Genomic DNA, 230,686 nt, shown 5'->3' with positions numbered 1-230,686 from the left:
ATTGTTGAAAAAAGATCATGTCACTAGCAGAAAAAGACCTTTTAGCAAGGTGAGGGTGTGATTTCCGTTCCGCCAGCGTCCTTTCCAGGGGGCGTCCGATGAGCCGCTTCACTCACTTCCGTTCGCTCCAGGGTCTCATCTGTGACGCAAATCCCCTTGGAGTGACGCTGGCTCCACTCCAATCACCCATTCTGCAAAGTGTCTTTACTTTTTTCATAGCAGCATAGCGATTAAATCGCCCATTATCTGTATTCTTAGAGGGGATAAACTCTTATTTTCAATGTGGAGAAGTGATGCGTGACAACACCTCTTCCTAAAGAGTAGTGAACACCTTCACTTTAGCTGAAAACCTTTGCTAAAAGTTAAATATTTATGGGTTGGAGTGGAAGGCTACTTGACTCCCGTGGGATAGCGAGACAGGCGAGCCCCTGCACGGAGCGGGAGCGGAGGAAGCGGCTCGGCGCTCGCCCACAGGAAAGCAAGTAGCCTGCAACGGAAACCATTTTCACCTTTCATAAAAATTCTATTGATGGTTTTGTTTTTCAACACTATGAAAGGTGTCTCAAGAGAGATTGAGACACCTTTTTTATGACACAAAAAGCAGGTCACAATCATTGTGACCTGCTTAGCTAGGTGTATAGGTTAATGTGTAATAGATGGTTTTCTCCATTTACTAAATGTCGAATCCATATTAAAGGATATGGTGTTCTCGTTAATGGACAACCCAGAGATACTTGTATTACACAGCCCATCCATACTATCTGGATTATTGTTATAATTAGATGCATTTGTCGCCATTACTAGCCCTCTAGCATTAATGATTGTGTACTGTGGTGTTACATACACTATAGGGGAATCTATATTTAATCCAAAAGTGAAAGGATTGACTAATGACATACTAGATATGCTTTCGTTTGATATTCTTATAATGCCATACTGCTCAATATAATAATCTCGTTTTTGTTGGAATGTATCCTCAAATCCAGGAATATCACTAATAAAATTTGAAAAAGTTGAAATGTTTTTATACGCAGCTAAGGTTTCTTGATAGGCTTTTAATTCTGATTGAATAATGATTTGTTCAATTCGTCGTTGGTCATTGTTAGGCTGTTTAATTGTAATTTCTTCAGCTGAGACAGAGATATTACATGAAAAAGTAGCCGTAAGTATGAAAACAGTATCATTCAATTTAAGTCACTCCCAGTACAAAAAGATTTCATGTTCATCAATCTATCCTGACTTTAAAAATATGATTTTATTATTAATCTAAGCGTAACATCTGTTAGAACGCCATTTCAATGGTAAGTTTACGCCACTTTAATGGCGGTGCTTGGTTCTCTACCGCCATTTTTTTAGTAATTATTAACAAAAATCTGGCGTGATTTGCATGAATAACGCCATTTTTTGGCGGTCTTTCGCTTTATAAAGGAATTAATGGTATTTAATGTATCATATAATTGTATGACTAGTATTAATTCCCACTAATCTATATAATATCCAGTAATATACTAGATAGGGGAGAGGACTATTGAAGGGTTTAGATGCACACATCAATGAATCATTAGACATCCTTATAGAAAATGAGTTATTACTTGGCTCTGAGCTAAAAACAATGTTAAAAGGCTTTATAGAAGAAAAAACAGCTGTAGGTTTTTCCTTTGGTAAATTGTGTTTTTGGCATTATGAAGCATTTTCAAAAAGCATAAATCAAGATATCTACAAGGTAGCTGCTGCAATTGAACTTCTAATACTATCTTTTGATATTATTGATGATCTGCAGGATAAGGATTCGGACTATAGTTGGAACAAAACTCCTGAATTATCACTAAACGTTGCTTTAGCTATGCTGGTCATGGCATCTAAAACAATAGATGAAACTTCTTTTGAACATAAAAGAGCGGCTATCAAGCTTCTTGAAGAATACGCTTTAAAAAGTATAAACGGGCAACAATTAGACTTACTAAATAATTGCCGTGATGAAGATTCCTATGTACAAATGATTACGTTGAAATCTGGTTCATTAACAGCAATGGGTTGTTTGATTGGTGAAGTACTTGCAAGAGGTGAAATATCTCAAGAAATAGAGGAGTATGGGAAATACATAGGCATCATCCAACAAATTAAAAATGATATACAAAGCTTAAAGGCGTGGGGCCCTAAAAATGATTTGCTAAATAAAAGGTATTCTCTGCCTATTATTTATCTTCTATCACAGAAAAATGATGTTTCAAAATCTGTTTCTAGCTATTATAATAATGATATAGTTACAGATTTGGATAATAATGCAACAGAAGACGAGTTGACAAATGGTGGTGCAATACGTTATGCCATTACGATAAAAAACGTTTACAAGTTTAAAGCATTGAACTATCTTGAAAATGTAGCTATAAATGAGTTAGGTAAAGAATACCTACAAAAATTATTGAGATGAGGAGAGATAAGAATGATTAATGTAATCCAATATTTAGAACAAAATCCAAGCCTAGTTGCACTATTAAAGGAACAAAAAGCCTCATTAGTAGGAGTTTCATCTGTAGAACAAAAAGCAATTTTAGAAGCTTTTAGCGGTGAAATGAATGCAGAAAGTGATATTTGGAACTAAAAAAATTGCGTAGTAAGTTGTTTTGGCCCGCTATAATTCTCTATTTAATTATTGGTTTTTATTTAAATTATGTGAATTATAGCGAGCCTTATATACAGATTGGTGTAGAAGAAGAGAATGACAAATGGGTCATTTCTCAACTTTATTATAAAGACTGGGCAGAGGGACAAAATATTTCTGTTGGTGATGCGATTTTAACTGTAGATAATGAACCCATCAATGAATTAAATCAACTGAAGTATAAATCAAAAATTTTATCTGCTAATGAAATAACAATACTGAAGCCCGATGGAGATCTAATCAATATACATATTAAGCATTTGGATATCCCTCAACAATTTATCTATGTTTTAATCATTCCGGCTTGTTATTATTTACTAACATTATTTGTTGCATTTTATTTACATTTCAAACAAAGGAATACTAAGTTAGCTGATTTACTAATTCTTTTTATGTTAACGGTTTCTTTGGCTTATGTAAGCAGTGGTGTCTCTGGTAGGATGGATACGATTGGCATTATCGTAAATCGAAGTAGTATGCTGTTATGTTTAGTCATACTATTACATTTTTTGAGAAATTATTATTCATTTGTGAAAACAAATTGGGTATTTACAAATAATATCAAGCTCTTTTATATACTACCATTCTTAGCTTTTATATTAGGGTGTGTGGGCACTATTTATCCTGCTTCAAATGATATTCTTTCCAATGTTATATTGGCTATTTTCTTTATTCTCCTTGTGATCATCCTTAGTATTTTATTAATAAGCTATTTTAAATACAGCTCACCTCAGTTGAAAATTTTATTAAATAGTATATTAATACCGTTTCTACCATTTCTTTTTTTATATGCACTCCCTAAAATCCTTTTTCACACGTATATACTTTCATCTGAGATAAGCTCATTATTTTTATTGCTTATACCTTTTAGCTTTATTTTTACACAATTAGCAGAAAGATTATTTGATATTGAGTACCATATTACAAGATTACGTTATTATGTTATATTCTCTTTAATCTTTACTGTATGGTTCACAGTGGGACTATATTTTATTGCAGGTCGTTATTTAACAATGACTGTCATGTCGGGGGTAGCTTTCTTTACATTTTCTTCATTAGTTATACTTTTTTACGTAAAAGAGAAGGTCGATTATCGAAAACGGAAAATATTATTTTCAACAAAGGGCGACTATATTCATCAGCTATATACAGCCGTAGATAAAATTGGGAAAACAATTAAAATCGACGAACTTCTAGAGAAGTTTGCTTACGAGGTTTCCATACATCTTGAGTTAGAGGACGTTTTTGTCTTAACATATAACTATGATAAAAATGAATTCATAACAATTGCTGGAGAAAGTATTGCGATTGATCCTGAAATAATGGAAGAAATCAGATTAGGTGAAATAAGAAAAATTGACAAAGTTTATATAGCATTTCTCCATCAGGATGCACATTTTAAAAGAGCATTAGTGCTAGGGCATAATAATACGATTCATTTAAAAGATGAGGAGCTTTTATGGCTTGAATTGCTCTTATTGTATGTGAATAATTTTATTGAGAATACAAAAATGGTGGAAGAACTGTTAGAGGAACTGAAGCATATGAAGCAAGCTGATGATGGTCAGTTACCATGGCTGAACAAGCTTTTATGGTTAAGGTTTGAAGAAGAAAAATACCAGTTAGCTCAAGAGTTACATGACACGAATTTACAGGAGCAACTACATATAGCCCGTGAGGTGGATGTCCTTGTAAATGCAAAAAATACAACAGATATACAGGACAAGCTTGCAAAAATTCATAAGCAAATGGTTGCATCCTTACATGAATTACGTACTTATTGTGAAAACCTAAAACCTCCGTTACTAGATACACTAGGTTTAAATGCTGCATTAGAAAAGTTAATCCGGAAAGTTCAGGAGAGAGCTAACTTCGTGCTAATTTACACAATTGATCGTCTTTATTTAGAGGATGAACGCATGAATTTAATGATTTATCGTTTGTTCCAAGAACTACTTAATAATGCGTTAAAGCATTCCTATGCAGCATCTGTTGAAATTCATTTAAAAGAAATGAACGATGGTTTCGAAATAATTTATAAAGATGATGGTGTAGGATGTAATGTAGAGGACATTATAGTAACAGAATCGATGGGCATTCAAGGCATGCAGGAGCGTGTAAAAGCGTTTAACGGACAATTTGCGATTGACTCAAATATCAATGAAGGGATGTTTATTAGAATAATGGTGAAAGAAGGGAGTGAAACACTTGATTACGATGCTCATAGTGGATGATCACCCTATAGTGTTAGAGGGAACTAAAAATTTATTTCAAGAGAATGAAGATATTATCATCGATACGGAAAGTGATGCAACTTGTGTCATTCAAAGGATAAAGAATAAACCATACGATATCTATCTGATAGATATCAATATGCCATTAGAGAATGGAATTAACCTAGCCCGTAATATTAAGGCTATTCAGTCAAATGCTTCTGTCATTCTTTATACAGGTGATGATATCACAGATTATTATCCACTCATTTTAGAAAGAAAAATAGAAGGCATTTTAGCTAAAACAGCTTCTAAAGAGCAAATTTTAAGAACAGTCAGGGCCATTGCAAACGGTGAAATTGTTTTACCAAAAAATTTCTTAGATTTTCTGGATGATAAATTTAAACTGCAAGGTGCCAAAGATATACATTTAAATGAAAAGGAAAAGAAAATTTTAAGACTCATTGCAGAGGGCCATACAAATAAAGCCATCGCTATTGAATTGAATATTCCTCAACGAACAACAGAGAGATATTTAACGCAACTCTTTTCTTTGTTAAATGTAGATTCACGAACAGAAGCTGTAAATCTTGCTGAGAGAATGAATTTACTCTAAACAACTTCTATGTTATACTGTTGGTATATTTTTCAATTAATAGGATGCATTTTGGGAATTGAATATCCTATATATTACCTTAGTAAAATAAATCCATATTCCTATACTAAATAGCCTATAAAATATTAGAGACACCGCCAAAAAAGTGGCGGTGTTTTTTTATACCCGCCAAATCACGCCAAAAATTTGTCTGAATCACGCCATAAAATTGGCGTAAACCCGAAGTTGAAATAACGGTATAAGTACTGGTACGCTTAAATTAACAGTGGTTAAGTAGATTTGCTATAGTCAGTAATATACAAATCATTTTATTAAAATAAGCAGCCTGACTATCTATGAATAAAGTAGCGTTAGTAGATTGTAGAATGTTACTAGCTAGTCAATATACTTCACCATAAAACTTTATAAAGGTAGGCGTGTATTGTGAAAGTAGAACTTGAAAATTTGTTTTCCATAGATGAAACTAGTCAAGATCAAGTTATTAACGTTTATAATCGTCATGGTATTGCTATTGGTGCGCCTGAAATGAGAAAAAGAAATTTAAAAACAAAATTTAATCCTATTTTTACATTAAATGAAGATGTAACATACGAGCAGGTAACAGCTTTATATGCGTCGTTAGAACGTGAATTTGGAATCGTTTCGATTGGAGAACGTTTTTATTTTGAATTTTCAGATATAGAGTATGAACGAGCACCATTATTTACTTTAAATTCAACAGGTAATTCACCAGAAATGTTCTTAGAGGATAAGGGGACATTATTTTCTTTGAGTACACATTGTAAGTATTGTGGGCTCATGGATAAAGAGCAGCTATCACCGATAGTTATCGATACTACGCAGATGAAAGATCGTCATTTAGTCCATGTAAATGGTTACTGGGTAGCTTCTGAGGAACTAGTATTACTAATGAAAAGAGAAAAACTAGAAGGCTATGAGCTTTTAGAGGTTATCCATCAAGGACCTATAGAAGATAAACAACCAGCTTATCAAATTATTCCTATACAAATGCTACCTGAGTGTAGTAAGGATAGAGTTAAATTATACTTTGCAACTGAACAACCACCGTGCAGTTGTGGCTTAAATGGAGTCATTAATGGTCCTGATATTTATCATCATGAAGATTTAGAGAACTTAAAAGGTGATGTTTTTTACTCTGCTGATTGTAGTCATGATGGAAGATATTTATATAGGAAGACATTGTTTAGCAAAAGATTTAGAGAAACTATTATAAAATATGGTATTTCTCGTGAGGTTAGAGGAGAAAAGGATGCAAACTTTGGTCCAAAAGATTGGCTATTTGATCCCGTGTTAATCAAGTAGTTAAATTTGGAGCAGTAAAAGAATAAGGGAGTGTTTAGGATGTTTAGAAGAATACTACCTATAGTAGCCATTTTATTTATTGTTGCATTGGCCGTTTCCAATTACTTTAACAAACCAGAAGCAGAAACGATCACTATTTATCAAGAGGTTAAGGGTGTAAACCTTTCTTAAAATGAAGGCCTATATTTCATTCAGAATAGACCTATTTATGTTATGATGTGAAGACCATAGCATGAATGTTTTTTGAGGTGAAAAAATGAAAAAATGGGCATATCCTTTAGCCATTGTAACGTTAATTGTCTTTATCGTATTAAGGGTCACTTATCAAAGTCAATTGATGAATACATTTGATGCAAAGATGGCAGAGATTCTTTTTGGCAATCGATTTATTGAGATCTTTCATTATATAGGGGAGCCAATATTTGTTGTCGCTGTTGCAGTAGTTTTAATGGTGTATTTAGCTTGGAAGGTAAAAAATTATCGAGGGATGCTATTTGTTGTACTAACTTTTGCAGCAGGCAATGTTCTGAATCAATTATTAAAGAAATGGGTGCAACGTCCAAGACCTGAAATTGAGGACCAGCTGACATCCTTTAGCTTTCCATCTGGACATTCGATGACAGGTATTTTGTATTTATTTTCACTTGCTTATATTTTAGCGGAGAATCGTAATAAAAGCCGTAAAATCCTTCTGTGGCTTGGCGCAACGATCTTGATGGTGCTTATTGGTTTATCACGTATTGCTGGAGCTCGACATTTTGCTACAGATGTACTTGCTGGTTGGAGCATCGGCTATACTTGGTTTATCATTTGTGTCATCTGGTACGAACGTCGAAAACGCTTATTTCCATCCAATCATAAATAAAAAGGCAGGTAGTATCTATTTTTTATGAATAGATACTGCTTTTTTACGTTTTATTGAGACATTGTAAAGAATGATATTTGCCTCATAAAAAAGAATTGCGTATAGGAAACTTCTACGTTAAGATGAGTACAATAAGAAAAAGAGCAAAGGAAGAAGGGAATGGACGGAAATGTTTTACTGGCACTAGGACTAACTCTTTTTGCCGGACTTGCAACAGGCGTAGGTAGTTTAATAGCATTTTTTACATCAAGAACAAATACAAAATTTTTATCATTAGCATTAGGTTTTTCAGCAGGGGTAATGATCTATGTATCCCTGGTAGAAATTTTTGTTAAAGCGAAAGATGCTTTAACCAATGCATTAGGTACAACAAATGGCTATTGGATGACAATCCTAGGATTTTTCGGTGGGATGTTATTTATTGCCTTGATCGATAAATTTATTCCAAAGGCTACTAATCCTCATGAAGTAAAGCTAGTTGAGGATGTAAATGCCATCAAACCACAGGTCAATGAAGAACATTTGATGAAGATGGGGGTTTTTACAGCTCTCGCGATTGGCATTCATAATTTTCCAGAGGGTATCGCTACATTTATGTCAGCTATTAATGACCCGAATGTGGGGATTGCTATTGCCATTGCAGTAGCTATTCACAATATTCCAGAAGGCATTGCTGTATCTGTTCCTATTTTCTTTGCGACGGGTAATCGAAAGAAAGCCTTTAAATTATCCTTTTTATCAGGATTAGCAGAGCCTGTCGGTGCATTAGTAGCATTTTTGCTCCTTATGCCATTTTTAACCGATGTCATGTTTGGAATTGTTTTTGCTGGGGTTGCAGGAATAATGGTCTTTATTTCATTAGATGAGTTGTTACCAGCAGCACAAAGATACGATGAAACACATTTATCGATGTATGGTCTAGTAGCAGGAATGGCGGTCATGGCCATTAGCTTAGTGCTATTAGCATAAATAAGTAGGGAAAGGGAGTCATCTTTGTAAAAGTGGCTCCCTTGTCTTTTTTCTACATTAAATTGAAAGAATAGCCTTTTTTGATTCCACTAGTTCTTGAACAATATTTAGACAATCATGAAATGTGGTAAAGGGTCTATATGGAACATGAAGTTCTTCACAGCGTTGGATAAGATGATCTCTAGCAAGAACGATATCGGCCAGTTTAGCGGCCTCGAAATCAGATAGAGAATCACCAATTACGATTTTATAATGATCTTCCTTGGCAACCTTTCGCATAACACTAGGCTTACAGCAGCCGCAACCTTGTGTGCTATATTTAGCACATTCCTCATCACAGCTATTTGGGTAAATCAGTTGTATTTGCTCACCAGAAAAATCTGCTTTATTACAGTAGATGCCTGAAAATGGACCAAATTTTTGAACTAAAGGCTCGATGAAGAAATCGACTCCGCCACTTACAATATAAAATGGAATATTGTTGTTTTGAGCATAGCGAACAAAATCTCCAAAACCCTCACGTATTACTGCCGAATCCATTAGGTATTGAATGACTTCATCTTTTTGTTGACTAGAAAGTAGATGAAACATAGCTGATAGGCCATCTTTAAATGAAATGGTTTGTTCCATCATCGCTTGTGCAATTTTTTCAGATTCCTCTGGTACAAATTCAGTCATAAGTGAAAAGATATTATCTGTTTCTGTTATCGTGCCATCGAAATCACAGAAAATAATGGGTTTCAAAATAGTCCCTCCTTAGAAAAGCAAGTATAGAAAGTCTAATTCTATACTTCTATAATATTAGTTTTATACGTACTTGCTTTCAAGAAAAAACGCCTACTGTTATAGTAGACGTTTCATACATTCATTGGCTTGTACACCATGTTCATCAGCTTTTGTTAAAATAATTTGGTGCTCTGGGAATTGCTTTGTCATTAGCTGAACGAAGTCAGAAGCAATAGCAGAGGGAATAATGGATATTAATGTTGGACCAGCTCCGCTTAAAGCTGTACCGTATGCGCCGTTAGCTTTTGCAGCAATACGAATTTCTTCATATGCAGGAATTAGCTTTGCACGAAACGGTTCATGGAATAAATCAGCCTCCATATAACGTCCAGCACGTTCAAAATCTCTTGCCATTAAAGAAGCCGCTAGCATATTCGCATTTGCTGAAGCATGAACTGCATAGGATCGGTTAAATTGCTCTGGTAAAACCGAACGGGATTCGCTTGTTTTTAATTCAACATCTGGTACATATACCACAAAGGAGGCATCGATATCATTGATATGAAATGTATCAACCATTCCTTTGTCATCCATTGAAGAAATCGTTAAACCTCCCAAGACTGAAGCGGTTGCGTTATCTGGATGTCCTTCAATTTGTGAAGAGAGATTAAGTTTATCTTGAATCGTTAATCCAAGCTTACATACTTGGTTAGCAAGTTCAATACCTGCAACAATAGCTGCTGCACTGCTACCAAGACCACGTGCCAACGGAAGTTCACTGGCCATCTCTACACGACAAGCAGGTAGCTGTTGACCATATTGATCTGCAGTTTTTTTAGCAATGACGTATAGTAAGTGTTCTTCAAGCTCAAACTCTTTAGGACCATTATCATCAAGATGGATAATTTCCCATTGTTCTTGTAAAGTAACAGAAAGCTTTAAGTAAAGAGACAAGCCAAGTCCTATTGAATCAAAGCCAGGACCTAAGTTGGCTGTGCTTCCAGGAACTGAGATTTGCCACATTTTACTCATAGTACACCCTCAATATATGCACGAATTTCTTCTTCATCGTTTTTAAGAGATACGACCTCTACAGTGGATACATTCATAGCTGTATCAGGATCTTTCAGTCCATTCCCTGTAAAGATAGTTACAACCTTAGCGCCTTGAGGGATTTTTCCATTTTCAACAGACTTCATAACACCTGCTAAAGAAGCAGCAGAGCCTGGCTCAACGAAAATACCTTCTGTACTTGCGATTAATTTGTAGGCTGCTACAATTTCTTCATCTGTAACAGAATCAATGATACCACCAGATTCATCGCGAGCCGCTTCTGCCAATTTCCAACTAGCAGGATTGCCAATTCGAATGGCAGTTGCCACTGTCTCAGGGTTAGCAATAGGCTCTCCTTTAACGATTGCTGCTGCACCTTCTGCTTCAAAGCCATACATTTTTGGTAAACCACTATTTTTTGCAGCGTGATATTCTTTAAATCCTTTCCAATAGGCAGTGATATTACCTGCATTACCAACAGGAATACACAGATAATCAGGTGCTGAACCTAAGGCATCTACAATTTCAAACGATGCCGTTTTTTGACCTTCGATACGGTATGGATTTACAGAGTTAACAAGTGCAACTGGTGTTGTTTCACTTACTTGGCGAACGATATTGAGAGCATCATCAAAATTACCATCAATTTCAATGATTTTTGCACCATACATTGTAGCTTGTGCAAGCTTACCAAGAGCAACTTTTCCTTTAGGAATAACAACGATTGATTGAATCCCTGCACGAGTTGCATAAGCTGCCGCAGCCGCAGAAGTGTTTCCTGTAGAAGCGCAAATAACGCATTGACTTCCATCCTCAATAGCTTTTGCAACAGCAAACACCATTCCTCGGTCTTTAAATGAGCCAGTTGGGTTTGCACCTTCAATTTTTCCGTAAAGCTCAATGCCTAGTTTCTTAGATAAATTCACTAAATGTATAAGAGGCGTATTGCCTTCGTTTAAAGTTAAAGCAGGTGTATTTTCAGTTACGGGTAAAAATTGTTTATATTCTTCAATAAGGCCTTTCCACATAACGTAACGATCTCCTTTTGTTCTTATAGAAAGAACAGTTGTTTTTGTATAAAAGACATTTTAACGCAAATAGCACTATTATTTCAATAGCATTTCATTAATTGTCGAAACAATTCGGTAATTTGAATAGTACTTGTCACTTTCTTGAAACAACTGTATAGTAATCTTGTAATGTAAAGTCATGTGTAAAGACAGGTGGTTGAGATGACAATAAATACAGCAGCGACAAATAAACCTCAGCAATCCATTTCTAGAAATAAGCTTTTGGGTGTAGCAGGGGTAGGATGGCTCTTTGATGCAATGGACGTTGGTATATTATCCTTTGTCATTGCAGCATTGGCCGCTGAGTGGGGATTATCACCAAGTCAATCTGGTTGGATTGGTAGTATTAATTCTATCGGGATGGCTGTAGGAGCTCTCTTTTTTGGTGTTTTTGCTGATAAAGTAGGGCGTAAGCAAATTTTTATGTGGACACTTGTCCTCTTTTCTATTGCAAGTGGTTTATCCGCTTTTACAACAACATTAACTGCATTTTTAATTTTACGCTTTTTAGTAGGGATGGGGCTAGGGGGAGAATTACCTGTAGCTTCAACACTAGTATCTGAAAGTGTGGCTGCCAAAGAAAGAGGGCGCGTTGTTGTATTACTAGAAAGCTTTTGGGCAGCAGGCTGGTTAATTGCAGCACTCATTTCGTATTTTATTATTCCTACATGGGGATGGCGAGTAGCCCTTATACTAACGGCACTTCCAGCGTTTTATGCTATTTATCTTCGTTGGCATTTACCAGATTCACCTCAATTTACTGTGAAGGAAGAATCAAAAAAACGTAGCATTGGCCAAAATATGAAAGAAGTTTGGTCGAAAAAGTATGCTCGCTCTACATTTATGCTGTGGCTACTATGGTTTACAGTTGTATTTTCGTATTATGGCATGTTTTTATGGTTGCCAAGTGTAATGGTAGGGAAGGGCTTTGATATGATCACAAGCTTTAAATATGTTTTGATCATGACTTTAGCTCAATTGCCAGGATACTTTACAGCAGCTTGGTTTATAGAAAAGTTTGGACGCAAATTTGTCCTTGTTTCCTATCTAATTGGTACTGCAGCAAGTGCTTACATTTTTGGGAATGCAGATACTTTAGGTGTATTGCTAACTTCAGGAATGTTTTTATCTTTCTTTAACTTAGGGGCTTGGGGTGCATTATATGCTTATACACCTGAGCAATATCCTTCCATTATTCGAGGAACAGGTGCTGGTATGGCGGCAGCCGTTGGACGAATTGGCGGTATTTTTGGTCCGTTGCTCGTTGGTTTTTTGTTGACGGCAGGCTATGATATAGGCTATATCTTTGCCATTTTCTGCGGAGCAATTATTATCGGTGTTGTGGGTGTCATCTTCCTTGGGAAGGAAACGAAGCAGCTTGAATTAGAATAAAATAAAATAGAATGTCCTGGATCAGAAGAAGTGATCCAGGACATTTTTGTCTGAATTCGCTTAAAAAATACATAAAAATGAGGAATTATTAATTTTTATTCGATTTTACAGATTTTTTTGTTAAAATGACAAATCAACATAAAATGGTTAAAGCTTAAATCAAATTGTTTTATTAGCAGGTTAATGCGATGAAGATTTTTCAGAAAAGTCATTGTATTCAAATTGTAATCGTGATACTGTATTTTTAATCGAATTTTGAGTCAGTAGGAAACAATCTCCCATTCGTGATAAGGTCATTGAAAGAAAGGTTGTTAGGAATGAGTATTCATGAGGATATAAAAAAAAGATTTGTAAGGTTGTCAAAAGGCCAGCGTAAAGTAGCACAATTTGTAATGGATAATCCCACTACAGTTATTGCTAATGGAGCAGCAGAGGTTGGCAGATTGGCTAATGTAAGTGAATCAACAGTGATTCGTTTTTGTTATGCTATGGATTTATCAGGGTATGTAGAACTGCAAGAGGAAATTAGAGGCTATATTATGTCTCAAGATGTGGGGGCAAATCTACAGCCTGCCTATACTGCTAAGAAGCTAACTAATTCTAGCTTTGGTAAGGTAATGCAACGGGATAGCCAAAATATTCAAGAAACCATTCAATTGATTAACGATCAGCAAATTCAAAAAAGCTCAAAATGGATGCATGAAGCAGATAATATCTATATTCTAGGTACTCGTCACAATGCATCTGTTACAAATTGGCTATCTAATACATTGAAAACACTTCGTTCTAATATTAAGCAGCTTCGTTTAGACTCGGAGGATCTAGTGAACCAAATAAATAGCATGAGCGAACATACAACTTTAATTGTGCTATCTTTTGATAAACAGATAATGGATATTAAAACGATTGTTGAAATTGCAAAGGTAAAGAAAGTGAAAATTATTGGGATTACAGGTTCCGCATTTTCGCCTATTCGAGAATATGCCAATGCATTATTTACCCTTGGCACCAAAAATCATTCTTCACTAGAAATTGCGCCAGTCTTGATTTCTTTTTTGCATGCCTTGATAGAGGAAATGATGAGTCTGGACAAAGGGCGCTATGAAAAATATCAGCAATCGTACGAGCAAGTAGAGAGTAATGTACTATTCTTAGATGCTATTAGAGAAAAGCAGGTTTTTTAATGTAACAACGCATAGGTAGTGTGTAATAACACACATGTCTATGCGTATTTTTGTCAATATAAAAAGATGTCCAAATAGTATTTAGACATCTAGGAAAAGTGAATTATAGAATTTTACTCAAGCTATATTCGTTCACATAAGTATCATTTAATTTAATCGCATTTTGTCGAATGCCTTCTTGATGAAATCCTAGCTTTGTAAAGAGATGTAAAGCTACATGGTTATGCTCCATAACAGATAACTCTAAACGAGAAATATCACGTTGTTTAGACCAACTTTCAACAGCCTTCATCAGTGCAGTGCCAATGCCTTTTTGTTGATGCTCTTCTTTCACAGCTAAGCGAACAGAGGCAACGTGTCTAGCTTTCGACTGTTTATATCCATGAATAACTGCATAACCTGCAAAAATCCCATTTAATACACATAGTAGTATTGTACGGTTTTTTAGATGCTTCCAATAGGTTAAATTTTTACGAAGTTGTTGGACAGTGAGATCTAGCTCATTTTGGATATTATACATGAAGTCGGTTTCTTGAAATATCTCCTCTTGCAAATGAATGAATGATCTAGCATCGGACGCTTCAATCCCTCGAATTATGTATGCAGATGAATGCTCCTCATTGTTTGAAGTGTTGCTTTCAGTAGACTTCATTTGAGTACGTGAGAAAGATACACTAGTACCTAGTTTAACATCAATGACATAATAACCTGCATTTGTCCATGATAAATAATGTGAGAGTGGGGGCTTAGTTTTTTTCCACCAGCTTTTATTTAAGTAGGCGGTGTTCGGTAATGCTTGTCCCATAATGTTTTCTAATTCGCTAAAGGATAAAGTAATTTCTTGTTGTAAAGCTACATCAAAATAGTTCGCTAAAGGAATGTACTTTTTTTCTATCTTCTTTGTCATCGTAATCCCCATTTCCTGAATATCCAAAAATATAGACTATCTGATGATAGCATAAAATTATGATGACTTAAATATGAAAACCCAACTAAATATCTATATAATCTAAATGTTTTAAAAAAAAGATGCATTTTTACTATTGAATGTTAAAAATAGGTTGGTAAAAATAGAGAATTTTACAGAAGTAATTAGACCTATTAAAAGTATACATAGCAACACAAGGTAGTTATAATGTATATATCTTATTTGAAAAGTATGTATTTGGAGGGCTTTCATTATTTTTATATATTAAAATTTAGACAGAAATGTTCTGTGTTGATTAAGCAATGTATTTTATACTGAAAGCGGGCATCAGTGGCATTTACACTAAGGCGAAATTGTTCCAAAGTTTCACTTTATCACTTGTCAGGCTATAAGGTATGATAAAATAAAATATAAATGTAAGTGCCATTTTAGGAGGAATTGATTCAATGAGTAAAGTATTAGTTTTTGGACATAAAAACCCAGATACAGACACAATCACGTCTGCTATTGTATATGCCTATTTAAAACAGCAAATGGGTGAACAAGCTGAGGCAGTACGTCTTGGAGATGTTAATAATGAAACTCAGTTTGCATTAGATAAATTTGGCTTTGAAGCGCCTCGTTTAATTTCTTCTGTTGTAGGAGAAGCGGACCAGGTAATCCTTGTTGACCACAATGAATTCCAACAATCAGCTGACGGTATTGAAGAAGTACAAATTACAGAGGTAATTGACCATCACCGTATTGCAAACTTCCAAACAGCAGATCCATTATACTATCGTGCTGAGCCAGTAGGTTGTACAGCTACAATTCTAAACAAAATCTTCAAGGAAAATGGAGTAGCGATACCAGCCAATATTGCTGGCTTAATGTTATCAGCGATTGTTTCCGATACACTACTTTTCAAATCGCCAACTTGCACAGAGCAAGATGTAAAAGCTGGCGAGGAGCTAGCAAAAATTGCTGGTGTGGATACTGCAGAGTATGGCTTAGCAATGCTAAAAGCAGGTGCTGATCTATCTGATAAATCATTAGAAGATTTATTATCGTTAGATGCAAAAGAGTTCCAATTCGGTGAGTACAAATCTGTTGTAGCTCAAGTGAATGCAGTTGATATGAATGATGTGCTTAATCGCCAAGAAGAGTTAGAAATCTTACTAAATAAAAATGTTGCAGAAAACGGCTTAGATCTATTCTTCTTCGTTGTGACTGATATTTTAAATAATGATTCAACTGCAGTTGCAATTGGGCAATTAGCAGAAGCGGCAGCAAAAGGATTCGGTGCTGAGCTTATCAACAACCGTGTTGTATTACCAGGAGTTGTTTCTCGTAAGAAACAAATTGTACCAGTATTAACGGAAGCTCTAAAATAAGAATAGGAAAGAGGTTGTCTATTAAGACAGCCTCTTTTTTAGTCGAGTTTTAATGGTTGTACGGCAGGGCCTTCAAGCACCTCACCCTTAGCATTAAAGCGGGAACCATGACAAGGACAATCCCATGTTTCATCAGCTTCATTCCATTTCGTTTTACAGCCTAAATGAGTACAGGTTGGAGCTGAGGCATTCTTCATATAACCCGCTATATATTCCTTTGCCACAAAGCCTCCTACTTTTAGCATTTGCATGAATTGGGCACCGAATTTTGTACGGGATGGTGAATAGAGAGCTAGGGCACCATCCTCAATCTTTGCGCCAGTTAAAAGAGAGGATAAGATATCACCAGCGACAAAGGAATTGGAGATTCCCCATTTACGATAGCCAGTGGCAATGAGTACGTTAGGTAAGGAGTTTGTAATCCTTCCAACATAAGGGACAATATCCGGTGTTTCTATATCCTGGGCTGACCAGCGATAAAGTGGCTGTTGTTCAAAATGCTCCTTCATTTCATTGGAAATGGCCTCATAATAAGGCTCGGTATGAACGGTTTCCCCAGCGATGTGATTCGCCCCTCCCAATACTAAATAATTTTCCTGATTAATTGTAGCAGTCCGTATCGAACGAGAAGGAAAATCAACTGATAGATATTGACCTTGCATGGTCTCTGAGGTTTTACTGGCAACCATATAGGAGCGACTATTGGATAATTTAAAAAGTTTGAGTCCTTTAAATGCTTCAATGGGATAATGTGAACACAAAATAAGCTTATTATATTGAACCGACATATTTTTTTCGGTATGTAAGTTATTTTGTGGTATGTTTAATTGCTGAACACGCGTATTTGTATAAAGTTTTGCTCCCATCTTCTGTGCCTCTTTAGCAAGAAAATTACTTACTTCAACAGGATTTATTTGGGCTTGTTGTGACATACATAATGCTTTTGTAATAGGGAATGGTAGCTCCGTGTCAGAGGTAAGGTTAGACTTAATATTTAAAACCTTGTAGGCATTCCATTCTTTTAATAATTGTGCATAGCCTTCTTTTGTTTGACAGTATAATAGTGAATCCACCGATCGAACGCTGTCTGGTGGAAGTAATTGTCTAGCTTTATCAATGGCTTGTTGATTGAGTTGATAATAAAGCTGTGCCTCTTCTACAGATAGTTTTTCTAAAAGATTTGCATAGACAATGCTATGCTGGGCTGTTAATTTTCCTGTTGAATGCCCTGTCGTACCATGACCAAAATGGGTATTTGCTTCAAGAAGAACTACATCCACACCTGCTTTTGCTAAAGTATAGGCGGTATATAAACCCGTTAAGCCACCACCGATTATACATACATCGCATGTTGTTGAGGAAGTAAGGGAAGATAACGAAACTGACTCAGTTGTAGCAAGCCAAAGAGATTGTGTCATATAGAAACCTCACATAGTTTTTATGTTCAGTATGTAGAAGAACTTGAAAAATTATGCAGTGAGGCATTAAAATTGCCTTGTGATTTCAACTATCGCTACAATGTAGCAAAAGGAGTGAGCAAGTAATGAAAATTGAAATTTGGTCTGACTATGTATGCCCATTTTGTTATATTGGAAAAAAACAATTAGAGAAAGCGATTGAGGATACTGGCTATGCGGGGCAGGTAGAGCTTGTCTATAAAAGCTACCAACTAGATCCAACGACTCCAGTAGATTCGCATAGTACTGTCTATGAATCATTGGCAAAGAAATACGGAATGTCATTAGAGAAGGCAAAGGAAATGACAATGGGTGTAACAGAACGTGCAAAAGAAGTAGGCTTAAACTACGACTTTAGCAATTTGATGGAAGAGAATACGTTAAAAGCACACCGTCTTGTAAAATGGGCTGAACAACAGGGAGATGTTACAGCACTTGTAGAGTCACTTTTACACAGTCATTTTATTGAAGGAAAGCGTATCGGCCAAGACGATGTTTTATTAGAGATAGCTGAACAAGTCGGGCTACAGCGTGATGAGGTTGCAAAGGTTCTTGCAGAGGATGTTTATAAAAACGAAGTAGAATCGGATATTCAAGAAGGTCTACAGCTTGGTGTTCGAGGAGTACCGTTCTTTGTCTTAAACCGTAAGTATGGTATTTCAGGTGCGCAACCACAGGAGGTATTTGAAGATACACTGCGTAAAGTTGCTGAGGAAGAGGGCCTACAACCAACGCTAAAGATGGCTGGTTCAGGTGATGCGGGTATTTGCACAGACGATAACTGTAAATTTTAGTTTACTAGAGAGGAGTAAAGCTTTAAACTCCTCTTGTTTGGTAGACGAAAGGATTTTAACATAATATTTCAGTCAAAAGTCTGAGGTAAGTAACATTGACATTTTAGATGAAATTTTTTAAGATAAACACATATCTTGAATTCGAGATATTAGATTCTGAAATTTAAGGGAGATTTTATATAATGAACGTTTTAGTAGTAAAAGCGAACAACCGTCCAGACGGTATTTCAACAAAAATGTATGATACTTTCATGGAAAATGTACAAGGTGTCAACGTGACAACTTTTGACGTATTCGCAGAAGATATGCCTTATTTTGGACAAGACCTTTTCAATGCATTTGGTAAAGTACAAAATGGTGGAGAGTTAACAGACATCGAATCACGTCTATTAGCTGCTAAACAAAAAACAATGGATGCATTAACTGCAGCTGATTTAGTTGTATTTGCATTCCCACTATGGAACTTAACAATTCCAGCCCCTCTACAAACATTTATTGACTACGTATACCAAGCAGGATTCACATTCAAATATGGTGAAAATGGTCAATTAATTAGCTTAATGACTGACAAAAAAGCGATTATTTTAAATGCTCGTGGTGGCTACTATTCATCACCAGAAGCTCAACCAATGGAAATGTCAGTAAACTATATTAAAAACGTAGTAGGTGGCGTATTCGGTATGGAAATTATCGAAGAAGTGATTATTGAAGGTCACAATGCTTCACCAGATAAAGCACAAGAAATTATTGCAAATGGCCTAGAAGAAGTGAAAAAAGTAGCTCAATCACTTCAAACTGTGAATGCATAAAAAATATTTTTTAATAAAAGTCCTCTCAATTTTGGGAGGACTTTTTTTATTTTGTCAACAGATGTATGGTGTGGTATGGAGGTCGGACATATTGACATTAACTAATTATTTAGAATTTACATTTACTAACATCCTATTAGATAGAGAATTAAAAAATGATAACAATTTATGATTTAGAGTGAAAGTGATTATCCATTCTTTTAAAAATACATATAATTAGGACTATTTATTCAGTAAAAATTAGAATGGTTTTAATATAATAGGATTTGTAGGAAAATACTAGATTATTAAGGAGGTTGTTGTATGAATAAGAAATTAATAACTAATTTCTTGGCGATGTTACTAGTCCTTTTCGCGTTTATACCATTTGGAGTTTCTGCTGAGGCTGCTTCTAATGATGTAACACGCGCAGACTATGTAAAAGAATTAGTAGAAAGCTTAGATGTAGAGATAGGTGATGGCTCTTCTCTTGCCTTTACCGATGTCTCTAAGGATTTAGCACCTTATGTAGAAAAAGCTGTTCAATTAAAACTTATTAAAGGTAAAACAGCAACTACATTTGGTCCAGCTGATAAATTAACACGTCAACAAGCATTTGTAATCTCTGCTCGTGGACTAGTTAGTGAAAACGCTTCTCTAACTGTTTTAGAGCAATTTAAGGATGCAGATCAAATTGCAGAGGCATATAAACAAGATTTAGCGAATGCTGTTGCAGCAAATATTTTGCAAGCATTTGAGGATAATACTATTCGCCCTCGTGACTATGTGACACAGGAACAAATGGAGAGTATTGTGGAACGCTTTGTAGCAGAATACAAAGCACCTTCAACTGGTGTATCAGTAGATCTTCAAATTTTAGGAACAACAGATATTCATACCAATTTAGCTAATTACAATTACTATTTAGATGCTCCATCATCTGAGGTTGGTTTGGCTAATACAGCGACATTAATTGAGCAAGCACGCGCTAAAAATCCAAACACATTACTATTCGATAATGGAGATTTAATTCAAGGTACACCACTTGGCTCTTATAAAGCATTAGAAAGTGTATTGAAGCCTGGTGAAGTTCATCCAGCTATTGCAGCACTTAACGCATTAAAATATGATGGTGGAACTTTAGGAAACCATGAATTTAACTATGGTCTAGACTTTTTAGGTGAAGTTTTAAACGATGCAAAGTATCCAGTCGTAAATGCTAATACTTATGATGCAAAGACAAAAGAACGTATGTTTACACCTTATGTTATTCTTGATAAAGAAGTGGTCGATAGCACTGGTAAAAAGCATACACTTAAAGTTGGTGTAACAGGGATTGTACCAACAAAAATTGTTGAATGGGATGCCATTCATTTAGCAGGTAAAGTTGAAATGCAAGAGCCAGTCGAAGCAGTGAAAGAGGTAGTACCAGAAATGCAGAAGGCTGGAGCAGACGTGATTGTCGTTCTGTCACATTCAGGTATCGGTGAAGATACTTATGTGAAGGGTGCTGAAAATGTTGGTTACCAACTAGCAGAAATCGAAGGCATTGATGCTTTAATTACAGGGCACTCTCATTTAACATTCCCTGGTGACTATAAGGATTTGAAAGATGTCGATCAAGAAAAGGGTACAATTCATGGTGTGCCTACTGTTATGGCAGGTAGCTATGGTAGTCATCTTGGTGTAATTGATTTAAAACTGGAACAGCAAGGATCAGAGTGGGTAGTGGTAGATGGTAAAGGTTCATTGCAATCCATCAAGCAAGAAGGTTTACAACCATCCACAACAGTTTTAGAGGCTATTAAAGAGGCACATGATGGCACATTAACGTATATCCGTCAGCCTGTTGGAGAAACAACTGCTCCAATCCACAGTTATTTTTCAATGGTGCAAGATGATCCATCTATTCAAATCGTAACACAAGCTCAAAAATGGTTTATCGAACAAGAGTTAAAGGGCACTGCTGATGAAAAGACACCAATTCTTTCAGCTGGCGCACCTTTCAAAGCAGGCTCTCGTAATAACCCATTAGATTATACAAATATTCCTGTGGGACCACTTGCCATCAAAAATATGGCGGACATTTATCATTACGACAATACTGTTGCAACAATTAAAGTAACAGGTGCTCAAGCAATTGAATGGCTAGAGATGGCTGCAGGTATTTTTGCAACGATTGATCCGACTAAAACAGAAGAGCAAAATATTATTGATGCAGAAGCGCGTTCTTATAATTTTGATGTGTTAGATGGCTTAACATATCAAATTGATGTCACATCGCCAGCAAAATATGACCGACGTGGTAATCTTACTGATGAAAAGGCAAATCGTATTAAGAATGTACAGTATAATGGTAAACCGATCGATTTAAAACAAGAATTCATCATCATCACAAACAATTACCGAGTTGGTGGATCATATGGTGCGACATTTAAAAATGCAGATGGCTCAAATATAACTAACTATGCTTATGAAAATCGTCAAGCTGTTGTTGATTATATTATGACGAATAAAACAATTAACCCTGCTGCGGATAATAACTGGTCATTTGTACCGTTCCCAGCCAATACAAAGGTTATTTACTTATCTGCGAAAGATGCGCAAAAGTTCATTCCAGCAGGTAGTGGCATTGAATATTTAGAAGATACAGAAGCTGGTTTTGCTAAATATTTAATTAAATAAAGGTATATGAAAGGAGAGTACGATTCAATCAATACTCTCCTTTTTATGTCTGTTGAATGAATGATACCGTGTACCTTGATAGGTTAAAATGCCGAAATCACCTTCTACAAGCTGACCATAATCGTAGCCATTCATCTTTAGTTCATGCCGCTCTCCGTTTAGTTCTTCAAACGTAACATAATAGGACGTAGATGCCCCAGTATTATTAGATCCCCCACGTATATTCGTACGCTTAGTCACAACCTTAGTGGGTACAGTTAAAATTGGGGAACGGTTATTTTTAGACCATGTGATAATGCCGTTCACAATTATAAAGGCTATGCTGCCAAAAACAATAAAGAAGATGATGGTAATAAAAGCGGAACCAAATAAAAATTGATTATCAAACCAAAACAAATAAATTCCCCCCTTCCTTTGAGATAGAAACTACACTTAAAGAGGATTTAATTCAAGATCTACTAGTACGTCTATTTCGTCGCTAATTAATACACCACCTGATTCTAAAATCGTATTATAGACTAAATTAAAATCACGGCGATTAATTTGTGCTTTGGCTTGGAAGCCAAAAACTTCTTGTGCCCATGGATTCACACCTTTTCCTGTATATACTGTTGTAAATACGATAGGCCTTGTTATGTTTTTGATGGTTAAATCACCATGAATCGCAAAATTTTTATCATCTAGTTTATCAATATATGTAGAGGTAAATACTATTTTTGGATAGACGTCTGCATCAAAAAAGTCAGGAGACACAAGGTGGACATCACGATCATGATTCTTGGTGGAGACACTAGCCACTATAATGGTAATCGAAATGTTTGCATCCTTCATTTGTTCGATATTGGCTGCAACTATTTCACCGCTGTACGATTCAAATGTACCGTGAATACGAGAAATCATCATATGTCGTACAGAAAAGCCGATCGTTGAATGACTGAAATCAATAGTAAATTTTTTCATTTGAAAACCCCCTAAACAGCATTCTACAACGAATGATAAAGTAAACAAATTGCATATTCAATGAGTTTTTCATAATTGTGGAAGTATTTCCCTCTATAAAAGTGTAATCTGTGAACATGAAACAAAACATATTTAAAATGAAATAGGCATATTATTGGAAATATGTGCATTTTATTGTGATACCGTTTAGGCTAAGACATTTTTTTGTTTCTTTGATAGTTAGGTCCATAATTGAAATTTAAAGTTACTTTTTGTAATTAAATATATAAAAGTTAATAGATTATTTTACGTAAATAAGTTACTTCAAATTTACATTTACTGCAATAATCGTTACAATAGTTACATAGAGGTGAAAAATTATGAATGAGACAACTTTGTGTCCTCGTTTAGCTAAAGCAATGGATTTAATCGGAAAACGATGGACGGGGTTAATATTATATCAATTACTAGATGGACCACAGCGCTTTAATGAAATCGAATCTGCATTACCTGTCAGTGGACGTTTATTATCAGAACGTTTAAAGGAGCTTGAAAAAGAGGGGCTTGTTGAACGTAAAGTATATTCTGAAGTGCCAGTGCGTGTTGAGTATTCATTAACAGATAAAGGTCGAGCACTTGAAGGTGCTATCCGCAATATTGAAACATGGGCAAGTAGCTGGCTCTAAGGTGAATGGATTATTTTACTAGGTAATTCAACTTAATAGTGTGCTAAAAACGACACTTGGAATGACTGTCAATTTTCTTTATAATATTCATCATCTCTGCACAGGTCTTACCTGTCTTATAATATGAGATAAAAATACCCTTCATTTTACTTGTCAAATTGGGGTTCTAAATCCATACTGGTGTAGAGTAAGAAGGACGTTAGAAAGGAATTAGCTCTCATGACAAAAGAACAATGGGCGATGGATTTAGCAAAAAGTATTAATCCTGCCAATATTAAGTTAGATGAATCATTACAGCAATACACAATGACAAAATTAGGTGGCAAAGCAGATGTTTTTGTTCTTCCTGAAACAGAAGAAGAGGCAGCATCCGTTATTCGCTATGCATATATAAATAATATTCCTTTATTAATGTTAGGTAACGGCTCTAATATGGTTGTTCGAGATGGCGGTCATAGAGGAATCGTTGTAACATTTTCACGCTTAAATGAGATTCGGATTAATGGTGAGCATGTTTATGCACAAAGTGGTGCACTGATCAAAGATGCATCAAAACTATCAGCGCAAGCTTCTTTAACTGGTTTTGAATTTGCATGTGGTATTCCAGGGTCAATTGGTGGCGCAATGGCTATGAACGCAGGTGCTTATGGCGGCGAGATTAAAGATATTATTGTTTCATCAAAGGTGTTAACAAGAGAAGGAGACATTTTAACATTAGGTAAAGAAGAGCTTGAGCTTGGATACCGTCAAAGCATTATTGCCAAAAAAGGTTATTATGTGTTGTCCTCTGATTTTCAATTAGCAGTAGGCGTGCAGGAGGAAATTGATGCGAAGATTGCTGATTTAACCTTCCAACGCGAATCGAAACAGCCTTTAGAATATCCGTCTGCTGGAAGTGTTTTTAAACGCCCACCAGGTTATTTTGCAGGAAAACTTATTCAAGATAGTGGTTTACAAGGCAAAGGTGTTGGTGATGCAGAAGTCTCTACCAAGCATGCAGGGTTTATTGTCAACAAAGGAAATGCTACAGCTTCAGACTATATTGAGACAATCCAAATGGTTCAACGTGTAGTGAAAGAAAAATTTGGCATTGAATTAGAGACGGAAGTCAAAATTGTTGGTGACGATCTATAATAGGATGCCCTTCGCATAAGCCGAGGGGCGTTTTTTTAGGAGTGTGGATAAAATGAAATTTATATCATGGAATGTCAATGGAATACGAGCATGTCTGGGTAAAGGTTTTTTAGCGTTCTTTCATCAAATAGATGCTGATTTCTTTTGTATCCAAGAAACAAAATGTCAAGCTGGACAAGTAGAGCTGTCCCTCGAAGGTTATGAGCAGTATTGGAATTATGCCCAGAAAAAGGGGTATTCAGGAACGGCCATCTTCACTAAGCACACACCGTTGTCTGTTAAGTATGGAGTGGGCGATGAAGATTCTCAGGATGAAGGCAGAATCATAACACTCGAATATAAGAATTTCTATTTAGTGAATGTTTATACACCAAATGCACAGCGTGATTTAGCGAGATTACCACTACGTTTACAGTGGGAGGATCGTTTAGCTAGCTATCTACAAGAGCTAAATAGCCAGAAGCCTGTGGTTTATTGTGGTGATCTAAATGTTGCCCACATGGAAATTGATTTAAAAAATGCAAAATCGAATATTGGAAATTCAGGCTTTACATACGAAGAGCGAGCGAAATTCTCGGCGTTATTGGAAAGCGGATTTGTAGATTCTTTTAGATACAAGCATCCCGAGGAAACGGACCACTACACATGGTGGTCCTATATGAATAAAGTGCGTGAACGCAATATCGGGTGGCGTATTGATTACTTTGTTGTATCAAGTCAATTGAAGGATCAAATTGAAAGCGCAACAATTCACCCACACATCATGGGCAGTGATCATTGTCCGATTGAATTGCAATTACAAGGCTAGTACTGAAATCGTATTTTCTAAATGAAAATACGATTTTTTGTTTTTGAAAATTAATAAGGGTGACTTTTGAAATTGGGGTTTTTGCAACACAGAGTAGGTAGCTCCATGTGTGAGGGAACCGTATCAAATAGATGTCGAAACGCTCATTCTAAGTGAGAATCCGCTCCAAAGAAAGGAAGAAGCGCTCCAACCACGAGAGCCCCCGCTCCAAAGTGAGGAAGAAGCGCTCCAACCACGAGAGAATCCGCTCCAAAGAAAGGAAGAAGCGCTCCAACCAAGAGAGAGTCCGCTCTAAAGTGAGGGAGAAGCGCTCCAACCACGGGAGAATTCGCTCAAAAGAGAGGAAGAAGCGCTCCAATCAAGTGAGCCCCCGCTCCAAAGAGAGGAAGAAGCGCTCCAACTAAGTGAGAATTCTCTCAAAAGAAAGGAAGAAGCGCTCCAACCAAGAGAGAATCCGCTCCAAAGAGAGGAAGAAGCGCTCCAATCAAGAGAGTGTCCGCTCCAAAGAGAGGAAGAAGCGCTCCAACTAAGCGAGCTCCCGCTCCAAAGAGAGGAAGAAGCGCTCCAACCAAGAGAGAATCCGCTCCAAAGAGAGGAAGAAGCGCTCCAATCAAGAGAGAATCCGCTCAAAAGAAAGGAAGAAGCGCTCCAACTAAGCGAGCCCCCGCTCCAAAGAGAGGAAGAAGCGCTCCAATCAAGCGAGCTCCCGCTCCAAAGAGAGGAAGAAGCGCTCCAACCAAGCGAGCCCCCGCTCAAAAGAAAGGAAGAAGCTTTCCAATCAAGCGAGCCCCCTCTCCAAAATGAGGAAGAAGCGCTCCAACCAAGCAAGATCCCGCTCCAAAGAGGGACAAAATTAATTAGATTGCAAGAAAACTCGCCCTTATAGAATCGTAATATCTATATGAACATACGAATTTTTAACATTACTCAGTAGCCTTCATAATTCCTATTGTTTATACTATTCTAATAGCGAATAAATATAAAATTTTGTATTTAAAGACAATTTTATATACATAAAATAAGAAATTTCGCTAAAAAATTTGCGTGACAAAACGGGTTTGGGAAGGTAGTAAGGGAATATAGTGCAAAGAGGGGGTAATTCAATGGGAAAGAGAAAGTTTAAATGGAAAAAGTGGCTCATTGTCATTGCTGGTGTAATAGCTGCTTTGGCTATCGTGGCTTTTATTGGGTTTACATGGTTTATGAATAAATCCAAGCCAGTGATTGATGGTGAGTTGGCTGTTACAATTCTGGATCAGGATGTGACAGTGACGAGAGATGAAAAAGGGGTTCCGCATATTTTGGCCAAGACAGATGCCGATTTGTATCGTGCGCAAGGTTATGTCCAAGCGCAGGATAGACTTTTTCAAATGGACTTGGCGCGAAGACAGGCAAGTGGTCGATTATCTGAAATTATTGGAGAAGCAACCATTAATACAGACAAACACTTCCGTACATTTAGCTTACGAGATGCGGCGGAGAAATCATTAGCTGCCTATGATGAAGAAAGTAAGCAAGTACTTGAAAGGTATGCTGAAGGGGTAAATGCTTTTATTGCACAGGCAAAGGAAAACAATACACTAAGTTACGAATTCGCTTTGTTAGGCTATGAGCCAGAGGAGTGGACAGTTGTTGATTCCTTAACAATTGGTAAATATATGGCCTATGATTTGGGTGGAAATTGGAATACATTAGCTTTTCGTCATTGGGCATTACAGAATTTTGATGAAGAAAAGGCAAAAGAATTATTTATTAAATATCCAGAAAACGCTTCGTCGATTATCGAGGCCAATATCCAAAACCCTGTTGCTGTGGCTGGGCAATTCAGTGCGGAAATGCTACCAAACGAATTTAACGGGAGTAATAACTGGGTTGTTTCTGGTGATAAAACGAAATCAGGAATGCCTATTTTAGCAGATGACCCACATTTAGGATTAAGTACCCCTTCTATTTGGTATCAAATGCATCTGCAATCACCACAACAAAACGTTAGTGGCGTTATCTTTGCAGGGATTCCAGGTATTATTTTAGGTCATAATGATGAAATTGCTTGGGGTGTGACAAATGTGGGTCCGGATGTACAGGATTTATATATTGAAATACCCAATCCGGATAATCCAACACAATTCCGATACGATGGTCAGTGGGAGCAAGCAGAGGTGCGGGATGAGTCGATTAAAGTGAAGGATGGGGAAACAGTAGATTTTGAAGTCGTTGTTACACGTCATGGCCCTATAATGACAGATTTGGCTTTCAAAGATACGGAGCCAACAGCACAATTTTCGATGCAATGGACAGCACTACAACCTACCGCTGAACTGAGAGCAGTGCTTGGTTTTAATAAGGCAAAAACTTGGGATGACTTTGAAAAAGCATTAGAAGACTTTAAGGCACCAGCACAAAATTTTGTTTTTGCATCAAAGGACGGTACGATTGCCTATAAAGCCAATGGTCAAATACCAATTCGTAAGCAAGGTGAAGGTCAATTACCAGTTCCAGGCGATTCGAGTGACTATGGTTGGGAGGGCTTTATCCCATGGGATGAATTACCGACTCTAGTAAATCCAAAAGAAGGTTTTATTGCCACGGCGAATAACCAAGTAATAGGAGAGGACTATCCTTATCACATAACTGATTTCTGGGCACAACCTTATCGTTTCGAGAGAATTAAAGAAGTGCTAGAGGCAAATGATGCGATTACAGTAGAAGATATGATGGCTTTGCAAATGGATCAGCACAATCTTTATGCAAGAGAATTTCTGCCTGATTTATTAACGTCGATAAAAGAGAAAGATCAGGATGGGAAGTACGCCGAAATTATTGCCATGCTAGAGAATTGGGATATGGTGGACGCAAAGGAATCAGGTGCACCACTTGTGTTCCATACATTAATGATTAAGTTACAGGAAGTTTTGTTTAAAGATCAAATGCCTGAAGATATGTATGGCATTATGTATGGGAAGTTTAATATTACAGACCAGCTCTTACGTACGGCATATGCTGGAGAGAAAAGTATTTGGATTGAGGAGCAGGGTGGCATTGATGAAACAGTATACAAGGCATTTGAACTAACAATTGCACAATTAGAAGATCAATTCGGTAAAAATGCCTCAAAATGGCAATGGGGTGATTACCATCAGCTTACTTTTGATCATACATTAGGAAGTGCATCACCTATTCTTGCAGCCTATTTTAACGCTAAAAAGGTTCCAATTGGTGGATCGAAAGTTACCGTACAAGCAGCAGATAATGATTTAGCTGGTAATGTAGATCACGGTGCATCTTGGCGTTTTGTGGTGGATGTAGGTGATTTAAGCTCAGCCTATCATATTGTTGGTCCTGGTCAAAGTGGGCACGTAAAGTCTGATTGGTATCAAGATCAGGTATTGGATTGGGCAAATGGTGATTACCATCAAACATTTATCAAACAGGAAGAGATAAAAGGGAAAACATTACAATTAAAAGCGAAGTAATAAAAGGTTGGCGTACATAATTCAGTACGCTAACTTTTTTTATTTAAGGATATACATCCTAACATTCAAATATACGTTTGAATATGATGGAATAATATGTTACATTGAATACAATCAAACGAATATTTGAATGAGGTGAGAAAATGCCAAAAGAAATATGTGAGGTGACGCATGTACATGAAGAAGCGGTCACAAAGGTGCAACAACAAATGCCCGATTTATCAGGTGTAGCCAAATTTTTAAAGGCGTTATCCGATGAAACTAGACTTAAAATTGCCTATGCTTTAACGGTGGAAGATGAACTATGTGTTTGTGATGTTGCGACTATTATTGGTTCTTCAGTTGCTACAGCATCACATCATTTACGATATTTAAAAGATAATAATTTAGCAAGATCACACCGTAAAGGTAAGCAAATGTATTACTCTTTAGCGGATGAGCATGTATATCAAATTGTAACAATTGCCTACGAACATGCGAAAGAGGGGATTGCGAATGGCAGCGACGCCAATTAAACAAGAATACAGACTACAAAATTTATCCTGTGCTAGTTGTGCTGCAAAGTTTGAGAAAAATGTGAAGGCTATCCCAGAAGTACAGGATGCACAAGTCAATTTTGGTGCTTCTAAAATTACAGTAATCGGTGCTATTAGTGTAGACCAAATTGAAGAAGCGGGTGCCTTTGATGGCATTAAGGTTACGAAATCAGCAGCAAAAGCACTTGAAAACACTACACCTTTTTACCGTAAAAAGGAAAATGTTCTAGCAGGAATATCATTGCTTTTTGTCATTCTAGGCTATCTATTTGTTGATATGCGTGGGGAATCGAACCCGCTACCGATTGCCATGTTCATTATAGCTATCCTTGTGGGTGGAGTAGGTATTTTTAAAATTGGCTTCCGAAACCTGGCTCGTTTTGAATTTGATATGAAGACGCTTATGACAATCGCCATTATAGGAGCTGCTATTATCGGTGAATGGGAAGAAGCGGCAGTGGTCGTATTTTTATTTGCTGTAAGTGAGGCACTTGAAGCGTATTCAATGGATAAAGCACGTCAATCTATTCGTCAATTAATGGATATAGCACCGCCAACAGCGCTTATCAAAAGAGCCCACGGTGAACACTTCCATGAGCTTGAGCTACCTACTGAAGACATTGAAATAGGAGATATTTTGATTGTAAAGCCTGGGCAAAAGATTGCGATGGATGGCATTGTCATTAGTGGATTGTCTGCGGTTAATCAGGCAGCTATTACAGGTGAGTCGATTCCCGTTAATAAAACTGTAAATGATGAAGTATTTGCTGGGACGTTAAACGAAGAGGGTGCTCTTGAAGTACGTGTGACAAAGCGAGTAGAAGACACTACCATTGCTAAAATAATTCATCTAGTGGAAGAGGCACAAGCAGAAAAAGCACCCTCTCAGCAATTTGTAGATCGCTTTGCAAAATATTACACACCAGCCATTATGATCATTGCTTTTTTAGTAGCTGTTATTCCACCTTTACTAGTAGGCGATTGGCAGCATTGGATTTACCAAGGTCTAGCTGTTTTAGTGGTAGGATGTCCTTGTGCGCTTGTTGTCTCTACACCAGTTGCCATTGTTACAGCAATTGGTAATGCAGCAAGGCAGGGTGTACTGATTAAAGGTGGTGTTCATTTAGAGCAGTTAGGACACATTGAAGCTGTTGCCTTTGATAAAACAGGTACATTAACGAAAGGGCAGCCTGCAGTAACAGATATCGTAACAGCTGAGAATTGGTCAGAAGACTATGTGTTGCAACTAGTGTCAGCGGTAGAAAAACAGTCACAGCACCCTTTAGCCAAAGCTATTTTAAATAGACTGCACGATAAAAACTTACCTGAGCTAGTGCCAACAGATTTCCAGTCAGTAACAGGCAAAGGTGCCTATGCTACCGTTGATAATCAGATTATTTATGTAGGTAGCATGAAATGGGCTACTACATTAACTTCTGTAGATAAAAATATAGAAAGTCAGGTTAAGAATCTGCAAGAACAGGGTAAAACAGTAGTAGCAGCTGTTTCGAATAATCAACTTATTGGACTGATTGCAATTGCTGATCAATTACGTCATGAAAGCAAGGACGTATTGAAAAAATTACATGCCTTAAAAGTAAAACATATGGTGATGTTAACAGGTGATGCAGAGCCTACTGCGCAAGCTATTGCTACTTCATTAAAGATGACAGATGTGCGCGCTGGTTTATTACCAGAAGAAAAATTAATGGCGATTAAGGATTTACGTGCACAATTTGGTGCTGTAGCGATGGTTGGAGATGGTGTAAACGATGCACCAGCATTAGCCACTGCTAACGTAGGAATTGCCATGGGTGGAGCAGGAACAGATGCAGCTCTTGAGACGGCAGATATTGCCTTAATGGGTGATGATTTAACAAAGCTTCCTTACACTATTGGCTTGAGCAGAAGAACATTACGTATCATTAAAGAGAATATTATATTTGCCCTAGTCTTAAAGTTAATTGCATTGCTGCTTGTCATACCAGGATGGTTAACATTATGGATAGCAATTTTTGCGGATATGGGTGCAACACTATTAGTTGTGTTTAATTCATTAAGACTAATTAGAGCAAAAAAGTAGTAAGTAAGGTGTAGAACGATCTGAAAAGGTAGGAAATTAATCTTGCTTTGCCATGATGGATTTTATGCGAATAGATGCTACTTGTGATTCTTGAAAAAGACTTTTTTTAAGGCTATTATAGTTTCAGGAGTAATGTAACAATTAAATATAAATGAGGCGAAAGTTTGAATATGTCAGATCCTATTTTAGTAAATGTTACAGAAGAAATTGTGCGTGGTTTAGTAAGCTTTTTACTACGAGGACCAGAATATCAAACATTTTGTAAATGCGAAATCTGTGAATTCGACACGGTGGCACTTACACTAAATGCATTGCCAAGTAAGTATGTTACATCTATGGAAGCTAGAGATGAGGCATTTAAAGAAATGAATACTCCTGGAAACATTGAGCGCATTAACAAAGAGATTATTCATGCGTTACATGTGGTAAATAAGTATCCTCGACACAAAGTAGAGCCTACTTCTTAATAGAAGAGGCTCTATTTAAGTTGTAAAGGAAGTGTTTTTCTAGGCTATGTATTTTCAGTTAACTTTTAAGCCAAGCTTGTAGTAAACTAGAGAGTAAGAAAAGGAAAGAGAGGGAAAAGGATATGCCAACACCTAGTATGGAGGACCATATCGAACAGATATATTTATTAATTGCCAACAAAGGATATGCGCGAGTGTCTGACATTGCTGAAGCATTATCTGTTCTTCCTTCTTCTGTTACAAAAATGGTTCAAAAATTAGATAAAGATGGTTATTTAGTTTATGAAAAATACCGTGGACTGACATTGACGCCTAAGGGCGAGAAGCTCGGAAAGCGTCTTGTGCAGCGTCATGAATTGCTCGAGCAGTTTTTACGAATGATTGGTGTGGATGAAGAACGTATTTATGATGATGTGGAGGGAATTGAACATCATTTAAGTTGGAATTCAATCGATCGTATTGCAGATCTTGTGCAAGTAATGGAAGAAAATCCAGACATCGTGAAAAAATTAGAGGCATCTAAGACACAGCACAATCTTTAAAATGATGGTGTGAAGGAAAGGGAGACAATATGAACGCATTAAAATCAGGTGAAGTCGTTACATTAACGGTATTAGAGCAACAAGCATCGAAATGGATTTTAACAAATGGAGTTGAAGAACTACCTTTAAATGCTTCAGAGGTAACAGAGCCACTAACAGTAGGTGACCGCCTTGAAGTATTTTTATTTGCAGACCGTCGTGGTGATTTAGCTGCAACAACAGCTATTCCAGCTTTTACACAAGGTGAATACGGCTGGGCACGCGTCTTGAAAGTAGTGGAACGTGAAGGTGCTTTTGTGGATATTGGTACATCTCGTGAAGTATTAGTAAAGGCAGAGGATTTACCTGCATTAAAAGAGGTGTGGCCAGAACCAGGCGATCATTTATTTATGACATTACGCACAGATCGTAACGGTGATTTATTTGGTCGCTTAGCAACAGAGGAAAAAATTTCGGAGCTATATGAAGGTGCATTTGAAGATATGCACAATAAAAACATCCAAGCACGTCCATATCGTTTGTTACCGATTGGCACATTTTTACTAGGTGTAGAAGTTCCTTACCGTATTTTCGTGCATGAATCTGAGCGAAATGTAGAGCCTCGATTAGGACAAGATGTAGTTGTTCGTATTATCGATGTAAAAGACGATGGTTCGATGAATGGCTCTCTTTTACCAAGAAAACATGAGCGTCTTTCAAATGATGCGCAACAAATATTGAATTATATACAGGATGTGGGTGGTAAAATGCCATTTGGTGATAAATCATCTCCTGAAGAGGTTCAAGAAATGTTTAATATGAGTAAAGGGGCATTTAAACGTGCCTTAGGAACATTAATGAAAGCTGGTAAAGTGAAACAACAGGATGGTTGGACTGAAGAAGTTTAGTGGATGATTAGTTTGACTTGCTAGATTAACATTTCAACAGGAAAATGACGAGAGACATCCTTGAAACCTTCTCGTCTTTTTTTCGTACTAATAATTGTATAGTGGCATACATTATACTTGCTAATTATGAAGTTTTAGCGAAAGGGGTCACACGATTTGAAAAAAACATGGATTAAAATACTAACTGCTACAATGTTGGTATTTGGAGTGATGGCACCAGCAACAGGATTTGCATCTGATAATACGCCTCCGAAAGCAATTGATGAAAAATTAGGCGTACCGATCGTCGTGTATGGCGCAAATTTATCTGAGGCTGAAAAAGAATCTGTCAAAAAATCATTAAAAGTAAGTGAAGAACCTGAAATCGAAGAAATTACTGTGTCTGGTGAGGATCTAGTAAAATACATTAAAGATAGTAATTCAAGTTCCCGTATGTACTCTTCTGCAAAAATTACACGCAGAGATGCAGGAGAAGGCCTAGTAATACAAATTGTCACACCATCTAATATTACGCAGGTAACTTCAGAGATGTACGCCAATGCGATGTTAACAGCAGGAATTCAGGATGCATCCGTACAGGTAGCTGCCCCGAAAGCCGTTACAGGGCATTCAGCGTTAGTAGGTATTTACAAGGCATATGAGGTCACTACAGGTGAAACACTGGATATTGATCGTACAGATGTAGCAAACGAAGAATTATCAGTAGCAACATCCATTGCAGAATCTGCAGGAGTAGACGATGCAAAAGTAGCGGAATTACTGACAGAAATTAAAAAACAAATTGCAGAATTAAAGCCAGCAACACGTGAAGATGTTGAAAAAATTGTACAAGAGCAATTAAGTAAGCTTGAAATTAATTTAAGTGAAAAGGACCGTCAATTGCTAGTAGATTTAATGGATAAAATAAGTAAGTTGGACATTGATTTTAGTAAATGGTCTGATCAATTAAATGATATCAGTAACACGATCCAAGAAAAATTTGGCTCACTTATGGAAGATAAAGGTTTCTGGGAAAGTGTGAAAGGTTTCTTTGCTAATTTAAAAGATACTATTTCTTCATGGTTTAACTAAAATTTATAGTTGATAGAAAAGAATCTGTCATGCCTTCTCACTTTGCTAGAGTAGGTGTACAGATTCTTTTTTTGATTCAGCTGGTGATAGATTTTGAAGTGAGATGTTCTTGACACAGGAAGTTAACCGATTTTCTAGTCTGGATATAGCTTCATTGATTGGATAAAAGAAGGGTACACAAATTTTGTGAAAATATAAAAAGCTATGGTACTATGAATAAAAGGAGTGGTGAGAAATGGAATTCCAATTACAACAACTAGCGGAAAATAAGTTTGCATTTTTGAATGAGCAAGAAGGGGAAAAACTAGCAGAAATTACTTGGCAGCAAAATGGCTCAGTAATGGTAATGGATCACACATATGTATCAGATAAGCTCCGTGGTCAAGGTGTGGCCAAACAATTACTCGATCAAGCAGCATCGTATGCACGTGAAAATGGCTATAAGATGGAGGCCGTTTGTTCCTATGTCGTAGCAGCATTTGAAAAATCAGATGCATATAATGATGTAAAACAATAAAAACTAAGGCAATCTGCTTTTAATTAAGCGGATTGCCTTTTAATTACTAGAGCAAATCATTTAAGCAGCTCCTTATAGTAGAATGACGCTATAAATTAGTACTGTTAAGAAGCCAGCCCCGCCAATTAATGAAGCCATATCTACCCAATCATATGCTAAATCGAAATCTTTCATCCTAACCACTCTCCTATTTTTAGTATTAATTCATTAATTCCCTTTACTTGCCTTTTATAATCATAAATAGTTACAAAATTTTGATGAATGCAAAAATTGAAGGTGTGAAAGCTAGATTTTAATAGGAGGTTGAGTGAGATTGTCTGCATTAAAACGAGACGAACTGCATTGAATTGGTAGAATGATTACTAGATAAAAGAGCAAGTATTAGCCTTACATTGATATATATGCTAGAAGGTATAAAAAAATAATGTTTATTCTTTTAAGAATAGGGAAAAACTATACTACAGAGCTAGTTTCTATATTTTTAGGAGGTAATAAACTATGGCAAAACGAAAAGGAACAGGTGTTGTCGTTGCAGGATTAGCAGGATTAGCAGCATCTTATTTCAGTAAAAAAGAGAATCGTGATAAAGCACTAACGATGTTTAATAGTATGAAAACAAAATTTGAGTCGTATCTTACAACAGGTCCTGATATGCACGACAATATTGCTGAACGTGTAGCAACAGAGGTAGCAACAGAGGCTGGTACTTCACCAACTAAAATTGCCTCGAATGAAATGGTAGCTGAAGGTGGAGGACATACTGGTGTCCATTTCTATAATGAAGAAATTCAAGATAAGGAAAAATAATTACAAAACCTTCTCATCTAAGCATGAGAAGGTCTTTTGTGTGGGATAAGAATAAAGCCTGCAAAGAGCAATAATACGATGCCAGTAAATACAAAGCCACTGACAGTACCAAGTGATAGCCAACCCAGTAAAGAAGAGCCTAAAACTACACCAAGAGAGAAAAATGCATAGAAATAACCGTATGCTTTTCCTCGTACTTCAGCAGTTGTAGAGTCAATTAGCAGCGAATTGACTGAAGGGAAAAGGAAACCAAATCCTATTCCATAGCAAGCCATCGCTATATAGAGTAAAGAGCTAGAATCTGCTTGGCTAATTAATAATTGGCTAATACCCATTAAGCCTATACCAAAAGATAGTGTTTTGAGTGGATTGACTTTATCAAAAATACGATTAGTAGGTAATAGGAAAACAAGGACAGCAATAATACCAAATGTACTCATTAAAGTGCCGCTTAAACGAGAATCAAAGCCTAAGGAGTGTACTTTCAGCGGAAGTAGATAGGCAATGACACCTTGAGAAAACATTAAGAAAAAGGCTCCTGAAAATGCCTTTAATGTTCCTTTGTTATTAAAAAAGACACTAATCGGAATGTAGTTACTCGGTTCAACCTTCTCTTTTTTTACTTGATTTGCTTTCAATATAAAGAACGCAAGTATTCCTAACAGAAGCATAAAGCTTGCTGTGATATTGAAAACAAATGGGACACTTGTTCGGCTAGCTAAAATACCACTAAATGCAGGACCTATAATGGCTGCTATACCAACAAAAGCACCTGAAATAGCACTGCCCTTTCCTCTTTTTTCCTGATCGGTAGCGTTTGCTAGAAATGTAAAGGCAGCAGGAACAATGAAGCCTGCAACAAGACCATGGATAAAACGTACAATTAATAGAGCAATTGGCTCTTCTACTAAATTATAAAATGTTAACGATAAACCTGTTGTTAGAAGACCTACTATTAATATGATAAAAGGTCCTTTACGATCCGTTAAAAAGCCAGAAATGATATTACCGAACGTATTGGAAAGCGAATACATGCCCACTGCAAGACCAGTTAGAAATGCCGATGCACCTAAAGACTCAGCATAAGTACTCATAACAGGAAGCTGGGTAAAAAGGTCAAAAAACGAAAAGAAAATGATAGCATAGATAAATTTCTTCATAGCTCCTCCGATGAAATAGAACATTATAGTCAATAAGATTGATATAGTCCTATTATAGCATTTTCTAATTGATTATACTTATCACTGATGTTTTGCTTTTACGCAAAAAAAACGTCTAATAAGTATTAACTTATTAGACGCATGAGAATTCTGTAATTAAGCTTTTGCAACTTCTTTTTTCATTGTTTTGTTTTTAGCAAGATTTACATGCCAAGAAAGTGCTTCCTCTAAAAGATGAGGAGTTTGGTGGTTGCCAGTTGCTTCCACTGCATGGTTGTAGTAATCCCATAATTGCTCTTTGTAATCTGGGTGTGCACAGTTTTCAATAATTAAAGGTACACGTTCTTTTGGTGCAAGACCACGTAAGTCAGCAATACCTTGCTCTGTTACGATTACATCAACATCATGCTCAGTATGGTCAACATGAGAAACCATTGGCACGATCGATGAAATTGCTCCACCTTTTGCATATGATTTTGTAACAAAAATACCAAGACGTGCATTACGTGCAAAGTCACCTGAACCACCGATACCGTTCATCATGCGTGTTCCAGATACATGTGTAGAGTTTACGTTACCATAGATATCTAATTCTAGAGCAGTGTTGATTGAGATTAGTCCCAAACGACGGATAAGCTCAGGATGGTTAGAAATTTCTTGTGAACGTAAGCAAATTTTATCAGCGTATTTCTCTAAATTGCCGTATACTTTTTTCTGTAATTCTTCAGTAAGTGTGATTGAAGTTGCAGCGGCGAATTTAACTTTACCTGCATCGATTAAGTTAAATACAGCATCTTGAAGTACTTCAGATGCAACAATTAAATCTTCAAATTCTGAATCTGCAAAGCCATCAAGTACAGCGTTTGCTACAGAACCTACACCAGATTGTAATGGCATTAATTGTTTTGTTAAACGACCTGCTTTAATTTCATCACTGAAGAAGTCTAATAAAATGTTAGCCATTGTTTGTGTTTCTTCATCAGGTGGTACGATTAATGAAGGAGCATCTGGCTCTTCAGAAATAACAATTGCTTTAATTTTAGCTGGATCAACTTTGATACCAATATCACCAATGCGTTGCATAGCATTTGTCATTGGGATTGCTTCACGGTTACCTTGCTCACCTGGTACATAGATATCGTGGATACCGATTAAAGCTTCAGGATGTGAAATATTTAACTCGATAATAATGTTCTCTGCATATTCTGCAAAAATTGGTGAGTTACCTACAGAGTTTGTTGGAATGATTAATCCATCTTCAGTAATTGCAACAGCTTCAAGAATTAAATAGTTAATTGGTCCGATGATTCCTTGGCGTACTAGCTCAGCATTATGAGAAAGATGAGCATCTACATATAAGATATCCCCAGAATTAATTAAATTACGGATACCCGCGTCTCCTTGGAATGGTCCACGTTTACGAATTGCACCAGCTTCTGCTAAGTACTTATCTACTTCTGGTCCTAATGATGCACCTGTATATACATCAATTTTGAATTCTTCATTTTTTGCGCGCTCAACTAATGCCATTGGAACAACTTTTGCATCCCCAGCACGAGTAAAACCACTCATCCCAACTACATCACCATTAGAAATAAGTGCTGCTGCAGCTTCAGCAGTTACAATTTTACTCTCAAGTTCTTTTAAACCTAGGCGTTTTTGAACATTTGCATCCATAAAAAAATCCTCCCCTAAATAATTTTGATGGAAACCGATTACAAAACTAGAAAAAACATTTAAGAATTTTCTGTTTATTCAGTTGTAGTATGACTCCAACCATTTGAATAATACTATCACCAAATTGTCACAAAAACTTTAGAATTAGCATTAAATTGAGTAAAAAAAGGAAAATCGAGCATTAGCATGTTTTTTCGACAGAGAAAACGTTTTATTGTAGAACTGTATAAATTTAGATGTTTTCTACATTAAAAATAGTGTAAAAATAGTTAAACGAGGGGCCAAATGTGGCTAATTTGTGTACAAAAAAGAACAGCGAACAATTGATTAAATTGTTCGCTGTTCTTTACAAATTAGAAACCTAAAGAACGACGGAAATAGCTTGCATAGCGTTGGCTAACAGGGATGCGTGTACCATCTTTCATAATTAATAAAAACGTTGAGTGTGAATCTGGTTGAATTTCATCGATGTAGTCAATGTTAACGATATAAGAGCGGTGACAACGAATAAATGAGTCAGGTGCTAAAAATAGCTCTAAATCACTTAGGTTTAAACGGTGATAACCTTCACGAGTCATTGTTTTAACAAATGTTTTACGGAGTTGAGTTTCTAAATAAATAACTTGATCATGTTTGATTGGGTACCAGCAATCATCAATTTTGATTGTAATGTAGTTTGTTAAGAATGCTGATGGTTTTTGCGGGAAGATAGCAGTAATAGCTCCTTTTGTTTCGCCTTCCTCCATTAAAGGAATACTCATGCCATAATAAGCGACACCGAAGACATCGGGTTCAATGTAAGAGCTGATTTTTTGACCATAGCTTAATGCTTTGTGTGCGGCTGAGCCTTCTTTAATAGGGTCACCAGGTTTAATTTTTAAATCAACTTTCTTGCTTGGCTGGTAATACAAATATTCATTTGTATCAGAGATAGCAATGGACGTATTCTCAGGGAAGAACTCCTTAATGATCTCCATAATCTCTTCTATTTGTTTTGGATCCACTTTAAACACCTCGTCTAAACTTTTAAAAATAGTATTATCATCTATTTTACTACATATTCATATAAATTATATAGAGAAGATTTAGGAATAAAATAGAAAAATGTCGAATGATCCATTAGAATGATGTAAGATGTTTTGTATAATTTGTAAATAAATTTATAAAATGACTAATTTATTTTGATATGTATATGGTAAAATTTAATTGTTAGGAATAAGTTTACGAGGTTTCTACTATGCATATGTGATAAATTAGAACTAGAGTAGCAAGTAAAATGTGGTTGAAAGGAAATCGCAGAATATGGTAAAATTCACTGTATAGTCTATTTTTTTTAGATCTGGTGTTTTAGTAGGGTTATTTTTGATTTATTTGTTAATAAAATTTGTGAAATAGGACTCAGTTCTTATATTGAATAAGTAAATACTATTTTCTTATTTTTAATTCGTCGGGATTGGTGTCAAATATTGTCATGCAATTCGTGCACTCTGAGGAAAGATGGGGAAGATTATGCAACTACATCAACATTCTATGTCAGAAACGATATCCAAAAGATACTTCCAAGAAATCGATAATATTAATCAATATATCGGTGTCGAAGAATTTTTTAATATTGAATCGAAATTAATTTTTGAAATTTACCATTTAGAATCTGCAAAAGCGAAAAAATCTTTGCATGAGTTAATTGATATTCTCTCAATTCGTTTTGGCAAACAGGTCATTAAAATCGTTCGAAGTTATTTTTCTGTTTTGTCATCAATTGTTGCTCGTAAATTGCTGGACAATCAAGTACCTTCGAAAAAAGCATTTGCTTTCAATATTGCGTGTAACGATATGATAGAAAATCAGATGAAAGACGCAGAGTTTTTACAATTTGCTGATGATTTAATTGATTTCTTTGTTTACTTTATTGCAGATCGCAAACAACCGACTTTCCGACATCAAACTGTTAACAAAGTGATAATGTATATAAATGACGAGCTTGAAAATGATTTAACTGTAGAAAGTATCGCGAATAACTTTCATATAAGTACTAGTCACTTATCACGTATTTTTAGAGAACATGTAGGTATTACATTGGTTGAGTATTTAAATGTTAGACGTGTAGAAGAATCACAATACTACTTACGACATACAAACAAAAGTATTACTTCTATCTCAGATCAATTCCATTTTTGTAATCAAAGCTATTTTACTCGTATATTCAAAAAATATACGGGAGTTACGCCAAAACATTTCAGAGACGAACTTCATCATGAATTTTATCGTTTTGAAATGGCAGAGACTGAATTACAAAATGTCTAGATTTTGAGCATAGAGAATGAGAAGGTGCGAACATATTAGCGTTGCTAAAGCTCGCATCTTTTTTTGATGAATCATCTGAGGAAACAGCTTAAGGAATGAGTAGCACTTGCTATTTGATAAAGAGAGACCCTATAAGGTATACTTCACAGTAGTTGATAAATAATAGTAGGTGGAAAAATGAAAAATTTGAAGCTATTTTCAATGCTTGGTCTTGCCGTTTTTGTTCTTAGTGGCTGTCAAGCTGTGCAAAACAAAGAAGGTTTTTTCTATAGTATCTTTGTAAAACCTATGGAATTTTTATTGGAGTTTTTCGGGAATGATATCTTTTCAGGAAGCTATGGTTTAGCAATCATTGCGATTACGGTTCTAATTCGTTTAGTCTTAATGCCGATTATGTTAAAAAACTATCGTCAGCAGCAATTAATGAAAACGAAGATGGATGCTTTTAAACCTGAAATGGAAGCCGTTCAGAAAAAAATGAAGGAAGCTAAGACAAAAGAAGAGCAAACGCAATATCAACAAGAAATGATGGCTCTATATCAAAAGCATGGTATTAATCCTCTTAATATGGGTTGTTTACCGATGTTAATTCAAATGCCGATTATTATGGGTCTGTATTTCTCGATCTTGTATTCTGCAGATGTGAAATCCCATGAGTTTTTATGGTTTAGCTTAGGGTCACCTGATATTGTAATGACTATTGTGGCAGGGATTGTTTACCTAGTCCAGGCTCGTGTATCTTTATGGACTGTACCTGAGCAACAAAAAGCTCAGATGAAAATGTTTATTTATATTTCACCAATTATGATTGTCTTTATCTCTATGTCTTCTATGGCAGCACTACCTTTGTATTGGTCTGTCAGTGGTGCATTGTTGATTATTCAAACATATATTGGGCGTAAATATTATTCGGAACATCCCGAGAAAGCAAAAAAATAAATTCATCGATGTCGAGGCGCCTTTGTTGCCTCGATTTTTTTAGGAGGACAGCAAGATGAACAGAAAATGGCTATCATCTATTCTTGTCGCAATTTTTAGTATTGCGGCACTCGTGTTTATTATTTTAGGGAAATTTAATTTTGCCGTACTTGCAATGACAATCATGTTTGCCTTATCAAACGGATTTAGATCGAAAAGCTTTAAAGAGCAAGGCTATGTAAAAGAAGCGAAGTGGATGCAGTATATGGCAATTTTTTTCGCAATTGCGTCTATAGTCGTATTTGTCATCGTTCTAACAGATTAATTGAATATTTAGGTAGGAAATTTACACCTGAAAATGTGAACAGTGCTAAAATAAGAGTATAACTAGTAATACAATAAAATAGGTATTTTCAAGGTGAAATGCTATAAGAACATCATCCTTTTAGATACCTGATATTTTAAAAGGGGTATAAATAGTGAAAAACAATCGTCTTCCGCTTATCGTTGGTGCTTTCATATCTATCGCGTTAATCGTCGCAATTTTTGTCGTCTACAACTATAAGAATAATCAAGCAAATAGTGCAGCTGATGAGCAACCAAAAACAACAGAAACAAACAAAACAACTGAACAAGATACTACAGCAACAGAGAAACCAGACAATACAGAAACACCCGCAAAGCCAGAGCCACAACCAGACGAAAATGGCTATCTTCCAAATCAAACATTACCTACCGAACCAACTTATATCAATGGTATTCTGCTAGCCAATAAAATTTATCCGCTTCCTTCTACCTTTGCACCTGAAGAAAATCCAGAAGCAAGAGAAGCGTTAAATCAAATGTTAGCGGCTGCCAAGCAGCAAGGATTTGATTTAGTTGCATTTAGTGGTTACCGTTCTTTTGAATATCAAACAACACTTTATGATAACTATGTTAAACGTGATGGGCAGGCGGCAGCAGATCGATACAGTGCTCGTCCTGGCTATTCGGAACACCAGACAGGCTTAGCGTTTGATATAGGGGAGCGTGGAAAAGAAGACGTGTGGCTGACAGAAGAGTTTGGCGAAACCCCAGCAGGGCAATGGCTATTTGCGCACGCACAAGAGTATGGTTTTATTTTGCGTTTCCCTCAAAACAAAGAAGAGATAACAGGTTATATGTATGAGTCTTGGCATTATCGTTATGTGGGCAAAGAGGTTGCAAAAGACATTACAAAGAAAAATATTACGTTAGAAGAATATCTAGGCGTGAAATAATAAAAGGAAGAGAAGCGGTTCTTCTATGAACAGGCTCTCTTCCTTTTTATTTTTATAAAATGGGTGTTAATAAACGGGAAATAGATTCTTTAAATTTAATCAGTGTTGAACGGTTTTTATACATTTCCCATGTTAATTCCGTACAATCAAAAATATCCTTTTCAAACAGCTCCGCCAGTTGGTGCGATATATTGGCATCATATATGAAGGCATTGACTTCAAAATTTAGACTGAAACTTCGTACATCGATATTCGCTGTTCCAACAGTGGATGCCTCGTCATCAATAATAATAGCTTTCGCGTGAATAAAGCCCTTTTCATAAATGTAGACTTTGGCCCCTGCACGTAATAATTGACCCACATAAGAATAAGTTGCCCAATAAACAAACATGTGATCAGGCTTGTTAGGAATCATAATACGTACATCAATGCCTGACAAGGTTGCAATTTTAATGGCGTCTAAGAAACTAATATCTGGGATGAAATAAGGTGTTTGAATATAAATATATTTTTTAGCCATATTAATCAGCTTTAAGTAACCGATCTTTATTTGCTCCCAGTCTGAATCTGGTCCACTTGAAACAATCTGCAAACCAACGTCACCCTTCTTCGGAATGGCAGGGAAATAGCGATCGGAGTACCCCATTTTTTGTTGAGCACTAGCTTGGTTCCAATCGAGTAAAAAGCGTGTTTGTAATGGATGTACAGCACTACCTTCAATACGTAAGTGTGTATCTCTCCAATAACCAAACTTTTTTTGTAATCCTAAATATTCGTCACCGACGTTAAATCCACCTATATAGCCAATTCGGCCGTCAATGACAACGATTTTTCGGTGATTTCTAAAATTTAAACGAGGATTAAGAAGTGGCAAAATGGATGGGAAGAAAACTTCTACTTCACCACCAGCATGCAGCAATTCTTTAAAATGGCGCCTTTTTACATTACGTGAGCCCATTTCATCATAGAGAAGACGTACCTTAACGCCTTGCTTTGCTTTTTTTATCAATGCATTGACGATACGTGTACCTAAGTCATCAAGTCGGAAAATATAATACTGAATGTGGATATGATCTTTAGCTGCTTCAATGTCTTTAAGGAGTTGTTCAAACTTATCGGCGCCATCATCAAAAATATCCAGATGGTTGTCCTGCGTTAAAACCGCATTGTTTGTTCTGAGGTGCATATAAATCATCTCTTGATAATTTTCTGCATTGGCAATGCGAAATTCAAATGTCTCATCACGAATAGCATCCATCTGATAGTTGATGAGATTATCAATCCCAATATCCTTGCGTCCTTCCCAACGGAATAAATGCTTTCTTCGTAATTGTCTTCCAAGTAATAAGTACAAAATAAATCCAGCTAATGGCAGGAAAAATAATACGAGAATCCATGCCCATGTAGAGGTAGCATCTTTACGTTCTAAGAAAATGATGGTCAAGGCTAATAAAATATTAAAAAACAAAGTTAAAGGAACTAAATATTCTATATCTGTAAAAATGCTCATTCCTACACCTGCCTTTACTATTGTTAACAACATACTTAGTATAGCCTACTTCAAATGAGGAAAGAAGATATGAAATGGCTAGATAGCATGGAAAAGGATTATCCCTTAGACATATCAGAGATAATCCGATGGTTTAATTAGTAATTTCTCATTGAAATAAAATATCAGAGAAGAAGCTTTTCTCGGCTAACGAAAATTGCACCAACACATAAGGCCCTATATTAAATGTTTGATAATTGGGAAGTTAGGGTTCACAGGAAATTTATTTTCTGTGAACGCAGTTGAAAGTAACATCTCTCCAATTTTCACTTATGCCTCCTGAAAGCAATAAAGTGCAACATGTTATATATTTTCATGACGCAATGATTTACTGGATGCCTTATATATATAAATCAGACTTATAGAAAGGAGGGCTATCGCTGCCGAAATATAATAACCGAGACTTGCTTGTACAGTAAATAACCATGTGAAAAATAATGGGCCAAGAATACGTCCCAAGTTATCCATTGAATAGGACAGCCCTGCGGCAGTTCCATATTGTCCTCCAGATTCTTTAGAGGAGAGTGATACTACGCATGTTCTTGCGAGTGCGTTACCTGCTGTAAAGACACAAAGGGCAAGCCCAGCGATAAAAAGATTGGCTGTCAATGTGAATAAAAGCATGCCGATAGCAGTTACAATTTGTGCACTGATTAGCCATGTCGTCTCATTGCCATTTTTGATGCGTCGAACGACCCCGCCTTGAATGGCTGCATCAACAAAGCCACTAAACATGAATAAATAACCAATTTGTAATGGTGTAATGTGAATTTTTTCGATTTGAAATAGTTGGAATGTAGCCTCAATGCCCGCTAGCATAAACGTTACTAAAAATGAAAACATAAATAGATAGCGCACACGGTATTGTAGCATGGTTCCAGCACCTTTTGGCACGATAGCACGTTTATTTGAATCTTTTCGTTTTTCAGGTTCTTTTAGGACGAAACTTGCATAAATAAATAATAGTGCAATTAATGAGGCGGATGCAATAAATGGTAATTGCAAGCTATAATGACCTAACATCCCACCGATTGCTGGACCAAAAATAAAACCAAGACCAATGGACATGCCCATAAAGCCCATATATTTATTGCGATCCTTTTCACTGGACATATCAGCAATAAATCCTGTTACTGCAGTATATAATGCTCCAGAAAATAAACCACCAATTATACGTGACACATACAATATAGCTAGATTATCTATAAATAATGAAAAAATAACAAAACTAAGGCTAAAGCCAACTAGACCTGTTAGGATCAGTTGTTTACGCCCTACCTTATCTGATAGCATACCCCAAAATGGTGCTGTGAAAAAACTTGCAAGTGAATATACGGTCAGTAAACCACCTACGTGGAGATCATTCCAGTTTTGCTGCACAATTACCTCTGGTAAGACGGGAATAATAATGCCGAACCCTAGATAAACGAGAAATTGAACAGACATCAATAATAAAATAGCCTTTTTCATACAGTTCCCTGCTTTCATACATATTTCAATATGTATATTCTAACCTTCTTGTTCTTGCGATTACAAGAATAGGGAAGGAGAAGCTTGGATTAAGAGGAATTATTCAGTAAAGAAATAAAGCGTTTTAAGATTTTTTAAACCTATGTTCTGATCAGTGAATAATATGTAGCCATTTTGGGTAATTTAAATATGTTTGGTGGTAAAGTTAGATGGGTGTGAAAAATTTACAATGTAACAAAATTGAAAAATTTTAAAGGTAAGTTAAATGGTATGATAAATTTGTCAGACATCATACTCGTAGAAAAATGAAACTTTTTCGTAAATAAAACGTTATATAAAATCGAGGAAAGATTGAGGTGGAATGTATGACAAAAGAAGTAGATTTGAAAAAGATTGTTTCGAATTTATCTAAGTTGGGTGTAACAGCCACTGTAACAAAGTCTCGACTAGAACTTTTAAAAGTGCTCACACCACCAACGCAAACTCCGCAAGTTCAAGCTTAACTCGTTTCCAATAGAAAAAGGGAAGTCTCGCACATTGAGACTTCCTTTTTTCTATATTTATTCATCTTCATCATGTGTTGTAAACATATACGTTCGATAATGGAATCGCATACTAAAGACCAGTCCAATGGCTAAGGCATTTCCCATCAGAGAACTTCCTCCGTAGCTAATGAACGGAAGTGGAATACCTGTGATAGGTAATAATTGAATAGTCATTCCTATATTTTCGAAAACGTGGAAAGTAATCATGGCGATAATCCCAGCACAAACATAGGTCGAGAAGGGATCTTTCAATAAGAGTGTTGTCTTTGTTAGATGATAAATTAATAAGAAGAAAATACAAATAACAATACTAGCGCCAATAAAGCCCCATTCTTCACCTATTACGGTAAAAATGAAATCGGTGTGGTTCTCAGCTACATATACCTCTCGATTTCGGAAACCCTTACCAAAAATTTCACCTGATCCAATCGCATTTAAAGAAGTAATTAAGTGATAGCCATCACTAGATGAATAGGAATAGGGATCTAGCCAGGAATAAATACGCGCAAATTGATACGCCTTAAAACCAAATGTTTTCTCTAGGAAATCTTGCATATAGAGTGCCATCCACAGTAGTGCGCCACCTGCTACCATGCCACCTAAAAATGTCGGTAGAATTATTTTCCAAGAAATTCCTGCTACGATAATAAGAGCAGCAGTAATGGCAAAGAATACAAGAGCTGAACCTAGGTCAGGCTGCTTCAAAATGATAGCCAAAGGTACAATTAAAGTGATTGCGATTTTACCTAGTAGCAAAAAGTCTGTTTTAATAGACCTTAATGAATAAACTTCATGGTGCTTACTAATTAATCGTGCTAGTGCTAAAATGTAAAAAGTTTTCATAAACTCAGAAGGCTGAATATTCCCAATCGGCGTATGATACCAGCTTTTAGCACCATTTACAGGTGCACCGATTTGACCTTCTCCTTCAGGCATAAAAATAAGCAGTACCAGTAAGGCAATCCCTGCTCCATACATATACCATGACATTTTTTTATATTGATCTGGCTCAAAAAACATGACGATACCAATAATTACTGCACCAATCACATACCATTGCATTTGCTTTGGTACGTAGTTAATGCCATACTGACCTGATGTTTGGGCAGATGCAATAGCTAACAAACTAATGACTAGAAAAGTGAAGAGAATAAAAGCAAGGGTCCAGTCAAAACGATTTGCGAAATTTCGTTTATTTTCCATAAAAGCCACCTAAATTAAAATAGTATCTCAATATGAGTAAATGTGATGCGATTCTTCCTATTTCGTTTATAATTGGTCAAAGAAGAAAGCAAATTATCATCCAACAGTGGTGTAAGAATAGCTCATATCTATTGATAAGCTTGCAATTTGCTTTGAATATTGTCAATGGAATTTTAAGCAAATACTTGAACTCATTGAGTAATCTAAAATTTATATGCAAATGCATGTTTAACATTCCTAATTATAACGCAAAAAACACTTTTATGCCTGCGTATATAGTAGTGACGACAATTAACATAAAATGTTTCAAAAAATTCATGTTTAGACTTATAATGTAGTGAAGAGTGGGGTGATGGTTGTGGCTAAAAAATTAAAGTCAGCTGATGATTTTATGTATCATATTTATGTTCATATGAATGATGTCGATAAATTTGTCATTTTTAGCGGGTTAAAATTCTCGCAATTTGTGGCTGCACTTGAACCACTGCATCACTTACTGTTATTAAAACATTCCTATGAAGACGGTTCTTTTAATATGCATACACAATTTGAATATGTATTGGAAGAAGATGTTCCTCGTTTTGTGAAAAAATCAGCTGAATCAAAAGAATTATGCTGGATTGATTTTATGGACGAGAAGAGGCTAGATCATCTAACACCGATGGAACAAGGAGAATTGCTTTACATAAGTCATAAAAAAGAACCGATTACGTCAGCATTTTTTAACAAATTACAAAATAGATTCGTCTATTATTCTTCAGATTTAGAGAAAATGACGAAAGTTTATTTTCGTCATTTAAGTGATTCGGATTTATTGGTTGCCAATGTATTTAATAGTTTAATTCGTGAAAAGGAACGGAGCACTGGTTTTTGGCGTCGAAAAGTAAAATCGAGTATTCCTGCTGTATCTCCAGATTTTTTACGTTCTTACCGATCCTTTGCGAAAGATGGAGCATTACTATCTTTGTATCGGATTGAAAAACCAAAGGCAGCGTATGGAATAGAAGTTCGTAATTTGTCTGAATATTCTTTTCCCGATGAAGTTTGGGATGACTTAAGTACGATTTTAAAAACGGAGCACGATGAATTGATATATATTATTTAATCTTCATTGCAGCACAGTCTAAGAGCATTCACCTCTCTAAAATGAAGATAGGCCATTGGTAGATATTACGCATATTGAATTGTGTCTGTACAATTCAATGACAGGAAGTAATGATGTCAAGGCATAATTGATGAAATGTACACGCAAAATCTCACCGTCAAAAATACGGTGAGATTTTTATGTCATTTGTCAAGACGTTTCATGATAAACTAATAGTACTCAAGAAGTATGTGGAGGGCACAAAAATGAAAAAAAGAATCGGTTTATTATACGGCGGAAAGTCAGCGGAGCACGAAGTGTCATTATCAACAGCACGTGCAGTCACTGGAGCTTTGAATTTCGAGGAGTATGAAGTATATCCGATTTTCATTACATCTGACGGGGAATGGCGACGTGGAGAGCGTTTAGAAAAACCTGTAAGTGCAATAGAAGAATTACAATTTGGTGATGATACAACAATTTTAGAAAATAATATTACTGATTTTTTGATCGATGACAATGGCAATGAGGTACAGTTCGATGTCATTTTCCCATTGTTACATGGTACTAATGGCGAGGATGGAACGGTGCAAGGTTTACTTGAGGTTCTGAATTTACCGTATGTAGGAAATGGTGTATTAGCATCCTCTGCTGGTATGGATAAAGTGGTAATGAAGCAATTATTTGAAATTGCAGGGTTACCACAAGTGCCCTATACGTATTTTATTCGTAGTGAGTGGAAGAATGAGCAACAGGTAATCATTGAACGTTGTGAAAGCAATTTGAGTTGGCCAATGTTTGTGAAGCCTGCAAACTTAGGATCGAGTGTTGGGATTAGCAAAGCAACAGATCGTGAGGAATTAGTCAAAGCAATTGAAGTTGCTTTGCAGTATGACCGTAAAATCGTTGTTGAGCAAGGAATTGTCGCTCGTGAAGTTGAATTAGCAGTGTTAGGTAATGACTACCCTGAAGTTTCCGTGCCAGGTGAAATTAAACCAGTTACTGAATTTTATGATTATGATTCTAAATATAAGGACGGCTCTACAGCACTTATTATTCCAGCTGAGCTTCCAGTAGAAACTGTTGAGAGCTTAAAGGAACTGGCAAAGCGCGCATTTAAGGCTATAGATGGCAGCGGCTTAGTTCGTGCGGACTTTTTTGTAACAGCTGAGAATAACGTTTACATTAATGAAGTGAACACAATGCCAGGTTTCACGCCTGTAAGTATGTATCCATTATTATGGCAGCATACAAATGTGAGTTATCCAGAGCTGATCGACCGTTTAATTACCTTAGCAATAGAACGTTATGAAGAAAAACAACAGCTTCACTATAAAAAAGACTGAGTGGGATTATTGTGAAAAAAACATTAAAACAATTAGCTGCATGGTTAAATGAGGATATGGCGGCTTTTGGTGACACGGTTGTGTCAGGAATTTCTATTGATACAAGAACAATTCAACAAGGGGACCTATTTGTACCATTTCGTGGTGAGCATACAAATGGGCACAAGTTTGTGATTCAAGCATTTGAGAAAGGTGCCGGTGCTTCTCTTTGGCAAAAAGATGAGCCCAATCCACCAGAAGGTTACCCTTTATTATTTGTGGATGATCCAGAATTAGCTTTGCAAGAAATGGCTAGAGCCTATCGTAATGAACATAAAGCAAAATTTATTGGCATTACAGGTTCAAATGGTAAGACATCAACAAAGGATATTTTAGCTGGGACACTTGCTCCATTCTTTAAGGTACAAAAAACGATTGGGAACTTTAATAATCAATTAGGCCTGCCGATTACAATCTTACAGCTTGACGAAGATACGGATGTGGCCGTCCTTGAGATGGGCATGAGTGGATTTGGTGAAATTGAATTTTTAACTAAGCTTGCTCGTCCTCATATGACAGTTATCACAAATATTGGTGAGGCCCATATGCAGGATTTAGGGTCACGTGCAGGTATAGCAAAAGCGAAGTTTGAAATTATTCAAGGAATGCAACCAGATGGTCTATTATTCTATGATGGCGATGAACCTCTGCTTCAGGAATTAGTGGCAAAGGAACAGCACTTACAGGCAGTGCCGTTTGGATTAGAGTCAGATAATCTTTTATACGTAGAAAATATTCACGCTAATGCGGATGGTAGTCACTTCACTACACACGGTATGATAGAGGGTGACTTCTTTATTTCAGTGCTTGGCAAGCATCAAGTGAAAAATACACTTGTGGCCATGTTAATTTCTCATAAGCTAGGTTTAAACAATGAACAAATTCGTACATCCTTAGAGCATGTGGTATTAACAGATATGAGGATGCAACAAGTGCAAGGAACGAATGGTGCATTGTTTATCAACGATGCCTATAATGCAGCACCAACCTCGGTAAAAGCTGCCATTCAATTTATGGCTTCCTCTACAATTCGTCCTGAAAAATGGCTTGTGTTAGGAGACATGCTGGAGCTTGGACCAAATGAGCAAAGTTTCCACGAAGGGCTAGCAGAATATATAAATGAGCATGAAATCGATTATATCTGCTTATTTGGCCCTCGGATGGCATATCTTTATCAAGTATTAAAAGAGCGCTTTGAGGCAGAACGTTTATTGTATGCGGAAGATGATTATACGGCGATTATTGACAAGCTAAAACAAGCGAATGACGCATCTATTGTTTTACTTAAAGGCTCACGTGGTATGAAATTAGAGACGATCTTAAAGGCATTTACGTCATAGTATCAATGAAATCGGTGGGATATACGCTCACCGATTTATTCATGTAGAGTTATCTTGTTAAATGAGGTGAGGACGTTGTCAGTAGGTGTACTATGTATTCACGGTTTTTCAGGTGGACCTTATGAGGTAGAGCCATTCACAACATACTTGCGTGCACATACAGATTGGGTCATTGCAGAGCCGACATTGTCTGGGCATGGAGAAGAATTGCATATGAGTGGTTTTAAGGCAAAGCATTGGTTAATGGATGCAGAGTTAGCCTTCCGATCATTAGTAAAAAAAGTTGACGAGGTAATCGTTGTCGGTTTTTCAATGGGAGGAATCATAGCACTATACTTAGCTAAACGCTATAAAGTAAAAAAACTTGTATTACTGAGTGCTGCTGCAAAGTATGTGAGCCCTAAGCAGCTAGTCAATGATTTCAAAATGTTAGCTACTGAAGCATATCACCATAATTTGACTAATAACGAACTCTATTTACGATATCATCATAAGTTTAACAATGTGCCTCTTGCATCAACGGTAGAATTTATGAAGTTGGTAAGGATGGTGGCGCCGTATTATCAGCATATTCAAATTCCTGTATACATCGTGCAAGGTAAGTTGGATGGGATAGTGCCCTATCACACGGCACAATTTCTTTTTGATGAATTAGCCTCAAAAGACAAAGTTTTGTATTTTTCTGATAATGGCAAGCATCATATATGTTTTGAGGAAGATTGCTCTGAATGGTTTCCACAGGTTTTAATGTTTTTGAAGAACGAATAAAGTAGTCAGATTATTACGACTCATGCGTTATCGTTGCATAGGATTTAAAGCCATGTTAGACTAGTGTAAGCAATGGATACATTTTGTGCGAAGACTCTTCATATTTGGTTGAAGAGTACTTTTTTTTGAACACAACGGTTTTATTCTAAAGTTAATAATTACGACAGAATCGAACCGCTCGGTAAAGACCGGGCTTTCCTTTTCATATAAGAGAGCTCTATATGAACTATCATGTAGAGAAAATTTTTAAGTAACGGAAACGTTCCACTACACAGGCTCGAATTTGCCGACAACTTCATCTGAAAATGTAACCATTTGTCAACTTAAAAGGAAAAAAGGAGATTGAGAAGTTTGACAAATTTTTCAGAATTAAATATTAGCGAATCTACATTACGCTCAGTAAAGCGTATGGGATTTGAAGAAGCAACACCAATCCAAGAAGGTACTATTCGTTTTGCGATTGAAGGCCGTGATGTATTAGGTCAAGCACAAACAGGTACTGGTAAAACTGCCGCTTTCGGGATTCCACTAATCGAAAAAATCGATCCAAAAAACCCAAATATTCAAGCATTAGTCATTGCTCCAACTCGTGAGTTAGCGATTCAAGTTTCAGAAGAGCTATATAAAATTGGCTATGACAAACGCGTAAAATTATTATCAGTATACGGTGGTCAAGAAATTGGCCGTCAAATTCGTGCACTGAAAAATAGACCTCAAATCATTGTTGGTACGCCAGGTCGTATTATTGATCATATTAATCGTCGTACGTTAAAATTAGAAGATGTTCAAACATTAGTATTGGATGAAGCAGATGAAATGTTAAACATGGGCTTTATCGATGATATTAATTCAATCTTAGAAAACGTGCCTTCTGAGCGTCAAACATTACTGTTCTCAGCAACGATGCCACCAGCAATCCGTAAAATTGCAGAAACATTTATGCGTGATCCAGAAATCGTGAAAATTAAAGCAAAAGAATTAACAGTTGATAATATTGATCAATATTTTGTTAAGTCTGCTGAACGTGAAAAATTCGATGTTTTATCTCGTTTATTAAATGTTCACCAACCAGAGCTAGCTATTATTTTTGGTCGTACAAAACGTCGTGTAGATGAGCTTGCACAGGCCCTATCTATTCGTGGCTATTTAGCTGAAGGTATTCATGGTGATTTAAGCCAAGCGAAGCGTATCTCAGTATTACGCCAGTTTAAAGAAAATAAAATCGATATCCTTGTTGCGACAGATGTAGCCGCTCGTGGACTTGATATTTCTGGTGTAACACACGTTTATAACTTTGATATTCCTCAAGATCCTGAATCTTACGTTCACCGTATTGGACGTACAGGTCGTGCAGGTAAATCAGGTCTTGCCGTAACATTTGTAACACCACGTGAAATGGGTTACTTACGTATTGTAGAAGAAACTACGAAAAAACGTATGACACCTCTTCGCCCACCAACAACTGATGAAGCATTAGAGGGTCAACAACGTTTAGCTGTGGAAACACTGGAAGGTCTTATTGCTAATAACAATTTAGGTGATTACCGCACATTTGCAGCAGAATTACTAGAGAATCATGATGCAGTGGATGTTGTTGCAGCTGCTCTACGTTCATTAACGAGAGAGCCAGACGATACACCAGTAACAATCACAGAAGAACGTCCATTACCAATGCGTCGTGAACGTTCTAGCAATAACCGTGGTGGCGGTGATCGTGGCCGTGGTAACCGTAGCTTTGGCGGCGGACGTCGTGACAATGCTCGCAGTGGAGAACGTCGCAGTAGCAGTAGCCGTCGCGAAGGTGGACGCCGTGAAGGCGGACGTCGTGAAGGCGGACAAGGTCGTACTCGCTCTCCAAGACGTAACGAGGGATAATTTTTCAACCGAAATAAACTTAATCTTTATAGTAAACCTTACAGTCATGGTGGCTGTAAGGTTTTTTTTCGGCTATAGTTGAAACAAAAAGGTGAATGAATCCGTATACACCTAATGAAGAAAGAGGGGGAACGACAATGAGAGCACAACCGATTCATCAAATTTCTCGTAAAGGGCTAACTGTGTGGCGTTTATATGGGGTTATACAAACTTTGGTGCTATTAATTGTAGCGGGGCTGGTAAGCTATGGTACTTATTATTTTGAATGGCCGTCATTTATTTACTTCATAGCTGGTGCAGTTGTAGTACTAAGTGCGATACTGTCTATTTTTATATTCCCGAAAATAAGATGGGAAAGATGGCGTTATGAGGTACGTGAGCATGAAATCGAAGTACAACATGGTCTATTTGTAGTGAAACGCACATTAATACCAATGGTGCGTGTTCAGCATGTTGATACGACACAAGGGCCGATATTAAAAAAATACGATTTAGGTAATATCTCTATTTCAACAGCAGCAACTGTACATACCATTCCTGCACTTGTTATGGACGAAGCAGACGTACTGCGTGCTCGTATCTCTGATTTAGCAAGGGTGGCGGAAGATGATGTCTAAGGAAATTAATCGTTTACACCCAGTGTCTGCAATTATAACGAGTGTAAAAGCATTGAAAAGTATGATATTACCAATTGCCATTGTTATCATAAGTAACGGCTTTAATTTTTCTTTAAATTTTCGTAGTGAGCATTTTTTTGAGACTATTTTACTTTTCGGTGTATGGGGAGTTGCAGCACTTCTTGCACTCATTGGGGGAATCATAAAATGGCGGACATTTGTATACTGGTTTGAAGATGGGGAGTTGCGTGTAACATATGGATTATTTGTTAAAAAGAAACGTTATATCCCTTTTGAACGTATTCAAAGTTTAAATTACAATGAAGGTGTTTTTCATCGTATTTTTGGTTTAGTGAAAGTTCAGGTGGAGACGGCTGGTAGTAAGGGCGGAAAACCTGAGGTTGAGCTGACAGCCATTCGCAAAGCTGCGGCAGATGTTATTGAATTAGAAATGCGTCATGCTAAAAATGAAGTGGTTCAACAACAAGATCAAGCACAAGTAATAGAGGAAGCCGTATCAACCCCAATGATTTACCATATGTCTATGCGTGATTTACTGGTATTGGCAACAACATCCGGGGGAATTGGTGTCGTGCTATCAGGTCTTGCAGCTGTTGCTTCACAATTTTCCGATATTATTCCTTATGAAACAGTATTTCATGAGTTAGCTGATTTTGTGAAAATCGGAGCATTTTTAGTGGCGTTAACGGTGATGGTGGTTTTAATTGTGGCTTGGATTGTATCGGTGATCATCACACTCATTAATTATTATGATTATACAGTCCGCATTGAAGAAGACAAACTGATTATCACAAAGGGTCTATTAGAGAAAAAGCGTATTACTTTGCCGTTGAATCGAATTCAGGCAATTCGTATTGTGGAAAATCCATTGCGTCAGTTAACAGGCTTTGCTACAGTGGTCGTGGAAAGTGCTGGAGGCAACGGTGAAGATGGAAATGATAAAAAAATTACGCTATTTCCACTCATTAAGAAGCCAGATTGTATGCAAACATTAGAACAGCTTTTCCCAGATATGAATTGGCATCCTACATTTATTCGCTCACCAAAAAGGGCAAGACCATTTTTCTATCGAATTGATTTTATCTGGCTAGTTCCGATTATTGGTGCATGTAGTTATTTCTTTTACCCATACGGGCTATTGTCATTGCTGTTAATTCCATTAACGATTTTGCTTGGTATTTGGCAGCATAAAACTGCAGGCTATCAAATTGATGGGAAGCAACTGGCCATGCAGTATCGAGTTTTTAGTCGAATTACATTAATCATGGAGAAAAAACGCATTCAATCTATTGAAAGTACACAATCGTACTTTCAAAAAAGAAAGAATGTTATGTCTATAAAAGCAACCGTCATGTCAGGAGCAACTGGCACTACGGGAAGTGTATCCAGTTTAGAGCAACGAGATGCTGAAACAATCTTAACGTGGTATGAACATTCATGAACTAAAAAGCTAATCCTTTCAATTTTATGGAAGGATTAGCTTTTTTAACTATAAAAAAATAGAAATGCTGTTTATAATATAGTAAATAGAACAGAAGGGGTGAAGACATTGTTTAAATATGACATTAATGAAAGCGCTTATTTAAAGCTTCTGGATTTAAGTGATGTAGATGAGTTGTTTGCTTTAACCGACCGTTCGAGGGATACATTACGTGAATGGTTGCCATTTGTAGATGATGTCAAAACAGTAGAAGATACGGAGCAGTTCGTAAAAAAGGCTATGCAACAATATGCTGATCACAATGGCATACAAGCAGGGATTTACTATGATGGAAAGCTTGCTGGTGTAATTGGTTATCATCAAATCAACTGGCAACATAAGTGGACAAGTATTGGCTACTGGCTAGGAAATGAATTTGTGGGTAAGGGGCTCGTAACCAATTCAATGAAAGCGTTAATTGATTATGCTTTTAATTATTTAAAGTTAAATCGCATCGAAGTGCGTGTCGCAGTAGGAAATATTCGCAGTCGTACAATTCCAAAAGTATTGGGTTTCCATGAAGAAGGGCGTTTAAGGGATGCTGAGTGGCTTTATGACCATCACGTAGATCAGGTTGTTTATGGTTTAACAGCAGCTGAATGGAAAAAAATTAAGATGTCAAATGAAGCTACAGTAGTTTTATAATGGATGTCATTCTAAGGAAAGAGGAGCCGCTCTATAGGTGAGCAGCTCCTCTTTTAATTTTTAAAATTTTATAGTTTACCTGCCATCTTTTGTTTACGCCAACTTACAATTCTTTTTGGATGTAAATAGACAAGTCCAAGGATAAATCCTGTTACTAAACCGCCTAAATGGGCAAAGACATTCACATTTGGCTGAAGAAAAGTCATGATGACACTGATGACGATGATTGGTAAAATGAGCTTACGAAGCATTGGCATTGTACGACGAGTATAGTAAACTAATGCCCCAAATGCACCAAAAATGCCAAAAATAGCCCCACTTGCACCAAGACTCGCATAACTACTATCATAGAATATATAGGTTGCCATGTTGCCTACAATACCTGATACTAAATAAATTGTAATAAAGCGTGCTTTACCTGCGATTTTTTCTAACTCTGGTCCAAAGAGATATAAGGAAAACATATTAAAAAACATATGCAAAAAACCTGCATGTAAAAACATGGCAGAAAATACACGCCACCATTCACCACTTTGAATAAGGAAATTTGCCTGAATTCCGTAATTCCACAAGAGTGTTCCTATGCCGGGTATGAGAGACAATACATAAAGAATTAGATTTATGGCTATTAACGTTGAAACAATAGGGTAATACTTTGTATATTGGTTAAAATTTTCCGTTCTACTAAACATGGCTCCACCTCAATTTACAATTATTATACATGCCTTGTTGGAAATAGGTAAAGGAGAAGGTCACATGATTAAGGGAATTGGTCTCGATATTGTAGAAATGGATCGTATTGAAAAGGCTATGAAACGAACAGATAAATTTAAAGACCGCATTTTAACGGCAAGAGAAAGAAAAATATTTGACGGTTATTCAGAAACTCGTAGAATAGAATTTTTAGCTGGGCGATTTGCCGCTAAAGAAGCATTTTCAAAAGCTCTGGGAACTGGGCTTGGGGAACAATGTAAGCTGCATGATATGGAAGTATTAAGAGGAGAGGCTGGTAATCCTGTTTTATATTTTAAGGATGAACTTGTCAATGGATTTGTTAGTATTACGCACTCTAAGCACTATGCAGCTGCTCAAGTAATCTTATTAGAATAATACTTAACTTGTCTAAAAGGGTTGCATGTAAATTTAAATATATTGCTCTTTCTTCAAATGACATAACTGACAAATACGGTTCATATATTGTCGTAGTGGATTTGAAAGAAGAAAGGGTGAAAGCGTGGGCAACCGTATAGTTAAATGGCTCGTCTTACTTTGTACGATATTACTTCTGTCGGCATGTGGTGCAGCCTCACAGGAAAAAGTGTTGAAGAAAGTGAATGGTAAATGGGCAGAGACGAATGGTTATGAATTAAATGCAACGATGGAAATTAAATCTGGTGGGGAACCAAGAAATTATGATGTAACAGTATGGCACACAAAACCTGATTTCTATCGAGTAGAAGTAGTCGAAAGTGGGAAAGATGTTTCTCAAATGATTGTACGTAATGCTGATGGCGTTTTTGTCGTAACACCGACATTAAACAAAATGTATAAATTCCAAAGTGATTGGCCAAAGAAAAATAGCCAAGCCTACTTAATTGGAGCACTAGCAGAAGATTTAGCAGAAGATAAAAATCTTGTCATGAAAGAAGAAGAAAAAGCATATATATTTGAAGCGGCTACTAGAAATAGCTATAAGAACAGTATGCCACATCAGGTTATAACAGTAGATAAGAAAACTTTATTGCCAACCTCAGTAGTTATTATGAATGATGTGAAAGAAGAGCAAATTAAAATCACATTTAAGAAAATTAAACTAGGTGTGCAACATGCTGCAAAAGAGTATGCAGTTGAGCAATTCACTGATAAAGATAACACGAAAGGTGAACAAGCTACACCTTCTGACAAAGAGGGGCAAGAAGAAAATGAGGACAAGGAAGCAGTTGGTGCAGAAGTTGAATATCAAGAATTCCAAACACATTATCCTGTCGTAAATTGGGCACAATTAGCTAATGAAAAAGTTGTGCAGGAAAGTGGAATGGAACGTGTTATCTTAACATTCGATGGTGAAAAGGCATTTACCGTTATGCAGCAACCAGTAATGAAGGAAAACTCAATGTTACCTGTATCGTCACCTGGAGATCCAGTTGATTTAGGCTTTACGATTGGTGCTATTACAGATACATCAATTAGTTGGGAAAAAGATGGTGTTGAATTCTTTGTAGCTTCAAGTAAATTAACGCGTGAAGAAATGATTGAAGTTGCTACATCTATGACGATAAGTAGTATGAAGTAACTTTTCTGGCTACAGCTTTCTGGAATACGGAGGCTGTAGCTTATTGATAATATAAATGAACCTATAAAGTATAGGCTCAGGCAAAGGCTAAAACTTTGTGTGTACAAGCTAAATCGACATACTAAAACATACATGTATGTCCTACATAATGTTTTAATTAAAAATAAAGAGGGTATTCTTATGGAGACACAGCAGTATTTTCGACCAACCAAAGCAATAATAGACTTACAAGCAATCCAACAAAATGTTAAAAATTTAAAAGAATTTTTACGACCTCATGTTCAAATTATCGCTGTAGTAAAAGCAAATGCATATGGTCATGGAGATGTAGCCGTTGCACGGGCAGCTCTTGAAGCTGGTGCCACAGTACTTGCAGTGGCAACGCCCGATGAAGCATTACATATTCGAGCACATTTTGAAGAACCAGACATATTAATATTAGGTGCATCTCCAGTTTCGTTTGCTCCTTATGCAGCGCAGCAACGTATTATACTTACGGCGTTTGCCGGTGATTGGATTCAGCAAGCTGCTTCTCTTTTAGTGGATGAAGCACTTCCATTACGACTTCATATAAAAATAGATAGCGGAATGGGTAGAATAGGTATTCGCTCAGAGCAAGAATTATTAGAACTGTACCAAACAATACAGTCTGAAAAAAATGTTGAGTTGGATGGAATATTTACACACTTTGCTACAGCTGATGAAGAGGATACGATGCATTTTGATCAGCAAGTACAATTTTTTGAGAAATGTTTATCCGTAATACCTAATAAGCCGAGACTTGTTCATGCATCCAATACAGCAGCCTCATTAGTAAAAGATCCACATTTACAATATGATGCTGTTAGATTTGGGATTTCTATGTATGGATTAGCACCTTCTCCATATGTGGAAAGCATCTTACCTTTTCCATTATTACCAGCATTCTCGCTAGAAAGTGAACTTGTTCATGTGAAGCAAATAAAATCAGGTGATTCAGTTGGCTATGGAGCTACGTATGTTGCTCCCACAGATATGTGGATAGGAACGATTCCGATTGGCTATGCGGATGGTGTAATTCGCAAATTAGGTGGACAAGAGGTTTTAATTGATGGACAAAGAATGCCGATTGTTGGACGAATTTGTATGGACCAATGTATGGTTGCCCTACCAAAAGCATATGATATAGGTGTGAAGGTAACACTCATTGGTCAACAAGAAAAGAATAGGATTTCCATCAATGAGTGGGCAACAAAGCTCGAAACAATTAATTATGAAATACCATGCATTATCACAACAAGAGTTCCTAGAATATATCTTTAGTTGTCTTTCATTAGAATTAGTCAAATTTCAATGTAATGTCATGAGCAATGTTCCAAGTTGAATTTGGTAAATAAATTAGCACTGGAGAACTTATTTCTTTTCCAAAACGTTGTAAAGGCTCATATTTAGAAACGCATTGCAATAATAAATATTCAGCATATACCTTCGACAACCAACATATTTTTACAATTTGTACTTCAAATTGTCAGATATTTTGTCATTTCATGTCTTTTCAACAATATCTTTCAATGATAGAATGAGAAGTAATGAAAAGTGTATGGTTCCGTTGGAGGTGCTTGCTGTGTACGAGAAAAAGTTAAGAGAAGCTACAATTGCTGTTCAAGACAGACTATTTCTACAAACAAAGGAAGTAATTGAAGGTGAATCTTTTGTGCGTATTTTGGCGCGCAAAAATTTAATGCAGGAGCAACCAAATCAAATACGGGAAGCTATGATTAAAGGATATGTTGAAATGTCTCATATTAATTTAATGATTGCGAGCGAATGCTTGCATGCAGAGTATGAAGCACAACATATGGTGGAGCGTCTCGTTAGCGGGGGATGACACTTTGAATGTAAAACGTGGTGACGTTTTTTTTGCAGACTTATCACCGGTAATAGGTTCTGAACAAGGAGGCACTAGGCCGGTGCTGATTATTCAAAATGATATTGGCAATCGATTTAGTCCGACTGTCATCATCGCAGCTATCACTGCACAGATTCAAAAGGCAAAGCTACCGACACACGTTGAAATCAATGCTGAAAAGTATGGTTTTGAACGTGATTCGGTTATTTTGCTAGAACAAGTGCGGACAATAGATAAGTCAAGATTGACAGATCGTATTACGCAACTTGATCATGCTGTGATGGAAAAAGTTGATGGAGCGCTGATGATTAGTTTAGGTCTGGTAAAATTTTGATATACATATATGTATAGAAGCATCGAGATATTATAATCTCGATGCTTTTTTTGTCTTATATCCTTGAAACGTCTTTACCATAATTTGAATTTACTATATATCTTGTGCAATAAATTATTTTCGCAATGAAGGCTGAACTGTCAGAGGTAATTATGCCAAGGTGTAATTGATAAAAGTTACAAAAAGCTTTAAGATATACTCAAGATTTTTAATAAAAATAGATTTTTGAAAAAATTCTTAAAAGGTATATGAATATTTACATAGAATATTCCATTAATAGAGGCGAATAATTTATTTTAAATTATGACAAGCAGGTCGAACAAAAGTGTAAGAGTATAACTCCAAAGGAAATGGAGGGACAGCAGTGACACATAAGTCTTCGGTTGAAATTATTACAGAATGGGATATTGTTGCAGCTAGACAACTGGGGCGCAATGAAGCAAAAGCACTTGGATTTGGCACTGTTGATCAAGCCCGCATCACCACGGCAATTAGTGAATTAGCACGAAATATATATTTATATGCAAGTATAGGAGTCATTGAAATTGAAAGGATTGAGACAGATTCCGAAAAGAAAATAGTTGTTGTTGCAACAGATCAAGGGCCTGGTATTAAAGATGTTCGTAAAGTAATGGAGGATGGTTATTCCACCTCTGGGGGGCTAGGGGCTGGTTTGCCAGGTGTTAAACGATTGATGGACAGCTTAGATATTCAATCTGTAAGTGGAGTGGGAACAACAATAAGAGCGGAAAAATGGTTGCGTTAGGACGTGAAGAAACTGAAACAATTAGAAGCTCAGTATAAAAAAATATTAGCAGATTACATGGTCAACCAAACTGAAAGAAATTTATATATCGCTCAAAATTTCACACGTCAGTTAATTCAAAAAAATATCTCTCCTGAGGATGTTGTTAGCATTCATAAAAATGCTGTTGAACAAATATTCCCTCATCAGATGAATGAATCACAGCCTGCCTATGATTTTCTGATTGAAGTAATGGTGCATTATGGGATGGCACATAGAGAGCATCAAAGTTTACTTCAAAAGCAAGCTGAATATGAGATGGAAATGAAAATAGCGACAAACATTCAAAAAACTTTGTTGAAAACTTATGTGCCGGATATGCAACATATTGATATAGGTATGATTTCAGTTCCTATTCGAAAAATGAACGGCGATTATGTACATTTTTTTCATGATGGAGAAGAATATTTAAGTGTGGCTGTGACTGATGTTGTCGGAAAAGGAGTTCCTGCTGCTCTATGTATGTCGATGGTGAAATATGGACTTGAAACATTGGTATATGCATATAAAGATCCTTCATATGTTTTAGAAGTCATCAATAGGGTAATAGAAAAAGGTGTAGATGACAGTATGTTTGTTTCGATGTTTTATGGATGCTTAGATGTAGAGCAAAACATCTTTTCATATGCCTCGGCTGGCCATGAACCAGCTTTACATTATAGTGCAAAGGCTGATCAGTTCTTTACCTTAGAGGCTAAAGGTTTACTACTGGGTGTATTGCCTGAAACAAAATATACCTTTCATGAAATTGTTTTAGAAGAAAATGATTTAATTATTATGATGACCGATGGTGTGACAGAATTTAGAGTGCAGGATGACTTAAATTCGCGAGAGGTAATCACAACTTTAATAAAAGAAAATAGACATTTAACCGCCCAACAATTGTGCCAGCTTCTTTATAAGGAAATAGAGAGAGTGCAAAATTTTAAACTATCTGATGATTTTACTGTAGTTATTTTAAAAAAATAGGTTTAACTTTTAATTGAACAGGGTAGAGAAAATAGTCTAACAAATATGGTGGAGGTGTGCTATATGGACGTAACGATACATTTTAAAGAAATTGATCATAAATTATTTGGCTTTGTTGAGGGTGAAATCGATACTTTCACTGCTTCAGGATTACGAGAGGAATTAGAAGCGGTAAAGATTACAGAAGGATTAGAAATTGAACTGGATTTATCAAAGGTAAATTACATGGATAGTACAGGTCTTGGGATTTTTGTCGCCTTCTATAAAAGAGCATTACGTGAAAATGGTAAAGTAAAGCTTGTTGGTTTATCGAATAGGTTACAAAGATTATTTGAAATTACTGGTCTTAGTGATTTGATGGATATCGAAACTGATAAAAAGGTGGAATTAAGATAATGAAGGAATTTGACTATATTGAAATTAGAGTTCCTGCTAAACCGCAATTTGTCAGTGTCATTCGATTAACTGTCTCGGGCTTAGCGAGTAGGATTGGCTTTAATTATGATGATATTGAAGATTTAAAAATTGCAGCAAGTGAGGCTGTAACAAATGTTGTTCACCATGCTTATAAAGACGAAGAAGAAGGTGAAATTGTCATCGGGTGTGCGCTGTATGACAATAAAATGGAAATGATGATTGCAGATTACGGCAATAGTTTTAATTTTGAAGAGATTAAGTCTAAGATTGGGCCGTATCATCCTGAAGAAAGTATTGCAGGGCTAAGAGAAGGTGGTTTGGGACTTTATTTAATGGAAACTTTGATGGATGAGGTGATGATTAATAACGATGGTGGCGTAACTGTCTTCATGACAAAGTATGTCACTAGGGAGCAGGTGGAGAAAAATGTCGAAAGAATCACTACATAAATCTTCATCCAAAGAAGATGTACTAAAGTGGATTGAATTGTACCAGTCAACGGAGGATGATGAAGCACAAACCAATTTAGTGATTCATTATCGATATCTAGTTGAATCTATAGCTCGTAAATATTCGAATGGTAAATCTTATTATGATGATATTGTTCAAGTAGGGATGCTGGGATTGTTAGGTGCAATAAGACGTTTTGATCCGAATGTTGGTCGTAGTTTTGAAGCATTTGCCGTGCCAACAATTGTTGGGGAAATCAAACGTTTTTTACGTGATAAAACATGGGATGTTCATGTGCCTAGACGAATAAAGGAACTTGGGCCGAGAATTAAATCAACGGTGGAGGCGCTGACAATTGAATTGCAGCGTTCTCCATCCATTAAAGATATTGCTGAACGATTAGAAGTAGCAGAGGAAGAGGTACTAGAAGCTATGGAAATGAGCCGTAGTTATCAAGCGCTTTCTATGGACCATTCGATAGAGTCAGACTCAGATGGTAGTACAGTCACGTTATTCGATATTTTGGGCAGAGAAGACGATGGCTATGAAATAACCAATAAACGAATGATTGTTTCAGATGCGTTGGTCGTGTTGAATGAGAGGGAAAAACAAATTATTCAGCTTACATATCTAGAGCAACTTAGTCAAAAAGAAGCTGGAGAACGATTAGGGATTTCTCAAATGCATGTATCTAGGATACAAAGGAAAGCAATAAAGAAATTACAAGAGGCTATTCTAGCAAGTGGCAGTGTTTCGCTCTAAACTTTCGTGGGTGTTTACCTTTAAAATGAATGAACATAGTCTACTCATATTCGTCTGAGTAGACTATTTTTTTGCATTTTTAGTAAAGTGTAATGGTAAAATGAAAAGAAAAAGGTAGTGATGATGTGGAGCAAAAGCAAATGTTACAGCTCATTGCAAAAGACGTAGCAGTCAAACCAGGGCAAGTAGATGCTGTTATCAAATTATTAGAAGAGGGAAATACGGTACCATTTATTGCGCGCTATCGAAAAGAGGTTACAGGATCACTCGATGAGGTGCAAATTAAAGCTGTAGAAGATCGTTATCACTACATCCAGCAACTTGAACAACGAAAAGAAGAAGTTATACGGTTAATCCAAGAGCAAGAAAAGCTTACACCAGAATTAGAGCAGGCTATTCTTTCTGCAACAATCTTGCAACGTGTTGAGGATTTATATAGACCTTATAAGCAAAAACGACGTACAAAGGCGACGATTGCAAAAGAGAAAGGATTAGAACCTCTTGCAGATCTTCTATTAGCATTTAGTAAAGATTCATTAGAGCAATTAGCAATTGGTTTTGTGGACAATGAACAAGTTGCTAATACGGAAGAAGCGCTAATGGGAGCTCGAGATATTTTAGCAGAACGTTTTGCTGACGATGCCTCTATCCGTGAAAAAATTCGTGCTTATTCATGGAAGGATGGCATCCTTGTAACGTCTGTGAAAAATACAGAAATCGATGAAAAAAATGTTTTTGAAATGTATTACGAATATGAAGAACCTGTTAGTCGCATTGTGCCGCATCGTATTTTAGCGATAAATCGAGGGGAAAAAGAAGAGATTTTAAAGGTGTCGATTCATGTTTCAGTGGACCGAGTATTAATGATTATGTGGAAAGAATGGATACCTGCAACTGGTTCGTCCCCTGCTATTGCAGAAGTTAAACTAGCAATCGAGGATTCATACAAGCGTTTAATTCAGCCTTCAATTGAAAGGGAATTACGAAACGAGCTTACAGAAAAAGCGGAGACACAGGCTATTCATATTTTCTCTGAAAATTTACGTAACCTATTACTACAGCCACCTATGAAAGGTAAATATGTATTGGGGGTTGACCCAGCTTACCGTACAGGTTGTAAGCTAGCGGTTGTAGATGAAACGGGAAAAATGCTTGAGGTTACAGCTATTTACCCACATCCACCTAAACCAGATGTGGCAAAATCGAAAGCTACTGTGAAAGGAATTTTGGCAAAGTATCCAATAAGTATAATTGCTATTGGGAATGGTACAGCATCCCGTGAAACAGAACAATTTATCGCGGATGTATTAAACGAGCTTACTACTGACACAGCTTACGTGATTGTCAACGAAGCGGGGGCGTCTGTTTATTCAGCGTCTGATATTGCACGTGCAGAATTTCCTGATTTACAGGTTGAGCAACGTAGTGCTATCTCCATTGCACGTCGCTTACAGGATCCTTTATCAGAGTTAGTGAAAATTGAACCAAAAGCGGTGGGAGTAGGTCAATATCAGCATGATGTTTCTCAAAAAAAGTTAAATGAATCACTAACTTTTATAGTAGAAACGGCTGTTAACCAAGTTGGTGTTGACGTAAACACTGCTTCTTCATCACTCTTACAATACGTTTCTGGTTTATCAAAAACTGTTGCAGAGAATATCGTGAAGATGCGAGAGGAAAATGGTCAATTTACTACGCGTGCGCAATTAAAGAAGATTCCAAGGTTAGGTGCTAAAACGTATGAACAAGCTATTGGTTTCTTGCGTGTCCCTGAAGCAAAAAATCCGTTTGATGCTACAGGTATTCATCCTGAGAGCTATAACCTTGCTGAGCAAATATTAGCAGAGGCACAGATAGATAAAAAAGAGTTAGGGACTCAGAATGCAGAGGAAGCTATTGCAGCCCTAAATATCCAAAAGTTAAGTGATGTGCTTGGGGTAGGAGTTGTGACAATTCAAGATATCGTGGATACTTTAATGAAACCAAGTCGTGACCCACGTGATGCTTTCCCACAACCATTGCTTAAAACGGATGTATTAAAAATGGAAGATTTAAAAGTAGGCATGGAATTGCAGGGCACAGTAAGAAATGTAGTCGATTTCGGTGCATTTGTTGATATTGGCGTGAAGCAAGATGGACTTGTGCATATTTCTAAACTACAAAATAAACGTATTAAACATCCATTAGAAGTTGTGGCGCTTGGGGATATTGTAACCGTCTGGGTAGAACAAATAGATGTAACGAAAGGACGTATCTCTTTAACGATGCTTCCACCTAAAAATCAAACATTAGATTGAGTAATAAATTTTTACCACACTGTCTATACTACGCAGTGTGGTATTCTTGTTGTTAGAGGTGATTACTTTGGACAATCTAGAATTACAAGAGCTTGTTCGTCGCTTATCTTTGGAAAGCTTTCAGAAACCTTTTCTGCATCAAGCCTACTTTAATGCAAGATTACGCTCAACAGGAGGACGATATCTTTTACAATCTCATAATATTGAGGTTAATCCTAAAGCCTATGAATTATACGGTTTGGAAGAGATTCATGGTATTGTTCTCCACGAATTATGCCATTATCATCTACATATTGAAGGTAAAGGGTATCAGCATCGAGATAAAGATTTTCGAGAATTGTTAAGGAAAGTAGATGCCCCCCGATTTTGCTCAGTTTTACAATCCCCTAAAACTACAGTTGAAAAACACCGACGACGCTATACATATACTTGTGTCAATTGCCACCAATTATATGTACGGAAAATTAAAATGAATGTTGAAAAGTATTGCTGTAGTAAGTGTTTGGGAAAATTAAAATTAGTGGAATAAAAAAACTTTAAAAAATAGTTGACGTTTTATTGAGTTGTCCCTATAATAGTAAAAGTCGACAAGATAACGGCGACAACATAACATAAATTATTCCGAAGTAGCTCAGTTGGTAGTAGCACCTGACTGTTAATCAGGTTGTCGCAGGTTCGAGTCCTGCCTTCGGAGCCATGGCCCCTTGGTCAAGTGGTTAAGACACCGCCCTTTCACGGCGGTAACACGGGTTCGAATCCCGTAGGGGTCATTTTTTCATAATTTAATGTAAATAACATTTTGGTCCCGTGGTGTAGCGGTTAACATGCCTGCCTGTCACGCAGGAGATCGCCGGTTCGATCCCGGTCGGGACCGCCACTTATTGGGGTATAGCCAAGCGGTAAGGCAACGGATTTTGATTCCGTCATGCCTAGGTTCGAATCCTAGTACCCCAGCCATTCATTTCTTAATCCGAGCCATTAGCTCAGTTGGTAGAGCATCTGACTTTTAATCAGAGGGTCGAAGGTTCGAGTCCTTCATGGCTCATCTCTTTAAGAAAAAGAGTTGACTTTTCGAATTATCATAGTATAATGAGAAAGTTACTAATCGAATGCGGTCGTGGCGGAACGGCAGACGCGCTAGGTTGAGGGCCTAGTGGGGGCAACCCCGTGGAGGTTCAAGTCCTCTCGGCCGCACCAAGTCAATTAATTTCATAAGCGCCCGTAGCTCAATTGGATAGAGCGTCTGACTACGGATCAGAAGGTTGTGGGTTCGACTCCTGCCGGGCGCGCCATTTTTAAAAAAATATATGCGGGTGTAGTTTAATGGTAAAACCTCAGCCTTCCAAGCTGATGTCGTGAGTTCGATTCTCATCACCCGCTCCAAAAAAAAGTGTTGACAACCGATTGGTTGTATGATAGACTAAAGTAGTTGTCTAAACGGACAACGTCATGAACCTTGAAAACTGAACAAGCAAAACGTAATCAATAAAGTTTTAAGTAGCTGGCTTCGGCGAGTGAACGAAACAAAAATTTTGGACATCAAAATTGATGCCAGCAAAACAATTTGAGCTAATCAAATTTCTTTTATGGAGAGTTTGATCCTGGCTCAGGACGAACGCTGGCGGCGTGCCTAATACATGCAAGTCGAGCGAACAGAGAAGGAGCTTGCTCCTTCGACGTTAGCGGCGGACGGGTGAGTAACACGTGGGCAACCTACCCTATAGTTTGGGATAACTCCGGGAAACCGGGGCTAATACCGAATAATTTGTTTCACCTCATGGTGAAACACTGAAAGACGGTTTCGGCTGTCGCTATAGGATGGGCCCGCGGCGCATTAGCTAGTTGGTGAGGTAACGGCTCACCAAGGCGACGATGCGTAGCCGACCTGAGAGGGTGATCGGCCACACTGGGACTGAGACACGGCCCAGACTCCTACGGGAGGCAGCAGTAGGGAATCTTCCACAATGGGCGAAAGCCTGATGGAGCAACGCCGCGTGAGTGAAGAAGGATTTCGGTTCGTAAAACTCTGTTGTAAGGGAAGAACAAGTACAGTAGTAACTGGCTGTACCTTGACGGTACCTTATTAGAAAGCCACGGCTAACTACGTGCCAGCAGCCGCGGTAATACGTAGGTGGCAAGCGTTGTCCGGAATTATTGGGCGTAAAGCGCGCGCAGGTGGTTTCTTAAGTCTGATGTGAAAGCCCACGGCTCAACCGTGGAGGGTCATTGGAAACTGGGAGACTTGAGTGCAGAAGAGGATAGTGGAATTCCAAGTGTAGCGGTGAAATGCGTAGAGATTTGGAGGAACACCAGTGGCGAAGGCGACTATCTGGTCTGTAACTGACACTGAGGCGCGAAAGCGTGGGGAGCAAACAGGATTAGATACCCTGGTAGTCCACGCCGTAAACGATGAGTGCTAAGTGTTAGGGGGTTTCCGCCCCTTAGTGCTGCAGCTAACGCATTAAGCACTCCGCCTGGGGAGTACGGTCGCAAGACTGAAACTCAAAGGAATTGACGGGGGCCCGCACAAGCGGTGGAGCATGTGGTTTAATTCGAAGCAACGCGAAGAACCTTACCAGGTCTTGACATCCCGTTGACCACTGTAGAGATATAGTTTCCCCTTCGGGGGCAACGGTGACAGGTGGTGCATGGTTGTCGTCAGCTCGTGTCGTGAGATGTTGGGTTAAGTCCCGCAACGAGCGCAACCCTTGATCTTAGTTGCCATCATTTAGTTGGGCACTCTAAGGTGACTGCCGGTGACAAACCGGAGGAAGGTGGGGATGACGTCAAATCATCATGCCCCTTATGACCTGGGCTACACACGTGCTACAATGGACGATACAAACGGTTGCCAACTCGCGAGAGGGAGCTAATCCGATAAAGTCGTTCTCAGTTCGGATTGTAGGCTGCAACTCGCCTACATGAAGCCGGAATCGCTAGTAATCGCGGATCAGCATGCCGCGGTGAATACGTTCCCGGGCCTTGTACACACCGCCCGTCACACCACGAGAGTTTGTAACACCCGAAGTCGGTGAGGTAACCTTTTGGAGCCAGCCGCCGAAGGTGGGATAGATGATTGGGGTGAAGTCGTAACAAGGTAGCCGTATCGGAAGGTGCGGCTGGATCACCTCCTTTCTAAGGATTATTTCGGAATACAAACCTTGGGTTTGTAAGATTACGTTTTGCGTTCAGTTTTGAAGGTTCATTCTTCTGAATGAAATGCTTCAAAACTTGTTCTTTGAAAACTGGATAAAACGACATTGAAATTGTAACAAACACATTTATTTTTTAAGTTTTTTATAGGCTTAATAACTTGGTTAAGTTATTAAGGGCGCACGGCGAATGCCTTGGCACTAGGAGCCGAAGAAGGACGGCACTAACACCGATATGCTTCGGGGAGCTGTAAGTGAGCTTTGATCCGGAGATTTCCGAATGGGGGAACCCACTACGTTTAATCGCGTAGTATCTTGACGTGAATACATAGCGTCTTGAAGGCAGACCCAGGGAACTGAAACATCTAAGTACCTGGAGGAAGAGAAAGAAAAATCGATTCCCTGAGTAGCGGCGAGCGAAACGGGAAGAGCCCAAACCAAGAGGCTTGCCTCTTGGGGTTGTAGGACACTCAATACGGAGTTACAAAAGAGCGAGTTAGATGAAGCGACTTGGAAAGGTCCGCCAGAGCAGGTAAAAGCCCTGTAGTCGAAAGTTCGTTCTCTCCTGAGTGGATCCTGAGTACGGCGGAACACGTGAAATTCCGTCGGAATCCGGGAGGACCATCTCCCAAGGCTAAATACTACCTAGTGACCGATAGTGAACCAGTACCGTGAGGGAAAGGTGAAAAGCACCCCGGAAGGGGAGTGAAAGAGATCCTGAAACCGTGTGCCTACAAGTAGTTAGAGCCCGTTAATGGGTGATAGCGTGCCTTTTGTAGAATGAACCGGCGAGTTACGATTACGTGCGAGGTTAAGCTTTAGAAGGCGGAGCCGCAGCGAAAGCGAGTCTGAATAGGGCGAAATAGTACGTGGTCGTAGACCCGAAACCAGGTGATCTACCCATGTCCAGGGTGAAGGTGAGGTAACACTTACTGGAGGCCCGAACCCACGCACGTTGAAAAGTGCGGGGATGAGGTGTGGGTAGCGGAGAAATTCCAATCGAACTTGGAGATAGCTGGTTCTCTCCGAAATAGCTTTAGGGCTAGCCTCGTGATGAGAATACTGGAGGTAGAGCACTGTTTGGACTAGGGGGCCATCCCGGTTTACCGAATTCAGACAAACTCCGAATGCCAGATATTTATACACGGGAGTCAGACTGCGAGTGATAAGATCCGTAGTCAAAAGGGAAACAGCCCAGACCACCAGCTAAGGTCCCAAAGTAATCGTTAAGTGGAAAAGGATGTGGCGTTGCACAGACAACCAGGATGTTGGCTTAGAAGCAGCCATCATTTAAAGAGTGCGTAATAGCTCACTGGTCGAGTGACGCTGCGCCGAAAATGTATCGGGGCTAAACGATTCACCGAAGCTGTGGATTGACATCTACGATGTCAGTGGTAGGAGAGCGTTCTAAGTGCGTTGAAGTCAGACCGGAAGGACTGGTGGAGCGCTTAGAAGTGAGAATGCCGGTATGAGTAGCGAAAGACGGGTGAGAATCCCGTCCACCGTATGACTAAGGTTTCCTGAGGAAGGCTCGTCCGCTCAGGGTTAGTCGGGACCTAAGCCGAGGCCGATAGGCGTAGGCGATGGACAACAGGTTGATATTCCTGTACCACCTCCTCACCGTTTGAGAAATGGGGGGACGCAGTAGGATAGGGTAAGCGCGCTGTTGGATATGCGCGTCCAAGCAGTAAGGCGTGTGTGTAGGCAAATCCGCACACTGTAACGTTGAGCTGTGATGGCGAGTCCGTATGGACGAAGTTCCTGATTTCACACTGCCAAGAAAAGCCTCTATCGAGGTGAGAGGTGCCCGTACCGCAAACCGACACAGGTAGTCGAGGAGAGAATCCTAAGGTGTGCGAGAGAACTCTCGTTAAGGAACTCGGCAAAATGACCCCGTAACTTCGGGAGAAGGGGTGCTCTTGAGCGTGCAAGCGCATGAGAGCCGCAGTGAATAGGCCCAGGCGACTGTTTAGCAAAAACACAGGTCTCTGCAAAACCGTAAGGTGACGTATAGGGGCTGACGCCTGCCCGGTGCTGGAAGGTTAAGAGGAGTGGTTAGCGCAAGCGAAGCTGCGAATTGAAGCCCCAGTAAACGGCGGCCGTAACTATAACGGTCCTAAGGTAGCGAAATTCCTTGTCGGGTAAGTTCCGACCCGCACGAAAGGCGTAACGATCTGGGCACTGTCTCAACGAGAGACTCGGTGAAATTATAGTACCTGTGAAGATGCAGGTTACCCGCGACAGGACGGAAAGACCCCGTGGAGCTTTACTGTAGCCTGATATTGAATTTTGGTACAACTTGTACAGGATAGGTAGGAGCCAGAGATCTCGGAGCGCCAGCTTCGAAGGAGGCGTCGGTGGGATACTACCCTGGTTGTATTGAAATTCTAACCCATGCCCCTTAGCGGGGCAGGAGACAGTGTCAGGCGGACAGTTTGACTGGGGCGGTCGCCTCCTAAAAGGTAACGGAGGCGCCCAAAGGTTCCCTCAGAATGGTTGGAAATCATTCGTAGAGTGTAAAGGCACAAGGGAGCTTGACTGCGAGACCTACAAGTCGAGCAGGGTCGAAAGACGGGCTTAGTGATCCGGTGGTTCCGCATGGAAGGGCCATCGCTCAACGGATAAAAGCTACCCCGGGGATAACAGGCTTATCTCCCCCAAGAGTCCACATCGACGGGGAGGTTTGGCACCTCGATGTCGGCTCATCGCATCCTGGGGCTGTAGTCGGTCCCAAGGGTTGGGCTGTTCGCCCATTAAAGCGGTACGCGAGCTGGGTTCAGAACGTCGTGAGACAGTTCGGTCCCTATCCGTCGTGGGCGTAGGAAATTTGAGAGGAGCTGTCCTTAGTACGAGAGGACCGGGATGGACACACCGCTGGTGTACCAGTTGTCTTGCCAAAGGCATCGCTGGGTAGCTATGTGTGGACGGGATAAGTGCTGAAAGCATCTAAGCATGAAGCCCCCCTCAAGATGAGATTTCCCATTACGCAAGTAAGTAAGATCCCTCAAAGACGATGAGGTAGATAGGTTCGAGGTGGAAGTGTGGTGACACATGGAGCTGACGAATACTAATCGATCGAGGACTTAACCAAAATGTTTGAACCATTCAATGCACGTTTATCCAGTTTTGAAAGAATAATTCTTTCAACAAAAAGAGAACTTCAAGACACAGTAATACGCCGTGTATTGGAGGTCGAACATAGTCTAGTGATGATGGCAAAGAGGTCACACCCGTTCCCATACCGAACACGGAAGTTAAGCTCTTTAGCGCCGATGGTAGTTGGGGGCTTCCCCCTGTGAGAGTAGGACGTCGCTAGGCAAATGAAACAGTCAGTTGCATACTGGCTGTTTTTTCTTTTATAAAAAGAGGTTGGGACAGAACTAAGTAGGACCTTCTTAAAGCCAAATAGTCTCTAAGTTAGCAAAACATGATAACTAGAAAAACCGAACTATTCCGAAACACTTCGTGAGCGTTTCAGTGGATAGTTCGGTTTTTTTGTTGGCTGAAACACTTTTTTCCCAGCCTCTTTCTTACGATTAGTCAACTTTATTTAATGAATAATTTATATTTTTATGAGTGTGAAGTGGTGAGGGATATCCCTCATCACTTCACACTCATTTTTAGATACGCCAAAAAGACCTGACGATTTTTATTTTTTTCGAAAGGTCATTATGATATAGTTCTATGTAGGTGATTACGATTTCTGAGCTGGTAGTGCGGACTCATAATCGTAAAGAATGCCACGCGTCAGTAACTGAAATGTCACTTTCAGAAACTTATTGATGCAGGCGATGATCGCAACCTTATGAGGCTTCCTCTGAGGTTGCTTTTTTAATTTGTAGTAATAGTCCACAAAATGATTCGGTTTTCCTTTAGCCATAAGCATTGCGCACACCATAAAATATAAAATCTTTCGTAAATGTTTGTTTCCTCGTTTATTAATTCTGTCTCGATATTGCATATTCCCAGACTGGTACCGCATAATATCAATGCCTGCGTAAGCGTTCAGTTGTTTCGCATTTTGAAAGCGGTGGATGTCACCAATCTCTCCAATTAATCGGCACGCCGTTGAATCGCCAATTCCAGGAATCGATCGAAATACTAGATATTCTTTTCGTCCTTCCGACAATTCCACCATCTGTTTCACAAGCGTATCTTTCTTCTCTTGTAAATCCGCAATGCGAGCTGCGTAATCTCGTGCTTGATCACAACGAATATCTGTTGGTTTAATCGCGGGGTAACTATTTTCAGCTGCTTCTAATAATGTAATAGCTTTAGCCTCCGCACGCATTAGCGAGAGGTTTTTTCGCGTATTGGCCTTTAAACGATTTTTAATCATCGTTTTTGAATGGGCTTGTAAAAGTGCGGGGTGTGGATAGAGTTGTACAATATTTAAAAATAGTGCTGAACTCGGTGTAATCAGCTTTTCTAATTCTGGAAAACTCAGCTGTAAAATGGCATGCATTCTACTTTTGAGTAAAATGATTTCTTCATCAATTTCATCGTAGTAACGAGTCAGTGCACGCATCTGTTCATAATAATCGTCTTGTATGTACGTTATTTCGCGTTCCATTTTAAAATGAGTCTTCGCAAGTTCATGGGCATCACTAATATCGGTTTTATGACGACGCATCGTTGCCATCTGTAAATTCGCTTCAAGTGGATTCATGCGGCAGTATGCGTAGCCGTAATCTTTGAAAAATGCTTCGATAGGTTTTGAATAGGTACCTGTTGCTTCAAATACGATAGCTGGTGCTTGTCCATCTTGTTTTGACATCTCTACTATTCGTTCGTGTAATCGCTCAAAATCACCGCGTGTATGAAGTAGCACACCTTCGAATTCACATTGGCGGTGACCATCATAAATCGCAACAGTACTTTTTCCTTTACTGACATCTAACGCAATGACATGTTTCATCTCATTCTTCTCCTTTTGACCAATCATAGAAGCCTTCACAGTACCTTATCGATTCCACTTTCTTATACACGATCTCTTGGACCCAACATACTAAACTGATTCATATAAGGGCATGAAGTTAGCCGGTTTAATATACGGACTCACAAATGGTCCCAGAGGCTGGTCGGCTTTTCTTCACTTCTACTATAAAAAAATAGTAGCACAAACCATGGCCTTGGTTTGTACTACTAATGTTAGTATGTTTAAAAAAATCGTTTATCTAACTAGCTTTATTCAAAATAGGTGAGCTATCCTTCTGCTTTAGTAGCTTCAATGACATTCATATATATAAACCATCACTTAAAAGGCTATAAAATAATGAGTTCCTTAGGAGAGTGGGTGATTACTTCCACACCTTCTTTTGTAATGATAACATCATCTTCGATACGGACACCACCTACATTTGGTATATAAATACCCGGTTCTACTGTTAGTACCATATTTTCTTCTAAAATATCTTTACATACGGTAGACATAAATATATTTTCATGTATATCTAAACCTATACCATGTCCCGCACCGTGTCCGTAATTTTGTCCATAGCCTTTTGCGGTGATATAGTCTCGTGTATAACTATCTGCCTCTTGTCCAGTAATACCAGCCTTCATATTAGAAAGGGCATGTTGTAAGGAATCATGGACTATTTGATAGACTTCTTTTAATTGCTCTAATGGTTTTCCAACAGCAATCGTTCTTGTCATATCTGAACGATAACCTTGATAATAAGCACCAAAATCCATTGTCAACATATCACCTTGCTCCACTATTTTAGAGGATGCTACGCCATGTGGAAGTGCTGAACGATGGCCAGAAGCAATAATCATATCGAAGGCTGCGCCTGTTGCACCATTTTTCCGCATATGAGACTCTAATTCATGGGCAATCTCCAGTTCAGAAATACCTGGTTTGATGAATGTCAAAATATGATTAAATGCCTCATCGGATATCCATGCGGCTTTCTTAATTATTTCAATTTCTTCTGGTGTTTTAATCATTCGTAAATCTTCTACAATAGTAGACAATGGCTTTAATGTAGCTGTCAATTTACTCTTCATTAATTGATAACTGTGATAAGTAACATGATGTTGCTCAAAACCAACTGTTTGAATGGATTCCTGTTCGAAAATCTCCTGAATGGTTTCATATAAACGGTTGCGATCAATCTCTAGTACTTCAAAAGTGGTACATTGACTTGTTGCTTGCTGTGTATAGCGGAAGTCTACTAATAAAAGTGCGCGAGTCTTCGTTATGATAACTGTTCCTGCACTACCTGTAAAACCTGTTAGATAGCGACGATTTTGAGCATTGGTAATAATCATTGCATCGGTAGTATGTGCCTGTAGTGCCTCTTGTAATTGTGTTAGTTTTGACATGTTATTTTTCCCCCTTTAGAGTTAAATATACTGCAAAATTTGCATCATGTTTAGAGTATATATGAAAATAGACGTTGTTTGTGTGGATAATTCATTGCAGGGTAAATCCTATCCCTTGATAAAACCGTGTGGGCAAATATATTAAGAGAAAATATGAAAATAAATGTTGCATATCTATTTTTTTTATGATATATTTATAAATGTCTTAAAGAGGTCCCGTGGTGTAGCGGTTAACATGCCTGCCTGTCACGCAGGAGATCGCCGGTTCGATCCCGGTCGGGACCGCCATTTAAATTGATATTACAGTCCTTATGATTTTACATCATAAGGGCTTTTTTGTTTGATCGGATATTTATCCAATTCATCATGTAGAAGCTTATTAGCAAAATTGAGTAGAAATTACATGACAAGTGACTAACTCCTAAAGGATCAACATCTCCTAGTAGAAACAAAGGGGCTAAAAGTATAACATTCTGTATCGTCTCTAAGACCAACCTCCCTTTATTTTTTCACAAATAACATCTATTTCCCTAAAAACATATCAACCGTATCTAGAAAACAGCTAAATCCTTGTGAAATAATCGATAATATTGCCATGAACCTACCAAATTTCATCTATTTAACATTATCTAAAAATAGTAAAAATTACCGATAAATGATAGCGTTTCTATAAGGTAAAATTAGATGTGTTTCTAATAGAAAGATTATGGGTAAAAATGTAGAAGTAATCGGATTGGCTACGGAGGTGTTAATATGAGCAAAGATTATTCTTTTAAAAGTCTTTATTTACCTTTGCTTATTGGTTCCATGATAATGATGGTAGGCTGTGGAGATCCTATTATAGAGATTGAAGAATCAAATGCGTATCACTGGCAAAAAAATATGAACGAAGTAGAATTCGAGAAATTAAAAAATGATATGTCATATATTGAAGTAGTCGAAGCAGTAGGAGGCGCAGGAAAAAAGATTAAAAATAATGAATATCGTTGGAATGATGAGATCTTGATGACACAGGCCTATATAGTGAAGTTTAAGGATGATAAACTGATTGGCAAAGAAATCATAGCAGTAAAAGGTCATTCCAACAGATAAATAGTTGACACGTCTTCGTAAAAGAAGGCGTGTTTTTGTTTTCATTCTAATTAGCTAGCTATGTCATAGAATTGGGCTTCTGAACGACTACAATCTAAGTAAGACATAAATGATATTGGATGCTTTGAACATTTTCGCTAGTTTAGGTAAACTAGAGATAATGTAGTGATGAGAGGAAAAATGAGAATGTATGAAATAATCATGAATTCAGTTGATGATACAGAACGTTTTGCCATGGCACTTGCCAATTTACTAGAAGCTCAAGATACGATTACATTAGAAGGAGATTTGGGTGCAGGCAAAACAACATTTACGAAGGCCTTAGCAAAGGGCCTTGGTGTGAAAAGAACAGTCAACAGTCCAACATTTACGATTGTTAAACAATATGAAGGACGATTACCCTTCAATCATCTAGATGTTTATCGTCTGGCTGAAAGTGACGAGGACCTAGGTTGGGATGAATTATTTTATGGAGATGCGGTATCAGTGGTAGAGTGGGCGCATTTAATTGAACAGGATTTGCCACAGCATCGATTAGCAATAGAGATTTACCGAATCGGAGACAATGAACGACGCTTTGTGTTAATACCTAGTGGGGAACGCTATGAGGCACTATGTGAGGAGCTAATGAAATGATTTGGTTAGGAATAGAAACAGCGAATACACCACTTTCCATTGCCATTGTGAGGGATGGAAAAGTGGTAGCCGAGATGGTACAAAATATAAAATTAACGCATTCTGCAGGAGCGATGCCAGCTATTGAAGAGATACTAGCAAGAGTAGGCTTACAGGCAAGTGACTTGGATGCGATTGCAGTGTCTGAAGGGCCGGGTTCGTATACAGGTGTCCGTATAGGTGTAACATTAGCGAAAACCCTAGCATGGACATTACAGATACCTTTAGTTGGTGTCGCTAGTTTAAAGGCATTAGCTGCAAATGCCGCCCTTTATAATGGATTAATCTGTCCAATTTTTGATGCAAGAAGAGGCAATGTCTATACGGCTGTTTATCAAGGAGTGACATTAGAGACTCTTGTGGAGGATCATCATGCACATATCGCTGATTTATTAGAGCGTTTAAAGGCACTAGATGCACCTATTTTATTTATAGGAACAGATGTTGATATATTTTGGGATAACATTGTGGAGGTGCTTGGTGATAACGCAGTACGTGCACCGTTTAGTTTTGACTTGCCACGTGCAACGGAAGTTATTCGTGTAGCGACTAAAGTGGAGTTACCGAGTGTTGAAGCTACTCATCACTTTGTCCCACAATATAAACGAATTGCAGAGGCTGAGGCTAATTGGCTGAAAGAACAGAAGGAGAAGGAACATGAGTAGGAATGTAACTTATCGTAAAATGGTTTCTGATGATGTACCAGCAGTTTATGAAATTGAAGTAGCTTCATTTCCTATACCCTGGACGCTGGATTCCTTTTACTATGAAGTGCATGAAAATCAGTATGCTCATTATGTGTTGGCTGTGGATGCAAATGGCAGTATTATTGGTTTTTGTGGGATGTGGATGGTAATAGATGCAGCCCAAATTACGAATGTAGCTGTTATGGAGGCAGCACGTGGTCGAGGTATCGGCGAGGGATTAATGCGTGAGGCGATGCAAATAGCTCGTTTACATGGAATGGAGGTTATGACATTGGAGGTACGTGTAACGAACACCGTTGCACAAAATCTTTATCGCAAGCTTCAATTCCAAGATGGTGGCATACGGAAAGGCTATTATACTGATAACGGGGAGGATGCCCTTGTCATGTGGGTGAATTTATAATGAATAATGGAATGATATTAGCAATAGAATCGAGCTGTGATGAAACAGCTGCAGCGATTATTCGAAATGGTCATGAAATTGTGTCGAATGTTGTTGCTTCTCAAATAGAGAGTCATAAGCGTTTTGGTGGCGTTGTCCCTGAAATTGCATCACGTCATCATGTAGAACAAATTACGATGGTAATTGAAGAAGCATTAGCTCAAGCAAACTTAAAGCCAGCAGATTTAGATGCTGTAGCTGTTACAGAGGGTCCAGGTCTTGTGGGAGCATTGTTGATTGGCATTAATGCGGCGAAGGCTTTTGCATTTGCGAACAACTTACCAATTGTTGGCGTACATCATATTGCAGGACATATTTATGCCAATGCGCTTGTTCAGCCAATGGAGTTCCCCCTATTAGCACTTGTAGTATCAGGTGGTCATACAGAGCTTGTGTATATGAAGGAACATGGCTCTTTTGAGGTCATTGGTGAAACACGAGATGATGCAGCTGGTGAAGCTTATGACAAAGTGGCGCGTGTTTTAAACTTACCTTATCCTGGTGGACCACACATTGATCGGCTTGCTCATGAGGAAGGTGAGGCTGTACCTTTTCCGAGAGTATGGTTGGAAGAGGATTCATATGATTTTAGCTTTAGTGGTTTAAAATCAGCCGTCATCAATTATAAACATAATATGGATCAACGAGGTGAAGCTATTTCACCAGCGGCTGTTGCCAAGGGCTTTCAGGAAAGTGTTGTCGAAGTGCTGACAGCTAAAACATTGCGTGCAGCTCGCGAGTATCAGGTGAAACAGGTTATTGCAGCTGGTGGTGTAGCAGCGAATAAAGGTTTGCGAACTTCTTTGGAGACCGTATTTGCAGAGGAAGGTATCCCGTTTTTTGTCCCACCCCTTAAATTGTGTACTGATAATGCGGCAATGATTGGCGCAGCAGCGATGCCGATGTTTGAGGCTGGCATTCGAGGAAACTTAATGATGAATGGACGCCCAGGAATGGAGTTAAAATCCTGGATATAGTTTAGGAAAGAGATATCTATATTTTTAGATATCTCTTTTTAATTGTCGAATAATTGTTGATAAATAAGAACTGTGGTAAGAGAATGTAAGTATCAAACAACGTAATTGACAAATTTTTCAGAAAATTATCCACAGGTAAAGGAGCGAACTAAATAGCGAACACGCGTACTTATGCACAAAATGTTGATAACTTGTGCATAACTTGTGATTATTCAATATGTAGTAGCGTGTTTTATACGATACAATGTGGATAAAATAATTTTTAATTGTGGACAGTGTGGAAAACTCTGTTGATATGTTGGTATTACTAGATTTATAGTGTGAATAAAACTGTGGGCATTTTTTGTCGAAAAATAGCACTTGACCAATATATATGAAAAATGAAGACAAGTAAAGAAAAAGCCATGTGACCCGTCACATGGCTTACATCAATTACATATTAATACTTTCAAGTTCTTCATTTAACTCAAGCCATTCTAATTCTAATAGCTCATGCTGTTCTTTAGCAGTTGCTAATTCGTCTTGGAGATTTGAAATTTTTTCATGGTCTGTGAAAATGGCAGAGTCGCACAGAGCTTCCTCTAAGCTTGCAACAATAGCTGTCGTTTCTTGCATCTTGCTTTCTAAATCTTCGATCATACGTCTAATTTGACGTTCACGTTTTTTTGCTTCTTTATCAATTTTAGATGTAGACGCTTTATCAGGTTGCTCATGCTGTACTTGTGTTTGGGAGGTAGCATTCATTTGTGCTAGCTCCAATAGTTCCTGCTTTTTCTCTACATAATAATCATAGTCACCTAAATATTCAAATGACCCGGTTCCAGATAACTCCACCACTTTCGTGGCGATACGATTAATGAAGTAGCGGTCATGTGAGACAAATAGAAGCGTACCAGGGTAATCAATCAAAGCATTTTCTAAAACCTCTTTGCTATCTAAGTCTAAATGGTTAGTAGGCTCATCGAGAATTAAAAAATTAGCCTTTTGCATCATTAATTTTGCAAGTGCAAGGCGTGCTTTCTCACCGCCCGATAAAGAGGATACTGCTTTATCCACATCTTCACCACTAAAAAGAAAACGTCCCAATACGGTGCGAATATCTTTTTCGTTCATAAGTGGCCATTCATCCCATAACTCTTTCAAGACACTCTTATTGCTTGATAGCTTTGCTTGCTCTTGATCATAATAGCCGATTTGTACATTCGTCCCATAACGAATACCACCTGCAAGAGGGGATAAATCTTTCACAATCGTTTTTAATAATGTCGATTTACCAACTCCGTTTGGTCCAACAAGGGCTATACGATCCTCGCGAAAAGAGCGAAGGTTAATCCCACTAGAAATGGTACGATCATTATAACCAATTGTTAAATCATCGACGGATAAAACATCATTTCCACTTTGACGTTCAATCGTGAAACCAAAACTAGCGGATTTCTCATCACCATCTGGCGATTCCATCCACTCTGTTCGTTCAAGCATTTTGCGTCGACTTTGTGCCATTTTTGTTGTAGAGGCACGTGCAATATTTTTTTGGATAAAATCCTCTAGCTTGGCCTTTTCATCTTGCTGACGCTCATAGAGCTTGACATCACGCTCATAATTTTTAGCTTTTTCATCTAAATAAGCACTATAATTACCTGGATATTTTGTGACACGATGACGGGATACTTCGTAGACAATAGAAACAACTTGATCTAAGAAGTAGCGGTCATGGGAAACAATTAAAATAGCGCCTTCATAGCTCTTTAAATAGGATTCCAACCAAGATAGTGTTTCGATATCTAAATGGTTAGTAGGCTCATCCAGAATTAAAAGGTCTGGTTTACTAAGTAAGAGCTTAGCAAGTGCTAAACGTGTGCGCTGACCACCAGATAAGGAACTGATGGGTTTGGCATAGTCTTCGGAATAAAATTGCATACCATGAAGGACTGACCGTATGTCTGATTCATATTGATAGCCACCTGCATCTTTAAACGTATGCTGTAATTGATCGTATTCCGACATAACTTTCGCATACATAGTAGGATTTTCATAAACAGTAGGATCAGCCATTTGTTGTTCAAGTGAGCGTAGCAGCTGTTCTTGGGCTAGAAGAGATTCGAAAATAGTCATCATTTCATTCCAAATTGTTAGCGTAGAGTTTAATCCTGCATGTTGCTCTAAATAGCCTATTTGAATATCCTTTGGGATAATGATATCACCTGAATCATAGGACATTTGACCAGCAATTATTTTTAATAAAGTAGATTTACCTGCACCGTTTCGTCCTACTAAGGCAACGCGGTCACGGTGTTGAACTTCTAATTTAACACCACTTAAAATTTCATCTGCAAGAAAGGATTTAGTTAGTTGATTGACCTGTAAAACAATCATTCTTGACACCTCAATTCTACCTTAGTGTAATGGATGAACGATTTGCATGCAATGTCCGTGCTTTACTTATTCCTAGCAGTCATGTAAGATTGAAACGATTTCTTTTTAGTTAGCTGCGTAAAAGGCGCCATTAACTAAAGAGAAATACAGCAGGGGATTGCAAAAATGTTGTATATTGTTAAGGATGAATGTATTAAAATTAGTAGTTATAGACAGTAAAATTGATGGAGGTACATCATAAGGAGGAAAAAGTTTGAAACAAGAATTAAAAATTCCGCAAGCCACTACAAAAAGACTTCCTCTTTACTATCGATTTATTCAAAACTTTGCACAAGAAGGTATGGAACGTATTTCGTCGAAGGAATTGAGTGAAGCGATGAAAATAGATTCTGCAACTATTCGCCGTGATTTTTCTTATTTTGGTGCACTTGGAAAAAAAGGATATGGCTACGATGTGCAGCATCTATTACAATTTTTTAGCCAGACGCTTGATCAACATGAAACGACAAAAGTAGCGTTAATTGGTGTGGGGAATTTAGGCAGTGCATTATTAAAATATAATTTTCAAAAAAACCATAATACACATATTGTGGTAGCATTCGATTCAAAAGCACCGAAGGATGGCAAAATGATTAGCAACATCCCGGTTTTTCATCCAGATTTATTGGAAGAAAAATATGCAGAATACGGTGCGGAGCTTGCTATTTTAACCGTTTCACCACGCTCCGCTCAAAAAATGGCGGACCGCTTAGCGGCCATGAATGCAAAGGGAATTTTAAACTTTACGCCAGAGCGTTTAACGGTACCTGATAGAATGCAGCTCCTAACCATTGATTTATCGGTAGAGTTGCAAGCGCTTATTTATTTAATACGTAATCAGGAAGAGTGAAAACAATACATATTTTCCAGTGTAATTCACCGTTTCTGTCAAATAGATAATTTAAATAAAATGCGGTCAAATCAGTGAGAGTGACGAAAAACTTTCACATATAATTAGTTAGCAAAATGGCGAAATATGCGTTAAAATGATGGATATAAAGAGGAGGTGGCTGTAATGGGTGGTATTGGTCCTATGAGCCTCATTATTATCGGAGTTGTCGCGTTACTAATTTTTGGTCCTAAAAAGTTACCAGAGCTAGGTAAGGCATTTGGTTCAACACTACGTGAATTCAAAAATGCTACTAAAGGTTTAGCCGACGAAGATGATGATGATAAGAAAAAGAAAGAACTAGATAAGTAAGTTAGGATGTTTGAGGAATGAACCCAAAAGATCTAACTGTTATTGAGCATATAGAAGAATTAAGAAAACGGCTGTTCATTGTTGCCGTTTTCTTTGTTCTAGCTATGGCCGGCGCATTTTTTGTCGCAAAGCCGCTTGTTAAATACCTTCAAATGACCGGAGCCGAATATAATATCGAGCTCCATGCATTTGACGTAGTCACACCACTTGCAATTTATATACAAGTTGTTTTTATAATTGCATTTATTCTATCATCACCAGTGTTGATGTATCAATTATGGTCGTTTATTAGCCCTGGATTAAGGGAAGTAGAGCGTAAAGCTACTCTAAGCTATATTCCGTATTCATTTTTATTGTTTCTTGCAGGGTTATCTTTTTCGTACTTTTTACTATTCCCGTATGTCATTAAATTCATGATGAATTTATCGAATGATTTGGAGATACAGCAAACCATTGGTATACATGAGTATTTTGCATTCTTGTTTAAGCTTACAATACCTTTTGGTTTCCTTTTCCAATTGCCAATTGTTGTTTTATTCTTTTCACGAATTGGCATATTAAGTCCGGATTTACTCATTCGAATTCGTAAATATTCGTACTTTGGTTTATTTGTATGTGCAGCGATTATTGCACCGCCTGAGTTAGCTTCGCATTTAATGGTTTCAGTGCCACTGTTTATTTTGTATGAAATTAGTATCATGATTTCACGAATTGGCTATAAGAAATATCTTAAATCAGAAGAAATTCGATTAAAAGAAGAACAAGAAGCGGAGCAAAAGCGTCAAATTGAAGAGGCGCTTGAGCAGCAACGACGACAAATAGAAGAATTGAATCAACAGTAATAGATAAAGCTCGGTGCCCCTAAATGGGACACCGAGCTTTTGTGTTATTTTTGCAACTTACAATAGCTTTACAAAAATTTATTGCATTTTTTCTAGTTCTTGAAGAAACTTTTGCAATGGTTCCGCATAGAATTGTACAAGTGTCACAAAACCATTAAGCATGACGTGTGCAATAATAGACGTCCAAATGCGCTTTGTTTTGTGATATAAAAAGGCGAAAATTAAACCACAAATGGTATAAAGCAAGATATGTGAGAAGTCGAAGTGGATAATCGCAAAGAATATGGCGCTAACAATAGCTGCCACCCAGAAATTTGTTGTTTGGACAAGCGAGCCAAATATCACTCTGCGGAAGACGAATTCTTCTAAAATTGGCCCGAATACAACAATTGCTAATATGGCAATGGGAGCGCCTTTAGCTATCGCGACTATATCAGCAGTATTTTGTGAGCCTCCTTCAATACCGAAAACAGCCATCTCAATAGCCGCACCAATCATTTGTCCAAAGAACACTAGGAAGAAGCCGATGATTCCCCACACAATTGTAAGAGGGATTGTTTCTTTTTTTCCTTGATAAATGTTCCAAAAGGCTTTATCTCGAGATGTGAGGATTAGGCTTAAAATGAGCGCTATAGCAAAACTTAAGGCAATATACCAACCTTGAGTAATGGGAGCCGCTTGTTCAGAAGCTAAACCAGTTATCTTCATCATGAGCTTATGGAACGGTAAGAGCAACCATCTGCTCGAGATTTGCATCAAGATATAGATCAGCAAAACATACAGGGCTGTTTTTTTATGTTTCGTTACTTTTTGAGAATTAGTCACAGTCAAAATCCTTTCCATTCATATGCTTCCTTTCTATTGTAGAGGAATATGGAAAGAAAACAAAATTTTTCGAAGTTCTGACTTGCAAAAAAAAGAGTGATTGATTATCATAATAATTGTGTTAGCACTCATTGATATAGAGTGCTAATAAATATCAACAATTATTTAATTATTAGGAGGTTGTTTCACTTGTTAAGACCACTAGGAGATCGTATTGTAATTGAACTAATCGAGGTAGAAGAAAAATCTGCATTCGGTATTGTACTACCTGACTCTGCAAAAGAAAAACCACAAGAAGGTAAAGTAGTAGCAGTTGGGACAGGTCGTGTATTAGAGAACGGGCAACGTGTAGAGCTTGACGTTAAAGTTGACGACCGCATTATTTTCTCTAAATACGCTGGCACAGAAGTTAAATTTGAAGGTAATGAATACCTAATTTTACGCGAAAGCGATATTCTTGCAATTATTGAATAAGAACATTAAACGCACCTTATGTAAGGTGGATGCTTATTGTTTGCTTAACAAATGTGACAATAAGATGAAATTGATATAAATATATTGAAGAAGCTTAACGAATATTCCATTTCAGGAGGGTAAATTCTCATGGCAAAAGATATTAAATTCTCAGAAGACGCTCGTTCATTAATGTTACAAGGTGTAGATAAATTAGCAAATACAGTAAAAGTAACATTAGGACCAAAAGGACGTAATGTTGTTTTAGAAAAAAAATTCGGTTCACCACTTATTACAAATGATGGTGTGACAATTGCAAAAGAAATCGAACTAGAAAACCCATACGAAAACATGGGAGCAAAATTAGTAGCGGAAGTTGCTTCTAAGACAAACGAAATCGCTGGTGACGGTACAACTACAGCAACAGTTTTAGCACAAGCAATTATTCGTGAAGGCTTGAAAAACGTTACAGCTGGCGCAAATCCTGTAGGTATCCGCAAAGGTATTGATAAAGCAGTTGCTGCAGCACTTACGGAATTACACGCTATTTCTCGCCCAGTAAGCAATAAAGAAGAAATTGCACAAGTTGCTGCTATTTCTGCTGCTGATGATGAAGTTGGACAACTGATCGCTGAAGCAATGGAACGTGTTGGTAACGATGGTGTTATTACAATCGAAGAATCAAAAGGCTTCACAACAGAGCTAGATGTGGTAGAAGGTATGCAGTTTGATCGTGGCTATGCTTCTCATTACATGGTAACTGACACAGATAAAATGGAAGCGGTTCTTGATAACCCATACATTTTAATTACTGATAAAAAAATTACAAACATTCAAGAAGTATTACCATTATTAGAACAAGTGGTACAACAAGGTCGTCCACTTCTAATGATTGCTGAAGATGTAGAAGGTGAAGCACTTGCAACACTTGTTGTGAACAAGCTTCGTGGTACTTTCAATGCTGTAGCTGTAAAAGCACCAGGCTTCGGTGATCGTCGTAAAGCAATGCTTGAAGATATTGCTATCCTGACAGGTGGACAAGTGATTACAGAAGAATTAGGCTTAGACCTAAAATCAGCTGATATTTCTGCACTTGGTCGTGCCGCAAAAGTTGTTGTAACAAAAGACAACACAACAATCGTTGAAGGTGTAGGCGGAGCAGACGCAATCGAATCACGCATTGGTCAAATCCGTGCACAACTTGCTGAAACTACTTCAGAATTCGATAAAGAAAAATTACAAGAACGCCTTGCAAAATTAGCAGGTGGTGTAGCAGTTATCAAAGTTGGTGCTGCAACAGAAACAGAGCTTAAAGAGCGTAAACTTCGTATTGAGGATGCTTTAAACTCAACTCGTGCGGCTGTTGAAGAAGGTATTGTATCAGGTGGTGGTACGGCTCTTCTAAACGTCTATGCAGCAGTGGAGAAAGCAGCTGATTCAGTAGAAGGCGACGTAGCTACAGGTGTGAAAATTGTTCTACGTGCTTTAGAAGAACCAGTTCGTCAAATTGCTAATAACGCTGGTCTTGAAGGCTCAATTATCGTAGATCGCCTAAAACGTGAAGAAATTGGCATTGGTTTCAATGCGGCAACTGGCGAATGGGTAAACATGATGGAAGCAGGCGTAGTAGACCCAGCAAAAGTAACTCGCTCAGCTCTACAAAACGCAGCATCAGTTGCAGCGCTATTCTTAACAACAGAAGCGGTTGTAGCAGATATCCCTGAAGCAGCACCAGCTATGCCAGATATGGGTGGCATGGGCGGTATGCCAGGAATGATGTAAGATTTAGCTTAAACTAAAAACACAATCTTTTAAGTAAACATGACCACTTTCCATCATTTTATGGGAAGTGGTTTTGTTGTTGAAAAAAATCATGTCACGAGTAGAAAAAGACCTTTTGACAAGGCAAGGGGGTTGATTTCCGTTCCACCAGCGTCCTTTCTAGGAGGTGTCCGGTGAGCCGCTTTACTCACGAAAGGTCTCATCTGTGACGCTGGCTTCTCAAATTGTTTCATTTCATTTCCTTAAGCAATCTCATCACAGATTGCTGTACTTATGGTTGCTCCACCTTTGTCTAATAAAAATGCCGCGTTTTTTCATTTTACATCTCCTATTTTTAGAAATTCCTAAATTTTCTCTTCTATATAATAATTGGGATTTATAACTAGCTGTTTTTATTTCCAAGGGAAAAATAATTTTAGTCAACTAAAGCGCCATTACTGGATTATTCATCTATTAAATGTATGAATAATCTATAATTAAAAATTTTCCTGTTGTTTTTCAATGGATTATCACTTACAATACAAAATGAAAATGATAATCGTTATCATTAACTAATAGTTTAATAGATAGAGGTGAAATCTTGGATAAACAGGAAGCTAACAGAATAGGAATGGGCAATATTTATTATGTTATTATCTTGCTTTTAATAGCCTCCATTTTAATATCTGCCGTTTTTTCTGTATCAATAGGACAAGTCAGCATTCCTTTCAAGCAATCGATGGATATTTTGCTACATACTATATCCAATGGGAAGCTTGGCACGCTTGATAGTGTGGAAAGTGAATCTTACTTGAATATTATTTTACAGGTCAGAATGCCGCGTGTGGTTTTTGCCTTATTGATTGGTATCGGACTTGCATTATGTGGAGCTGTCATGCAGGCAGTTGTACAAAACCCGCTTGCTGATCCATACATACTGGGTATTTCTTCAGGTGCGTCATTAGGTGCAACTTTTGCTATCCTAGTTGGTTTTGGGAGCAGTGCATTATTAGCACAATTTGGGGTAGCCTTTGGTGCATTTGCTGGGGCAATGCTTACCTCAATGGCAGTGCTTATCCTATCCAGCATTGGCGGCAAAGCAACTTCAGTAAAACTTGTTTTATCAGGGGTTGTCATCGGTGCATTATGTAGTTCATTCTCAAGCCTTATTATCTTCTTTGCCAATAATGCTGAGGGCATTAAAACTGTTACGTTCTGGTCTATGGGGAGTTTAGCCTCAGCTAGCTGGGACAAAACACCGATTTTAACAATTGTAATTGTACTTGGAGCTGCATTATTCCTTTTCCAACATCGCGTGCTAAATACAATGCTACTTGGGGATGAATCAGCTATCACATTAGGGATCAATTTAAGTGCTTATCGTAAATTGTATATGATTCTTACCTCACTAATTACAGGAACGATGGTCGCTTATGCAGGTATGATCGGTTTTGTTGGTTTAATAATTCCACATATCACGAGAGGTATCTTCGGTGCAGACCATAAACGATTAATGTTAGGAACATTGCTCTTAGGAGGACTTTTCATGATTTGGGCAGATATTCTGTCTCGAACATTAATCCAAAATGTAGAATTACCGATTGGAATTATTACTTCTGTCATTGGGTCACCATTATTTATCTATATGATTGTAAAAAAAGGTTACAACTTCGGAGGGTAGAACAATGGAATTAGTAGCAAAGGAAATAGAAGTAAAAATCGGCAAAAAGGAAATCGTAAAAAACATATCCATTCATGTGAATAAGCAACAATTTGTGGGCTTAATCGGACCAAACGGATGCGGAAAGTCAACTTTGTTGAAAAGTATTTATAAAAGCCTCGTGCCACAAAAAGGGATGGTCTTCTTAGATGATTTAGATGTTTTAAAAAGTCCTGAAAAAAAGATTTCTCAGCACTTAGGTGTAGTTGGACAATTCAATGAAATGCACTTTGATTTAACGGTACAACAAATGGTGATGTTAGGCAGAACACCTCATAAAAAAATGCTAGAGTCAGATAACCAAAAGGATTTTGACATCGTAGAAGAGGCATTGACAAGAACGAACTTACAATCTTATAGAGGACGTAGTTTTCTTTCATTATCTGGTGGCGAAAAGCAAAGGGTTATTTTAGCTAGAACGATTGCTCAACAGCCTAAATTTATGATTTTGGATGAACCAACAAATCATTTAGATATTCGCTATCAAATTGAAATACTATCCTGCGTAAGAAGTTTAAACATCGGTGTTTTAGCGGCACTTCATGATCTAGAAATGGCAGCACATTACTGTGATTATCTTTATGCGGTAAAAGATGGTGAAATCTATGCACATGGCACACCGCAAGAAGTTTTAACACCAGAAACAATAGAAGCTTTATATCATATTAAATGTCAAACATTTACTAATCCAGTGACGAATGGATTAGGATTTGCATATGGACTGTAGGAGGAAAACCATGAAGAAAAAATTATTATTAGGAATTGGTTTAGCTGCTTTATTAACATTAACAGCTTGCGGTAACACATCAAAAGATACATCTGAGGCAACAACACAAACGAAAGAGCATTATCCACTGACAGTTGAGAACTTTTCAAAAGCTGAGGGTGGATCAACATGGGAAAAGAAAGATCAAGTATTTGATAAAGCACCTGAAAGAATTATGGCAAATACACGTCCAGCAGCTGAATTATTATTACATCTAGGATTAGGCGATAAAATCGTTGGTGTTGGGGCAAACTTTGGTGCAGTTGATAAATCTGTAGAAGAAGAATATGCTAAGCTAAATATTTTAAGTGATGAATATGTTGGGAAAGAGGTTACATTAGGGACTGATCCTGATTTAGTATTTGGTCGTGGTGGCTTATTTGATAATGCTGAATGGGGAGTAGGAACAGTAGACTCTCTTAATGAAATGGGTGTAAAAACATATGTTTTAGAATCATCTGTAACAGGTGGCACATATGATTCTATTTACAAAGATATCGAAAATATCGGAGAAATTTTTAATGTTCAAGACAAAGCAGACAGCTTTATTAAAGAATTAAAAGGCCGACAACAAGATATTTCTTCAAAATTAGAAAGTATTAAAGAAGAAAAAACATTTGCATATCTGCATACAAATGATCCAAAAGAGCTTTTTGTTTATCCAGCACACGATGAAACATTCTTTAATGATGCATTCAAAATGGTTAAATTAGATAATATTTTCAAAGATGAAACAGGCGATGTAAGTGTTGAAACATTGATTGCTGCAGATCCAGATGTATTGATTCTTCCTAACTGGGACGGTTCTGATTTGACAAAAATACGTGAAGAAATTTATGCGAACCCTAAACTTTCAAGCATGAAGGCTATTAAAAATAAACAAATGTATATTGTAGACTACAATTACATGTTCGGCTATGGCTATAACACAATTGATGGAATGGAAGCCCTAGCGAAAGAAATGTATCCAGACTTATTTAAATAATACAGATAACGCTGTCCTAGTGGGTCGAATAAACGACACGCTAGCGCAGCGTTTTCTATTAATAATGAAAGGAGGAGAAATTATTCGATTTCTCCTCCTTTCATAGTGTTGAAAAACAATCAATAGAATTTTTGTGAAAAGTGAAAATGAATTTCCGTTGAAGGCTACTTGCTTTCCTGTGAGCGAGCGCCGAATCGCTTCCTCCGCTACCGCTCCGTTTAGAGTTTTGCCTGTCTCGCTATCCCACGGGAGTCAAGTAGCCTTCCACTCCAACCCATTAACTTTTTAGCAAAGGCGTTCACTACTCATTTTTTGAGGGGGTAGTAACGAATCACTTCTCCACATTGAAAATAAAAATCCTATCTCCCTAGGAATACAGATATTGGGCTATTTGATTGCTATGTTAGTATGAAAAAAGTAAAGACATTTTGCAGAATGGTTGATTGGAGTGGAGACAGCGTCACTCCTAGGGGATTTAGTGAACTGCACCCAAAATATTGGACTTGAAAATTTAATATAGGGGGTGCAGTTAGTGATTTCTGATGAACAAAAGTTAGCCGCAGTTCTAGCCTACTTTGAAGAAAAAGAAAGTACGTATCAGATTGCCAATAGATTACAGAGGGATCGACAGTACATTCGATTATGGATTGAATTATATCGCTATCATGGCATTGAAGGAATTATTCGTCCTCAAGGGTTCACGAATTACGAAGATTCTTTTAAAATAAAAGTAATTCAACACCTGATAGAGACGGGCGATTCGCTCCTTCAGACTGCTGCGAAGTTTAATATTCCTTCTCGTGAAACCATTCGGAGATGGAAAAAACAGTGGATGTCAACGGCTGGAGAGGTGCTCTATCAAGTAGAAAAGGAGCACCAATCAATGCCAAAAAAACAACCACCTTCGTCCGATTTAAATGAAAAAACAACGGAAGAGTTAAAAGCGGAAATTGAGTATTTACGGATGGAAAATGCCTATTTAAAAAAGTTGAAAGCCTTAGTTCAAGAAAAGGAAGCCTTCAAACCAAAGAAAAAGTGAGAGCTGTGTATGAGCTAAGGCTGGAATTTCCACTTCAAGCTCTATTAAAAGTCGCGAAACTTAAGAAAAGTACGTATTATTATCATCTTCAAAAATGGGTAAAACCAGATAAATATCAGGCGATTAAAGAACGAATCCAGACACTTTTTCATCACCATAAGGGGCGTTATGGCTATCGTCGTATTTGTCTTGCCCTCCGAAATGAAGGGATTTTCATCAACCATAAAACGGTCCAACGATTGATGAAAGAATTGGGCTTAAAAGGGACAGTACGCCCTAAAAAATATCGTTCGTATAAAGGAACGGTGGGCTATGTCGCAGAGAATGTCTTCCAACGTGATTTTGAAGCCACTGTACCCAATCAGAAATGGGTAACCGATGTCACAGAGTTTAAAATAAACGGTCAAAAAATCTATGTATCCGCTGTATTAGATTTATTCAATCGAGAGATCGTTGGATATGAGGTATCAAAATCACCTAATTTTGAGTTAGTTCAACAGTCTTTTAAAAAGGCGTTTATGTATACAAAGTTATCGAAAAAGAGTGGCTTAATCATGCATTCTGATCAAGGATGGTTATATCAAATACCACGTTTTAAAGCGTTATTGGCAACGCACGAAATCAAGCAAAGTATGTCACGGAAAGGAAATTGTTTAGATAATGCCGTGATAGAAAGCTTTTTTGGTATTCTGAAATCAGAATTTCTGTACACGACTACGTTTAAAAACTATGTAGAATTTACAAAAGCATTAGCAGAGTATATTTACTATTACAATCATGGGCGGATTAAAAGAAAACTCAACGGAAAAAGTCCCGTTGAGTATCGAAAAGCTTCGTAAAAAAGTTTATATTTTTGGGGTCAGATCATAGCGTCACAGAGGAGACCCTGGAGCGAACGGAAGTGAGTGAAGCGGCTCATCGGACGCTGGCGGAACGGAAATCAACCCCTCACCTTACTAAAAAGTCTTTTTCTGCTAGTGACATGATCTTTTTTCAACAACATAAAAGGAGGCGAAATTATTCAATTTCTCCTCCTTTGTTATAGCTGTAGAAGCTGCTCTTTATTTAACATGGTGATTATTACATTAGAACATGCATGGTTCCAGCAGATGGACACAGGGTGTTGCTGATCGAGATATAGTAGCTCAGTAAAAAGGTCTTTCCTTGTTCTTTTAATGTCGATTGTATCAAGCAAATGAGGTGATGTAATCGACATTAAGCCTGTTTTAAAAAGGGCTTCTTTTAATGTCCAAAACTCATAAAAAACATGTAGAGGCTGATGAGAGACCAATTGAAGCTCCGTCTCGGAAAGCGCATACGTCATCATATCTTCACTCACAGGTTTTATTTCTTCCACATCAATGCCCACTCGTCCGTTAGTAGCGACTGCCAGCACAACCCAATTACCAGAATGAGAAACATTAAAATCACCTTGCCAATGAGGATGTCCTGCAATATATGGGCGGCCATTTTCATCATAAGCTAGGTGTAGCATGACTTCATCGATATAGGGAAGGAGTGCCCACCTGATAAGGGTGCTACTTAGCAAGGCTCTTTGACGATCCTGCCAATGCTTGTATTGCTTAACTTTTCCTTGAACATCAGAAGGGAGTACTTTGAGAAAAGCATCCCATTCTAATGGCGTTAACTGTGCTCCAAGAGGCAGTGCAAATAGTTGTATATTTTGTTCTATCATCTTATATTGACTTGTTTTGGTTCTGGGAAGTAGCCTGTATCGATGCCGTATTGAATCATTCTGTCAATAAAGGCTGTATTTGGTACTGCACATTCAATCTTTGTATGGGCTAAAAATTCTATCGTCTTTTTGCAATTGAAGATAAATGGGGAGTCACTTGCTCCATCACCTTCAAGTTGAGCAATGGCTAATGATAAATATTCCTGTACATCTTTTGAATGATCGCCATTTAATAGCCAATCTGTATACTCTTGTGTTGATACAATTGTTAAGTCATAACCAATTTCCTTAAGCATATCGATTAATTCTAAATAAGTAAGCGATACAGGGTTACATAAATGGAAGACATGGCCGTTGGATGCTGGCTGATTTGCCAGAGAAACGAGTGCCTGACTAGCATAATTGATTGGTGTAAAATCAACATGCCATTGTGCAGTAGGTGTTTTACCTAAATAAAGCATCGATTTAATCATACGGTAAAAGGCATTGTCATCGATATTATGTTGGAATTTACCTGTTTCAGAATGACAGCTTAAATTCCCTACACGATAAATGGAAACAGGGATTTTATCATGCATAGCATTTCGAACAAGATTCTCTGCTTCTAGCTTACTTTGAGTATAAACATTATCAAGTTTTACATCGTAATTGAAGTTACCCTTTGCTTCATCTTGCCCCCATTGAAGGGCGGCTAACTCCTCTGGAATACCAATTGTTGATACATAATGGAAATGTACACCTGGTTTCTGTTTGGCTATTTCAAGCAAATAGCGAGTTCCATTTACATTGACATTATTAAAATGATCAGCGGCACCGAAATGACGCACATCTGCACCACAATGTATGATGGCATTGATTTCTTTCAGAATGATTTGTTCATCTTCATCCGATAAATGTAGTCGTTGCTTGCCTAAGTCACCTTGGATAACTGTGACACGGTCTTTCAACTGCTGAGCAATCGTATTGCCAAAATAAAATTGCATACTTTCTATTAGCTTGGCTTCAATCGTAGTTTGGGCACTTGGTCGAATAAGGCAATAAATATGCGCATTTGTTGTTGCTAATAGCTCATGTAATACATGACTACCTAAATAACCTGTAGCCCCTGTTAATAATACAGATGTCATTGGCAACGGCTTCACGTTTTGGGAGACTTGTAGCGGACTAGGCTCCATTAAGTCCTTGAAGACAATGTTAGTTGGTCGTTCTTGAACTTCAATAGCTTCCGGTTGATAATGACGAATATAATGATCAAGTTCTGCAATCGTTTGATATTGGAAGAAATCCTGAATCTTTAAGAATGGGATATGTTTTTTCACTTGTACAAGAATCTCGAGAACTTTTAGTGAATGCCCTCCAATATGGAAGAAGTTATCGTGAATGCCTATTGGCTCAATACCGAGTACATATTCCCATGCGTTAGCAAGCATACGTTGTGTATCATTTTCTGGAGCAATATATGTATTGCTGCGTGATAATGTTAATTCCAATGAAGCCAAGTGTTTTCGATCAATTTTCCCTGTAGGGGATAATGGCATTTCTTGCAATTCAATAAATTGCTCAGGCACCATATAATCTGGTAAAAGATTTGCCAAATAGTCTCTTAATAGATTTTCTTCAAGCTGCATACCACTTGTTACCGTATAGTAGGCAAATAAATGGTTATTCCCATCAGCCATTTTCTTCGCAATGACTACGGCTTCCTGAATGCTCGTATGATTGCTTAACACTGTTTCGATTTCTCCAAGTTCAATACGGAAGCCTCTTACTTTAATTTGAGAATCTTTACGTCCAACAAATTCAATGACACCAGTTGGTAATAGTCGAACTAAATCACCTGTTCGATACATTTTTTGATCAGGCTTTAAGAGATGGGGTACAAATACTTCAGCCGTTTTTTCAGGCTGATGTAAATAGCCTGCTGCTAAACCAGCTCCTGCAATACATAATTCCCCGATTACATTAACGGGACAAAGCTGTTCATCCGCACTGACAACATACATTTCATAATTAGCGATAGGTTTGCCGATAGGGATGCTGGATTGCATGTCTGTTATCTGACTTTTTACCTTAAAATAAGAGGACAATACTGTGCATTCAGTTGGTCCATATACGTTAATAATTTCTGAAGAAAGTCCAAATTTCTCTTGCCATTTTTGAACAACGGCAGGCAATAGGGCTTCACCACCAACAGATAAATAATTTAGTGTCGAGAGTTTTTCTCGATAGCTTACTGGTAAATGTGTAGCCAGCTGTGTAAAGAAAGCATTTGGAACAGTGGCAGTCGTTACTTGCTCACGGTCGATCATATCAGCAAATGCTTCAATCGATAGACGTTCTATACTTGTTAGCATATGAAGTCTTGCTCCTGAAAAGAAAGCAGTAAAAGTTTCTGTTACAGAAGGGTCAAAACTATAAGAAATAAACTGAGAATAAACATCTTCTTTAGTTGAATGGTAGATTCTTTGATTATCTGTTATCAAATTTATAACAGCTTCATGCTTAAGCATAACGCCTTTTGGCTTACCTGTTGAACCAGATGTATAAATGATATAGGCTAAGTCAGATGGAAGTAATTCACAGTGAATGTTCGCTTGTGAATAGCCTTGCTCGGTTTGGTTGATTGTTAATACTGTACGTGTTGGGGAATCATTATGTATGAAATCATTCAGTAGTGCTGTATGTTCGTTTTTCGTTATGATAAATGGAGCACCTGTATCGTTTAATAGGTACTGACAACGTTCTTTTGGATAGCTTGGATCAATGGGAACATAAACTCCACCAGCTTTTAGGATACCTAACAGACTAATGACTGTTTCTTTACTACGTTCCATTAAAATGGCTACATAGTTTCCTTTTTGTAGACCATTGGCAACTAACATATGAGCAACTTGATTGGATTGTTCATTTAGCTGACGGTAGGTTAGCTTGCCACCCTCATAGGATAATGCAATTCGTTCAGCAAACTGTTGTGCCGCCTGATAAAATACGTCAGGTATTGTGGTATTTTTATCGTAGTCAGCCATTGTTTGGTTTAACGTTTGATATGCGAGTAAGTCTTCTTCGTTCAACAATTGTGTTCTATTGGATGGTAGCGTTTGTTGCTCCAAAGAATGCATTTTATTCTGTGATGGGTGTACATCAAATTCTCGTTTATTATTCAATCATGACAACTCCTATTTTAGAAAAGGGCCGACACTTATGAAGGAGCGATTATCGTCATTAGGACCACAGCAGTGAATCAATCTGTGAGAGACTAACGGACATACATCTCCTTATAAGGGCAGCCCTTTCATTTTTTATTTCACTACAAAGGTATTAACAACATTCATTAATTCATCAGATAACTCGGATAATACTTGAGCTTCTTCAGAAACTCGTTGAACCGTATTCAATTGAGAGGCAGAAGTTGCTGCTACTGCTCTTGTATTGTCTTTTGAATTGACTGAGAAATCTTCCATATCTTTAACAGCAGACGTTACTTCTTCCATGCCAGCTGCCATTTCTTCAATCGTTGCAGAAAGCTCTTGAATTTGCCCTGTCACATGGTGAATGGAAGTTAAAATCTGGCTAAATGATTTTTCCGAATCATTAATCATGACAATGCCATGATCTACTTCTTCTACAGCGTGAACCATGATATTTACAGATTCGTTTGTATCATGCTGGATATGAGAAATAAGTGTGGAAATCTCTCTTGCGGATGCCTCAGATTGTTCAGCAAGTTTACGTACTTCATCAGCAACCACTGCGAAGCCACTACCAGCTTCTCCAGCACGTGCAGCTTCGATAGCCGCATTCAATGCAAGTAAATTGGTTTGGGAAGCAATACCTGTAATGATCCCTACGATTTCTTCAATTTTATTAGAATGTTCGCCAAGTAATTTAACAGAAGCTGCGGATTGATTAACAGCTTTACTAATAGCATTCATTTGTGTGACAGATTTATTTGTCGATTCATTCCCTCTTTCAGCTTCCTCTGATGCTAAAATGGAGGATTCTGAAATTTGATTGGACGTCATGGCAATACGCTGGATACCAATATTCATTTCTTCAATGGTAATCGTACTTTCTTTTGCCTTTTGTACTTGTAGATCAGCGCCACTTGCAATTTCTTGCATGGAAGAAGCTACATTATTGTATGAATCGGAAGCTTCCTGCATATTGACAGATAAAACATTGGCCGTGTTCGAAACACGTGCAGAAACATTCGTTGTACTTTTAATAACATTTTTTAAGTTTTCAATCATTGAATTAAAGTTTTGTGTGAGCATGCCTACTTCGTCAGTTGAAGTAACTGGTAATGGTTCAAGCTCTAAATTACCTTCTGCAACTTTTTTAGATTGTAAGGAAAGTTGTTGAATTGGTGTTAATTTTTTTCTTAAAAGCGTGTAAACTGCAATGGATGAACCTATTAAGAAAATAACAGTTACTAATAATGTCCATAGGGCTTCAGACATTGCTTTTCCTGTTACCATTGATACGTCATAGTCAATGGCATAAGCGGCCAGCATATCACCATTTTCATCCAAGATTGGTGTAAGGCCTGTTTTATAGCTACCGTATTCATCGCTATAAATATCTGTTGCTGTTGCTTTTTTTGTCTCAAAAACTTCTTTAATTCTTGCTAGGAAATCAGGAGATAAACCCATAGCAATCATATCTTGGTTATACTCAGCCCCTAGATCAAGTATACTAGATGAGAGAACAGGTGCATTAATATTTTCCCCGTTAACTGTAATTAAAAATAGATTGGTAATGCTATCGGAATTATCATTGATCGCATCCATTTCACTTGTTAATCGTAGAGCGTCAGGGTTACTATTTGTAGGATTCTCTAAAATTGATTTCAGTGTGGTAGTATCAATGGTTTTGGCTAGGATCATGCCTTTATCAGAGAGAGATTGATCCATGTCTGTTAAATTACTGTTTCTTACTATATAATAAGAAAGACCTAAAGTAACTAATCCAAATAATAATAAAATACTTACTACTATTGCAGTTAATTTCTTACTAATGGACATTTGCTGCTTCTTGCGTTTTTTCATGCTTTTCCTCCTAATATGATCTAACAAATATTTCAAGCTAAGGACTATAAATGGATAATTTAGTCAATGTACTACACATTGAAGATGTTGATGTTATTCGTAGAAGTCCAGATGCGTTTTAAATATTTTCAAATGCAAAATAATCTATTTATCCCCTATCATTTAACTACTATACTGCCAAAAAAATTGATTCACAACCCAGAAAACTTACTATTTAAAGTCATGATTTCTATGAATAAACAAAGAAATCTAGTTTTTTAGTCTATATATTTTTTAGGTTAGGTTAAATTTTTACAAAAAGCTTAACGGTTACTAGTATAAAAAAGAAGTATGCTCAGAACTAACTTAATTTCAATTGATTAAAAATTTGGCTGAAATGCTAATTTCCAATTCCTTGTTAGGGCTTTTTACTTATTTTGTCATGTCTTATATGTAAAGGAATTGGATGATTTTTATTATGGGAATAAAATGAAAAAAAGGTTATTTCTTTATTCTTGAATAAAGAAATAACCTTTTTCTAGTTGGAGCTATGGTCGGGGATTACCAAAAATTCCTGGTAAAATATTCGGAAGTCCTGGTATTAGTGGTGGTGGGAAACCAGGATATTGACCACCTGGACGTGGGGGATAAGGTTGCGGCGGATATGGCTGTGGTGGATATGGACGTGGCGGATAAGGTTGTGGTGGGTAGGGCTGTGGTGGGTATGGACGTGGGGGATAAGGTTGTGGTGGATACGGCGGTGGATAAGGTGGTGGGTATGGTGGCGGATAGGAACTACCAGGCGGTGTTCCTGTACCTGCAGCAGTGATTTGACTAACATCCACAGTCACTATTTGACCGTTATCTAGCTGGATTTCAGCTGTTCTTCCTCCAGTGCCAAATGTTCGAATCAATGTACCTGAATAAGTACCAGTAGGGAGTGTCACCCATATTTTCATACCTGGCCGAAATTGACTGTTAAAATCATCGGGGGATAATCTAGGATAAACCAATGAAACACACCTTTCTTCATTTTTTCTAACATATGCCTATTGCGATTTTTGTCATAGGCTATAGGCTATGGATGCTTATGTTCGAATTTGTTATAAAATATAACGAATTTCATTATAATAAGAGAAAAAGCTAAAAGGATGTTTAGCATATGGCAATTATTAAGATAAAAAAAATAAACATACAAAATTTACGAAATGTACGACAGGGTGAACTTGTACTCGCAGTAAATTTTGAGACATTTCTACAAGCGAATGTTGTTGGCCTATATGGACAAAATGGCTCTGGAAAGACAACCATTGTAGATGCATTCAGTTTATTGAAGACACTTCTATCAGGATGGCTTGCTGAAGTGAAGTTACCTTCACAAGAGAAGCGACTCCTATTGGCAGGAGAGCAAACAGCTAGTATGGATGTTGAATTTTTAGTTGAGAATCAATTCGGTACATTTTTTGTGAATTACTATGTGGAACTACAGGAGGATCAGCATCGACTATATACTACGCTGGAGCGCCTTACCTATCGAGAAAATACGAAAGGGAAGCGATCAAAGACTTTAGTTGCTGTGACAGAGAACGATGTGCAAATCCGTCAATCGAAACTGAATGATTTGAGTGAACAGGCACGTATCCAATTACTGGTTATTCAACAGTTAGCAAGAAAACAGTATATGTCATTTCTATTCCACAAAGATGTAAAGCCATTATTACAGGAACGACTTTCTGAGCAAGAAATGCAACTGCTACAAAATATTGCCGTTGATTTTAGTAGAGATTTACATGTTGTTAGTAATCAAAACATTGCACCACTATTTGAAGAACGGATCATGCCGTTTAGTATTCATTTAGAGAAAACGAGAGGCCTTATTCCTTATGATTTAAATGGACCAGCTTTATTACCAGAGGATGCATTCTATGCATTATGTGAAGTAATTGAGCAAAGTAATCAAGTGCTCTCGGCAATTATTCCTGGTCTGACAATTAAAATTAATATCATCACAAAACAAACGATGGATAATGGAGAGCAGGGAATTCGTTTTGAGTTTTTGTCGCAGCGTGGGGAGCGGGAATTACCGCTACGAACAGAGTCAGAGGGAATCTTAAAGATCATTTCTATTCTTAGTGTATTAATTGCTGTATACAATAATCCGAATGCATGCGTGGTTATTGATGAATTAGATTCAGGTGTATTTGAATATTTGTTGGGTGAGTTGTTAACAGTGATAGATGAGGATGGAAAAGGACAACTTATTTTTACATCCCATAATCTACGTGTGTTAGAGGTGCTAGCTATTAAAAATTTATGGTTTACGACAACAAATGAATATCACCGCTATATGCAGCTAAAAGGTATTAAAGAAGTGAATAATGCTAGAGATGTTTATTTACGTGCTATCCAGCTTGGTGGACAGGACGAAGAGATATATAAGGAAACCAAAACATTTAAAATCAAGCGTGCTTTTCGTAAAGCGGGTGTTCAACATGACTAAAAAAGTGCTATTAATCATTGTGGAAGGGCAGACGGAGCAAATTATTTTAGAGGATTATTTAGATGCTCATTTTGCGAACTCGACAATACGCTTTGATGTACAACGTGAGGATATTTTAACAAAGTGGGATGCACACAAACGCATACCGAATATAAAAAACAGTGTTGTACGAGTGATTCAAAGCTATCTTGAAAAATATAAATTTTTAGCCAATGATTTAACTGCTGTTGTTCATATTACAGATGCAGATGGATGCTTTATTGCACCAGAATGCGTCAAGGTAGATGAGAGTATCGAACAAAACCTATTTTATACAGAGGATGCTATTTTAGTGAAGTCGGATAAACGTAAAGAGCAAATTGAACAACGCAATGATATGAAAGCAAAGAATGCCCGAATTTTAATAGCTAACGACCACTTTAGCATTAACCGTATGAAAGTACCTTATCAATTGTTTTATTTTTCTACGAATTTAGAGCATGTCTTATGGAATGAGCGCAATGAAATCCCTACAGAAAAACTACAAAAAGCAGATGAATTTATGGACAATCTATCAGGCACGATTGGGGAATATTTAAGCGCCTATCTACCGGTTAGTTCAGCGTTACCTTATAGGGAGAAAATCAAGAAAAGTTGGTCTTTTTTAATGGAGGACTGTCATTCATTGCAGCGAGGCACGAATGTACCGCTATTATTTGAAATGATTAAAACGGATGTACAGTAAAAACAGGTGACGAATTGAGTCACCTGTTTTTATCTAGTTTACGTTAGAGCATTTGTTCATAGCTTCGAATATGAGTTAATATGGCTGGATCTTTAATTTTTGTATCTTCACATAGTAATAAGAGCTTGGACATGATTTCAGCCGTACGTGGATCATCATCCACCATCGGTAAGAAAATCCGTCCACGATGCTGAGATGGGACAGCAATAATCGGGATCATGGAACCGCCTATTTGATGCACCACACCACTTCCTAAATGTAAGGAGTAACTGGCTAGCTTACCTTCAATGAGGGCATGCTGCTTTTTCACTTCCACATTGTGTAGCTTCAGTAATTTAGCTAATTCTTCTACGATAATACTACGCATTTCAACAGTAGAATGACTTGCCTCAGGGTCTACACCACCAACATGGGCAACACTGACAACGAGATCAATATCTCGCATAACCTCAGAGAATATCGCTGCTGGAATATCATCTAAAACGATATCTTTGCCTGTTAGTCGATCATAGAAGTAAACACCTTCGATTGCAGGTGCTTCAATTTCTGCTGGCGTAAACCAATCTGCCTGTGCATACAAAGATGCCACAATATTTTCCTTATAATATACTTTACGTGGTCCTGTTTCATAGCTGATTTGCCAACCACGTGTTTTCAACAAGGCTACTGTTTGTGAAGGATTTACTTGATGTCCTGCATAACGCAATGACTGTTTCTGTCCTTTTTCATCAGCATTGATGAGATATAACTCACGGAATACTTGCTTAAATGGCTGTTGTATTTTGTGCTCAAACATATAGGATTGCCACTGTCTCCATTGACCACTTTCTAGAAGATGGTAAGGATGAGCAATCTTTATAGAGGACGTAGGAGCAAGGTTCACAATGTCAGCCGATAGAAGCTGTAAACCTTCTGGTGTAAGCATTCCAACGTGCACATCACTGATAAAGACTAACCTTTGTAAAAGTGGAGCTAGAATCGGATGGGCTAATAAATGAATGAGCTCCTCGACCGAAAATACTGTTTCTAATTCCATTGCTTGCTCAAGCGCTGGGCGTGCTCTTTTATATTGTTCTTGTAAGTCTTTTCGGGCTTCCTGCAAGGTTACAATATCAGCATGCTTTTTTAATGCAGCAGGAACGTTCTTTAGACGTTTATCATCCTTTTCAACAATAATAGCTACAGAGGCATCATCTTCTATTTGTAGATGGGCCGTAATTTGCTCAATCTGTTGTGCTTTAAATAAATGTTTCATATCGTTAAAGGCTGATAATTCCATACGCCATGTGAAGCGAGTGGCTTCTCCATCACCTGCATTGCGCGCTAAATTTTCTAATGCAATACTTGCTGCTCGAGCCTCACTTGCGCGGCGTTGAGCACCAAATTGCTTACTTTCTTTTAAAAACTGTTGAATAAATTGATAGCGTGTTAGGGCGTCTTTGTCATCCGATTTCATTAAAGGAATAAGACCAAGTGCGCGCAGTTTATCTTTATTGCGTTTATCTTGAATTTCTTGCATTAACGGTTTTGGACTGAGTTTACCGATGGCTGTATCTGCATAAAGCTGTGCCCGACGATGGTTGGCTCCCTCAGAAGCATATTTTGCAGCATCATAGACAAGCTTGAATTTCTTTGCTCCAAGCGTTTGATAGGCGCTTTGGAACCAAGCTAAATCGAATGCACCATCACGGAAATCCTCAGCCGTTATGCTAGAGAAAAGGGCAATTTGATCTTTGGCAAAGTCAGATAAAGAATCTGTTGTGTGAGCGATAAAATACCAAGCAGATTCTTTTAGCCCATCCCAGCCAATTACTTCACTCACAAGGTCTATCCAATGCTGGTTATACATCATCGCTTCAATTAAACGTTCTTTAGAAATATCTGTTTTCTGCCATGCTTCTTTTAATTGCTGCGCTGTTTCTTCTTTCTTAGGGTAACAGCTAGTTAGCAATCGGGAGAATACATCCTTTTTCGTTTCTGCCTGCCAAATATACCCTCGTGCAAGCTTTTCTCCGTCAAGTGCCTGTAGAATTTGTAAGAAATAATCAATACCCTCGAAATAAGAAATGCTACTAGCAAGCTTGGTTACAGCAGTAGGTGTATCTCCACGTTTTAGCTCTATAGCTAAAATACGATCAATTGCTTGTTCACGAATAGCAAAGAAATCTGTTAAATCTTCAAATGACTGTTGATAGCGTTCTAGTAATTTAGTTGGCTCGTTAAATATTTCTGAAGCGAGCGTATTGGTAAATATGGCTTCAAATAAGTGATCTTGCGTAAATAAGCCAACCTTCATGGCGTCTAAATATTGGAATAAAGATAAATTGTAGACGTTTGGGCTATAGCTTTCATTTTTCATACGCTTTGTTAGCTCTTCATTGATAGCTAGCATTTTGACATATTCACCATAGGTTGAGTAATCAGACCCGCATCGATCCACGAATGTCTCCACAACATCTAAATCGATAATGGTAGATGTGGAACGATAGTAATAATAACCTTTTTCTCGAACATCAAGTTGCCACTGATCCACAGGGATTTGATCGAATAGCTGTAACATAATGCCTATTGCCTGTTCAAAGCGATTAAATTCAGGTGCATGCTTTTCTAATAATGAAAGTGCTTCCTGATGCAGCAATGTCTCACCTGAGATTTTATCGGTATCTTGAGATAGCACTGAGAAAATCTGTTGAATTGTATGGTCATATTTCAAGGAATTAAATTGAGCAACACGTGCTTTCATTTCTTTGTATTGGAAAAAAGGTTTAATTAGCGTTTGGGCTGCTTCGGAAAGATCATGGGCAGCAGGGTATTCTGATAGATTGTGATAAAAGTTAAAATAGGCTAAGTCCTCATTACTAAATAATGATGTCTTCATCCATTGAACAATTTCTTCAGGGATAGGATAAGCATCAAGACTAGCATGTCGTTGATTATCCGATTTAGTTGCTATAACACTATATCTTTGTCCTAATGTAGTGGTAATGGGCGTGTCATTCCATTGGTATGTTTCATACTCTAGTTCAGCGTGTTTATCTAAAACTTGAATAAGTTGGTCTAGCTTAGATAATAATTTTTCAATATCATATTGAAAGAATTTTTCAAAAGGTGTAGGTGTCTGTACATAAAGTGGAGCAAGCTGTTGCCAAGGCTCTTCACCATTCATTTGAATGGCTCCATCAGAAATACAGCCGTATTGAATAGGAGGATGTGGCGTATATAAACCAAAGCCATTGCTCTCGTTATACTCTGGGACATCCCTTGTAATTAATTGTTCTAACAAAACTTGCTCGTTTTTAGTTACTTTAGGTAATAAGGAACATAAAGCTGTAATTTGCTCGCTCGCTAAGCTGTATTCCTTAGAGGCTTCTAATAGTAATTCAAGCCCTCCAAGTCTCTTTAGCTGCTTACTATCTTTTATCAGCCTTTCAGCACTTTGTAATAGATGATTCTGTGGCTGAACTTTTAAGAGTGAAATAGCCTCTTTGCGAAGTGCGCCTGATTTATTAGCTAAAAGATCTTCAATTTTTGCTATTTCTTCTTCGGTTGGTGTTAGAGCATGTATTTTCTTTAACGCAAGAGAACGATTGATGGAACTGCGATCCCGTAAAGAATTAAATAAAAATTCGCGTTGACCTTGTGTGACGGGGTCAAGACAATAAATATTCAGTAGGCCGATTCTACTTGATGGTGAGTAAGAATCTGCATGCTCAATAATTCGTTGGAATAATGCCTCGTCCTGTACATGATGGGCTAAAATAATTTGTGTTGAAATTAAATCTTCTAATGACAAATGGACATAGACAAAGGATAGAGGTTTGCCTGTAATGATAAGCCCATCTTTCGTAATTTCATTCTTTGCCCACTCAAGCTGTTCAAATAATAGGTATTCAATGCCTTGTAGCTGTGTGTTTTCTTGCATGAAGTTTTGAAGGGTTTGAGCCCATTCATTGTCTCTTGCATACTCGCTATTAATATGGTGATTGGCATAGAGGAAATTGCCCCATGCAAAGGCAAACAACTCGATATCTTTTGTTGATAAGATTAAATCCTTCACAAATGGCGCTGTAAAGGAGATTTTCGATAAGTTTTTTAAAAAGGCAAGCGTTGTAAGTTGGATATGTTTTTCACGCTTTAAGAGTGTTGTTACAAGGTCATTTAATTGCGTATAGTCCTTTGTAGCAGTCGCCCATAATGCGACATAGCTATCAATTGTACGCTCACTCTTTAACAGTTGCCCAACAAAGTTGTCCTCTTCGATGGCCTGAATGGCTAACGTAAGAACTTCCTCTGTTATTTTTTGATTTTCGAAGCTATTATAGCCAAGTCCCATCCAAGTATCGACTGCTCGAACTACAGAGGAGAAGCGTGTTAGTTGATGTTCCTGAATAAGTTTCATCATTTTGAGCTGTGCATCAAGATTGCCATGGTCAATGTTTTCTACTATTGCTTGTCGTAGACCTTCTTGCCGTGCAGCTGCTATTAATAGTTTTCCAAGGGCATCATGCATACGGTGATTATTTGATTTGAAAATACCACGAATGAATGGATGACCGAAAAAGCTACTATGATGCTCATCAAATAAAATACTCTCTACTGCCTCTTCAATCGAAGGGTTTTGTATAGATAGTTCTTCAGCGAGCAACTGTTCAAAGACATTAAAGCCCATTACTTTTACATTTTCATTCTTCAAGACATAGGAGCTATAGTTTGGATAGGTACCATGCTCATATTGACGATGATTTGCTAATAACTCCTGCAAAGTAATTTCCTCAAATGTCAGCATTTCTTCTATTAATTGTAAGCATTGAAAAAGGTGGTCTTGCACTGGTTGAGATGAACGAAATGATCGACGTAAAACGCCAGTTTGGAACATTGTAGCATCAAAACGTAATGCTAATTTCTTAATCTTGAGTGCACGCTCTTGTGAGGAAAATAGTGCAAGCACTTCAAATAATGGTCCGCTCAATAGCTCTTCAAGTGATGAATACTGCTGAGTAGCTATAAGCTGTTCAATGTCATAGTCTCTATTGTCCATGTATTTTAATAATGCAGTTGCTAAAGGCTGTAAAGCTATAGGTGCAGAATCCACTATACTTTGAAAATGTGTTTTTTGTTCATGTGAAAGTGTCATAAAAATCCCTCCTTACCAAATTCGTCCTGCAAGCATAGTTAGTTTAATAAATGTAAAAACATCGTCTTCCTGTATGTTTAATGGTGTAGTAAGAGAATCTAAAGACTCTTCATTGTGAAGGACTAAGAACAGCTCGTCCTGAAAGGCTTGAAGCATTGTGGAGATAGCCTGATCAACTGACTGTAAAGCATCCTTTTTCTTTTCTCCAAAATGTACTTTGCCATACTGGGCAGCGTCTTCTAATTGCTGATCCGTTAAATATAGATGAAGTGGTGTATCTACCATTTTTTCATTAAATTGTTGTACCTGCTGTGTTACAAGCTGAACAAGTAAATCTTGTAACGTTGTGACAGGCTCTTCAATAGAAAATGGAATTTTTTCAAGCTTACGAGATTTCTTACCGATCACTTTTTGCTGGTAAAATAAACGCAATCTAACACCTCCTTACAATAATTTCATTATACAAGAGTGAGAACCGGGAAAAGAATAAGGCATATGACGCTAGTTGTGTAAAATATTTTGGGAAAAGTGTAACAAAAAGTAGCCTGTTGCAACTGTTTTGTAGGGTAGAAAGTGGGTGAAGCTTTGCTAAAGATTATGTAAAAAATAGAACATTTGTACGATTTGTGCTATCGAGATAAGTACCATTTTGCGCTTACTTATACAAATAACGGTGAAGAAGCGGAATATATTACTCTGATAACTTTATAGACATACATAGAAAACAAAAATTAGGCTTCACTTAAAAGAAACAATCCTACCATTAAATAGGCTCGCTTTGAAGTGACATTGAAATATATGAATAATAGCAAAGCATTCAGGGGCTTAACAGATATTTAAACCTCATGAACGAACAATCATCATACATCCACTATTGAAATAATTGCTGTAAAGAAGGTGACAAAATAATCAGTCCTAAAATCCATTCAGCGATGGATTTTTGTGGAGGTGTTGAGAGACATCTTTTCATCTCTGATTTCATAAGCTTTATAGGTATGATTTTATCAAGCTAGAAGGAGGCAAAATCATTCAAATACATGTTGTACGGGCTGGCGAGTCTTTATGGGGTATTGCGCAGGCATATGGGGCTACGGTTCAAAGTATTATAGATGCCAATCAAATTCCAGAGCCAAATCGTTTAGTTGTGGGGCAAGCTCTTGTAATCCCAATTGTCGGAAGCTTTTATTATGTACAGCCAGGTGATAGTTTATGGTCAATCGGTCAACGCTTCGGTATTAATTATCTAACACTTGCACAAGTAAATGGCATTAATCCCAATCAACCATTAGCTGTTGGGATGAGATTGTATATTCCACAACCGCCAAAAACAAGAGCAGAAACATTGGCTTATTTAGAGCCGAGAGGAACATCTGTTAGTGAGGCACTCTTGAATCAAGCGAGGGAAGCAGGTCCCTATTTAACATATTTAGCTTTATTTAGTTATGAGGCAAGACGTGATGGTACCTTACAGAGACCACCAAGTCAAGGTGTGACACAAATTGCAAATGATACAGGAGCATCAATTGCGATGGTTATTTCTAATTTAGAGAATTTTAGTTTTAGTGGTGAATTAGCGAGAGATATTTTTCAAAGTACGGCTGTTCAAGATTTATTATTTGATAATATTCTTGCGGAAGCAAAGCAACTTGGTGACGTCAAAGATATCCACTTTGATTTTGAAAATTTGCCAGCAGATCAACGACAAGCCTATAACAACTTTTTAAGAAGAGCTGTAGAAAAATTCCATGCTCAAGGATATACAGTGTCTACGGCATTAGCTCCTAAAACAAGTGATAGTGAACGAGGACCATGGACAGCGGCACATGATTATAGAGCACATGGGGAAATCGTGGACTTTGTTTTACTCATGACCTATGAATGGGGATATTCAGCAGGCCCACCAATGGCCGTCTCACCTCTCCCAGAGGTAGAGGCAGTTGTAAAATATGCGGTGAGTGAGATACCTGCAAGCAAAATCATGTTGGGGCAAAATTTATATGGCTATGATTGGACATTACCTTTTGTTCAAGGGGGACCGTATGCAGAAGCACTTAGTCCACAGCGAGCCATTGAAATTGCTAAACGTTATAATGCAGCGATTCAGTATGATTGGAGAGCCCAAGCACCATTTTTTGAATACTATGATGAGCAAGGTAGGGCGCATATGGTGTGGTTTGAAGATGCTAGATCTATTCAAGCTAAATTTAATCTCATTAAACAATATAACCTTCGTGGCATAGGTTATTGGAAATTAGGACTACCATTCCCTCAGAATTGGGTGTTAATTGGTGCCAATTTTGATGTGGTAAAGAAATGAGAAAATGAAGAAAAGTGGATATATTACCCAATATGTTTCTTCAAAGAGGAAATTATCTGTAAAATTCATATCTAAATATGGATAAATATATTATAATTATGGTAAATAGTATTATAGGAGGGATATTTTGGGTAGATTTAAAAAGTTAGGTATTATTTTAACGACTACGGCATTTTCTGTTGGGGTTCTAGCACCCGTTTCACAAGCTTCTGCAAATGTGAAAGAACCTTCAGAGCGTATTGAAATACAGTTAGCTGCTACAGAGACAAAAGTGACAAAGGGTATGCTAATTAACAAATTACGTGCACTATTCCCTGAAGAGTTCAAATTTGTAGCTGACAATGAGTTTAATTCTGGAGGCGGTCATTTCTTTAGAGATGATAAAACTGTCCGTTATGATTTAAACTTCCATAAAACGGTGAATGGTAAAGATGTTTATGGTGGTTTTACATTTAAAGGCGAAGATTTAGATTTAGAACATTTCTATTATCAACCAGCTAATATCGCTGAAGCAGTATATCCAGCAAAATATTCGGAGATTGAAGCCAAAAAAATTGCAGAAGATTTCCTGAAAAAATTTGCGAATATAGAGAACTATAAACTCCGTGAAGATGGCTTCGGTTATTACAATGATATCAATCGTCCATTATCACAGCCAATTACCTACTCATTTGTTTATTCACCAACTTATAATGGTGTCCTTATTGGCGATCAAAGTATTACCATTGATGTTCTTGCTAATGGCCAAATAACAGGAATGTACCGCAATACAGATTCTATTAGTAAAGCAACCTTTGATAGCTCAAGCCAGAAAAAAAATGAGGAAGAAATTGCTGCACAAGTACGTGATAACCTAGCAGTTGAACTTCGTTATGCTGTTGACTATTCTAACGATCAACGTAATGTGAAGCTTGTCTATATGCCAGCGACAGGGTTTAATGGTGTACATGCTTTAACGGGTCAATGGCAAACAATGAATGGCTTCTCTGCACAAGTTCCAAAGACGAAAAGTGCTCAGAAAATATCTTCACAGCAGTTACCGCCAAGAAAAAGTGGTATGACAGTAGCAGAAGTTGAGGAATTCGCTAAAAATTTCTTAAAGGTTGATGAAGACAAGGCAAAACTCTCTATTGATATGGTTGATGAACGAGAAAATGAAAGTGGCGAGACGGTTTATACAGTAAATTACATGTATATGTACAATAATGGTGGTTCCGGTACCTCTTTCGAAATTAATAAGGCAACAGGCGAAATCGTGCAGTACCATGATTTAAGGAGAGATTTTACAAACACCGACAAAACAAATACTATTTCTAAGGATGCTGCATTGGCAAAGGCGGTTGAATACTTAAAGCAATGGGCTCCATCCTATTTACATGAGTATTCGATGCCAATCGATGATGCTGTACATGATGACTATAGTAAAGATTATTACTTCTCCTTCCCACGTATCGTAAATGGGATTGCGGTTGTTGGAGATGAAATATACGTAGGTATTGGCTCTGATGGGTCATTACGTTCATTGAATGTTAATAAACAAAAGATTAATAATTGGCCATCTATCAGCCAGGTAATCTCAGCTGATAAAGCTAAAGAAGCTTATAGTAAGGCACTTACATTACAGCTACAATATGCAAAACAAGATACTGAAGGTAAACAACATTATGATCTAATCTATGCTCCAACTTACAATGGTAGTTTAGATAATCAGATTGATGCAATTACCGGTGAATGGTTGTATCAGGTAGATGGCTCCAAAGAGAAGCCATCCATTTCACATCCAACTGCAGCTAATGAATTAAATTATCTTTTAAATCAAAATGTATTAGAGGTAAAAGATATAGCAAACTTTAATGCTGATGCTGCTGTAACAAAGGGAGAAGCATTAAAGATTCTACTAAAATCTTTAACATATGGCTATTTTGGTAGCGGCGAAGGAGAAAAGCAATCCTTCAGCAATATCGATAAAAACCATCCATTATATGGAGTGGTTGAACAAGCTGTTAGAATGGGAATTTTACAGCCAGCGAACCAATTCGCTTTGGATGAAACATTAACTCGCCAAGAGCTAGCAGTTTGGGCTGTTAAAGTAATGCAATTGGAGAATGTTGCAAAGTATAAGGATATTTACAAATTAAACTTTGCGGATGCAGCGTCTATTGATCCAGCGTATACAGGCTATATAGCAATAGCAAATGGGATGGGTCTAATTGATACACAGCAAAATAACTTTAATGCTACTAAGAGTGTGTCATATGCCGATTTGGCTGTGTCAACAGTTCGTTTAGCAAAAGCAATTCAAGAAAATAAAGTGGATCGTAACTTCTATTATTAAGTCGTATTCCACGAAAAGGGTATCTCCTCATTGTAGGAGATGCCCTTTTTTTTAGGTTAGTTTGTAGAAGAATAGGGAAGTAATATGTAAGAAAGGAGTGAATCAATTGAAATTGAAATTTATCTTAGCGATTCCTTTAATGACTATTATTCTTTACGGCTGTAATAAGGATGAGGTAAAGGATGTGCCAGCAAATGCACCAGCAGATCAAAATGCTACTCAACAAACTGGTGATACACCAACTGACCAAGTGACCTTCAATTTTATAGAGTTTTCATTAGACGTTGACTACTCTGCAACGGAGTCTTATGAGGTAGAATATGAGGATAAAAAAACAGGCATAGAGGCAAAGTTACAGGATGATCGAAAAAATGAAAAACTACAGGGTGATGAAGCGTATACTAAATTAGAGCCGTTATTTAAGCAGTTGAATTTTGATTCTACAACACCTAATGATGAAGTGATTGATCAAGTAATCAAAGTATTCAATATTGAAGATAACTATCAATCCATTGAAGTGGATGTCGAATTTGTAGACGGCAATGAAAAGGAATTTAAACGAATTAAATAATAGAAAAAAGCCAGCTAGCTGATTGAATCAGTTAGCTGGCTTATGTTGTTGAAAAAAGATGATGTCAACGGAAGAAAAAGTAACTTTGCAAGGTGAGGGGTTGATTTCCGTTCCGCCAGCGTCCTTTCCAGGGGGCGTCCGATGAGCCGCTTCACTCACTAACGTTCGCTCCAGGGTCTCATCTGTGACGCTAAATCCCCTAGGAGTGACGCTGTCTCCACTCCAATCAACCATTCTGCAAAATGTCTTTACTTTTTTCATACTAGCATAGCAATCAAATAGCCCATTATCTGTATTCTTAGAGGGGATAAACTCTTATTTTCAATGTGGAGAAGTGATGCGTGACAATACCTCTTCATAAAGAGTAGAGAACACCTTCACTTTATTTGAAAACCTTTGCTAAAAAGGTAACACTTTTGTGGATTGGAGTGGAGGGCTACTTGACTCCCGTGGGATAGCGAGACAGGCAAAACTCTAAACGGAGCGGTAGCGGAGGAAGCGATTCGGCGCTCGCCCACAGGAAAGCAAGTAGCCTGCAACGGAAATTCATTTTCACCTTCCATAAAAATTCTATGGATTGTTTTGTTTTTCAACACTATGAGCCAGCTAGCTGATTTAATCAGTTAGCTGGCTTTTTATTCATTTACATTCACGTACCCAATGTCGATGTTTAGCAAGGGCATGTACGAAAGATTTTGGATCGCTTGCAACCCCATTTTTATTAGCAATATGCTGTAAAAACGAAACATTTTTCGTATAACCTATTGTTTTGCAGTGCTGATAGGCTTGTTCAATAAACCGTTCTGCTTTTGCTTGTTGATAGGAATCTTGAAAGGCTCCTGTAACATAAACGCCATCATAAAGAACTGAGGAGGTTGTAGCAAATGTTTCGTGAATTTCATAGCCACTTACTATGCCTTGCTTAGTACTTACTAGCTCAACTACTATATTTTCACTTAAAAATGTAGCAATAAGTTCGTTTAAATTTTCACTACTATTTTCTGTAACCACTACAGCTACTTTATTAGATTGGACACTTTCCTTTGCATTGATTACTTGGCTAACAGCTGGAGAAGTTTGGTGAATATGCGGTACTTCCACTTCTATAGGGGGAACTATACCAATTCGTTCAGCAATAGCTGAAGCAAGTGAGTAACTGACATGAGCGAACATGTCTACAACTTGTTTACGAATCGCTTTATTTTTTACCTTGCCAAGTTCAAAGCTAAAGGCATCGATAATATGCTTTTTCTCAATATCTGTCATACTAAGCCAGAATAATCGTGCTTGTGAAAAATGGTCGTTAAAGCTCTCACTACGTGCACGTACTTTATGCCCTTCGACTTTTTCTTCATAATGCTTATAGCCACCATCTGCTTCAGAAACAGGGTGTGGTGTATTATTGGCTAAGGAATTTTTATGGTAGCTAACTTGTCCCACATTAATGGTTTGTCGGCCATAGCCATCTCGTTGGTTATTATGGAATGGACAGATCGGTTTATTAATAGGAAGTTCATGGGAATTTGGTCCTCCCAGTCTTATTAACTGCGTATCTGTGTAGGAGAATAAGCGACCTTGTAATAATGGATCATTTGAAAAATCAATTCCAGGTACAACGTGACCAACATGAAATGCAACTTGTTCCGTTTCTGCAAAGAAGTTATCCGTGTTTTTGTTCAATGTCATTTTCCCAAGAAGGCGTACAGGAACCTCTTCTTCGGGCCATATTTTAGTGGCATCGAGAATATCAAAGCTAAATTTAAATTCATCTTCAACAGGAATAAGTTGAACACCAAGTTCCCACTCTGGGAAATACCCACGTTCAATCGATTCCCATAAATCTCTGCGATGAAAATCAGGGTCTTTTCCAGCGATGATTTGTGCTTCATCCCAAACTAAAGATTTTACCCCAAGTACAGGTTTCCAATGAAATTTAACAAAGTGGGCTTTTCCTTCGGCGTTGACAAAGCGATAAGTATTCACACCAAACCCCTCCATCATTCGATAGCTTCGTGGGATCGATCTATCTGACATATGCCACATGACCATATGAGCAGACTCCTGATTATTTGCAATGAAATCCCAAAATGTATCATGGGCACTTTGTGCTTGGGGAATTTCGTTATTTGGTTCAGGCTTTACGGCGTGTATAAAATCGGGGAATTTAATAGCATCTTGAATAAAAAATACAGGAATATTATTTCCTACTAAATCATAATTACCCTCTTGTGTATAAAACTTGGTAGCAAAGCCGCGTGCGTCACGGACGGTATCTGCAGATCCTTTTGACCCTGCAACGGTAGAGAAGCGAACAAATACAGGGGTTTTAGTTCCTTTCCCATTTAAAAATTGAGCCTTTGTAATATCACTTGCACATTCATATGTTTTAAAAATTCCATGAGCTGCTGAGCCACGTGCGTGTACTACTCGTTCAGGAATTCGTTCATGGTCAAAGTGGGTCATTTTTTCACGAAAATGAAAATCCTCTAGTAAAGTGGGTCCTCGCTCACCTGCTTTTAGTGAATGTTCATCTTCTGATATCTTTAATCCTTGATTGGTCGTGAGAGGTTGATCTTTATCACTTACTCGGAATGCTTCTAGCTGTTGTTGTTTTTGGTTTACATCTTTTATCATTTAGAATCCTCCTTTATAAGTTACAACTACCTTCTACCCAAACAAGAAGATGACAAACATGATGAAACAAAATGATTGCTGTTTAAAATTGTATATGTTATTATTATCTCGAATTAAAGATAATTAAATTCGAAGTAAAAAGAGGGAGTCGTATGAAGGAAAATAATCGTAACTTAAAAGCATTTACGGTCTTGTTCCGAGCATATCAAACGATTCAAGATGCAACTAAAAGAGATTTACTTCAATACGATTTAAATCAAACCGAATTTTCGGTTCTTGAATTTTTGTACCATCGTGGAGAGCAACCTATTCAAATGATTGGTAAAAAAATATTAATTGCAAGCAGTAGTATTACTTATGTGATTGATAAGCTCGAGCAAAAAGGCTATGTATATCGTAAGGCGTGTCCAAGAGATCGACGTGTTACGTACGTATTACTAACGCTTGAGGGACAGGCTTTGATGGAAGAAATTTTTCCTAAGCATGAACAAAAAATAAATGAGATATTTGAAATATTGGAATCTCATGAGCTGGACAACATGATTTTATCACTTAAAAAAGTTGGCAAGAACGCCACTGACCAATAAAAAATTTTTACACATATATCTCGATATCGAGATAAATAGGAGGAGCATTCTATGAATCATTTAAAAGGTGTACACCATGTTACGGCCATCACAAGTAGTGCTGAAGAAAACTATAAATTCTTCACCTATGTATTAGGAATGCGCTTAGTGAAGAAAACAGTTAATCAGGATGATATTCAAACATATCATTTATTCTTTGCAGATGATAAAGGTAGTGCAGGTACAGATATGACGTTCTTTGATTTCCCTAACATCCCAAAAGGTGTACATGGTACAAATGAAATTTCAAAGACTTCTTTCCGTGTACCAACGGATGCTGCTTTAGATTATTGGGTAAAGCGCTTCGATCGTTTAAATGTGAAACATACTGGTATGAAAGAACAGTTTGGTAAGAAAACACTATCTTTCGTAGATTTTGATGATCAGCACTATCAGCTTATTTCTGATGAGCATAATACAGGTGTGGCAGCAGGTACGCCTTGGCAGGATGGACCCATCCCACTTGAAAATGCTATTACAGGTTTAGGGCCAGTATTTGTCCGTGTAGCTAATTTTAAATACTTTAAAGATGTGTTAGAAAAGGTAATGCTCTTTACAGAGATTGCAGAAGAAGGAGACTTTCATTTATTTGAAGTAGGTGAGGGAGGAAATGGCGCCCAGATTATTGTCGAACATAACACGGTGTTACCCGTTGCTCGTCAAGGTTTTGGTACTGTTCACCATGCAGCCTTTCGTGTAGAGGATCGTGCGGTATTAGATGAATGGACTACACGTTTCGAAAGCTTTGGTTTCCACACTTCTGGCTATGTAAATCGTCATTTCTTTGAATCATTGTATGCACGTGTAGCTCCGCAGATTTTATTTGAATTGGCTACAGATGGTCCAGGATTTATGGGCGATGAGCCATATGAAACATTAGGAGAAAAACTATCATTACCACCGTTTTTAGAACCAAAACGTGAACAGATTGAAAGTCTTGTTCGCCCAATTGACACTGTAAGAAGTTCTATTATGTTCGATAAAGAATATGAGTAACATAATTTCATCCAGTTGGGAAAGAAAAGCCTCACTGGATGAATACATAACTGTATTGGGGGATAAAAAAATGGAATTTTCCAAGCTGATAGATAAGCGTCGCTCTGCTAATAATTTTATCAAGGACGTTAAGATGACTGAGGATGACATACGTCCTATTTTGGAGGATGTCAAGCTTGCCCCATCAGCATTTAACTTACAGCATGCCAATTATATCGTTGTGCTGGATGAGGATATGAAAGAAAAGGTGAGAGAGGCGGCATTTGGTCAATATAAAGTGCATTCAGCTTCAGGAGTAATTCTTGTATTAGGTGACAAGGAAGCTTATAAGAATACTGCTGAACTAAGTCAAGGCATGGTGGATTTAGGTATAATTACAGCTGGCGAACTAGAAGATATTGTAGTAGAGAATACAAAATTTTATGAAGACCGCGGTGAAGCATTTATGAAGGATGAAGCCATTCGGAATGCATCTTTGTCTGCTATGTTATTCATGCTAGCTGCTAAAAATCGTGGCTGGGATACTTGTCCAATGATCGGCTTTGATAATCAAAAAATGCGTGAGCTTTTCAATGTACCAGAAACACATGAAATTGCTCTAATGATCACTATTGGGAAAGAAAAAGAAAGCAGTCGTCGATTACGTGGATATCGTAAGCCAGTTGAAGAATTTGCCATTTATTATTAAAATGGTATAAAATACAATAGCTATACAAATACTATGAATAATGTACATTTAGGAGGAAACATCATGAAGGTAGTAGCAATCGTAGGTAGTATCCGTAAAGAATCTTATAATATGCAATTAGCTCAATTTATTCAAAAACGTTATACAGAAAAGTTAGACCTTGAAGTTTTAAGCTTAAAGGACCTACCAATGTATAATCAAGATATCGAAAATGAGGCTCCACAAGCAGTTCTTGATTTTAAAGCAAAAGTAAAAGCTGCAGACGCTGTACTTTGGGTTACACCAGAATATAATGGTACTGTTCCAGGGGTTATGGTCAATGCTATTGATTGGCTATCTCGTGTAGATAAAGTAATGATTGGCAAACCATCTATCATCATGGGTGCATCAATGGGGAACTTAGGTACTGTAAAAGCACAATTACATTTACGTGATATTTTGTTCTCTCCTGGCATTAACTCACCATTACTAAGCGGCAATGACGTTTATATTGGTGCTGTTCACACTAAATTTGATGCAGAAGGCAATTTAACTGATGAAGGTACAGTGAAATTCCTTGACGTAGTCATTGATAACTTCTTAAACTGGGCAAAAAAATACATTTAATTAAAATCTGACCCATAAGTATACAATATACTTATGGGCATTTTTTGTTTGGAAAGATGCTCCTTCTGCATGAAATCTTCACACTTTCACGTTATACTTTTAAGAAATTCTAAATTGGTGGTTACGGATGAGAAAATTATCACTAAAGCTTGGCATCATCTTTTTCATCACATTGTTTTGTATCGAAACATTTATGATGTTTTTTTTGCATGTTTCCTTGACCAATTCTAGAGTGGAAGAGGAATTAGCCAGTTTGCAAGCGAGAGGAAACTCACATCGTACTATATTAGAACAGAACTTCAATAATGAAACACTAGCACATGTCGTTCTTATGGAATCGGAAGCAAGTACAGACGTAGTGGTAACTGACCTTGAAGGAACAATCCTTGCCTCCTCACAACCACATCTAGAAATCAGGGATCTATTTCGTAAGACAGAGGGGAATATACCTTATGAGGGAAGAGTTTTACAAGACAATTGGCAAAAGGTTCAAGCTATTGCTACGATAAGCCCTATTCAAAATCAGCAAGTAACGATTGGCTATGTATTTATGTTTCAAAATACCGATTCCATCCATGCATTAATGAAACGTCTCAATAAGCATTTTCTCATTGTGGGTATTGTATCTGGTCTTGTCAGCATTGCAGTCATTATTGTTCTATCTCGGAAGCTTGCTAAACCACTTATTCAGATGAAAGAGGCTACATTGAAAATGAGTAAGGGTGATTTTACAGTCGCTCTTTCTACGAATGGAAAAGATGAACTTGGAGATTTATCGAATGCGATACAGCTACTATCGAATGATTTAAATCATTTAAGGCAAGAGCGTAAGGAGTTTTTATCGAGTATTGCACATGAGCTTCGCACACCGCTAACCTTTATTAAAGGCTATACAGACATTCTTGCGAAACGGGATTTAACAGAGCAGGATCGTCAAAAGTATTTAACTATTATAATAGAAGAAACCAATAGACTTTCTCGGTTAATCAAAGACTTATTTGATTTAGCAAAAATGGATGAAAACTCATTTGTAATTGAAAAACATTACTTACATTTAGATTCGTTTTTTACAAGCATTGAAGAAAAATTAAGCCCTGCTTTTCAAGATAAAGGTATCTATTTTGTTGTACGTTGTGATAATGGCTTAACACTATGTGCCGATGAAGCAAGACTGGAGCAAATCCTGATTAATCTATTAAATAACGCATTAATCTATTGTGTGCCAGGAGATACGACTACCGTCACTGTAAAAAAACACAATGAAGTTTTAAGCATCATTGTTGAAGATACAGGTAAAGGAATACCAAAGAAGGATTTACCATATATTTTTGATCGGTTTTATCGTGTGGAAAAATCCCGTAGTCGTGCTTTAGGTGGTTCTGGACTAGGGCTTGCTATTGTCAAGGAACTTGTACAAGCGCATGGTGGAGAAATAAAGGTTAGTAGTGAAATAAATAAAGGGACTACTTTTGAATTATCATTTAAAGGAGTAGAAATGAATGAAAACAATTTTATGCATTGATGATGAGCCAAGAATGTTAGAGTTATTAACCCTTTATTTAGAACCACTATTTCTTTGTAGAGCCATGTCTTCCATTCAAGAGGCATTGGATTTTTTAGAAGAAGAGCATGTGGATTTAGTTCTTTTGGATATTATGATGCCAGAGATGGATGGATGGCAGGTTTGTCAGGAAATTAGGAAATTTTGGGATGTCCCGATCATTATGCTTACTGCAAAAGGAGAACATGCTGATATTGTAAAAGGCTTAAACCTTGGTGCTGATGACTACATATTAAAGCCTTTTGATGAGGAAGAGTTATTAGCACGAATACATGCTGTATTAAGAAGATCGAAATCAGAAGAAAAAGTAATTAACTTTGAAGGGCTTTGTTTAGATAGAGAGTCCTTTGAAGTATATTTTCAACATAAGGCAATTCCATTAACACCAAAGGAATTTGCCATGCTTGCCCTATTTTTAGATCATCAAAATAGAGCATTTTCTAGAGAACACCTTATCCATACAGTTTGGGGATATAATGTGACGATTGAAGATCGTACCATTGATTCACATGTGCGTAATTTAAGAGAAAAATTAAGAAAAAGTGGTTTCCCTGCAGATGATTACTTGCAAACTGTTTGGGGCATCGGCTATAAATGGCATAAGTCTGCAAATAGAAAGCCAATGGAGCATAAGAGCTAAAAATAACCTCTACCAGAATTGAAGGTAGAGGTTATTTCTATTATTTTGGGCTAAGCTCTTCTTCTGTTACCCATTTATGATTTTTTACAGCTTCACCACTTGTAGTGGAAGTATAATCAACCATATATACAGTTGTTTGCACAGCCTCATCAATAAGGACAGTCGCACTTTCCATACCTTCCATATGTGCTGCATCCGTTTTTACTTCTGTTCCAGGAGCCAGTGGTGCTTCTTGTGGGTCAATCAATTCTTCATGAATCACCCACTTATGCTTTTCTATACGCTTTCCACCAGATGTGGGCTCATAGGAAATAACATAGGCAGTCGTATTATAGGCACCTACTATTGTTGCTTCGGCTCCTTTCATACCGTCCATATGTCCATCTGTAATAATGGCTGTACTCCCCACAGGAAATTTCGGGTTTTCAGCTTTTTTTAAGGTTGCCGGTATTTCGCCAGAACTTGAATGGTTCATCGCAGAATGATCGATTTCTTCAGAAGTATCCACAGAAGTGGATGCAGGCTTTGTTTGATCCTCTGTACAAGCCGATAAACTAATTAGAGCGACTACTGATAATAGTCCGATTGACCATCTTCTATTGAATGTCATGTGATATCCTCCTCACTATTTGCCCTTACTGTAGCAAATAAATGTGCAGAAATGATGGACATGACCTATGAATAAATTTTCCTCTAGTCTGACACGAAAGAAGTGAAGAGATATGTTATTGAATGGGCATGATTTTCAATGTTTTTTGTAATCTATACGCGAAGATACCAGCAAAAATGGCTAAAATAATATCTTTTGGTAGTGGAGGCATCATCCAAAGCCAAGCTAGCTTATAAGAAAAATTCTCTGGCGCACTCGCCCAAAGCTTGTATGCAAAAAACATCCAATTTGTTCCTATCAAATAATTTATAGCCGTTGCTACTAAAGCAGCTACGATAAAGCTTTTCTTTGTCCCGCTTCGTTCCACGATCCACCCTGCAACAAATGCCGCTAAAATAAATGTAATAATAAACCCAAAGGTAGGACTTAAAATTTGACCAATTCCACCACCAAAGCGAGCAAAGACAGGTGCTCCTGCCAAACCCACACACATATAAATTGTACAGGCGAGCGCACCTTTTCTACTACCAAGAATAAGCCCTGCTAAAATCGCAAAAAAGGTTTGAAGCGTAATGGGTACACCACCAACTACCATAAAGGGTGCAAAGGAAGTGATATTAGCACCCACCATCATTAGCGTTGAAAATAATCCAATATAGGTAATGTCGACAGTTCTTAATTTATGATGACTATGTTGTGTAACAGTTGCCATGATTTCACCTCGTTTTAAAAGTTATTACAGCTAGTGTAAAAAACGAAAGTATCTGTGTCAACCTTATTATTAAAATTAGTTAACTCAAATGCTAGATGCATTTCTATGTAGACTAACTATCTATAAAAATGTATGATAGAATCGTCACAATTTTATAACTTCAAATACTATTGGTGTGATATTTTTGAATGTCACTTAAAAGGGAAGTCGGTGGAAGTCCGATGCTGTCCCGCAACTGTAACGAGGAATCCTATAATATTATTTGCCACTGTGTAAGAATGGGAAGGCAATTATAGGATGTTGAATCGAAGCCAGGAGACCTGCCAGTTAGTAATACCTGTAATGCCCACGAGGATGCAAGCAATTACGGACAATAGCTGGATATTTTCTGACTTTGTTTAATCTAGGGTATTTCTATGTGTATTTTCGCATGGAATACCTTTTTTTATTGCTTCATTCATCAATATTCAGTAGGAGTTTAAAACAGATGAATAAAAAATTTATGTTATTTTCCTTTGTACTTTTCATGGTATTAATTGTTTCAATGACATTTGCTGTAATGGTTGGCTCTGTTTCAGTTACACCATTATATGTATGGAAAGTTATTCTTTCTAAAATTCCTTTTATACAAAATGCTATCGAACAAGATTGGAGTCGCTCACAGGAAATCATCATTTGGCAAATAAGAGCACCTCGTGTTTTGCTAGCTGCTATTGTTGGAGCGGGGTTAGCCATTGCGGGGGCAGCGATTCAGGCGCTTGTACGAAATTCCATTGCTGACCCGTATATTCTAGGAATTTCTTCAGGGGCAGCTGTCGGAGCTACTTCTGTAATTATTTTAGGGGCCTTTTCATTTTTAGGGATTTACGCTCTGTCAGTATCCGCATTTCTTGGGTCATTACTTGCCATTGCACTTGTTTTTTTCTTATCACGTGTTGGTGGACGTGTCTCTATTTTCCGCTTGCTATTGGCAGGTATGGCTGTGTCCTTTATCTTAACGGCTATCTCTAACTTTATTTTAATGATGTCAAAGCAAGAAGGGGCTTTAAAGGCTGTTATGTTTTGGATGCTAGGTAGTTTAGCTGGAGCTAAATGGAATAATATTGTGATTCCAGCTTTCGTATTCTTCGTTGTATTTGGGCTACTGTGGCTACACTATCGCAATTTAAATTTATTATTACTGGGGGAAGAGGCGGCAGTGACATTAGGCGTGAATCTTCAGCAATTTCGTATCCAGCTAATATTACTCGTTTCTCTGTTAACAGGTGTGCTTGTCGCAGTTAGTGGTTCTATTGGATTTGTGGGATTAATTATTCCCCATATTGTGCGATTAATTGTGGGCTCAAACTATAAATATGTAATACCTATTAGTGCTTTAATAGGTGGAATATTCTTAGTGTGGGCAGATGCCTTTGCTCGAATCATCATCGCTCCTCAGGAAATGCCAATTGGTATTATTACAGCTTTTTGTGGAGGACCATTTTTCATTTGGCTACTCCGTCGTAACAACTATTCTTTCGGTGAAGGAGATTAATTTCCATGACATTAGAAGCGAAACAAGTATCATTCTCCATTTACGATCAGCGTATACTACATGATGTAAGTATTCAAATAAAAGAAAAGCAATTTGTTGGATTAATTGGCCCTAATGGAAGCGGAAAATCAACATTGTTAAAAAATATGTATCGTCTCCTAAAACCCGAAAGCGGTACGGTATTATTAAATGAGCAGGATATTTTAAAGCAAACAAGTAAAGCAATTGCAAAAAATTTGGCCGTTGTTAGCCAAGAAACACCCGTTTTATTTGATTTCACTGTGCATGATTTAGTCAGTATGGGGAGAACGCCACATAAAAAGCTATTAGAGCTTGATCAAGAGCAAGATTTCCAAATTGTTAAAGATGCTCTTAGACAAACGGGTATATCTCATTTAGAGAAACGAAGCTTTAGCTCTCTTTCAGGAGGCGAGAAAAAGCGCGTAATGGTTGCACGAGCACTCGCTCAACAAGCACAGGTACTAATATTAGATGAGCCGACGAATCATTTAGATATTCAACATCAACTTCAACTCATGGATTTAATTCAGACCTTACATTTAACCGTAGTGGCAGCTTTGCATGACTTGAATATCGCTGCTATGTACTGCGATCAAATTTACGTTTTACAGCAAGGGCGGATCGTTTGTCATGGTACACCAGAGGAAGTGCTGACGCCAGCATTGTTGCAAGATGTATTTGGTGTCTTTGCCGATATTCAAACACACTCACTGACAGGTAAGCCTTATCTCACATATGTCCCTGACCAATTTGCGAAGAAGGTCAGCCAAGTTTAGGAAAGCAAGATCTTCTATTTAAATACATATAACATCCTTTATAGGGAGTGACTGTATGCAAATAGCCTTTACGAAAATGCATGGTATTGGCAACAGCTATATCTATCTTGATCTTTTTCAATATGATTACAAGGAAGATATCTTTTTTGAATTGGCTCAGAAAATGGCCAATGTTCATACAGGTATTGGCTCAGATGGATTAATTATTATCCAACCATCCAAAATTGCTGACTGTTGTATGCGTATTTTTAATAAAGATGGCTCTGAGGGGACAAATTGCGGTAATGGTCTTCGCTGTGTTGCTAAGTATATCTTTGACCGTCATATTATGCGAAAAGAGCTAATTACGATTGAAACAAAATCCGGAATTATGCTGGCACAGGTAGTGGTTCAAAACAATAGTGTTATAGAAGTGATTGTCGATATGGGCAAACCTCTCTTATTGCGCAAAGACATTCCGATGCTAGGAAACCCAAATGAACATGTCATCAATGAGGTATTTCCGTTACCCCAACAATCTCTTTTGGTAACGGCGTTGTTTTTGGGGAATCCAAATGCCGTCATTTTTGTGAATGCTATAGAACAGGCACCACTAAAAACATTAGGGGGGATTATAGCAAATGATGTGAGATTTCCTCATCATAGCAATGTTGAATTCGTAGAGGTCGTTCATGCGAAAGCATTAAAATGCCGAGTTTGGGAGCGAGGTTCAGGTATAACAGAGGCATGTGGGACAGGTGCTTGTGCAGCGGTAGTGGCTGCTATATTAAATGGTTTTTGTCAGAAGGAAGAAGAGATAGTAGTCCAACTTAGTGGTGGTGATTTAGTCATACGATGGGCCGAAAATGACCATATCTGGATGCGTGGTCCAGCAGAGTTTATTGCGGATGGAATCTACGAATTTTTATCTTAATTACTTCAATACTTCTTCGCCATGCCATATTAAATAAAATGAATAAAGGACGCCTCCGATTTAAGAGTGGCGTCCTTTATTGTAGAAACATTAAGATACTGCTTTTAAGCCTGCTACACCTATGATAATCGCTAGGATACTAATAATACGTGATAGATTTTTGGATTCACCAAAGAAAATGATATTTACTAGCACAGCTCCAACAGTGCCAATTCCTACCCATACTACATAGGCAATACTTAACTGTAAATAGTTGAAAGATGCATATAAAAGAGCAAAGGACACACCAAAGCCACCAATATATAAAATAAAGTTTCGTATTGTTTTATGCTGACTATAGAAGCGTAAGCCGATTACACCTATAATTTCAGACAATGCAGCTAAAATAATAAATACCCAACCCATTATACATTCGCTCCTTTCGTTTGATCTTGCTCTTTAGAGGAATTATCCGCTAATTTTAGACCAATCACACCTAATATTAAAATAAACATAAACAGTCCTTTAATGGCATTAAACTCTCCTTCGAAAATGAAAATATCCATTAATGTAGTACCGATTGCACCTGCTCCGGCGAAAATAGCATAGACTGTTCCAGTAGGTAAGCTCTCACAAGCCTTCGATAAGAAGTGAAAATCTATAGCAATGATTGTCACAATAATTATCCAGTGCCACCATGAGCTTGCAACATTAAAGCCAAATACCCAAAGCAATTCAAATAAACTTGTTAATACGACGTACATCCATTCTTTTTTCATCATTAAAATCCTTTCATGGGATAAGATTAAATGACTGACGTTCAGTCATTTTTAGAATAAAAGAGAACGTCACTTTATGGGTGACGTAGGCCAAGTGCATGATATAGGAAATCGATAAGCTCCAGCTTGAGCAATTTCATTGTTTCATCCTTGCTATCATCAAATAAATAAATTTGTTCGGCAGCAGATTCAATTAGACCAATCATCAGTTTAGCTGAACGAGTTGGATCAATAGAATCACGTATCATTCCTTGTTGCTGGCCAGATAGTAAGAAATGACTCATCCAGTCATAATAGGGAGCATAGATACTTTCCCATTCTTTTAAATGCTCTGTTTGTGCAATACCCGCATAAATAAGGGCAACGATATCTCCATATTCTTTCGTTATTAAGAAAACCATTTCCACAACCTCTTCAAGTTGCTGTTCAAAAGGCCTATGACTTGAAATACCTTCGTCTAAGGTAGCTATAATTCTTTCTACCATATTTTTTGCAATAGCAGGCATAACAGAAAGGCGTGATGGGAAATAAAGATAAAATGTTCCTTGAGCGATCCCAGCAGCTTTAACGATATCTGAAACCTTTGTTTTTTCTATTCCTTTTTCACGAAAAACCTCAATGGCAGCTTGAATAATTTTTTCTTCCTTTGACATGCAATCCCTCACTTTTGCCTTACTTATTTAGTATGTTACAGAATAAGAAAACCAATGTCAACAAAAAAATGACTGATAATCAGTCATTTTTTTTGTTCAATGTTCGTTTGAAACGCCATTATACAATCAGACACCATTATGCGGAGCAGGAGTATATTTTCTATATTTCGGGGAATTTTATGATTGAAAGGATTGATGATCATGAAAGAAATTAAGTTTGCACAATTAGACCCGCAGCAACTCGAAAAAATTAATGAGCTTGAAAAAAAGATTGGTGTGACATTAGTTGCCTATGATGCTTCCTCCACACCATCACATGGTTCTGGCGCTTTTGAGGCAAATAATAGCACTACTCAAAATCATCCATCATAATAAAGTGAGAAATGCCTTGCAGTAATGTAAGGTATTTTCATTTTATAGACGTACTAAAAGGAGTGATTGGATTGAAAGAATTCTATGCGGATTTACATATTCATATTGGACGTACTTCTAGTGGAAGAGCAGTGAAAATTACTGGCAGTAAAACGTTAACATTAGCACGAATTTTAGAGACGGCTAGTGCGAGAAAAGGATTAGATATTATTGGGATCATTGATTGTCACTCCCCAGACGTAATTGAAGAAATGATGGAGATGATTGCACATGGTGAACTGCAAGAACTAAAAGAAGGTGGTCTACGTTTTCAAGAAACAACTTTGATTCCAGGATCGGAAATTGAAATTTATGATCAACATTGTCATGGTCCTATTCATGTGCTTGCTTACTTTCCTACACTAAAGCTTATGAGGCAGTTCTCAGACTGGATGTCACAACATATGAAAAATATCCATTTAAGTTCACAGCGTATTTATTGTGACGGCCAGACCTTGCAGCAAAAGGTGCATGAATTGGAAGGGATTTTTATCCCTGCACATGTATTTACACCATTTAAAAGCTTGTTTGGCAAAGGGGTCCGTCGTAGTTTAACTGAAGTCTTTGATCCACACCTGATCGATGGCATTGAACTAGGTTTAAGCTCTGATACAAATATGGTAAGTCATATCAAAGAGTTACAAGCATATACATTCGTTAGCAATTCTGATGCTCATTCGCTTGGAAAACTGGCAAGAGAGTATCAGAAGTTACGATTAGCAGAAGCGAATTTTGTGGAATTAAAAATGGCCCTACATGAGCAACAGGGGCGAGCGGTAATAGCTAATTATGGCTTAAATCCTTTGCTTGGCAAATATCATCAAACAGTTTGTGCAAAATGTAGTGAACAGCTAAGTAAAGAAGCTGCGGTTTGTACAGTCTGTGGAAGTACTCAAATCATCAAGGGAGTAGCTACACGTATACAGGAGTTATCTGAAGATATCCCCAATGAGCGAAATAGACCACCTTATATTCATCAGGTACCACTTGATTTCATTCCAGGTGTTGGACCTAAAATGATGGAACGTTTAATCGAAGCATTTGGTACAGAAATGAATATTTTGCATCGTGTAACAGTAGATCAACTTGAACAAATTGTGCCACGTAAAATAGCCCAATTAATCGATTTAGCGAGAACGGGTCAATTAGCCATCGAAGTTGGTGGAGGTGGAATTTATGGAAAGATACAGATTGACTAGATAAAAAATGAAAAGTTTCAAAAAGATTGTTGTAATTTAACCTATTTTTAACGCTCCTCTAGTAAAATAGTGAAAACAATGACTATTTTATAAGTGGAGGAGAGAGTAAATGCGATTATCAAAGAAATTTCGTTTTTTAGCCTCAAGTATATTGGCTTTGCAATTAGCTATACCTGTAGCAGCTAATGCAGAAGAAATACAAGGTGACCACATAGCACCAAGTTGGGTTGTACAGACCGATTATGTTGCACTTGGTGATTCATTAGCGCATGGGATGAATGAAGTAGGTGTAATTGGATTAGGTTATACCGATTTTATTGCACAGGCTTTACAGCAAGATGGTTTCCTTACTTCTTTTAATAAGGGCTTTGCTATGTCAGGCTACACAACTAAAAATGTTTTAGCAGATCTACAAAATGATGTAGCAAAAACAGTGACTGGTTTCGGTTATACAAAGGAACAAGCAAAGTTACGAGCTTCTATTAAAGAAGCTGAAATCATCACATTAACAGCTGGAGCAAATGATTTATTGCCAATATTAAAAGAATCTCAAGCAACGGGCATTGACACTGTGGCTATCATAAAAGCTTCTAAAGAAGCTGTATCGAACATTGCTACTATTCTATCTGAAATCAAAAAGATTAATCCACAAGCTGAAGTATATGTGATGGGCTATTATAATTCCTTCCCATACTATAGTGAGAGCTTACAAAATCAATTTAAACTGTTATTAGCTACATTGAATTCAACAATCAAAACAACGACTGAAAAAGCAGGCGCTATTTTTGTTCCTACATATGATGTTGTTGCAAAGGATGTTGCTAACTATCTACCAAACCCAGAAAATATTCATTTAAGTGAAGCTGGTTATTTAGCGGTAGCAAATGAAGCATTTTTACCAATCATTAAAACAAGCTCTTTATGGGATGTAACGCAGGCTATTGGAGTAGAAATAAAAGATCGTACAACGGTAGAGGTTAGTTGGCAAGAAGCGACAGATAATGTAGGCGTGGCAAATTACAATGTCTATGTGAATGGAAAATTAACTTCAACATTAAGTGCTGATACTACTACGATTACGCTCGAAGATTTAACAGAAAATACAGCCTACAATGTATCCATCAAAGCAATCGATGCTGCTGGTAATGAAAGTGTTCAAAATCCTACAGTTACTTTCACTACGAAAGGAACAGTAAGTTTTACAGATACACAGAATCATTGGGCAAAAGACTATATTCAAAAAGCAGCAGATACGGGTATAATGAATGGCTATACAGATGGGACATTTAGACCTGAGAGTAGTGTTACACGTGCCCAAGCTGCAGCTATTCTTGTAAGAAGTTTAGGCTTAACTACAGAAGAAAAAGCACCATTTACTGATATTACAAATTATGATGCAGCAACACAGTCAGAAATTGCGGCTGCATATGTACATGGTCTTATCAAGGGAACGGGTGGAAAATTTAAACCTGGACAGCCTGTGACACGTGCTCAATTAGCTTTAATGATTCATCGCGCCTATGAGCAGCAATTTAATCAGCCGTATATTGCAAAAGGTGATGTGCCATTTGCAGATGTAGCTTCATATAATGCAGAAACAAAACGTGCAATCACAATGCTGTATGAGTTAGGAATCGTGACAGGGGATGGAGAGAAGTTCTTACCAGAGGCTGTCACAACAAGAGGTCAAGCAGCTAAAATATTTACAAACCTTAGTCAGCACCTCATTCAATAATAATTAAAAGGTAGGGGGAGTGTCACCTCTACCTTTTGACGTTTTCGTAAAAAACGAAGTATAGTCTAACTATGCTGTTGAACGTCCATCGATAAAGGAGAATGGGATGCTGTCATTTATATTATCTGCTAAAAGATTAGTAAAAGGTTTGTGGAGGTCCTTTAAACGTCCACAGTTCATATCATTATTTACTACACTATTCTTAATCATTCTATCAGGAACTCTATTCTACAAGGGGACAGAAGGGTGGTACTGGTTGGATGCCATGTATTTTGCTGTAGTGAGCTTGATTCCAACAGGTGTAGAAACAGGGCTATACCCAACAACAGCTTATTCTAAAGTATTTACAATGATCTATTTAATTGTTGGTACAGGAGTCATGTTTATCATGTTATTAATGCTGGGCCGCTCTATCGTAGATTTTTCTCTTAATGAGGAAGAAAAAGAAGAGGTTAAAAAACGTTTGAAAAAGTAAAATAGCAGTACAATGAATCTTTTGGACGATTCATTGTACTGCTATTTTTTATGATAGTTTGGCAATAATGCCTTCTTCGTCATCTAAAACAAGCTCAATCCCTGTCGAGAATGGATCACCATGCAAAACATCCTTGATCCAAACACGTAAGGCACCAATCATGGCTGCTGTATTAAGCACTTCTATTTGACCATTAACTTCAACCTCTGCACCAAAGCCTGCGTCATCTTCGTAAGTCAATTCAACAAGAACATCCTCTGGGCGAATGTTTTGATAATAGGCTTGAGATAAACAAATAGCATTAATAATATCTTGTTCGTTGATTATTTGTGCCATTGTGCTTCCTCTTTGCGCTTTTTATCTTTAAACATATTCATTATTTTTACAACAAGCATTACAATAACCGCAATTGCTGCCACGTTAATAAGTAAACCTAAAATATTCCCCAATATCCCCATACCACCAAATAGACTACCGAATAATAAACCAGCAAGTCCACCAAGCATTAATCCTTTCATCAGACCGCCTGAGAAAAAGCCACCTTTTTTAGTAGTATCTGCTTTATTAGTAGATGTTGAGTTGTTTTTATTTGTTGTTGCATTGTTTTGATCTTTAGAAGTATCCTTCGATTTTTGGATATTCGAGCTATTATTGTTGTTAGAGAAGCCTTTTTTACCCGATTTATACGATTTTGCTTCTGCCGTTGGTGTATCAGTAATAAATAATGTTGCACCAACAGTTGAAAATATCAGTGTCGCTGCAAAAAGAGCGGCAAGAATTTTTTTCATTACATACATTCCTCCAATATAATTTTGAATTTAATCATAAACTAGTTCTTATATAGTAATATTACATGAACTATATTAAAAAATAAAACAAACGCTTTCAATAATTGAGCTATATCAAAAAATATGAACAAATAGTGGCAGATGTAATGATTGTGGAAATTATGCAATAGAAAGGAGTGAAACGATGCTACTAACTTTATCAATCTTCATCACCATTTTTATCATTTTGTACTTAACAGAAAAAAGGCGCTTCCTCAACGCGGTAGCTCTTGGTCTGATAGGTATATATATTGTCAGAGCGCTTATTATTCATTATCCTTTATTGCTGCCAAATAATCAGGGAATTATTTCTGAAATGGGGATATTTATTATATTAGGAAGCTTTCCAAGCATTATGTTTATTTTATCGATAGCCATGTTTTTCAATAGTAAAGTATTATTAGAAAAGGAAGGGCGTAAATTTCGTAATTTAATGTTAGCCATATTGGGGCTAAGTTTTGTTATTATGATGATATGGTATGTATTTGTCATTTTTATTCAAATTGAAAATGTATTTTGGCATATTCTTTTCTTCTATGCGTTTTTGATTTTTGGCTATACAATGTTCTTATATACTAGTGTCCTTGCTTATGCGACATTGTATCATTTTACACCTATACGTTATGAACCAAATTACATCATTGCATTAGGCTCAGGGTTAATTGGCGATAGAGTACCTCCGCTTTTAGCAAGTCGCTTAGATGAAGCAGTAAAGCAATATATAAAGTATGCGAAGAAGCCTTTTATCATTGTCTCTGGCGGTCAAGGAAATGATGAAAAGGTATCAGAAGCATTTGCAATGAAACAATACTTAATAGAAGTTCATCATATTCCGACTGACAAGATTCTAATGGAAGATCGTTCAGCCAATACAGAACAAAATATGATCTTTTCAAAGAAAATGATGGACCACCATTCTCCTGAAGAGAAGTATCGTTCCATTTTTGTTACGAATAATTTTCATGTGTTTCGCGCAAGTATTTATGCTAGGAAAGCAGCATTAGATGCCGAGGGCGTTGGCTCAAAGACAGCTTTTTACTATGTTCCCAATGCATTTACGCGAGAATTTATAGGTTTATTAGTAATGTATAAATGGACCCATATCACAGTATTTTTAATTATTACGCTATTCGTAGGCTTACTATTGAGAGCATATGTGTAACCAAACTTCAACTGTCTTCCATATAATAGTGGCAAGGCAGTTTTTTTACATAGTGTGCAAGGGAGGAAAATAATGTACGAGCAAATTTTAGCCAAGCGAAATAAAGAACGAATAGATTCCCTACAAAATCTTACACAAACAGAAGATCCATGGTTTGCTCAAAATATAAAATTACTTACATTCGCTGAAATTAACCTAACAGCCTTGCAGAAAATTCTGTATCAAGTAGTGCGGGGGCTATTAAAAGAACAGCAACAGCGCCATTTGCAGATTGTCCATACAGCACAATCTCAATCCATACAGGAGAATGTATTAACGCTGTTAGCAGAATATGATGATGTCTTACGTGATGCCATATCCCAGCCTATCTATATACTTATCTGGCAAATTTCTTCGCTAGAAAAGTTAAAAAACAGTATAGAAGTAGTAGATGATGTGCTTGATATTGTCGAGTGGTACTTTTGCCATCAAGATGAACAAATCGCTATTTTAGATGAAGAGGATTTAGATCATGAGGTCATTATTGATTTGTATAAAGAGGCGGTTGAAGAGCAGGATGGAGATGCACAATATCAACTGGGAGAATATTATAATTCTAGAGAGGGTAAACATTTTCAACCAGAAAAATCATTGAAATGGTTTGAGCTAGCAGCAGCTCAAGGAAATGCAGATGCTCAATATGTGATGGGGAATTTTTGCTTTGGGGGCATAGGTATGGAGGAGAATTATTCCCTTGCCTTTTCATACTATGAAAAAGCGGCTTTACAGGGACATGCGGATGCCGCCAATAATTTAGCGGATATGTACTTTAATGGCGAGGGCGTACCAACGAATTATACATTAGCAAAAAAATGGTTTGACTATGCTGCAAAAAAGAATGTGGCAGAGGCAATGTTTACGTTAGGCATTATTTATGAGCAGGGGTTAGGCGTTGAGATAGATGTGGAAGCAGCTTTTAATGCCTATAAAAAATCAGCTGAGGCAGGGTATGTCGAAGCACAATATCGACTTGGTGGAATTTATTTAGAGGGGCGCTTAGGTCAAGCGAAAGATGTCAATCGTGGACTATTTTGGTATGAAAGAGCTGCGGAACAATATCATGTAGATGCCTTTTATGATTTAGGCTATATATGGAGTAATGGTCTAACAGGAATACGCAATATTGAAAAAGGTATTCATTGGTTTAAGCAGGCTGCCCTTCAAGGGGATGTGGATGCCAAGTTACAATTAGGACATATTTTCAATAAAGATAAAGGAATAGATAGAAATCTGAAAGAAGCTATCAAATGGTATGGACTCGCAGCAGATGCTGGCTCCGAAGAAGCGGCTAAAATATTACAGGAACTTAAAGGTTTGTAAATTTAGTGTTAAAAAGTATAGGTTTTTAGAATGATTTATACAGCAGTAGCGAATGGGTCTTTTAGTCTTGTAATGACTACTGTTTATGGGTATGTAGATAGATGTTAGTTGAGGGTAAAAAATATTAATATAGTGAAAATTAAAGATAACCAATAAAAAAATAGAATAAATATAAAACAAGTAAGCATAATAAACAAAAAAATGGTTAAAAAAGCTACCGAATAGTATTGTGGTAGCTTTTTTATTGTTTAGTACGGTTTATTTAACAACAAGGACTTTTTATACATTTTATGTAAAATAATGGTATTAATAAGATTGACAGCCATTTATAAAATGATTAATGTATATGAGTGATTTTGAAAAGAAGCATACGTAAATAAATTTACTGCTAGTCATGTAGTGACTATATCTGTTTGTTGAGAACAAATGACCTTATGAGGATTGAACAAATGGGTACTCGACACACTTTTGGAGGCAGTGTGTCATTTGAAATTGTACGAACCGATGTAACCATTAAATCTGGCCAAAGTTATTTTATCGGTATTTTTTCATGTATTCATCAATATGTTAAAAGGGATTTGATGTTTCTCAGCCTGATGAAAGTAAACGGAATGAAAGAGGGAAGATGTGTGATTTTTCAAAAACAGAGAAAGACGAAGGTATTGGATTTACAGCAATACACAGTGAAAATGGATTTGTCTTCTCGCCAATCAATGGCGAAGCAAATTGATATGCTGAACTTAACGAAGAAAGACTTACAATATTTAAAAGCTTTCCAGCCATATGTTATGGACAATGTAGATCACATCGTAAACCGTTTTTACAACATGATAGGAACAGAGCATCATTTGGTAGATATTATTAGTCATCATAGTTCTGTAGAAAAGCTTAAAGTAACATTACGGCAGCATATTATTGAAATGTTTAACGGAACCATTGATGAGTTGTATTACCAAAGACGTGTAAAGATTGCAAAGGTGCATGTCCACATTGGGCTTAGAACACAGTGGTATATCTGTGCATTCCAAGATTTATCGATATCATTTATTGATTTAGTCGAAAAAAATATAGAGTTTCCACAAGATCAATTCAATACGATCAGAGCTATATCGAAAATTTGTAATTTTGAGCAACAACTTGTTTTAGAAGCTTTTGAAAACACGGTGGAACAGCTGAAGGAAAAAATGGTGCATGAAAAAGATGCGATTGAACGACAAATTGTAGATTCTTCGGAAGCTCTTGCAACAATCTCGCAGGAAACAAATGATTCATTTTGCTGCTTAAGCAAACAATCTGACGAAATTAAACAATTGGCCAAAAAATCACTCGAAGTGTCTACATTGGCTGAAAATCAAGCACTTGAGGGTCGCGAACGTTTAAAAAATCAATCACAAAATATGCTCAATATTATTCATTCTCTTCATGATATAGAAGAAAATATTGAACAATTATCAGGTATGTCTAGGGAAATGGAAACAATCATGAGTGTTGTGACCAATATTGCGAATCAAACGAATCTGTTGGCTTTGAATGCTGCAATTGAAGCAGCACGCGCTGGGGAAGCAGGGAAGGGCTTTAGTGTAGTGGCTGACGAAGTGCGTAAATTATCGATTCAAACAAAAGAATCAGTTACAGCGGTTGCTTTGTTATTGAAAAAAACGGGTGAACGAACCGAGAAATTAGAGCATTCTTTGACAAATATTCAAGATGAAGTAGCAGCTGGTGAGGAAAATATGTTACAAACTGAAGGTCAATTTACGAGTATATTGGGAGCCATGACAGAAGCAAAAGATCAAAATGATTGTATGGCAACGAAAATACAAGCAATTGTAGGCATATTAAGTGAATTAGGCACTTCATTTACTGAGGTAACGAATTCAGCAGAAAAATTAGCGAACTTTGCGCAAAATTTAAAAGGATAGACTACTAACATTTACATCTATTTGTATTTTTAGAAGTATTAAACACTATAGTACCTATTAAAATGTTTGTTGTGTAAATATTGCAATAGAGGATGGATCTTTTAGAGATTCAGAAAGCAAGAGCTATTTCACTGATGAAATAGCTCTACATGTTGTTGAAAAAAGAGGATGTCAACGGCAGAAAAGGCAACTTTGCAGGGTGAGGGGTTGATTTCCGTTCCGCCAGCGTCCTTTCCAGGGGGCGTCCGAGGAGCCGCTTCACTCACTTCCGTTCGTTCCAGGGTCTCCTCTGTGACGCTAAATCCCCTAGGAGTGACGCTGGCTCCACTCCAATCATCCATTCTGCAAAGTGTCTTTACTTTTTTTCATAGTAGCATAGCGATCAAATCGCCTATTATCTGTATTCTTAGCGGGGATAAGCTCTTATTTTCAGTGTGGAGAAGTGATGCGTGACAACACCTCTTCATAAAGAGTAGTGAGCACCTTCACTTTATTTGAAAACCTTTGCTAAAAAGTTAGTGGGTTGAAGTGGAAGGCTACTTGACTCCCGTGGGATAGCGAGACAGGCGAAACCCTGCACGGAGCGGTAGCGGAGGAAGCGATTCGGCGCTCGCCCACAGGAAAGCAAGTAGACTGCAACGGAAATCCATTTCTACCTTTCAATTGACTGTTTTGTTTTTCAACACTAAGGAGAGCTATTTCACTGATGAAATAGCTCTATTTTTGCTAAATTTGTAAAGGGTTTAACGTAATTTTCAATGAAAAAAAGATTATACTGTAGAAAGAACTAAAAATAGGGGCGGTTACTATGAAAACAGTTGTTGTTTTAGGCGGCGGAATTACAGGACTATGTACAATGCATTATTTACAACGTCAAGTGAAGGAGAATAATTTAGATGTTCGTCTAGTGCTTGTAGAAAAAAATACATATTTAGGAGGCAAATTATATTCAGCACATGAACAAGGTTTCATCATGGAAACAGGTGCTGATTCTATTGTAGCCCGTCATCAAGGCGTTATGGAACTCGTACAGGAGCTTGATTTTGAAGCGGAGCTAGTTTACAACGAAACAGGTATTTCTTATATTTATACGAATAATGAGTTACACGCTATACCAACAGATTCAACATTTGGTATACCGATGAGTTTGGCATCCTTAGAAGAAAGTACACTTATTTCAGAGCAAGGAAAAAAAGAAGCGTTAAAGGATTTGACATTACCTAACAACGGCTTCACAAAGGAAAGTTCAATAGGAGAATTTTTAACTTACTATTTAGGGGAGGAACTGGTGAAAAATCAAATTGCACCAGTACTTGCAGGTGTTTATTCAGGAGATTTACATCAGCTTTCCATTGGCTCTACTTTACCGTATTTAATTGATTATAAGAATAATTATGGAAGTATTATTAAAGGATTTGATGCGAATCGTGAGCAATTTGTTAAAGCAGCGAACAAAAAATTTATATCCTTTAAAAATGGTTTATCTTCTTTAATTGATCGACTTGAACAAACATTATCAGATGTAGAAATCATCAAGGGCGTTACTACTCTAAATGTTCAAAAACAAGATAAAAACTACACAATTTCCTTAGCTAATGGTGAAAATATTGAGTCAGATTATGTCGTTTTAGCATTACCGAATGATGCTGTTCAAAATCTACTACAGGATGAATCTTTAAACCGCTATTTTGACCAATTTACGACAGCGTCAGCCATTACCATCTATTTAGGCTTTGATGTGCCAGACTCTAGATTGCCAGCAGATGGAACGGGCTATATTGTTTCGCATAATTCGGATGTTACTTGTAATGCAGCAACCTGGACGAGTCGTAAATGGAAGCATACATCGAAAGAACATAAATTACTTGTACGACTCTTTTATAAGAGCATCAATCCAGCCTATGAGCAACTACGTGCCATGACGGATGAAGAATTGGCAGCTGTAGCTTTAGAAGACGTGAGGAAAAGCCTAGGAATTGAGGAACAGCCAACAGTTGTGAATGTAACAAAATGGATTGATCAAATGCCTAAATATGATCTAGCTCATCGTGAAGCGTTACAAGGATTACTACAGGAATTACATGAAAAGTATCCACATTTATCGATTGCTGGGTGCTCATATTTTGGCGTAGGTATCGGTGCTTGCATTCAAAACGGGAAAAAAATTGGTGAAGAGCTTGCGAAGGAACTTGCCAATTTCTAAGGTTTTAAGTGGAAAAAAACTTTGTTATGTGAAATAGTCTTGACTCATTCGTCAGTAAACGATATGATTCTTTTAATTATTTAAAAAATTCATACTTAATTCTTATCAAGAGAAGCAGAGGGACTGGCCCATTGAAGCTTCAGCAACCAACTTTATTGTCAGGTGCTAAATCCAGAAGACCGTTGAGTCGAAGATGAGAAGGAACAACAATGATGAATCGTTAAAGCCTTCTTTTTTTATGAAAGAAGGCTTTTTATTATATAGAGACATAGGAAGAGAGGCTAGTTTTATGGGATTGCTTGAAAGGTTAAAAACGCATGTATTGACAGCAGACGGTGCAATAGGCACAGTGCTATATGGCTATGGATTGGAGTATTGCCATGAGGAAATGAATGTTCAGAGACCTGAGTTAATTGAAAAGATTCATAGAGAATATATTGCAGCTGGTGCTGACATCATTCAAACGAATACGTACGGTGCAAATGCCATTAAATTAGCTCGCTATGGATTAGAATCACGGGTCCAACAATTTAATGAAGCGGCTATTACCATTGCAAAACGAGCAGCGGCAGATGGCGGTCAATTTGTCTTAGGGACAATTGGAGGTATTCGAGGAATTCGTAAAAGTGATGCAACATTAGATGAAATATTAGCGACAGTTGAAGAACAGGCAAATGTTTTACTTGCAGGAAATCCAGACGGCCTTTTACTTGAAACCTATTATGATTTTGAAGAATTAACTGCAACCTTAAAGATGCTACGTGCCAAAACAAATTTACCGATTATTGCACAAGTATCTATGCATGAGCCTGGTGTTTTACAAAATGGAATGTCTTTAAATAATGCCCTGCATGAGCTAGAAACACTCGGTGCAGATATCGTGGGTGTCAATTGTCGACTAGGTCCACATCATACGATTCAAGCATTTGAAGGTGTAGAACTTCCTAACAAGGCATTTATGTCTGCCTATCCGAATGCCTCACTTCTTGACTTAGAAGATGGACGTGTCGTTTATGAATCAGAATCGGATTATTTTGGTCGAGCGGCTGTCGAATTACGTGATCAAGGCGTACGCTTAATAGGGGGCTGCTGTGGTACGACACCGAAACATATTGCAGCAGCAAAGAAGTATTTAGAAGAGTTATCACCGGTTCAGGAAAAGCATGCGAAACCTGAAAAGATTGAGATTGTTCGTGAAGCAGAGCCACCAAAGTATGAGCCTCTTCATGAAAAAGTAAAACGTGAACGCTCTGTCATAGTAGAATTGGATACACCTAGACATTTAGAGATTGATGGGTTCCTTGAAGGAGCAAAGCAACTGTATGATGCAGGTGCAGATGTAGTCATGATGGCAGACAATTCACTGGCCTCTCCACGTATTAGCAATATTGCAATGGGAGCATTGTTAAAGAGTACACATGGTGTACGCCCACTAACACATATTACATGTCGAGACCGTAACTTAATTGGTCTACAATCGCATTTAATGGGATTAAATGCTTTAGGTATTCATGATGTGTTGGCCGTTACAGGTGATCCAACAAAAGTTGGAGATTTCCCAGGTGCGACAAGTGTTTATGATGTATCTTCAATGGAGTTAATCCAATTAATTAAGCAGTTAAATGAAGGGGTTTCTTTCTCAGGCAAGCCACTTCGTAAAAAAGCAAATTTTTCAGTTGCTGCTGCATTTAATCCAAATGTCCGTGTGTTAGATCGTGCTGTGACACGCTTAGAGAAGAAAATTGAGCATGGAGCAGACTACTTCATTTCTCAACCAGTGTACACGAAAGAAAAAATTGTAGAAATTTATGAGGCAACAAAGCATTTACAAGCACCAATTTACATCGGCATTATGCCTGTTACGAGTTATAAAAGTGCTGAGTTTTTACATCATGAAGTGCCAGGTATCAAATTATCCGAAGATGCCTTAGCAAGAATGAAGGCATGTGGGGAAGATAAGGAACGGGCAACATTGGAGGGAATTGCTATTGCCAAAGAATTAGTAGAAGTGGCTGCGCAATATTTCAATGGTATTTACCTTATTACACCGTTTTTACGTTATGATGTGACCCTAGAGTTGATGAAATATATAGAGCAATTGGATGAACAGAAAAAAGGAGTAAGTATACATGGCTAAGCACTCGATTGAAGAGCAACTAGAGAAACGTATTTTAATTCTTGATGGCGCAATGGGAACAATGCTACAAAACGAAAATTTATCAGCAGAGGATTTTGGTGGCGAGGAGCTTGATGGCTGTAATGAAAATCTTGTCCTTACTAGACCTGATGTCATTGAGAAAATTCATCACAAATACTTAGAGGCAGGCGCAGATATTATTTGTACAAATACATTTGGTGGGACGCCTCTTGTGTTAAATGAATATGATCTTGGCGCAAAAGCCGAAGAAATTAATAAGCGTGCAGTGGAAATTGCTCGCCAAGCAGTGGATAGTTATTCGACATCGGATTGGCCACGTTTTGTCGCAGGGGCTATGGGACCAACAACAAAAACGTTATCAGTTACAGGTGGTATTACATTTGATGAGCTAGAGGAAAATTTCTTTGTACAGGCAAAGGCATTAATTGAGGCAGGAGCCGACGTTCTGTTATTAGAAACAAGTCAGGATATGCTCAATGTCAAAGCAGGCACCCTAGGCGTAAAGCGTGCTTTTGAGAAAACTGGGAAAGAACTACCAGTCATGATTTCTGGAACAATAGAACCAATGGGTACGACACTTGCAGGGCAAACAATTGATGCCTTTTATATTTCAATCGAGCATATTAAACCATTATCAGTTGGCCTAAACTGTGCGACAGGACCAGAGTTTATGACAGATCATATTCGTTCATTAGCAGAGCTTTCAACAGGCTATATTAGCTGTTACCCGAATGCAGGCTTACCAGATGAAGAAGGATGTTATCATGAATCACCAGAATCGCTATCGCAAAAGTTAAAAGGTTTTGCAGATAAGGGTTGGCTTAATATTGTAGGTGGATGTTGTGGAACGACTCCAGCTCATATTGCAGCCATTCGCGAGGTTTTAAAAGATGAACAACCTCGTCAATTACCTGAAAAAACACATGGTCATGCGGTATCGGGAATCGAACCCTTATTGTATGACGATTCTATGCGTCCGTTATTTATCGGGGAGAGAACAAATGTTATCGGCTCTCGTAAATTTAAGAATTTGATCATTGATGGAAAGTTTGAGGAGGCAGCAGAGATTGCACGTGCACAAGTAAAAAATGGCGCACATGTTATCGATATTTGTTTAGCCAACCCTGATCGTGATGAATTAGCCGATATGCGTGGATTTATGCAGGAGGTTGTAAAAAAGGTTAAGGTGCCTCTTGTGATTGACTCGACTGATGAAAAGGTTATTGAGGAAGCGTTAAAGTTTTCTCAAGGGAAAGCCATCATTAACTCTATTAATCTTGAGGATGGTGAAGAACGATTTGATGCAGTAATGCCACTCGTGAAGAAGTACGGAGCCTCATTGGTAGTTGGAACCATTGATGAGATAGGAATGGCCGTTGATCGTCATCGCAAGCTTGAAATTGCTGAACGTTCCTATAAACTATTAACTGAGAAATGGGGACTTGCACCGGAGGATATCATTTTTGACCCGTTGATGTTCCCTGTAGGAACTGGGGATGAACAGTATATTGGTTCAGCCCTTGAAACGATTGAAGGCATTCGTCTCATCAAAGAAAAATTGCCGCAGACATTGACGGTACTTGGCGTAAGTAATATCTCATTTGGTTTACCACCAGTTGGCCGTGAAGTACTGAATGCTGTCTATCTCTATCATTGCACACAGGCAGGCTTAGATTATGCCATTGTGAATACAGAGAAACTGGAGCGTTATGCATCCATTCCTGAAGAGGAAATTAAACTTGCAAATGACTTGCTATTTAATACAAATGATGAAACATTAGCTGTGTTTACAGATTTTTATCGTGATAAAAAGAAGGAAAAAACGGAAGCGGATATTCCGAAAACGGTTGAAGGTCGTTTAGCTTACTATATATTAGAAGGTACCAAAGAAGGCCTAATAGAGGATTTAGATGCTGCACGAGAAATCTTTGAGGCACCGCTGGATATTATTAATGGCCCTTTAATGGAGGGCATGGCTGAGGTAGGTCGATTATTTAATGATAACCAGCTCATTGTAGCGGAGGTTTTACAATCAGCAGGTGTAATGAAGGCCGCTGTTGCTCATTTAGAGCAATTCATGGAGAAGGATGAAGAGAGTGCTGGTAAAGGGAAAATGGTACTTGCTACCGTAAAAGGTGATGTCCACGATATTGGGAAAAACCTTGTTGATATTATATTAAGTAATAATGGCTATAAGGTTGTCGATTTGGGCATTAAAGTAACGCCTGCCCAATTGATTGAAGCGATTCGTAAGGAAAAACCAGACTTTATTGGGCTGTCAGGTTTACTAGTGAAATCAGCGCAACAGATGGTCATTACTGCTCAGGATTTTAAAGAGGCGGGGATTGATGTACCTATTTTAGTTGGTGGAGCTGCACTTTCTCGACGTTTTACTGAAACAAAAATTGCAGATGAATATGGCGGTCCTGTTATTTATTCAAAGGATGCCATGCAAGGCTTAGAGCAAGCTAATTTATTAATGGGTGAGGGGACACGTGCAAATTTCTTAGCAGAAATTGAAGAATCCCGTCAAAAACGTTTAGAGGCTGATGAAAAAAGAGCTGCTCGTCCTGCAAAAGAGGTAACAATAAAGCCTGTACGAACAGTAAAGGGAGCGCCAGTATTTTTACCAGCCGATTTACGACGTCATGTAAAAAAAGACTACTCCGTATCGCATTTATATCCTTATGTTAATATGCGTACATTACTGGGACACCATTTAGGCTTGAAAGGGCAAGTTCAGCAATTGCTTGAAGCGGGCGATTCAAGAGCAACAGAGCTAAAGGATTTAGTAGATGATTATTTAAAAAGTGATCTATTAAAGCCATCAGGTTTGTATCAATTTTTCCCTGCTCAAGCAGATGGTGATGATGTCGTTGTGTATGATCCGGCTGATAGTAAGATAGAAATTGAACGTTTTACCTTCCCTCGTCAGCAGGTTGAACCATTTTTATGTCTTGCAGATTTCTTAAAAACAGTAGAGAGCGGTGAAATGGACTATATTGCGCTCATGGTAGTAACAGCAGGTCAGGGAGTTATGGCTAAAGCTCGCCAGTTAAAAGAGGATGGGAAATTCCTTGAAAGCCATGCCTTACAATCGACTGCATTAGAATTAGCAGAGGGCTTTGCTGAACGTATGCATCAGGAAATTCGTGACCAATGGGGCTTCCCTGATGCAACAGATTTCACTATGAGAGATCGTTTTGCAGCAAAATATCAGGGACAACGTTTTTCATTCGGTTATCCTGCATGTCCTAACTTGGAGGATCAAGAAAAACTATTCGGCTTATTAAAACCCGAGGATATTGGCGTTCATCTTACAGAAGGCTTTATGATGGAGCCAGAAGCATCTGTATCTGCAATCGTTTTTGCTCATCCTGATGCTCGCTACTTCAATGTTTAAGACATAAAATAGGAGGAGATAGATAGTCAATGCCATGACTGTCTATCTCTATTTCATTGCGGATGATGACAATTTGGTTAAGGGAAGTGAGCAGGATGATTCGATTCATGGAAGAAAAAGATATACCTGAGGTTTTGGACATCTATAATGATATTATTTTAACAAGCAAGGCGGTCTATCGATATGATATACAAACTTTAGATGAAAAAGTACAATGGTTTAAGGAGCAACGAGTATTAGATAATCCTTTGCTTGTATTTGAGGAAAATGGGCTTGTCGCTGGCTTTGCTACCTATAGTCAATTCCGTCCTTATCCAGGTTATCAATATACAATGGAGCATTCTGTCTATGTGCATAAAGAGCATTATCAAAAAGGGATTGCGACAAAGCTTATGCACAAGCTGATAGCGATTGCTGAAGAAAATGGTGTGAAAACGCTTGTCGCTGGCATTGATGGAGAAAACATTGGTAGTATTAAAGCACATGAAAAATTAGGTTTTGAATATGCGGGAACAATCAAAAATGCAGGTTATAAGTTTGAGCAATGGCTAGACCTTGTGTTCTATCAATTGCATTTGACTGGACCGAAATCATAAAAGGATATGACAAATGTCATATCCTTTTTGTGATGTTTGCGTCTGTTGCTGACTTGTACTCTTGTTTTATGATGAGGTCATAAGAAAAAAAGAAACGAGGGAGTAAAAGATGGCAACTATTAAAGAAAAAACAAAAAAGTTACGCCAAGATGTAGCGCCATTTGCTAAATCAGATACGCGTAAAAGTGTTTTTCAGATTATAAATACAATTGTTCCGTTAATTGCATTATGGGTGGCTGGTTACTTGTTAGTGGATGTATCACCTTGGCTAACAGTCGGCTTAAGTGCCATTTCAGCAGGTTTTGTCGTACGAACTTTTATTATTTTTCACGATTGTACACACGGGTCATTTTTCAAAAGTAAAAAGGCAAACGACTGGGTTGGATTTTTTACTGGGGTGCTAACATCATTCCCCTATGAAAAATGGAAACGTGAGCATACAATTCACCATGCAACAAGCTCAAACTTAGACAAGCGTGGTATTGGTGATATTGATATGATGACAGTGGAAGAATATATGCAAGCCTCAAAAGGTCAACGTCTATGGTATCGCTTTTATCGTAATCCATTTGTGATGTTTGGTTTAGGCCCACTTTATATGGTACTTGTTTTAAATCGCTTTAATCGTAAGGATGCTAAGAAGAAGGAACGTTTAAACACAATTTTAACGAATATCGTCATGGTTGGAATTTGTGCAGCTTTAATTTTCTTCATGGGCTGGCAAGCGTTTTTATTAGTGCAAGGCGTTACTTTATTTATTGCTGGTTCTTTAGGAATTTGGTTATTTTACATTCAGCACACATATGAAGATTCTTACTTTGAACATGATTCTGAGTGGGATTATGTTAAAGCCGCAGTAGAAGGTAGCTCGTATTATAAATTGCCAAAAATTTTACAATGGGTAACAGGGAATATTGGTTTCCACCATGTTCACCATTTAGCCCCTCGTGTACCTAACTATAATCTTGAAAAGGCACACAATGAAACACCGCCATTACACATGGCAACAACGATTACTTTACGCACAAGTTTAGAATCACTACGTTACAAGTTATATGATGAAGAACAAGGTAAATTTGTTACGTTTAAAGAGGTAAATGAAATTATAAAACGCAAAGCAAGAGGCAGTATTGCCGCTTAGTTGATAACAGCCATCTCTGCAAGGGAGATGGCTGTTTTATGTAAAGAGAAGAGTCTTAGTCAAAGCGTGTACAGGCATAAATTTAATTTTCTTGTTATAATAAGGGAAAAGTAGGAAAGAGCGTGAGATTATGTTGAGGAAATGGCATAGTATTATTCCGAATAGTCCTATGCTCAGTGTATATTTGTGGATTATTTTTTGTTTCCTACCGTTTTTCTTCATTTTTAGGAAATCATCTTATATTGAAATCTCGATAGGGATTACGTTTTTAATGCTTTATTTTATTTTCTATCGATTTTCCATGAATTCGAAAAGCGGTTTAGTTTATATGTGGATCAGCTTTGAAATGGTCATCAATATTATCATGACCATCTTATATGGCTATGTGTATCTATCCATTTTCACAGCATTTTTTATTGGCAATATCCGAAGACCCGTCGGCTTTTATATTATGTATGGTCTACATATTGGGTTTACAGTTATTTCTACCGGAGCTGGCTTCTTTGTGGAGCTTCACCTATTTTTATCGCAGCTACCTTTCGTTGTGTTAACCATTTTAGCTGTTGTCCTTTTACCGTTAACGATTTATTCCAAAAATAAACGTGAAAATTTAGAGGGGCAGTTGGAAACGGCCAATGAACGGATTGCTGAGTTAATTGTTTTTGAGGAGCGACAACGGATAGCTCGAGATTTACATGATACATTAGGGCAAAAATTGTCCATGATTGGTTTGAAGAGTGATCTAGCTTCTAGGTTGATTGAACGAGATCCTCAGCAGGCTTTGATTGAGATTAAGGATATACGCCAGACGGCAAGTATTGCTTTAAAAGAGGTTCGGGAATTAGTGTCAGATATGCGCACGGCAAAATTTGAAGATGAGTTAATGCGTATTTCACAAATACTAAAGGCGGCTGAAATGGAGTTTGTCTTTGAGGGTGATAAAAACGCATTGCAAGTTCCACCACTTGTAGAAAATGTTTTATCTATGTGCTTAAAAGAGGCGGTTAATAATGTTGTTAAACATAGTGGGGCAACAAAATGCGAAATTGCTTTCCATCAAAATTTTAAAGAAGTTTACTTAGTAGTGCGCGATAACGGACAAGGCATTACGAAAAAACAAGCATGGAGAACTGGTAACGGATTGAAAGGAATGCGGGAACGTTTAGAGTTTATTAATGGGTCCTTTAAAATTGAAAGTGTTGAGGGCACTACATTAACGGTAACTATCCCAGTAGCTATTACGCATCAGAATGTCAAAGACAATCTGAAGAACATATAGAAAAGAGGATTGTGACATGATACGAATTGTGATTGCTGAAGATCAGGGGATGCTATTAGGCGCGCTTCGCTCTTTACTTAGTATGGAGGAGGATATGGAGGTCGTTGGCTTAGCAAAAAATGGTGAGGAAGCATTGATGCTTGTGGAAGAGCATCGACCTGATATTTGTATTATGGATATTGAAATGCCAGTTAAAACTGGACTAGACGCTGCAGAAGAAATACATAGCACTGGCTCAGATTGTAAAGTTATTATTTTAACTACATTTGCTAGACCAGGTTATTTCGAGCGTGCTAGAAAAGCGAGTGTAAGAGGCTATTTATTAAAGGATAGCCCTATAGAGGAGTTAGTAAGTGCAATCCGTACAATAATGGATGGTAAACGTATTTATGCGCCAGAGCTCGTTGATTTTGTCTATGAAGATGATAGTGAGAACCCTTTGACGGAGCGAGAGAGTCAGGTACTGACACTTGTGGCAGAGGGCAAGACGACAAAGGAAATTGCTGCAGAGCTGTTTTTGTCTGCTGGAACGGTTCGTAACTATATTTCAACGATTTTAGAAAAATTAAATGTTGGCAATCGAATTGAGGCCATTGCGCGCTTTAAGGAAAAAGGATGGAATAAATAAAATGAGAACCTTATCGCATCATAAGCGACAAGGTTCTTTTTAATTTTACTTTTTGCTTTTTGTTAAACGTCCCAGAACGAATGCACCTGCTGCTACTGCAAGAACTGTATTCGTTTTTTTCGTAAATACTTGTTTTGTGACAAGGTTAAGATTTTGAGGACGCTCAGCTAAACGGCGCATGAAATAGCCGTACCAATCTTCGCCGAATGGCACGTACACACAGAAGTTATAGCCTTCTTTTGCAAGTTCTTTTTGCATATCAGTACGGAAACCATATAGCATTTGGAATTCGAATTTATCTAGTGGGATATTATGATCAGCTACAAAGCGTTTTACGTGCGCAATAATATTGTGATCATGTGTTGCGATTGACGTAAATTTGCCGTTTAGTAGGTGATATTCAATTAACTCAATAAAGTTTAAATCAATATCTAATTTATCTTGATAGGCCACTTCTACTGGCTCTTTATAAGCACCTTTTACAATACGTAAACGGTAGTCCTTGAATTTTTCAATATCGTCTTTTGCACGGTAGAAGTATGACTGGATGACTGTACCAACATTATTAAATGTTTTAGATAATTCTTCCACCATATCAAAGGATGTTTGTAGACGGCCATAGTCTTCCATATCAAAGTTAACAAAGATATCATATGAAGCGGCTTTTTCTACAATTTCATACAGATTGTCATAACAAAAATCAACATCAATATCTAAACCTAATTGAGATGGCTTTAAAGAAACATGTGCAGCTACACCGTTTTCATGAATAGCTTCAATCACAGCAAGGATTTTTTCTTTAGCAGCAGTTGCTTCTTCTTTACTTGAAACAAATTCACCTAGGTTATCTACTGTACAAGAAATATTATGTGCATTTAGTTCTTTGATGCTTGCAATTGTTTCTTCGATATTTGTACCAGCTACTACACTTTGTGCTCCTAATTTTAGGCCATATTTCTTTGCAGCACTATTTAATAGTTGGTTCTCAGATAAATGGATGAAAAAATCGCGTAATAACATGGTCATTCTCCTAACTGCATTTTCTTTTTAGTATAACATAAATTATTTAAACTATATTCATTTCAGCCTAACAATTATTTCATTTCAAGTAATTGCATACGTTCATTAAATAGCGCAGGATAGCTTAAAAAACCAATCATAATACTGGATAATGTTGCAGTTGTTAAGAGAGCAAAGATGATTAAAAGTTGAAATTGGACCGCATGAATAGGGTCAGCTCCCCCGATAATCTGACCACTCATCATACCTGGTAGCTGTACTAAGCCGATTGTTTTTTGACTCTCAATAGTAGGAATCATACTAGCTTTTATGGCATTAATCAATTGGCGATGAATCGCTTGTTTTGGAGTGCCACCTAGCGATAAAATTAGTTCCATTTGATCTTTCTGACTAGTAATTTCAGCTATAAAACGATTTAAGAATAAAATGGATAGCACCATGGAATTACCGATTAACATCCCGCTAATAGGGATGATATACTGAGCAGTTGCTGGAACAATTTTAAAGCCTAGCAAGACACCTTGTGTAACCATTTCTATCACAATAAGCGTAAGTGCTATTTTCCAGGTGATCCCTTTTATACCTGTTCCTTTTTTCCTTGCATTGAAGGTCGCAACGATAATCATTAGCGCTACCATAAGAAAAATATAGATGTAACTATTTGCGTCAAAGACAAATTTTAATATATAGCCGACAGCAAGCAATTGAAAGATGGAGCGCAATGTTGCAATGAGCGTATCTTTTTCAAGCTCTAACTTTAATATTTTGGATAAGAGTAAAGGAATACAAACAAAAATTAATGTCAGTGATAAAGCTGTATAGGTCATTTGTTTACCCCCTGTACAAACTCTGCAACACGTGGATTCGTTGGTGCACTGAGCAAAGTACTTTTACCAGTTTCAATTAACTCCCCATTCATCATAACCCATGTATAGTGACCAATCGTTAATGCTTGTTGCAAATTATGCGTAATCCAAATCATGGTGACATTGTATTTTTTATTAATGGTGACAATCAATTTTTCTATGTCCTGTACGGATTGACGATCCAGGGCAGATGTTATTTCGTCTAATAATAAAATAGAGGATTGATTGATAAGCGTCCGTGCAATAGATACCTTTTGACGTTGTCCGCCTGATAGTTCATTTGTAGATTGATGTAAGAAGCTTTCGTTTAACCCAACGTCCTCTAAATATTGAACAGCCTCCTGTTGCGAAAGTTTTTGTCCTTGCAGTGTACGGGGAAGGGCAAGATTCTCTAACACTGTACCTGCTAGCATAGGAGCTGCTTGTAAAGCAATGCCAACATGTCTTCTTAAAGCTGTAGGCTCATATGTAGAAATAGGCTGATTATTAACGAGTATATGCCCATTTGTTGGTGAAAGAAGGCCATTACATAATTTAAGTAACGTTGTTTTACCAGCACCAGAAGGGCCAACGAGAGTGGTGATTTGCCCTTTTGGAAATGACCCAGTAATTGACTTTAAGATCATTTTATCATTTACTGAAAAATGAACTTGTTGAAAGTGAATGGCAGGCTCATATAACGTATTCATCTATTGAAACTCCTTTGTTATAGTCAATAAAATAACTGTAGCATGAAATGACTGGAAGTTGCAGTTGAAATAGAAGAAAGAAGGGGATTTGGGAATGGAAATATTGTATTTCGATACATTAACGTATGCACAAGGTGATATGTATGTAGTGGCTTCAGACAAAGGCCTTGTTTATATAGGCACCCCCAATGCATCATTCGATGAAGTGCAAGATTGGGCTAAAAAACCCTTTAAAGGATATTGCTTTGAAGAGAGTTCAGAAAAATTGCAACCATATAAAGATCAGCTAACAGCTTATTTTAAGAAGGAACTTACTGAGTTTGACCTGCCAATCCATGTGAAAGGAACAACATTTCAATTAGCAGTTTGGGATGCTTTAAAGGAATTACCCTATGGAACAACAACGTCCTATGGAAATATTGCACAACGCATTGGTAATCCGAAAGCAGTTAGAGCTGTAGGGACTGCAATTGGAGCAAACCCAATACTAGCGATTATTCCATGTCATCGCGTCATTGGCAAAAATGGTCAATTAACAGGCTTCAGAAGTGGACTAGCTATGAAGCAGTTTTTACTTGAATTAGAGAAGGAATAGATCGATTGAAGCGAAATAATTTATTATAGAAGGTAATCGGTTGCTAAATTAAAGGAAAAGAGCGGTTCAAACAAAGGAAAGAGCACTTTTGGTAAGGAAAAGAGCGGTTCTAACAAAGGAAAGAGCGCTTTTGCTAAAAAATTGATCGCTTTTAGCAAAATAAAGAGCACTTTTTCTATAGATTCGATCACTGCAAACAAAGAAACTTGCCTCCTCCGTAAATGAACAAGGTAGGAGTTCACCAAAAAGAAATCTGCCCCACTATCCAAAGATAAAGGAGCAGATTTTTCTATTTGCTATACATGTTGTTCTTCTTGAACATTATTCTGTGTTTTACCGAAATGTGTTAAACGATGAGCAAAGGTTTCTCCTCGTACAGCAGAGCTTTTGAAAATATCTTGGTATTCATAGGCAGGCGTTCCGTGTTCCATTACATCTAACCCAGCAATTTCTTCTTCAGCCGTTACGCGTAGTGGAATAAATGCTTTGATGATCAATAAGCCAACTGCTACTGATACACTAACCCAAGCAATAGTTGCAATAACACCGATTGCTTGAATACCAAATAGACCAATACCACCGCCGTAGAATAAGCCTTGACCTCCAACATCAAATAGACCAACTGCCAGTGTTCCCCAAATACCACAAATACCATGAACAGCAATCGCTCCAACAGGATCATCAACTTTTAGTTTCCACTCTAGGAAGCGTACTCCTTCGACAAGTAGGGGTGCAGCAATTAAGCCAATGATAAGCGAGCCAAAAATGCTGACATTTGCTGCACCAGCAGTAATCCCTACAAGCCCTGCTAATGCGCCATTTAATGTAAGTGAGCCATCGATATGTCCGTAACGGAATTTTGTATAGAAGGCAGTAGCCACTACACCAGCTGCTGCTGCAAAAAATGTATTGGCAATAACACTAGGAACTAGCTCTGGATCGGCAGCTAACGTAGAAGCACCATTGAAGCCGAACCAACCAAACCAAAGTAAAAATACGCCTAAGGCTCCTAATGGAATACTGTGTCCTGTAATAACATTTACTCGACCATTTTCATATTTACCAAGTCGCGGTCCAACCATGACAGCTGCGACAAATGCTGCCACAGCACCTGTTAAGTGGACAACTGTCGAGCCAGCAAAGTCAACAAAACCTAAATCTGTTAACCAACCTTGCCCACTCCAAACCCAGTGGCCTACTACAGGATAAACAACTAAAGACATAAGTATAATGATTCCGACATAAGCAAAAATATTAGTACGTTCTGCCACAGCACCCGATAAAATAGTTGCTCCTGTTGCAGCAAACATTGTTTGGAAGATAAAGAAGGAAAGATCATCCACCCCTTTTAAAGCAAAGCCACTAGTGCCGAAAATGCCACCTACTGTGTCGCCAAACATAATGGCGTAGCCACATAAAAAATAGACGATGCCACCTAGGGAAATGGTAAGGAAATTTTTCATGATGATATTGACTGCATTTTTCGAGCGGGTAAAACCTGCCTCGACCATGGCAAAACCTGCGTGCATAAAGAATACTAAAATAGTGCCAAGCATCACCCAAATTAAATTAACAGATAATAGTACTTCATCCATCTATATCGCCCCCTTTATTCTACTGCAATCGATCCGACTTCTTTTGTTCGGATACGAATTGCTTGTTCTACTGGATAAATGAAAATTTTCCCGTCCCCAACTTTACCAGTTGCTGCTTCACGCAATAAAATCTCTACGATGGCATCAACTTTTCTGTCGTCCACAATCATTTCTAATTTTAATTTAGGTAAAAATTCGATTTCATACGTATTGCCGCGGAAGAGTCCCGTTCTACCTAGCTGACGTCCACAACCAGCAATTTCAGAAACGCTTAACCCTGCAATTCCTTCCTGTGCAAGTCCATCCCGAACTGCTCCAAAAACTTCAGGTCGAATGATTGCTTCAATTTTTTTCATGTGTACCAGCTCCTTGCGTGAATTTAATTTACATGTTAAAACGGTATTAAAAACAGTGCAATTGTTTTTTTAGAATCTATGTAAGGTTACTTAACATAAAATATTTCTATACTCGAAATATTTTAGAAAAAAGGTTTTTATAAAGGGAATGAAAGCGGTACTAAAATTTGTGTCTAAAATATGTACAGTTCTAAATTTTCTGACTATTTATGTTAGAAAACCTAACATCTATAAGAGGGAATGTAATACGCAAGAATTTGGGTATATAGTGTATACTAGGACTAATTATCAAAGCGGAAGAAGGGGTTTCTTTTGAGATCAAACTATGCAGATGATAGCTTAGCGCTACACACAGACTTATATCAAATCAATATGGCAGAATCCTACTGGGCGGATGGCATACATAATAAAAAAGCAGTTTTTGAATTGTATTTTAGAAAATTACCTTTTGGTAATGGCTATGCCATATTTGCTGGGTTAGAGCGAATGCTTGATTATCTACGTGACTTTCATTTTAGTGAATCGGATATTGCGTATTTACGTGATGAAGTAGGTTATAAAGAGGATTTTATCGAGTATTTAAAAAACATTCGATTCACAGGGGATATGTATTCCATGGTAGAAGGGGAGTTAGTTTTCGCTAATGAACCAATTGTCCGAATTGAAGCTCCGTTAGTGGAGGCACAGCTAATTGAAACAGCATTACTTAATATTGTTAACTATCAAACATTAATTGCCACAAAGGCTAGCCGTATAAAGCAAATTATCAAAAATGAAGTGGCGATGGAATTTGGGACAAGGCGTGCACAAGAGATGGATGCTGCTATTTGGGGAACGCGTGCAGCGTTTATTGGAGGTTTTGCTTCCACAAGTAATGTTCGAGCAGGTAAACTTTTTAAGATTCCTGTCTCTGGTACACATGCCCATGCGTTAGTACAAGCTTATAAAAATGATTATGATGCATTCCGTGCTTATGCTAAACGTCATCGTGATTGTGTTTTTTTAGTAGATACTTACAATACATTGAAATCAGGTGTGCCAACTGCTATTAAAGTAGCTAAAGAGCTAGGAGACAAAATTAACTTTATTGGCATACGTTTAGATAGCGGTGATATCGCGTTTTTATCAAAAGAAGCTCGTCGTATGTTGGATGCTGCAGGCTTCCATGATGCCAAAATCATTGTCTCGAATGATTTAGATGAATACACAATCTTAAATTTAAAATCTCAAGGAGCAAAAGTAGATGTTTGGGGAATTGGTACAAAGCTTATTACAGCTTACGACCAGCCTGCATTAGGTGCTGTTTATAAAATGGTGGCTATCGAAAATAGCGAAGGGCAACTTGAAGATACAATCAAAATTTCGGCTAATGCGGAAAAGGTATCAACGCCGGGATTAAAAAATGTCTATCGTATTATCGATAAAAAGAATGGAAAGGCAGAGGGAGATTACATCACAATGCACGATGAAAATCCTCAAGCTGAGGAACGTATTAAAATGTTCCATCCAATTCATACGTTTGTCTCAAAGTTTGTCACGAATTTTGAAGCAAAAAATTTACATCAGCATGTTATTAAAAACGGAGCTATAAATTATCAAAATCCTACATTAGAGGAAATGCGTGATTATGCTGCGGAAAATTTAGAGTTGTTATGGGATGAATATAAGCGTGCGATGAATCCTGAAGAGTATCCGGTCGACCTCAGTCAAAAATGCTGGGATAATAAGATGCGTAATATTGAAGAAGTGCACGCGATGGTTAAACGAATGTAAAAAAGGAGTGACAGGTGCAATGACTTTACAACAACAAATTATTGAGGAATTACGTGTATTACCTAATATTGATGTACAGGAAGAAATACGTAAATCCATTGATTTTTTAAAGGAATATGCAAAACGCTATAGCTTTGTAAAAGGATTTGTTCTTGGTATTTCTGGTGGTCAAGATTCAACATTGACAGGAAAACTAGCGCAGTTGGCGATTGATGAATTAAATGCAGAAGAGGAAGAAATGAAGTATTCATTTTTCGCTGTACGTTTACCATATGGCGTACAAGCTGATGAACAAGATTGTCAGGATGCCATTGATTATATAAAGCCAACAAAAGTTTTTACGGTAAATATAAAAGATGCTGTTGATGCTAGTGTGAAAGCTCTAACAAATGCTGGTGTTGAGCTGAATGACTTTGTGAAAGGGAATGAAAAAGCTCGTGAGCGTATGAAGGTCCAATATTCAATTGCTGCAATGAATGGAGCGGTTGTGTTAGGAACGGATCATGCTGCGGAAGCTATTACAGGCTTCTATACGAAGTTTGGAGATGGTGGAGCAGACTTAATGCCAATCTTTCGTTTAAATAAACGACAAGGAAAACAATTGTTGGCAGAACTTAAGTGTCCTGAGCATCTTTATAAAAAGGTGCCGACAGCAGATTTAGAAGAAGACCGTCCCTCATTACCAGACGAAGTGGCGCTAGGTGTGTCGTATGATCAAATTGATGATTATTTAGAGGGTAAAGAAATTCCTGAAGAACCTCGCCAAATATTAGAAGGATATTATTTGCGTTCCCAACATAAAAGGCATATGCCGATTACAATATTTGATGATTTTTGGAAGTAAGATGAGCGAAAAGAGTTATAAAGAAAGTGGATTCCGCTTTTGAAAATAGCTCTTTTCACTCTTTTTTTATGCATTTTGGTTCTATGTTGTTAATTGTCAGCATATAATGTCGATATAATTACCTATAAGGATAATAAAATGTAGGGGAGGGTAACTTTTTATGAGGACTTCTAGAGTGAGTGCAACGACAAGTAGTGTTTTTCGGCAGGAACAACAGTATTTACATGCGGGTGATCTCAGCCATAATTTTAGTCAAAATCCACAAAAGCAATTTAAAAATAGATTACAAAAAAATAAAGAGAAGACGCATAGTTCAACGATTGCTTCAGCAAATTCACAACCACATCAACAGATCGCACCTAGCCATGTAGATAGTGCTAGTGATTTGCAAATTCGTCGTGAATTAAATGAAACGGCATTAAAGCTAAGTCGTTTAAACAAACAAAAGAAGCGACTCAATAGTTACCGTTCTTCCATATAAGCCAAACTCTCCACATCCGTGTGGGGAGTTTTTATTTTTGAGGAGGAAGTAAATGAAAGCACTAAATTCAAAATATTTGAAGTGAAGATGTTCATTTAATGTTCAAGAAAATTTTTCCAATATTTCACTGCGATTTTTAACTAATTTCACAACTAATCTGTAATGTAGGATATGGCAACAGAAAAATGAAATTTGGAGGAAAACGTTGTGAAAAAATTATGGTTACCTGCACTAATATTATTATTTGTACTTGCAGCATGTGGCAGCGAAAAAGCCCAGGTAGAAGAAAATGAAGTTGGGCAAGAAGCGACGCAAAATGAATCAGAAACTGTGAAAAATTCTGTACAAGTTGCTTCGCTAGTAGATACACGATTACAAGAGCCGAAGGAAGATACAATTTGTGAAATGTGTAACATGAAGGTTTATATGAAAGATCATGAGATGGGCGTATTTTCAGCACAAGCAATAAAAGAAGATGGAACCATCGCTTTTTATGATGATATTGGCTGTTTATTAAATGCAGAGGTTGCAAATGAAGAAAAAAACGAAAAATTTGTGCGTGATTTTGTGACGAAAGATTGGGCAAAGATTGAAGATGCAACCATTGTAAAAACAGAGCTGAAATCTCCGATGAATTGGGGCTATATTTATTTCGTGGACAAGGCTGAAGCAGATAAATATATGCAAGAAAATCCGAAAGCTTATGTGGAGGAACTACAAAAAATTAAAGATGACGCATTGGAGAGACGGAAGAAAATGATGCAAAAAAAGGCTGAGGAAGAAAACGATGCATCTGGATCCATGCATTCGAATGAGATGAATCAAGAAGGACACAGTCATTAAATCATAGACTAGAGAAATTCCTCTAGTCTTTTCATGCTGAATGAGGAGGTAAAGAGTGATGAAACAAATAGGCTTACTCTTTTTGTTTTTTCTATTTACAAGTCAAACGGCATATGCGGAATTTGATATTCAATTTGCTATTGATCAAGCAAAAGCTGGAGATAGTATTCATATTCCTGCTGGTCGTTACCAAGGGAATTTTATCGTGAGGAAACCGATCAAACTGTACGGACATAAAGGGACTGAGCTTTATTCTCAAAATGATGAACCTGCATTGAAAATTGACCATGCAACAAATGTTTCGATAGAAAATATAAGGATAATAGCAAAAAATAAAGGAATTGTTGCAAATGAGACGGAGAATTTAGAGCTGAGAGCGATCGAACTAAAAGATGTCCAAGCTGGTATACATATTCAACGGTCAAGGCATATTCGAATTTTAGAAAATAGGATCATTGGTAATGAGTCACACTTTGCTGAAAAAGGAAATGGAATTGCGGTTTTTAAAAGTGAGGATGTCGCGATCGAACAAAATACGATTGAACAAGTGCAGGATGGTATATACGTTGAAGAAGTGAAGCGAATTGATGTACAACGAAACAAAGTAACAAAAAGTCGTTATGGAACACATTTTATGTATTCAAGTGGTGTGAAGGTGCTGTTCAATACATATTTACATAATGTCACAGGTCTTATGGTCATGATGACTACTGATTTAGAAATAAGTAGTAATACAGTGAGTACTCATAATGGTTTCAATAGTTATGGAGTTTTGATGTATGACACACAGGAGGCGATGATAAGAAAAAACAGCTTTCAACATAATCGTGTGGGAGTAGCTTTGCAGAAAAGTTCCATCATTCAAATACAAGAAAATCGCTTTCAAATGAATCAAACGGCATTAGAAGGTACAAAAGTCGATGAGCGTTCAACCATTATGGATAATCAGTTTACAGGAAATATATTAACGGCAAGGTCAGACAGTCAAGGTTTACGTCTAAAGCATAATTTTTATGATGATTATACAGGGCTAGATGTTGCAGGTGATGGTTTTGGAGATGTTCCCTACGTGGCTGTATCAAGTTTTGGACAATGGATGGTGAGACAGCCAGTTTATCAATTTTTTGTGGCATCACCAAGTGTTGTTATCCTGACGTCACTAGATCAACAGATTAATAAAACAGAACGAAACCTACTGGTAGATAATGAACCGAAATTAATGAGTAATATGAAAGAGACAGAACTTTCGTTAAATAGCGTACAATTGCTTATCGGTTTAGTAGTATCTATGTGTAGTTTATGGCTTTGGAAAAGAGGGATACGAGTATGACTAGATGGATAACGATGCTAATTTTATGTGGAGTTATTTTAGTAGGTTGTGGTGAAAAAACATATCCTCCACGGGAAATTATTAGTGAAACAGATGTTTGTAAAGTTTGTAATATGAGCATTGTTCATAATGAATATGCTGGACAAATTGTATTGAAAAATGGAGACTATGAGATTTTTGATGATATTGGATGTCTGCTAGACTACCTTGAGCTAAATGGCGAGAATGAAGTTGGCGCAGCCTATATTAAAAATAAAGCAAATAATGAATGGATTGACGTTTATAAAGCGATTTATGTGTACAACAAAAATTATTGGACGCCAATGAACTATGGCGTTATTGCATTTGCTACAAAAGATGAAGCGCAGGTATGGATGAATGATGAAGGAGAGGGTCAACTATTAGCCTATCATGATTTGCTGACATTAAATTGGGGGATTCATGAGTGATGTTTGTAAAAATAGAGCTGAAGCAAATTTTAAGAAGTAGATGGATGCAGCTAGTAGCTTTTCTTTTTACGTTTGTTTTCGTTGCCATTATCGTCATTCAACAAATGGCTTTACCAGATATGGAGGGCTTTACGCGTCAAACAGCATCGTTTTTAAATGTGTTATTGTTTCTGTTGCCATTATTTATCTTAACCATTGGCAGTATGAGTATAGCTGGTGATATAGAATCTGGTTGGTTTTCATTATTAAAAACATATCCAATGAGAAGTATGCAATTTATTATAGGCAAATATGTGGCTACAGTACTTGCGTTTTTATTAGTGGTACTAGTGGCATTGGGTGTTGTGTTAACAGTAGGTAGTTTACTAGTTGGCGTACGGTTACCGATTGTTTTAGTTATCCTTACGCTATTATGTATCTTTATCTTTGTGTCTTTAGGAATCGTGCTAGGGGCATTTGCCAAAACAAGATTATTTGCGCTTGCATTATCCCTTGTTGTATGGTCCTTTCTTTTATTGCTCATTTCTTATGCCTTAATGGCTCTAGGTGCAGTGGTTCCCGGTCATATTTTGCAAAAGCTTACCATCATAACGATACATATAAATCCAGTAGAATGGCTGCGCTTTGGTTATTTTATATTCAGCAATCAAGCTAGTGTGCTTGGTCCTGCCTTTTATGGTGTAACGAAGTTCTACTTATCACCTTATGGTCATGCAGTGTATGGAATCGTCACGATACTTTGGATTGCACTACCGCTAATACTTGCTTCGAAGTTATTAAAGGAGGATCATCAGCGATGATTCTGTTAGAAGGAAAAAATGTAGCCAATGTTTATGAAAATGATAGAGGATTAAAAGATGCCTCCTTTGCGCTGCATGCTGGTCGAATTCTCGCATTGGTTGGAGGAAACGGGGCTGGAAAGAGTACCTTGATTCGTTTATTAACTGGTCAAGAGCAGCCGCAGTCCGGTGAAATGATATGGCATATACCACAAATAATCCGTTACATGCCTGATGATATAAATTTTCCAACTATGCTAACTGCCGCTGAAATATTAGAGCTGTTGGCATCTTTAAAACAAGTAGATAAATATCAACAAGAGAGTGTGTTGAAGCGTGTTTCCTTGTGGGATGTTCGGAAGCAAAGAGCGAAACACTTTTCCAAAGGGATGCTACAGCGACTAAACCTAGCTCAAAGCCTACTTGGTAGCGGTTCTTTACTAATATTAGATGAGCCAACCAATGGCCTAGATCCATTTTGGATAGCACAGTTGAAAAATATGATGTTGGAGGAAAAGGAAAAAGGGAATACGATTATATTCTCTACTCATTTGCTGTCTTTTGCTGAAGAAATAGCGGATGATGTGTTAGTTTTACATGAAGGAAAAATTATTATTTCTGGGGCGATAACTGAAATTTTTTCACAAGAAAATTCTACATCTTTAGAAGAAATATGGTTAAAAAGATTGAAATTGTAACATTCTAATGGATAATGACGTTATATAATAAGGATTGGGCTTGTTTGGATGTTGTCAAACAAGCCTTTTTTATGAGTGCTAGTAGGAAGTAGAAGTTTCAGATAATTGTTTTACAAGACAGATTTCGCTATGCTTAGAATAAGTTTGCTTGCAATTCACGCAATTGCTGGATGGAATGGGAGGCTTTTCGATAAATGAATGCTCAAATACAGAACGTTTTAGAAAATATAGAAAAAGTAATGATTGGTAAAAGAGAAGTTGCTGAGCTCAGTATTGTCGCATTATTAGCAAGGGGACATGTATTGTTAGAGGATGTACCTGGAGTAGGAAAGACAATGATGGTGCGAGCACTTGCAAAATCTTTTGATGCACAATTTAAGCGTATTCAATTTACACCGGATTTATTGCCTTCAGATGTAGTTGGTATTTCAATTTATAATCCAAAGACTATGGAGTTTGAATTTCGTCCTGGGCCAATCATGGGGGATGTTGTATTAGCCGATGAAATAAACCGAACGTCGCCAAAAACTCAATCAGCCCTGTTAGAGGGAATGGAGGAGGCCTCTGTTACAATTGATGGAAAAACGCTGATAATTAATCAGCCATTTTTTGTTATGGCCACACAAAATCCGATTGAACATGAAGGTACCTATCCTTTACCTGAAGCACAGCTAGATCGATTTCTCTTAAAGATAAAAATGGGTTATCCATCTAGGGGGCAGGAAGTTGAAATTTTGCGAAGAGCTGAGAATGGTAAAGCCATTGAAAAAATCGAAGCAGTGTTATCTGTGGCGCAATTAATTGAATTACAGGAACTTGTTCAAGGTGTGTATGTAGAAGATTCTGTTAAAAATTATATGGTGGAGCTTGCTGCCCAAACAAGGGAAAATAATTATGTCTATTTAGGTGTGAGTCCGCGAGCAACAATAGCGCTAATGAAAGCTTCTCAAGCTTACGCATTTTTGAAAGGTCGAAGCTATGTAACACCTGATGATGTTCAATATCTAGTGCCATTTGTCTTTAGCCATCGCTTAGTTTTAAAACCAGATGCACGCTATGATAACGTGACACCGGACGAAATTATCCAGCGTATCATTGCCAAAACACCAGTTCCAACAAAGAGGTTTGCAGAACAATGAGGCGATGGAAAGCTTTTGTAGAAAAAAGTAAGCATTTCCTATTAATCGCTTTCTTGATGATCGTAACATTTTGTTATGCAATGTTCCAAGGTGGTTTTGTCAGCTGGTTTGTATTTTTTACAGTTAGTCCATTTTTAGTGTACGCATTCCTGTTCTTTATCATTAGAGAAGATATTTTACTAATAGAACGTAAGATTGACCCGATGCATATAGAACGGGGTCAATCGGCGAAGGTGTTTATTACGATAGAACGAAAAACACGTTTCCCATTTGCCTATATCATAATGGAGGAACTTGTAGATAGTGAAGGATTAGTGCAAGCTAAAATACAAAATGCGAATGCTATTAAGTTCGTTGGATTTAAAAAAAACTTTAGCTGGCATTATGAATTAGAGAATATGCCACGTGGAGAACATCGCTACCTGGGAGTTACAATTGTTTTCTATGATTTCTTTGGCTGGGCAAAAAAGATTGTTGTAGCAGAAAAGGAACAAACTATTTTGGTCTATCCAAGAATACAAGAGATGAAATACGCTGCGCTTCAAACAAAATATGATGTTGGCCCTATGATGTCACCTTATTCTATTGTGAAGGACACGTCTATGGCTGTTGGTTTAAGAGAGTATGTTCCAGGAGATCGTTTTTCATGGATTCATTGGAAATCGTTTGCACGAACACAAACCTTACAGTCTAAGGAATTTGAGGATCGACAATCATCTGAATTAATGTTAGTACTGGACGCTACAAATTCCTTAATGTTTGAAGAAAAAGTGGAGTTAGCAGCATCAATGTTACAGATGATCGTTCAGGAACGTGGAGATTTATCATTTATTTCCGCTGGAGAAATGACGAAAGTATTCCCTGTTATACAGGGTAACAAGCAGTTGGATCAGGTTATGTATCATTTAGCTGCTATAAAACCTACAGAAAATGTGAAATTTCGATTCCATGACCAACAAGCCTTTAAGCAAGTTGCCACACTACTTTATGTGACAAGTAATGTTTCGGATGAATTACTACATATGCTTGCAAATATAGTAAAAAGCTGTATTTGTTTTGTAGTGGCAAAGCAGCCACCTGAGCAATCTGAACATACGATGCGGTATAAACATATTCAAGTTATCTATGTAAATCCAGCAGATTTCTATCATTTATTCACGGAGGTGATGAAACCGTGAAGCAATCATTGGGAGAATTTTTAGAATTAGCCATCGCTTATGTTATTGTATTTTTTATTTTGCGTGAATGGCTTATCCCTATTATGCAATTAACGAGTACTGGTGGGATGCATCTTTTCTTAGTCTTTATAGGCATGTCTCTTGCGCTAAGTTTATTCCGCGTACATCCTTTGTTATCGGGATTAGTGAAGTTTGGTTATATTACCTGGTTTATCGTTTTTATCTATAGCCCTAGTCCTGTATTATCTGGTGATACTTTGCCTTTCTTATTGGCTGAATGGAAAGGAAATATGGCGACTATCTTGACGGGTGACTTTGGACAGGTTTCAGATTCTTTTAGAACAGTCTTATTTCTTGTGTTGATTTGGATGTTGGTTTATTTAATTCACCATTGGGTTTCGGTACGGAAAAATATATTCTACTTTTTTGCTATGACCGTTTTCTTTATTGCCACTTTGGACACATTTAGTGATTATGATGGTAAAGCGGCAATTGTGAAAGTCGTTGTTCTAGGATTAATCATGACAGGCGTACTATTTGTCAAACGTTTATGGCTTCAAGTGGAAACGACAAGTACGGTAATAGAGAAATGGAAAATTGTTATTCCGATGCTTGTATCCGTATTGCTTGTAAGTTCTGTAGCGTTCTTTTTACCGAAGACTGGACCAACATGGGCTGATCCTGTGCCGTTTATCCAAGGAGTTACTGGACAAGATGGAAGTGGGAATGGTCAAAAATCAGTTGGTTATAGCCAAGATGATAGTCAGCTAGGTGGCCCATTCCAAGGAGATAATACATTAATTTTCACTGCCTCTTCTCGTGATCGTCACTATTGGCGCATTGAAACAAAAGATACGTATACATCAAAAGGCTGGATTGTTTCAGAGGGGAACTTTGGGAAAAACGTTTATGAGTCAAACACACCGATTCTGACATCTTTACAAGTAGGACCACCCGAAAATGAACGTCAGATTCAATTAGACATTGCTGTTCCAATGCCATTTTTAATTCAAACATATGGTATGATTTCCGTTTCTGCTCAAGATTCCACGCTATTCATTCAAGACGAGCAAACTGAAAGAATGAACATAGAGCAACAGGTAGGGGAATCAAAATCATTATCAAACTATTCGTTGGCATATAGCGAACCAGTTTATAGTATGGAGCAACTCCAATTGTCATATCCTGCAACACTTGAAACAATGGACTCTTCTTTTGATCGATTTTTGCAGTTACCAAACCAACTTCCCCAACGTGTAAGGGACTTAGCTTCTGAAATAACACAAAAGAAAGATACGGTTTATGAACAAATTAAGGCTGTAGAAAGTTATTTTAGAACAAATGGTTTTAAGTACGATAAAACGGAAGCTGCAATTCCTGCTGAAAATCAAGATTACGTCGATCAATTTTTGTTCGATACAAAAGTAGGGTATTGTGATAATTTCTCCACTTCAATGGTGGTACTCTTACGTTCAGTAGGGATTCCAGCACGGTGGGTGAAAGGTTTTGCACCTGGAACTGCAGGGCCAATGTCAGATGGATTACGCGAATATCGCATCACAAACGACAATGCACACTCTTGGGTAGAAGCATTTATACCTGGAACGGGATGGATGGAGTTTGAACCGACAATCGGTTTTTCGGGGAATGTGAACATTGATTATGATATCCCATTAGATACGTCTGATGAGGAAGAAGTGTTGCAGCCAGAACAAAAGCCTGAGCAACCACAACCGGAAGAACAGGTAACTGAGAAGGAACAGCTGAAATCAGCCTTTAGCTTTGATGCAATGTGGATATGGCTGAAAAAGTTTACTTATGTTTGGGTGATAATTCTTGTAGTATTAATAATCACGAGTATTTCTTTATTCTTACAGCGTAAAACATGGATTCCAAAGATGCATGTACGAGCATACCGTAAAAAAGTAGCGGATTGGTCAAATTTCGATTCTTCTTACCTTGTTTTACTGAAGCAATTATCTCGTATTGGTTTGCGCAGAAAAGATGGAGAAACGCTAAGTGCATTCGCAGAGCGTGTAGATGCAGCATTAGAAACAGATGAAATGCAGAAGTTGACGGTAGTCTATGAGCAACATATTTATGGGAAAGACAAAGAAGATGTTGATTTTGTAAAGCTGAAAGAAAGTTGGGAATATTTAATCAATCGCACTATCAGTTGATTTTAGCGTAGACAAAGAGTAAAATGAAAAAAATTAAATGCAAGGATTGCTTTCATATAAGTTCGATAATAGGGTTCGGATGTTTCTACGAAATCACCTCAAATGATTTCTCTATGAAGGCGGATGTTTTCGCTAGGTGAAAAGTATAGTAAATCACTTTACTTTGCTACGCATTCGCCTTTATCAATATTCTAGAGCTTATGAACGCGTAGAAGGTTTTTTTACTTTCTTCGCGTTTTTCTTTGAACAAATGAAAATATCCTTTAAAAATAATAGAAGAGGTGGAAATTTTGACAGCTAGCCCTTTAATAAAAGAGCAAGAAAAAATCGTTGTACTGGACTTCGGTAGCCAATTTAACCAATTAATCACACGTCGTATTCGTGAATTTGGTGTTTTCAGTGAATTACATCCACATACGGTGACTGCAGAAGAAATTAAAGATATGAACGCAACAGGTATTATTTTTTCAGGTGGTCCAAACTCTGTTTATGACGAAAATGCTTTCCATGTGGATCCAGCTATTTTCGAATTAGGTTTACCGATTTTAGGTATTTGCTATGGTATGCAATTAATGGCACATACAAACGGCGGTAAAGTTGAAGGTGCTGAAACACGCGAATATGGTAAAGCTGAAGTTCAAGTAACAACGCCAAACAAATTATTTGGTGAGTTACCTACAGAACAAATCGTTTGGATGAGTCATGGTGACCATGTAACAGAAGTTCCAGCTGGATTTGAAGTCATCGCAACTAGCGCATCTTGTCCGATTGCTGCAATGGCAAACGTTGAACGTAAGCTATATGCCGTACAATTCCATCCAGAAGTACGTCACTCTGTATATGGTAATGATCTATTACGTCAATTCGTATTCGACATCTGTGGAGCGAAAGGCGATTGGTCAATGGCAAACTTCATTGAGCTTGAAATTGCAAAAATTCGTGAAATGGTTGGCGATAAAAAAGTATTATGTGCTCTTTCTGGTGGTGTAGACTCATCGGTTGTAGCAGTGTTAATCCATAAAGCAATCGGCGATCAATTAACTTGTATGTTCGTAGACCACAACTTAAACCGTAAAGGTGAAGTTGAACAAGTAATGAAAACATTCACAGAAGACTTTGACATGAATCTTATTAAAATCGATGCACGTAAACGCTTCATGGACAAACTTGCTGGCGTTTCTGATCCAGAGAAAAAACGTAAAATTATCGGTAATGAATTCATTTATGTATTTGATGAAGAAGCATCTAAGCTTGAAGGTATGGATTTCTTAGCACAAGGAACTCTTTACACAGATATTATTGAATCTGGTACTTCAACTGCACAAACAATCAAATCACACCATAACGTTGGTGGTCTTCCAGAAGATATGCAATTCCAACTAATCGAGCCACTGAAAACTTTATTTAAAGATGAAGTACGTGCACTAGGCTTAGAGCTTGGACTTGACGAAAAAATCGTTTGGCGTCAACCATTCCCAGGTCCTGGATTAGGTATCCGTGTGCTTGGTGAAGTAACAGAAGAAAAATTAGAAATCGTTCGCGAATCGGATTTCATTCTACGTGAAGAAATCGCAAAAGCTGGCCTTGATCGTGACATTTGGCAATACTTCACGGTATTACCTGATATCCGTTCAGTTGGTGTAATGGGCGATGCACGTACGTATGACTATGCAATCGGTATCCGTGCGGTAACATCTATCGACGGTATGACTTCTGACTGGGCACGTATTCCTTGGGATGTATTAGAGAAAATCTCTGTCCGCCTAGTAAACGAAGTAAAACATGTTAACCGCGTACTGTACGATATTACATCTAAGCCACCTGCAACTATTGAGTGGGAATGACCTTGTGAATTATAAGGTTGTTTATACGCTGTAAATGTTGATGTATCAACGTTTATCTTGTGTTCTTAGTTAGTGAAATCACTTCTAACGTGCAACTATTTATATGTAAATTTAAACTCTCTTCTATTTAGTTTCAGCGACTAAAATAGGGGGAGTTTTTTTTATTGGTTAAAATTATGGAACTGATAGATGATTTTGAATTGAATCAACAGGTTCAGGAACGGAAGAAGGAATATATTGCACTTTGTAGGTATCGTTTAAACCGCTGGAAAGACTACATGGAAGAACAGTTTAACATCACTGAAATTGAAGGCGTTAAAACCATTCATATTAAGCGATACATTCGTTTTTGTCAGGAGTTAGGTAAAGAGAAGGCAATTACAATCAACGGTAGTATAGCCACGCTAAGGGTGTTTTTTAATGACCTAGTAGCAGAAGAGTTTCTTGATGAAATGGATAATCCAATGAGAAGGATTAAGAACTTAAAAGAGGAACGTAAAGTCATTCATACTTTTAATGACGAAGAAGTGAAACGGATTTTACGTGATGTAAAGGAGTATACGTATTCAAATGTACGTGACAAGTTAATTCTTATCATTTTATTCGATACAGGCATCCGTGTTAGCGAACTGTGCGACATTAAAGTACAAGACATTACTAGTAAGCACATCGTCATTCACGGTAAAGGTTCGAAACAACGGTTAATTTATGTATCACGTATTATGAGAAGATATATGCGGAAGTACGAAGCGTTAAAAAAGTTACGATTCAAAAATAAGCATCCTGAAGAGATAGCAGACTATTACTTCTTAGACCAATCAGCTGAAAGGTTATCTAGGTCAAGGATAAATAAAATTCTGAAAGAACATTGTAAAAATGCTGGTGTTAGGAAAGAAGTAAGGTGTTCACCACACGATTGTCGCCATTATTTCGCACATAAGCAATTAAGGAATGGTACAGACATCTATAGCCTTAGCCGTCTAATGGGGCATTATGATACCCAAATTACGTCTAACTATTTACGAGGATTAGAAGAAGAAACCATACTACAAATAGGGAGGATAAAGTCACCTTTAAACAAAGTACGACTATAAAAAGAAAAAAGAGAGTGCTAGGAACACCCTCTTGAAGAAGTGCACTATATGTTTTGCGACATAGTAGTGCGAACCCATTAACAAATCGACCAACAATCGATAACTGAATATGAGTTTTATTGCCTTCATTTTACTGCAAAAAAAGTTAAAATGCAAAGGTCTAGTTTCCTATTGTCTTTTTTAGGATAAACTCTTTCGAGGTTGCCCACTAACTCGAATCAAAACAAAACTGGAAAGGTTATGACTTAGCCGACGCATTAAATAGGTCTAGGATACCACTACAAGCTTCCTTGTTGGCTTGGGTATCTGAATGTGGTTGACGCACAAAATCGGTCAGGAGTGGAAGGTCTGAAGGCTTAAGGGCTTGCAGAACACACCATACATTGTAATTATTGCTGAATTCCCCATAACAGTAGGATAAGCATTTACGATACAAGCAGAAGGCGAGTAAAACGGATTATAAGAACTATCGGGGCAGAAGTAGGTAGTAGGTGTGTTGTTCGAGAGAACGCATTTAACAAGGGCATACATACACGGAATACCTCAAATGACGGATTCATGTACATACATAATGCAATGGCTGTCTATATTTCAGATTCTATTAATTTAGTTTCTGAAATGTAGGCAGTCATTTTTGCACCAAGCCGTTTTCCTCAATTCTGGCTTCATGGTGAAGGGAACTGTTAAAACTGTAAAGAACTATATTACTGAGATTTAATGAAGTGGATTTATAATTGTGACAAGGTTGTGCAGTCGATTTGTCTCATGTACTATCGTTATACGTTATATCGTATTGCTAGAAAAATAAGATTGTACTTTCATTAAGGATTCAAATTAAGATATAGGTGTATATGTTTTTATTTATGAAGGAGAGGGCATTTATGTACTGGAATTATAGAGTTGTTGAATTTACTAATAAACAGAACAAACCATACTTTGAGATATGTGAAGTTCATTATGATGAAAACGATAAGCCTTATGCGTGGGGTGAAATAATGCCTGCTGAATCATTTGATGAATTAAAAGAAGATTACGAGTATATACGTAAAGCATTTGAAAGTCCTGTATTGAAAGTAGTTGATGATAAATTAGTACAAGTGACAGATTAAAAGAGAAGTATCTACCTGTAAGGATATATCTTTAGGGAATCTATTATGGGTGAGTGGGAGTGGAAATGTTGGATAAAGTTATAGATGAAAAGCTGGAGTATTTAACTTGTGAAGTTACAAAATTTTTTATGTTTTGTGTTACTTTAGTGGATGGTGAAAAAAATTCTATGCAGTTATACCCAATGGAATTAGGAAGTAAGATACTTGATTTCTACGAAAAAAATAAAAATAGCTATAACAAACATCAGTTAGTGAATCAATTTATTAAAACTTATATGGGAATAGCACTGATAAAGGAGTATTCAAAGGTTAAGGGACATTTAGATAGTCTGTTTATAAGAAATGAAAATGGACCTATAGATAGGATATTTGCAACAACCGAGTTTGTTAAAGGAAATCACAAGGGGTTTTAAGTTCCTTATGATTCTTTCTTTATGGCTGTTGTTACTATTAAACTAAACTGCCCAGTTATTTTAATAAGAAATAATTATAAATTTACATAAATATTCCATTGTTTACTTATATATATCGTTTAGTACTATAATAATGAAAAGAAATAGTTTTAATACTTAGGGGGTATCTATATGATTCTTGGATTACATCATGCACAGATAACTATTCCGAAAGGTGCTGAAGAAGAAGGTAAGAAATTTTATTGTAATGTGTTAGGATTAGAAGAAATTGAAAAGCCCGTTTCACTTCAAGGGAGAGGGGGCTTTTGGTTACAAGTTGGTGATAAAGAGATACATGTAGGAACAGAAGATGGCTTTGATAGATTAACAACGAAAGCCCACTTAGCATACCAAGTAGAAGATGTATCATATTGGAGGAGAGTATTGGTGGAAAATGATATAAAAATATTGGATTCAGTACCAATTCCAAATTTTGAACGTTTTGAGTTTAGAGACCCTTTTGGAAATAGAGTAGAGATTATTAAAGCAATTTAAGATTCATTTATTATTCAACTAACAAGTGCTTTAATTCAATAAGATTCAATAAGAAAAGTCGATTCCTTAACATACTGGAACTCGACTTTGTTTTTTATGATTATTGCATGAACTCTTGAGAGTTATTACATATGTGTTTCTATCTATACTTACATCAGATAAGTTCAGGGAACAAAGCCAATACTTTCTTCGGTTCACGTTCCATGTAGTCCATAAATGAATAGTAACAGTCTTTTCTGCTTTTCCCATTTACAATGTTTTTAATGGTTGCCTTTGATACTGGAAATTGTGTTTCTATCTGATATGGAAGAAGCTTTTTAACCTTGGTTAGATATAGGATTTTGTAAACATCCTTATCAGTGAGTTTTACGTTATATATGCTATTTGACATACTACAAGTCCCCTTCCAAATAGTCAGTCAGAAGTGTTCTCATACGCTTTGACGGGATATACAGGTTTATTTGTTGCCCATGTCTGATACGGCTTCTAAACAGCCACTGAAGCAATTCAGAAAGGGCAAAAGTATCTTCATCAACCTGAACGCCATGCTTAAAGAAGAAATTCTTTGTTACTGGATTCATAAAACGATTTGCTAAATAAATACATACAGATTTATCTTGATATTGATTGGTAGCCCTACAATTCACGGAAACAAAGGAATTTTTCAGACCCGTTGGTGTTAATGTATCTTGAAATTCTTTGAATGTTGTCCACATGACTTCATCCGTTGAAACCTTGCATTTATTGCGGTAGAAATTATAAGCGTTATCTTTGAGTACCTTTTTTATTGCTGTTTGTTTGGTTCTTGTTCGCAAATTACTCATGCTGAAATCTATACGCTTATCGCCAACTTTGTTCATATCCTTTCTATCAGCTGGTGAAGGTGTGTAAATATTAATGTTGTCCCTGATATGTGCAAGCTGTTCGTTGTGATATTGGTTGTATTTAGTAAGTTGATATGTGCCTTCAATGTTGGCAACAGAATAATAATTATATTGAACTCTGAACAGGTCAAAATATGCCCGTTGAATTTGCCCATCAAATAAATATGTCAGTAAATAAATTTCATCAAAACAATGGAAAGATTCTGCTGGAAATGTCCAATACAAGACAACGGGTTGCCCTTCATCATTCTCATACATCATCAAATTTCCAGCGTTAGCAAGGTTGCGTATTTTAGTGAAATAACCGTCATCGCTATCGTATTCAGGCTTATTCCAGCGTACAAAACCCCCATCATCCACCTTTATAATTCCTTCACTGTATAATAGCCGTAAATCGGACTTTGTATATTCTTCTAATGGTGCAATTACATTCATTACTTCATCCAAAATAAGTGTATAGTTTTCGCTTGCTAATAAGTCTAATAGTTCCGCATCCACACGCTGGAATAACGAATGAGTTGAAGCAATATCAGCACCTTCAGAAATCAGGCGTTTAATATCTTCAAGTTTTGTGCCATCTTCATTTGATGGCTGAACAAATTCTCTACTGGTACAATCTGAAATGATACGTTTCACTTCATCCCTGAATGGTGTTATGTAGATGAATTTTTGCCGTGCTGGTGCATTGTTCATGTGATGGATAGCCCAACTGGATTTCCCACTTCCCATAATTGAATCAATTACTTTGATTGTTGGAGTGTTTAGTTGTCGTACTGGATTGATTAGATTCATGGTGATATTCCCCCGATTTCGTAAATGTTTCTTCATACCTTTAAACAAGGAAATGGGGATATTCAGACAAGTAATTTGATGTTGAAAAAAATCTTTACTTTCACTGCTTAGTAAACGATTGCTGAAACCCTTGATATGACTGGGTTTGTAGCAAATCCCCTTTAAAAGAGAAGAGTATAAAAAAAGAAAAAAGAAGATGCTTCGCACGTGGAAGAAAAGCACTTCCACGCTAAAATGAAAACATAAAGTAGTAATCTGAAAGGAAGACATGCATTGTTCAGAACAAGCAATTCAATGTTTCAGTTTGAAGATGCTTCGAGAACTTTGTTCGAGAAGAATGTTTTGAACTATTACGCTTTTAAAGGTGGGGGGGTGTTCAGGCACAAAGTAGAGTGACTATGTGGTGTCACATGTATAAAAATATTTAACGTGTATGCGGTTTGTGTCTGATGTGTGTCTACGTGTGCAGTGAATATCGGTGTGAATCCTCCATGTATCGTGCCGTGTGTGTGGAAAAGGAAATAAAGTATAAAGTGGTTTCCCTTACTGTATTAAACCATTTCAGCTTATTAGACTCAACGCTGGTGACGTTATACGAGGTGCTGAAAGCTACTAGAAAACAAAGAGAGAACCAGCAAAAGCCGATTCTCTACAGTTTAAAATTCAACAAGCTGTTTTCAATTTCTTCTTCAGTGATGCCAATATACTTTAATGTTATGTCAGGGTGTGAGTGGTTGAGTATCATTTGTAATTTAGCTACATCTTTGGATTGTTTATAGTACCAGTAGCCGAATGTTTTACGCATTGTATGAGTGCCGATTCCGTCAGGTATATCCACCATGTCAGACGCTTTATTTAGCTGTCTGTACGCTTGGATTCTACTTATAGGCTTATCACCTTTACGAGAAGGGAAAAGCCATTCAGTGCCATGTAGGGTGTCGATATAGGCATTTAATTCTTCATAAACGTTATTTAATTGAATAGTTCGTTGTTTCTTAGTTTTCCCTTCCTTAATGACAAAATCCTTCTTCTTCTTCACGTCATTAATTTTTAACGCCAATAAATCACTTACACGTAAACCAGTATTGATTCCTAAAAGGAAAAGTATGTAATCACGTTCTCCACACCACTTCTTCAATGACCATTTCATGTCCTCTAACTTTTCTAATGACCGTATCGGTTGCACATCTTTAATCTCATCTTTTTTACTTGCCATTACTGTAACCCCTTTAAAATCAATGTTTTGAATGTAACATATTTTTTATTAAAGTTAGAATACCACTTAATTTCATGGGAATCCAGCATTTTAGGCAAAATGAATGTAACTTTTTATGTATTTTGTTACATTGAAAAAATAATCTGTTTATTCATTTACACAATCAGACTGATGTGTTACATTAGCATCATGGTACACATCAGTCATATTGGTCTGATGCGTAAAAATTAATGGGGGTGTAAACTTTATGGCAACTTCTGCTAGAGTACAGGTGATAAATGAGATTGCTTACGATGAAAGCAAGGTAGGAAATGATTGGGTTCTTTGTTTACAGTGGTGTCGTTATATTTATGATGATGGCACTATGCAAATGGGCTTTCGATTTATCTGGAGACGACCAGACGGAACTCTACAAGCAGCAAGGGGGCAAGCAAGAATACCTGATTTAGGTATTGCTACAACTCTTATGGAAAAAGCCAACGAATTGGGGTGGGGTCATAACGCAGGCAGTAGCGACAGAACTGATAACACTTGATACGTGGAGGTGCATTAATTGCACCTCTTTTTTATTACACTACTATAAAGCTACAAAGTTTAATTATCAGTAGAAATATTAACCTTTAAACTTGCTTGAGACCAATCGAAGTGCAGTTAAGTGGGGAAGGCATAGTCTCAATTATTCCCACATAGATTTTGATGTTTTTTTGCTATAATAGGAAAGCAATTTACATAAAAATTTTGCGAAATTATCTTTATAATTTTTTGGAGGTACATCATGACTGACATAGAATCTACAAATAAAATCGAGTTAGACCAGTTCTATCAAAAGGAAAAACAAGTTGAAAAGAAACAGGTGTCTATCTACTTAGACATTGACGTTATCGATTCTTTGAAACAGTTCGGTAAGCAAAAGGGAAAGGGTGCAAAGAGTGACCTTGTTAACAACTTTTTAAAGAATGTTTTCGGTATTAGACAAGGGAAGCAGTTAGAAGTGTCTAAGACAAAAACGTCTAAGACAGCTGAACAAATGATTTCATTAGTTAAAGATATGGAGAATGGAGAACGTAATAAATTTTTAGAATACCTTTTCCATGCCCATTTTGATTCGAGGTCTACAGATGATTATGACTTAGCAACCTTAAATCAAATTGAATATAATTTAGACCGTGATTTAACGGAAGAAGAGATGCTTATTATGAATATAGCCTATGGGAACGGATACTTTAGAGGTGGGAAAGATGGTATAGATAAAGTACTGAAGGGATATTCTAAGAAATAGGGTTATTCCAATCCAACTAAACCCCTTTTCAATCAATTTGAAAGCCCGCCAATTTCTACTGGTGGGTTTTTCTTATAGCTTAATATTTAAAAGGGGCACTGATTCTATATTACCCATACCCCAGTCACTTTCCTATTATCCAGAACCTACCAGCAACCACATAAGATACTGCATAATATTATACTAACCCACTGAACAACACCTTTTATTATAGATGCGTATTCCATTACGGAACAAGAAACTATACAGCGTGTTCGCATAAAAGAATCCTTATTGTTGTGTTTAGTTCTTTCGTGTTCCTGTTGTGAATTTGAATATATTCGTTTCGTGTTCCATTTTGAAAGAATGATTTGTTTTTCAGTTGAAGAATGGTTTCGTGTATAGAAGTGAATTGATAATTGAAGATTAATATTCAAAACTACTAAAGGGGCATCATGGGTGGAAGGGGGGCTGTTTTTCTAGTTTAGGTGTTTCGAGAGTATAACCCCCATTTTTTCATTGTTTGCTTTTCTGAAATCCACGAGAACATCATGCTTTCTTTTGGGGGGTACACCCTGTACCTCTATTTCAATTCTTCAAAATCAACTTCAAAATTTTTTTCTGAATTTTTCACATAGAATCCTTTCCCTAGGCAGAAGCATAAAAAGGCTGATACACCGAATACCAAACATATTCTTTATCGTTCCATAAAAATTTTTATAAACGTCTTACTTTCACCTGTTTTCGAATACCTAATAGTAGGAATTAATAAGGTGAAATGTTTCCCCTAGTAATTGGTGTGGTCGAAAGACTGCACCTTTTCTTTTTAAGTTGTACTGCCAATTTGAACAGTAAAGGAAGTGAAATGAAAGACATGATGTCAGCTGAATTATTAAAACAAATGCGGATGTTTGTGGGCTATTCCCAGCAAGACTTAGCGAAAGCTACGAATTACAGTCGCAGTTATATAAGCAAAATTGAACAGGGTACAGTTGAACCTTCTTCAATTGTCCAGTTGCATATATTGCAAGCTTGTAGACGTGCTGGAATGGGAGATTGGCAATTTGCCATGTTAAAAATCATCGTAGACGGTAACGAAAAAGAAATGGAGGAATTATTGAATGGGCAAAATTAACGAGATACCAGCACCACCTTCGCTTTCCGAGAACATGGTCAGCTTTGCTAAGAAGTACGTGAAGCTTCGTATAGTTGATGGTTTAAGCATTGGCGACATCTGCAAAGAGTTGAAAATTTCCACTCAAACTTTTTACAAGTGGGATAAGATAGATGCCTTTAACGAATACCTGAAGGCGTTGGAAGCTACTTACGTTAGTGCTGACGAGGTAGACGCATACAACCGAGTTAGGCAATATATTCTCAAGATGGTAAGCAAGGATTCGCCCTCCGATAAGCATGTGGATATGTTTATTAAGCACTTCAGCTATGTAGTTGAAGCTGAAAACCATAAGAGGATGCAACAGCTTGGTATCAATACAAACGCAACTTCTAGCAACTTTAAAACAGTTGAAGAACGTAAAGCAAGCTTACTGGGAAGGTTGCAAAGTCCAACTATGAAGTAATGACTAAGTGTTGAACTATTGAAAATTAATATTCAAAAAGGGGAATAGAGACTATGAGTGCATACATGAACATACTAGCTGGGGTAACAGAACAAGCAAGAAAGCGTGCAGAAAGAGAAGCAGATATTTTAAACCAACGTGAAAAAGAAGCTAAAGCTGAAGAAGTTACTGAAACAGTTGAAGAATTGAAAGAACAACTAAAGGCACTAGAAAAGGCTACTGTTGAAGTTACTGAAAAGCTAAAAAAGGCTGGTGCTAAATAATGGCGACTTTAAAAGAAAACTTTCTTTCGTTAATAGGCAAGGTAGGTACAGTTGAATCAAACTACGAAAAAGCACTTGAAAAAAAGCATACTGAATTGGTTGAAACACAACTGGAAAGACAAACGAAAGAAGTCGAATATAAGGAATTAGAGAAGATGGTTTTACTTGGTCAAGTAGTAGAAAGTACCTTCGATAAAGAAAGAACAGCACTTGAAAACCTACATGAAAAAGAAGCGAAATTGACAAAGGAAATTCAGCTTATCCAAGAATACAAATCAGACGATATAGAAAAGGTACTTGCTGAACTTACCAAGGCAAAGTCTGCATATGCTGCTGATGAAAGTGATGCGGTTACAAAACTACGTTTTGAATTAATGGAAGCTAAACTTGCATACTTTAAAAAACTAGTAGAGGTATCAAATCAGTATAAAACTATTGCAGAACCCGAACATAAATTTCAAAATATACTAGTGAAGTTTGGTAAAAAGCGTGGAGTTTATATGTCAGATGCACATGATGCTTTAAGCATGGTGTCTGTGCCAAACGGTGGTTACGTAAATCTTCTTGTAGATTCACATGCCGTATATGAAGCATTAGCTTATGGTAGAGTTCCTTATGATGTTAAAACCCTTGTAGAGAAGGGAAAGAAACAGGACTGATTATCTAGTTGAATATTAATAAACAATCACACCTATTAGTTCGTTATGAACTTTTGGGGGTGAATTTTTTTTTGTATTCTTTTTGGTCTGAAGTGGGCCAATACGTTGTTGAAAGGGGGAGAGGTTAAAAAACTTACAAGAAAAGGATGATTAAAAATGAAAACAAATATTAAAAATGGCATGTTTATTTATGGAATTATACCAGTTGACACAGCACAAATAAAAATAGGCGATGCTTTAACAAATGAAGGAGTGGTATTTGAAACTGGTGCAGATGGTTTATATACAATTCTTGCAAGTACTGATGAAAACGGCATTGTTAAAGAACTTACAATTGATATTGGTGAATATAAACATTCAGTTTTTCATGGTGAAATTGAAGTTGATGATTTATATGTACTCGTTAAAGACGGGGAACCGTTCGTAATTGAAGATGATGATTTATTCGAAATTGAAGAGTAAAAGAATTAGACCTTCTAAATTGATGCTAGTACGGATGCATTAAAGCTGATGTATCGGCATCTTTTTTTATGTCCAAAATCTCTAATTTAAAAATATCCCATAATTAAAATTAAGCAATCTTGCTTACAGATTAAAATGTTATTATTGAATTTGGGGTGAACTGTTTTGGAAAACGAACTTAAGCAGATTATGGAAATGCTTCAAGATATGCAAGCTGAAATGAAACAACGCTTTGATGGTTTGGAAAAGGAAATCAAAGAACTACGAATTGAAGTAAATGAGTTCAAACAGGTTTCTACGGAAGAACACAATAGAGTAGTTGAAAATGTTGACACTATCACACAGAAAACAGCTAAACATGCAAGGTATATTAATTACCTAGCTGGTGAAGTTGGCAAGCACAGCATGATTTTAAATGTAATAGACAAGAAGTAAAACAAGGCATTCAAATGAGTGCCTTTTTATTCCGACTGAAAGGGGAAATTAACAATGGATGATATGAACGATAATGAAGCTAAAAAAGCGATTATGGGCATGTTGAAGGAACTTCAAAACAATATGGATAGCTTTCATGCAGATATAAAAGAACTAAACACTGAAATGCATACAAGCTTTGATTCACTGGATAAAAAGCTTGATTCGATAGATGGGCATTTTGCGTCAATGCATACAAGTTTTGATTCAATCGACTCTAATCTTGATAAAATCAGTCAACTAGCTGAAGAAGAAATACAACGTGAAAAGAACCGAACGGCACAGTATGCCGAAATGTTGGAAAGACTAAAGTTTCCTGAATAGATAGAGGAATAACAAGAAACATCTTAGGAGTGGTCAAAATGACAAACGAAAACTTAATTATTGAAATGCTTCAAAACATCACTAAAGGCATGGACGACATGAAAGCTGAATTGAAAGCTGAAATGGCTGAAATGAAAGCTGAACTTAAATCTGAAATAGCTGAAGTGAAACAAGAACTATCTGAAGTGAAAGGTAAGGTCGACAGTCTTGGTGAAATGGTTGAACATACCGTGAAGCTACAGCAAGATTCAGATGAACAACTATCTAATACATTGAAATACATCACTGATAAGATTTTAGAACACGACATCGCAATCCATACTTTACGCAACAAGCAATAAAACAGGGCACTCTTTCGAGTGCATTTTGTAAATATAATGATAGGTTGTTGACCCATAATGAGTAGTTTCCTTATTAATAATCTAGATTTTTTATGAAAAACGTGCTACTATTTAGAAGTTGAAATTAAATAGAAGTTTAACTTACATATAAAATTAATTGCCCTGACATCTGGCAATACTTCACGGTATTACCTGATATCCGTTCAGTTGGTGTAATGGGCGATGCACGTACGTATGACTATGCAATTGGTATCCGTGCCGTTACATCTATCGACGGTATGACTTCTGACTGGGCACGTATTCCTTGGGATGTATTAGAGAAAATCTCTGTCCGCCTAGTAAACGAAGTAAAACATGTTAACCGCGTACTGTACGATATTACATCTAAGCCACCTGCAACTATTGAGTGGGAATAGTAGCAATAGCCCTAAAAGCCCTGAGAGGTTTTTAGGGCTTTTTTTGATTTAATTCTTGCTGAATTTATGGCCAAATGAAGTATCTCAACATGCAAAAATTGCTGGTAAAGTGTTGTGTGTAGTAAACTAAAAGAATGCAAAAGAAATTATACTATTTAGATTAGGGGGGATTTAAATGGAGAAAAATATACCAATGATTCATACATTAGCTGTTGGGATGCCAAAAGAATTGGTTGATAGTAAAGGGCGTTCAATGATTACAGGGATTGAAAAGCAACGAGTGCAAGAAGTTTATTTGTCCTCTCAAGGCTTTGAAGGGGATGATGTGGCAGATAAAAAACATCATGGTGGCCCTGACCGAGCAGTTTGTTTATATCCTGCGGAGCATTACATACAATGGGAACAGGAACTTGGAAAAACGTTACCCACTGCTGCATTTGGGGAAAACTTAACCGTAACGAATATGTTAGAAGCAGATGTTTGTATTGGTGATATTTATAAAATTGGTGATGTTGTCATCCAAATTACACAAGGACGTATTCCGTGTAGTACGATTGATAGATATACAGAGGCCAACATATTACTCAAACGTTTAATCGAAACGGGCTATACAGGCTTCCTTGCGCGTGTACTAGAAGAAGGAACAATTTGCGCAGATTCATCAATTGAGCTTGTAGAAAAGCATCCTGCACGTATATCAGTTTTGTATTGCAATGAAGTGTACTTTAAAAACAAAGATGCGATCGCTATGAAACAAATACAAGCAGTAGATGCACTAGCGGAAGATTGGAAAGAGAAATTAGAAAAAAGAATTCAACTCTTGCAAAGTAAAGTGATGAGCTAAGGCATAAATTCAAAGGAAGGATCCTCTAGAAATCTAGGGGGTTTTTTGCTTTATATTGGTTGGTGGAATGTTCAGTACATCGTTTATTTAGTAGCGATTTTAGTAGAACATGAACATTAAATAAGAATTTTACACGAACTTTCGTATTTCTTTTTAGAAAAATGTTCGGAAATAGGGTTGAAATCTAAAAAATGAAATGATATATTACGAATGTAAATTAAATACGTCGTCGTATAATGTCGGGGATAAGGCCCGTGAGTTTCTACCAAGTTACCGTAAATAACTTGACTACGATTTAGGTTTATACAAAAATGTATAAACACTAATTTGTTTCACACACTATTTGTGATGAAACATATCGTAGACATGCGACTAGTAGAGTAGTCAGCGTGTCTTTTTTGTTTTCGATATTGAAGACGACCACACGGAGGATTTTTTGATAATGAAAAAATATTTCATGTTCGATGAATTAGGAACTAATTATCGCCGCGAAATCATAGGTGGTATTACAACCTTCCTTGCAATGGCATATATTCTAGCTGTTAACCCAGGTATTCTAGAAAATGCAGGGATGGATAAAGGTGCTGTTTTCGTAGCAACAGCATTAGCAGCAGCAGTCGGTTCTTTGATTATGGGGATTTTCGCTAAGTTCCCGATTTCACTTGCTCCTGGGATGGGGCTAAATGCATTCTTTGCATTTACTGTAGTCGGAGCATACGGTATTCCATGGCAAACTGGTTTAACAGGTGTATTCTTCTCGGGGATTATCTTTATTATTTTATCTTTAACAGGTATCCGTGAAACCGTTATTAACGCTATTCCGGTACAACTTAAATATGCTGTTTCGGCAGGTATTGGTTTATTTATCACATTCGTTGGTTTACAAGGTGCAGGGATTATTGTTGATAGCCCAGCGACATTAGTCACTTTAGGAAGTTTCACAGGCGCTACATTATTAGCAGTATTCGGAATTATACTTTCAGTTATTCTTATCATTAAATTACGCAGTGTTGGTATTTTCTTAGGGATGGTGATTACTGCAGTTATTGGGATGATTACAGGTATCATCGATCCTCCAACAGCGGTTGTTTCAGCTATCCCAAGTGTAGATTCTACATTCATGGTAGCATTAGAACCACTTGGTGACTTCGGTACATTATTTAACGTGAAGTTTTTAGTAGTAGTGTTAACATTCTTGTTTGTTGATTTCTTTGATACAGCTGGTACTTTAATGGCTGTAGCAACGCAGGCAGGCTTAGTAAAAGATAATAAATTACCACGTGCAGGACGTGCTTTAATGGCAGATGCACTAGCAACGACAATCGGTTCTTTATTTGGTACATCTACAACAACTGCTTATGTAGAGTCAACTTCTGGTGTTGCAGCAGGGGCTCGCTCAGGATTCTCTGCAGTCGTAACAGCAGTACTATTCTTAGTTGCTCTATTCTTCTCACCATTATTAGCGGTTGTAACGCCAGCAGTTACTGCTCCGGCTTTAGTAATCGTAGGGGTACTGATGGTATCGTCATTACGTTTAATTGATTGGGATAAATTCGAAATAGCAGTACCTGCATTCTTTACCGTACTAATGATGCCACTCGGTTATTCAATTGCTACTGGTATTGCAATCGGCTTCGTATTCTACCCAATTACAATGTTATTAGCAGGTCGTAAAAAAGAAATTCACCCGATGATGTATGGTTTATTCTTTGTCTTCCTTGCATACTTCATTTGGGTACGGTAGTTAAACAGACACTTCAATTGTTAGGTAAGGTACTAACAATTGAAGTGTTTTTTTATTGTTTAAGGAAATCGAAAAAAGTGTAAATCCTAAACAAAAGAAGTTATTATTTTTATACATTATATAGAAGAAACTCGATTTTTAATAATGTGAATAGTTTTACTTTAATGAAACACTTGCAAACTTAAATTTATGATGATATATTTAAACACGTTGTTACGAAACAAACGAACAACTTAAAAAATATTAACATAAACGGTTGACAGTAAGTTAACATTATGTTAAATTATAAAAAGTTACTTAGTATAACTACTAAATGAACCTTGAAAACTGAACAAGCAAAACGTAATCAATAAAGTTTTAAGTAGCTAGCTTCGGCGAGTGAACGAAACAAAAATTTTGGACATCAAAATTGATGCCAGCAAAACAATTTGAGCTAATCAAATTTCTTTTATGGAGAGTTTGATCCTGGCTCAGGACGAACGCTGGCGGCGTGCCTAATACATGCAAGTCGAGCGAACAGAGAAGGAGCTTGCTCCTTCGACGTTAGCGGCGGACGGGTGAGTAACACGTGGGCAACCTACCCTATAGTTTGGGATAACTCCGGGAAACCGGGGCTAATACCGAATAATTTGTTTCACCTCATGGTGAAACACTGAAAGACGGTTTCGGCTGTCGCTATAGGATGGGCCCGCGGCGCATTAGCTAGTTGGTGAGGTAACGGCTCACCAAGGCGACGATGCGTAGCCGACCTGAGAGGGTGATCGGCCACACTGGGACTGAGACACGGCCCAGACTCCTACGGGAGGCAGCAGTAGGGAATCTTCCACAATGGGCGAAAGCCTGATGGAGCAACGCCGCGTGAGTGAAGAAGGATTTCGGTTCGTAAAACTCTGTTGTAAGGGAAGAACAAGTACAGTAGTAACTGGCTGTACCTTGACGGTACCTTATTAGAAAGCCACGGCTAACTACGTGCCAGCAGCCGCGGTAATACGTAGGTGGCAAGCGTTGTCCGGAATTATTGGGCGTAAAGCGCGCGCAGGTGGTTTCTTAAGTCTGATGTGAAAGCCCACGGCTCAACCGTGGAGGGTCATTGGAAACTGGGAGACTTGAGTGCAGAAGAGGATAGTGGAATTCCAAGTGTAGCGGTGAAATGCGTAGAGATTTGGAGGAACACCAGTGGCGAAGGCGACTATCTGGTCTGTAACTGACACTGAGGCGCGAAAGCGTGGGGAGCAAACAGGATTAGATACCCTGGTAGTCCACGCCGTAAACGATGAGTGCTAAGTGTTAGGGGGTTTCCGCCCCTTAGTGCTGCAGCTAACGCATTAAGCACTCCGCCTGGGGAGTACGGTCGCAAGACTGAAACTCAAAGGAATTGACGGGGGCCCGCACAAGCGGTGGAGCATGTGGTTTAATTCGAAGCAACGCGAAGAACCTTACCAGGTCTTGACATCCCGTTGACCACTGTAGAGATATAGTTTCCCCTTCGGGGGCAACGGTGACAGGTGGTGCATGGTTGTCGTCAGCTCGTGTCGTGAGATGTTGGGTTAAGTCCCGCAACGAGCGCAACCCTTGATCTTAGTTGCCATCATTTAGTTGGGCACTCTAAGGTGACTGCCGGTGACAAACCGGAGGAAGGTGGGGATGACGTCAAATCATCATGCCCCTTATGACCTGGGCTACACACGTGCTACAATGGACGATACAAACGGTTGCCAACTCGCGAGAGGGAGCTAATCCGATAAAGTCGTTCTCAGTTCGGATTGTAGGCTGCAACTCGCCTACATGAAGCCGGAATCGCTAGTAATCGCGGATCAGCATGCCGCGGTGAATACGTTCCCGGGCCTTGTACACACCGCCCGTCACACCACGAGAGTTTGTAACACCCGAAGTCGGTGAGGTAACCTTTTGGAGCCAGCCGCCGAAGGTGGGATAGATGATTGGGGTGAAGTCGTAACAAGGTAGCCGTATCGGAAGGTGCGGCTGGATCACCTCCTTTCTAAGGATTATTTCGGAATACAAACCTTGGGTTTGTAAGATTACGTTTTGCGTTCAGTTTTGAAGGTTCATTCTTCTGAATGAAACACTTCAAAACTTGTTCTTTGAAAACTGGATAAAACGACATTGAAATTGTAACAAACACATTTATTTTTTAAGTTTTTTATAGGCTTAATAACTTGGTTAAGTTATTAAGGGCGCACGGCGAATGCCTTGGCACTAGGAGCCGAAGAAGGACGGCACTAACACCGATATGCTTCGGGGAGCTGTAAGTGAGCTTTGATCCGGAGATTTCCGAATGGGGGAACCCACTACGTTTAATCGCGTAGTATCTTGACGTGAATACATAGCGTCTTGAAGGCAGACCCAGGGAACTGAAACATCTAAGTACCTGGAGGAAGAGAAAGAAAAATCGATTCCCTGAGTAGCGGCGAGCGAAACGGGAAGAGCCCAAACCAAGAGGCTTGCCTCTTGGGGTTGTAGGACACTCAATACGGAGTTACAAAAGAGCGAGTTAGATGAAGCGACTTGGAAAGGTCCGCCAGAGCAGGTAAAAGCCCTGTAGTCGAAAGTTCGTTCCCTCCTGAGTGGATCCTGAGTACGGCGGAACACGTGAAATTCCGTCGGAATCCGGGAGGACCATCTCCCAAGGCTAAATACTACCTAGTGACCGATAGTGAACCAGTACCGTGAGGGAAAGGTGAAAAGCACCCCGGAAGGGGAGTGAAAGAGATCCTGAAACCGTGTGCCTACAAGTAGTTAGAGCCCGTTAATGGGTGATAGCGTGCCTTTTGTAGAATGAACCGGCGAGTTACGATTACGTGCGAGGTTAAGCTTTAGAAGGCGGAGCCGCAGCGAAAGCGAGTCTGAATAGGGCGAAATAGTACGTGGTCGTAGACCCGAAACCAGGTGATCTACCCATGTCCAGGGTGAAGGTGAGGTAACACTTACTGGAGGCCCGAACCCACGCACGTTGAAAAGTGCGGGGATGAGGTGTGGGTAGCGGAGAAATTCCAATCGAACTTGGAGATAGCTGGTTCTCTCCGAAATAGCTTTAGGGCTAGCCTCGTGATGAGAATACTGGAGGTAGAGCACTGTTTGGACTAGGGGGCCATCCCGGTTTACCGAATTCAGACAAACTCCGAATGCCAGATATTTATACACGGGAGTCAGACTGCGAGTGATAAGATCCGTAGTCAAAAGGGAAACAGCCCAGACCACCAGCTAAGGTCCCAAAGTAATCGTTAAGTGGAAAAGGATGTGGCGTTGCACAGACAACCAGGATGTTGGCTTAGAAGCAGCCATCATTTAAAGAGTGCGTAATAGCTCACTGGTCGAGTGACGCTGCGCCGAAAATGTATCGGGGCTAAACGATTCACCGAAGCTGTGGATTGACATCTACGATGTCAGTGGTAGGAGAGCGTTCTAAGTGCGTTGAAGTCAGACCGGAAGGACTGGTGGAGCGCTTAGAAGTGAGAATGCCGGTATGAGTAGCGAAAGACGGGTGAGAATCCCGTCCACCGTATGACTAAGGTTTCCTGAGGAAGGCTCGTCCGCTCAGGGTTAGTCGGGACCTAAGCCGAGGCCGATAGGCGTAGGCGATGGACAACAGGTTGATATTCCTGTACCACCTCCTCACCGTTTGAGAAATGGGGGGACGCAGTAGGATAGGGTAAGCGCGCTGTTGGATATGCGCGTCCAAGCAGTAAGGCGTGTGTGTAGGCAAATCCGCACACTGTAACGTTGAGCTGTGATGGCGAGTCCGTATGGACGAAGTTCCTGATTTCACACTGCCAAGAAAAGCCTCTATCGAGGTGAGAGGTGCCCGTACCGCAAACCGACACAGGTAGTCGAGGAGAGAATCCTAAGGTGTGCGAGAGAACTCTCGTTAAGGAACTCGGCAAAATGACCCCGTAACTTCGGGAGAAGGGGTGCTCTTGAGCGTGCAAGCGCATGAGAGCCGCAGTGAATAGGCCCAGGCGACTGTTTAGCAAAAACACAGGTCTCTGCAAAACCGTAAGGTGACGTATAGGGGCTGACGCCTGCCCGGTGCTGGAAGGTTAAGAGGAGTGGTTAGCGCAAGCGAAGCTGCGAATTGAAGCCCCAGTAAACGGCGGCCGTAACTATAACGGTCCTAAGGTAGCGAAATTCCTTGTCGGGTAAGTTCCGACCCGCACGAAAGGCGTAACGATCTGGGCACTGTCTCAACGAGAGACTCGGTGAAATTATAGTACCTGTGAAGATGCAGGTTACCCGCGACAGGACGGAAAGACCCCGTGGAGCTTTACTGTAGCCTGATATTGAATTTTGGTACAACTTGTACAGGATAGGTAGGAGCCAGAGATCTCGGAGCGCCAGCTTCGAAGGAGGCGTCGGTGGGATACTACCCTGGTTGTATTGAAATTCTAACCCATGCCCCTTAGCGGGGCAGGAGACAGTGTCAGGCGGACAGTTTGACTGGGGCGGTCGCCTCCTAAAAGGTAACGGAGGCGCCCAAAGGTTCCCTCAGAATGGTTGGAAATCATTCGTAGAGTGTAAAGGCACAAGGGAGCTTGACTGCGAGACCTACAAGTCGAGCAGGGTCGAAAGACGGGCTTAGTGATCCGGTGGTTCCGCATGGAAGGGCCATCGCTCAACGGATAAAAGCTACCCCGGGGATAACAGGCTTATCTCCCCCAAGAGTCCACATCGACGGGGAGGTTTGGCACCTCGATGTCGGCTCATCGCATCCTGGGGCTGTAGTCGGTCCCAAGGGTTGGGCTGTTCGCCCATTAAAGCGGTACGCGAGCTGGGTTCAGAACGTCGTGAGACAGTTCGGTCCCTATCCGTCGTGGGCGTAGGAAATTTGAGAGGAGCTGTCCTTAGTACGAGAGGACCGGGATGGACACACCGCTGGTGTACCAGTTGTCTTGCCAAAGGCATCGCTGGGTAGCTATGTGTGGACGGGATAAGTGCTGAAAGCATCTAAGCATGAAGCCCCCCTCAAGATGAGATTTCCCATTACGCAAGTAAGTAAGATCCCTCAAAGACGATGAGGTAGATAGGTTCGAGGTGGAAGTGTGGTGACACATGGAGCTGACGAATACTAATCGATCGAGGACTTAACCAAAACGTTTGAACCATTCAATGCACGTTTATCCAGTTTTGAAAGAATAATTCTTTCAACAAAAAGAGAACTTCAAGACACAGTAATACGCCGTGTATTGGAGGTCGAACATAGTCTAGTGATGATGGCAAAGAGGTCACACCCGTTCCCATACCGAACACGGAAGTTAAGCTCTTTAGCGCCGATGGTAGTTGGGGGCTTCCCCCTGTGAGAGTAGGACGTCGCTAGGCACTTTAAGAAAGTCATGGATTTATTCCATGGCTTTTTTTATTTTGTGAACTATTCATAAAATGATATAATAGATTAAATACTTCCATACGATTTATGGGCAAATTCATTAAACTAGATACATATTGGGTTTAATAATGGAGGAATCACAATGAGGCAGAACATTTTTTCTGCAATTTCGATCTTGAGTCTACTACTCACATTCTTTATGTTTGGTTATGATTCAACGAAATGGTATGGAAACTTTTTTACATTTCTCTATCATGTAAATATGTTTATGCCGTTTATTTTAGGTGGTTTAGGCATCGTCAGTGCCCTATTAGGCATCAAAGGGTATCGTATGGTTCTTGTTGTCCTTCATTTATTCCTACAGCTATTATTTTTTTGTATCTATTTAAAAGCTTTTTATGGTTCATGAGCCTTAATCAAAACTGCGGAGAGAAATATCTGCAGTTTTTTCTATTTATTTAAGTTCTTACATACGTCTGTAAGCAACAAAAGGTATAATAAATTACAAATTAGTTGTGATTTAAAATGTACTGTGGAAAGGAAGAAAAAGTTGGGAAAAAAGCAAATTTGGTATGAGGTACAAGAAAACGAGTCAATCGAGGATTGTTTGGCAAGAATGCGGAAAGACGGCTTTATGGCCATAGGACGAAAAGAAGAGCCGCTTTTTCATATAGTAGATGGCGAACCAGCTTATTTACGGCAGAAAATCCAGTTTAAAGCTATACCTGCTCAAGATATCGAATGAATTTGACTAAAAACCGAACGTTTTTTTTAACATAATAAAAAATGTTCGCATTTTTGCATTGACGATAAGACAATCCCTTGTTAAAATGTGAGAAGGAAAAACAAATAGATCCCACATATATGCTAGAGAATTGGCTCTAGTGTCTCTACCCGGCACCGTAAATGCTGGACTATGCGGGAAAGCACTTTTGGCATATGATGAGAAGGTCACTGTACAGCTAGCTATGTACATGGAGATGTTCTTGTCCTAATAGTCCTCAAGTAAACTGCTTTCACGTGTAATGGTAGAGAGTAGTTTATTTGAGGATTTTCTTTGTAAATAGATAAGAATTGCAGTAGCTATTCAAAATAGTTGCTTGCACAATAAATAATTGATCATTTTTCTATCGTTTAAAAGGAGCGACAATTTATGAATCCGAAAATCGGTGTCATTATGGGTAGTTCAAGTGACTGGGAAACAATGAAACATGCATGTGATATTTTAGATGAATTACAAGTACCGTACGAAAAGAAAGTTGTTTCTGCACATCGTACACCTGATTTAATGTTTGAATATGCAGCGACAGCTCGCGAACGAGGCATTCAAGTAATTATTGCTGGAGCAGGTGGGGCTGCACATTTACCAGGAATGGTGGCAGCTAAAACAACATTACCTGTCATTGGTGTACCAGTTCAATCACGCGCACTTAATGGACTTGATTCACTATTATCCATCGTTCAAATGCCTGGTGGCGTACCTGTAGCAACTGTAGCGATTGGCAAAGCAGGAGCGACAAATGCAGGATTACTTGCAGCTCAAATTTTGTCAACAACAGATACAGAACTTGCAAATAAATTAGATGCTAGACGAGAAGCAACAAAGCAGCAAGTATTAGAAAGCACAGGTGACTTAGTGTGACGAAGATTATTTATCCTGGACAAACGATAGGTATTATAGGTGGAGGACAACTTGGTCGAATGATGGCGCTTGCTGCAAAGGAGTCTGGTTTTAAAGTGGCTGTTCTTGAGCCAGCAATGGACTCGCCGTGTGGGCAGGTAGCTGATATTCGTATTGTAGCTCCATATGATGATGAAGCTGCTTTAGAAGAACTTGCAGAAGTAAGTGATGTTATCACATATGAATTTGAAAATATTGATTATGAAGGCTTAAAGCGTTTATCACAAATGGCTTATGTTCCTCAAGGAGCGGAGTTGGTACGTATTACACAAAACCGTATAACAGAGAAAGAAGCTATTGTGAAAGCTGGTTGCCCAGTAGCACCATATATTGTTGCAAAAACTTATGAAGAATTAGTAGCCAATATTGATTCGATTGGTTATCCTTGTATAGTCAAAACAGCAAGAGGTGGTTATGATGGCAAGGGACAGCAGCTTTTAAAATCAACTGAAGATTTACCTTTAGCGAAAGAATTATTCAAGCATTCTCAATGTATTGCAGAAGGATTTGTTCCTTTCGTAAAGGAAGTATCGGTCATTGTTCAAAGAAATGGTCATGGTGAATCGTATTGTCAGCCAGTTGGTGAGAACATTCATGTTCATCATATTCTACACGAGACAATTGTGCCTGCTCGCATAACTGAAAGCACAGCTCAAGCTGCTGAACGAGAAGCTTTAAAAATTGCAGATTACTTACATTTAATAGGAACGCTAGCGGTAGAAATGTTTGTGTTAGAAGATGGTGGCATTGTTATTAATGAATTAGCGCCAAGACCTCATAATTCTGGTCACTATTCAATTGAAGCATGTAATGTTTCACAATTCCATCAGCATATTCGTGCTGTTTGTGGATGGCCATTACGTAAGCCACAACTATGGGCACCATCCATTATGGTCAATGTATTAGGGCAGCATGTCGTGCCACTCAGTAACTCAATTGCTAAATATCCTGAATGGTCTATACATCTTTATGGGAAAGCTGAAGCTAAGGTCAACCGTAAAATGGGCCATGTAACGATTATGACAAAAGACTTAGAAGCAACACTACAACAAATCGAGAGTTCTGGCATTTGGTCAGAATAGAAGGAGATACGCGATGATTGAACGTTACACAAGACCCGAAATGGGCGCAATTTGGACAGAACAAAATAAATACCAAGCATGGCTAGAGGTTGAAATTTTAGCTTGTGAGGCATGGGCAGAGTTAGGTGATATTCCAAAAGAGGATGTTGCTAAAATTCGTGAAAATGCTTCATTTGATGTGAATCGTATATTAGAAATTGAACAAGAAACTCGTCATGACGTTGTAGCCTTTACCCGTGCTGTTTCTGAAACACTTGGTGAAGAACGTAAATGGGTACATTATGGTTTAACTTCTACAGACGTAGTAGATACAGCCCTTTCTTATTTAATCAAACAAGCAAATGATATTTTACGTAAAGATATCGTAAATTTCATTGATATTATTGCTGTTAAGGCAAAAGAACATAAACATACAGTTATGATGGGACGCACACATGGTGTTCATGCAGAACCAACAACTTTCGGTTTGAAACTTGGTTTATGGTATGAGGAAATGAAGCGTAACCTTGAACGTTTTGAAGCAGCTGCCAAAGTAATTGAAACAGGGAAAATGTCTGGAGCTGTTGGAACATATGCCAATATCGATCCTCGTGTTGAGCAATATGTTTGCGATAAATTAGGCCTTGCAGCATCACCGATTTCAACACAAACTTTACAGCGTGACCGCCATGCGCAGTATTTAGGTGCATTAGCTTTAATCGCTAGCTCAATTGAAAAATTTGCAACAGAAATTCGCGGGTTACAGAAATCTGAAACACGTGAAGTGGAAGAAGCTTTTGCAAAAGGTCAAAAAGGATCATCAGCAATGCCACATAAACGTAATCCAATCGGTTCGGAAAATATGGTTGGTATGTCTCGTTTAATGCGTGGATATATGGTGACAGCTTATGAAAATGTGGCTTTATGGCATGAACGTGATATTTCGCATTCATCTGCAGAGCGCGTTATTTTACCGGATGCAACAATTACTCTTAACTATATGTTAAATCGCTTCGGTAATATTGTGAAAAACTTAACAGTATTCCCTGAGAACATGAAACGTAATATGGATCGTACATTTGGTCTTATTTATTCTCAACGCATCTTACTAGCATTGATTGACAAAGGCTTAGTACGTGAGGAAGCTTATGATACAGTACAACCTTTAGCAATGCAGGCTTGGGACGAGCAAGTTCAGTTCCGTGCATTAGTTGATGCAAGTGAAAAAATCACATCTTATTTAACGAAAGAAGAGTTGGATGATTGTTTTGATTACAACTACCACTTACAGCACGTTGATATGATTTTTGAACGACTAGGACTTAACTAATATTTATTTAGCCATCTTAAAATAAATGTTAGAGCCACCAGTAAAAGTTTCAGAGTTGAATCGTAGAAATACGGTTCAATTCTGAACATGATTACAAGCGTATCTCATAATATCAGGGGGAAAACGAAATGACTAAAGGTCAACTTTTGTATGAAGGTAAAGCAAAAAAATTGTTCACAACAGAGGAGCCAAATGTGCTACTTGTTGAGTACAAGGATAGTGCAACAGCATTTAATGGTGAAAAGAAAGAGGAAATTGAAGGTAAAGGCATTTTAAATAATCGCATTACTTCATTAATTTTCGAAAAATTACAAGCTAACGGAATTGCGTCACATTTCGTAAAACAATTATCAGATACACAACAACTTGTAAAAAAAGTAGAAATTATTCCGATTGAGGTTGTTGTTCGTAATATCGCTGCTGGAAGTTTAGCAAAACGTCTGGGTCTTGAAGAGGGGACACCTTTAAAACGACCAATCGTTGAATTTTATTATAAAGACGATGAATTAGGCGATCCACTTATTACGACAGAGCATATTGATGTTCTTGAACTTGCCACACCTACTGAAGTAACAGCTGTTTATGATGGTGCACTAGCCGTTAACAAAGTGCTACAGCCAATCTTTGCAGATGTCAATGTGACATTGATTGATTTTAAATTAGAGTTTGGTCGTGATTTGGATGGTCATGTATTACTGGCAGATGAAATTTCACCAGATACATGCCGACTTTGGGATGCAACAACAAAGCAAAAGTTAGACAAAGATGTTTTTCGTCGAGACCTTGGTAATTTAACTGAAGTTTATACTATTATACTTTCTAGACTCGGAGGCAAATAACAATGAAAAAAGTAAAAATCTATGTAACATTACGTGAGAGCATTCTTGATCCTCAAGGCTCTGCAGTACAAGGTTCTTTAGCTAAAATGGGCTACGGTGAAGTAGAAGATTTACGTATCGGTAAATATCTTGAACTATCAATTAAAGATACAGAACGTGACATTGATACGCTAGTAAAAGAAATGTGTGAAAAGGTTTTAACGAACGTTGTAATTGAAGACTACCGTTACGAAGTCGAGGAGGCTAATTAATCATGAAATTCGCAGTACTCGTATTCCCTGGGTCAAACTGTGATATCGATATGTATCATGCGATTAAAGACGAGCTAGGTGAAGAAGTAGAATATGTATGGCATACAGCAACAGATCTAAGTGGTTTTGATGGCGTATTAGTACCTGGAGGATTCTCCTATGGAGATTATCTTCGTTGTGGTGCAATGGCTAATCAATCTAACATTATGGCAGAAGTTAAGAAAGCAGCAGATGCTGGTAAACCTGTATTAGGTGTATGTAATGGCTTCCAAATCCTAACGGAAGCAGGTTTATTGCCAGGAGCTTTATTGCGCAATAAAAACTTAAAATTTATGTGCCGTACAGTGCAGCTTAAAGTTGAAAACAACAATACATCATTCACAAATCAATATGAGCAAGGTCAAATCATCAATATTCCAATCGCACATGGTGAAGGGAATTACTACTGTGATGAGGAAACTTTACAATCACTAAAAGATAATAATCAAATCGTATTCACATACTCAGGTGACAATCCAAACGGTTCTTTAGAAGATATCGCAGGGATTATAAACGAGCGCGGCAATGTATTAGGGATGATGCCACACCCAGAGCGAGCTGTTGATGCACTGGTGGGCGGCGCAGACGGTCTAGCAGTATTTAAATCAATCGTGAAGCAGTGGAGGGAAAATCATGTCAACAACTAAGTTTGAGCCAACAGCACAGCAAATTAAAGATGAAAAGCTATACGCTGGAATGGGGATGTCAGACGAAGAATTTGCAATGGTAGAAGGTATTTTAGGACGTCTACCTAACTGGACAGAGACAGGTCTTTTCTCAGTAATGTGGTCTGAGCACTGCTCTTACAAAAATTCAAAGCCAGTACTACGTAAATTCCCTACAAAAGGGCCTCAAGTTTTACAAGGACCAGGTGAAGGTGCAGGTATTGTTGATATTGGTGACGAACAAGCAGTAGTGTTTAAAATGGAATCACATAACCATCCATCTGCAATAGAACCTTATCAAGGAGCTGCAACTGGTGTGGGTGGTATTATCCGTGATGTTTTCTCAATGGGTGCACGTCCAATCGCCATGTTAAACTCATTACGCTTTGGTGAATTAAAATCAGCGCGTGGTAAATATCTATTTGAAGAAGTAGTTGCTGGTATTGCAGGGTATGGTAACTGTATCGGAATTCCTACAGTAGGTGGCGAAATTCAATTCGACCCTTGCTATGAAGGTAATCCACTTGTAAATGCTATGTGTGTCGGTTTAATCGACCATAAAGATATTCAACGTGGTATTGCGGCAGGTGTCGGTAATACAGTGATGTACGTTGGTGCGAAAACAGGTCGTGACGGAATTCATGGTGCAACATTTGCCTCTGAGGAATTAACAGAGGAGTCAGAAAACCAACGTCCAGCAGTACAAGTAGGGGACCCATTCATGGAAAAACTTTTACTTGAAGCATGTTTAGAAGTTGTAAAATCTGATGCTTTAGTTGGTATTCAAGATATGGGTGCAGCTGGTCTTACTTCTTCTTCGGCAGAAATGGCTTCAAAGGCTGGTTCTGGTGTAGAAATGAACCTAGACTTAGTGCCTCAGCGTGAGACAGGTATGACAGCGTACGAAATGATGCTATCTGAGTCTCAAGAACGTATGCTATTAGTGGTGAAAAAAGGTCGCGAAGATGAAATTAAAGCGATTTTCGATAAATATGATTTAGATGCTGTAGCAATCGGTCGAGTGACAGATGACAAAATGCTTCGTCTTTTACACAAAGGACAAGTAGTTGCAGAGGTATCTGCAGACGCGTTAGCAGAAGATGCACCTGTTTATCATAAACCATCTGCAGAGCCTGCATACTATGCTCAGTTCCAAGCAATCGAAAACACTGAACCTGTTGTGACAGATTACAAAGAAACATTAAATGCTTTATTAAAAGCACCGACGATTGCTTCTAAAGAGTGGGTTTATGATCAATACGATTATCAAGTACGTACATCAACAGTTGTTAAACCAGGCTCTGATGCTGCCGTTATTAGAGTACGTGGCACAAATAAAGGGTTAGCAATGACAACAGACTGTAACTCTCGTTATATCTATTTAGATCCAGAAGTGGGTGGTGCTATCGCGGTAGCCGAAGCAGCTCGTAATATCGTGGCAACTGGTGGTACGCCACTTGCGATTACAGACTGCTTAAACTTTGGTAATCCAGAGAAACCAGAAATCTTCTGGCAAATTGAAAAATCTGCTGATGGTATTTCGGCAGCTTGTACGGCATTAAATGCTCCAGTAATCGGAGGTAACGTTTCTCTTTACAATGAACGTTCAGGCGAAGCGGTGTATCCAACACCGACAATTGGTATGGTTGGTCTTATTGAAGACTTAGCACATGTAACGACACAGGATGTAAAAGCTGCAGGAGATATTGTCTTTGTTATTGGTGAGACAAAAACAGAATTTGGTGGTTCAGAGCTTCAAAAACTATTAAATAATGGTGTTATTTCAGGGAAAGCGCCAGCTATCGATTTAGAAGTTGAAGCGACACGTCAGCAAGCTTTATTAAAGGCGATTAAAGCAGGTCTTGTTCAATCTGCTCATGATGTAGCAGAGGGTGGTCTAGCTGTCGCGATTGCTGAAACAACATTTGGCGCTAACGGTCTTGGTGTGGATGTAACATTAACAGGCTCTGCAACAACTGCGTTATTCAGTGAGAGTCAATCTCGTTTTGTTGTCACTGTTAAAGAAGAAAATGCTGCAGCATTTGTAGAAATCATCAAAGATGCTCAAAAAATTGGTGTCGTAACAAACGATGCACTTGTGAAAATCAACGGGGACAAAGGTGTGCTTGTAGAAGGTACAGTGGAGGAATTCCGTTCTAATTGGAAAGGAGCAATCCCATGCTTGCTGAACTCAGAGGCTTAAACGAAGAATGTGGGGTGTTTGGTATTTGGGGTAACCCAAATCCAGCACACCTTAGCTATTACGGGCTTCATGCTCTTCAACACCGTGGACAAGAAGGTGCTGGAATTGTCGTTTCAGACGGACAGCATCTTCGCGCGGTGAAAGGCGAAGGACTAGTTAATGATGTTTTCAACGAAGATAAATTAAAAGCAGTGAACGGCAAAGCAGCTATTGCGCATGTTCGTTACACGACTGCTGGTGGTGGCGGTATCGAAAACGTACAGCCATTATTATTCCACTCCTCAACTGGTAGCCTTTCAATTGCCCATAACGGTAACTTAGTCAATGCGACACATTTAAAACAATATTTAGAGCGACAAGGTAGTATTTTCCATTCGAGCTCTGATACAGAAGTGTTGGCGCATCTTATTAAGAAAAGCTCGCATTCACCATTCCGTGCGAAGGTGAAAAATGCCCTATCTCTTTTAAAGGGTGCGTATTCTTTCTTAATTATGACAAAGGATGAAATGCTTGTTGCACGTGATCCACATGGTTTACGTCCATTATCTCTTGGAAAGCTAGGAGATGGCTGGGTGGTAGCTTCTGAAACTTGTGCATTTGATTTAATTGGTGCAGAATTCGTTCGTTCGGTAGAACCAGGCGAACTAATCATTATTAACGATGAGGGTGTAAAATCGGATCGTTTTGCTGACATGGAAAAACGTTCGATGTGTGCGATGGAGTATGTTTATTTAGCTCGTCCTGATTCGGATATTGATGGTATTAACGTTCATATGGCAAGAAAACGTATGGGTAAACAGCTTGCTCGTGAATGTACGCATATTGAGGCAGATGTTGTAACGGGTGTTCCTGATTCAAGTATTTCCGCAGCGATTGGTTTTGCAGAAGAAAGTGGAATTCCTTATGAATTAGGTCTTATTAAAAACCGTTATGTTGGGCGTACATTTATTCAGCCGACACAAGAGTTACGTGAACGTGGTGTAAAAATGAAACTTTCACCGGTTGTTCAAGTCGTAAAAGGAAAAAAAGTAGTAATGGTGGATGATTCCATTGTTCGTGGTACAACATCTCGTCGCATTGTCAAAATGTTAAAAGATGCTGGCGCAGCGGAAGTTCATGTTGTGATTTCTTCACCGCCAATGACAGATCCTTGTTATTATGGCATTGATACATCTACGCATGAAGAACTGATTGCTTCTAATCATAATGTAGATGAAATTCGTGAAGTAATTGGTGCAGATTCTCTGACTTTCCTTTCTGTTGAGGGGATGGTAGAGACTATTGCACGACCGTATGAAGATGAAAACCGAGGACTATGCCTAGCATGCTTTACAGGCAAATATCCAACAGAGATTTTCCCGGATACTATCTTGCCGCATGAAAAAGAATTATTACGTTAAGAAAAACATCGCAACAAATTAGTGTTCTCTAGTAGGTTTTACAGTCATTTCTATCTAGGAAACTTAGGCGACTTGGATGATAAGGAGGAACTCTGCGTGTCAAAGGCATATGAACAAGCAGGTGTAAATATTGAAGCGGGCTATGAAGCCGTAAAACGAATGAAGTCTCATGTTGAACGTACAAACCGTCTAGGTGTAATGGGGACGTTTGGTGGCTTTGGTGGCATGTTTGACTTGTCAGAACTGAATCTTAAAGAACCTGTTCTAATTTCTGGAACAGATGGTGTTGGAACAAAACTAAAACTGGCTTTCATGGTGGACAAGCACGATACAATCGGTGTGGACTGTGTAGCAATGTGTGTAAATGATATTGTTGCACAAGGAGCAGAGCCACTTTACTTTTTAGATTACGTAGCGCTTGGAAAAGCAGAGCCTGCAAAAATCGAACAAATTGTCAAAGGCGTTGCAGATGGCTGTGTGCAATCTGGTGCGGCACTAATAGGTGGCGAAACTGCAGAAATGCCTGGTCTTTATGAAGAAGATGAATATGATTTAGCTGGTTTTGCAGTTGGCGCCTGTGAAAAATCTGCCATTGTGACAGGTGAAAAAATTGTAGAAGGCGATGTACTTATTGGGATTGCTTCAAGTGGTGTACATTCAAACGGTTATTCTTTAGTGCGTAAAATTGTCTTTGCAGATCATCAATATGCGGTGGATGCGATTGTAGAAGGCTATGAAGATCTAGGACCAATCGGTGAGGCGCTTCTAGTGCCAACAAAGCTATATGCTAAACCTGTACTAGCAGCTTTAAAGGCAGCAGATGTACATGGTTGTGCACATGTTACAGGTGGAGGTTTCTATGAAAATCTACCACGCATGATGCCAGAAGGACTAGCAACGGAAATCGACTTAGGTTCTTGGCCTGTATTACGTATCTTTGAATTCTTAAAAGATAAAGGGCAGCTAGAAGATAAAGATTTATATAATGTGTTTAACATGGGTATTGGCTTTGTAATCGCTGTGCCAACAACTGAAGCTGATAAAGTAATCGCTGCAGTAGAAGCAAATGGTGAAAAGGCTTATACAATAGGACGTGTTATTAAAGGCGACGGGGTAGTATTTAATGGCTCACATGATGGGAGTTTAGTGTAATGACTGCACCAACAAAAATCGCCGTGTTCGCGTCAGGCAGCGGTAGTAATTTTCAAGCCATTCAAGAGGCCATTGAACGTGGTGAATTACATGCGAAGGTCGAACTTGTGGTCACAGATAAGCCTGGAGCATTTGTAGTAACACGTGCTGAAAACTTTGGGATTCCAGTATTAGCATTAAATCCAAAAGAGTTTACCTCGAAGGCAGCTTATGAAACAGCTATTATCGATGCTTTACATGAGTGCGATGTGAAATGGATTGTGCTTGCAGGTTATATGCGCTTAATCAGTGACGTATTATTAGCAGCCTTTCCACAGCGAATTGTGAATATTCACCCCTCCTTATTGCCGTCTTTTCCTGGAAAGGACGCTATTGGACAGGCCATCAATCATGGTGTGAAAATCACAGGTGTAACAGTGCATTTTGTTGATGAAGGAATGGATACTGGACCAATTATCGCTCAGGCAGCGGTACCTGTTATTGAAGGAAATCGTGAAGCAACAGAAGCTGAAATTCACAAGCAAGAGCATCTATTATATACAAAGGCTTTACAGCAATTATTACAGTAACTGAAGAAGGAGTTAGGTCGAGAACCATACTCAACAAGTAAGACCTAACTCTATGAATCTATTGAAGCAAGTCAGTTCGTGGACAGCACGATAAAAATTAGGAGGATATTGTTGTGACAAAACGTGCATTAATCAGTGTTTCCAATAAAGATGGTATTTTAGAATTTGCAAAGGAATTAGTAGCATTAGGTTATGAAATTTTATCAACTGGCGGTACAAAAAAAATGTTACAGGACAATGCAGTAGCTGTAACAGCGGTAGATGAAGTAACGAAGTTTCCTGAAATTTTAGATGGTCGTGTGAAAACATTAAATCCAATGATTCACGGTGGTCTATTAGGAAAATTTGACGATGCGTCTCATCAAGCACAGATGAATGAGCATGGAATTGAGCCAATTGAGATTGTTTGTGTTAATCTATATCCATTTGTTGAAACAATTTCAAAGCCTAATGTAACTTGGGATGATGCAATTGAAAACATTGATATCGGTGGTCCAACAATGTTACGTTCTGCTGCAAAAAACCATCAATATGTAACAGTAATCGTGGACAGCAATGACTATGCAACAGTATTAGAAGAACTAAAAGCAGACGGCGCAACAACGATTGAAACACGTCGTAAACTAGCTGCGAAAGTTTTCCGTCACACAGCCGCTTATGATTCTTATATCTCAAACTACCTGACTGAAGAAGAGTTCCCAGAGAGCTTAACGATGACATATGAATTAAAGCAAAATTTACGCTATGGCGAAAACCCTCATCAAAAAGCGGCTTTCTACCAAAAGCGTCTTGGCTCTGACTTTTCATTAGCCTATGCTACACAATTACATGGTAAAGAGTTATCTTACAACAATATTCAAGATGGTAATGCAGCATTGCAAATTGTGAAAGAATTTGAAATGCCAGCTGCTGTAGCAGTGAAACATATGAATCCATGTGGTGTTGGCACAGGTGTCACATTAGAGGCAGCTTTTGATAAAGCATATGAAGCAGATCCAACATCAATTTTTGGCGGTATTATCGCATTAAATATGGAAGTGGATGCAGCAACTGCAGAGAAGCTAAGCCATATTTTCCTAGAGATTATTATTGCACCTGCTTTCTCACAAGAAGCATTAGATATTTTAACGAAAAAGAAAAATATCCGCTTACTAACAATTCCTTTCGAGCAAGCGAAACAAGATTCATTCAATGTAGTATCAGTTGAGGGAGGCCTTCTTGTACAAGAGCCAGATCGCTATGGCTTTGGCAATGCGGATATTAAAGTAGTGACAGATCGTGAACCAACAGAACAAGAATGGGAAGCATTACAACTTGGTTGGTCTGTTGTCAAACATGTGAAATCAAATGCGATTGTTGTAACAGATTCTCAAATGACACTTGGCGTTGGCGCAGGTCAAATGAATCGCGTAGGTGCTGCTAAAATCGCCTTTGAACAAGCTGGAGAAAAAGCAAAAGGTGCTGCATTAGCATCAGATGCATTTTTCCCAATGAGTGATACTGTGGAAGCTGCAGCCGCTGCAGGAATTACAGCAATTATTCAACCAGGTGGTTCGATTAAAGATCAAGATTCCATTGATAAAGCTAATGAATACGGCATTGCTATGGTATTCACAGGCGTACGTCATTTTAAACATTAATTGTTGAAGCATATAGGAAACAAAACAGACCGAGATGTTGGTTCATCTCGGTCTTACTTACAAAGAGGAGGATTCTCTAAAATGAATGTATTAGTAATCGGAAGCGGCGGTCGTGAGCATGCAATCGCTAAACAATTTAGCATCTCTCCATCAGTTAACAACGTATTTGTAGCGCCAGGAAATGATGGGATGCGAGGCGAAGTAGAAGTTGTTGCTATTGATACAATGGATTTCGCAGGTCTCGCTCAATTTGCTAAGGAAAATGATATTGCATTAACATTTGTTGGCCCAGAACAGCCGCTTGCTGAAGGCATTGTCGATTTCTTTACAGCAAGAGGTTTACGTATTTTCGGCCCTACAAAGGCTGCTGCTCAAATAGAAAGCAGTAAATCCTATGCGAAAGAAATTATGAATAAATACAATATTCCTACAGCAGCACATGAAACGTTTACTGAAGCAGAAAAAGCCATAGCCTATATTAAAGAACAAGGGGCGCCTATTGTAATTAAAGCAGATGGTTTAGCGGCTGGTAAGGGCGTTGTTGTGGCAATGACAGAGGAAGAAGCAATTGAAGCTGTAGAGGATATGATTGGGAATCAACGCTTTGGTGAATCTTCTTCACGTGTTGTCATCGAGGAATTTTTAGACGGTGAAGAATTCTCCTTCATGTCCTTTGTACATAAAGGACAAATTTATCCAATGGTTATTGCACAAGACCATAAACGAGCTTATGACGGAGATAAAGGACCAAACACAGGAGGTATGGGTGCTTATTCTCCGGTACCACAAATCTCACAAGAGGTAGTCGATATTGCTTTTCAAACGATTGTAGAACCTACTGTTAAAGGGATGGAGGCAGATGGTGCTTCCTTTACAGGGATTTTATATGCAGGGTTAATTTTAACGAAAAAAGGCCCTCAAGTTATAGAATTTAATGCTCGTTTCGGTGATCCAGAAACGCAAGTCGTATTGCCACGTATGGTTTCAGATTTTGGTGCATTTATGATGGCATTAATGGATGAACAGCCTTTTGATTTACAATGGTCAGAAGAAGTAATGCTTGGTGTAGTCATTGCAGCAGAGGGTTACCCAGGAGACGTTGAAAAAGGTAAGGTATTACCGAATTTAGAGGCACTTTCTACATCACATGCAGTTTTCCATGCAGGTACAAAATTAGTAGACGGCCAATTCGTTGGTAACGGTGGGCGTGTACTGTTAGTTGGTGCAAAAGCAGCTACTTTACAAGAAGCACAGGAAAAGGTTTATGAAGGTATTGCAACGGAAACATGGGATCACTTTTTCTTCCGTAAAGATATTGGCTGGCGTACATTGAAGTAATTATTATTTTCACTAAATATTTTTTATCGTCTTTTGAAACCTCTTGTTGTTTCAAAACGTAAGAGGTAAGAGCCGTCTCAATAATAGATTGGGACGGCTCCTTTGACTAAGAAGGATTCTGAGCTTTATTCGTTGAAGAATCGCTACTATTTGAGGAATTTTGAGTTGAAGTACTGGTGTCAGATTGTTTTGAAGCAGTAGCTTGTGAACCTGAAGAATTGCCAGCTATAGCAGAGGAAAAATCCTTCATGAGCTTATCGATTTGTTCAGAAGACATAGAATTTTGCCCGCTGAACATACTTTGCATAGAGGTGTTCATGGCATTTTGCATATTGGAGCTTAAAATTGCTTTCGTTGGACAATATTTAAAGAGTCCCTCAGCCATTTTCATGGCACCTAATGCAATCATTAATCGACCTTTTGTACAATTAGGATTTCTAGAAACTTTAGCGATACCATATGCGGTCAAACTCGTCCCCATGGCAAAACGACAAAATGCATTCTTTTCGCTTAAATTTGCTTGCTGCATCATCATACTTCCTCCTTTAGTCATTGTGGAAAAAATAAGCGAGGTGCACTTTGCTTTATGAAAGTGCTGTGTTACGATTGAAACAAGATGATTGCATAAAGCATAATTTTTATGAAAATATGCGATTATGCAGTAGTAGTATGTGATTTCAAGTTGGATTTACACAATGAAAAATTACGTAATTTAGGAAGGAGCGAATAGCATGGATCCAGTATGGAAAATAACAAAAATACGTCAGCAATTAGCAGTAATCGATGGGAAAAAGGCACCAGATATCGTGCTGAAGAATGCACGTTATTTGCATAGTATGTTAAAACAATTTGTAGTAGGAAACATTTGGATTTTGGGAGATCGCATTGTCTATGCTGGTGACAGAATGCCTCCTTTATTAGAAGGAACAGAAGTGGTGGATTGTACAGGAAAAACAATTGTTCCAGGCTATATTGAACCACATGTACATCCATTCCAGCTTTATCATCCACAGTCATTTGCTGATTTTTGTGGTCAGCTTGGGACAACGACTTTTATTTCAGATAATTTAAGTTTTGTTTTAAATTTAGAAAATAAGAAAGCGTTTTCAATTTTAGAGAGTTTGAAAAAGCTACCATTTTCTTTTTATTGGTGGACGCGCTTTGATTCACAAACTGAATTGGAGCAAGAGGAAGAGGTTTTCTCTAATACCTCTATATTAGAGTGGTTAGAGCGAAGTGATGTCTTGCTTGGTGGAGAGTTGACAGGCTGGCCTAAGCTGTTGCATGGTGACGATCAAATGCTTTATCGTATGCAAATGGCTAAGGGACTGGGTAAAAAAATTGAAGGACATTTCCCAGGAGCTTCAGAAAGAACGTTGGCACGCATGAAACTGCTTGGTGCTGATGGGGATCATGAGGCAATGACAGTGGAAGAGGTAGAGCGTCGCATTATGCAGGGCTATGCTGTAACTTTACGTCATTCTTCCATTCGACCCGATTTACCACATCTACTAAAAGGAATAGTAGAAAAAGAACTTCCGATCTTTGATCACTTAATGATGACAACAGACGGTTCGACACCTTCATTCCATGAGGATGGTGTGATGGATAAATGTATTCAAGTAGCTTTAGATGCAGGGGTATCTCCTATTGATGCTTATCAAATGGCTTCCTATAATGTGGCACGTTATTATAACATGTCCAATTTACATGGTTTTATCGCGACAGGGCGTTTTGCTTCATTGAATATTTTACAAGATGAATATCACCCTGTTCCAGAAAGTGTTTTATCAAAGGGTGTCTGGTTGAAGCGTGATGGGAATCGTGTGCATAGATTAGCGACAATTGATTATTCTGCTATTCCAGCATTAGATTTAGATTTTTCATTAGATTCTCAAGATTTTCAGTTTTCTATGCCGTTTGGAATTCAATTAGTTAATGATGTGATTACAAAGCCTTATAACTCTTTAATTACGAAAGAAGGGCAGTTGGCGAATCATGATGAGTGTTATTTAATGCTAATTAATCGAAAAGGTAACTGGCATGTAAATACAATGATTAAAGGATTTGCAACAGATGTTCAAGGCTTTGCATCCTCTTATTCCAACACAGGTGACATATTGTTAATTGGAAAAAATAAAGAAGATATGATCAAAGCCTTCGAAGAAATGAAGGTAATGAATGGTGGTATTGTTCTTGTTGAAAAAGGTGAAGTGATAGCGGATATCCCATTAACAATTGGTGGACTTTTATATGATGGAGACTTAATCACATTAACGGAGAAAGAAAAGGCTTTAAAACAAGCTTTAGCAGATCGAGGCTATCAATTAGGAGATGCGATTTATACACTATTATTTTTACAATCTACTCATTTACCATATATTCGTATAACACCACAAGGGATTTTCGATGTGATGAAGAATAAGTTATTATTACCTGCTGTTATGCGCTAATTGATGAAAGTGTTTCAGTTGTTTAAACAGTTACAGATATGTGTAATTGTTCAAAGGAGAGATATGCTTGTGTTCAAATCGAAAAAATTATGGATTGCTATAGCATTTAGTGCTTTGGTAATCGGGGGATGTTCAAAGGATACACCAAAAGTCAAAGAAGATGATGAACCCATTGTAGAGGAAGAAACAGTAGTGGAGGAGCCTGTGCAACGACCAGCATTCGTCGCACCACTTACTGGGGAGGCTGTACAAGAAGAAATTACACAGAGACCTATTATCGTAACAATTAATAATCATCCAGCAGCACGTCCACAATCAGGATTAGCTGCTGCGGATATCGTTTATGAAATGCTTGCAGAAGGTAATGTAACACGCTTTTTAGCAGTATATCAAAGTGAACTGCCTGAAAATATTGGGCCCGTTCGTAGTGCACGCTCTTATTTTATCGATATGGCAAAGGGATTTGATGCCTTTTATGTAGCGCATGGCTATAGCCCAGAGGCGAAAACGATGCTTGATCATCGTATCGTCGACAATATCAATGGTATGGCTTATGATGGTATACTTTTTAAACGCTCTAACGACCGCGTTGCACCACACAATTCCTATATTACATCAGAAAACATTCTAAAAGGTGCTGAAATGGTAGGCGCTTCAATGAATTACAGTGAAAAAGTGCTTCAGGCTTTTTATGAACCTGATGAACGTGGTAAAATAGGTATTGAAACAAATCAAGTTGATATTTACTACGGAAATAATGAAGATTTCCATAACGCGTATGTGTATGATCATCAAAATAATCACTATGAACGACAATCGGCTGGCGTGGACACAAAAGATATGTTAACAGGCGAGACAGTGTCATTGGCAAATGTTCTATTTTTTGAAATGAATCACCGAACAATTGATGATATTGGTCGCCAAGCAATTGATTTAACGTCTGGTGGAAATGCGTATGTATTTCAAAATGGCTATTTGAGGGAAGTCAAATGGGCAAATGTTAATGGAATACCAATGGCTGTAGAGCAATCAGGGGAGCCTGTAAAGCTTGTACCAGGAAAGTCGTGGGTTCATTTCGTACCATCTTCACCAGGGTTACAAGCAATGGTGAAAACGCAGCCTTAAAGGGAGGAAAATTGCATGCAAATCGAAAAAATTCGGGGGCATCAAACAGATCAATTATTTAAAGCAGTGTTAGAGTTAAAGGACATCGAAGAATGCTATAAGTTTTTTGATGATTTATGTACGATTAGTGAAATTCAATCGTTGGCACAACGCTTTGAGGTCGCACATTTATTACGTTTAAAGAAAACCTACGAATCCATTAAAAAGGAAACAGGGGCAAGTACAGCAACGATTTCACGCGTGCGTCGCTGCTTTGATTATGGGAATGATACATATGATGAAATGTTAGGTCGTTTGTATCCTGATGAAAAACCGTTTCAAGCACCAAAAGAATAGTCAGACAAAAGGCTGAGTAGAAGTTCTACTCGGTCTTTTTCATTTTTTTGTCGTGAATCATAAGCTATACTTGTAAACGAATAGATAGAAAATGATAGGTGGTAAAATAGATGGATTATTTAGAATGGAGACATGTGTTCAAGCTAGATCCAGCGAAGGATATTTCAGATGAAGCACTAGAAAAAATTTGCGAGTCTGGGACAGACGTTATTTTAGTTGGGGGAACAGATAATGTAACGTTGGATGGCGTATTAGATTTACTTGTTCGCGTGCGTCGCTTTGAGGTACCGATAGCACTTGAAATTTCTACGATTGATGCGGTAACGCCAGGGTATGACTATTATTTCATTCCTACTGTATTAAATAGTGATGATCCAAAATGGATTAAAAATTTACATCATGAGGCTATTAAGGAATACGGCGATATTATGGTATGGGATGAATTGGTAGCGGAAGGATATTGTATTTTAAATTCTGATTGTAAAGTAGCCCATGTAACGGGTGCGAAAACAGATTTAACGATAGATGATGTGGTAGCTTATGCACGCATGGCAGAAAATTTCTTTAAGCTTCCTGTCTTTTATTTAGAGTACAGTGGAATGTATGGCGATCTGGAGGTTGTCAGTGCTGTGAAAAACGAACTGAAGCATACCAAACTCTTTTACGGTGGGGGCATAACATCTGCAAAGCAAGCAGAGGAAATGGCACAGATTGCAGATACGGTAGTAGTTGGAAATATTATTTATGAAGATTTAAAAGCTGCACTTGCGACTGTTAAGGCTGTTAAAAATACGTTATAATTTTAGAACAAATGTTTGTAAGGCGGTGCAAAATGGAACAGTTAACAAAAAATTTACTAGCAGGTATGAATCCTGAACAGGAAAGAGCGGTTAAAACAACTGAAGGACCATTACTCATTATGGCGGGTGCAGGGTCAGGGAAAACACGAGTTTTAACACATCGTATTGCTTACCTAGTTATCGAAAAGGAAGTATATCCTTCCAAGATTTTAGCGATTACATTCACAAATAAAGCAGCCAGAGAAATGCGTGATCGTATTGATGGCATTCTTGGTAATGGTACTGGCGATAGTATGTGGGTATCGACTTTCCACTCCATGTGCGTAAGAATTTTACGTCGTAATATCGATCAACTAGGCATTTCTCGTAATTTCTCTATTTTAGATTCGACAGATCAGCTTTCAGTCATTAAAAATGTGATGAAGGAAGAAAATATTGACCCAAAACGTTTTGAGCCACGAGCAATTTTAAATGCTATTAGTGCAGCAAAAAACGAGTGTATAACAGCGGATGAATACGCTGGACAAATGAACGATAAAAATCCTTATGAACAAACAGTTGCACGTGTCTATAAAGGCTACGAGAAAAGATTACGCCGCAACCAATCCCTCGATTTTGACGATTTGATTATGACGACGATTACGTTGTTTAAGCGTGTACCTGAAGTGCTTGAATATTATCAAAATAAATTTCAATATATTCATGTAGATGAATATCAGGATACCAATAAATCTCAGTATTTACTTGTGCAATTACTGGCAAAGAAATTTAAAAATATTTGTGTTGTAGGGGATTCAGATCAGTCTATTTATCGTTGGCGTGGTGCAGACATTGGGAATATCCTATCCTTTGAGAAGGATTATCCAGCTGCAAAGGTGATTATGCTTGAGCAAAATTATCGTTCAACTCAACGCATCCTACAGGCAGCCAATGACGTCATTCAAAATAATACAACACGATACCCAAAAGAATTGCGCACAGAAAATTCAGAGGGTGAAAAGATTGCACTATATAAAGCTTATAACGAGCAAGAAGAAGCGCAATTTGTTGTACAAACAATTCAACAGTTAATTGAAAAAGAAAATCGTTCATTTGATGACTTTGCTATTTTATATCGCACAAATGCTCAATCTCGTGTAATGGAGGAAGTACTAGTTAAATCCAATATGGCCTATCAAATAGTAGGCGGAACAAAGTTCTATGATCGAAAAGAGATAAAGGACTTACTAGCATACTTACGACTGATTGCCAATAATGACGATGATTTATCACTAGCACGTATTATTAATGAGCCAAAGCGCAGTATTGGCGCAACATCCTTTGAAAAAATGGCACGTTATGCGATAGATCAGGATCGTTCGATTTTTGACGCGATGAATGATCTTGTCTTCATGGGGCTATCAGGGAAAGCGGCAAATTCAGCTGAGCAATTTTATGCGATGATTAAAGGCTTTACACAAATGCAGGAATATTTATCTGTCACGGAAATTGTGGAGCAAGTTATTGATAAATCCGGTTATCGAGCAATGTTACAAAACGAAAAAACAATTGAAGCAGAAAGTCGTTTAGAAAATATTGAAGAGTTTTTATCTGTCACAAAGGCTTTTGAGGAGCGCAGTGATGATAAAAGCTTAATTGCCTTTTTAACAGATTTAGCTCTTATTGCTGATATTGATGCACTCGATAAAGAAGATACATCCAAGGGTAATATTATTTTAATGACGATGCATGCCGCTAAGGGCTTAGAGTTCCCAGTTGTCTTTATTATCGGTATGGAGGAAAACATCTTCCCACATTCTCGCTCACTAGACGATCAAGATGAAATGGAAGAGGAACGTCGCCTTATGTATGTTGGCGTGACACGTGCTGAGGAACGTTTATACTTAACATGTGCACAAAGCCGAACAATTTTTGGTCGTTCAAGCTTTAATAATGCATCACGATTTTTAGGTGAAATTTCTCAAGATATTACAGAGTCTATTTCTAAGGCAGGGACAAAATCAACAATACCATTTGCTACTAACAATCGTTCAACAGGTGGCCATCAAAAGCGTACACTTGGTGCTACTCAGCAAACACAACCTGCTACAGCACGTTTACAAGCAACGGGTGGAGATCAATTTGGGTGGAAGGCTGGAGATAAGGCGATTCATAAAAAATGGGGAACAGGTATGGTTGTTAGTGTAAAAGGTGAAGGTGATAGTACAGAGCTTGATATCGCATTCCCACAACCAATTGGTATTAAGCGATTACTTGCTCAATTTGCACCGATTGAAAAAGCGTAAGCGGAGGAACATAAATGAACGAAATAGAACAGCGTATAGCGGAGTTAAATAAATTATTGCATGAATATGGTTATGCCTATTATGTGTTAGATAAACCTGTCGTAGCTGATAGTGTCTATGACCAGTTATTACAGGAACTAATTGCATTAGAAGAAGCGAACCCATCACTCATATACCCTGATTCTCCTACGCAGCGTGTTGGTGGAGCAGTGGTAGAGGGCTTTAAAAAAGTGACTCATGATTACCCAATGCTTAGTCTTTCAAATGCTTTTAATGAAGCAGATTTACAAGAATTCGATCGTAAAGTTCGTCAGGCAATCGGAGATCAATTTTCATATGTATGTGAGCTGAAAATAGATGGTTTGGCTATTTCATTGAAGTATGAAAATGGCGTGTTTGTACAAGGGGCAACAAGAGGAGACGGTGTGGTAGGAGAAGATATTACTGCCAATTTAAAGACTATCCGAGCGATCCCACTACGTTTAAAAGAGCCTATTACAATCGAAGTACGCGGTGAGGCGTACATGCCGAAAAAATCATTTGAAAAATTAAATACGCAACGTGCTGACAATGGGGAAGAATCATTTGCTAATCCACGGAATGCCGCTGCTGGCTCATTGCGTCAATTAGATCCTAAAATTGCAGCAAGTCGCCAACTATCAACTTTTATCTATGCCATTGGTGGAGATGGTGAGATTTATGGAATGGATGGACATGCAGAAATGCTTGATTATTTAGAGGGGCTAGGCTTCCCTTCTAACAAAGAGCGCCAACGTTGCACAACCATTGAAGAAGTAATGGCCTTTATAGAACATTGGACAGAAAATCGTCCGAATTTAGCGTACGAAATTGATGGCATCGTGATTAAGGTGGATCGTTATGCGCAGCAAGACGAGCTAGGCTATACAGCAAAGAGTCCACGTTGGGCGATTGCTTATAAGTTCCCTGCAGAGGAAGTTGTGACAACGTTGCTGGACATTGATTTAACAGTAGGACGTACAGGTGTTGTTACTCCTACGGCTATTTTAACGCCAGTACAAGTTGCAGGGACGACGGTTCAACGTGCTTCTTTACACAATGAGGATTTAATTCGAGATAAGGATATTCGTCTTGGAGATACAGTTATTATTCGAAAAGCTGGAGATATTATCCCTCAAGTTGTAGGTGTGCTAATAGAGCAACGTCCTGAGGATTCAGCACCTTTTGTCATGCCAAAAAATTGCCCTGTTTGTGATAGTGAATTGATACGTATTGAAGGCGAAGTGGCCCTGCGCTGTGTAAACCCTGCTTGCTTTGCTCAAATTGCAGAAAGCATAAAATATTTTGTTTCTCGAAACGCGATGAATATCGATGGTCTTGGGGATAAAGTAGTGGAGCAATTATTGCGTGCAGATTTAATACATGATGTTTCGGATCTCTATCATTTAACGGTTGAGCAACTCGTGGAATTGGAACGCATGGGCGAGAAATCTGCAATGAATTTAGTCAATGCCATTCAAGCCTCGAAAGAAAATTCAATGGAGCGTTTATTAATTGGCTTAGGAATTCGACATGTGGGTGAAAAAGCAGCCAAAATCGTATCAGAGGAATTCGGTTCGATGGAAGCGGTGATGGCAGCAACGGAAGATCAGCTTGTGGCGATTTATGAGATTGGAGATAAAATGGCCTCATCGTTAGTGGAGTATTTCTCCAATGAAGATGCACGAGCAGTCATTGAGCGTCTTGCTGAGGTAGGCGTGAATATGACATATAAAGGTAAAAAAGTAGAAGTGGCGATAGGTGATAGTCCTTTTGCAGGTAAAACAATTGTCTTAACTGGTAAACTTGAGCAATTGACACGCAACGAAGCAAAAGCGAAAATAGAAGAGTTAGGTGGTACAGTCACGGGTAGTGTCAGCAAAAAAACGGATCTTGTGATCGCAGGTGCGGATGCGGGCTCTAAGCTAACAAAGGCTGAGCAATTAGGTATCGACGTTTGGACTGAAGATAACTTAATTGAACAACTTAACCTCATCTAATAAGTGCATGATGTCCTCCCCTTTATGAATTAGGAAGCGATGTCGAATGCACAACAGTTACATCAAGGCGTCGAGTAGTTTCGTCGACCTAAAATTGACTATTAGTAAAGGAGCACTAAATAATGAAGTCTTTTCGACTCATTCCAGCAATCGTAGCTGCTGCAATGCTAGTCGGCTGTGTGCCTTCTGACAAGAAGGAGACAGAGCTTACACAGGAAACGCAACAGAAAGAAAAAGCTGAAACAACAATTATCCCAAGCATACAAATTGATGAATCTTATTATAAGACGCTTATCCCTTATAAAGAGAGTGCAAGTAGAGGTCTAGTGGTATCTAACATTTATACGAAATACGATATGAAGGAAGTTGAATCGGGTTTAATGCGTCTATCTCAAAATGAGTTCGACACAGAAAACTACTACTTCCAAGAAGGTCAATATTTAGCTGAAAGTACAGTAAGCTCTTGGCTTGCTCGTAGTTCACAAACAGAAGATGGATTAAATCCACCGACAACAGACACAATGACACCAGAGGAACGAGCAATAAAGGCTCCAGTTTATTTATCCCATATTGTAGAGCAAAACTACTTAACAAAAACGAAGGATAATAAAGTGAAACTAGGTGGGATTTCAATTGGTCTTTCCTTAAATTCTATTTATTATTATCAAAAAGAACAGTATGGCGAATATTACGAGGAACCAATTTCAGAGGCTACTCTTATTGAGCAAGGCAAAAAAATGGCTGCTGAAATCGTTTCACGTTTACGTTCACGTGAAGAATTAAAAGATGTACCGATTGTTGTTGGTTTGTTTAAGCAGCAAGCCCGCAATCAAATTATTCCAGGAGCATATTTTAGCTATGGTGTAGCAAAAGCTGGACAGAACAACATTGCCGATTGGGAAGGAATAGATGAAAATTATGTCTTGTTCCCAACAGATGATTCACAGGATATATACCGAGATGTCAACAATAACTTCAAGAATTTCAAACAAGATGTTGATAAATATTTTTCGAACTATACAAGTGTGATCGGTACTGGTTTCTATCGCAATAAGCAAATACAAAATCTTTCGATTGAAATACCAATTCAATTTTTCGGCAAAGCAGAAATAATCGGATTTACGCAATATTTGACGGGTATTTTAATCAATCAATTTGATAATATTCATGTGGAAGTGAGCGTTACTTCAGTGAATGGTCCTGAGGCATTAATCATCAAAAAGGCCAATGATAAGGACCCTTACGTGCATGTCTATGATTAATATAGTCAGCCTTTGTGCTGACTATATTTTTTATTAGATGGATAGAAATAGAGGAACACAATAGGGAGATAGAGACAACACTTTGTTATAGTAGTGAAAGTTTCTATATTTTTAGTGAAAGTTGTGATTTTTAATATGAAAAATGTTATGATTATTGGCATGGTTAACTTTATTCAACCCTATTGTTATCAATAAAAACAATGAATTGAACAAGTATTCGGAGGTGTGAAAAATGGCTAAATTAACAAAAGAAGAAGTAAAGCACGTGGCAAATTTAGCACGTCTTGCAATTACAGAAGAAGAAGCAGAGAAATTTGCTGAACAGCTTGGAAAAATTACAGACTTTGCGGAGCAGTTAAATGAACTGGATACAACAAATGTTGAACCAACAACGCACGTTTTACCATTAGTGAATGTAATGCGTGAAGATGTAGCAGTAAAAGGTTTAGACCGCGAAGTAATGATGTTAAACGTAAAAGAACAAGAAGATGGTCAAGTAAAAGTACCAGCTATCATGTAATACTAAAACATAGGAGGATTCCTCATGACGTTATTTGAACGTTCAGCTAAGGAGTTACAAGCGGAAATTAAAGCGGGTAACTTATCAATCGCTGACTTAACGAAAGAAGCATACGAGCGTATTGCAAAGCTTGATGGCGATGTACAAGCATTCCTTGCTTCAAACGAAGAAAAAGCAACTGCACAAGCTGCTGAAATGGATAAAGTACCATTTGAAAAGCGTGGACCATTATTCGGTCTACCAATCGGTGTGAAAGACAACATCGTAACAGAAGGCTTAGAAACAACTTGTGCCTCTAAAATTCTGGAAGGCTTTATGCCAATCTACGACGCAACTGTTGTCAACAAGCTACGTGAAGCTGGCATGATTACAGTTGGTAAATTAAACATGGACGAGTTTGCAATGGGTTCTTCGAACGAAAACTCATACTATAAAACAACAAAAAATCCATGGAACTTAAACCACGTACCAGGAGGATCATCAGGTGCATCTGCAGCAGCAGTAGCAGCAGGTGAAGTACCATTCTCTCTTGGCTCAGATACAGGTGGTTCAATCCGTCAACCGGCAGCTTACTGTGGTGTTGTAGGGATGAAACCTACATATGGTCGTGTATCTCGTTTTGGTCTAGTTGCATTTGCATCTTCTCTAGATCAAATTGGACCAATTACACGCAATGTTGAAGATAATGCGCTATTACTAGAAGCTATTGCTGGATTAGATCCAAATGATTCGACTTCTGCAAATGTTGAGGTGCCAAATTACGCTGCAGCTCTTACTGGTGATGTAAAGGGCTTACGTATCGCTGTACCAAAAGAATTCCTTGGTGAAGGTGTTGGCGAAGCAGCTCGTCAATCAGTGCTTGCAGCATTAGAGGTATTAAAAGGCTTAGGCGCTACTGTAGAAGAAGTATCACTTCCTCATTCGAAATATGCACTTGCTGCGTACTATATCCTATCATCATCTGAAGCGTCTTCTAACTTATCTCGTTTTGATGGTATCCGTTACGGTTTCCGCGCAGAAAACGTGACAAATTTAATAGACCTTTATAAAGAAACACGTGCACAAGGCTTTGGTGATGAAGTAAAACGCCGTATCATGCTTGGAACATACTCACTAAGCGCAGGTACGTATGATGCGTACTACAAAAAAGCACAACAAGCACGTACACTGATTAAAGCGGACTACGATAAAGTATTTGAAGACTTTGATGTCATCATTGGACCAACAGCTCCAACACCTGCATTCAAAATTGGTGAAAATGTTGATGACCCAATGACGATGTATGCTAACGATATTTTAACAATCCCGATGAACTTAGCGGGCGTTCCAGCGATTTCAATTCCTTGTGGCTTTGAAAACGATCTACCACTAGGTTTACAAATTATTGGTAAATACTTCGATGAAGCAACAATTTACCGTGTAGCTCATGCTTTTGAACAAGCAACTGAGTTCCATAAACAAGTTCCTCAAATGTGGGAGGGAAAATAACATGAACTTTGAAACAGTCATTGGTTTAGAAGTACACGTTGAGTTGAAAACAAACTCAAAAATCTTCTCACCAGCACCAGCTCACTTTGGTGCTGAACCAAATACAAATACAACAGTAATCGATTTAGGCTATCCTGGTGTCCTACCAGTCCTAAACAAAAATGTAGTAGATTTCGCTATGCGTGCAGCGCTTGCACTCAATATGGAAATCGAACAAGAAACAAAATTTGACCGTAAAAACTACTTCTATCCAGATAATCCGAAAGCTTATCAAATTTCACAATTTGATAAACCAATCGGTAAAAACGGCTGGATTGATATTGAAGTAGACGGCTATACAAAACGTATCGGTATTACACGTCTTCATATGGAAGAAGATGCTGGTAAGCTTTCACATGCTGGTGACCACTCATTAGTCGACTTTAACCGTCAAGGTACACCGCTTGTTGAAATCGTTTCTGAGCCAGACATTCGTACACCAAACGAAGCATATGCCTACCTAGAAAAATTAAAATCAATTATTCAATATACAGACGTATCTGATTGTAAGATGGAAGAAGGCTCACTACGTTGTGATGCCAACATTTCTATTCGTCCTTATGGTCAAGAAGAATTTGGTACAAAAACAGAGCTTAAAAACCTGAACTCCTTTAACTATGTTCGTCGTGGTTTAGAGCATGAAGAATTACGTCAAGCAGATGTATTATTATCTGGTGGTGTGATTGAGCAAGAAACACGTCGTTTTGATGAAAAAACAGGTAAAACAATTTTAATGCGTATTAAAGAGGGAACAGATGATTACCGTTACTTCCCAGAGCCAGACTTAGTTCGTCTTTCAATTGATGATGCATGGTTAGAGCGTGTGAAATCTGAAATTCCTGAGCTTCCAGATGCTCGTAAAAAGCGTTATGTTGAAGAATTAGGCTTAACACCATATGATGCTGGAGTTCTTGTTATTTCTAAAGAAATCTCAGACTTCTTTGAGGCAATGATAGTGAAAGGTGCAGATGCAAAGCTTTCTGCTAACTGGTTAATGGGTGATGTTTCTGCTTACTTAAACGCAGAGCAAAAAGATCTTAAAGATACTGCACTAACACCAGAAAACCTTTCTGAAATGGTGAAATTAATCACGGACGGTACAATTTCTTCTAAGATCGGTAAAAAAGTATTTGCTGAGTTAGTAGAAAATGGCGGCTCTGCACAGGATATTGTGAAAGCAAAAGGCTTAGTACAAATTTCTGATGAAGGTGCATTACTAGCAATCGTAACAGAAGTTTTAGATAACAATGCACAATCTATCGAAGACTTCAAAAATGGTAAGGACCGTGCTATTGGCTTCTTAGTTGGTCAAATTATGAAGGCAACAAAAGGTCAAGCCAACCCACCAATGGTTAATAAATTATTACAACAAGAAATTGCCAAACGATAATACTCGTTGTAACATAATAGCCGAGAGAGCTTCATTGCTCCCTCGGCTATTAATTTTCAAAAATGTAACAAATTTGCATTTTGCGAAACTTAATAGTTGTTTAAAAAGAGTATTCATAGCAAAATATAGAATAGACAATAATAAGGGGGACGAGCCAATGAAAACAGAACAACAATATTTTAACGAAGCTATATCAATACAACAATATATGGAGAACATGACGACATTGAAAGAAGAAAGCTTTCGTATTTATGATGGCTTTGAAGTACCAACAACTGATGGCTTTATCGAGTTATTAAAGGATAAGCAACCAAAGATTTTAACGATTACAGAAGATTGGTGCGGCGACGCAATGCTAAACAATCCGATTATTCGTCGTATTGCTGAAGCGGCAGGATTAGACATGCGTACCGTTTTCCGCGATGCAGATACAGAGCTAATTGATCGTTATTTAACAAATGGTGGTCGTGCAATCCCAATTTATCTATTGTTAGATGATGCTGGTGAGGTTGTTGGAAAATGGGGACCCCGTGCACCTGAATTACAAGAGTTAGTCGTAACGAAACGAGCAAGCTTACCAGATAAAGAAGATCCAACATTTGAAGAGGCGCAAAAGGCTCTTTATGCAGAAATTCGTGAGGAAAATATCTCGAATCAAACATATTGGACATATGTTTATGAGGATTTTAAAAAGCAAGTAACAGAAGCATTACAAAAATAACAAGAGCATTGCAACATTTCAGCGTATAAATCGTTGAATGAAGTAGAATCTTATGAAGCAGGAAGGTATGTTATGAAACGAGCAAGAATCATTTATAATCCTACATCTGGACGCGAAGTGTTTAAGAAACATCTACCAGAGGTGTTGGAAAAACTAGAGGTAGCAGGCTATGAGACATCCTGTCACGCAACAACATGTGAAGGCGATGCAACGCTTGCAGCAAAAAATGCGGTAGAACGCGGTTTTGATATCATCATCGCAGTTGGTGGAGATGGCACATTAAATGAAGTTGTTTCAGGTGTAAGTCCATTTGAAAACCGTCCAAAAGTTGGTCTAATTCCGATGGGCACTACAAATGATTTTGCCCGTGCCGTGCATATCCCTCGAAATATTGAAGAGGCTGTAGACATTATTATTCAAGGCGACACATTACCAGTGGATGTAGGTCTCTTAAATGGCGAACGCTATTTCATCAATATTGCTGCTGGCGGACGTATTACAGAACTAACTTACGAAGTACCAAGCAAAATGAAAACAATGCTTGGTCAGTTAGCCTATTATGTGAAGGCGGTTGAGATGATTCCTTCCATCAAAGCCTCACATATGCGTATTGAATATGATGGCGAAGTATTTGATGGCGACGCTATGATGTTCCTATGTGGTTTAACGAATTCAGTAGGAGGCTTTGAAAAACTAGCGCCTGATGCAAGTATTAATGATGGTTACTTTACTTTAATCGTACTAAAAAAAGTAAGCCTTCCTGAGTTTATTCAACTAGCTGCCATGGCATTAAGAGGCGAACATTTAAATGATGATCGTGTCATCTATAAAAAAGCTAGCGTTGTCAAAGTCACTACAGAAAATGAAGTCCACCTTAACCTAGATGGCGAATATGGCGGAGACGCTCCCGCTACATTTGAAAACCTGAAGCGTCACATCGAAATCTTTGTTCCTCTCGCAGATATTCGAGAGGAAGACCGTATTTAATGGTTAATGAACCCGAAAAGCTCATCCGATTTTATTGAGGATGAGCTTTATTTTGTATTTCTATTTGATTGGTTGCTTGAAGTTGGTGTACTTCACTCGAAAGGATGTCTAGAACACTCCAAAAGGTGAGGACTCCTCTAGGGAAGTCGATTGAAGCGCTCATATAAGTGAGGAAGCCGCTCCAGAAGTTGATTGAAGTGCTCAAAAAGGTGAGGAAGCCGCTCCAGAAGAAGTGAAAAGTGATCAAAAAGATAAGGAAGCCGCTCCAAAAGAAGTGAAAAGTGATCAAAAAGATAAGGAAGCCACTCCTAATGATGTGAAAAGTGACCAAAAAGGTGAGGGAGCCGCTCCAAAAGAAGTGAAAAGTGATCAAAAAGATGAGGAAGCCGCTCCAAAAGAAGTTAAAAGTGATCAAAAAGGTGAGGAAGCCGCTCCAAAAGAAGTGAAAAGTGATCAAGAAGATAAGGAAGCCGCTCCAAAAGAAGTGAAAAGTGATCAAAAAGGTGAGGAAGCCGCTCCAAAAGAAGTGAAAAGTGATCAAAAAGATAAGGAAGCCGCTCCAAATGATGTGAAAAGTGATCAAAAAGATAAGGAAGCCGCTCCAAAAGAAGTGAAAAGTGATCAAAAAGGTGAGGGAGCCGCTCCAAAGGAAGTGAAAAGCGCTCCAAAAGGTAAGGACCCCGCTCAAAATCCTCTTAACTGAATTTCCAGCACTAGAATAAAACTGGCTAAATCCCATAAACGAAGCTTTAGAAGTAAGATTGTGAATGAAATTAGAAAAATGTTTGGCAAATGTGCGTATATTACTTGAACAAAATTTGAAACCTTAATAATAGACTGAAATTTCGGTCCGTTATTAAGGTTTTTTTCGTTGGAATAGTGGAAAATGGGGGTATGGATAAGGGAAAGGAAGTGTTGCCTTTGTATAAGTCACAAGAAAAGAAGCTTATATGGCTAAGCTTTGGTGTTGCAATTATTATGCTACTTTCTATTCTTGGAAGAATATTCGGAAGTTAAGGGGGGCAATGAGATGATTAATGAATCAGCGGTCTATTGGAGTCGAGCATTAACGGAGTTAACATTATCGTTCCATATTATTTATGCAACGATTGGTGTGGGCGTCCCCTTAATGATTATGATTGCTCAATGGACTGGGTATAAAAAGAATGATGAGCATTATATCTTAATGGCAAGACGTTGGGCCCGCGGTTTTGTCATTACTGTAGCAGTTGGTGTTGTAACTGGAACTGCAATTGGCTTACAACTTTCATTATTGTGGCCAAACTTTATGCAACTTGCTGGTCAAACAATTGCGTTACCACTTTTTATGGAAACGTTTGCATTTTTCTTTGAGGCCATATTCTTAGGCATCTATTTATATACATGGGATCGCTTTGATAGTCAGAAAAAGCATATGCTACTGTTAATCCCTGTTGCTGTGGGAGCATCGATGTCAGCAGTATTCATTACAATCGTCAATGCTTTTATGAACGCACCAAGAGGATTTGATATTGTAGACGGAGAACTTGTTAATATTCAACCTTTTCTTGCAATGTTTAACCCCGCTATGCCAACAAAGGTTGCACATGTACTTGTGACAGCGTATATGACATCGGCATTTGTGCTAGCAGCTATTGCAGGATATAGAATGCTAAAAGGCTCGAAGCATGTATACCATAAAAAATCATTACTTTTACTAATGAAAATTGGCTTGATTTTCTCCATTGCAGCAGCTATTATAGGAGATTTTTCAGGAAAATACTTAGCTGAATATCAACCCGAAAAACTAGCCGCAGCAGAATGGCATTTTGAAACAGAGGGTAAGGCATCACTTGTATTATTTGGTGTCTTAGATGGGGAGGAAGTAAAATATGCTATCAAAATTCCGTATGCTTTAAGTATTCTTGCACATTTTAATCCTAATGAAGAGGTAATCGGCTTAGATCAATTTGAGGAACAGGATCTACCGCCACTCTATATTCACTATCTCTTTGATATCATGGTTTCCATTGGTATGTTTATGGTGCTAGTTTCATTACTTTATGTTGTAGGGAAAGCACGGGGCTGGCAGTTTATTCATTCACGATGGTATAGATGGATTATCGTAGCGGGAGGACCACTATCAATTATCGCGATTGAAGCAGGTTGGTGGCTTGCTGAAGTTGGACGTCAACCATGGATACTTTATGGCCTAATGCGCACACCTGAAGGAGCTACGACGAGTGACCATGTGGATTTAATGCTGCTTTTATTCGCAGGAGTCTATGCAGTATTAGCAGTGGGAAGTATTGTCGTATTGGTAAGAATGTTTAAAAAGAACCCAATCGAACGCGAGATTGAAGATCGCCACTCTGAAAAAGGCGGTGACATCCTATGACGTTAGAGATTTTAGGTATTTCAGTATTATGGATATTCCTATTCGGCTATGTCATTGTCGCATCGATCGATTTCGGTGCTGGTTTCTTTAATGCATACAGCCTACTTATTGGAAAAAATCATATTTTAACAAATATTATTAAACGTTATTTATCGCCTGTCTGGGAAGTTACCAATGTCTTTTTAGTGTTCTTCTTTGTAGGAATCGTAGGATTTTTCCCGCAAACTGCTTTTTATTACGGAACGATTTTACTTGTGCCAGTCAGTATTTCGCTTGTGCTATTGGCAATTCGTGGCTCCTACTATGCCTTTGAATCGTATGGTACACGGGGACATATCGGATATACGCTGACATATGGTGTAGCAGGTTTATTAATTCCCGCTTCTTTATCGGTTGTCTTTGCTATTGCAGGAGGAGGCTATGTTGATCTAATTAATGGGCAACCTGTGCTAAACTACTGGACTTTATATACAAGTCCATTTGCTTGGAGCATTGTGGTACTGAGTATCGCCGCTGTATTGTATATTTCAGCCGTATTTTTAACATGGTACGCACATAAAGCAAATGACATCGAAGCAACAAAACTGATGCGAAAATATGCACTTGTGTGGGCAGCACCGCTAATGATCAGTGCACTTGGCATTATGTATGAAATGAAATCCATCAACCCAGAGAGCTATAGTCATATGGTAAATTTATGGTGGATGTTTGCGATTTCAGCTGTCTTATTTATTGTCACAGTCGTACTCATTGCCATGCGTAAAAAGTACGGACTTGCAGTTGGACTCCTGATTGCTCAATTTGCTGTAGCCTTCTTTGCTTATGGAATTGCTCAATATCCGTACTTACTGTATCCGTATTTAACAATTTACGATAGCTTTACAAGCACACAAATGGCGATTGCTTTAGTTATCGCATTTATTTTAGGGCTATGTCTCCTTCTTCCTTCACTTTATTTATTGATGAAATTATTCTTGTTCAATAAAAATTATGTGACAGGAAAAGAAGACAATCACGCATAGGAGGAAAGCAGATATGCAAAGTTTTTTAATTTTTTATGCACCTTTTATTGTCGTCATTCTAGGGATCTTGTGTGCATTTTGGTGGGCACCAAGGGATTATCATATTACAAAAGAGCAGGAAAAGAGTCGCGAATAGCGACTCTTTTTTCAAGTTAATTAGCAGAGATACGTAACCACCATGTCTTGTTCTTTTTTCATTCGCCAACACATGCTACAATAAGGAGATTGAAATGGAGGATGTACGAATGTCAGCACCCGTGAAAAAAAATGAAAGACTTTCAGTTTATATAGAAGATCTAACGCATGATGGCAATGGTGTCGCAAAGGTTGGTGGTTATCCACTATTCATACAAGGCGCACTGCCAAACGAAACGGCCGAAATCCATGTGGTAAAAACCTTAAAAAACTACGGCTTTGCAAAGGTAATAGATATCATCAAGCCATCTCCAGACCGTGTTGAAGCACCTTGTGATTACTTCAAGCAGTGTGGCGGCTGTCAATTACAGCATTTATCCTATGAGGGACAGCTCAAATGGAAAGAAAATATGGTGCGCAATGTGATGCAGCGCATTGGTAAAATTAATGCACCTGTCCACCCAGTAAAAGGTATGAAAGAACCTTGGCACTACCGTAATAAAGCGCAAATTCCTTTCTCTGAAAATGAAGCAGGACAAGCGATTGCAGGCTTTTATAAAACAAAAACGCATAGCATTGTGGATATGGATCGCTGCTTGATTCAAACAGGAGAAGCAGATGCTATCCTTGCAGGCTTGAAAAAAGAATTAGCAGCGCTAGGTATTCGCTCTTACAATGAGCATACACATGAGGGCATGTTGCGTCATGTCGTTATCCGTAAAGCACGAGCAACAGGCGAAGTCATGGTTGTTCTTGTAACGAAAAAGAAAAAGTTCCCACAAAAAGAGGCAGCTATTGCAGTAATTCAAAAGCTAGTGCCAAACGTTACATCGATTATGCAAAATGTGAACAGTGAGAAAACCAATGTTATTTTTGGTGATGACACAATCAACCTTTGGGGTAAAGACGTTATAATTGATACAATTGGTGACGTACGTTTTGAAATCTCTGCTCGTTCCTTCTACCAAGTCAACCCAGAGCAAACAGAGGTCCTCTACAAGCAAGCATTGGATTATGCTGACTTGCAGGGAGATGAACGTGTCATTGATGCGTATTGTGGAATTGGTACGATCTCTTTATTCCTAGCACAAAAAGCCAAGGCTGTCATGGGCGTGGAAATTGTCCCACAAGCAATTGAAGATGCCAAACGTAACGCACAGCTTAATGGTTTTACAAATACTTATTTTGAGGCAGGCCCAGCAGAGGAAGTTATCCCAAGATGGTATAAAGAAGGCAAGGAAGCAGACGTACTAGTAGTTGATCCACCGCGCAAAGGCTGCGATGAAGCACTGCTAACTACTATTCTAGAGCAACGCCCAAAACGAGTGGTCTATGTATCCTGTAATCCAGCCACACTAGCACGCGATCTTCGCATTTTAGAGGACGGCGGCTATCAAACACAGGAAATCCAGCCAGTGGATATGTTCCCGCATTCGACGCATGTGGAGTGTGTCTCGCAACTCATTTTAAAAGAAGGCAACTAACCATGGCTAGTTGCCCTTCTAAACAGTTTTTATTCTACTTGTAAGGGGTTCATCCGTTGTACCTTTTTATGATTGATGACATAGCCTTGTACTTTTAATTCAAATAAAATGCGGCGATATCCATATTTTCCTTCATGTGTTTTAAAAAGTTGTAAAATAATTTCTTTCCACTCTTTATCTGGCTCTTCTTTCTTAAGTTGGTGTACTTGATAATGATACGTTGCTTCTGGAATGCCTACTACCTGAAGTATATCGATTAATCGGAACCCTTCTTCTTTGAGTTCGAATGCCATCGCTGCTTGTGCTTTTCGAGGTAGGCACTCGGGTTCTCCTGAAAAGCGTCTAACTTTTTTAAATAGGCAATTTCTAAACGCGAAGAAGCTCATTTTCACGTTCTAATTGTTCTTCACGAGATAATTCTTTTTCTACGTTCACTGGTTTCACTTTTTGTTTTTTAGATATAGGAGGTTGTCCTTTCGCTTTTTCTTTTAGACTTTCTATACCTACTTTTAGAAAAATACTGTTCCAGCCCGCGATTAAAGAGGGATTATTCATGTTAAATTCCATCGCTGTATCTAGGTAAGAAGCTCCTGTTTGCTTCATAAAGTTTAATACATCTAATTTGAATTGAACAGAATAAACTTGCTTTGTCCGCTTTCTACATAGCCCATCTTCACCAAATTCTTTATTGGCACGTACCCATTTTTTTAGTTGAGATTCAGCTGGAATACCATATTTAATGGCTAATAATTTATAGCCTAAAGTACCTTCTAAATATTCTTTAACAACGATTAGTTTAAAATCATCGCTATATTTTGCCATATGAAAACACCCCAAAAATTAGATTTTAACTCTAACTTTTAGGGTGCAGTATAAAATGGGCTTCTTTTTTGTAGGCACTTCTATCTGTTTTTTCTACTTATTAAACTTTCTAATAATATAGTATATGCTTTTTTGTGTAATTAATTTTTATTTTTTCATATGGAGTTAATAAATATATAGAATTACCTTCATTTAACAACTCCATATCTAATTCACCAATAGATGAAATCGAATTTAACGACTCTTCTCCAGTAACATTTGTACCCACATTTGTTCTTAATGGATATTTTTTATCGTTAATAACGATATTTAATTCCTTCCAATTTGAGGGATTTCCTAAAGGACTATTTAATTTAATTTTTACAATATCATCTTCAAGCGTAAAATTAGTTAATTCGATATAGCTATCTTTATGATGTATTTGAATTTTATCACTTAACATGAAAATATCTGCATCACTGAATATAACATTTTTTTTAATAAATACTACGGGTGAAGCTATTACGCAAAATATAATTACTATAAATAATAGATTTCTTTTATTATTCATCTTAGGCATATTAAGAAGTCTTTACAGAAAATGTAATTTGTCCTGAAGTATTGCCTGTATTACGAATGTATAATTTATAATCTGCAAGCCCTGAATCTAAATTAAATGTAAATTCACCCGTGCTATTAAAATTTGTAGAATCCACCGTTGCTCCAGTATCTCTGTTTATAAGAGTTACCTTTAAAGGTAGTGATGGATTTTTTTTAATAGTCACTTTAACTTTTGAATGTGTACCCCATAATACTCCACTATTGTCAAAGCTTACTAATGTATCCATACCCGCTCCTAAAGTTACAGTTAGAGTATCATTATAACTTCTCGGGCCAATCTCGATCGGTTGCGCAACATATTCTCCCTCTACAGATGTTTCAACTAATGTATAGGATACTTCAGTCGATTGTTCTTCTTGTATTGAAGATGTGTCTAACTCACTAGCAAATGCTTGTGGAGATAAACCTGGAAAAGTTAGAGTAGCTAATCCTAAAGCCATTACTGTTTTAAATTTTTTCATTTCTAATCCTCCAAAATATGTTTTTTGCCCACATATAAATATTACAATAATGTAAATTTATTGTAAATATGTATTTTGATTATTTTTGTATAAAATTGTCTTTTTGTGTCTAAGTTTTGCACATGCTCTGCTATGTTCTGAAGGATTTCATAGTTTGATGAATTTACTAACAATCAAATATAAAGACTAAATAATAGTTATATAAGTAATAAAAAACCCCATAAAAGGCCTGATAAGCTCCCCAATAGGTAGACAGATTATAAAATAAAATCTGTTTATCAGATGGGGAGTTTTTCTCATGCCTAAAAATCATTTTCATTAGATATAAAATTATTAGCACTTCAATATTTTGATTGGATAGAAGGAAAACTTAAAGATTTTAAATTAACAGATATACTTATCTTTTTAATGAAAAATAAAGAGGTAGAAAAAGTAATTAATAGGTATAAACTTCGAAAGGTTTGGGATGATATTGGTATGAATCTAAATAACTTTGTACATGCAAATGTTTTTTTGTATGTTCGGATGAAATATGCTAATTTTAATTCCAAAAGTATAGAAAGAATTTTAAAAGATATTAAATTTAAAATGGAATATATCATTTCAATATTTGTTATATTAATAATTTTAATAAAACCAAATTTGATAGCAGCTAGCGATTATGTAGATGCATTAGATTTGGGTATTCAACCCGAAATAGGTAGCCAGTATTTTGTAGCACCTTTCATTCAAAATTATCTTGATGAACATATTGTAAATCTTAATCCGGAGATAAAAACTTTATTAAAGATAGTGTGTATATGGATATTAATTAGTACTTGTTGATTGGAAATTCATAGGGAATTATTTCACTGAGCGACTTGAGAACATTGAATGGAGCCAAATAAATAGATCTGTTATAACCGCATTAACAAAACACTCTAATTTAACGAAGTATTATATTTGTGTACCTAGGGATTTTAACGACAGTAGAAAAAAAGCCCGAATGGAAAGTCTATTACTTCCTCATTGGGTAAATGGCAGCAGTACGTTAAAGAGTGGACTGAATTAGCTCAGTCGAAAAAAGTGAATGTGGAGTTTATTTATTCGCGACGCCACGAGTTGAACATGATGTTACAAACAGAAGATACTAATTATATCGGAAGATAAATTATTAGAATTGTTAAAAGTTCAGGAAGAAAAAACGAAAATAAAATTATTGAGGCTTATGAAATTTACTGAAAAATAAAAGAGTAGATACTTGGATGCTCGTATACTATTTAATAAATCATCAAACAAAATTTCAGAATCAAAATTTAAATCTAAGTAGAGAGTTATACTTTGAGTATAAAAATAATTCAAATATTTTTAACGTAAGAAAAAATATGCTGGTTGCTAAAGATTTATAGGGAGAACATATTAAATCAGTTTCTGAATGATTGTAGGTGTTAGCTCCGTTATTGGTTGTTTAGGGTTAAGTTGTCGTAGAATATGTGTTTTTTAATTCGGCAACATCTAAATTTGCATTATTATCCTCAAATTGAAGTTGATAATCATTATCATTTATATTACCATACAAATATGATGTGGATTGAAGGAGTCGAGATATATGTTGGAAGATGTGGATTCAACTAATCATTTTACAAAAGAAATGATCGATATGGCTGTACAGTTATGGACACGCTCATCCATTTCATTAATAGATGTTCGTTACAAAATGCTTCATCCAGACAAGCCGATCCAAAGTTACAGGATGCCGACTAGTATGTTGGTATATACCTGTGGGGGAACGGCTAATGTAAAACTGGATCACACATTATATCAATCGGAACGCTTTGGTATTTTTCATGGAGGGAAAGGAACGGAATTATCGATTCATCCTACTAGCAGAAGTCTTGAGACTTACATGGTGCTGTATAGAGCAGAAACTCCTCCAATTTACAAAAGACAAATTTATCGTTTGTTAGAACATATTAATCCGTTTATACAAACGTATGGATTCTCACCAGGGAATCCCATTTTTTTTAAGGAGAAGTTTTTGAATATGAAAGACCATTGGGATCAGGAATCTGTGTTAAATCAATTTTATTCAAAGATTGTTCTGTATCAGATTGTCTATGAGATTTACAATGAGTTGGAGAAGGGAGATATTCTTTATTTCCAGCCCGATTATGTGGCTTTAGCCAAGCAATATCTGGAGCAACACTATAGCGAACCTGTGTCTATTCAACAGCTTATTGAAATGCTACCCATTAGTAGGAGCCAGTTAATTAGGCTTTTTAAAAAACGCGAGCATAAAAGCCTTCAGGAGTACTTGAATGAGATAAGGCTGGATTCGGCAAAGCGGCATTTGCAATACACAAATGCTACTATTCAAGAAATCGCAGCTGGGTGTGGATTTGTGGACGGATTAAATTTAATCCGCATGTTTAAAAAATATAATCATATGACGCCAAGTGAGTATCGGATAAAAATGATAACTGAAATGGACATTAATGATATTGATAATGATTATCATCCTCATTACAATGAGAGAGTACTAGATAAATTAGTCAAATCTAAGGGAAATGAGGAATTATTAATGTTCGGAAAGATAAGAAATAAGGAAATAATATTGGCGGCAGCCATGAGTTTGATGTTGTTGTTATCGGGGTGTTCATCGACTGCGCCTGTCAATAATGGAGCGACGACGAGCCCGTCAGAGACGCAAACACAGACAACATCAAATGCTGATACTAAGGAGACGCCGCAAACGAGAATTGTACCCACGCTCAAAGGAGATGTGGAAGTGCCTGTTAACCCACAGCGGGTCGTTGTCTTGTATTTGATGGGCGATCTGCTTGCTCTAGGAATAAAGCCTGTTGGTATCTCCACTCTGGTGGGAGAAGGTGATGCGGCTATCGCTAGCGAATTGGATGGTATTACCACTTTGGGAGATGGGCAACCGAGCCCAGAAGCGGTGCTTGCCCTAGATCCGGATCTCATTATTGTTACAACAGATGAAATTTACGACAATCTTAATAAAATCGCCCCGACTCTTTATATACCATATGATTTACCTGTAGAAGAACGCATGGAAATCTTGGGGAAAGCATTTGGTAAAGAAGACCAGGCCAAAGAACTTTTGGACAATTTTTATAATAAGGTGGAACTAAGCAAGCAGAAGTTGCAGCAAGCTGGTATTTTGGACAAAACCGTCACAATTATGGAAAGCAACAAAGGTTCTATGGCTGTAATGGTGGGGATGGGTTACGGACGTGGGTCACAGATTATTTATCAATATTTAGGGATGAAAGCACCTGAAATTGTGCAACAGAAAATAGAAACCTCCAAAAATGATGCTACTAGCATGGATGTTTCCTACGAAGTATTGACTCAGTATGCTGGTGATTATGTCTTTCGCTCTGCCTTTGAAGGAATGGAAGATTTATCAGACAACCGCATTTGGAATAACATTCCGGCAGTGAAGGAGGACAGACTTATCGATATGAGCTTTGGGTTGTTCTTCTACAATGATATCTTTTCGCTAGATAAGCAGCTTGACTTTGTCGTGGATAGCTTGCTGAATACTGTGAAATAAGAGGAACCCCAATGAATGTAATAACGTAGATAATTAATCTGATAACGGTATCCTTAAAATCAAAAAAATTCTGCCTACAGTTTAATTACAGAATAGATGAGATAAAATTGACCATGGATAGATTGTGAAGCTGTCACGTGCTTGAAGTGGGTATAATAAAAGTAGATGAGATAGAGAAAATCTATACCATCTGCTTTTTTGTTTTTTAAAATACCATTTAGGACTGATTTTCGTTAAAATTAACATTGTTGATTTTTACATTGGCTAATGAGATAAATGTAACATTTGACTTTATAATTTTTAACTGAGAGCATAGAGTTTTATCCATAGTGAGAGGATTTGGAATTAACATGATAGATAATTTTTGGCGTGATTTACCAAGACCATTTTTTGTGCTTGCACCGATGGAAGATGTGACAGATGTTGTTTTTCGTCACGTTGTAAGTGAAGCTGGTCGACCAGATGTGTTTTTTACTGAGTTTACAAATTCGGATAGCTACTGTCATCCAGAGGGAAAGAAAAGTGTGCGTGGCCGTTTGCTCTTTACAGAAGATGAGCAGCCAATGGTGGCACATATTTGGGGAGATAATCCCGAGTATTTCCGTGAAATGAGTATTGGTATGGCAGAGCTGGGTTTTAAAGGAATTGATATTAATATGGGCTGCCCTGTACCGAATGTAGCATCAAGAGGGAAGGGGAGTGGCCTTATTCTCCGTCCAGATGTCGCGGCAGAATTGATTCAAGCAGCAAAAGCGGGTGGACTGCCTGTCAGCGTGAAAACGCGACTTGGTTACAAGGATGTAAATGAGTGGGAGGATTGGCTAACGCATATTTTAAAGCAGGATATTGCGAACCTTTCGATTCATCTGCGAACAAGAAAGGAAATGAGCCTAGTAGATGCGCATTGGGAGCTTATTCCGGAAATCAAAAAGTTACGTGACCGTATTGCACCCAATACGCTACTAACAATCAATGGAGATATTCCTGACCGTCAAACGGGACTGCAGCTAGCTGAACAATACGGTATTGATGGCGTGATGATTGGGCGAGGTATTTTTAAAAATCCTTTTGCTTTTGAAAAAGAGCCAAAAGAGCATAGCAGTAAAGAGTATCTTGATCTTTTAAGACTGCAGCTAGATCTTCAAGATCAATATGCGGAAGAACTACCATGTTCCATCACAGGGCTTCATCGTTTCTTCAAAATTTATGTCAAAGGATTCCGTGGAGCAGGCGAATTAAGAAGTCAATTGATGAACACAAAATCAACGGATGAAGTGCGTGCCTTACTGGATAACTTTGAATCAAACAATATTGAATGACAATGAAATAATGGAACTGCCAATAAAGTCGTAGTAAATAACATTAGAAGTAGGAGCAAAGATTTGGAGATAAGATTTTCCTTTCTTTGCTCCTTTTAATTTATCGCTGTTGGGGCGGCTTTTTATTTATACAAGCCCTACTTTTAGTCATACTAATTTAGAAAGGTGAAGAAAAAGTTCAATGTAGATTTGAAATAAAGTCACGATATTTATAAAAAGATTTGATTAAAAATCCTGTGTTGCTATGCAGGATTTTTTACTTGTTCCACAAACGGGCCAGATTGTTGAATAACATTATTTTACGCAATGGTACAAAAATCCGCTTATATGTTATAATTTACCAATAATATTAATTGAGGAGCGATTATCTTTTGAAAAAGCGATTTTTACATAGAAATGATTGGACTAGAATTATACAACGCGACTATTCCATAGAGCAGATAAATGACAAAGATTTTAATGGATTTATTGCTCTTATAAAAATGAATGAAGTAAAAGAACTGTTAATAACTGAATATTTAATTAAAAATCTTTGTATTGTTGATAACAATTACTTATGGTTACAACAACTACCACTCAATGAAAATTTCGCTATTACATCAATGTTTAATGAAAATGGAGAAATTATTCAGTGGTACATAGATATCACATATGAAAATGGCGTTGAGAATGGAGAACCCTATATGATGGACTTATTTTTAGATATTGTTGTATTACCAACTGGAGAAATCATTGAAAAAGATAAAGATGAATTAGAAGAGGCTCTACACAATGATTGGATTACAAAATCACAATACGATTTTGCCTATCGAGTTTTTAATCAAGTGTTGAAACAAATACACGAAGGTACTTTTAAATACTTTGATTTAAGTTTGAAGCATCGAGACTATTTATTAGGTAAGATTCGTGAATAAATCATGCTTTAATATTTCATTACCAAATGAAAGTTTGAGTTTTACTTTAGGGGCAGTTTAAAAAAGGATGTTCAACAATCGGACGCTATTCTTGAAGGTGAATTGTGACTTTTTCAGCAACTGGGCTATTTAATTGAATAAAATACAAGAATTAAATTGGACGTGGAAATTGTGAAGAAAAGTACTTAAACTAACGGCAATTTAGTAGAATAAGAATCATTATATAAGGAGGTTTTTTTATGGAAAATAATTCATTTCGCAAGTTTCTTGATTTTTATCTAGAAGTTTGGAGAAATTCATCATTAACAGACTTGAAAAATATAATTTCCAAGGATTATAAAGCAAGAGAGATTTCAAGTGGCGAATTAGTAGACTTTGGTTATGAAGAGTCAATAATTGGTTGGGAACAAGGCTTTAATTTCGCAAAAGAAAAAGAAAATAAATGGGATTTAAATGAAATTTCAATAATTCCTTTACGGGAAGATGAATTTATGGCTATCTTGTCTGCTACATTAGTTATCGGTGGAAAGAAGTTAGAGAATGTTAGCTTATTTTTTCAAACGTTTAAAAAGAAAGAAAACGATGATTGGAATTTGATACGAAGTTACATAGAAACAGGAGTACCTAATGATAATGTAAAAAAAATCCAATGCAACTAACGTGATTTTAGTTCAATAACAATCTTCAACAATCTGGCCAATAATTAAATTGGACGTAGAGGGTGTAAAGAAAAGTACTTAAACTCCTCCGAACTTAATCATCTTTCATTTTCTGTGATGTAGCGTTGGTTTTTAAGCTACTTGGATGGCTAAAGAGGCAGTTTAGTTCAATAGGAGTCGTTTATAGTGACAATTTTTTATAATAAGTAAAAAAATTTTTTATTGTAAATTATAGGTAAATTTGATAAAATACATTAATTTGTGTATTTGGCGATGGATCGCACGAAATCGCAAATTTTATGGGGGGAGACGTTTCGTTGGAATTTAAGGGATTTAGCGTTTACGATCAAACGAACTTTTTAAAAAATTACATGACTAGAAGAAACAGAAAAGATAGTCCGAATAATGCCATTGAAGGTCCGATTATCTATGAATTAATTGGGAGCTTTCAAGATAGTAGTATTTTAGATTTAGGGTGTGGAGATGCATCGTTTGGTAAAGAACTCTTACATTTAGGAGCAAAAAAATACACAGGAGTAGAAGGTTCAGAACAAATGGTTGAAGTGGCGCGCTCTAACATACTTGGGCAAAATGGAGAAATACACCTAGAAACAATGGAGTCCTATAATTATCCAATAGAGGCATTTGATCTTGTAACGTCTCGATTTGCTATTCATTATGTTTCAGACATTGACCGCCTGTTTCAAAATGTTCATAAAACACTTAAAGAAAACGGAAGATTTGCTTTTAGTATCCAACATCCACTTACAACTTCGTCTTTTGCTAGTAAGCAATCAGGGGATAAACGTGGCAATTGGATTGTCGATGACTATTTCTGTGAGGGGGAAAGAAAAGAGCCTTGGATTGACCAAATAGTGGTGAAGTATCATCGTACAATCGAACATTATTTTATAGCACTTAAACAAGCTGGTTTTTCAGTTCTAGATTTACGTGAAGGTACACCAAAGCGTGAACATTTTAGTAGTGAAGATGAATTTATTAGAAGACAACGAATTCCGATTTTACTGGCTTTTTCTTGTGTGAAGTAAATAAATTTCCTAATATTGATTCTTGAACTAATAGGGGCTTTAGTCGAATAACGATCTTCCACAATAGGGCGCGTTTGTTGAACAACATAGCTGGTAAATGATCAAACTTTTTTTCAAAAATCTCATACTTATAATCAATCTTTACTCCAAAGCTACGTCCAATTCTTTATAGAGTTGGGCTTTTTTGTTTGCAACGAATAGAGGATTTAGAGAAACATCAGAGAATTGTATATAAGTACCATTATATGTAATGACGTGCTTATAGGAGTTGTATGAAGATGATTGTGACAACTAGACCGTTAAAAATTAAATATAAAAAATCAGTAAATACTTTTCAGGAGTTTATGCAAATTAATCACAACAAACATTCCCTTACGAAGGAAGTTGTTTTTCTACGATATATAGGTATACCTGATTCTGTAGATTTTTATAAAGAAGATATTCTAAAAATGGAGGAGTATTTCTCCAAGCAAAACGTATTTTATTTACGACTACATAAGCTTGAGATCATCCGCAATAAGGAAGATGTAGATAGATTGTCGGAAAGTTGGAGAACGTGGCAGACCGCTGCTGACAACACGCAATTACTGTATAAGCTACCTATGTGCAGTAAATTAGCGAGCGATCAACTTGAATGGACAAAAAAGCTAAGCTTTAAACAGATGATTCAACTATTTAAAGAAAATCAGCCTTATCCTAATGAAACGTTGTTAAAAAATTTTGCAGTTAAATTTTTATACTGGATGGATTATTATTTACCACAAATTTTTTCTGAGGAAAATCAAACGTCCCAAAAAATTGTTTTTATAGG

206 protein-coding genes, 9 tRNA genes, 6 rRNA genes, 1 pseudogene and 5 riboswitches (1 of these 227 only partly in view) are annotated in these 230,686 nt (G+C 37.7%); of the genes and pseudogenes, 177 read left to right on the top strand and 45 right to left on the bottom strand.

Annotation, left to right across the window (positions count from 1 at the left end; genetic code table 11):
* Nucleotides 1–642: 642 nt before the first annotated feature.
* A complete protein-coding gene (locus MHB40_RS23000) occupies nucleotides 643–1,188 on the bottom strand; it encodes a hypothetical protein (RefSeq protein WP_342441834.1) in 546 nt (181 codons plus the stop codon).
* 340 nt (nucleotides 1,189–1,528) lie between these two features.
* On the opposite strand from MHB40_RS23000, the gene MHB40_RS22995 reads away from it, so the two are divergent.
* The 8 genes from MHB40_RS22995 to zupT all read left to right on the top strand — a co-directional run bounded on the left by MHB40_RS22995 (nucleotide 1,529) and on the right by zupT (nucleotide 8,648).
* Nucleotides 1,529–2,431, top strand: coding sequence for a polyprenyl synthetase family protein (locus MHB40_RS22995; RefSeq protein WP_342533512.1), 903 nt, complete (start codon nucleotides 1,529–1,531; stop codon nucleotides 2,429–2,431).
* Nucleotides 2,432–2,443: 12 nt separating this feature from the next.
* Nucleotides 2,444–2,602, top strand: coding sequence for a competence pheromone ComX (gene comX / locus MHB40_RS22990; RefSeq protein ID WP_205445934.1), 159 nt, complete (start codon nucleotides 2,444–2,446; stop codon nucleotides 2,600–2,602).
* Nucleotides 2,593–4,896, top strand: a complete 2,304-nt coding sequence (locus tag MHB40_RS22985) for an ATP-binding protein (protein WP_342533511.1) — start codon at nucleotides 2,593–2,595, stop codon at nucleotides 4,894–4,896. Before comX ends, MHB40_RS22985 begins: the two co-directional genes overlap by 10 nt.
* The gene (locus tag MHB40_RS22980) at nucleotides 4,880–5,491 is read left to right on the top strand and encodes a response regulator transcription factor (protein ID WP_225341057.1); all 612 of its coding nucleotides are present in this window, start codon (nucleotides 4,880–4,882) and stop codon (nucleotides 5,489–5,491) included. The genes MHB40_RS22985 and MHB40_RS22980 overlap by 17 nt, the downstream gene beginning before the upstream one ends.
* Before the next feature lie 423 nt (nucleotides 5,492–5,914).
* Complete coding sequence (locus MHB40_RS22975; RefSeq protein ID WP_342441831.1) at nucleotides 5,915–6,814, top strand: hypothetical protein; 900 nt, start codon at nucleotides 5,915–5,917, stop codon at nucleotides 6,812–6,814.
* A 39-nt stretch (nucleotides 6,815–6,853) separates the two neighbouring features.
* Nucleotides 6,854–6,985 carry a hypothetical protein gene (locus tag MHB40_RS22970; RefSeq protein WP_279381312.1) on the top strand — a complete coding sequence of 44 codons (132 nt, stop codon included), beginning with the start codon at nucleotides 6,854–6,856 and terminating at the stop codon, nucleotides 6,983–6,985.
* An 85-nt stretch (nucleotides 6,986–7,070) separates the two neighbouring features.
* Complete coding sequence (locus tag MHB40_RS22965; RefSeq protein ID WP_342441830.1) at nucleotides 7,071–7,679, top strand: phosphatase PAP2 family protein; 609 nt, start codon at nucleotides 7,071–7,073, stop codon at nucleotides 7,677–7,679.
* A 159-nt stretch (nucleotides 7,680–7,838) separates the two neighbouring features.
* Nucleotides 7,839–8,648, top strand: a complete 810-nt coding sequence (zupT, locus tag MHB40_RS22960; RefSeq protein ID WP_205445931.1) for a zinc transporter ZupT — start codon at nucleotides 7,839–7,841, stop codon at nucleotides 8,646–8,648.
* Nucleotides 8,649–8,705: 57 nt separating this feature from the next.
* Here the strand turns inward: zupT and MHB40_RS22955 are convergent, their stop codons facing one another.
* The 3 genes from MHB40_RS22955 to thrC form a co-directional block, all read right to left on the bottom strand.
* On the bottom strand, nucleotides 8,706–9,392 hold the full coding sequence (locus tag MHB40_RS22955; RefSeq protein ID WP_342533510.1) for a 2-hydroxy-3-keto-5-methylthiopentenyl-1-phosphate phosphatase: 687 nt from the start codon (nucleotides 9,390–9,392) through the stop codon (nucleotides 8,706–8,708).
* Nucleotides 9,393–9,491: 99 nt separating this feature from the next.
* Nucleotides 9,492–10,406 carry a homoserine kinase gene (thrB, locus tag MHB40_RS22950; protein ID WP_342533509.1) on the bottom strand — a complete coding sequence of 305 codons (915 nt, stop codon included), beginning with the start codon at nucleotides 10,404–10,406 and terminating at the stop codon, nucleotides 9,492–9,494.
* Nucleotides 10,403–11,455, bottom strand: coding sequence for a threonine synthase (gene thrC / locus MHB40_RS22945; protein ID WP_205445928.1), 1,053 nt, complete (start codon nucleotides 11,453–11,455; stop codon nucleotides 10,403–10,405). The genes thrB and thrC overlap by 4 nt, the downstream gene beginning before the upstream one ends.
* 204 nt (nucleotides 11,456–11,659) lie before the next feature.
* Between thrC and MHB40_RS22940 the strand changes: the two genes are divergently transcribed.
* Both MHB40_RS22940 and MHB40_RS22935 read left to right on the top strand, forming a co-directional pair.
* Nucleotides 11,660–12,889 carry an MFS transporter gene (locus tag MHB40_RS22940; RefSeq protein ID WP_342533508.1) on the top strand — a complete coding sequence of 410 codons (1,230 nt, stop codon included), beginning with the start codon at nucleotides 11,660–11,662 and terminating at the stop codon, nucleotides 12,887–12,889.
* Nucleotides 12,890–13,206: 317 nt separating this feature from the next.
* Nucleotides 13,207–14,073 carry a MurR/RpiR family transcriptional regulator gene (locus tag MHB40_RS22935; protein WP_342533507.1) on the top strand — a complete coding sequence of 289 codons (867 nt, stop codon included), beginning with the start codon at nucleotides 13,207–13,209 and terminating at the stop codon, nucleotides 14,071–14,073.
* A gap of 103 nt (nucleotides 14,074–14,176) precedes the next feature.
* On the opposite strand, the gene MHB40_RS22930 is transcribed toward MHB40_RS22935, so the two are convergent.
* Nucleotides 14,177–14,980: a GNAT family N-acetyltransferase gene (locus MHB40_RS22930; RefSeq protein ID WP_342533506.1), complete on the bottom strand. Its 804-nt coding sequence runs from the start codon at nucleotides 14,978–14,980 to the stop codon at nucleotides 14,177–14,179.
* Between the two features lie 467 nt (nucleotides 14,981–15,447).
* On the opposite strand from MHB40_RS22930, the gene MHB40_RS22925 reads away from it, so the two are divergent.
* Nucleotides 15,448–16,374: a manganese-dependent inorganic pyrophosphatase gene (locus MHB40_RS22925; protein WP_342533505.1), complete on the top strand. Its 927-nt coding sequence runs from the start codon at nucleotides 15,448–15,450 to the stop codon at nucleotides 16,372–16,374.
* Nucleotides 16,375–16,412: 38 nt separating this feature from the next.
* On the opposite strand, the gene MHB40_RS22920 is transcribed toward MHB40_RS22925, so the two are convergent.
* Nucleotides 16,413–17,792 carry an FAD-dependent oxidoreductase gene (locus tag MHB40_RS22920; RefSeq protein ID WP_342533504.1) on the bottom strand — a complete coding sequence of 460 codons (1,380 nt, stop codon included), beginning with the start codon at nucleotides 17,790–17,792 and terminating at the stop codon, nucleotides 16,413–16,415.
* Between the two features lie 125 nt (nucleotides 17,793–17,917).
* Between MHB40_RS22920 and MHB40_RS22915 the strand changes: the two genes are divergently transcribed.
* The 3 genes from MHB40_RS22915 (at nucleotide 17,918) to MHB40_RS22905 (ending at nucleotide 22,098) form a co-directional block, all read left to right on the top strand.
* Nucleotides 17,918–18,625: a DsbA family oxidoreductase gene (locus MHB40_RS22915; protein WP_342533503.1), complete on the top strand. Its 708-nt coding sequence runs from the start codon at nucleotides 17,918–17,920 to the stop codon at nucleotides 18,623–18,625.
* 182 nt (nucleotides 18,626–18,807) lie between these two features.
* Nucleotides 18,808–19,434 (top strand): FMN-dependent NADH-azoreductase, encoded by a 627-nt coding sequence (locus MHB40_RS22910; protein ID WP_342533502.1) that lies wholly within the window; start codon nucleotides 18,808–18,810, stop codon nucleotides 19,432–19,434.
* Between the two features lie 303 nt (nucleotides 19,435–19,737).
* Complete coding sequence (locus tag MHB40_RS22905; RefSeq protein ID WP_342533501.1) at nucleotides 19,738–22,098, top strand: bifunctional 2',3'-cyclic-nucleotide 2'-phosphodiesterase/3'-nucleotidase; 2,361 nt, start codon at nucleotides 19,738–19,740, stop codon at nucleotides 22,096–22,098.
* Between the two features lie 24 nt (nucleotides 22,099–22,122).
* Here the strand turns inward: MHB40_RS22905 and MHB40_RS22900 are convergent, their stop codons facing one another.
* Both MHB40_RS22900 and MHB40_RS22895 read right to left on the bottom strand, forming a co-directional pair.
* Complete coding sequence (locus MHB40_RS22900) at nucleotides 22,123–22,494, bottom strand: DUF2500 domain-containing protein (RefSeq protein WP_342441818.1); 372 nt, start codon at nucleotides 22,492–22,494, stop codon at nucleotides 22,123–22,125.
* 36 nt (nucleotides 22,495–22,530) lie between these two features.
* Nucleotides 22,531–23,058, bottom strand: coding sequence for a YceI family protein (locus tag MHB40_RS22895; RefSeq protein ID WP_342441817.1), 528 nt, complete (start codon nucleotides 23,056–23,058; stop codon nucleotides 22,531–22,533).
* Between the two features lie 359 nt (nucleotides 23,059–23,417).
* On the opposite strand from MHB40_RS22895, the gene MHB40_RS22890 reads away from it, so the two are divergent.
* The 12 genes from MHB40_RS22890 (at nucleotide 23,418) to MHB40_RS22835 (ending at nucleotide 36,048) form a co-directional block, all read left to right on the top strand.
* On the top strand, nucleotides 23,418–23,723 hold the full coding sequence (locus MHB40_RS22890) for a helix-turn-helix domain-containing protein (RefSeq protein ID WP_036119224.1): 306 nt from the start codon (nucleotides 23,418–23,420) through the stop codon (nucleotides 23,721–23,723).
* Between the two features lie 219 nt (nucleotides 23,724–23,942).
* A complete protein-coding gene (gene murB, locus MHB40_RS22885) occupies nucleotides 23,943–24,857 on the top strand; it encodes a UDP-N-acetylmuramate dehydrogenase (RefSeq protein ID WP_342441816.1) in 915 nt (304 codons plus the stop codon).
* A gap of 52 nt (nucleotides 24,858–24,909) precedes the next feature.
* Nucleotides 24,910–25,665, top strand: a complete 756-nt coding sequence (locus MHB40_RS22880) for an exodeoxyribonuclease III (protein WP_342441815.1) — start codon at nucleotides 24,910–24,912, stop codon at nucleotides 25,663–25,665.
* 1,103 nt (nucleotides 25,666–26,768) lie between these two features.
* Nucleotides 26,769–29,138 carry a penicillin acylase family protein gene (locus tag MHB40_RS22875; protein ID WP_342533499.1) on the top strand — a complete coding sequence of 790 codons (2,370 nt, stop codon included), beginning with the start codon at nucleotides 26,769–26,771 and terminating at the stop codon, nucleotides 29,136–29,138.
* 143 nt (nucleotides 29,139–29,281) lie between these two features.
* A complete protein-coding gene (locus MHB40_RS22870) occupies nucleotides 29,282–29,653 on the top strand; it encodes a metalloregulator ArsR/SmtB family transcription factor (protein ID WP_342533498.1) in 372 nt (123 codons plus the stop codon).
* Nucleotides 29,634–31,757, top strand: a complete 2,124-nt coding sequence (locus tag MHB40_RS22865; RefSeq protein ID WP_342533497.1) for a heavy metal translocating P-type ATPase — start codon at nucleotides 29,634–29,636, stop codon at nucleotides 31,755–31,757. The genes MHB40_RS22870 and MHB40_RS22865 overlap by 20 nt, the downstream gene beginning before the upstream one ends.
* Nucleotides 31,758–31,921: 164 nt before the next feature.
* Nucleotides 31,922–32,224 carry a late competence development ComFB family protein gene (locus tag MHB40_RS22860; RefSeq protein WP_016992717.1) on the top strand — a complete coding sequence of 101 codons (303 nt, stop codon included), beginning with the start codon at nucleotides 31,922–31,924 and terminating at the stop codon, nucleotides 32,222–32,224.
* A gap of 122 nt (nucleotides 32,225–32,346) precedes the next feature.
* Nucleotides 32,347–32,766 carry a transcriptional regulator MntR gene (gene mntR, locus MHB40_RS22855; RefSeq protein WP_036119205.1) on the top strand — a complete coding sequence of 140 codons (420 nt, stop codon included), beginning with the start codon at nucleotides 32,347–32,349 and terminating at the stop codon, nucleotides 32,764–32,766.
* Nucleotides 32,767–32,795: 29 nt separating this feature from the next.
* Nucleotides 32,796–33,653: a S1-like domain-containing RNA-binding protein gene (locus tag MHB40_RS22850; RefSeq protein ID WP_342441810.1), complete on the top strand. Its 858-nt coding sequence runs from the start codon at nucleotides 32,796–32,798 to the stop codon at nucleotides 33,651–33,653.
* A 156-nt stretch (nucleotides 33,654–33,809) separates the two neighbouring features.
* Nucleotides 33,810–34,724 (top strand): DUF1002 domain-containing protein, encoded by a 915-nt coding sequence (locus tag MHB40_RS22845; RefSeq protein ID WP_342533496.1) that lies wholly within the window; start codon nucleotides 33,810–33,812, stop codon nucleotides 34,722–34,724.
* Between the two features lie 235 nt (nucleotides 34,725–34,959).
* Nucleotides 34,960–35,241 carry a GNAT family N-acetyltransferase gene (locus MHB40_RS22840; RefSeq protein ID WP_205445909.1) on the top strand — a complete coding sequence of 94 codons (282 nt, stop codon included), beginning with the start codon at nucleotides 34,960–34,962 and terminating at the stop codon, nucleotides 35,239–35,241.
* Nucleotides 35,242–35,739: 498 nt separating this feature from the next.
* A complete protein-coding gene (locus tag MHB40_RS22835) occupies nucleotides 35,740–36,048 on the top strand; it encodes a hypothetical protein (RefSeq protein WP_205445908.1) in 309 nt (102 codons plus the stop codon).
* Nucleotides 36,049–36,065: 17 nt separating this feature from the next.
* Here MHB40_RS22835 and MHB40_RS22830 read toward each other — a convergent pair whose 3' ends face one another.
* The 3 genes from MHB40_RS22830 to MHB40_RS22820 form a co-directional block, all read right to left on the bottom strand.
* Nucleotides 36,066–37,232: an MFS transporter gene (locus tag MHB40_RS22830; protein WP_342533495.1), complete on the bottom strand. Its 1,167-nt coding sequence runs from the start codon at nucleotides 37,230–37,232 to the stop codon at nucleotides 36,066–36,068.
* Nucleotides 37,233–37,364: 132 nt separating this feature from the next.
* Nucleotides 37,365–38,885, bottom strand: coding sequence for a succinate CoA transferase (locus MHB40_RS22825; protein ID WP_342533494.1), 1,521 nt, complete (start codon nucleotides 38,883–38,885; stop codon nucleotides 37,365–37,367).
* A 353-nt stretch (nucleotides 38,886–39,238) separates the two neighbouring features.
* Nucleotides 39,239–39,889 (bottom strand): LytTR family DNA-binding domain-containing protein, encoded by a 651-nt coding sequence (locus MHB40_RS22820; protein WP_004232004.1) that lies wholly within the window; start codon nucleotides 39,887–39,889, stop codon nucleotides 39,239–39,241.
* Between the two features lie 505 nt (nucleotides 39,890–40,394).
* Here MHB40_RS22820 and MHB40_RS22815 point away from each other — a divergent pair.
* From MHB40_RS22815 to MHB40_RS22800, 4 genes are all read left to right on the top strand, one after another.
* Nucleotides 40,395–41,189 carry a helix-turn-helix transcriptional regulator gene (locus MHB40_RS22815; protein ID WP_004232009.1) on the top strand — a complete coding sequence of 265 codons (795 nt, stop codon included), beginning with the start codon at nucleotides 40,395–40,397 and terminating at the stop codon, nucleotides 41,187–41,189.
* Between the two features lie 177 nt (nucleotides 41,190–41,366).
* Nucleotides 41,367–42,128: a membrane protein insertase YidC gene (gene yidC / locus MHB40_RS22810; RefSeq protein ID WP_205445906.1), complete on the top strand. Its 762-nt coding sequence runs from the start codon at nucleotides 41,367–41,369 to the stop codon at nucleotides 42,126–42,128.
* A gap of 55 nt (nucleotides 42,129–42,183) precedes the next feature.
* A complete protein-coding gene (locus MHB40_RS22805) occupies nucleotides 42,184–42,432 on the top strand; it encodes a hypothetical protein (protein ID WP_342533493.1) in 249 nt (82 codons plus the stop codon).
* 154 nt (nucleotides 42,433–42,586) lie between these two features.
* On the top strand, nucleotides 42,587–43,366 hold the full coding sequence (locus tag MHB40_RS22800) for a M15 family metallopeptidase (protein WP_342441807.1): 780 nt from the start codon (nucleotides 42,587–42,589) through the stop codon (nucleotides 43,364–43,366).
* A 52-nt stretch (nucleotides 43,367–43,418) separates the two neighbouring features.
* Here MHB40_RS22800 and cls read toward each other — a convergent pair whose 3' ends face one another.
* Nucleotides 43,419–44,876 (bottom strand): cardiolipin synthase, encoded by a 1,458-nt coding sequence (gene cls / locus MHB40_RS22795; protein ID WP_342534811.1) that lies wholly within the window; start codon nucleotides 44,874–44,876, stop codon nucleotides 43,419–43,421.
* A 342-nt stretch (nucleotides 44,877–45,218) separates the two neighbouring features.
* Nucleotides 45,219–46,385 (bottom strand): MFS transporter, encoded by a 1,167-nt coding sequence (locus MHB40_RS22790; protein WP_342533492.1) that lies wholly within the window; start codon nucleotides 46,383–46,385, stop codon nucleotides 45,219–45,221.
* 365 nt (nucleotides 46,386–46,750) lie between these two features.
* Between MHB40_RS22790 and MHB40_RS22785 the strand changes: the two genes are divergently transcribed.
* Nucleotides 46,751–46,888, top strand: coding sequence for an Lmo0850 family protein (locus MHB40_RS22785; protein WP_004232019.1), 138 nt, complete (start codon nucleotides 46,751–46,753; stop codon nucleotides 46,886–46,888).
* Nucleotides 46,889–46,945: 57 nt separating this feature from the next.
* Here MHB40_RS22785 and MHB40_RS22780 read toward each other — a convergent pair whose 3' ends face one another.
* Nucleotides 46,946–48,133: an FtsW/RodA/SpoVE family cell cycle protein gene (locus MHB40_RS22780; protein WP_205445902.1), complete on the bottom strand. Its 1,188-nt coding sequence runs from the start codon at nucleotides 48,131–48,133 to the stop codon at nucleotides 46,946–46,948.
* Between the two features lie 352 nt (nucleotides 48,134–48,485).
* On the opposite strand from MHB40_RS22780, the gene MHB40_RS22775 reads away from it, so the two are divergent.
* From MHB40_RS22775 to MHB40_RS22740, 8 genes are all read left to right on the top strand, one after another.
* Nucleotides 48,486–49,238, top strand: a complete 753-nt coding sequence (locus MHB40_RS22775; RefSeq protein WP_205445901.1) for a hypothetical protein — start codon at nucleotides 48,486–48,488, stop codon at nucleotides 49,236–49,238.
* A gap of 245 nt (nucleotides 49,239–49,483) precedes the next feature.
* Nucleotides 49,484–50,563 (top strand): D-alanine--D-alanine ligase, encoded by a 1,080-nt coding sequence (locus MHB40_RS22770; protein WP_342441805.1) that lies wholly within the window; start codon nucleotides 49,484–49,486, stop codon nucleotides 50,561–50,563.
* Between the two features lie 11 nt (nucleotides 50,564–50,574).
* Complete coding sequence (murF, locus tag MHB40_RS22765; protein WP_342441804.1) at nucleotides 50,575–51,942, top strand: UDP-N-acetylmuramoyl-tripeptide--D-alanyl-D-alanine ligase; 1,368 nt, start codon at nucleotides 50,575–50,577, stop codon at nucleotides 51,940–51,942.
* 75 nt (nucleotides 51,943–52,017) lie between these two features.
* The gene (locus tag MHB40_RS22760) at nucleotides 52,018–52,710 is read left to right on the top strand and encodes an alpha/beta fold hydrolase (RefSeq protein ID WP_342441803.1); all 693 of its coding nucleotides are present in this window, start codon (nucleotides 52,018–52,020) and stop codon (nucleotides 52,708–52,710) included.
* Between the two features lie 351 nt (nucleotides 52,711–53,061).
* Nucleotides 53,062–54,585, top strand: a complete 1,524-nt coding sequence (locus MHB40_RS22755) for a DEAD/DEAH box helicase (protein ID WP_205445897.1) — start codon at nucleotides 53,062–53,064, stop codon at nucleotides 54,583–54,585.
* Nucleotides 54,586–54,722: 137 nt separating this feature from the next.
* Nucleotides 54,723–55,202 carry a PH domain-containing protein gene (locus tag MHB40_RS22750; protein ID WP_342441802.1) on the top strand — a complete coding sequence of 160 codons (480 nt, stop codon included), beginning with the start codon at nucleotides 54,723–54,725 and terminating at the stop codon, nucleotides 55,200–55,202.
* Nucleotides 55,195–56,664: a PH domain-containing protein gene (locus tag MHB40_RS22745; protein ID WP_342443779.1), complete on the top strand. Its 1,470-nt coding sequence runs from the start codon at nucleotides 55,195–55,197 to the stop codon at nucleotides 56,662–56,664. The genes MHB40_RS22750 and MHB40_RS22745 overlap by 8 nt, the downstream gene beginning before the upstream one ends.
* Nucleotides 56,665–56,772: 108 nt before the next feature.
* Entirely contained in the window at nucleotides 56,773–57,348 is a 576-nt protein-coding gene (locus MHB40_RS22740) for a GNAT family protein (protein ID WP_205445895.1), read from the top strand.
* Between the two features lie 68 nt (nucleotides 57,349–57,416).
* Here the strand turns inward: MHB40_RS22740 and MHB40_RS22735 are convergent, their stop codons facing one another.
* Nucleotides 57,417–58,040: a rhomboid family intramembrane serine protease gene (locus MHB40_RS22735; protein ID WP_205445894.1), complete on the bottom strand. Its 624-nt coding sequence runs from the start codon at nucleotides 58,038–58,040 to the stop codon at nucleotides 57,417–57,419.
* A gap of 64 nt (nucleotides 58,041–58,104) precedes the next feature.
* On the opposite strand from MHB40_RS22735, the gene acpS reads away from it, so the two are divergent.
* The 23 genes from acpS to rrf (MHB40_RS22620) all read left to right on the top strand — a co-directional run bounded on the left by acpS (nucleotide 58,105) and on the right by rrf (MHB40_RS22620) (nucleotide 74,033).
* Nucleotides 58,105–58,458 (top strand): holo-ACP synthase, encoded by a 354-nt coding sequence (acpS, locus tag MHB40_RS22730; protein ID WP_342441801.1) that lies wholly within the window; start codon nucleotides 58,105–58,107, stop codon nucleotides 58,456–58,458.
* A gap of 124 nt (nucleotides 58,459–58,582) precedes the next feature.
* Nucleotides 58,583–59,641 carry an outer membrane lipoprotein carrier protein LolA gene (locus tag MHB40_RS22725; protein ID WP_205445892.1) on the top strand — a complete coding sequence of 353 codons (1,059 nt, stop codon included), beginning with the start codon at nucleotides 58,583–58,585 and terminating at the stop codon, nucleotides 59,639–59,641.
* Nucleotides 59,642–59,821: 180 nt separating this feature from the next.
* Nucleotides 59,822–60,943, top strand: a complete 1,122-nt coding sequence (gene alr, locus MHB40_RS22720) for an alanine racemase (RefSeq protein ID WP_342441800.1) — start codon at nucleotides 59,822–59,824, stop codon at nucleotides 60,941–60,943.
* 301 nt (nucleotides 60,944–61,244) lie between these two features.
* Complete coding sequence (locus MHB40_RS22715; protein WP_004232053.1) at nucleotides 61,245–61,508, top strand: hypothetical protein; 264 nt, start codon at nucleotides 61,245–61,247, stop codon at nucleotides 61,506–61,508.
* A gap of 4 nt (nucleotides 61,509–61,512) precedes the next feature.
* Nucleotides 61,513–61,863, top strand: a complete 351-nt coding sequence (locus MHB40_RS22710; RefSeq protein WP_004232054.1) for a type II toxin-antitoxin system PemK/MazF family toxin — start codon at nucleotides 61,513–61,515, stop codon at nucleotides 61,861–61,863.
* A 364-nt stretch (nucleotides 61,864–62,227) separates the two neighbouring features.
* On the top strand, nucleotides 62,228–62,629 hold the full coding sequence (locus tag MHB40_RS22705; RefSeq protein ID WP_205445890.1) for an anti-sigma regulatory factor: 402 nt from the start codon (nucleotides 62,228–62,230) through the stop codon (nucleotides 62,627–62,629).
* 57 nt (nucleotides 62,630–62,686) lie between these two features.
* Nucleotides 62,687–63,637: a PP2C family protein-serine/threonine phosphatase gene (locus tag MHB40_RS22700; protein WP_243456405.1), complete on the top strand. Its 951-nt coding sequence runs from the start codon at nucleotides 62,687–62,689 to the stop codon at nucleotides 63,635–63,637.
* 63 nt (nucleotides 63,638–63,700) lie between these two features.
* On the top strand, nucleotides 63,701–64,033 hold the full coding sequence (locus MHB40_RS22695; RefSeq protein ID WP_004232057.1) for an STAS domain-containing protein: 333 nt from the start codon (nucleotides 63,701–63,703) through the stop codon (nucleotides 64,031–64,033).
* Nucleotides 64,033–64,503: an anti-sigma B factor RsbW gene (rsbW, locus tag MHB40_RS22690; RefSeq protein ID WP_016993413.1), complete on the top strand. Its 471-nt coding sequence runs from the start codon at nucleotides 64,033–64,035 to the stop codon at nucleotides 64,501–64,503. Before MHB40_RS22695 ends, rsbW begins: the two co-directional genes overlap by 1 nt.
* Nucleotides 64,481–65,266, top strand: coding sequence for an RNA polymerase sigma factor SigB (sigB, locus tag MHB40_RS22685; RefSeq protein ID WP_205445888.1), 786 nt, complete (start codon nucleotides 64,481–64,483; stop codon nucleotides 65,264–65,266). Before rsbW ends, sigB begins: the two co-directional genes overlap by 23 nt.
* A gap of 125 nt (nucleotides 65,267–65,391) precedes the next feature.
* The gene (locus MHB40_RS22680) at nucleotides 65,392–67,563 is read left to right on the top strand and encodes a Tex family protein (RefSeq protein WP_342441799.1); all 2,172 of its coding nucleotides are present in this window, start codon (nucleotides 65,392–65,394) and stop codon (nucleotides 67,561–67,563) included.
* 67 nt (nucleotides 67,564–67,630) lie between these two features.
* Nucleotides 67,631–68,092, top strand: a complete 462-nt coding sequence (locus MHB40_RS22675; protein ID WP_205445887.1) for a SprT family protein — start codon at nucleotides 67,631–67,633, stop codon at nucleotides 68,090–68,092.
* Between the two features lie 91 nt (nucleotides 68,093–68,183).
* Nucleotides 68,184–68,260: transfer RNA gene (locus MHB40_RS22670), tRNA-Asn, on the top strand.
* Between the two features lies 1 nt (nucleotide 68,261).
* Nucleotides 68,262–68,333, top strand: a tRNA-Glu gene (locus MHB40_RS22665).
* 31 nt (nucleotides 68,334–68,364) lie between these two features.
* Nucleotides 68,365–68,440 (top strand) — tRNA-Asp (locus tag MHB40_RS22660).
* Between the two features lie 5 nt (nucleotides 68,441–68,445).
* A tRNA-Gln gene (locus MHB40_RS22655) sits at nucleotides 68,446–68,520 on the top strand.
* Between the two features lie 15 nt (nucleotides 68,521–68,535).
* Nucleotides 68,536–68,608, top strand: a tRNA-Lys gene (locus tag MHB40_RS22650).
* A 66-nt stretch (nucleotides 68,609–68,674) separates the two neighbouring features.
* Nucleotides 68,675–68,760, top strand: a tRNA-Leu gene (locus MHB40_RS22645).
* Between the two features lie 18 nt (nucleotides 68,761–68,778).
* A tRNA-Arg gene (locus MHB40_RS22640) sits at nucleotides 68,779–68,855 on the top strand.
* 17 nt (nucleotides 68,856–68,872) lie between these two features.
* Nucleotides 68,873–68,946 (top strand) — tRNA-Gly (locus MHB40_RS22635).
* 200 nt (nucleotides 68,947–69,146) lie between these two features.
* A 16S ribosomal RNA gene (locus tag MHB40_RS22630) occupies nucleotides 69,147–70,698 on the top strand.
* Between the two features lie 180 nt (nucleotides 70,699–70,878).
* A 23S ribosomal RNA gene (locus MHB40_RS22625) occupies nucleotides 70,879–73,806 on the top strand.
* A gap of 111 nt (nucleotides 73,807–73,917) precedes the next feature.
* Nucleotides 73,918–74,033 (top strand): 5S ribosomal RNA (gene rrf / locus MHB40_RS22620).
* Together the 16S, 23S and 5S rRNA genes with 8 tRNA genes alongside form the textbook arrangement of a ribosomal RNA operon.
* Before the next feature lie 376 nt (nucleotides 74,034–74,409).
* On the opposite strand, the gene MHB40_RS22615 is transcribed toward rrf (MHB40_RS22620), so the two are convergent.
* The gene (locus tag MHB40_RS22615) at nucleotides 74,410–75,633 is read right to left on the bottom strand and encodes an IS110 family transposase (RefSeq protein ID WP_342440652.1); all 1,224 of its coding nucleotides are present in this window, start codon (nucleotides 75,631–75,633) and stop codon (nucleotides 74,410–74,412) included.
* A gap of 347 nt (nucleotides 75,634–75,980) precedes the next feature.
* On the bottom strand, nucleotides 75,981–77,045 hold the full coding sequence (locus MHB40_RS22610; RefSeq protein ID WP_342441798.1) for a Xaa-Pro peptidase family protein: 1,065 nt from the start codon (nucleotides 77,043–77,045) through the stop codon (nucleotides 75,981–75,983).
* A gap of 212 nt (nucleotides 77,046–77,257) precedes the next feature.
* Here MHB40_RS22610 and MHB40_RS22605 point away from each other — a divergent pair.
* The 6 genes from MHB40_RS22605 to tsaD all read left to right on the top strand — a co-directional run bounded on the left by MHB40_RS22605 (nucleotide 77,258) and on the right by tsaD (nucleotide 80,938).
* Nucleotides 77,258–77,333, top strand: a tRNA-Asp gene (locus tag MHB40_RS22605).
* A 465-nt stretch (nucleotides 77,334–77,798) separates the two neighbouring features.
* Nucleotides 77,799–78,137, top strand: coding sequence for a hypothetical protein (locus MHB40_RS22600; protein WP_342441797.1), 339 nt, complete (start codon nucleotides 77,799–77,801; stop codon nucleotides 78,135–78,137).
* A gap of 186 nt (nucleotides 78,138–78,323) precedes the next feature.
* The gene (gene tsaE, locus MHB40_RS22595; protein ID WP_205445864.1) at nucleotides 78,324–78,773 is read left to right on the top strand and encodes a tRNA (adenosine(37)-N6)-threonylcarbamoyltransferase complex ATPase subunit type 1 TsaE; all 450 of its coding nucleotides are present in this window, start codon (nucleotides 78,324–78,326) and stop codon (nucleotides 78,771–78,773) included.
* Nucleotides 78,770–79,477, top strand: a complete 708-nt coding sequence (gene tsaB, locus MHB40_RS22590) for a tRNA (adenosine(37)-N6)-threonylcarbamoyltransferase complex dimerization subunit type 1 TsaB (RefSeq protein WP_342441796.1) — start codon at nucleotides 78,770–78,772, stop codon at nucleotides 79,475–79,477. Before tsaE ends, tsaB begins: the two co-directional genes overlap by 4 nt.
* Nucleotides 79,470–79,922 (top strand): ribosomal protein S18-alanine N-acetyltransferase, encoded by a 453-nt coding sequence (gene rimI / locus MHB40_RS22585; RefSeq protein ID WP_342441795.1) that lies wholly within the window; start codon nucleotides 79,470–79,472, stop codon nucleotides 79,920–79,922. The genes tsaB and rimI overlap by 8 nt, the downstream gene beginning before the upstream one ends.
* Complete coding sequence (tsaD, locus tag MHB40_RS22580) at nucleotides 79,922–80,938, top strand: tRNA (adenosine(37)-N6)-threonylcarbamoyltransferase complex transferase subunit TsaD (protein WP_342441794.1); 1,017 nt, start codon at nucleotides 79,922–79,924, stop codon at nucleotides 80,936–80,938. The genes rimI and tsaD overlap by 1 nt, the downstream gene beginning before the upstream one ends.
* Nucleotides 80,939–81,370: 432 nt before the next feature.
* Here the strand turns inward: tsaD and MHB40_RS22575 are convergent, their stop codons facing one another.
* On the bottom strand, nucleotides 81,371–83,314 hold the full coding sequence (locus MHB40_RS22575) for an ATP-binding cassette domain-containing protein (protein WP_342441793.1): 1,944 nt from the start codon (nucleotides 83,312–83,314) through the stop codon (nucleotides 81,371–81,373).
* 253 nt (nucleotides 83,315–83,567) lie between these two features.
* Here MHB40_RS22575 and MHB40_RS22570 point away from each other — a divergent pair, with 253 nt between their 5' ends.
* The 3 genes from MHB40_RS22570 to tatC all read left to right on the top strand — a co-directional run bounded on the left by MHB40_RS22570 (nucleotide 83,568) and on the right by tatC (nucleotide 85,396).
* Complete coding sequence (locus MHB40_RS22570; protein WP_004224350.1) at nucleotides 83,568–84,203, top strand: redox-sensing transcriptional repressor Rex; 636 nt, start codon at nucleotides 83,568–83,570, stop codon at nucleotides 84,201–84,203.
* A gap of 165 nt (nucleotides 84,204–84,368) precedes the next feature.
* Nucleotides 84,369–84,554 carry a twin-arginine translocase TatA/TatE family subunit gene (locus tag MHB40_RS22565; protein ID WP_008176991.1) on the top strand — a complete coding sequence of 62 codons (186 nt, stop codon included), beginning with the start codon at nucleotides 84,369–84,371 and terminating at the stop codon, nucleotides 84,552–84,554.
* Nucleotides 84,555–84,571: 17 nt separating this feature from the next.
* Nucleotides 84,572–85,396: a twin-arginine translocase subunit TatC gene (tatC, locus tag MHB40_RS22560; RefSeq protein WP_342441792.1), complete on the top strand. Its 825-nt coding sequence runs from the start codon at nucleotides 84,572–84,574 to the stop codon at nucleotides 85,394–85,396.
* Nucleotides 85,397–85,474: 78 nt separating this feature from the next.
* Here tatC and MHB40_RS22555 read toward each other — a convergent pair whose 3' ends face one another.
* Nucleotides 85,475–86,239 carry a type II CAAX endopeptidase family protein gene (locus MHB40_RS22555; RefSeq protein ID WP_205445853.1) on the bottom strand — a complete coding sequence of 255 codons (765 nt, stop codon included), beginning with the start codon at nucleotides 86,237–86,239 and terminating at the stop codon, nucleotides 85,475–85,477.
* A gap of 171 nt (nucleotides 86,240–86,410) precedes the next feature.
* On the opposite strand from MHB40_RS22555, the gene groES reads away from it, so the two are divergent.
* The 7 genes from groES (at nucleotide 86,411) to MHB40_RS22520 (ending at nucleotide 93,784) form a co-directional block, all read left to right on the top strand.
* Nucleotides 86,411–86,695, top strand: coding sequence for a co-chaperone GroES (gene groES, locus MHB40_RS22550; RefSeq protein WP_004224358.1), 285 nt, complete (start codon nucleotides 86,411–86,413; stop codon nucleotides 86,693–86,695).
* A 129-nt stretch (nucleotides 86,696–86,824) separates the two neighbouring features.
* Nucleotides 86,825–88,456: a chaperonin GroEL gene (gene groL, locus MHB40_RS22545; protein ID WP_205445851.1), complete on the top strand. Its 1,632-nt coding sequence runs from the start codon at nucleotides 86,825–86,827 to the stop codon at nucleotides 88,454–88,456.
* A 580-nt stretch (nucleotides 88,457–89,036) separates the two neighbouring features.
* Nucleotides 89,037–90,116, top strand: coding sequence for an iron ABC transporter permease (locus MHB40_RS22540; protein ID WP_342441723.1), 1,080 nt, complete (start codon nucleotides 89,037–89,039; stop codon nucleotides 90,114–90,116).
* Between the two features lie 4 nt (nucleotides 90,117–90,120).
* Nucleotides 90,121–90,882 carry an ABC transporter ATP-binding protein gene (locus tag MHB40_RS22535; RefSeq protein ID WP_036075994.1) on the top strand — a complete coding sequence of 254 codons (762 nt, stop codon included), beginning with the start codon at nucleotides 90,121–90,123 and terminating at the stop codon, nucleotides 90,880–90,882.
* A 10-nt stretch (nucleotides 90,883–90,892) separates the two neighbouring features.
* Entirely contained in the window at nucleotides 90,893–91,906 is a 1,014-nt protein-coding gene (locus tag MHB40_RS22530) for an ABC transporter substrate-binding protein (RefSeq protein WP_342441722.1), read from the top strand.
* 532 nt (nucleotides 91,907–92,438) lie between these two features.
* Nucleotides 92,439–92,945 (top strand): helix-turn-helix domain-containing protein, encoded by a 507-nt coding sequence (locus MHB40_RS22525; RefSeq protein WP_342533491.1) that lies wholly within the window; start codon nucleotides 92,439–92,441, stop codon nucleotides 92,943–92,945.
* The gene (locus tag MHB40_RS22520; protein WP_342533490.1) at nucleotides 92,942–93,784 is read left to right on the top strand and encodes an IS3 family transposase; all 843 of its coding nucleotides are present in this window, start codon (nucleotides 92,942–92,944) and stop codon (nucleotides 93,782–93,784) included. Before MHB40_RS22525 ends, MHB40_RS22520 begins: the two co-directional genes overlap by 4 nt.
* A gap of 200 nt (nucleotides 93,785–93,984) precedes the next feature.
* Here the strand turns inward: MHB40_RS22520 and MHB40_RS22515 are convergent, their stop codons facing one another.
* The 4 genes from MHB40_RS22515 to MHB40_RS22500 all read right to left on the bottom strand — a co-directional run bounded on the left by MHB40_RS22515 (nucleotide 93,985) and on the right by MHB40_RS22500 (nucleotide 100,627).
* Complete coding sequence (locus tag MHB40_RS22515) at nucleotides 93,985–94,641, bottom strand: 4'-phosphopantetheinyl transferase superfamily protein (protein WP_342441719.1); 657 nt, start codon at nucleotides 94,639–94,641, stop codon at nucleotides 93,985–93,987.
* Nucleotides 94,638–97,805 (bottom strand): amino acid adenylation domain-containing protein, encoded by a 3,168-nt coding sequence (locus MHB40_RS22510; RefSeq protein WP_342441718.1) that lies wholly within the window; start codon nucleotides 97,803–97,805, stop codon nucleotides 94,638–94,640. The genes MHB40_RS22515 and MHB40_RS22510 overlap by 4 nt, the downstream gene beginning before the upstream one ends.
* A gap of 135 nt (nucleotides 97,806–97,940) precedes the next feature.
* Nucleotides 97,941–99,689: a methyl-accepting chemotaxis protein gene (locus MHB40_RS22505; RefSeq protein ID WP_205445842.1), complete on the bottom strand. Its 1,749-nt coding sequence runs from the start codon at nucleotides 99,687–99,689 to the stop codon at nucleotides 97,941–97,943.
* Nucleotides 99,690–100,216: 527 nt separating this feature from the next.
* Nucleotides 100,217–100,627 carry a hypothetical protein gene (locus tag MHB40_RS22500; protein WP_342533489.1) on the bottom strand — a complete coding sequence of 137 codons (411 nt, stop codon included), beginning with the start codon at nucleotides 100,625–100,627 and terminating at the stop codon, nucleotides 100,217–100,219.
* Between the two features lie 203 nt (nucleotides 100,628–100,830).
* Between MHB40_RS22500 and MHB40_RS22495 the strand changes: the two genes are divergently transcribed.
* Together MHB40_RS22495 and MHB40_RS22490 are read left to right on the top strand one after the other, a co-directional pair.
* Entirely contained in the window at nucleotides 100,831–102,168 is a 1,338-nt protein-coding gene (locus MHB40_RS22495; protein WP_342533488.1) for an AAA family ATPase, read from the top strand.
* The gene (locus MHB40_RS22490) at nucleotides 102,161–102,892 is read left to right on the top strand and encodes a hypothetical protein (RefSeq protein WP_342441714.1); all 732 of its coding nucleotides are present in this window, start codon (nucleotides 102,161–102,163) and stop codon (nucleotides 102,890–102,892) included. The genes MHB40_RS22495 and MHB40_RS22490 overlap by 8 nt, the downstream gene beginning before the upstream one ends.
* A 43-nt stretch (nucleotides 102,893–102,935) precedes the next feature.
* Here the strand turns inward: MHB40_RS22490 and MHB40_RS22485 are convergent, their stop codons facing one another.
* Both MHB40_RS22485 and MHB40_RS22480 read right to left on the bottom strand, forming a co-directional pair.
* Nucleotides 102,936–108,026: a DUF4132 domain-containing protein gene (locus MHB40_RS22485; RefSeq protein ID WP_342533487.1), complete on the bottom strand. Its 5,091-nt coding sequence runs from the start codon at nucleotides 108,024–108,026 to the stop codon at nucleotides 102,936–102,938.
* Between the two features lie 12 nt (nucleotides 108,027–108,038).
* Nucleotides 108,039–108,458, bottom strand: a complete 420-nt coding sequence (locus MHB40_RS22480) for a hypothetical protein (RefSeq protein WP_342441712.1) — start codon at nucleotides 108,456–108,458, stop codon at nucleotides 108,039–108,041.
* Between the two features lie 595 nt (nucleotides 108,459–109,053).
* On the opposite strand from MHB40_RS22480, the gene MHB40_RS22475 reads away from it, so the two are divergent.
* The 3 genes from MHB40_RS22475 to MHB40_RS22465 all read left to right on the top strand — a co-directional run bounded on the left by MHB40_RS22475 (nucleotide 109,054) and on the right by MHB40_RS22465 (nucleotide 113,249).
* A complete protein-coding gene (locus MHB40_RS22475) occupies nucleotides 109,054–110,343 on the top strand; it encodes a glycoside hydrolase family 18 protein (RefSeq protein ID WP_205447132.1) in 1,290 nt (429 codons plus the stop codon).
* A gap of 127 nt (nucleotides 110,344–110,470) precedes the next feature.
* The gene (locus tag MHB40_RS22470) at nucleotides 110,471–112,678 is read left to right on the top strand and encodes a YcdB/YcdC domain-containing protein (RefSeq protein ID WP_342441711.1); all 2,208 of its coding nucleotides are present in this window, start codon (nucleotides 110,471–110,473) and stop codon (nucleotides 112,676–112,678) included.
* Nucleotides 112,679–112,784: 106 nt separating this feature from the next.
* Entirely contained in the window at nucleotides 112,785–113,249 is a 465-nt protein-coding gene (locus tag MHB40_RS22465) for a YusW family protein (protein ID WP_342441710.1), read from the top strand.
* A gap of 639 nt (nucleotides 113,250–113,888) precedes the next feature.
* On the opposite strand, the gene MHB40_RS22460 is transcribed toward MHB40_RS22465, so the two are convergent.
* The gene (locus MHB40_RS22460) at nucleotides 113,889–115,883 is read right to left on the bottom strand and encodes a catalase (RefSeq protein WP_342441709.1); all 1,995 of its coding nucleotides are present in this window, start codon (nucleotides 115,881–115,883) and stop codon (nucleotides 113,889–113,891) included.
* Between the two features lie 152 nt (nucleotides 115,884–116,035).
* On the opposite strand from MHB40_RS22460, the gene MHB40_RS22455 reads away from it, so the two are divergent.
* The 6 genes from MHB40_RS22455 to MHB40_RS22430 all read left to right on the top strand — a co-directional run bounded on the left by MHB40_RS22455 (nucleotide 116,036) and on the right by MHB40_RS22430 (nucleotide 121,000).
* Nucleotides 116,036–116,470 (top strand): MarR family transcriptional regulator, encoded by a 435-nt coding sequence (locus MHB40_RS22455; RefSeq protein ID WP_342441708.1) that lies wholly within the window; start codon nucleotides 116,036–116,038, stop codon nucleotides 116,468–116,470.
* A 51-nt stretch (nucleotides 116,471–116,521) separates the two neighbouring features.
* A complete protein-coding gene (locus tag MHB40_RS22450; protein ID WP_342441707.1) occupies nucleotides 116,522–117,505 on the top strand; it encodes a ring-cleaving dioxygenase in 984 nt (327 codons plus the stop codon).
* 70 nt (nucleotides 117,506–117,575) lie between these two features.
* Entirely contained in the window at nucleotides 117,576–118,193 is a 618-nt protein-coding gene (locus MHB40_RS22445) for a nitroreductase family protein (protein ID WP_205445823.1), read from the top strand.
* Between the two features lie 63 nt (nucleotides 118,194–118,256).
* A complete protein-coding gene (locus tag MHB40_RS22440; protein WP_205445821.1) occupies nucleotides 118,257–118,799 on the top strand; it encodes an NADPH-dependent FMN reductase in 543 nt (180 codons plus the stop codon).
* Between the two features lie 127 nt (nucleotides 118,800–118,926).
* The gene (locus MHB40_RS22435) at nucleotides 118,927–120,321 is read left to right on the top strand and encodes an ATP-binding protein (protein ID WP_342441706.1); all 1,395 of its coding nucleotides are present in this window, start codon (nucleotides 118,927–118,929) and stop codon (nucleotides 120,319–120,321) included.
* Complete coding sequence (locus MHB40_RS22430) at nucleotides 120,299–121,000, top strand: response regulator transcription factor (RefSeq protein WP_342441705.1); 702 nt, start codon at nucleotides 120,299–120,301, stop codon at nucleotides 120,998–121,000. Before MHB40_RS22435 ends, MHB40_RS22430 begins: the two co-directional genes overlap by 23 nt.
* 40 nt (nucleotides 121,001–121,040) lie before the next feature.
* Here the strand turns inward: MHB40_RS22430 and MHB40_RS22425 are convergent, their stop codons facing one another.
* Both MHB40_RS22425 and MHB40_RS22420 read right to left on the bottom strand, forming a co-directional pair.
* Nucleotides 121,041–121,610: a YdhK family protein gene (locus tag MHB40_RS22425; RefSeq protein WP_342441704.1), complete on the bottom strand. Its 570-nt coding sequence runs from the start codon at nucleotides 121,608–121,610 to the stop codon at nucleotides 121,041–121,043.
* Between the two features lie 115 nt (nucleotides 121,611–121,725).
* Nucleotides 121,726–122,322 carry a biotin transporter BioY gene (locus MHB40_RS22420; protein WP_342441703.1) on the bottom strand — a complete coding sequence of 199 codons (597 nt, stop codon included), beginning with the start codon at nucleotides 122,320–122,322 and terminating at the stop codon, nucleotides 121,726–121,728.
* Nucleotides 122,323–122,476: 154 nt separating this feature from the next.
* Nucleotides 122,477–122,665, top strand: a riboswitch (cobalamin riboswitch).
* A gap of 144 nt (nucleotides 122,666–122,809) precedes the next feature.
* On the opposite strand from MHB40_RS22420, the gene MHB40_RS22415 reads away from it, so the two are divergent.
* Genes MHB40_RS22415 through dapF form a run of 3 tightly spaced genes read left to right on the top strand, consistent with a single transcriptional unit; the run spans nucleotide 122,810 to nucleotide 125,566 of the window.
* Complete coding sequence (locus tag MHB40_RS22415; RefSeq protein WP_016993711.1) at nucleotides 122,810–123,856, top strand: iron chelate uptake ABC transporter family permease subunit; 1,047 nt, start codon at nucleotides 122,810–122,812, stop codon at nucleotides 123,854–123,856.
* Nucleotides 123,857–123,861: 5 nt separating this feature from the next.
* Nucleotides 123,862–124,653 carry a heme ABC transporter ATP-binding protein gene (locus MHB40_RS22410; protein ID WP_205445813.1) on the top strand — a complete coding sequence of 264 codons (792 nt, stop codon included), beginning with the start codon at nucleotides 123,862–123,864 and terminating at the stop codon, nucleotides 124,651–124,653.
* A gap of 55 nt (nucleotides 124,654–124,708) precedes the next feature.
* Nucleotides 124,709–125,566: a diaminopimelate epimerase gene (gene dapF, locus MHB40_RS22405; RefSeq protein WP_342441702.1), complete on the top strand. Its 858-nt coding sequence runs from the start codon at nucleotides 124,709–124,711 to the stop codon at nucleotides 125,564–125,566.
* Nucleotides 125,567–125,656: 90 nt separating this feature from the next.
* On the opposite strand, the gene MHB40_RS22400 is transcribed toward dapF, so the two are convergent.
* The 3 genes from MHB40_RS22400 to MHB40_RS22390 all read right to left on the bottom strand — a co-directional run bounded on the left by MHB40_RS22400 (nucleotide 125,657) and on the right by MHB40_RS22390 (nucleotide 126,977).
* Complete coding sequence (locus MHB40_RS22400; RefSeq protein WP_342441701.1) at nucleotides 125,657–125,971, bottom strand: SMR family transporter; 315 nt, start codon at nucleotides 125,969–125,971, stop codon at nucleotides 125,657–125,659.
* Nucleotides 125,971–126,324, bottom strand: coding sequence for an SMR family transporter (locus tag MHB40_RS22395; RefSeq protein WP_342443777.1), 354 nt, complete (start codon nucleotides 126,322–126,324; stop codon nucleotides 125,971–125,973). Before MHB40_RS22395 ends, MHB40_RS22400 begins: the two co-directional genes overlap by 1 nt.
* A gap of 74 nt (nucleotides 126,325–126,398) precedes the next feature.
* Nucleotides 126,399–126,977, bottom strand: a complete 579-nt coding sequence (locus tag MHB40_RS22390) for a TetR family transcriptional regulator (RefSeq protein ID WP_342441700.1) — start codon at nucleotides 126,975–126,977, stop codon at nucleotides 126,399–126,401.
* 201 nt (nucleotides 126,978–127,178) lie between these two features.
* Between MHB40_RS22390 and MHB40_RS22385 the strand changes: the two genes are divergently transcribed.
* The 4 genes from MHB40_RS22385 to MHB40_RS22370 all read left to right on the top strand — a co-directional run bounded on the left by MHB40_RS22385 (nucleotide 127,179) and on the right by MHB40_RS22370 (nucleotide 130,797).
* Entirely contained in the window at nucleotides 127,179–127,349 is a 171-nt protein-coding gene (locus MHB40_RS22385) for a hypothetical protein (RefSeq protein ID WP_205445806.1), read from the top strand.
* A 71-nt stretch (nucleotides 127,350–127,420) separates the two neighbouring features.
* The gene (locus tag MHB40_RS22380) at nucleotides 127,421–128,587 is read left to right on the top strand and encodes an endonuclease Q family protein (RefSeq protein WP_342441699.1); all 1,167 of its coding nucleotides are present in this window, start codon (nucleotides 127,421–127,423) and stop codon (nucleotides 128,585–128,587) included.
* Nucleotides 128,588–128,696: 109 nt separating this feature from the next.
* Nucleotides 128,697–130,322: an S-layer homology domain-containing protein gene (locus tag MHB40_RS22375; RefSeq protein ID WP_342441698.1), complete on the top strand. Its 1,626-nt coding sequence runs from the start codon at nucleotides 128,697–128,699 to the stop codon at nucleotides 130,320–130,322.
* Nucleotides 130,323–130,428: 106 nt separating this feature from the next.
* Nucleotides 130,429–130,797 (top strand): ion channel, encoded by a 369-nt coding sequence (locus MHB40_RS22370; RefSeq protein ID WP_342441697.1) that lies wholly within the window; start codon nucleotides 130,429–130,431, stop codon nucleotides 130,795–130,797.
* Between the two features lie 48 nt (nucleotides 130,798–130,845).
* Here MHB40_RS22370 and MHB40_RS22365 read toward each other — a convergent pair whose 3' ends face one another.
* Nucleotides 130,846–131,133, bottom strand: coding sequence for a DUF2653 family protein (locus MHB40_RS22365; RefSeq protein ID WP_004224435.1), 288 nt, complete (start codon nucleotides 131,131–131,133; stop codon nucleotides 130,846–130,848).
* Nucleotides 131,121–131,585 carry a hypothetical protein gene (locus MHB40_RS22360; RefSeq protein WP_205445799.1) on the bottom strand — a complete coding sequence of 155 codons (465 nt, stop codon included), beginning with the start codon at nucleotides 131,583–131,585 and terminating at the stop codon, nucleotides 131,121–131,123. Before MHB40_RS22360 ends, MHB40_RS22365 begins: the two co-directional genes overlap by 13 nt.
* 184 nt (nucleotides 131,586–131,769) lie before the next feature.
* Between MHB40_RS22360 and MHB40_RS22355 the strand changes: the two genes are divergently transcribed.
* The 10 genes from MHB40_RS22355 (at nucleotide 131,770) to MHB40_RS22310 (ending at nucleotide 147,475) form a co-directional block, all read left to right on the top strand.
* Nucleotides 131,770–132,786, top strand: coding sequence for a YdcF family protein (locus MHB40_RS22355; protein ID WP_342441696.1), 1,017 nt, complete (start codon nucleotides 131,770–131,772; stop codon nucleotides 132,784–132,786).
* Nucleotides 132,787–132,858: 72 nt separating this feature from the next.
* The gene (locus MHB40_RS22350; protein WP_342441695.1) at nucleotides 132,859–134,145 is read left to right on the top strand and encodes a tetratricopeptide repeat protein; all 1,287 of its coding nucleotides are present in this window, start codon (nucleotides 132,859–132,861) and stop codon (nucleotides 134,143–134,145) included.
* A 629-nt stretch (nucleotides 134,146–134,774) separates the two neighbouring features.
* Nucleotides 134,775–136,067, top strand: coding sequence for a globin-coupled sensor protein (locus MHB40_RS22345; RefSeq protein ID WP_342441694.1), 1,293 nt, complete (start codon nucleotides 134,775–134,777; stop codon nucleotides 136,065–136,067).
* Nucleotides 136,068–136,875: 808 nt separating this feature from the next.
* Nucleotides 136,876–138,270, top strand: a complete 1,395-nt coding sequence (locus tag MHB40_RS22340; RefSeq protein WP_342533486.1) for a protoporphyrinogen oxidase — start codon at nucleotides 136,876–136,878, stop codon at nucleotides 138,268–138,270.
* Between the two features lie 99 nt (nucleotides 138,271–138,369).
* Nucleotides 138,370–138,470: riboswitch (SAM riboswitch) on the top strand.
* Between the two features lie 89 nt (nucleotides 138,471–138,559).
* Nucleotides 138,560–140,407: a bifunctional homocysteine S-methyltransferase/methylenetetrahydrofolate reductase gene (locus MHB40_RS22335; protein WP_205445791.1), complete on the top strand. Its 1,848-nt coding sequence runs from the start codon at nucleotides 138,560–138,562 to the stop codon at nucleotides 140,405–140,407.
* Nucleotides 140,400–143,831 carry a methionine synthase gene (metH, locus tag MHB40_RS22330; RefSeq protein WP_342533485.1) on the top strand — a complete coding sequence of 1,144 codons (3,432 nt, stop codon included), beginning with the start codon at nucleotides 140,400–140,402 and terminating at the stop codon, nucleotides 143,829–143,831. Before MHB40_RS22335 ends, metH begins: the two co-directional genes overlap by 8 nt.
* A 95-nt stretch (nucleotides 143,832–143,926) precedes the next feature.
* Nucleotides 143,927–144,427, top strand: a complete 501-nt coding sequence (locus MHB40_RS22325; protein ID WP_342533484.1) for an N-acetyltransferase family protein — start codon at nucleotides 143,927–143,929, stop codon at nucleotides 144,425–144,427.
* A gap of 109 nt (nucleotides 144,428–144,536) precedes the next feature.
* A complete protein-coding gene (locus MHB40_RS22320; RefSeq protein WP_205445786.1) occupies nucleotides 144,537–145,568 on the top strand; it encodes a fatty acid desaturase in 1,032 nt (343 codons plus the stop codon).
* Between the two features lie 271 nt (nucleotides 145,569–145,839).
* Nucleotides 145,840–146,847 (top strand): sensor histidine kinase, encoded by a 1,008-nt coding sequence (locus tag MHB40_RS22315; RefSeq protein WP_342533483.1) that lies wholly within the window; start codon nucleotides 145,840–145,842, stop codon nucleotides 146,845–146,847.
* A 16-nt stretch (nucleotides 146,848–146,863) separates the two neighbouring features.
* Nucleotides 146,864–147,475 (top strand): response regulator transcription factor, encoded by a 612-nt coding sequence (locus MHB40_RS22310; RefSeq protein WP_205445782.1) that lies wholly within the window; start codon nucleotides 146,864–146,866, stop codon nucleotides 147,473–147,475.
* Between the two features lie 45 nt (nucleotides 147,476–147,520).
* Here MHB40_RS22310 and MHB40_RS22305 read toward each other — a convergent pair whose 3' ends face one another.
* The 3 genes from MHB40_RS22305 to MHB40_RS22295 all read right to left on the bottom strand — a co-directional run bounded on the left by MHB40_RS22305 (nucleotide 147,521) and on the right by MHB40_RS22295 (nucleotide 150,050).
* Nucleotides 147,521–148,495 carry a proline dehydrogenase family protein gene (locus MHB40_RS22305; protein ID WP_342441689.1) on the bottom strand — a complete coding sequence of 325 codons (975 nt, stop codon included), beginning with the start codon at nucleotides 148,493–148,495 and terminating at the stop codon, nucleotides 147,521–147,523.
* A gap of 74 nt (nucleotides 148,496–148,569) precedes the next feature.
* Nucleotides 148,570–149,322, bottom strand: coding sequence for an iron export ABC transporter permease subunit FetB (gene fetB, locus MHB40_RS22300; protein ID WP_205445779.1), 753 nt, complete (start codon nucleotides 149,320–149,322; stop codon nucleotides 148,570–148,572).
* A complete protein-coding gene (locus MHB40_RS22295; RefSeq protein WP_205445778.1) occupies nucleotides 149,319–150,050 on the bottom strand; it encodes a phosphate ABC transporter ATP-binding protein in 732 nt (243 codons plus the stop codon). The genes fetB and MHB40_RS22295 overlap by 4 nt, the downstream gene beginning before the upstream one ends.
* Before the next feature lie 94 nt (nucleotides 150,051–150,144).
* Here MHB40_RS22295 and MHB40_RS22290 point away from each other — a divergent pair, with 94 nt between their 5' ends.
* Nucleotides 150,145–150,645 carry a methylated-DNA--[protein]-cysteine S-methyltransferase gene (locus MHB40_RS22290; protein WP_205445776.1) on the top strand — a complete coding sequence of 167 codons (501 nt, stop codon included), beginning with the start codon at nucleotides 150,145–150,147 and terminating at the stop codon, nucleotides 150,643–150,645.
* 296 nt (nucleotides 150,646–150,941) lie between these two features.
* Here MHB40_RS22290 and MHB40_RS22285 read toward each other — a convergent pair whose 3' ends face one another.
* Both MHB40_RS22285 and MHB40_RS22280 read right to left on the bottom strand, forming a co-directional pair.
* Nucleotides 150,942–152,240, bottom strand: a complete 1,299-nt coding sequence (locus tag MHB40_RS22285; protein ID WP_205445772.1) for an ammonium transporter — start codon at nucleotides 152,238–152,240, stop codon at nucleotides 150,942–150,944.
* A 14-nt stretch (nucleotides 152,241–152,254) separates the two neighbouring features.
* On the bottom strand, nucleotides 152,255–152,596 hold the full coding sequence (locus MHB40_RS22280; RefSeq protein ID WP_205445770.1) for a P-II family nitrogen regulator: 342 nt from the start codon (nucleotides 152,594–152,596) through the stop codon (nucleotides 152,255–152,257).
* 312 nt (nucleotides 152,597–152,908) lie between these two features.
* Here MHB40_RS22280 and MHB40_RS22275 point away from each other — a divergent pair, with 312 nt between their 5' ends.
* From MHB40_RS22275 to MHB40_RS22200, 16 genes are all read left to right on the top strand, one after another.
* Nucleotides 152,909–154,369: a nicotinate phosphoribosyltransferase gene (locus MHB40_RS22275; RefSeq protein ID WP_342441686.1), complete on the top strand. Its 1,461-nt coding sequence runs from the start codon at nucleotides 152,909–152,911 to the stop codon at nucleotides 154,367–154,369.
* A gap of 19 nt (nucleotides 154,370–154,388) precedes the next feature.
* The gene (gene nadE / locus MHB40_RS22270) at nucleotides 154,389–155,213 is read left to right on the top strand and encodes an ammonia-dependent NAD(+) synthetase (protein ID WP_342533482.1); all 825 of its coding nucleotides are present in this window, start codon (nucleotides 154,389–154,391) and stop codon (nucleotides 155,211–155,213) included.
* Nucleotides 155,214–155,373: 160 nt separating this feature from the next.
* Nucleotides 155,374–155,694 (top strand): NAD synthetase, encoded by a 321-nt coding sequence (locus MHB40_RS22265; RefSeq protein ID WP_205445765.1) that lies wholly within the window; start codon nucleotides 155,374–155,376, stop codon nucleotides 155,692–155,694.
* A 207-nt stretch (nucleotides 155,695–155,901) separates the two neighbouring features.
* A complete protein-coding gene (locus MHB40_RS22260) occupies nucleotides 155,902–156,537 on the top strand; it encodes a hypothetical protein (RefSeq protein ID WP_342533481.1) in 636 nt (211 codons plus the stop codon).
* 58 nt (nucleotides 156,538–156,595) lie between these two features.
* A complete protein-coding gene (locus MHB40_RS22255) occupies nucleotides 156,596–157,867 on the top strand; it encodes a NosD domain-containing protein (protein ID WP_342534810.1) in 1,272 nt (423 codons plus the stop codon).
* Nucleotides 157,864–158,316, top strand: coding sequence for a nitrous oxide reductase accessory protein NosL (locus MHB40_RS22250; RefSeq protein WP_342441683.1), 453 nt, complete (start codon nucleotides 157,864–157,866; stop codon nucleotides 158,314–158,316). Before MHB40_RS22255 ends, MHB40_RS22250 begins: the two co-directional genes overlap by 4 nt.
* A complete protein-coding gene (locus MHB40_RS22245; RefSeq protein WP_342534809.1) occupies nucleotides 158,316–159,116 on the top strand; it encodes an ABC transporter permease subunit in 801 nt (266 codons plus the stop codon). Before MHB40_RS22250 ends, MHB40_RS22245 begins: the two co-directional genes overlap by 1 nt.
* Nucleotides 159,113–159,793, top strand: coding sequence for an ABC transporter ATP-binding protein (locus MHB40_RS22240; RefSeq protein WP_205445762.1), 681 nt, complete (start codon nucleotides 159,113–159,115; stop codon nucleotides 159,791–159,793). Before MHB40_RS22245 ends, MHB40_RS22240 begins: the two co-directional genes overlap by 4 nt.
* 194 nt (nucleotides 159,794–159,987) lie before the next feature.
* A complete protein-coding gene (locus MHB40_RS22235) occupies nucleotides 159,988–160,932 on the top strand; it encodes a MoxR family ATPase (RefSeq protein WP_205445760.1) in 945 nt (314 codons plus the stop codon).
* A complete protein-coding gene (locus MHB40_RS22230) occupies nucleotides 160,929–162,110 on the top strand; it encodes a DUF58 domain-containing protein (RefSeq protein WP_342441681.1) in 1,182 nt (393 codons plus the stop codon). Before MHB40_RS22235 ends, MHB40_RS22230 begins: the two co-directional genes overlap by 4 nt.
* A complete protein-coding gene (locus MHB40_RS22225; protein ID WP_342441680.1) occupies nucleotides 162,107–164,290 on the top strand; it encodes a transglutaminase domain-containing protein in 2,184 nt (727 codons plus the stop codon). Before MHB40_RS22230 ends, MHB40_RS22225 begins: the two co-directional genes overlap by 4 nt.
* 32 nt (nucleotides 164,291–164,322) lie before the next feature.
* Nucleotides 164,323–164,424: riboswitch (purine riboswitch) on the top strand.
* Between the two features lie 156 nt (nucleotides 164,425–164,580).
* Complete coding sequence (guaA, locus tag MHB40_RS22220; protein ID WP_205445755.1) at nucleotides 164,581–166,134, top strand: glutamine-hydrolyzing GMP synthase; 1,554 nt, start codon at nucleotides 164,581–164,583, stop codon at nucleotides 166,132–166,134.
* 164 nt (nucleotides 166,135–166,298) lie between these two features.
* Nucleotides 166,299–167,228, top strand: coding sequence for a tyrosine-type recombinase/integrase (locus tag MHB40_RS22215; RefSeq protein ID WP_333006999.1), 930 nt, complete (start codon nucleotides 166,299–166,301; stop codon nucleotides 167,226–167,228).
* A gap of 881 nt (nucleotides 167,229–168,109) precedes the next feature.
* Nucleotides 168,110–168,337: a hypothetical protein gene (locus MHB40_RS22210; protein WP_342533480.1), complete on the top strand. Its 228-nt coding sequence runs from the start codon at nucleotides 168,110–168,112 to the stop codon at nucleotides 168,335–168,337.
* Between the two features lie 65 nt (nucleotides 168,338–168,402).
* Entirely contained in the window at nucleotides 168,403–168,750 is a 348-nt protein-coding gene (locus MHB40_RS22205) for a hypothetical protein (protein ID WP_342533479.1), read from the top strand.
* A 171-nt stretch (nucleotides 168,751–168,921) separates the two neighbouring features.
* Complete coding sequence (locus MHB40_RS22200) at nucleotides 168,922–169,284, top strand: VOC family protein (protein WP_342533478.1); 363 nt, start codon at nucleotides 168,922–168,924, stop codon at nucleotides 169,282–169,284.
* 392 nt (nucleotides 169,285–169,676) lie between these two features.
* Here the strand turns inward: MHB40_RS22200 and MHB40_RS22195 are convergent, their stop codons facing one another.
* Nucleotides 169,677–170,960, bottom strand: coding sequence for a hypothetical protein (locus MHB40_RS22195; RefSeq protein ID WP_342533477.1), 1,284 nt, complete (start codon nucleotides 170,958–170,960; stop codon nucleotides 169,677–169,679).
* A 649-nt stretch (nucleotides 170,961–171,609) separates the two neighbouring features.
* Nucleotides 171,610–172,176 carry a site-specific integrase gene (locus MHB40_RS22190; protein ID WP_342533476.1) on the bottom strand — a complete coding sequence of 189 codons (567 nt, stop codon included), beginning with the start codon at nucleotides 172,174–172,176 and terminating at the stop codon, nucleotides 171,610–171,612.
* Between the two features lie 247 nt (nucleotides 172,177–172,423).
* On the opposite strand from MHB40_RS22190, the gene MHB40_RS22185 reads away from it, so the two are divergent.
* From MHB40_RS22185 to purD, 30 genes and pseudogenes are all read left to right on the top strand, one after another.
* Nucleotides 172,424–172,711 carry a hypothetical protein gene (locus MHB40_RS22185; RefSeq protein ID WP_333006796.1) on the top strand — a complete coding sequence of 96 codons (288 nt, stop codon included), beginning with the start codon at nucleotides 172,424–172,426 and terminating at the stop codon, nucleotides 172,709–172,711.
* A gap of 240 nt (nucleotides 172,712–172,951) precedes the next feature.
* Nucleotides 172,952–173,455 carry a hypothetical protein gene (locus tag MHB40_RS22180; protein ID WP_342533475.1) on the top strand — a complete coding sequence of 168 codons (504 nt, stop codon included), beginning with the start codon at nucleotides 172,952–172,954 and terminating at the stop codon, nucleotides 173,453–173,455.
* A gap of 844 nt (nucleotides 173,456–174,299) precedes the next feature.
* Complete coding sequence (locus MHB40_RS22175; protein WP_342533474.1) at nucleotides 174,300–174,569, top strand: helix-turn-helix transcriptional regulator; 270 nt, start codon at nucleotides 174,300–174,302, stop codon at nucleotides 174,567–174,569.
* Complete coding sequence (locus tag MHB40_RS22170) at nucleotides 174,556–175,014, top strand: phBC6A51 family helix-turn-helix protein (RefSeq protein WP_342533473.1); 459 nt, start codon at nucleotides 174,556–174,558, stop codon at nucleotides 175,012–175,014. Before MHB40_RS22175 ends, MHB40_RS22170 begins: the two co-directional genes overlap by 14 nt.
* A 53-nt stretch (nucleotides 175,015–175,067) precedes the next feature.
* Nucleotides 175,068–175,277, top strand: coding sequence for a hypothetical protein (locus MHB40_RS22165; RefSeq protein WP_342533472.1), 210 nt, complete (start codon nucleotides 175,068–175,070; stop codon nucleotides 175,275–175,277).
* On the top strand, nucleotides 175,277–175,936 hold the full coding sequence (locus MHB40_RS22160; RefSeq protein WP_342533471.1) for a hypothetical protein: 660 nt from the start codon (nucleotides 175,277–175,279) through the stop codon (nucleotides 175,934–175,936). The genes MHB40_RS22165 and MHB40_RS22160 overlap by 1 nt, the downstream gene beginning before the upstream one ends.
* A 156-nt stretch (nucleotides 175,937–176,092) precedes the next feature.
* The gene (locus tag MHB40_RS22155; RefSeq protein WP_342533470.1) at nucleotides 176,093–176,398 is read left to right on the top strand and encodes a hypothetical protein; all 306 of its coding nucleotides are present in this window, start codon (nucleotides 176,093–176,095) and stop codon (nucleotides 176,396–176,398) included.
* A gap of 165 nt (nucleotides 176,399–176,563) precedes the next feature.
* Entirely contained in the window at nucleotides 176,564–176,833 is a 270-nt protein-coding gene (locus tag MHB40_RS22150; RefSeq protein ID WP_342533469.1) for a hypothetical protein, read from the top strand.
* Nucleotides 176,834–176,887: 54 nt separating this feature from the next.
* A complete protein-coding gene (locus tag MHB40_RS22145; protein ID WP_333006918.1) occupies nucleotides 176,888–177,196 on the top strand; it encodes a hypothetical protein in 309 nt (102 codons plus the stop codon).
* A 38-nt stretch (nucleotides 177,197–177,234) separates the two neighbouring features.
* Entirely contained in the window at nucleotides 177,235–177,537 is a 303-nt protein-coding gene (locus MHB40_RS22140; protein ID WP_342533467.1) for a hypothetical protein, read from the top strand.
* A 164-nt stretch (nucleotides 177,538–177,701) separates the two neighbouring features.
* A pseudogene (locus MHB40_RS22135) lies at nucleotides 177,702–177,953 on the top strand (GMP synthase (glutamine-hydrolyzing)); the annotation flags it as partial.
* A gap of 175 nt (nucleotides 177,954–178,128) precedes the next feature.
* The gene (locus MHB40_RS22130) at nucleotides 178,129–178,797 is read left to right on the top strand and encodes an MOSC domain-containing protein (RefSeq protein ID WP_205445753.1); all 669 of its coding nucleotides are present in this window, start codon (nucleotides 178,129–178,131) and stop codon (nucleotides 178,795–178,797) included.
* 209 nt (nucleotides 178,798–179,006) lie between these two features.
* Nucleotides 179,007–179,108, top strand: a riboswitch (purine riboswitch).
* 131 nt (nucleotides 179,109–179,239) lie between these two features.
* Nucleotides 179,240–180,541, top strand: a complete 1,302-nt coding sequence (locus MHB40_RS22125) for an NCS2 family permease (protein WP_205445752.1) — start codon at nucleotides 179,240–179,242, stop codon at nucleotides 180,539–180,541.
* A gap of 447 nt (nucleotides 180,542–180,988) precedes the next feature.
* A 16S ribosomal RNA gene (locus MHB40_RS22120) occupies nucleotides 180,989–182,540 on the top strand.
* 180 nt (nucleotides 182,541–182,720) lie between these two features.
* Nucleotides 182,721–185,648: ribosomal RNA gene (locus MHB40_RS22115) — 23S ribosomal RNA — on the top strand.
* A 111-nt stretch (nucleotides 185,649–185,759) separates the two neighbouring features.
* Nucleotides 185,760–185,875, top strand: a 5S ribosomal RNA gene (gene rrf / locus MHB40_RS22110).
* Nucleotides 185,876–186,024: 149 nt separating this feature from the next.
* Nucleotides 186,025–186,291, top strand: coding sequence for a hypothetical protein (locus MHB40_RS22105; RefSeq protein WP_205445750.1), 267 nt, complete (start codon nucleotides 186,025–186,027; stop codon nucleotides 186,289–186,291).
* A gap of 141 nt (nucleotides 186,292–186,432) precedes the next feature.
* Nucleotides 186,433–186,627, top strand: coding sequence for an NETI motif-containing protein (locus tag MHB40_RS22100; RefSeq protein ID WP_205445749.1), 195 nt, complete (start codon nucleotides 186,433–186,435; stop codon nucleotides 186,625–186,627).
* Between the two features lie 93 nt (nucleotides 186,628–186,720).
* Nucleotides 186,721–186,819: riboswitch (purine riboswitch) on the top strand.
* Nucleotides 186,820–187,035: 216 nt separating this feature from the next.
* Entirely contained in the window at nucleotides 187,036–187,524 is a 489-nt protein-coding gene (purE, locus tag MHB40_RS22095; protein ID WP_205445747.1) for a 5-(carboxyamino)imidazole ribonucleotide mutase, read from the top strand.
* Nucleotides 187,521–188,645, top strand: a complete 1,125-nt coding sequence (gene purK / locus MHB40_RS22090) for a 5-(carboxyamino)imidazole ribonucleotide synthase (protein ID WP_205445745.1) — start codon at nucleotides 187,521–187,523, stop codon at nucleotides 188,643–188,645. Before purE ends, purK begins: the two co-directional genes overlap by 4 nt.
* Nucleotides 188,646–188,658: 13 nt before the next feature.
* Nucleotides 188,659–189,954, top strand: coding sequence for an adenylosuccinate lyase (purB, locus tag MHB40_RS22085; protein WP_342441679.1), 1,296 nt, complete (start codon nucleotides 188,659–188,661; stop codon nucleotides 189,952–189,954).
* A gap of 128 nt (nucleotides 189,955–190,082) precedes the next feature.
* The gene (purC, locus tag MHB40_RS22080) at nucleotides 190,083–190,793 is read left to right on the top strand and encodes a phosphoribosylaminoimidazolesuccinocarboxamide synthase (protein WP_342441678.1); all 711 of its coding nucleotides are present in this window, start codon (nucleotides 190,083–190,085) and stop codon (nucleotides 190,791–190,793) included.
* 2 nt (nucleotides 190,794–190,795) lie between these two features.
* The gene (purS, locus tag MHB40_RS22075) at nucleotides 190,796–191,044 is read left to right on the top strand and encodes a phosphoribosylformylglycinamidine synthase subunit PurS (RefSeq protein WP_342441677.1); all 249 of its coding nucleotides are present in this window, start codon (nucleotides 190,796–190,798) and stop codon (nucleotides 191,042–191,044) included.
* Nucleotides 191,045–191,046: 2 nt separating this feature from the next.
* Nucleotides 191,047–191,730, top strand: coding sequence for a phosphoribosylformylglycinamidine synthase subunit PurQ (gene purQ / locus MHB40_RS22070; protein ID WP_205445741.1), 684 nt, complete (start codon nucleotides 191,047–191,049; stop codon nucleotides 191,728–191,730).
* Complete coding sequence (gene purL, locus MHB40_RS22065; protein WP_342441676.1) at nucleotides 191,717–193,951, top strand: phosphoribosylformylglycinamidine synthase subunit PurL; 2,235 nt, start codon at nucleotides 191,717–191,719, stop codon at nucleotides 193,949–193,951. The genes purQ and purL overlap by 14 nt, the downstream gene beginning before the upstream one ends.
* Entirely contained in the window at nucleotides 193,927–195,351 is a 1,425-nt protein-coding gene (gene purF, locus MHB40_RS22060; protein ID WP_342441675.1) for an amidophosphoribosyltransferase, read from the top strand. The genes purL and purF overlap by 25 nt, the downstream gene beginning before the upstream one ends.
* Before the next feature lie 96 nt (nucleotides 195,352–195,447).
* Entirely contained in the window at nucleotides 195,448–196,503 is a 1,056-nt protein-coding gene (purM, locus tag MHB40_RS22055; RefSeq protein WP_205445736.1) for a phosphoribosylformylglycinamidine cyclo-ligase, read from the top strand.
* Entirely contained in the window at nucleotides 196,503–197,072 is a 570-nt protein-coding gene (gene purN / locus MHB40_RS22050) for a phosphoribosylglycinamide formyltransferase (RefSeq protein ID WP_342441674.1), read from the top strand. Before purM ends, purN begins: the two co-directional genes overlap by 1 nt.
* Nucleotides 197,073–197,185: 113 nt before the next feature.
* A complete protein-coding gene (gene purH, locus MHB40_RS22045) occupies nucleotides 197,186–198,712 on the top strand; it encodes a bifunctional phosphoribosylaminoimidazolecarboxamide formyltransferase/IMP cyclohydrolase (protein ID WP_342441673.1) in 1,527 nt (508 codons plus the stop codon).
* An 81-nt stretch (nucleotides 198,713–198,793) separates the two neighbouring features.
* Complete coding sequence (gene purD, locus MHB40_RS22040; protein WP_342441672.1) at nucleotides 198,794–200,050, top strand: phosphoribosylamine--glycine ligase; 1,257 nt, start codon at nucleotides 198,794–198,796, stop codon at nucleotides 200,048–200,050.
* 106 nt (nucleotides 200,051–200,156) lie between these two features.
* Here the strand turns inward: purD and MHB40_RS22035 are convergent, their stop codons facing one another.
* Nucleotides 200,157–200,585 (bottom strand): YgaP-like transmembrane domain, encoded by a 429-nt coding sequence (locus MHB40_RS22035; RefSeq protein ID WP_342533466.1) that lies wholly within the window; start codon nucleotides 200,583–200,585, stop codon nucleotides 200,157–200,159.
* A 196-nt stretch (nucleotides 200,586–200,781) separates the two neighbouring features.
* Here MHB40_RS22035 and MHB40_RS22030 point away from each other — a divergent pair, with 196 nt between their 5' ends.
* The 17 genes from MHB40_RS22030 to rlmD all read left to right on the top strand — a co-directional run bounded on the left by MHB40_RS22030 (nucleotide 200,782) and on the right by rlmD (nucleotide 220,492).
* A complete protein-coding gene (locus MHB40_RS22030; protein WP_342441671.1) occupies nucleotides 200,782–202,503 on the top strand; it encodes an adenine deaminase C-terminal domain-containing protein in 1,722 nt (573 codons plus the stop codon).
* 69 nt (nucleotides 202,504–202,572) lie between these two features.
* Nucleotides 202,573–203,628 (top strand): DUF3048 domain-containing protein, encoded by a 1,056-nt coding sequence (locus MHB40_RS22025; RefSeq protein ID WP_342441670.1) that lies wholly within the window; start codon nucleotides 202,573–202,575, stop codon nucleotides 203,626–203,628.
* A gap of 15 nt (nucleotides 203,629–203,643) precedes the next feature.
* Nucleotides 203,644–203,964: a YerC/YecD family TrpR-related protein gene (locus tag MHB40_RS22020; protein WP_004225717.1), complete on the top strand. Its 321-nt coding sequence runs from the start codon at nucleotides 203,644–203,646 to the stop codon at nucleotides 203,962–203,964.
* Between the two features lie 110 nt (nucleotides 203,965–204,074).
* Nucleotides 204,075–204,764 carry a heptaprenylglyceryl phosphate synthase gene (locus MHB40_RS22015; protein WP_342441669.1) on the top strand — a complete coding sequence of 230 codons (690 nt, stop codon included), beginning with the start codon at nucleotides 204,075–204,077 and terminating at the stop codon, nucleotides 204,762–204,764.
* A 32-nt stretch (nucleotides 204,765–204,796) separates the two neighbouring features.
* A complete protein-coding gene (pcrA, locus tag MHB40_RS22010; RefSeq protein WP_342441668.1) occupies nucleotides 204,797–207,049 on the top strand; it encodes a DNA helicase PcrA in 2,253 nt (750 codons plus the stop codon).
* A gap of 14 nt (nucleotides 207,050–207,063) precedes the next feature.
* Nucleotides 207,064–209,067, top strand: a complete 2,004-nt coding sequence (ligA, locus tag MHB40_RS22005) for an NAD-dependent DNA ligase LigA (RefSeq protein ID WP_342441667.1) — start codon at nucleotides 207,064–207,066, stop codon at nucleotides 209,065–209,067.
* A gap of 122 nt (nucleotides 209,068–209,189) precedes the next feature.
* Nucleotides 209,190–210,329, top strand: coding sequence for a CamS family sex pheromone protein (locus tag MHB40_RS22000; RefSeq protein ID WP_342441666.1), 1,140 nt, complete (start codon nucleotides 209,190–209,192; stop codon nucleotides 210,327–210,329).
* 232 nt (nucleotides 210,330–210,561) lie between these two features.
* Complete coding sequence (gatC, locus tag MHB40_RS21995) at nucleotides 210,562–210,849, top strand: Asp-tRNA(Asn)/Glu-tRNA(Gln) amidotransferase subunit GatC (protein WP_004225708.1); 288 nt, start codon at nucleotides 210,562–210,564, stop codon at nucleotides 210,847–210,849.
* Between the two features lie 24 nt (nucleotides 210,850–210,873).
* The gene (gatA, locus tag MHB40_RS21990) at nucleotides 210,874–212,337 is read left to right on the top strand and encodes an Asp-tRNA(Asn)/Glu-tRNA(Gln) amidotransferase subunit GatA (RefSeq protein ID WP_342441665.1); all 1,464 of its coding nucleotides are present in this window, start codon (nucleotides 210,874–210,876) and stop codon (nucleotides 212,335–212,337) included.
* Nucleotide 212,338: 1 nt separating this feature from the next.
* Complete coding sequence (gene gatB / locus MHB40_RS21985; RefSeq protein WP_342441664.1) at nucleotides 212,339–213,766, top strand: Asp-tRNA(Asn)/Glu-tRNA(Gln) amidotransferase subunit GatB; 1,428 nt, start codon at nucleotides 212,339–212,341, stop codon at nucleotides 213,764–213,766.
* Nucleotides 213,767–213,923: 157 nt separating this feature from the next.
* Nucleotides 213,924–214,487 (top strand): thioredoxin family protein, encoded by a 564-nt coding sequence (locus tag MHB40_RS21980; RefSeq protein WP_342441663.1) that lies wholly within the window; start codon nucleotides 213,924–213,926, stop codon nucleotides 214,485–214,487.
* Nucleotides 214,488–214,559: 72 nt separating this feature from the next.
* The gene (locus tag MHB40_RS21975; RefSeq protein ID WP_004225701.1) at nucleotides 214,560–215,474 is read left to right on the top strand and encodes a diacylglycerol kinase; all 915 of its coding nucleotides are present in this window, start codon (nucleotides 214,560–214,562) and stop codon (nucleotides 215,472–215,474) included.
* 232 nt (nucleotides 215,475–215,706) lie between these two features.
* A complete protein-coding gene (locus tag MHB40_RS21970) occupies nucleotides 215,707–216,177 on the top strand; it encodes a hypothetical protein (RefSeq protein ID WP_342533465.1) in 471 nt (156 codons plus the stop codon).
* A 327-nt stretch (nucleotides 216,178–216,504) separates the two neighbouring features.
* Nucleotides 216,505–217,851 carry a cytochrome ubiquinol oxidase subunit I gene (locus MHB40_RS21965; protein WP_342441660.1) on the top strand — a complete coding sequence of 449 codons (1,347 nt, stop codon included), beginning with the start codon at nucleotides 216,505–216,507 and terminating at the stop codon, nucleotides 217,849–217,851.
* Nucleotides 217,848–218,873, top strand: coding sequence for a cytochrome d ubiquinol oxidase subunit II (locus MHB40_RS21960; protein WP_205445708.1), 1,026 nt, complete (start codon nucleotides 217,848–217,850; stop codon nucleotides 218,871–218,873). The genes MHB40_RS21965 and MHB40_RS21960 overlap by 4 nt, the downstream gene beginning before the upstream one ends.
* 13 nt (nucleotides 218,874–218,886) lie before the next feature.
* Nucleotides 218,887–219,009, top strand: coding sequence for a hypothetical protein (locus MHB40_RS21955; protein ID WP_004225690.1), 123 nt, complete (start codon nucleotides 218,887–218,889; stop codon nucleotides 219,007–219,009).
* Between the two features lie 109 nt (nucleotides 219,010–219,118).
* Nucleotides 219,119–220,492, top strand: coding sequence for a 23S rRNA (uracil(1939)-C(5))-methyltransferase RlmD (gene rlmD, locus MHB40_RS21950; protein ID WP_342443774.1), 1,374 nt, complete (start codon nucleotides 219,119–219,121; stop codon nucleotides 220,490–220,492).
* Between the two features lie 29 nt (nucleotides 220,493–220,521).
* Here the strand turns inward: rlmD and MHB40_RS21945 are convergent, their stop codons facing one another.
* From MHB40_RS21945 to MHB40_RS21930, 4 genes are all read right to left on the bottom strand, one after another.
* Nucleotides 220,522–220,785 (bottom strand): IS3 family transposase, encoded by a 264-nt coding sequence (locus tag MHB40_RS21945; protein WP_342441659.1) that lies wholly within the window; start codon nucleotides 220,783–220,785, stop codon nucleotides 220,522–220,524.
* Between the two features lie 73 nt (nucleotides 220,786–220,858).
* Nucleotides 220,859–221,314 carry a transposase gene (locus MHB40_RS21940; RefSeq protein WP_342441658.1) on the bottom strand — a complete coding sequence of 152 codons (456 nt, stop codon included), beginning with the start codon at nucleotides 221,312–221,314 and terminating at the stop codon, nucleotides 220,859–220,861.
* Between the two features lie 109 nt (nucleotides 221,315–221,423).
* Entirely contained in the window at nucleotides 221,424–221,873 is a 450-nt protein-coding gene (locus MHB40_RS21935; protein ID WP_342441657.1) for a hypothetical protein, read from the bottom strand.
* Nucleotide 221,874: 1 nt separating this feature from the next.
* The gene (locus MHB40_RS21930) at nucleotides 221,875–222,375 is read right to left on the bottom strand and encodes a hypothetical protein (RefSeq protein ID WP_342441656.1); all 501 of its coding nucleotides are present in this window, start codon (nucleotides 222,373–222,375) and stop codon (nucleotides 221,875–221,877) included.
* A gap of 408 nt (nucleotides 222,376–222,783) precedes the next feature.
* Here MHB40_RS21930 and MHB40_RS21925 point away from each other — a divergent pair, with 408 nt between their 5' ends.
* The 7 genes from MHB40_RS21925 to MHB40_RS21895 all read left to right on the top strand — a co-directional run.
* Entirely contained in the window at nucleotides 222,784–223,200 is a 417-nt protein-coding gene (locus MHB40_RS21925; protein WP_342533464.1) for a hypothetical protein, read from the top strand.
* 763 nt (nucleotides 223,201–223,963) lie between these two features.
* Nucleotides 223,964–225,934, top strand: a complete 1,971-nt coding sequence (locus MHB40_RS21920) for an AraC family transcriptional regulator (protein ID WP_342441654.1) — start codon at nucleotides 223,964–223,966, stop codon at nucleotides 225,932–225,934.
* A 350-nt stretch (nucleotides 225,935–226,284) separates the two neighbouring features.
* Nucleotides 226,285–227,253 (top strand): tRNA-dihydrouridine synthase, encoded by a 969-nt coding sequence (locus tag MHB40_RS21915; protein ID WP_342441653.1) that lies wholly within the window; start codon nucleotides 226,285–226,287, stop codon nucleotides 227,251–227,253.
* A gap of 371 nt (nucleotides 227,254–227,624) precedes the next feature.
* A complete protein-coding gene (locus MHB40_RS21910) occupies nucleotides 227,625–228,167 on the top strand; it encodes a DUF402 domain-containing protein (RefSeq protein WP_342441652.1) in 543 nt (180 codons plus the stop codon).
* Nucleotides 228,168–228,406: 239 nt separating this feature from the next.
* Nucleotides 228,407–228,826, top strand: a complete 420-nt coding sequence (locus MHB40_RS21905) for a flavoprotein (RefSeq protein ID WP_342441651.1) — start codon at nucleotides 228,407–228,409, stop codon at nucleotides 228,824–228,826.
* 317 nt (nucleotides 228,827–229,143) lie between these two features.
* Entirely contained in the window at nucleotides 229,144–229,875 is a 732-nt protein-coding gene (locus MHB40_RS21900; protein ID WP_342441650.1) for a class I SAM-dependent methyltransferase, read from the top strand.
* A 278-nt stretch (nucleotides 229,876–230,153) separates the two neighbouring features.
* On the top strand, nucleotides 230,154–230,686 hold the 5' portion of the coding sequence (locus MHB40_RS21895; protein WP_342441649.1) for a trypsin-like peptidase domain-containing protein. It continues 805 nt past the right edge of the window; only the first 533 of its 1,338 coding nucleotides appear in the window; the start codon lies at nucleotides 230,154–230,156; its stop codon lies off the right edge, out of view.

It is taken from the genome of Lysinibacillus sp. FSL K6-0057 (assembly GCF_038630885.1).
Lineage (GTDB): Bacteria > Bacillota > Bacilli > Bacillales_A > Planococcaceae > Lysinibacillus > Lysinibacillus fusiformis_F.
The sequence above is the reverse complement of the archived record's forward strand: the minus strand, read 5'-3'. Positions and strand labels throughout refer to the sequence as shown.

What these genes read in the sequence shown, in the direction of transcription:
- purN (WP_342441674.1), top strand. Translation starts at nt 196,503, where the DNA reads ATGACTGCACCAACAAAAATCGCCGTGTTCGCGTCAGGCAGCGGTAGT.
- MHB40_RS22360 (WP_205445799.1), bottom strand. Translation starts at nt 131,585, where the DNA reads ATGAAAAAAATTCTTGCCGCTCTTTTTGCAGCGACACTGATATTTTCA.
- MHB40_RS21940 (WP_342441658.1), bottom strand. Translation starts at nt 221,314, where the DNA reads ATGGCAAAATATAGCGATGATTTTAAACTAATCGTTGTTAAAGAATAT.
- MHB40_RS22880 (WP_342441815.1), top strand. Translation starts at nt 24,910, where the DNA reads ATGAAATTTATATCATGGAATGTCAATGGAATACGAGCATGTCTGGGT.
- MHB40_RS22515 (WP_342441719.1), bottom strand. Translation starts at nt 94,641, where the DNA reads ATGATAGAACAAAATATACAACTATTTGCACTGCCTCTTGGAGCACAG.
- MHB40_RS22435 (WP_342441706.1), top strand. Translation starts at nt 118,927, where the DNA reads ATGAGAAAATTATCACTAAAGCTTGGCATCATCTTTTTCATCACATTG.
- fetB (WP_205445779.1), bottom strand. Translation starts at nt 149,322, where the DNA reads ATGACCTATACAGCTTTATCACTGACATTAATTTTTGTTTGTATTCCT.
- MHB40_RS22235 (WP_205445760.1), top strand. Translation starts at nt 159,988, where the DNA reads ATGAATGCTCAAATACAGAACGTTTTAGAAAATATAGAAAAAGTAATG.
- MHB40_RS21975 (WP_004225701.1), top strand. Translation starts at nt 214,560, where the DNA reads ATGAAACGAGCAAGAATCATTTATAATCCTACATCTGGACGCGAAGTG.
- MHB40_RS22750 (WP_342441802.1), top strand. Translation starts at nt 54,723, where the DNA reads ATGAGAGCACAACCGATTCATCAAATTTCTCGTAAAGGGCTAACTGTG.
- MHB40_RS21945 (WP_342441659.1), bottom strand. Translation starts at nt 220,785, where the DNA reads ATGGCATTCGAACTCAAAGAAGAAGGGTTCCGATTAATCGATATACTT.
- MHB40_RS22790 (WP_342533492.1), bottom strand. Translation starts at nt 46,385, where the DNA reads ATGAAAAAGGCTATTTTATTATTGATGTCTGTTCAATTTCTCGTTTAT.
- MHB40_RS22105 (WP_205445750.1), top strand. Translation starts at nt 186,025, where the DNA reads ATGAGGCAGAACATTTTTTCTGCAATTTCGATCTTGAGTCTACTACTC.
- MHB40_RS22140 (WP_342533467.1), top strand. Translation starts at nt 177,235, where the DNA reads ATGACAAACGAAAACTTAATTATTGAAATGCTTCAAAACATCACTAAA.
- MHB40_RS22285 (WP_205445772.1), bottom strand. Translation starts at nt 152,240, where the DNA reads ATGGATGAAGTACTATTATCTGTTAATTTAATTTGGGTGATGCTTGGC.
- MHB40_RS22905 (WP_342533501.1), top strand. Translation starts at nt 19,738, where the DNA reads ATGAATAAGAAATTAATAACTAATTTCTTGGCGATGTTACTAGTCCTT.
- MHB40_RS22325 (WP_342533484.1), top strand. Translation starts at nt 143,927, where the DNA reads ATGATTCGATTCATGGAAGAAAAAGATATACCTGAGGTTTTGGACATC.
- MHB40_RS22230 (WP_342441681.1), top strand. Translation starts at nt 160,929, where the DNA reads ATGAGGCGATGGAAAGCTTTTGTAGAAAAAAGTAAGCATTTCCTATTA.
- rimI (WP_342441795.1), top strand. Translation starts at nt 79,470, where the DNA reads ATGAGTAGGAATGTAACTTATCGTAAAATGGTTTCTGATGATGTACCA.
- purS (WP_342441677.1), top strand. Translation starts at nt 190,796, where the DNA reads ATGAAAAAAGTAAAAATCTATGTAACATTACGTGAGAGCATTCTTGAT.
- thrC (WP_205445928.1), bottom strand. Translation starts at nt 11,455, where the DNA reads ATGTGGAAAGGCCTTATTGAAGAATATAAACAATTTTTACCCGTAACT.
- pcrA (WP_342441668.1), top strand. Translation starts at nt 204,797, where the DNA reads ATGGAACAGTTAACAAAAAATTTACTAGCAGGTATGAATCCTGAACAG.
- zupT (WP_205445931.1), top strand. Translation starts at nt 7,839, where the DNA reads ATGGACGGAAATGTTTTACTGGCACTAGGACTAACTCTTTTTGCCGGA.
- MHB40_RS22305 (WP_342441689.1), bottom strand. Translation starts at nt 148,495, where the DNA reads ATGTTATTACGCGATTTTTTCATCCATTTATCTGAGAACCAACTATTA.
- MHB40_RS21960 (WP_205445708.1), top strand. Translation starts at nt 217,848, where the DNA reads ATGACGTTAGAGATTTTAGGTATTTCAGTATTATGGATATTCCTATTC.
- MHB40_RS22825 (WP_342533494.1), bottom strand. Translation starts at nt 38,885, where the DNA reads ATGGATGCAAATGTTCAAAAACGCCTAGGTTTAAAAGAACTTGAGAGT.
- purE (WP_205445747.1), top strand. Translation starts at nt 187,036, where the DNA reads ATGAATCCGAAAATCGGTGTCATTATGGGTAGTTCAAGTGACTGGGAA.
- tsaE (WP_205445864.1), top strand. Translation starts at nt 78,324, where the DNA reads ATGTATGAAATAATCATGAATTCAGTTGATGATACAGAACGTTTTGCC.
- MHB40_RS22195 (WP_342533477.1), bottom strand. Translation starts at nt 170,960, where the DNA reads ATGAATCTAATCAATCCAGTACGACAACTAAACACTCCAACAATCAAA.
- MHB40_RS22160 (WP_342533471.1), top strand. Translation starts at nt 175,277, where the DNA reads ATGGCGACTTTAAAAGAAAACTTTCTTTCGTTAATAGGCAAGGTAGGT.
- MHB40_RS22165 (WP_342533472.1), top strand. Translation starts at nt 175,068, where the DNA reads ATGAGTGCATACATGAACATACTAGCTGGGGTAACAGAACAAGCAAGA.
- MHB40_RS22930 (WP_342533506.1), bottom strand. Translation starts at nt 14,980, where the DNA reads ATGACAAAGAAGATAGAAAAAAAGTACATTCCTTTAGCGAACTATTTT.
- MHB40_RS22505 (WP_205445842.1), bottom strand. Translation starts at nt 99,689, where the DNA reads ATGAAAAAACGCAAGAAGCAGCAAATGTCCATTAGTAAGAAATTAACT.
- MHB40_RS22600 (WP_342441797.1), top strand. Translation starts at nt 77,799, where the DNA reads ATGAGCAAAGATTATTCTTTTAAAAGTCTTTATTTACCTTTGCTTATT.
- MHB40_RS21965 (WP_342441660.1), top strand. Translation starts at nt 216,505, where the DNA reads ATGATTAATGAATCAGCGGTCTATTGGAGTCGAGCATTAACGGAGTTA.
- MHB40_RS22390 (WP_342441700.1), bottom strand. Translation starts at nt 126,977, where the DNA reads ATGTCAAAGGAAGAAAAAATTATTCAAGCTGCCATTGAGGTTTTTCGT.
- tatC (WP_342441792.1), top strand. Translation starts at nt 84,572, where the DNA reads ATGAACCCAAAAGATCTAACTGTTATTGAGCATATAGAAGAATTAAGA.
- comX (WP_205445934.1), top strand. Translation starts at nt 2,444, where the DNA reads ATGATTAATGTAATCCAATATTTAGAACAAAATCCAAGCCTAGTTGCA.
- gatA (WP_342441665.1), top strand. Translation starts at nt 210,874, where the DNA reads ATGACGTTATTTGAACGTTCAGCTAAGGAGTTACAAGCGGAAATTAAA.
- MHB40_RS22925 (WP_342533505.1), top strand. Translation starts at nt 15,448, where the DNA reads ATGAGTAAAGTATTAGTTTTTGGACATAAAAACCCAGATACAGACACA.
- MHB40_RS22370 (WP_342441697.1), top strand. Translation starts at nt 130,429, where the DNA reads ATGCTGTCATTTATATTATCTGCTAAAAGATTAGTAAAAGGTTTGTGG.
- MHB40_RS22375 (WP_342441698.1), top strand. Translation starts at nt 128,697, where the DNA reads ATGCGATTATCAAAGAAATTTCGTTTTTTAGCCTCAAGTATATTGGCT.
- MHB40_RS22200 (WP_342533478.1), top strand. Translation starts at nt 168,922, where the DNA reads ATGATTCTTGGATTACATCATGCACAGATAACTATTCCGAAAGGTGCT.
- MHB40_RS21935 (WP_342441657.1), bottom strand. Translation starts at nt 221,873, where the DNA reads ATGCCTAAGATGAATAATAAAAGAAATCTATTATTTATAGTAATTATA.
- MHB40_RS22205 (WP_342533479.1), top strand. Translation starts at nt 168,403, where the DNA reads ATGTTGGATAAAGTTATAGATGAAAAGCTGGAGTATTTAACTTGTGAA.
- MHB40_RS22190 (WP_342533476.1), bottom strand. Translation starts at nt 172,176, where the DNA reads ATGGCAAGTAAAAAAGATGAGATTAAAGATGTGCAACCGATACGGTCA.
- MHB40_RS22430 (WP_342441705.1), top strand. Translation starts at nt 120,299, where the DNA reads ATGAAAACAATTTTATGCATTGATGATGAGCCAAGAATGTTAGAGTTA.
- MHB40_RS22980 (WP_225341057.1), top strand. Translation starts at nt 4,880, where the DNA reads ATGCTCATAGTGGATGATCACCCTATAGTGTTAGAGGGAACTAAAAAT.
- MHB40_RS22700 (WP_243456405.1), top strand. Translation starts at nt 62,687, where the DNA reads ATGGTCAACCAAACTGAAAGAAATTTATATATCGCTCAAAATTTCACA.
- MHB40_RS21905 (WP_342441651.1), top strand. Translation starts at nt 228,407, where the DNA reads ATGGAAAATAATTCATTTCGCAAGTTTCTTGATTTTTATCTAGAAGTT.
- MHB40_RS22250 (WP_342441683.1), top strand. Translation starts at nt 157,864, where the DNA reads ATGACTAGATGGATAACGATGCTAATTTTATGTGGAGTTATTTTAGTA.
- tsaB (WP_342441796.1), top strand. Translation starts at nt 78,770, where the DNA reads ATGATTTGGTTAGGAATAGAAACAGCGAATACACCACTTTCCATTGCC.
- MHB40_RS22745 (WP_342443779.1), top strand. Translation starts at nt 55,195, where the DNA reads ATGTCTAAGGAAATTAATCGTTTACACCCAGTGTCTGCAATTATAACG.
- MHB40_RS22280 (WP_205445770.1), bottom strand. Translation starts at nt 152,596, where the DNA reads ATGAAAAAAATTGAAGCAATCATTCGACCTGAAGTTTTTGGAGCAGTT.
- MHB40_RS22485 (WP_342533487.1), bottom strand. Translation starts at nt 108,026, where the DNA reads ATGACACTTTCACATGAACAAAAAACACATTTTCAAAGTATAGTGGAT.
- MHB40_RS21930 (WP_342441656.1), bottom strand. Translation starts at nt 222,375, where the DNA reads ATGAAAAAATTTAAAACAGTAATGGCTTTAGGATTAGCTACTCTAACT.
- MHB40_RS22440 (WP_205445821.1), top strand. Translation starts at nt 118,257, where the DNA reads ATGAAGGTAGTAGCAATCGTAGGTAGTATCCGTAAAGAATCTTATAAT.
- MHB40_RS22935 (WP_342533507.1), top strand. Translation starts at nt 13,207, where the DNA reads ATGAGTATTCATGAGGATATAAAAAAAAGATTTGTAAGGTTGTCAAAA.
- purF (WP_342441675.1), top strand. Translation starts at nt 193,927, where the DNA reads ATGCTTGCTGAACTCAGAGGCTTAAACGAAGAATGTGGGGTGTTTGGT.
- MHB40_RS22785 (WP_004232019.1), top strand. Translation starts at nt 46,751, where the DNA reads ATGACAAAAGAAGTAGATTTGAAAAAGATTGTTTCGAATTTATCTAAG.
- MHB40_RS21915 (WP_342441653.1), top strand. Translation starts at nt 226,285, where the DNA reads ATGATAGATAATTTTTGGCGTGATTTACCAAGACCATTTTTTGTGCTT.
- purB (WP_342441679.1), top strand. Translation starts at nt 188,659, where the DNA reads ATGATTGAACGTTACACAAGACCCGAAATGGGCGCAATTTGGACAGAA.
- MHB40_RS22145 (WP_333006918.1), top strand. Translation starts at nt 176,888, where the DNA reads ATGGATGATATGAACGATAATGAAGCTAAAAAAGCGATTATGGGCATG.
- MHB40_RS22805 (WP_342533493.1), top strand. Translation starts at nt 42,184, where the DNA reads ATGAACAGAAAATGGCTATCATCTATTCTTGTCGCAATTTTTAGTATT.
- MHB40_RS22815 (WP_004232009.1), top strand. Translation starts at nt 40,395, where the DNA reads ATGCAACTACATCAACATTCTATGTCAGAAACGATATCCAAAAGATAC.
- MHB40_RS22615 (WP_342440652.1), bottom strand. Translation starts at nt 75,633, where the DNA reads ATGAAACATGTCATTGCGTTAGATGTCAGTAAAGGAAAAAGTACTGTT.
- MHB40_RS22970 (WP_279381312.1), top strand. Translation starts at nt 6,854, where the DNA reads ATGTTTAGAAGAATACTACCTATAGTAGCCATTTTATTTATTGTTGCA.
- MHB40_RS22255 (WP_342534810.1), top strand. Translation starts at nt 156,596, where the DNA reads ATGAAACAAATAGGCTTACTCTTTTTGTTTTTTCTATTTACAAGTCAA.
- MHB40_RS22020 (WP_004225717.1), top strand. Translation starts at nt 203,644, where the DNA reads ATGCAAATCGAAAAAATTCGGGGGCATCAAACAGATCAATTATTTAAA.
- sigB (WP_205445888.1), top strand. Translation starts at nt 64,481, where the DNA reads ATGTCGAAAGAATCACTACATAAATCTTCATCCAAAGAAGATGTACTA.
- purC (WP_342441678.1), top strand. Translation starts at nt 190,083, where the DNA reads ATGACTAAAGGTCAACTTTTGTATGAAGGTAAAGCAAAAAAATTGTTC.
- MHB40_RS21925 (WP_342533464.1), top strand. Translation starts at nt 222,784, where the DNA reads ATGAAAAATAAAGAGGTAGAAAAAGTAATTAATAGGTATAAACTTCGA.
- MHB40_RS22425 (WP_342441704.1), bottom strand. Translation starts at nt 121,610, where the DNA reads ATGACATTCAATAGAAGATGGTCAATCGGACTATTATCAGTAGTCGCT.
- thrB (WP_342533509.1), bottom strand. Translation starts at nt 10,406, where the DNA reads ATGAGTAAAATGTGGCAAATCTCAGTTCCTGGAAGCACAGCCAACTTA.
- purD (WP_342441672.1), top strand. Translation starts at nt 198,794, where the DNA reads ATGAATGTATTAGTAATCGGAAGCGGCGGTCGTGAGCATGCAATCGCT.
- MHB40_RS22770 (WP_342441805.1), top strand. Translation starts at nt 49,484, where the DNA reads ATGAAAAAAAGAATCGGTTTATTATACGGCGGAAAGTCAGCGGAGCAC.
- MHB40_RS22535 (WP_036075994.1), top strand. Translation starts at nt 90,121, where the DNA reads ATGGAATTAGTAGCAAAGGAAATAGAAGTAAAAATCGGCAAAAAGGAA.
- MHB40_RS22415 (WP_016993711.1), top strand. Translation starts at nt 122,810, where the DNA reads ATGAATAAAAAATTTATGTTATTTTCCTTTGTACTTTTCATGGTATTA.
- MHB40_RS22835 (WP_205445908.1), top strand. Translation starts at nt 35,740, where the DNA reads ATGGCAAAACGAAAAGGAACAGGTGTTGTCGTTGCAGGATTAGCAGGA.
- MHB40_RS22170 (WP_342533473.1), top strand. Translation starts at nt 174,556, where the DNA reads ATGGGCAAAATTAACGAGATACCAGCACCACCTTCGCTTTCCGAGAAC.
- MHB40_RS22830 (WP_342533495.1), bottom strand. Translation starts at nt 37,232, where the DNA reads ATGTTCTATTTCATCGGAGGAGCTATGAAGAAATTTATCTATGCTATC.
- MHB40_RS22295 (WP_205445778.1), bottom strand. Translation starts at nt 150,050, where the DNA reads ATGAATACGTTATATGAGCCTGCCATTCACTTTCAACAAGTTCATTTT.
- MHB40_RS22610 (WP_342441798.1), bottom strand. Translation starts at nt 77,045, where the DNA reads ATGTCAAAACTAACACAATTACAAGAGGCACTACAGGCACATACTACC.
- MHB40_RS22185 (WP_333006796.1), top strand. Translation starts at nt 172,424, where the DNA reads ATGGCAACTTCTGCTAGAGTACAGGTGATAAATGAGATTGCTTACGAT.
- MHB40_RS22125 (WP_205445752.1), top strand. Translation starts at nt 179,240, where the DNA reads ATGAAAAAATATTTCATGTTCGATGAATTAGGAACTAATTATCGCCGC.
- groL (WP_205445851.1), top strand. Translation starts at nt 86,825, where the DNA reads ATGGCAAAAGATATTAAATTCTCAGAAGACGCTCGTTCATTAATGTTA.
- MHB40_RS22840 (WP_205445909.1), top strand. Translation starts at nt 34,960, where the DNA reads ATGGAATTCCAATTACAACAACTAGCGGAAAATAAGTTTGCATTTTTG.
- MHB40_RS22030 (WP_342441671.1), top strand. Translation starts at nt 200,782, where the DNA reads ATGGATCCAGTATGGAAAATAACAAAAATACGTCAGCAATTAGCAGTA.
- MHB40_RS22245 (WP_342534809.1), top strand. Translation starts at nt 158,316, where the DNA reads ATGTTTGTAAAAATAGAGCTGAAGCAAATTTTAAGAAGTAGATGGATG.
- MHB40_RS22320 (WP_205445786.1), top strand. Translation starts at nt 144,537, where the DNA reads ATGGCAACTATTAAAGAAAAAACAAAAAAGTTACGCCAAGATGTAGCG.
- MHB40_RS22450 (WP_342441707.1), top strand. Translation starts at nt 116,522, where the DNA reads ATGAATCATTTAAAAGGTGTACACCATGTTACGGCCATCACAAGTAGT.
- MHB40_RS22555 (WP_205445853.1), bottom strand. Translation starts at nt 86,239, where the DNA reads ATGGAAAGGATTTTGACTGTGACTAATTCTCAAAAAGTAACGAAACAT.
- MHB40_RS22365 (WP_004224435.1), bottom strand. Translation starts at nt 131,133, where the DNA reads ATGGCACAAATAATCAACGAACAAGATATTATTAATGCTATTTGTTTA.
- MHB40_RS22410 (WP_205445813.1), top strand. Translation starts at nt 123,862, where the DNA reads ATGACATTAGAAGCGAAACAAGTATCATTCTCCATTTACGATCAGCGT.
- MHB40_RS22920 (WP_342533504.1), bottom strand. Translation starts at nt 17,792, where the DNA reads ATGACACAATCTCTTTGGCTTGCTACAACTGAGTCAGTTTCGTTATCT.
- MHB40_RS22490 (WP_342441714.1), top strand. Translation starts at nt 102,161, where the DNA reads ATGACTAAAAAAGTGCTATTAATCATTGTGGAAGGGCAGACGGAGCAA.
- MHB40_RS22210 (WP_342533480.1), top strand. Translation starts at nt 168,110, where the DNA reads ATGTACTGGAATTATAGAGTTGTTGAATTTACTAATAAACAGAACAAA.
- MHB40_RS22315 (WP_342533483.1), top strand. Translation starts at nt 145,840, where the DNA reads ATGCTTTATTTTATTTTCTATCGATTTTCCATGAATTCGAAAAGCGGT.
- tsaD (WP_342441794.1), top strand. Translation starts at nt 79,922, where the DNA reads ATGAATAATGGAATGATATTAGCAATAGAATCGAGCTGTGATGAAACA.
- ligA (WP_342441667.1), top strand. Translation starts at nt 207,064, where the DNA reads ATGAACGAAATAGAACAGCGTATAGCGGAGTTAAATAAATTATTGCAT.
- MHB40_RS22240 (WP_205445762.1), top strand. Translation starts at nt 159,113, where the DNA reads ATGATTCTGTTAGAAGGAAAAAATGTAGCCAATGTTTATGAAAATGAT.
- acpS (WP_342441801.1), top strand. Translation starts at nt 58,105, where the DNA reads ATGATTAAGGGAATTGGTCTCGATATTGTAGAAATGGATCGTATTGAA.
- MHB40_RS22865 (WP_342533497.1), top strand. Translation starts at nt 29,634, where the DNA reads ATGGCAGCGACGCCAATTAAACAAGAATACAGACTACAAAATTTATCC.
- murB (WP_342441816.1), top strand. Translation starts at nt 23,943, where the DNA reads ATGACAAAAGAACAATGGGCGATGGATTTAGCAAAAAGTATTAATCCT.
- MHB40_RS22290 (WP_205445776.1), top strand. Translation starts at nt 150,145, where the DNA reads ATGGAAATATTGTATTTCGATACATTAACGTATGCACAAGGTGATATG.
- MHB40_RS22130 (WP_205445753.1), top strand. Translation starts at nt 178,129, where the DNA reads ATGGAGAAAAATATACCAATGATTCATACATTAGCTGTTGGGATGCCA.
- MHB40_RS22565 (WP_008176991.1), top strand. Translation starts at nt 84,369, where the DNA reads ATGGGTGGTATTGGTCCTATGAGCCTCATTATTATCGGAGTTGTCGCG.
- MHB40_RS22180 (WP_342533475.1), top strand. Translation starts at nt 172,952, where the DNA reads ATGACTGACATAGAATCTACAAATAAAATCGAGTTAGACCAGTTCTAT.
- MHB40_RS22575 (WP_342441793.1), bottom strand. Translation starts at nt 83,314, where the DNA reads ATGATTGTTTTACAGGTCAATCAACTAACTAAATCCTTTCTTGCAGAT.
- nadE (WP_342533482.1), top strand. Translation starts at nt 154,389, where the DNA reads ATGACTTTACAACAACAAATTATTGAGGAATTACGTGTATTACCTAAT.
- rlmD (WP_342443774.1), top strand. Translation starts at nt 219,119, where the DNA reads ATGTCAGCACCCGTGAAAAAAAATGAAAGACTTTCAGTTTATATAGAA.
- MHB40_RS22460 (WP_342441709.1), bottom strand. Translation starts at nt 115,883, where the DNA reads ATGATAAAAGATGTAAACCAAAAACAACAACAGCTAGAAGCATTCCGA.
- rsbW (WP_016993413.1), top strand. Translation starts at nt 64,033, where the DNA reads ATGAAGGAATTTGACTATATTGAAATTAGAGTTCCTGCTAAACCGCAA.
- MHB40_RS22350 (WP_342441695.1), top strand. Translation starts at nt 132,859, where the DNA reads ATGTACGAGCAAATTTTAGCCAAGCGAAATAAAGAACGAATAGATTCC.
- MHB40_RS22500 (WP_342533489.1), bottom strand. Translation starts at nt 100,627, where the DNA reads ATGAAAATATGGGTGACACTCCCTACTGGTACTTATTCAGGTACATTG.
- MHB40_RS22910 (WP_342533502.1), top strand. Translation starts at nt 18,808, where the DNA reads ATGAACGTTTTAGTAGTAAAAGCGAACAACCGTCCAGACGGTATTTCA.
- MHB40_RS22340 (WP_342533486.1), top strand. Translation starts at nt 136,876, where the DNA reads ATGAAAACAGTTGTTGTTTTAGGCGGCGGAATTACAGGACTATGTACA.
- MHB40_RS22355 (WP_342441696.1), top strand. Translation starts at nt 131,770, where the DNA reads ATGCTACTAACTTTATCAATCTTCATCACCATTTTTATCATTTTGTAC.
- MHB40_RS22530 (WP_342441722.1), top strand. Translation starts at nt 90,893, where the DNA reads ATGAAGAAAAAATTATTATTAGGAATTGGTTTAGCTGCTTTATTAACA.
- MHB40_RS22400 (WP_342441701.1), bottom strand. Translation starts at nt 125,971, where the DNA reads ATGGGTTGGGTATTTATTATTTTAGCTGCATTGTCTGAAATTATAGGT.
- MHB40_RS22915 (WP_342533503.1), top strand. Translation starts at nt 17,918, where the DNA reads ATGAAAATTGAAATTTGGTCTGACTATGTATGCCCATTTTGTTATATT.
- MHB40_RS22420 (WP_342441703.1), bottom strand. Translation starts at nt 122,322, where the DNA reads ATGGCAACTGTTACACAACATAGTCATCATAAATTAAGAACTGTCGAC.
- MHB40_RS22850 (WP_342441810.1), top strand. Translation starts at nt 32,796, where the DNA reads ATGAACGCATTAAAATCAGGTGAAGTCGTTACATTAACGGTATTAGAG.
- MHB40_RS22395 (WP_342443777.1), bottom strand. Translation starts at nt 126,324, where the DNA reads ATGAAAAAAGAATGGATGTACGTCGTATTAACAAGTTTATTTGAATTG.
- MHB40_RS22310 (WP_205445782.1), top strand. Translation starts at nt 146,864, where the DNA reads ATGATACGAATTGTGATTGCTGAAGATCAGGGGATGCTATTAGGCGCG.
- mntR (WP_036119205.1), top strand. Translation starts at nt 32,347, where the DNA reads ATGCCAACACCTAGTATGGAGGACCATATCGAACAGATATATTTATTA.
- metH (WP_342533485.1), top strand. Translation starts at nt 140,400, where the DNA reads ATGGCTAAGCACTCGATTGAAGAGCAACTAGAGAAACGTATTTTAATT.
- MHB40_RS22695 (WP_004232057.1), top strand. Translation starts at nt 63,701, where the DNA reads ATGGACGTAACGATACATTTTAAAGAAATTGATCATAAATTATTTGGC.
- MHB40_RS22895 (WP_342441817.1), bottom strand. Translation starts at nt 23,058, where the DNA reads ATGAAAAAATTTACTATTGATTTCAGTCATTCAACGATCGGCTTTTCT.
- MHB40_RS21920 (WP_342441654.1), top strand. Translation starts at nt 223,964, where the DNA reads ATGTTGGAAGATGTGGATTCAACTAATCATTTTACAAAAGAAATGATC.
- MHB40_RS21955 (WP_004225690.1), top strand. Translation starts at nt 218,887, where the DNA reads ATGCAAAGTTTTTTAATTTTTTATGCACCTTTTATTGTCGTCATTCTA.
- MHB40_RS22965 (WP_342441830.1), top strand. Translation starts at nt 7,071, where the DNA reads ATGAAAAAATGGGCATATCCTTTAGCCATTGTAACGTTAATTGTCTTT.
- purL (WP_342441676.1), top strand. Translation starts at nt 191,717, where the DNA reads ATGTCAACAACTAAGTTTGAGCCAACAGCACAGCAAATTAAAGATGAA.
- MHB40_RS22000 (WP_342441666.1), top strand. Translation starts at nt 209,190, where the DNA reads ATGAAGTCTTTTCGACTCATTCCAGCAATCGTAGCTGCTGCAATGCTA.
- MHB40_RS22780 (WP_205445902.1), bottom strand. Translation starts at nt 48,133, where the DNA reads ATGGAAAATAAACGAAATTTCGCAAATCGTTTTGACTGGACCCTTGCT.
- MHB40_RS22775 (WP_205445901.1), top strand. Translation starts at nt 48,486, where the DNA reads ATGGTTGTGGCTAAAAAATTAAAGTCAGCTGATGATTTTATGTATCAT.
- MHB40_RS22875 (WP_342533499.1), top strand. Translation starts at nt 26,769, where the DNA reads ATGGGAAAGAGAAAGTTTAAATGGAAAAAGTGGCTCATTGTCATTGCT.
- MHB40_RS22445 (WP_205445823.1), top strand. Translation starts at nt 117,576, where the DNA reads ATGGAATTTTCCAAGCTGATAGATAAGCGTCGCTCTGCTAATAATTTT.
- cls (WP_342534811.1), bottom strand. Translation starts at nt 44,876, where the DNA reads ATGAGCATTTTTACAGATATAGAATATTTAGTTCCTTTAACTTTGTTT.
- MHB40_RS22870 (WP_342533498.1), top strand. Translation starts at nt 29,282, where the DNA reads ATGCCAAAAGAAATATGTGAGGTGACGCATGTACATGAAGAAGCGGTC.
- MHB40_RS21980 (WP_342441663.1), top strand. Translation starts at nt 213,924, where the DNA reads ATGAAAACAGAACAACAATATTTTAACGAAGCTATATCAATACAACAA.
- MHB40_RS22015 (WP_342441669.1), top strand. Translation starts at nt 204,075, where the DNA reads ATGGATTATTTAGAATGGAGACATGTGTTCAAGCTAGATCCAGCGAAG.
- MHB40_RS22265 (WP_205445765.1), top strand. Translation starts at nt 155,374, where the DNA reads ATGAGGACTTCTAGAGTGAGTGCAACGACAAGTAGTGTTTTTCGGCAG.
- purQ (WP_205445741.1), top strand. Translation starts at nt 191,047, where the DNA reads ATGAAATTCGCAGTACTCGTATTCCCTGGGTCAAACTGTGATATCGAT.
- MHB40_RS22890 (WP_036119224.1), top strand. Translation starts at nt 23,418, where the DNA reads ATGAATGAGACAACTTTGTGTCCTCGTTTAGCTAAAGCAATGGATTTA.
- MHB40_RS22155 (WP_342533470.1), top strand. Translation starts at nt 176,093, where the DNA reads ATGAAAACAAATATTAAAAATGGCATGTTTATTTATGGAATTATACCA.
- alr (WP_342441800.1), top strand. Translation starts at nt 59,822, where the DNA reads ATGGAGACACAGCAGTATTTTCGACCAACCAAAGCAATAATAGACTTA.
- gatC (WP_004225708.1), top strand. Translation starts at nt 210,562, where the DNA reads ATGGCTAAATTAACAAAAGAAGAAGTAAAGCACGTGGCAAATTTAGCA.
- MHB40_RS22940 (WP_342533508.1), top strand. Translation starts at nt 11,660, where the DNA reads ATGACAATAAATACAGCAGCGACAAATAAACCTCAGCAATCCATTTCT.
- MHB40_RS22035 (WP_342533466.1), bottom strand. Translation starts at nt 200,585, where the DNA reads ATGATGATGCAGCAAGCAAATTTAAGCGAAAAGAATGCATTTTGTCGT.
- MHB40_RS22385 (WP_205445806.1), top strand. Translation starts at nt 127,179, where the DNA reads ATGAAAGAAATTAAGTTTGCACAATTAGACCCGCAGCAACTCGAAAAA.
- MHB40_RS22335 (WP_205445791.1), top strand. Translation starts at nt 138,560, where the DNA reads ATGGGATTGCTTGAAAGGTTAAAAACGCATGTATTGACAGCAGACGGT.
- gatB (WP_342441664.1), top strand. Translation starts at nt 212,339, where the DNA reads ATGAACTTTGAAACAGTCATTGGTTTAGAAGTACACGTTGAGTTGAAA.
- MHB40_RS22455 (WP_342441708.1), top strand. Translation starts at nt 116,036, where the DNA reads ATGAAGGAAAATAATCGTAACTTAAAAGCATTTACGGTCTTGTTCCGA.
- MHB40_RS22175 (WP_342533474.1), top strand. Translation starts at nt 174,300, where the DNA reads ATGAAAGACATGATGTCAGCTGAATTATTAAAACAAATGCGGATGTTT.
- MHB40_RS22495 (WP_342533488.1), top strand. Translation starts at nt 100,831, where the DNA reads ATGGCAATTATTAAGATAAAAAAAATAAACATACAAAATTTACGAAAT.
- dapF (WP_342441702.1), top strand. Translation starts at nt 124,709, where the DNA reads ATGCAAATAGCCTTTACGAAAATGCATGGTATTGGCAACAGCTATATC.
- yidC (WP_205445906.1), top strand. Translation starts at nt 41,367, where the DNA reads ATGAAAAATTTGAAGCTATTTTCAATGCTTGGTCTTGCCGTTTTTGTT.
- MHB40_RS22735 (WP_205445894.1), bottom strand. Translation starts at nt 58,040, where the DNA reads ATGTTTAGTAGAACGGAAAATTTTAACCAATATACAAAGTATTACCCT.